The sequence below is a fragment of the Yoonia vestfoldensis genome, assembly GCF_002158905.1.
GTDB classification, from domain to species: domain Bacteria; phylum Pseudomonadota; class Alphaproteobacteria; order Rhodobacterales; family Rhodobacteraceae; genus Yoonia; species Yoonia vestfoldensis_B.
Genome location: NZ_CP021431.1, coordinates 1,009,155 through 1,235,022 on the forward strand (window position 1 = coordinate 1,009,155; position 225,868 = coordinate 1,235,022).

At 61.6% G+C, this 225,868-nt stretch carries 203 protein-coding genes, 5 tRNA genes and 4 pseudogenes (2 of these 212 only partly in view); 117 read left to right on the forward strand and 95 right to left on the reverse strand.

All coding sequences use genetic code 11. The features are described from left to right. Positions 1–901, forward strand: the 3' portion of a protein-coding gene (locus tag LOKVESSMR4R_RS04985; RefSeq protein WP_157898144.1) for a chloride channel protein. 773 nt of this gene lie to the left of the window's left edge; 901 of the gene's 1,674 nt are visible here — the last part of the coding sequence; its start codon lies beyond the left edge, outside the window; the stop codon is at positions 899–901. Here the strand turns inward: LOKVESSMR4R_RS04985 and LOKVESSMR4R_RS04990 are convergent. The 3 genes from LOKVESSMR4R_RS04990 to cobT form a co-directional block, all read right to left on the reverse strand. Next, a complete protein-coding gene (locus LOKVESSMR4R_RS04990; RefSeq protein ID WP_087206573.1) occupies positions 898–1,239 on the reverse strand; it encodes a DUF427 domain-containing protein in 342 nt (113 codons plus the stop codon). The genes LOKVESSMR4R_RS04985 and LOKVESSMR4R_RS04990 overlap by 4 nt on opposite strands. A gap of 29 nt (positions 1,240–1,268) precedes the next feature. Then, positions 1,269–3,047 carry an aminopeptidase P family protein gene (locus LOKVESSMR4R_RS04995; RefSeq protein ID WP_087206574.1) on the reverse strand — a complete coding sequence of 593 codons (1,779 nt, stop codon included), beginning with the start codon at positions 3,045–3,047 and terminating at the stop codon, positions 1,269–1,271. Positions 3,048–3,111: 64 nt separating this feature from the next. Next, positions 3,112–4,989: a cobaltochelatase subunit CobT gene (cobT, locus tag LOKVESSMR4R_RS05000; protein WP_087212645.1), complete on the reverse strand. Its 1,878-nt coding sequence runs from the start codon at positions 4,987–4,989 to the stop codon at positions 3,112–3,114. A gap of 151 nt (positions 4,990–5,140) precedes the next feature. Here cobT and LOKVESSMR4R_RS05005 point away from each other — a divergent pair, with 151 nt between their 5' ends. Continuing rightward, positions 5,141–5,725, forward strand: a complete 585-nt coding sequence (locus tag LOKVESSMR4R_RS05005; protein ID WP_087206575.1) for an NADPH-dependent FMN reductase — start codon at positions 5,141–5,143, stop codon at positions 5,723–5,725. A 66-nt stretch (positions 5,726–5,791) separates the two neighbouring features. On the opposite strand, the gene cobS is transcribed toward LOKVESSMR4R_RS05005, so the two are convergent. Then, positions 5,792–6,778: a cobaltochelatase subunit CobS gene (gene cobS, locus LOKVESSMR4R_RS05010; RefSeq protein WP_087206576.1), complete on the reverse strand. Its 987-nt coding sequence runs from the start codon at positions 6,776–6,778 to the stop codon at positions 5,792–5,794. 144 nt (positions 6,779–6,922) lie between these two features. Then, positions 6,923–7,558, reverse strand: a complete 636-nt coding sequence (locus tag LOKVESSMR4R_RS05015; protein ID WP_087206577.1) for a J domain-containing protein — start codon at positions 7,556–7,558, stop codon at positions 6,923–6,925. A gap of 78 nt (positions 7,559–7,636) precedes the next feature. Here LOKVESSMR4R_RS05015 and LOKVESSMR4R_RS05020 point away from each other — a divergent pair, with 78 nt between their 5' ends. Continuing rightward, positions 7,637–7,888 carry a BolA family protein gene (locus tag LOKVESSMR4R_RS05020; RefSeq protein ID WP_237331908.1) on the forward strand — a complete coding sequence of 84 codons (252 nt, stop codon included), beginning with the start codon at positions 7,637–7,639 and terminating at the stop codon, positions 7,886–7,888. Here the strand turns inward: LOKVESSMR4R_RS05020 and LOKVESSMR4R_RS05025 are convergent, their stop codons facing one another. The 3 genes from LOKVESSMR4R_RS05025 to LOKVESSMR4R_RS05035 all read right to left on the reverse strand — a co-directional run bounded on the left by LOKVESSMR4R_RS05025 (position 7,889) and on the right by LOKVESSMR4R_RS05035 (position 10,810). Then, complete coding sequence (locus LOKVESSMR4R_RS05025) at positions 7,889–8,248, reverse strand: DUF4177 domain-containing protein (protein ID WP_087206579.1); 360 nt, start codon at positions 8,246–8,248, stop codon at positions 7,889–7,891. Between the two features lie 62 nt (positions 8,249–8,310). Further along, a complete protein-coding gene (gene gatB / locus LOKVESSMR4R_RS05030) occupies positions 8,311–9,822 on the reverse strand; it encodes an Asp-tRNA(Asn)/Glu-tRNA(Gln) amidotransferase subunit GatB (RefSeq protein ID WP_087206580.1) in 1,512 nt (503 codons plus the stop codon). A gap of 112 nt (positions 9,823–9,934) precedes the next feature. Beyond that, entirely contained in the window at positions 9,935–10,810 is an 876-nt protein-coding gene (locus LOKVESSMR4R_RS05035) for a 1-acyl-sn-glycerol-3-phosphate acyltransferase (protein ID WP_087206581.1), read from the reverse strand. A 168-nt stretch (positions 10,811–10,978) separates the two neighbouring features. Here LOKVESSMR4R_RS05035 and LOKVESSMR4R_RS05040 point away from each other — a divergent pair, with 168 nt between their 5' ends. From LOKVESSMR4R_RS05040 to LOKVESSMR4R_RS05055, 4 genes are all read left to right on the forward strand, one after another. Continuing rightward, on the forward strand, positions 10,979–11,122 hold the full coding sequence (locus tag LOKVESSMR4R_RS05040; RefSeq protein ID WP_087206582.1) for a DUF2256 domain-containing protein: 144 nt from the start codon (positions 10,979–10,981) through the stop codon (positions 11,120–11,122). 100 nt (positions 11,123–11,222) lie between these two features. Continuing rightward, the gene (locus tag LOKVESSMR4R_RS05045; protein WP_087206583.1) at positions 11,223–13,370 is read left to right on the forward strand and encodes a malate synthase G; all 2,148 of its coding nucleotides are present in this window, start codon (positions 11,223–11,225) and stop codon (positions 13,368–13,370) included. Between the two features lie 27 nt (positions 13,371–13,397). Further along, positions 13,398–13,826, forward strand: a complete 429-nt coding sequence (locus tag LOKVESSMR4R_RS05050) for a GlcG/HbpS family heme-binding protein (RefSeq protein ID WP_087206584.1) — start codon at positions 13,398–13,400, stop codon at positions 13,824–13,826. A gap of 140 nt (positions 13,827–13,966) precedes the next feature. Further along, on the forward strand, positions 13,967–14,734 hold the full coding sequence (locus LOKVESSMR4R_RS05055; protein WP_087206585.1) for a gamma-glutamyl-gamma-aminobutyrate hydrolase family protein: 768 nt from the start codon (positions 13,967–13,969) through the stop codon (positions 14,732–14,734). A 113-nt stretch (positions 14,735–14,847) separates the two neighbouring features. On the opposite strand, the gene LOKVESSMR4R_RS05060 is transcribed toward LOKVESSMR4R_RS05055, so the two are convergent. The 3 genes from LOKVESSMR4R_RS05060 to LOKVESSMR4R_RS05070 all read right to left on the reverse strand — a co-directional run bounded on the left by LOKVESSMR4R_RS05060 (position 14,848) and on the right by LOKVESSMR4R_RS05070 (position 18,830). After that, the gene (locus LOKVESSMR4R_RS05060) at positions 14,848–17,082 is read right to left on the reverse strand and encodes a xanthine dehydrogenase family protein molybdopterin-binding subunit (RefSeq protein ID WP_087206586.1); all 2,235 of its coding nucleotides are present in this window, start codon (positions 17,080–17,082) and stop codon (positions 14,848–14,850) included. 1 nt (position 17,083) lies between these two features. Beyond that, positions 17,084–17,548 carry a (2Fe-2S)-binding protein gene (locus tag LOKVESSMR4R_RS05065; protein WP_087206587.1) on the reverse strand — a complete coding sequence of 155 codons (465 nt, stop codon included), beginning with the start codon at positions 17,546–17,548 and terminating at the stop codon, positions 17,084–17,086. 118 nt (positions 17,549–17,666) lie between these two features. Further along, positions 17,667–18,830 (reverse strand): FAD-binding domain-containing protein, encoded by a 1,164-nt coding sequence (locus tag LOKVESSMR4R_RS05070; RefSeq protein ID WP_087206588.1) that lies wholly within the window; start codon positions 18,828–18,830, stop codon positions 17,667–17,669. A gap of 33 nt (positions 18,831–18,863) precedes the next feature. Here LOKVESSMR4R_RS05070 and LOKVESSMR4R_RS05075 point away from each other — a divergent pair, with 33 nt between their 5' ends. The 9 genes from LOKVESSMR4R_RS05075 (at position 18,864) to glmM (ending at position 30,935) form a co-directional block, all read left to right on the forward strand. After that, positions 18,864–20,360, forward strand: coding sequence for a TrkH family potassium uptake protein (locus tag LOKVESSMR4R_RS05075; protein WP_087206589.1), 1,497 nt, complete (start codon positions 18,864–18,866; stop codon positions 20,358–20,360). Between the two features lie 56 nt (positions 20,361–20,416). After that, positions 20,417–21,337, forward strand: coding sequence for a glycine--tRNA ligase subunit alpha (locus LOKVESSMR4R_RS05080; protein ID WP_087212648.1), 921 nt, complete (start codon positions 20,417–20,419; stop codon positions 21,335–21,337). Beyond that, positions 21,337–21,855 carry a DUF6446 family protein gene (locus LOKVESSMR4R_RS05085; RefSeq protein WP_087206590.1) on the forward strand — a complete coding sequence of 173 codons (519 nt, stop codon included), beginning with the start codon at positions 21,337–21,339 and terminating at the stop codon, positions 21,853–21,855. Before LOKVESSMR4R_RS05080 ends, LOKVESSMR4R_RS05085 begins: the two co-directional genes overlap by 1 nt. Then, entirely contained in the window at positions 21,855–24,089 is a 2,235-nt protein-coding gene (gene glyS / locus LOKVESSMR4R_RS05090) for a glycine--tRNA ligase subunit beta (protein WP_087206591.1), read from the forward strand. Before LOKVESSMR4R_RS05085 ends, glyS begins: the two co-directional genes overlap by 1 nt. Positions 24,090–24,179: 90 nt before the next feature. Then, positions 24,180–26,720 (forward strand): putative PEP-binding protein, encoded by a 2,541-nt coding sequence (locus LOKVESSMR4R_RS05095; protein WP_204248725.1) that lies wholly within the window; start codon positions 24,180–24,182, stop codon positions 26,718–26,720. Positions 26,721–26,903: 183 nt separating this feature from the next. Next, entirely contained in the window at positions 26,904–27,572 is a 669-nt protein-coding gene (locus LOKVESSMR4R_RS05100; RefSeq protein ID WP_087206593.1) for a cell wall hydrolase, read from the forward strand. A gap of 98 nt (positions 27,573–27,670) precedes the next feature. Beyond that, entirely contained in the window at positions 27,671–28,591 is a 921-nt protein-coding gene (locus LOKVESSMR4R_RS05105; protein WP_087206594.1) for a dihydroneopterin aldolase, read from the forward strand. Next, positions 28,588–29,595 (forward strand): dihydropteroate synthase, encoded by a 1,008-nt coding sequence (gene folP / locus LOKVESSMR4R_RS05110; RefSeq protein WP_087206595.1) that lies wholly within the window; start codon positions 28,588–28,590, stop codon positions 29,593–29,595. Before LOKVESSMR4R_RS05105 ends, folP begins: the two co-directional genes overlap by 4 nt. Beyond that, entirely contained in the window at positions 29,592–30,935 is a 1,344-nt protein-coding gene (gene glmM / locus LOKVESSMR4R_RS05115; RefSeq protein ID WP_087206596.1) for a phosphoglucosamine mutase, read from the forward strand. Before folP ends, glmM begins: the two co-directional genes overlap by 4 nt. Positions 30,936–30,954: 19 nt before the next feature. Here the strand turns inward: glmM and LOKVESSMR4R_RS05120 are convergent, their stop codons facing one another. Continuing rightward, entirely contained in the window at positions 30,955–31,878 is a 924-nt protein-coding gene (locus tag LOKVESSMR4R_RS05120) for a DMT family transporter (protein WP_087206597.1), read from the reverse strand. 88 nt (positions 31,879–31,966) lie between these two features. Further along, positions 31,967–32,989, reverse strand: a complete 1,023-nt coding sequence (ilvC, locus tag LOKVESSMR4R_RS05125) for a ketol-acid reductoisomerase (RefSeq protein WP_087206598.1) — start codon at positions 32,987–32,989, stop codon at positions 31,967–31,969. A 128-nt stretch (positions 32,990–33,117) separates the two neighbouring features. On the opposite strand from ilvC, the gene LOKVESSMR4R_RS05130 reads away from it, so the two are divergent. From LOKVESSMR4R_RS05130 to LOKVESSMR4R_RS05140, 3 genes are all read left to right on the forward strand, one after another. Beyond that, on the forward strand, positions 33,118–33,573 hold the full coding sequence (locus LOKVESSMR4R_RS05130; protein ID WP_087206599.1) for an Lrp/AsnC family transcriptional regulator: 456 nt from the start codon (positions 33,118–33,120) through the stop codon (positions 33,571–33,573). Beyond that, entirely contained in the window at positions 33,570–34,022 is a 453-nt protein-coding gene (locus tag LOKVESSMR4R_RS05135) for an Lrp/AsnC family transcriptional regulator (RefSeq protein WP_087206600.1), read from the forward strand. The genes LOKVESSMR4R_RS05130 and LOKVESSMR4R_RS05135 overlap by 4 nt, the downstream gene beginning before the upstream one ends. Positions 34,023–34,131: 109 nt before the next feature. Continuing rightward, entirely contained in the window at positions 34,132–35,259 is a 1,128-nt protein-coding gene (locus tag LOKVESSMR4R_RS05140; RefSeq protein ID WP_087206601.1) for an aminotransferase class V-fold PLP-dependent enzyme, read from the forward strand. Here the strand turns inward: LOKVESSMR4R_RS05140 and LOKVESSMR4R_RS05145 are convergent. Continuing rightward, the gene (locus LOKVESSMR4R_RS05145) at positions 35,256–36,446 is read right to left on the reverse strand and encodes a UbiH/UbiF family hydroxylase (RefSeq protein WP_087206602.1); all 1,191 of its coding nucleotides are present in this window, start codon (positions 36,444–36,446) and stop codon (positions 35,256–35,258) included. The two genes, LOKVESSMR4R_RS05140 and LOKVESSMR4R_RS05145, sit on opposite strands and share 4 nt — an antisense overlap. Positions 36,447–36,484: 38 nt before the next feature. Further along, a complete protein-coding gene (locus tag LOKVESSMR4R_RS05150; RefSeq protein ID WP_087206603.1) occupies positions 36,485–37,132 on the reverse strand; it encodes a pyrimidine 5'-nucleotidase in 648 nt (215 codons plus the stop codon). A 100-nt stretch (positions 37,133–37,232) separates the two neighbouring features. Here LOKVESSMR4R_RS05150 and LOKVESSMR4R_RS05155 point away from each other — a divergent pair, with 100 nt between their 5' ends. Then, positions 37,233–37,886, forward strand: a complete 654-nt coding sequence (locus tag LOKVESSMR4R_RS05155) for a GntR family transcriptional regulator (RefSeq protein ID WP_087212651.1) — start codon at positions 37,233–37,235, stop codon at positions 37,884–37,886. Here the strand turns inward: LOKVESSMR4R_RS05155 and LOKVESSMR4R_RS05160 are convergent. Both LOKVESSMR4R_RS05160 and carA read right to left on the reverse strand, forming a co-directional pair. Next, complete coding sequence (locus LOKVESSMR4R_RS05160; protein ID WP_087206604.1) at positions 37,840–39,741, reverse strand: glycosyltransferase; 1,902 nt, start codon at positions 39,739–39,741, stop codon at positions 37,840–37,842. The two genes, LOKVESSMR4R_RS05155 and LOKVESSMR4R_RS05160, sit on opposite strands and share 47 nt — an antisense overlap. 64 nt (positions 39,742–39,805) lie before the next feature. Further along, positions 39,806–40,954: a glutamine-hydrolyzing carbamoyl-phosphate synthase small subunit gene (gene carA / locus LOKVESSMR4R_RS05165; protein ID WP_087206605.1), complete on the reverse strand. Its 1,149-nt coding sequence runs from the start codon at positions 40,952–40,954 to the stop codon at positions 39,806–39,808. 171 nt (positions 40,955–41,125) lie between these two features. Between carA and LOKVESSMR4R_RS05170 the strand changes: the two genes are divergently transcribed. Next, positions 41,126–41,587 carry a GatB/YqeY domain-containing protein gene (locus LOKVESSMR4R_RS05170; protein WP_087206606.1) on the forward strand — a complete coding sequence of 154 codons (462 nt, stop codon included), beginning with the start codon at positions 41,126–41,128 and terminating at the stop codon, positions 41,585–41,587. Positions 41,588–41,650: 63 nt separating this feature from the next. Here LOKVESSMR4R_RS05170 and LOKVESSMR4R_RS05175 read toward each other — a convergent pair whose 3' ends face one another. The 3 genes from LOKVESSMR4R_RS05175 to ctaD form a co-directional block, all read right to left on the reverse strand. Next, a complete protein-coding gene (locus tag LOKVESSMR4R_RS05175) occupies positions 41,651–42,151 on the reverse strand; it encodes a DUF2244 domain-containing protein (protein WP_087206607.1) in 501 nt (166 codons plus the stop codon). Between the two features lie 36 nt (positions 42,152–42,187). Beyond that, positions 42,188–43,054 (reverse strand): glycosyltransferase family 25 protein, encoded by an 867-nt coding sequence (locus LOKVESSMR4R_RS05180; RefSeq protein ID WP_087206608.1) that lies wholly within the window; start codon positions 43,052–43,054, stop codon positions 42,188–42,190. A gap of 67 nt (positions 43,055–43,121) precedes the next feature. Continuing rightward, on the reverse strand, positions 43,122–44,780 hold the full coding sequence (gene ctaD, locus LOKVESSMR4R_RS05185; RefSeq protein ID WP_087206609.1) for a cytochrome c oxidase subunit I: 1,659 nt from the start codon (positions 44,778–44,780) through the stop codon (positions 43,122–43,124). 246 nt (positions 44,781–45,026) lie between these two features. Between ctaD and LOKVESSMR4R_RS05190 the strand changes: the two genes are divergently transcribed. Then, on the forward strand, positions 45,027–46,781 hold the full coding sequence (locus tag LOKVESSMR4R_RS05190; RefSeq protein ID WP_087206610.1) for an AAA family ATPase: 1,755 nt from the start codon (positions 45,027–45,029) through the stop codon (positions 46,779–46,781). Positions 46,782–46,799: 18 nt separating this feature from the next. On the opposite strand, the gene lipB is transcribed toward LOKVESSMR4R_RS05190, so the two are convergent. Beyond that, positions 46,800–47,444 (reverse strand): lipoyl(octanoyl) transferase LipB, encoded by a 645-nt coding sequence (gene lipB, locus LOKVESSMR4R_RS05195; RefSeq protein WP_087206611.1) that lies wholly within the window; start codon positions 47,442–47,444, stop codon positions 46,800–46,802. Between the two features lie 106 nt (positions 47,445–47,550). On the opposite strand from lipB, the gene LOKVESSMR4R_RS05200 reads away from it, so the two are divergent. Both LOKVESSMR4R_RS05200 and LOKVESSMR4R_RS05205 read left to right on the forward strand, forming a co-directional pair. Beyond that, a tRNA-Leu gene (locus LOKVESSMR4R_RS05200) sits at positions 47,551–47,637 on the forward strand. A gap of 244 nt (positions 47,638–47,881) precedes the next feature. Continuing rightward, positions 47,882–48,577, forward strand: a complete 696-nt coding sequence (locus LOKVESSMR4R_RS05205; protein WP_087206612.1) for a hypothetical protein — start codon at positions 47,882–47,884, stop codon at positions 48,575–48,577. Between the two features lie 162 nt (positions 48,578–48,739). Here the strand turns inward: LOKVESSMR4R_RS05205 and LOKVESSMR4R_RS05210 are convergent, their stop codons facing one another. Both LOKVESSMR4R_RS05210 and LOKVESSMR4R_RS05215 read right to left on the reverse strand, forming a co-directional pair. Beyond that, the gene (locus LOKVESSMR4R_RS05210) at positions 48,740–49,858 is read right to left on the reverse strand and encodes a lytic murein transglycosylase (RefSeq protein ID WP_157898146.1); all 1,119 of its coding nucleotides are present in this window, start codon (positions 49,856–49,858) and stop codon (positions 48,740–48,742) included. A gap of 274 nt (positions 49,859–50,132) precedes the next feature. Then, positions 50,133–50,672: a cytochrome b gene (locus LOKVESSMR4R_RS05215; protein WP_087206613.1), complete on the reverse strand. Its 540-nt coding sequence runs from the start codon at positions 50,670–50,672 to the stop codon at positions 50,133–50,135. A gap of 87 nt (positions 50,673–50,759) precedes the next feature. Here LOKVESSMR4R_RS05215 and LOKVESSMR4R_RS05220 point away from each other — a divergent pair, with 87 nt between their 5' ends. Both LOKVESSMR4R_RS05220 and LOKVESSMR4R_RS05225 read left to right on the forward strand, forming a co-directional pair. Further along, positions 50,760–51,557 (forward strand): CDP-alcohol phosphatidyltransferase family protein, encoded by a 798-nt coding sequence (locus LOKVESSMR4R_RS05220; protein WP_237331909.1) that lies wholly within the window; start codon positions 50,760–50,762, stop codon positions 51,555–51,557. Next, a complete protein-coding gene (locus LOKVESSMR4R_RS05225; protein ID WP_087212660.1) occupies positions 51,548–53,224 on the forward strand; it encodes a sulfatase-like hydrolase/transferase in 1,677 nt (558 codons plus the stop codon). The genes LOKVESSMR4R_RS05220 and LOKVESSMR4R_RS05225 overlap by 10 nt, the downstream gene beginning before the upstream one ends. A 62-nt stretch (positions 53,225–53,286) precedes the next feature. Here the strand turns inward: LOKVESSMR4R_RS05225 and rfbA are convergent, their stop codons facing one another. From rfbA to LOKVESSMR4R_RS05255, 6 genes are all read right to left on the reverse strand, one after another. After that, positions 53,287–54,159, reverse strand: coding sequence for a glucose-1-phosphate thymidylyltransferase RfbA (gene rfbA / locus LOKVESSMR4R_RS05230; protein WP_087206614.1), 873 nt, complete (start codon positions 54,157–54,159; stop codon positions 53,287–53,289). A gap of 2 nt (positions 54,160–54,161) precedes the next feature. Further along, positions 54,162–55,022 carry a dTDP-4-dehydrorhamnose reductase gene (gene rfbD, locus LOKVESSMR4R_RS05235; RefSeq protein WP_087206615.1) on the reverse strand — a complete coding sequence of 287 codons (861 nt, stop codon included), beginning with the start codon at positions 55,020–55,022 and terminating at the stop codon, positions 54,162–54,164. After that, positions 55,019–56,068, reverse strand: a complete 1,050-nt coding sequence (rfbB, locus tag LOKVESSMR4R_RS05240; protein WP_087206616.1) for a dTDP-glucose 4,6-dehydratase — start codon at positions 56,066–56,068, stop codon at positions 55,019–55,021. The genes rfbD and rfbB overlap by 4 nt, the downstream gene beginning before the upstream one ends. A gap of 3 nt (positions 56,069–56,071) precedes the next feature. After that, a complete protein-coding gene (gene rfbC / locus LOKVESSMR4R_RS05245) occupies positions 56,072–56,638 on the reverse strand; it encodes a dTDP-4-dehydrorhamnose 3,5-epimerase (protein ID WP_237331910.1) in 567 nt (188 codons plus the stop codon). Between the two features lie 347 nt (positions 56,639–56,985). Beyond that, entirely contained in the window at positions 56,986–58,272 is a 1,287-nt protein-coding gene (locus LOKVESSMR4R_RS05250) for a ribulose-bisphosphate carboxylase large subunit family protein (protein ID WP_087206618.1), read from the reverse strand. Then, complete coding sequence (locus LOKVESSMR4R_RS05255) at positions 58,269–59,648, reverse strand: four-carbon acid sugar kinase family protein (protein ID WP_087206619.1); 1,380 nt, start codon at positions 59,646–59,648, stop codon at positions 58,269–58,271. Before LOKVESSMR4R_RS05255 ends, LOKVESSMR4R_RS05250 begins: the two co-directional genes overlap by 4 nt. 116 nt (positions 59,649–59,764) lie before the next feature. Here LOKVESSMR4R_RS05255 and LOKVESSMR4R_RS05260 point away from each other — a divergent pair, with 116 nt between their 5' ends. The 8 genes from LOKVESSMR4R_RS05260 (at position 59,765) to nanR (ending at position 68,907) form a co-directional block, all read left to right on the forward strand. After that, a complete protein-coding gene (locus tag LOKVESSMR4R_RS05260; RefSeq protein ID WP_087206620.1) occupies positions 59,765–60,595 on the forward strand; it encodes a phosphogluconate dehydrogenase C-terminal domain-containing protein in 831 nt (276 codons plus the stop codon). Positions 60,596–60,835: 240 nt separating this feature from the next. Then, the gene (locus LOKVESSMR4R_RS05265) at positions 60,836–61,906 is read left to right on the forward strand and encodes a substrate-binding domain-containing protein (RefSeq protein ID WP_087206621.1); all 1,071 of its coding nucleotides are present in this window, start codon (positions 60,836–60,838) and stop codon (positions 61,904–61,906) included. Between the two features lie 78 nt (positions 61,907–61,984). Further along, positions 61,985–63,448 (forward strand): sugar ABC transporter ATP-binding protein, encoded by a 1,464-nt coding sequence (locus tag LOKVESSMR4R_RS05270; RefSeq protein ID WP_162290722.1) that lies wholly within the window; start codon positions 61,985–61,987, stop codon positions 63,446–63,448. Then, positions 63,445–64,428: an ABC transporter permease gene (locus LOKVESSMR4R_RS05275; RefSeq protein ID WP_087206623.1), complete on the forward strand. Its 984-nt coding sequence runs from the start codon at positions 63,445–63,447 to the stop codon at positions 64,426–64,428. Before LOKVESSMR4R_RS05270 ends, LOKVESSMR4R_RS05275 begins: the two co-directional genes overlap by 4 nt. After that, entirely contained in the window at positions 64,425–65,411 is a 987-nt protein-coding gene (locus LOKVESSMR4R_RS05280; RefSeq protein WP_087206624.1) for an ABC transporter permease, read from the forward strand. Before LOKVESSMR4R_RS05275 ends, LOKVESSMR4R_RS05280 begins: the two co-directional genes overlap by 4 nt. 3 nt (positions 65,412–65,414) lie before the next feature. Then, positions 65,415–66,356 carry an SMP-30/gluconolactonase/LRE family protein gene (locus LOKVESSMR4R_RS05285; protein WP_204248726.1) on the forward strand — a complete coding sequence of 314 codons (942 nt, stop codon included), beginning with the start codon at positions 65,415–65,417 and terminating at the stop codon, positions 66,354–66,356. Then, positions 66,353–68,092, forward strand: a complete 1,740-nt coding sequence (locus LOKVESSMR4R_RS05290) for a hypothetical protein (protein WP_087206625.1) — start codon at positions 66,353–66,355, stop codon at positions 68,090–68,092. Before LOKVESSMR4R_RS05285 ends, LOKVESSMR4R_RS05290 begins: the two co-directional genes overlap by 4 nt. 74 nt (positions 68,093–68,166) lie before the next feature. Further along, on the forward strand, positions 68,167–68,907 hold the full coding sequence (nanR, locus tag LOKVESSMR4R_RS05295; RefSeq protein ID WP_237331911.1) for a transcriptional regulator NanR: 741 nt from the start codon (positions 68,167–68,169) through the stop codon (positions 68,905–68,907). A gap of 47 nt (positions 68,908–68,954) precedes the next feature. On the opposite strand, the gene LOKVESSMR4R_RS05300 is transcribed toward nanR, so the two are convergent. From LOKVESSMR4R_RS05300 to LOKVESSMR4R_RS05325, 6 genes and pseudogenes are all read right to left on the reverse strand, one after another. Continuing rightward, positions 68,955–70,199 carry a saccharopine dehydrogenase family protein gene (locus LOKVESSMR4R_RS05300; RefSeq protein WP_087206626.1) on the reverse strand — a complete coding sequence of 415 codons (1,245 nt, stop codon included), beginning with the start codon at positions 70,197–70,199 and terminating at the stop codon, positions 68,955–68,957. Between the two features lie 23 nt (positions 70,200–70,222). Then, positions 70,223–71,317: a carboxynorspermidine decarboxylase gene (locus LOKVESSMR4R_RS05305; protein ID WP_087206627.1), complete on the reverse strand. Its 1,095-nt coding sequence runs from the start codon at positions 71,315–71,317 to the stop codon at positions 70,223–70,225. Between the two features lie 528 nt (positions 71,318–71,845). Further along, positions 71,846–72,658 (reverse strand): annotated as a pseudogene (locus LOKVESSMR4R_RS05310) (phytanoyl-CoA dioxygenase family protein). Between the two features lie 158 nt (positions 72,659–72,816). Continuing rightward, on the reverse strand, positions 72,817–73,404 hold the full coding sequence (locus LOKVESSMR4R_RS05315; protein ID WP_087206628.1) for a dimethylsulfonioproprionate lyase family protein: 588 nt from the start codon (positions 73,402–73,404) through the stop codon (positions 72,817–72,819). 260 nt (positions 73,405–73,664) lie between these two features. Next, on the reverse strand, positions 73,665–74,879 hold the full coding sequence (locus LOKVESSMR4R_RS05320) for a M24 family metallopeptidase (protein ID WP_087206629.1): 1,215 nt from the start codon (positions 74,877–74,879) through the stop codon (positions 73,665–73,667). Positions 74,880–75,000: 121 nt separating this feature from the next. Then, the gene (locus LOKVESSMR4R_RS05325) at positions 75,001–75,897 is read right to left on the reverse strand and encodes a LysR substrate-binding domain-containing protein (RefSeq protein ID WP_237331912.1); all 897 of its coding nucleotides are present in this window, start codon (positions 75,895–75,897) and stop codon (positions 75,001–75,003) included. Positions 75,898–75,988: 91 nt separating this feature from the next. Between LOKVESSMR4R_RS05325 and LOKVESSMR4R_RS05330 the strand changes: the two genes are divergently transcribed. The 6 genes from LOKVESSMR4R_RS05330 to LOKVESSMR4R_RS05355 all read left to right on the forward strand — a co-directional run bounded on the left by LOKVESSMR4R_RS05330 (position 75,989) and on the right by LOKVESSMR4R_RS05355 (position 82,440). Continuing rightward, positions 75,989–76,792 carry a creatininase gene (locus LOKVESSMR4R_RS05330; RefSeq protein ID WP_087206630.1) on the forward strand — a complete coding sequence of 268 codons (804 nt, stop codon included), beginning with the start codon at positions 75,989–75,991 and terminating at the stop codon, positions 76,790–76,792. A gap of 45 nt (positions 76,793–76,837) precedes the next feature. Beyond that, positions 76,838–77,956, forward strand: a complete 1,119-nt coding sequence (locus tag LOKVESSMR4R_RS05335) for a polyamine ABC transporter substrate-binding protein (protein ID WP_087206631.1) — start codon at positions 76,838–76,840, stop codon at positions 77,954–77,956. Between the two features lie 74 nt (positions 77,957–78,030). Next, positions 78,031–78,876, forward strand: coding sequence for an ABC transporter permease (locus tag LOKVESSMR4R_RS05340; protein WP_087212671.1), 846 nt, complete (start codon positions 78,031–78,033; stop codon positions 78,874–78,876). 1 nt (position 78,877) lies between these two features. Beyond that, a complete protein-coding gene (locus LOKVESSMR4R_RS05345; protein WP_087206632.1) occupies positions 78,878–79,672 on the forward strand; it encodes an ABC transporter permease in 795 nt (264 codons plus the stop codon). Continuing rightward, complete coding sequence (locus LOKVESSMR4R_RS05350; protein ID WP_204248727.1) at positions 79,672–80,793, forward strand: ABC transporter ATP-binding protein; 1,122 nt, start codon at positions 79,672–79,674, stop codon at positions 80,791–80,793. The genes LOKVESSMR4R_RS05345 and LOKVESSMR4R_RS05350 overlap by 1 nt, the downstream gene beginning before the upstream one ends. 72 nt (positions 80,794–80,865) lie before the next feature. Then, positions 80,866–82,440: a BCCT family transporter gene (locus LOKVESSMR4R_RS05355; RefSeq protein WP_087206633.1), complete on the forward strand. Its 1,575-nt coding sequence runs from the start codon at positions 80,866–80,868 to the stop codon at positions 82,438–82,440. A 76-nt stretch (positions 82,441–82,516) separates the two neighbouring features. On the opposite strand, the gene LOKVESSMR4R_RS05360 is transcribed toward LOKVESSMR4R_RS05355, so the two are convergent. Then, positions 82,517–83,512 (reverse strand): GlxA family transcriptional regulator, encoded by a 996-nt coding sequence (locus LOKVESSMR4R_RS05360; RefSeq protein ID WP_087212675.1) that lies wholly within the window; start codon positions 83,510–83,512, stop codon positions 82,517–82,519. A 126-nt stretch (positions 83,513–83,638) separates the two neighbouring features. On the opposite strand from LOKVESSMR4R_RS05360, the gene LOKVESSMR4R_RS05365 reads away from it, so the two are divergent. The 8 genes from LOKVESSMR4R_RS05365 (at position 83,639) to LOKVESSMR4R_RS05400 (ending at position 93,702) form a co-directional block, all read left to right on the forward strand. Continuing rightward, positions 83,639–84,892, forward strand: a complete 1,254-nt coding sequence (locus LOKVESSMR4R_RS05365; protein ID WP_087212678.1) for a sarcosine oxidase subunit beta family protein — start codon at positions 83,639–83,641, stop codon at positions 84,890–84,892. Positions 84,893–84,904: 12 nt separating this feature from the next. Beyond that, positions 84,905–85,204, forward strand: a complete 300-nt coding sequence (locus tag LOKVESSMR4R_RS05370) for a sarcosine oxidase subunit delta (protein ID WP_087206634.1) — start codon at positions 84,905–84,907, stop codon at positions 85,202–85,204. Next, the gene (locus LOKVESSMR4R_RS05375) at positions 85,201–88,203 is read left to right on the forward strand and encodes a sarcosine oxidase subunit alpha (protein ID WP_087206635.1); all 3,003 of its coding nucleotides are present in this window, start codon (positions 85,201–85,203) and stop codon (positions 88,201–88,203) included. The genes LOKVESSMR4R_RS05370 and LOKVESSMR4R_RS05375 overlap by 4 nt, the downstream gene beginning before the upstream one ends. Before the next feature lie 13 nt (positions 88,204–88,216). Beyond that, positions 88,217–88,747 carry a sarcosine oxidase subunit gamma gene (locus LOKVESSMR4R_RS05380; protein WP_087206636.1) on the forward strand — a complete coding sequence of 177 codons (531 nt, stop codon included), beginning with the start codon at positions 88,217–88,219 and terminating at the stop codon, positions 88,745–88,747. 78 nt (positions 88,748–88,825) lie between these two features. Beyond that, complete coding sequence (glyA, locus tag LOKVESSMR4R_RS05385; RefSeq protein WP_087206637.1) at positions 88,826–90,100, forward strand: serine hydroxymethyltransferase; 1,275 nt, start codon at positions 88,826–88,828, stop codon at positions 90,098–90,100. A 3-nt stretch (positions 90,101–90,103) separates the two neighbouring features. Next, entirely contained in the window at positions 90,104–91,525 is a 1,422-nt protein-coding gene (locus LOKVESSMR4R_RS05390; RefSeq protein WP_087206638.1) for an L-serine ammonia-lyase, read from the forward strand. Then, the gene (gene purU / locus LOKVESSMR4R_RS05395; protein ID WP_110549028.1) at positions 91,491–92,399 is read left to right on the forward strand and encodes a formyltetrahydrofolate deformylase; all 909 of its coding nucleotides are present in this window, start codon (positions 91,491–91,493) and stop codon (positions 92,397–92,399) included. Before LOKVESSMR4R_RS05390 ends, purU begins: the two co-directional genes overlap by 35 nt. A gap of 229 nt (positions 92,400–92,628) precedes the next feature. Further along, a complete protein-coding gene (locus tag LOKVESSMR4R_RS05400) occupies positions 92,629–93,702 on the forward strand; it encodes an MFS transporter (RefSeq protein WP_087206639.1) in 1,074 nt (357 codons plus the stop codon). 1 nt (position 93,703) lies between these two features. Here the strand turns inward: LOKVESSMR4R_RS05400 and tnpC are convergent. Next, positions 93,704–94,279 (reverse strand): annotated as a pseudogene (tnpC, locus tag LOKVESSMR4R_RS05405) (IS66 family transposase); the annotation flags it as partial. Between tnpC and LOKVESSMR4R_RS05410 the strand changes: the two are divergent. Continuing rightward, positions 94,245–94,583 carry a rhodanese-like domain-containing protein gene (locus tag LOKVESSMR4R_RS05410; protein WP_237331913.1) on the forward strand — a complete coding sequence of 113 codons (339 nt, stop codon included), beginning with the start codon at positions 94,245–94,247 and terminating at the stop codon, positions 94,581–94,583. The pseudogene tnpC and the gene LOKVESSMR4R_RS05410 sit on opposite strands and share 35 nt — an antisense overlap. 148 nt (positions 94,584–94,731) lie before the next feature. On the opposite strand, the gene LOKVESSMR4R_RS05415 is transcribed toward LOKVESSMR4R_RS05410, so the two are convergent. The 3 genes from LOKVESSMR4R_RS05415 to LOKVESSMR4R_RS05425 are packed head-to-tail and all read right to left on the reverse strand — an operon-like array spanning position 94,732 to position 99,630. Next, positions 94,732–97,833: an efflux RND transporter permease subunit gene (locus LOKVESSMR4R_RS05415; RefSeq protein ID WP_087206640.1), complete on the reverse strand. Its 3,102-nt coding sequence runs from the start codon at positions 97,831–97,833 to the stop codon at positions 94,732–94,734. Further along, positions 97,830–99,128, reverse strand: a complete 1,299-nt coding sequence (locus tag LOKVESSMR4R_RS05420; protein WP_087206641.1) for an efflux RND transporter periplasmic adaptor subunit — start codon at positions 99,126–99,128, stop codon at positions 97,830–97,832. Before LOKVESSMR4R_RS05420 ends, LOKVESSMR4R_RS05415 begins: the two co-directional genes overlap by 4 nt. 4 nt (positions 99,129–99,132) lie before the next feature. Continuing rightward, complete coding sequence (locus tag LOKVESSMR4R_RS05425; RefSeq protein WP_087206642.1) at positions 99,133–99,630, reverse strand: cytochrome b; 498 nt, start codon at positions 99,628–99,630, stop codon at positions 99,133–99,135. Positions 99,631–99,725: 95 nt separating this feature from the next. On the opposite strand from LOKVESSMR4R_RS05425, the gene LOKVESSMR4R_RS05430 reads away from it, so the two are divergent. Both LOKVESSMR4R_RS05430 and LOKVESSMR4R_RS05435 read left to right on the forward strand, forming a co-directional pair. Then, positions 99,726–100,349, forward strand: coding sequence for a TetR/AcrR family transcriptional regulator (locus LOKVESSMR4R_RS05430; RefSeq protein ID WP_087206643.1), 624 nt, complete (start codon positions 99,726–99,728; stop codon positions 100,347–100,349). Then, a complete protein-coding gene (locus LOKVESSMR4R_RS05435; RefSeq protein WP_087206644.1) occupies positions 100,333–100,725 on the forward strand; it encodes a hypothetical protein in 393 nt (130 codons plus the stop codon). Before LOKVESSMR4R_RS05430 ends, LOKVESSMR4R_RS05435 begins: the two co-directional genes overlap by 17 nt. Here the strand turns inward: LOKVESSMR4R_RS05435 and LOKVESSMR4R_RS05440 are convergent. Then, the gene (locus LOKVESSMR4R_RS05440) at positions 100,704–101,117 is read right to left on the reverse strand and encodes an RrF2 family transcriptional regulator (protein ID WP_087206645.1); all 414 of its coding nucleotides are present in this window, start codon (positions 101,115–101,117) and stop codon (positions 100,704–100,706) included. The two genes, LOKVESSMR4R_RS05435 and LOKVESSMR4R_RS05440, sit on opposite strands and share 22 nt — an antisense overlap. Before the next feature lie 106 nt (positions 101,118–101,223). On the opposite strand from LOKVESSMR4R_RS05440, the gene LOKVESSMR4R_RS05445 reads away from it, so the two are divergent. From LOKVESSMR4R_RS05445 to LOKVESSMR4R_RS05460, 4 genes are read left to right on the forward strand one after another with little or no spacing between them, the layout of a single operon-like run. Then, the gene (locus tag LOKVESSMR4R_RS05445; protein ID WP_087206646.1) at positions 101,224–101,709 is read left to right on the forward strand and encodes a hemerythrin domain-containing protein; all 486 of its coding nucleotides are present in this window, start codon (positions 101,224–101,226) and stop codon (positions 101,707–101,709) included. Next, positions 101,706–102,401: a 5-formyltetrahydrofolate cyclo-ligase gene (locus tag LOKVESSMR4R_RS05450; RefSeq protein ID WP_237331914.1), complete on the forward strand. Its 696-nt coding sequence runs from the start codon at positions 101,706–101,708 to the stop codon at positions 102,399–102,401. Before LOKVESSMR4R_RS05445 ends, LOKVESSMR4R_RS05450 begins: the two co-directional genes overlap by 4 nt. Continuing rightward, positions 102,398–103,603 (forward strand): NnrS family protein, encoded by a 1,206-nt coding sequence (locus tag LOKVESSMR4R_RS05455; RefSeq protein ID WP_087206647.1) that lies wholly within the window; start codon positions 102,398–102,400, stop codon positions 103,601–103,603. The genes LOKVESSMR4R_RS05450 and LOKVESSMR4R_RS05455 overlap by 4 nt, the downstream gene beginning before the upstream one ends. A 9-nt stretch (positions 103,604–103,612) precedes the next feature. Then, positions 103,613–104,269 (forward strand): NnrU family protein, encoded by a 657-nt coding sequence (locus LOKVESSMR4R_RS05460; RefSeq protein WP_087206648.1) that lies wholly within the window; start codon positions 103,613–103,615, stop codon positions 104,267–104,269. A 3-nt stretch (positions 104,270–104,272) separates the two neighbouring features. Here LOKVESSMR4R_RS05460 and LOKVESSMR4R_RS05465 read toward each other — a convergent pair whose 3' ends face one another. Further along, positions 104,273–105,070 carry a cyclic nucleotide-binding domain-containing protein gene (locus LOKVESSMR4R_RS05465; RefSeq protein ID WP_237331915.1) on the reverse strand — a complete coding sequence of 266 codons (798 nt, stop codon included), beginning with the start codon at positions 105,068–105,070 and terminating at the stop codon, positions 104,273–104,275. 122 nt (positions 105,071–105,192) lie between these two features. Here LOKVESSMR4R_RS05465 and LOKVESSMR4R_RS05470 point away from each other — a divergent pair, with 122 nt between their 5' ends. The 11 genes from LOKVESSMR4R_RS05470 to LOKVESSMR4R_RS05520 all read left to right on the forward strand — a co-directional run bounded on the left by LOKVESSMR4R_RS05470 (position 105,193) and on the right by LOKVESSMR4R_RS05520 (position 119,991). Continuing rightward, the gene (locus LOKVESSMR4R_RS05470) at positions 105,193–106,302 is read left to right on the forward strand and encodes an IS110 family transposase (RefSeq protein ID WP_087206650.1); all 1,110 of its coding nucleotides are present in this window, start codon (positions 105,193–105,195) and stop codon (positions 106,300–106,302) included. Positions 106,303–106,678: 376 nt separating this feature from the next. Continuing rightward, complete coding sequence (locus LOKVESSMR4R_RS05475; protein ID WP_087206651.1) at positions 106,679–109,396, forward strand: nitrate/nitrite transporter; 2,718 nt, start codon at positions 106,679–106,681, stop codon at positions 109,394–109,396. A gap of 15 nt (positions 109,397–109,411) precedes the next feature. Further along, positions 109,412–113,158, forward strand: coding sequence for a nitrate reductase subunit alpha (locus tag LOKVESSMR4R_RS05480; RefSeq protein WP_087206652.1), 3,747 nt, complete (start codon positions 109,412–109,414; stop codon positions 113,156–113,158). Further along, complete coding sequence (gene narH / locus LOKVESSMR4R_RS05485; protein WP_087206653.1) at positions 113,155–114,681, forward strand: nitrate reductase subunit beta; 1,527 nt, start codon at positions 113,155–113,157, stop codon at positions 114,679–114,681. Before LOKVESSMR4R_RS05480 ends, narH begins: the two co-directional genes overlap by 4 nt. Further along, positions 114,681–115,385, forward strand: coding sequence for a nitrate reductase molybdenum cofactor assembly chaperone (gene narJ / locus LOKVESSMR4R_RS05490; RefSeq protein WP_204248728.1), 705 nt, complete (start codon positions 114,681–114,683; stop codon positions 115,383–115,385). Before narH ends, narJ begins: the two co-directional genes overlap by 1 nt. Position 115,386: 1 nt before the next feature. Continuing rightward, positions 115,387–116,172: a respiratory nitrate reductase subunit gamma gene (narI, locus tag LOKVESSMR4R_RS05495; protein WP_087206654.1), complete on the forward strand. Its 786-nt coding sequence runs from the start codon at positions 115,387–115,389 to the stop codon at positions 116,170–116,172. A gap of 5 nt (positions 116,173–116,177) precedes the next feature. Next, positions 116,178–116,972 (forward strand): peptidylprolyl isomerase, encoded by a 795-nt coding sequence (locus LOKVESSMR4R_RS05500; protein WP_087206655.1) that lies wholly within the window; start codon positions 116,178–116,180, stop codon positions 116,970–116,972. 20 nt (positions 116,973–116,992) lie between these two features. Further along, positions 116,993–117,562 carry a hemerythrin domain-containing protein gene (locus LOKVESSMR4R_RS05505; RefSeq protein WP_087206656.1) on the forward strand — a complete coding sequence of 190 codons (570 nt, stop codon included), beginning with the start codon at positions 116,993–116,995 and terminating at the stop codon, positions 117,560–117,562. Next, a complete protein-coding gene (locus tag LOKVESSMR4R_RS05510) occupies positions 117,552–118,184 on the forward strand; it encodes a carbonic anhydrase (protein WP_087206657.1) in 633 nt (210 codons plus the stop codon). Before LOKVESSMR4R_RS05505 ends, LOKVESSMR4R_RS05510 begins: the two co-directional genes overlap by 11 nt. Continuing rightward, positions 118,181–119,458, forward strand: coding sequence for a gephyrin-like molybdotransferase Glp (glp, locus tag LOKVESSMR4R_RS05515; RefSeq protein ID WP_087206658.1), 1,278 nt, complete (start codon positions 118,181–118,183; stop codon positions 119,456–119,458). Before LOKVESSMR4R_RS05510 ends, glp begins: the two co-directional genes overlap by 4 nt. Positions 119,459–119,469: 11 nt before the next feature. Then, the gene (locus tag LOKVESSMR4R_RS05520; protein ID WP_087206659.1) at positions 119,470–119,991 is read left to right on the forward strand and encodes a DUF2478 domain-containing protein; all 522 of its coding nucleotides are present in this window, start codon (positions 119,470–119,472) and stop codon (positions 119,989–119,991) included. Between the two features lie 281 nt (positions 119,992–120,272). Here LOKVESSMR4R_RS05520 and LOKVESSMR4R_RS05525 read toward each other — a convergent pair whose 3' ends face one another. The 9 genes and pseudogenes from LOKVESSMR4R_RS05525 to LOKVESSMR4R_RS05565 form a co-directional block, all read right to left on the reverse strand. After that, positions 120,273–120,545: a DUF2274 domain-containing protein gene (locus LOKVESSMR4R_RS05525; protein ID WP_087206660.1), complete on the reverse strand. Its 273-nt coding sequence runs from the start codon at positions 120,543–120,545 to the stop codon at positions 120,273–120,275. Continuing rightward, positions 120,542–121,741: a TrbI/VirB10 family protein gene (locus tag LOKVESSMR4R_RS05530; RefSeq protein ID WP_237331916.1), complete on the reverse strand. Its 1,200-nt coding sequence runs from the start codon at positions 121,739–121,741 to the stop codon at positions 120,542–120,544. The genes LOKVESSMR4R_RS05525 and LOKVESSMR4R_RS05530 overlap by 4 nt, the downstream gene beginning before the upstream one ends. Next, complete coding sequence (gene trbG, locus LOKVESSMR4R_RS05535) at positions 121,738–122,718, reverse strand: P-type conjugative transfer protein TrbG (RefSeq protein WP_087206661.1); 981 nt, start codon at positions 122,716–122,718, stop codon at positions 121,738–121,740. The genes LOKVESSMR4R_RS05530 and trbG overlap by 4 nt, the downstream gene beginning before the upstream one ends. Beyond that, a complete protein-coding gene (gene trbF, locus LOKVESSMR4R_RS05540; RefSeq protein ID WP_087206662.1) occupies positions 122,715–123,398 on the reverse strand; it encodes a conjugal transfer protein TrbF in 684 nt (227 codons plus the stop codon). The genes trbG and trbF overlap by 4 nt, the downstream gene beginning before the upstream one ends. Continuing rightward, the gene (trbL, locus tag LOKVESSMR4R_RS05545; protein ID WP_087206663.1) at positions 123,398–124,684 is read right to left on the reverse strand and encodes a P-type conjugative transfer protein TrbL; all 1,287 of its coding nucleotides are present in this window, start codon (positions 124,682–124,684) and stop codon (positions 123,398–123,400) included. The genes trbF and trbL overlap by 1 nt, the downstream gene beginning before the upstream one ends. 4 nt (positions 124,685–124,688) lie before the next feature. After that, complete coding sequence (gene trbK-alt / locus LOKVESSMR4R_RS05550; protein WP_087206664.1) at positions 124,689–124,958, reverse strand: putative entry exclusion protein TrbK-alt; 270 nt, start codon at positions 124,956–124,958, stop codon at positions 124,689–124,691. A 4-nt stretch (positions 124,959–124,962) separates the two neighbouring features. After that, positions 124,963–125,745 carry a P-type conjugative transfer protein TrbJ gene (gene trbJ, locus LOKVESSMR4R_RS05555; RefSeq protein WP_087206665.1) on the reverse strand — a complete coding sequence of 261 codons (783 nt, stop codon included), beginning with the start codon at positions 125,743–125,745 and terminating at the stop codon, positions 124,963–124,965. Beyond that, positions 125,729–127,855 (reverse strand): annotated as a pseudogene (gene trbE / locus LOKVESSMR4R_RS05560) (conjugal transfer protein TrbE); the annotation flags it as partial. The pseudogene trbE and the gene trbJ, both read right to left, overlap by 17 nt. A gap of 17 nt (positions 127,856–127,872) precedes the next feature. Continuing rightward, a pseudogene (locus LOKVESSMR4R_RS05565) lies at positions 127,873–129,087 on the reverse strand (ParB/RepB/Spo0J family partition protein); the annotation flags it as partial. A 170-nt stretch (positions 129,088–129,257) separates the two neighbouring features. On the opposite strand from LOKVESSMR4R_RS05565, the gene LOKVESSMR4R_RS05570 reads away from it, so the two are divergent. Both LOKVESSMR4R_RS05570 and LOKVESSMR4R_RS05575 read left to right on the forward strand, forming a co-directional pair. Further along, positions 129,258–129,647, forward strand: a complete 390-nt coding sequence (locus tag LOKVESSMR4R_RS05570; RefSeq protein ID WP_087206666.1) for an antitoxin Xre-like helix-turn-helix domain-containing protein — start codon at positions 129,258–129,260, stop codon at positions 129,645–129,647. Then, positions 129,644–130,333 carry an RES family NAD+ phosphorylase gene (locus LOKVESSMR4R_RS05575; protein ID WP_087206667.1) on the forward strand — a complete coding sequence of 230 codons (690 nt, stop codon included), beginning with the start codon at positions 129,644–129,646 and terminating at the stop codon, positions 130,331–130,333. Before LOKVESSMR4R_RS05570 ends, LOKVESSMR4R_RS05575 begins: the two co-directional genes overlap by 4 nt. A gap of 74 nt (positions 130,334–130,407) precedes the next feature. Here the strand turns inward: LOKVESSMR4R_RS05575 and LOKVESSMR4R_RS05580 are convergent, their stop codons facing one another. Both LOKVESSMR4R_RS05580 and LOKVESSMR4R_RS05585 read right to left on the reverse strand, forming a co-directional pair. Then, positions 130,408–131,598, reverse strand: a complete 1,191-nt coding sequence (locus tag LOKVESSMR4R_RS05580; RefSeq protein WP_087206668.1) for a DUF932 domain-containing protein — start codon at positions 131,596–131,598, stop codon at positions 130,408–130,410. A gap of 89 nt (positions 131,599–131,687) precedes the next feature. Continuing rightward, a complete protein-coding gene (locus LOKVESSMR4R_RS05585) occupies positions 131,688–132,776 on the reverse strand; it encodes a site-specific integrase (protein WP_087206669.1) in 1,089 nt (362 codons plus the stop codon). 113 nt (positions 132,777–132,889) lie between these two features. Here LOKVESSMR4R_RS05585 and dusA point away from each other — a divergent pair, with 113 nt between their 5' ends. From dusA to LOKVESSMR4R_RS05600, 3 genes are all read left to right on the forward strand, one after another. Then, a complete protein-coding gene (dusA, locus tag LOKVESSMR4R_RS05590) occupies positions 132,890–133,876 on the forward strand; it encodes a tRNA dihydrouridine(20/20a) synthase DusA (protein ID WP_087206670.1) in 987 nt (328 codons plus the stop codon). 62 nt (positions 133,877–133,938) lie between these two features. Next, a complete protein-coding gene (locus LOKVESSMR4R_RS05595; protein ID WP_087206671.1) occupies positions 133,939–134,757 on the forward strand; it encodes a sulfite exporter TauE/SafE family protein in 819 nt (272 codons plus the stop codon). Then, complete coding sequence (locus LOKVESSMR4R_RS05600) at positions 134,757–135,518, forward strand: hypothetical protein (RefSeq protein WP_204248764.1); 762 nt, start codon at positions 134,757–134,759, stop codon at positions 135,516–135,518. The genes LOKVESSMR4R_RS05595 and LOKVESSMR4R_RS05600 overlap by 1 nt, the downstream gene beginning before the upstream one ends. Here LOKVESSMR4R_RS05600 and LOKVESSMR4R_RS05605 read toward each other — a convergent pair. Continuing rightward, a complete protein-coding gene (locus tag LOKVESSMR4R_RS05605) occupies positions 135,452–136,153 on the reverse strand; it encodes a helix-turn-helix transcriptional regulator (RefSeq protein ID WP_087212690.1) in 702 nt (233 codons plus the stop codon). The two genes, LOKVESSMR4R_RS05600 and LOKVESSMR4R_RS05605, sit on opposite strands and share 67 nt — an antisense overlap. A gap of 193 nt (positions 136,154–136,346) precedes the next feature. On the opposite strand from LOKVESSMR4R_RS05605, the gene LOKVESSMR4R_RS05610 reads away from it, so the two are divergent. From LOKVESSMR4R_RS05610 to LOKVESSMR4R_RS05625, 4 genes are read left to right on the forward strand one after another with little or no spacing between them, the layout of a single operon-like run. Beyond that, entirely contained in the window at positions 136,347–136,565 is a 219-nt protein-coding gene (locus LOKVESSMR4R_RS05610; protein ID WP_087206673.1) for a twin-arginine translocase TatA/TatE family subunit, read from the forward strand. A gap of 26 nt (positions 136,566–136,591) precedes the next feature. Then, positions 136,592–137,020, forward strand: coding sequence for a Sec-independent protein translocase protein TatB (gene tatB / locus LOKVESSMR4R_RS05615; protein WP_157898147.1), 429 nt, complete (start codon positions 136,592–136,594; stop codon positions 137,018–137,020). Further along, positions 137,017–137,883, forward strand: a complete 867-nt coding sequence (gene tatC, locus LOKVESSMR4R_RS05620; protein ID WP_087206675.1) for a twin-arginine translocase subunit TatC — start codon at positions 137,017–137,019, stop codon at positions 137,881–137,883. The genes tatB and tatC overlap by 4 nt, the downstream gene beginning before the upstream one ends. Further along, the gene (locus LOKVESSMR4R_RS05625; RefSeq protein WP_087206676.1) at positions 137,880–138,722 is read left to right on the forward strand and encodes an ATP-binding protein; all 843 of its coding nucleotides are present in this window, start codon (positions 137,880–137,882) and stop codon (positions 138,720–138,722) included. The genes tatC and LOKVESSMR4R_RS05625 overlap by 4 nt, the downstream gene beginning before the upstream one ends. A 22-nt stretch (positions 138,723–138,744) precedes the next feature. Here the strand turns inward: LOKVESSMR4R_RS05625 and LOKVESSMR4R_RS05630 are convergent, their stop codons facing one another. The 13 genes from LOKVESSMR4R_RS05630 to LOKVESSMR4R_RS05690 form a co-directional block, all read right to left on the reverse strand. Beyond that, positions 138,745–139,899 (reverse strand): M23 family metallopeptidase, encoded by a 1,155-nt coding sequence (locus LOKVESSMR4R_RS05630; protein ID WP_237331918.1) that lies wholly within the window; start codon positions 139,897–139,899, stop codon positions 138,745–138,747. A gap of 95 nt (positions 139,900–139,994) precedes the next feature. After that, positions 139,995–140,636, reverse strand: a complete 642-nt coding sequence (locus LOKVESSMR4R_RS05635) for a protein-L-isoaspartate(D-aspartate) O-methyltransferase (protein ID WP_087206678.1) — start codon at positions 140,634–140,636, stop codon at positions 139,995–139,997. Further along, entirely contained in the window at positions 140,633–141,418 is a 786-nt protein-coding gene (surE, locus tag LOKVESSMR4R_RS05640) for a 5'/3'-nucleotidase SurE (protein WP_087206679.1), read from the reverse strand. The genes LOKVESSMR4R_RS05635 and surE overlap by 4 nt, the downstream gene beginning before the upstream one ends. A 108-nt stretch (positions 141,419–141,526) precedes the next feature. Continuing rightward, positions 141,527–142,171, reverse strand: coding sequence for an SDR family NAD(P)-dependent oxidoreductase (locus LOKVESSMR4R_RS05645; protein WP_087206680.1), 645 nt, complete (start codon positions 142,169–142,171; stop codon positions 141,527–141,529). 52 nt (positions 142,172–142,223) lie between these two features. Then, positions 142,224–143,693 (reverse strand): amidophosphoribosyltransferase, encoded by a 1,470-nt coding sequence (gene purF / locus LOKVESSMR4R_RS05650; RefSeq protein WP_087206681.1) that lies wholly within the window; start codon positions 143,691–143,693, stop codon positions 142,224–142,226. A gap of 161 nt (positions 143,694–143,854) precedes the next feature. Continuing rightward, positions 143,855–144,457, reverse strand: coding sequence for a CvpA family protein (locus LOKVESSMR4R_RS05655; RefSeq protein ID WP_087206682.1), 603 nt, complete (start codon positions 144,455–144,457; stop codon positions 143,855–143,857). A 27-nt stretch (positions 144,458–144,484) separates the two neighbouring features. Continuing rightward, positions 144,485–145,849 carry a DNA repair protein RadA gene (gene radA, locus LOKVESSMR4R_RS05660; RefSeq protein WP_087206683.1) on the reverse strand — a complete coding sequence of 455 codons (1,365 nt, stop codon included), beginning with the start codon at positions 145,847–145,849 and terminating at the stop codon, positions 144,485–144,487. Positions 145,850–145,851: 2 nt separating this feature from the next. Beyond that, positions 145,852–146,319 (reverse strand): paraquat-inducible protein A, encoded by a 468-nt coding sequence (locus tag LOKVESSMR4R_RS05665; protein WP_087206684.1) that lies wholly within the window; start codon positions 146,317–146,319, stop codon positions 145,852–145,854. After that, entirely contained in the window at positions 146,320–147,357 is a 1,038-nt protein-coding gene (gene alr, locus LOKVESSMR4R_RS05670) for an alanine racemase (RefSeq protein WP_087206685.1), read from the reverse strand. Between the two features lie 57 nt (positions 147,358–147,414). After that, positions 147,415–148,908 (reverse strand): replicative DNA helicase, encoded by a 1,494-nt coding sequence (locus tag LOKVESSMR4R_RS05675; RefSeq protein ID WP_087206686.1) that lies wholly within the window; start codon positions 148,906–148,908, stop codon positions 147,415–147,417. 198 nt (positions 148,909–149,106) lie between these two features. Continuing rightward, positions 149,107–149,778 carry an orotate phosphoribosyltransferase gene (locus LOKVESSMR4R_RS05680; RefSeq protein ID WP_087206687.1) on the reverse strand — a complete coding sequence of 224 codons (672 nt, stop codon included), beginning with the start codon at positions 149,776–149,778 and terminating at the stop codon, positions 149,107–149,109. Positions 149,779–149,836: 58 nt separating this feature from the next. Further along, complete coding sequence (pyrC, locus tag LOKVESSMR4R_RS05685) at positions 149,837–150,889, reverse strand: dihydroorotase (RefSeq protein ID WP_087206688.1); 1,053 nt, start codon at positions 150,887–150,889, stop codon at positions 149,837–149,839. 51 nt (positions 150,890–150,940) lie between these two features. Then, complete coding sequence (locus tag LOKVESSMR4R_RS05690) at positions 150,941–152,164, reverse strand: acyl-CoA dehydrogenase (RefSeq protein WP_087206689.1); 1,224 nt, start codon at positions 152,162–152,164, stop codon at positions 150,941–150,943. A gap of 109 nt (positions 152,165–152,273) precedes the next feature. On the opposite strand from LOKVESSMR4R_RS05690, the gene LOKVESSMR4R_RS05695 reads away from it, so the two are divergent. From LOKVESSMR4R_RS05695 to LOKVESSMR4R_RS05725, 7 genes are all read left to right on the forward strand, one after another. Then, complete coding sequence (locus tag LOKVESSMR4R_RS05695; protein ID WP_087206690.1) at positions 152,274–153,176, forward strand: AAA family ATPase; 903 nt, start codon at positions 152,274–152,276, stop codon at positions 153,174–153,176. Positions 153,177–153,235: 59 nt separating this feature from the next. After that, positions 153,236–154,498, forward strand: a complete 1,263-nt coding sequence (locus LOKVESSMR4R_RS05700) for a vWA domain-containing protein (RefSeq protein WP_087212692.1) — start codon at positions 153,236–153,238, stop codon at positions 154,496–154,498. Between the two features lie 35 nt (positions 154,499–154,533). Continuing rightward, positions 154,534–155,496 (forward strand): XdhC family protein, encoded by a 963-nt coding sequence (locus LOKVESSMR4R_RS05705; protein WP_087206691.1) that lies wholly within the window; start codon positions 154,534–154,536, stop codon positions 155,494–155,496. After that, positions 155,493–156,473, forward strand: a complete 981-nt coding sequence (locus tag LOKVESSMR4R_RS05710) for a molybdopterin-binding protein (RefSeq protein WP_087206692.1) — start codon at positions 155,493–155,495, stop codon at positions 156,471–156,473. The genes LOKVESSMR4R_RS05705 and LOKVESSMR4R_RS05710 overlap by 4 nt, the downstream gene beginning before the upstream one ends. A gap of 88 nt (positions 156,474–156,561) precedes the next feature. Next, positions 156,562–157,047, forward strand: coding sequence for a (2Fe-2S)-binding protein (locus tag LOKVESSMR4R_RS05715; RefSeq protein WP_087206693.1), 486 nt, complete (start codon positions 156,562–156,564; stop codon positions 157,045–157,047). A gap of 59 nt (positions 157,048–157,106) precedes the next feature. Then, on the forward strand, positions 157,107–159,476 hold the full coding sequence (locus LOKVESSMR4R_RS05720) for a xanthine dehydrogenase family protein molybdopterin-binding subunit (protein WP_087206694.1): 2,370 nt from the start codon (positions 157,107–157,109) through the stop codon (positions 159,474–159,476). A 12-nt stretch (positions 159,477–159,488) separates the two neighbouring features. Beyond that, positions 159,489–160,280, forward strand: a complete 792-nt coding sequence (locus LOKVESSMR4R_RS05725) for an FAD binding domain-containing protein (RefSeq protein WP_087206695.1) — start codon at positions 159,489–159,491, stop codon at positions 160,278–160,280. Between the two features lie 344 nt (positions 160,281–160,624). On the opposite strand, the gene infC is transcribed toward LOKVESSMR4R_RS05725, so the two are convergent. Beyond that, positions 160,625–161,170, reverse strand: coding sequence for a translation initiation factor IF-3 (infC, locus tag LOKVESSMR4R_RS05735; protein ID WP_157898297.1), 546 nt, complete (start codon positions 161,168–161,170; stop codon positions 160,625–160,627). A 194-nt stretch (positions 161,171–161,364) separates the two neighbouring features. Here infC and LOKVESSMR4R_RS20100 point away from each other — a divergent pair, with 194 nt between their 5' ends. Further along, positions 161,365–161,862, forward strand: a complete 498-nt coding sequence (locus tag LOKVESSMR4R_RS20100) for a hypothetical protein (protein WP_157898148.1) — start codon at positions 161,365–161,367, stop codon at positions 161,860–161,862. Positions 161,863–161,927: 65 nt separating this feature from the next. On the opposite strand, the gene LOKVESSMR4R_RS05750 is transcribed toward LOKVESSMR4R_RS20100, so the two are convergent. From LOKVESSMR4R_RS05750 to cysG, 6 genes are all read right to left on the reverse strand, one after another. Then, positions 161,928–162,776 carry a ferredoxin--NADP reductase gene (locus LOKVESSMR4R_RS05750; RefSeq protein ID WP_087206699.1) on the reverse strand — a complete coding sequence of 283 codons (849 nt, stop codon included), beginning with the start codon at positions 162,774–162,776 and terminating at the stop codon, positions 161,928–161,930. 64 nt (positions 162,777–162,840) lie between these two features. Continuing rightward, positions 162,841–163,251: a DUF934 domain-containing protein gene (locus tag LOKVESSMR4R_RS05755; RefSeq protein WP_087206700.1), complete on the reverse strand. Its 411-nt coding sequence runs from the start codon at positions 163,249–163,251 to the stop codon at positions 162,841–162,843. After that, positions 163,248–163,967 carry a phosphoadenylyl-sulfate reductase gene (locus LOKVESSMR4R_RS05760; protein WP_087206701.1) on the reverse strand — a complete coding sequence of 240 codons (720 nt, stop codon included), beginning with the start codon at positions 163,965–163,967 and terminating at the stop codon, positions 163,248–163,250. Before LOKVESSMR4R_RS05760 ends, LOKVESSMR4R_RS05755 begins: the two co-directional genes overlap by 4 nt. After that, entirely contained in the window at positions 163,957–165,627 is a 1,671-nt protein-coding gene (locus LOKVESSMR4R_RS05765; protein WP_087206702.1) for a nitrite/sulfite reductase, read from the reverse strand. Before LOKVESSMR4R_RS05765 ends, LOKVESSMR4R_RS05760 begins: the two co-directional genes overlap by 11 nt. Positions 165,628–165,725: 98 nt before the next feature. Further along, complete coding sequence (locus LOKVESSMR4R_RS05770; protein WP_087206703.1) at positions 165,726–166,037, reverse strand: DUF2849 domain-containing protein; 312 nt, start codon at positions 166,035–166,037, stop codon at positions 165,726–165,728. Then, entirely contained in the window at positions 166,037–167,428 is a 1,392-nt protein-coding gene (cysG, locus tag LOKVESSMR4R_RS05775; protein ID WP_087206704.1) for a siroheme synthase CysG, read from the reverse strand. Before cysG ends, LOKVESSMR4R_RS05770 begins: the two co-directional genes overlap by 1 nt. Before the next feature lie 135 nt (positions 167,429–167,563). On the opposite strand from cysG, the gene LOKVESSMR4R_RS05780 reads away from it, so the two are divergent. Next, positions 167,564–168,025: an Lrp/AsnC family transcriptional regulator gene (locus LOKVESSMR4R_RS05780; protein ID WP_087212695.1), complete on the forward strand. Its 462-nt coding sequence runs from the start codon at positions 167,564–167,566 to the stop codon at positions 168,023–168,025. Positions 168,026–168,042: 17 nt separating this feature from the next. Here LOKVESSMR4R_RS05780 and LOKVESSMR4R_RS05785 read toward each other — a convergent pair whose 3' ends face one another. Next, on the reverse strand, positions 168,043–169,209 hold the full coding sequence (locus LOKVESSMR4R_RS05785) for a cytochrome P450 (RefSeq protein WP_204248729.1): 1,167 nt from the start codon (positions 169,207–169,209) through the stop codon (positions 168,043–168,045). Between the two features lie 184 nt (positions 169,210–169,393). Here LOKVESSMR4R_RS05785 and LOKVESSMR4R_RS05790 point away from each other — a divergent pair, with 184 nt between their 5' ends. Further along, a complete protein-coding gene (locus LOKVESSMR4R_RS05790) occupies positions 169,394–170,224 on the forward strand; it encodes a cobalamin B12-binding domain-containing protein (protein ID WP_087206706.1) in 831 nt (276 codons plus the stop codon). On the opposite strand, the gene tpiA is transcribed toward LOKVESSMR4R_RS05790, so the two are convergent. The 4 genes from tpiA to LOKVESSMR4R_RS05810 form a co-directional block, all read right to left on the reverse strand. Beyond that, the gene (tpiA, locus tag LOKVESSMR4R_RS05795; protein ID WP_087206707.1) at positions 170,221–170,949 is read right to left on the reverse strand and encodes a triose-phosphate isomerase; all 729 of its coding nucleotides are present in this window, start codon (positions 170,947–170,949) and stop codon (positions 170,221–170,223) included. The two genes, LOKVESSMR4R_RS05790 and tpiA, sit on opposite strands and share 4 nt — an antisense overlap. Positions 170,950–170,969: 20 nt before the next feature. Continuing rightward, a complete protein-coding gene (locus tag LOKVESSMR4R_RS05800) occupies positions 170,970–171,332 on the reverse strand; it encodes a HesB/IscA family protein (protein WP_087206708.1) in 363 nt (120 codons plus the stop codon). 75 nt (positions 171,333–171,407) lie between these two features. Beyond that, on the reverse strand, positions 171,408–172,613 hold the full coding sequence (locus LOKVESSMR4R_RS05805) for a glycerophosphodiester phosphodiesterase family protein (RefSeq protein ID WP_087206709.1): 1,206 nt from the start codon (positions 172,611–172,613) through the stop codon (positions 171,408–171,410). Positions 172,614–172,699: 86 nt separating this feature from the next. After that, a complete protein-coding gene (locus LOKVESSMR4R_RS05810; RefSeq protein ID WP_087206710.1) occupies positions 172,700–173,062 on the reverse strand; it encodes an SUF system Fe-S cluster assembly protein in 363 nt (120 codons plus the stop codon). A gap of 131 nt (positions 173,063–173,193) precedes the next feature. Here LOKVESSMR4R_RS05810 and tgt point away from each other — a divergent pair, with 131 nt between their 5' ends. From tgt to LOKVESSMR4R_RS05830, 4 genes are all read left to right on the forward strand, one after another. Then, the gene (gene tgt, locus LOKVESSMR4R_RS05815; RefSeq protein WP_087206711.1) at positions 173,194–174,324 is read left to right on the forward strand and encodes a tRNA guanosine(34) transglycosylase Tgt; all 1,131 of its coding nucleotides are present in this window, start codon (positions 173,194–173,196) and stop codon (positions 174,322–174,324) included. A 114-nt stretch (positions 174,325–174,438) separates the two neighbouring features. After that, a complete protein-coding gene (lon, locus tag LOKVESSMR4R_RS05820; RefSeq protein WP_087212699.1) occupies positions 174,439–176,847 on the forward strand; it encodes an endopeptidase La in 2,409 nt (802 codons plus the stop codon). Positions 176,848–176,966: 119 nt separating this feature from the next. After that, positions 176,967–177,287, forward strand: a complete 321-nt coding sequence (locus LOKVESSMR4R_RS05825) for an HU family DNA-binding protein (protein WP_087206712.1) — start codon at positions 176,967–176,969, stop codon at positions 177,285–177,287. 13 nt (positions 177,288–177,300) lie between these two features. Then, positions 177,301–177,375: transfer RNA gene (locus LOKVESSMR4R_RS05830), tRNA-Val, on the forward strand. Positions 177,376–177,449: 74 nt separating this feature from the next. Here LOKVESSMR4R_RS05830 and LOKVESSMR4R_RS05835 read toward each other — a convergent pair. Continuing rightward, entirely contained in the window at positions 177,450–178,373 is a 924-nt protein-coding gene (locus LOKVESSMR4R_RS05835; RefSeq protein WP_237331958.1) for a class I SAM-dependent methyltransferase, read from the reverse strand. A 192-nt stretch (positions 178,374–178,565) separates the two neighbouring features. Between LOKVESSMR4R_RS05835 and LOKVESSMR4R_RS05840 the strand changes: the two genes are divergently transcribed. After that, entirely contained in the window at positions 178,566–179,129 is a 564-nt protein-coding gene (locus LOKVESSMR4R_RS05840) for a histidine phosphatase family protein (protein WP_087206713.1), read from the forward strand. A 114-nt stretch (positions 179,130–179,243) separates the two neighbouring features. Continuing rightward, positions 179,244–179,319: transfer RNA gene (locus LOKVESSMR4R_RS05845), tRNA-Val, on the forward strand. Positions 179,320–179,380: 61 nt separating this feature from the next. On the opposite strand, the gene LOKVESSMR4R_RS05850 is transcribed toward LOKVESSMR4R_RS05845, so the two are convergent. After that, complete coding sequence (locus tag LOKVESSMR4R_RS05850) at positions 179,381–180,211, reverse strand: DUF481 domain-containing protein (protein WP_087206714.1); 831 nt, start codon at positions 180,209–180,211, stop codon at positions 179,381–179,383. A gap of 220 nt (positions 180,212–180,431) precedes the next feature. On the opposite strand from LOKVESSMR4R_RS05850, the gene LOKVESSMR4R_RS05855 reads away from it, so the two are divergent. Both LOKVESSMR4R_RS05855 and LOKVESSMR4R_RS05860 read left to right on the forward strand, forming a co-directional pair. After that, positions 180,432–180,508 (forward strand) — tRNA-Asp (locus LOKVESSMR4R_RS05855). A 109-nt stretch (positions 180,509–180,617) separates the two neighbouring features. Further along, positions 180,618–180,694: transfer RNA gene (locus LOKVESSMR4R_RS05860), tRNA-Asp, on the forward strand. A gap of 109 nt (positions 180,695–180,803) precedes the next feature. On the opposite strand, the gene LOKVESSMR4R_RS05865 is transcribed toward LOKVESSMR4R_RS05860, so the two are convergent. Then, on the reverse strand, positions 180,804–182,183 hold the full coding sequence (locus LOKVESSMR4R_RS05865; protein WP_087206715.1) for a M20/M25/M40 family metallo-hydrolase: 1,380 nt from the start codon (positions 182,181–182,183) through the stop codon (positions 180,804–180,806). A gap of 273 nt (positions 182,184–182,456) precedes the next feature. Here LOKVESSMR4R_RS05865 and hemA point away from each other — a divergent pair, with 273 nt between their 5' ends. From hemA to LOKVESSMR4R_RS05905, 8 genes are all read left to right on the forward strand, one after another. Further along, positions 182,457–183,680 carry a 5-aminolevulinate synthase gene (gene hemA, locus LOKVESSMR4R_RS05870; protein WP_087212702.1) on the forward strand — a complete coding sequence of 408 codons (1,224 nt, stop codon included), beginning with the start codon at positions 182,457–182,459 and terminating at the stop codon, positions 183,678–183,680. 113 nt (positions 183,681–183,793) lie between these two features. Next, the gene (locus tag LOKVESSMR4R_RS05875) at positions 183,794–184,999 is read left to right on the forward strand and encodes a helix-turn-helix domain-containing protein (RefSeq protein WP_087206716.1); all 1,206 of its coding nucleotides are present in this window, start codon (positions 183,794–183,796) and stop codon (positions 184,997–184,999) included. A gap of 72 nt (positions 185,000–185,071) precedes the next feature. Beyond that, on the forward strand, positions 185,072–186,196 hold the full coding sequence (gene ispG / locus LOKVESSMR4R_RS05880) for a flavodoxin-dependent (E)-4-hydroxy-3-methylbut-2-enyl-diphosphate synthase (RefSeq protein ID WP_087206717.1): 1,125 nt from the start codon (positions 185,072–185,074) through the stop codon (positions 186,194–186,196). Between the two features lie 45 nt (positions 186,197–186,241). Next, a complete protein-coding gene (locus tag LOKVESSMR4R_RS05885; RefSeq protein WP_087206718.1) occupies positions 186,242–187,387 on the forward strand; it encodes a pyridoxal phosphate-dependent aminotransferase in 1,146 nt (381 codons plus the stop codon). Beyond that, positions 187,384–188,544, forward strand: coding sequence for an N-acetylmuramoyl-L-alanine amidase (locus LOKVESSMR4R_RS05890; RefSeq protein WP_087206719.1), 1,161 nt, complete (start codon positions 187,384–187,386; stop codon positions 188,542–188,544). Before LOKVESSMR4R_RS05885 ends, LOKVESSMR4R_RS05890 begins: the two co-directional genes overlap by 4 nt. A gap of 122 nt (positions 188,545–188,666) precedes the next feature. Further along, positions 188,667–191,186, forward strand: a complete 2,520-nt coding sequence (locus LOKVESSMR4R_RS05895; RefSeq protein WP_087206720.1) for a penicillin-binding protein 1A — start codon at positions 188,667–188,669, stop codon at positions 191,184–191,186. Positions 191,187–191,248: 62 nt separating this feature from the next. Next, on the forward strand, positions 191,249–192,373 hold the full coding sequence (prfB, locus tag LOKVESSMR4R_RS05900) for a peptide chain release factor 2 (protein WP_087206721.1): 1,125 nt from the start codon (positions 191,249–191,251) through the stop codon (positions 192,371–192,373). A 45-nt stretch (positions 192,374–192,418) separates the two neighbouring features. Next, positions 192,419–193,192 (forward strand): DUF2189 domain-containing protein, encoded by a 774-nt coding sequence (locus tag LOKVESSMR4R_RS05905; protein WP_087206722.1) that lies wholly within the window; start codon positions 192,419–192,421, stop codon positions 193,190–193,192. A gap of 13 nt (positions 193,193–193,205) precedes the next feature. Here the strand turns inward: LOKVESSMR4R_RS05905 and LOKVESSMR4R_RS05910 are convergent, their stop codons facing one another. Next, complete coding sequence (locus LOKVESSMR4R_RS05910; RefSeq protein WP_087206723.1) at positions 193,206–194,444, reverse strand: L-rhamnose isomerase; 1,239 nt, start codon at positions 194,442–194,444, stop codon at positions 193,206–193,208. Between the two features lie 21 nt (positions 194,445–194,465). Continuing rightward, the gene (locus tag LOKVESSMR4R_RS05915; protein ID WP_087206724.1) at positions 194,466–196,568 is read right to left on the reverse strand and encodes a bifunctional rhamnulose-1-phosphate aldolase/short-chain dehydrogenase; all 2,103 of its coding nucleotides are present in this window, start codon (positions 196,566–196,568) and stop codon (positions 194,466–194,468) included. Positions 196,569–196,754: 186 nt separating this feature from the next. On the opposite strand from LOKVESSMR4R_RS05915, the gene LOKVESSMR4R_RS05920 reads away from it, so the two are divergent. The 7 genes from LOKVESSMR4R_RS05920 (at position 196,755) to LOKVESSMR4R_RS05950 (ending at position 203,912) form a co-directional block, all read left to right on the forward strand. Continuing rightward, on the forward strand, positions 196,755–197,567 hold the full coding sequence (locus LOKVESSMR4R_RS05920; protein ID WP_087206725.1) for a DeoR/GlpR family DNA-binding transcription regulator: 813 nt from the start codon (positions 196,755–196,757) through the stop codon (positions 197,565–197,567). Between the two features lie 28 nt (positions 197,568–197,595). Then, positions 197,596–198,591, forward strand: coding sequence for a rhamnose ABC transporter substrate-binding protein (gene rhaS, locus LOKVESSMR4R_RS05925; RefSeq protein ID WP_087206726.1), 996 nt, complete (start codon positions 197,596–197,598; stop codon positions 198,589–198,591). A 162-nt stretch (positions 198,592–198,753) separates the two neighbouring features. Next, positions 198,754–200,247 (forward strand): sugar ABC transporter ATP-binding protein, encoded by a 1,494-nt coding sequence (locus tag LOKVESSMR4R_RS05930; RefSeq protein WP_420645909.1) that lies wholly within the window; start codon positions 198,754–198,756, stop codon positions 200,245–200,247. Further along, positions 200,244–201,224 (forward strand): ABC transporter permease, encoded by a 981-nt coding sequence (locus LOKVESSMR4R_RS05935; protein ID WP_087206728.1) that lies wholly within the window; start codon positions 200,244–200,246, stop codon positions 201,222–201,224. The genes LOKVESSMR4R_RS05930 and LOKVESSMR4R_RS05935 overlap by 4 nt, the downstream gene beginning before the upstream one ends. Beyond that, positions 201,221–202,222, forward strand: coding sequence for an ABC transporter permease (locus tag LOKVESSMR4R_RS05940; protein WP_087206729.1), 1,002 nt, complete (start codon positions 201,221–201,223; stop codon positions 202,220–202,222). The genes LOKVESSMR4R_RS05935 and LOKVESSMR4R_RS05940 overlap by 4 nt, the downstream gene beginning before the upstream one ends. Continuing rightward, positions 202,219–202,536: an L-rhamnose mutarotase gene (locus LOKVESSMR4R_RS05945; RefSeq protein WP_087206730.1), complete on the forward strand. Its 318-nt coding sequence runs from the start codon at positions 202,219–202,221 to the stop codon at positions 202,534–202,536. The genes LOKVESSMR4R_RS05940 and LOKVESSMR4R_RS05945 overlap by 4 nt, the downstream gene beginning before the upstream one ends. After that, complete coding sequence (locus LOKVESSMR4R_RS05950) at positions 202,533–203,912, forward strand: FGGY-family carbohydrate kinase (protein ID WP_087206731.1); 1,380 nt, start codon at positions 202,533–202,535, stop codon at positions 203,910–203,912. Before LOKVESSMR4R_RS05945 ends, LOKVESSMR4R_RS05950 begins: the two co-directional genes overlap by 4 nt. Positions 203,913–204,013: 101 nt before the next feature. Here LOKVESSMR4R_RS05950 and LOKVESSMR4R_RS05955 read toward each other — a convergent pair whose 3' ends face one another. From LOKVESSMR4R_RS05955 to bcp, 3 genes are all read right to left on the reverse strand, one after another. Next, a complete protein-coding gene (locus LOKVESSMR4R_RS05955) occupies positions 204,014–204,514 on the reverse strand; it encodes a bactofilin family protein (protein WP_087206732.1) in 501 nt (166 codons plus the stop codon). Next, complete coding sequence (locus LOKVESSMR4R_RS05960; protein ID WP_087206733.1) at positions 204,504–205,796, reverse strand: M23 family metallopeptidase; 1,293 nt, start codon at positions 205,794–205,796, stop codon at positions 204,504–204,506. Before LOKVESSMR4R_RS05960 ends, LOKVESSMR4R_RS05955 begins: the two co-directional genes overlap by 11 nt. A gap of 210 nt (positions 205,797–206,006) precedes the next feature. Further along, on the reverse strand, positions 206,007–206,474 hold the full coding sequence (gene bcp, locus LOKVESSMR4R_RS05965) for a thioredoxin-dependent thiol peroxidase (protein ID WP_087206734.1): 468 nt from the start codon (positions 206,472–206,474) through the stop codon (positions 206,007–206,009). Positions 206,475–206,552: 78 nt separating this feature from the next. Between bcp and LOKVESSMR4R_RS05970 the strand changes: the two genes are divergently transcribed. The 6 genes from LOKVESSMR4R_RS05970 to uvrA all read left to right on the forward strand — a co-directional run bounded on the left by LOKVESSMR4R_RS05970 (position 206,553) and on the right by uvrA (position 217,514). Continuing rightward, entirely contained in the window at positions 206,553–209,885 is a 3,333-nt protein-coding gene (locus tag LOKVESSMR4R_RS05970) for a DUF3971 domain-containing protein (RefSeq protein ID WP_087206735.1), read from the forward strand. After that, positions 209,882–210,937, forward strand: a complete 1,056-nt coding sequence (queA, locus tag LOKVESSMR4R_RS05975; RefSeq protein WP_087206736.1) for a tRNA preQ1(34) S-adenosylmethionine ribosyltransferase-isomerase QueA — start codon at positions 209,882–209,884, stop codon at positions 210,935–210,937. The genes LOKVESSMR4R_RS05970 and queA overlap by 4 nt, the downstream gene beginning before the upstream one ends. A gap of 79 nt (positions 210,938–211,016) precedes the next feature. Further along, complete coding sequence (locus LOKVESSMR4R_RS05980; protein ID WP_204248731.1) at positions 211,017–212,291, forward strand: MFS transporter; 1,275 nt, start codon at positions 211,017–211,019, stop codon at positions 212,289–212,291. A gap of 103 nt (positions 212,292–212,394) precedes the next feature. Further along, positions 212,395–212,976 carry a DUF924 family protein gene (locus LOKVESSMR4R_RS05985; protein WP_087206738.1) on the forward strand — a complete coding sequence of 194 codons (582 nt, stop codon included), beginning with the start codon at positions 212,395–212,397 and terminating at the stop codon, positions 212,974–212,976. Between the two features lie 100 nt (positions 212,977–213,076). Continuing rightward, positions 213,077–214,471, forward strand: coding sequence for a dihydrolipoyl dehydrogenase (lpdA, locus tag LOKVESSMR4R_RS05990; protein WP_087206739.1), 1,395 nt, complete (start codon positions 213,077–213,079; stop codon positions 214,469–214,471). Positions 214,472–214,649: 178 nt separating this feature from the next. Then, positions 214,650–217,514, forward strand: a complete 2,865-nt coding sequence (gene uvrA, locus LOKVESSMR4R_RS05995) for an excinuclease ABC subunit UvrA (RefSeq protein ID WP_087206740.1) — start codon at positions 214,650–214,652, stop codon at positions 217,512–217,514. A gap of 62 nt (positions 217,515–217,576) precedes the next feature. Here uvrA and mmsB read toward each other — a convergent pair whose 3' ends face one another. From mmsB to LOKVESSMR4R_RS06015, 4 genes are all read right to left on the reverse strand, one after another. After that, on the reverse strand, positions 217,577–218,443 hold the full coding sequence (mmsB, locus tag LOKVESSMR4R_RS06000; protein ID WP_087206741.1) for a 3-hydroxyisobutyrate dehydrogenase: 867 nt from the start codon (positions 218,441–218,443) through the stop codon (positions 217,577–217,579). Continuing rightward, positions 218,440–219,459, reverse strand: coding sequence for an enoyl-CoA hydratase/isomerase family protein (locus LOKVESSMR4R_RS06005; RefSeq protein WP_087206742.1), 1,020 nt, complete (start codon positions 219,457–219,459; stop codon positions 218,440–218,442). The genes mmsB and LOKVESSMR4R_RS06005 overlap by 4 nt, the downstream gene beginning before the upstream one ends. After that, a complete protein-coding gene (locus tag LOKVESSMR4R_RS06010) occupies positions 219,456–220,592 on the reverse strand; it encodes an acyl-CoA dehydrogenase family protein (RefSeq protein ID WP_087206743.1) in 1,137 nt (378 codons plus the stop codon). The genes LOKVESSMR4R_RS06005 and LOKVESSMR4R_RS06010 overlap by 4 nt, the downstream gene beginning before the upstream one ends. A gap of 91 nt (positions 220,593–220,683) precedes the next feature. After that, positions 220,684–222,183, reverse strand: coding sequence for a CoA-acylating methylmalonate-semialdehyde dehydrogenase (locus tag LOKVESSMR4R_RS06015; protein ID WP_087212705.1), 1,500 nt, complete (start codon positions 222,181–222,183; stop codon positions 220,684–220,686). Between the two features lie 95 nt (positions 222,184–222,278). On the opposite strand from LOKVESSMR4R_RS06015, the gene LOKVESSMR4R_RS06020 reads away from it, so the two are divergent. From LOKVESSMR4R_RS06020 to coaD, 3 genes are all read left to right on the forward strand, one after another. Continuing rightward, positions 222,279–223,181 carry a LysR family transcriptional regulator gene (locus LOKVESSMR4R_RS06020; RefSeq protein ID WP_087206744.1) on the forward strand — a complete coding sequence of 301 codons (903 nt, stop codon included), beginning with the start codon at positions 222,279–222,281 and terminating at the stop codon, positions 223,179–223,181. A gap of 40 nt (positions 223,182–223,221) precedes the next feature. Next, positions 223,222–223,656, forward strand: a complete 435-nt coding sequence (locus LOKVESSMR4R_RS06025; RefSeq protein ID WP_087206745.1) for a CBS domain-containing protein — start codon at positions 223,222–223,224, stop codon at positions 223,654–223,656. A 66-nt stretch (positions 223,657–223,722) separates the two neighbouring features. Beyond that, a complete protein-coding gene (gene coaD / locus LOKVESSMR4R_RS06030; protein WP_087206746.1) occupies positions 223,723–224,217 on the forward strand; it encodes a pantetheine-phosphate adenylyltransferase in 495 nt (164 codons plus the stop codon). Between the two features lie 43 nt (positions 224,218–224,260). Here coaD and LOKVESSMR4R_RS20420 read toward each other — a convergent pair whose 3' ends face one another. The 4 genes from LOKVESSMR4R_RS20420 to gap (LOKVESSMR4R_RS06045) form a co-directional block, all read right to left on the reverse strand. Continuing rightward, complete coding sequence (locus LOKVESSMR4R_RS20420) at positions 224,261–224,419, reverse strand: hypothetical protein (RefSeq protein ID WP_204248732.1); 159 nt, start codon at positions 224,417–224,419, stop codon at positions 224,261–224,263. A gap of 178 nt (positions 224,420–224,597) precedes the next feature. After that, on the reverse strand, positions 224,598–225,599 hold the full coding sequence (gap, locus tag LOKVESSMR4R_RS06040; protein WP_087206748.1) for a type I glyceraldehyde-3-phosphate dehydrogenase: 1,002 nt from the start codon (positions 225,597–225,599) through the stop codon (positions 224,598–224,600). Positions 225,600–225,678: 79 nt separating this feature from the next. Continuing rightward, positions 225,679–225,822: a hypothetical protein gene (locus LOKVESSMR4R_RS20425; protein WP_204248733.1), complete on the reverse strand. Its 144-nt coding sequence runs from the start codon at positions 225,820–225,822 to the stop codon at positions 225,679–225,681. A 25-nt stretch (positions 225,823–225,847) separates the two neighbouring features. Then, a protein-coding gene (gene gap / locus LOKVESSMR4R_RS06045) for a type I glyceraldehyde-3-phosphate dehydrogenase (protein WP_087206749.1) crosses the window boundary here: on the reverse strand, positions 225,848–225,868 show its end. The gene runs 981 nt beyond the window's last position; only the last 21 of its 1,002 coding nucleotides appear in the window; its start codon lies off the right edge, out of view — the gene reads right to left on this strand; the stop codon is at positions 225,848–225,850.

Sequence of the window (225,868 nt, forward strand, 5' to 3'; positions counted from 1 at the left end):
TCTGCTGCTGGGGCTGGTCTGCGGGCTGGTCGCGGTTGTGCTGATGAAATCGATCTTCTGGGCCGAGGATGTCGCCAATGCCGTGCAAAGCAAGCTGCACCTGCCGCGCTATCTGCGCCCGGCGGTGGCCGGGGCGATGCTGGGCGGGCTGGCGATCTGGTTTCCTCATATCATCGGGGTCGGCTATGAAACCACCACCGCCGCGCTGACCGGATCGCTGCTGCTGCACGAGGCGATTGTCTTTGTCGCGCTCAAGGTGCTGGCCGTCGCCATTACCATCGGCGGGCGGATGGGCGGGGGGGTGTTTTCGCCATCGTTGATGATCGGGGCGCTGACCGGGCTGGCCTTTGGGATGATCGCGACATCTCTCTTTCCCAATGTGTCCGGCGAAGGCTCGCTTTACGCGCTGGCGGGGATGGGGGCGGTGGCCGCGGCCGTGCTGGGCGCGCCGATCTCGACCACGCTGATCGTGTTCGAGCTGACGGGCGATTGGCAGACCGGGCTGGCGGTCATGGTGGCCGTGTCTTTGTCCACCGCGCTTGCATCACGGCTGGTGGATCGGTCGTTCTTCCTGACCCAGCTGGAACGGCGCGGCGTGCATCTGGCGGCTGGTCCGCAGGCCTATCTGCTGGCCACGATCCCCGTCACCGCCCATCTGCGCGATGCACCAGAGGATGACGTCTGCTGGCGCTTGGTCCAACAGGGGTTATATCTGGACCGGATCGCCACGCTGGAACAGGCGATGCCGCTGTTCGACCGCAGCGCCGAGACATTCTTGCCGGTTGTCTCTTTGGGCGGAGAGTCAGACACGCCCGTCTTGCTGGGCGTGCTGCATCAGGTCGATGCCCTGCGTGCGATGAACCGTGCGCTCTCGGATACCGCGGCAGAGGAACATTCCTAGACCTCTTCGACCGCGACCTTGCTTTTGTAAAATGCCAGATAGCCTTTGATCGCGGCCAGGGCCGGTTTGGGGTCTTCATAAGACCAGACCGCATCCGTGATCAGCCCGCTTTTGGCGGCGATCCCGTAATAGGTCGCACTGCCTTTATGCGGACAGGTCGATGTGGTGTCGGAAGGTTCCAGAAAGGCCATGGCGATATCGGCGCGCGGAAAATAGATCACCGGCGGATAATCGCCTTCGGTCAGTTCCAGCGCTTGGGTGGATTCGCCCAGAACAGCGCCACCGGCGCGCACGACCCATGTGCCGGTCGCAGGGCGAATTGTGATGTGATCAGACATGATGGGTCCTTCGGGGCAAGAATTTCGGGTTACAATGGCGCGCAAGCGGCGACCAACCATGCCAAGCTAGCGTGATCGAGGCGCGGGCCAACTGTTGCCAATGTATCGGCATGATAGCGATCAATCCAGTCCCGTTCTGCCACCGTCAGCAGATCCACATCAATCAGGCGGCGGTCAAAGGGCACAGAGGTCAGTGTTTCAAAGGCCAGCATGTCGCGCGCATCGGCCTTTGGCAGGGGCGGGGCCTTGATTGTGACGATCAGATTCTCGATGCGGATGCCGAAGTCTCCGGCGCGGTAATAGCCCGGCTCGTTGGACAGGATCATGCCTTCCTGCAAGGCCACCTCGGACCGTCGCGAAATCCCCTGCGGGCCTTCATGCACGCTCAGGTAACTGCCGACACCGTGGCCGGTGCCATGATCGTAATCCATCCCCGCCAGCCATAAAGGCGCGCGCGCCAGCGCATCCAGATGCTGCCCACCCAGGCCGCGCGGAAACCGGATGCGGCTGATCGCGATCATGCCCTGCAAGACGCGGGTGTAACAGGCGCGATGCGTCGCGGTCGGTGTGCCGATGGCGATCGTGCGGGTGATATCGGTGGTGCCGTCCTGATATTGCCCGCCGCTATCGACCAGCAGCAAGGCGTCCTGCCCCAGCTTGCGGTTACTGGCCTCGCTGACGCGGTAATGCACGATGGCGGCATTGGGACCGGACCCGCAGATCGTCTCGAAACTGATGTCGCGCAGCGCGCCTGTCGCGCGGCGGAACGATTCTAGCGCGCGGACCACGTCGATTTCGCTCAGCCCGCCCTGCGGGGATGTGGCATCCAGCCAGGCCAGAAAGCGCACCATCGCCACGGCGTCGCGGTCATGTGCTGCGCGCGCGCCCGCGATCTCGGTTGCGTTCTTGCAGGCCTTGGGCAGGATACAAGGGTCGGGCGCATGCAGGATTTGCGCCGCTGCCAGCCGTGTTGCCAGCAGATCAGGGCAGGTCTTGGGGTCGATCTGCACCGCGCCGGTCATTTCCTGCAGATCAGGCAGGAAATCCGCCATATCGCGCAGGGTCACATCCGGCCCCAGATGATCGGTGATCCCATCCGCCTTGCCCGCATGCGCAAAGAGCGTCACGGCCCCCGTGCGGTGCAGGATGGCAAAACCCTGCGGCACCGGATTGCGCGGAATGTCGCTGCCCCGGATATTCAGCAGCCAGGCGATGGAATCCGGCAAAGTCAGCAGGCACGCATCCGCCGCCAATGCCTGCGCCAGCCGGGCGCGTTTGGCCGCATGATCCTCGCCTGCAAATTCAAGCGGTTGCAGTGTAAAAGGCGCATCCGGCGGCGCGGGTTGGTCCTGCCAAATTCGGTCCACCAGATTATCCACGGCGCGCAGCTCCCATGCGGGCAGGGCCGTGCGCAGCTTGGCGATTTCGTCCACGCTATGCAGCCAGGGATCATAGCCCAGAACGGCACCTGCGGGGCGCGCATCATGCAACCAATCGGCCAATTGCACTTCGGGCCAATGCACCGGCGTGTAACAGGCGGCCACCTCTGCCAGCACCTGCACGCGGTAACGCCCGTCGATGAACACGCCCGCGCGGTCCTGCAACACAACGCAAAACCCCGCCGAGCCGGAAAACCCCGTCAACCAGCGCAGCCGCGCATCGCGGGCCGCCACATATTCGCCCTGATGGGCATCGGCGCGGGGCACAAGAAACGCATCCACGCCCGCCGCCTGCATCTGCGCGCGCAGATCATCCAACCGCGCGGGGCCTTGCGCGGGGCTGGATTGCGCATCAAAGCTCTGAAACATCGCGCCACCCCTTCTTTTTTCCAAAAATACTCTCGCCAAAGGCCTCCGGTTCGCCAGAACCGGATCAGCCGACCTTGCGCATCCCCAGAACGCGCGCCCTTTTGCGCGGATCATTGTCAAACAGACTGGCCAGCTGTTCGGTCATCGCCCCGGCCAATTGCTCGACATCGGTGATGGTGACGGCGCGGGCGTAATAGCGGGTGACGTCATGGCCAATCCCGATCGCGACCAGCTCGACTGCGCGGCGGCGTTCGATCATGGCGATCACATCGCGCAGGTGTTTTTCGAGATAATTGGCCGGGTTCACTGACAGGGTGCTGTCATCGACCGGCGCGCCATCGGAAATCACCATCAAGACCTTGCGCTGCTCATGGCGCGCGGTGATCCGGCGATGCGCCCATTCCAGCGCCTCGCCGTCGATGTTTTCCTTCAGCAGGCCTTCTTTCATCATCAGCCCCAGGTTGGGGCGGGTCCGGCGCCAAGGCGCATCGGCGGATTTATAGATGATATGGCGCAGATCATTCAGACGGCCGGGGGTGGCGGGGCGGCCATCGGCCAGCCATTTCTCGCGGCTTTGGCCGCCTTTCCAGGCCTTTGTGGTAAAGCCCAGGATCTCGACCTTGACGTCGCAGCGTTCCAGCGTGCGCGCCATCACATCGGCACAGATCGCGGCGATGGAAATAGGCCGGCCCCGCATCGAGCCGGAATTATCCAAAAGCAGCGTCACCACCGTATCGCGGAATTCGGTGTCTTTTTCGACCTTGAAACTCAGCGGCGTGGTGGGCGAGGCCACAACCCGCGCCAGACGGCCCGCATCCAGAATGCCCTCTTCACGGTCAAATTCCCATGACCGGTTCTGCTGCGCCTGCAAGCGGCGCTGCAACTTGTTGGCCAAGCGCGAGACCGCGCCTTTCAAAGGGTCCAGCTGCTGGTCAAGATAGGCGCGCAAACGGTCCAGTTCCACCGCTTCGGCCAGATCCTGCGCGCCGATTTCCTCGTCAAAGGCGGTATAGGCGACCTTGTAATCCGGGTCGGCATCGGACACGGGCGCAGGCTGGGGCGGGTCCATCGGGGCCTCGCCTTCGGGCATCTCGACCTCTTCGCCCATCTCGGCATCGGCCTGGTCATCCATGCTGACCTGGGCCTGTTTGGCGTCTTGCTGGCTTTCCTGGCTTTGCTCGGGGCTGGCTTCGGCTTCTTCGCTCTCGCCCTCGTCATCGCCGCTGCTGTCGGGCTCGTCCTGATCGTCGCTGCCATCCTCGGCGGCTTCGTCCTGATCATCATCCAGCTGGTCGGGATCATCGCCCAGCTGGTCGCCATAGCCCAGATCGGAAATCAGCTGTCGCGCGAAACGGGCAAAGGCCTGCTGGTCATTCAGCGTCTCGTTCAGCTTTTCAAGCGTGCCGCCGCAATGATCCTCGATAAAGCCGCGCCACAGCTGCATGACATTATCCGCCCCCGCAGGCAGGTCGCGTCCGGTCGCCAGATGCCGGATCAGATAGCCCGCCGCGACCGGCAAGGGCGCATCCGCGGCCTGGGTGATCTGGTCATAGCCTTTGCGCCGCGCATCATTGCTGATCTTGGCGTCGATATTGCCGGCCGTGCCGGGCATATAGCGGGCGCCCACGGCCTCGATCCGGGCGGTTTCCATCGCGTCGTAAAGATCGCGCGCCATCTGGCCCTGGGGCATATAGCGGCTGGCGGTGGCGGTATCGTGAAACTTGTGGCGCAAGGCAAAAGCATCCGCCGTGCCGCGCGCCAGCAGCACCTCGTCACGGGTCATCCGGCGCGAAACCTGCGGCAGGCGCATGCTATCGGCGGTCTGGCCTGCGGGATCGACCGAAAAGGTGACCGCCAATTCGGGGTCATCGGCCATCACCTTGGTCGCCTCGGCCAGGGCCTTCTTGAACGGATCGGCGGGATTGTCGGATGGTTTGTGCATGGCAAAGATAAACCACCGGATCAGCGCAGGGGCAAGGGGGCCTGCGCGCCTTGCGTATTTTTGCACAGATGCTGCGCCGTGGCGCCGATGGCCATGTGATGCCGCCTGCCGCATGTAAGGCGCATCGCATCTTTCATGCAGGAGAAATGACATGACCACGAAACCAAAGATCGCCCTGATCATCGGATCGACCCGCGCCACCCGCTTTGCCGATAAACCCGCCGCCTGGATGCTGAAACAGGCACAGGCGCGCGATGATATGGATGTCGAACTGGTCGATCTGCGCGATTTCGACCTGCCGCTCTTTGACGAGCCGGCCAGCAATCTATGGATGCCATCCAGCGACCCACGCGCCGTGACATGGCAGCAGAAAATCGGGGAATTCGACGGCTATATCTTTGTTGTCGCCGAATATAACCGGTCGATCACCGGCGCGCTGAAAAATGCGCTGGACCAAGCCTATAACGAATGGGGCCACAAGCCGATGTCGGCCATCGCTTATGGCTCTGTGGGGGGCACCCGCGCGCTGGAACATCTGCGCAATATCGCGGTGGAATTGCAGATGGTGCCAACCCGCAATGCGGTGCATATCGGGGGTGGTGATTTCTTTGCCGTGCATCCGGTCGGCGCCAATGCCGAGATCGACACGATTGCCGATCATCTGATGCCATCGGTCACTGCGACGCTGGATGATATCGTTTGGTGGGCGAATGCGACCAAGGCAGCCCGCGGTTAACAAAAAGGTCGGGGAGAACCCCGACCTACATCACATGCGTAGGCCGGGGTTTTCCCCGGCTTACCGTTATTTCAAGCTTAGGCTAGCCGCACTTTCGGGCAATTCCTCGTCAAAGCAGCGCTGATAGAATTCCGCCACGGTCTGGCGTTCCAATTCATCGCATTTGTTCAGGAATGACAGCCGGAACGCATAGCCCACATTGCCGAAAATCCGCGCGTTTTCTGCCCAGGCCAGCACCGTGCGCGGCGACATCACCGTGCTCAGATCACCATTCATGAATGCCGTGCGCGTCAGGTCTGCGACGGTGACCATCTGGCTGATCGTGCGGCGGCCTTTTTCATTGTTGTAATGCGGCGATTTCGACAGAACGATTGCAGCCTCGGCATCATGGGACAGATAGTTCAGCGTCACCACCATCGACCAGCGGTCCATCTGCGCCTGGTTGATCTGCTGGGTACCGTGATACAGCCCCGTCGTATCGCCCAGACCCACCGTATTCGCAGTGGCAAACAGACGGAAATAGGGGTTCGGCGTGATGATTTCATTCTGATCCATCAGCGTCAGCTTGCCGTCGGTTTCCAGCACGCGCTGGATCACGAACATCACATCCGCGCGCCCCGCGTCATATTCGTCAAAGACGATAGCCACAGGGTTGCGCAACGCCCAAGGCAGGATGCCTTCGTGGAATTCGGTCACCTGCACACCGTCGCGCAGTTTGATCGCATCCTTGCCGATCAGGTCGATCCGGCTGATATGGCTGTCCAGATTGACCCGCACCGCAGGCCAGTTCAACCGGGCGGCCACCTGTTCGATATGCGTCGATTTGCCGGTGCCATGATAGCCCTGGATCATGACGCGGCGGTTATAGCCAAAGCCTGCCAGGATCGCGAGCGTCGTCTCGGGGTCGAATTTATAGGTGCTGTCGATTTCCGGCACGCGGTCGGAGCTTTCCGCGAAACCCTTGATCTTCATGTCGCTGTCGATGCCGAACACGTCCCGCACCGAGATATCCTCGGTCGGTTTCGCATGCATGTCTGTGGTGCCGTCGGCCATGTGCCTTGCCTTTTCGTTAAGATGTCGCAATCGAATATCGCATGCAACATAACGCAGCCAGCAGCAAGCGCCACCCCGTCTGACCGGATTGCCTTGCCGGATCGCGCGCCGCCCGATTGCGCGGGGCGGTGCTGTTGCACAGGATCAATCTGCGTCGCGGAAGTTCCGGCTGACCTTGATCTGGTCCCAGGCCCAGACCACCTCGGATAATTGTTCTTCCTGGCTGCGGTCGCCGCCGTTCATATCGGGATGCAGCACCTTGATCAGCGATTTATAGGCTTTGCGGATTTCCTGTTTGGTCCAATTATCCTTGGCGTCCAGAATGTCGATGGCGCGCCGTTCGGTCGGCGGCAGCTTGCGCCCGACGGCAGAACCGCGTCCGGGGTTGCGGGTCGCATTCGCGCCCAGCACCTGATGCGCGTCATCCACACCCAGCCGCGCCCAGGCGCGTTCCTCGACCGAGCGTTTGAATGGTTTGGTCGGACGGTCCCAGACGCGGTCCTTGTCCATCTGGGCGGCCAGCTCGGCCTCTGACGTGGTGTCGAAGAAATTCCATTTCAGATTATATTCGCGCACATGTTCCTGACAGAACCAGAAATAATCATCCAGCACATCGGGTGATTTGGGCGCACGAAACGGCGCAGGCCGGTCGCAGCCGTCATGATCGCAGATGCGTGTCGATGTTTCAGACGCCCCTGACATCCCACGCCGGCCACGGGGATTCTTTTTCTTGGACCCTGATACGGACATATCGAAACCAAAAGGATCATCTTTTTTCATGGTGCATCTCTTCTTTCCGACTCGGACGACAGACTGTAGACCCCTGAGCGACAGAGAGAAGAGGGCAGAGGGAAAATAATGGCATTGCAGGCTGAAATTCATGCAAGATTGATGACGCTCGGCCCGCAGATGCTCGAGGTGATCAACGAAAGCCATAAACATGCCGGGCATGCGGGCGATGACGGGTCAGGCGAAAGCCATTGGCGCGTGGTGATCAAGGCCGCCATGCTGGACGATATGTCGCGCATCGCGCGCCACCGTGCCATTCACAATGCGATCGGCCCCGATCTGATGGCACGGATCCATGCGCTCGAGATTGATCTGCGCTGATCACTCGCCGCCAGCGACGTCAGGGCCGGGGCGGCCGCCCGATGTAAGGGGGCGTTTCGGCACTTGCGGGGCAGGGGGTGTCACCGATGGCGCCGGGCGCTGCGGTTTCATCTTGGGGGCCGTGTTGACGACCTTGGTGCGGCGAAACACCAGCATATTATGCTGGACCGTTGTCCGGCTCATCAGCCCTTCGCGCTGATCGCAGGGCAGGGTATCGGCGCGCAGATATTCCCAGCCATCCGCCGCAAGTTCGTTCATCGCGGTTTCCAGTGACAGCGCAAAGCGATCCTCATGCGTCTTGACGCCGGGGGCTTTGGTGCCGCGCAGGGGGGCTGGTACGACCTTATATTCATATGTCATCGCGTTTTCCCTTGATCCGGCCTGCCGGACAATACCAAGCCTGCCGCCGATGTCCAACCGACCTAGAGGCCCAGCCGCGCGGCAACGATCTGGTTGACCGCTGCGGGATTGGCCTTGCCGCCTGTGGACTTCATCACCTGACCGACAAACCAACCGGCCAGTTTCGGATTGGCCTTGGCCTTTTCGACCTGATCGGGGTTGGCGGCGATGATGGCGTCCACCGCAGCCTCGATCGCGCCGGTATCGGTGACCTGTTTCATGCCTTCGGTTTCCACGATCTCTTCGGGATCGCGGTTCTGGGTATAGGCAATGTCAAAGACATCCTTGGCGATCTTGCCGGAAATCGTGTCTGATTTGATCAGCCCGATGATCTGGCCCAGACGTTCGGCGGAAATCGGGCTGTCGCCAATGTCTTTATCGTCCTTTTTCAGACGGCCGAATAATTCATTGATGACCCAATTCGCGGCAAGTTTGCCGTCGCGGCCCGCCGCCACCTTTTCAAAGAATACCGCATTTTCGCCTTCGGCGGTCAGCACCGAGGCATCGTAATCGGACAATCCGAAATCCGCGATGAACCGCGCCTTTTTCGCATCGGGCAATTCAGGCAGCGCCTTGGCGAGCTCATCGACCCAATCCTGTTCGATTTCCAGCGGCAGCAGGTCCGGATCGGGGAAATAACGGTAATCATGCGCTTCTTCCTTGGACCGCATGGACCGTGTCTCATTCCGGTCAGGATCGTAAAGCCGGGTTTCCTGCGTGACGGATTTGCCATCTTCCAGCAGCGCGATCTGGCGACGCGCCTCGTAATCAATGGCCATCTGAATGAACCGCATAGAGTTCATGTTCTTGATCTCGCAGCGCGTGCCAAGATGGCTGAAATCCTGCGTCGCCTGATAGCGTTCGTAATCGCCCGGACGGCAGACCGAGACGTTCACATCGGCGCGCAGGTTGCCGTTTTGCATATTGCCGTCACAAGTGCCCAGATAGCGCATGATCTGGCGCAGTTTCAGCACATAGGCGGCGGCTTCTTCCGGGCCGCGAATGTCGGGGCGGCTGACGATTTCCATCAGCGCGACACCGGTGCGGTTCAGGTCCACGAATGACATCGCAGGGTCCATGTCATGGATCGACTTGCCTGCGTCCTGTTCCAGATGGATGCGTTCGATCCGCACCAGACGGGCCTGTCCATTGCCCATTTCCACCAGCACTTCGCCTTCGCCCACGATCGGGTGGTAAAGCTGGCTAATCTGATAGCCCTGCGGCAGGTCGGGATAAAAGTAATTCTTGCGGTCAAAGGCCGAGACCAGGTTGATCTGCGCCTTCAGCCCCAGCCCGGTGCGCACGGCTTGGGCGACGCAGGCTTCGTTGATGACGGGCAACATGCCAGGCATGCCAGCATCGACAAAGGCCACATTGCTGTTGGGTTCAGCGCCGAACAGGGTTGATGCGCCGGAAAACAATTTCGCATTGGTGGCCACCTGCGCATGCACCTCTAGCCCGATCACGAGTTCCCAATCGCCGGTCGCACCAGAGATGACTTTGGGGGCGGGGGTGTCATAGGTCAGGTCAAGCATCAACGCATCCTTGGTTCAGATCCGCGCGATCAACAGCGAAACGCGCAGCGGTGCGCGCTCTTTACCGGACCGCGCAGCTATGCGCGATGTCTAAAAGAACGCGGCCCCCGCTTCAAGATGCGCTGGGCGCGTCTTTGGACAGCCAGGGCCGGGTTGTCGCGATCAGATTGACCACCGGCGCATGATCCCCGCCCAAGGCCAGGGTCGCCGCGCGCAGCAGCGCGATACCTTCCTCGGGGTCGCGCGGGATGGCCGAGGCGGAAATCGGCTCGCCCATGGTCACGACAAAGGGCTGGCGGTCCTTGTTCAGCGTTTCATGAAACAAGGTGATGTCGCGCAGCGTCGGATGGATGCGGTCGAACAGATAGAACAGCGCCGAATTGCGCGCCTGAATATTCACCGGAATCACCGGCAGATCGAATTTGCGCGCCAGCATCGCCGCCGAGCCCATCCACGGCCGTTCATGCAGCGACAGCCAGCGCCGTTTGGCCAGCCGTCCCGATGGAAAGATCACGCCCAGCCGCCCGGCCTTGGTCGCTTGACGGACAAAGGCCATCGTCTCGCGGGTCTTGGCATGGCTGCGCAATGGTTTGCGCCATTCCACGGGCGCGATCATGCTGTCCATCTGCGGAAAGACGCGCAGGATATCGCGATTGGCAAAGAAATAGGCATCGGGCCTGCTGCGCGCGATCAGATGATGCAGGATGATCCCATCCGCGATTCCCGTCGGATGGTTCGCCACGATCAAGGCCGGCCCATGCGCGGGCAAATGGCCAAGCCCCTTGCTTTGCACCATCAGCGCAAGACGCGCAGCCATCGCCTGCATGATCTGCGCCGGATCGGCCAGGGCCAGATTCTGCGCGATTTGCAGGGTTTTTTCATAGCCCAACATGCCATGCAGCGCCTGGCGGATAAAACGCGTGCCGGGTCTATCCGCGTAAAGCCACGGCGCACGCTCGGCAATCAGGGGCGTGATACGCTCTTGCATAGGATAGCAAACACCAGACTTGTGTAACGGTTCCACGACATCACGATTTTTTGCCAAAAAGTGCAAACCAACCGGCGCAAGCGTGCCTCAGATCAGCAAAAATCCGCGCCCCGGCGTAAATTTTTGCTGGCCGGTGGATTTGGCGATGCGCTGGCCTAGCTGGCGGTCATGCCGAAAATGCGCAAAAAATCCGACCTGCCACAAAAGACCTGCGCGACCTGCGGCAGGCCTTTCACATGGCGCAAGAAATGGGCGAAGGTCTGGGAGGCGGTGCGCTATTGTTCAGACAAGTGTCGCGGGACGCGCAATTGAATTCATCCGCTCATGTTGCCTATCGGAAACTTGTGTTCTAATTCGTGGCCCAAAGCAGAGGTATGCCGCCGCATGCCAGGGAAAAGAAGGAACCACAGCCATGACAGATCGCGTTGCAAAACACGGGCTTCAGGTCGCCAGCGAACTGGCCAGCTTTATCGACACACGCGCCTTGCCGGGAACCGGCATCAGCCCGGATGCTTTCTGGTCGGGCTTTGCGGCATTGTTGGACAAGATGACCCCGCGCAACCGCGCCTTGCTGCAAAAACGTGACGATCTGCAATCGGCCATCGACGCTTGGCATGTCGGCCAGCGCGGTAAACCGCATGACCGCGTGGCCTATGAACATTTCCTCAAGGATATCGGCTATCTTGTTCCCGAAGGCGGTGATTTCGAAATCGACACGGCCAATGTGGACCCCGAAATCGCCACGATCCCCGGCCCGCAGCTGGTGGTGCCGATCACCAATGCCCGTTTCGCCCTGAATGCGGCCAATGCGCGCTGGGGCAGTCTTTATGATGCGTTTTATGGCACCGATGCGATGGGTATCCAGCCGCCTGCGGGTGGTTACGACCGGGGCCATGGCGCCCGTGTCGTCGCCCGCGTGCGCGTGTTCCTGGACGAATCCTTCCCGATCGAAGGCAAAAGCCACGCCGATGTCGCGCGCTATCATGTGCAGGACGGTCAATTGTTGGTCGATGACGCGCCTTTGCGTGATCCGGCGAAATTCGTCGGCTATCGCGGCAACCCCAAGGCCCCCGATGCGGTGCTGCTGGTCAATAACGGTTTGCATGTTGAACTGGTCTTTGACCGCGCTCATCCCATCGGCAGCCGCGATCAGGCCCTGCTGGCCGATGTCCGTCTGGAAAGTGCCGTCTCTGCCATCATGGATTGCGAGGATTCCGTCGCCTGCGTCGATGCCGAAGACAAAGTGCTGGCCTATGGCAATTGGCTGGGCCTGATGAAAGGCGATCTGACCGCCGATCTGGTCAAGAACGGCAAGACGATGACCCGCAAACTGGCCGCTGATCGTGAATATATCAGCGCCGATGGCGGCAAGGTCACGATCAAGGGGCGCGCGCTTTTGTGGATCAGGAATGTGGGCCATCTGATGACCAACCCTGCGATCCTTCTTGCCGATGGCGCAGAGGTGTTCGAAGGTCTGATGGATGCGATGATCACGACGCTGATCGCGCTGCATGATCTGAAACAGGATGGCGGCAATTCCGCGCTCGGCTCTGTCTATGTGGTCAAGCCCAAGATGCACGGTCCCGAAGAGGTCGCCTTTACCAACGACATTTTCGCCGCCGTCGAAGACGTGTTGGGCCTGCCGCGCCATACCGTCAAGATTGGCATCATGGATGAGGAACGGCGCACGACCGTGAACCTTAAGGAATGTATCCGCGCCGCGAAATCCCGTGTCGCCTTTATCAACACGGGCTTTTTGGACCGCACCGGCGATGAAATCCACACCTCGATGGAGGCAGGGCCATTCAGCCGCAAGGATTTCATCAAGCGCAAGCAATGGATCGGCGCTTACGAGGATCAGAACGTCGATATCGGCCTTGAATGCGGCTTTTCGGGCCGCGCGCAGATCGGCAAGGGGATGTGGGCCATGCCCGATCTGATGGCCGCGATGCTGGAACAGAAAATCGGCCATCCGCAATCGGGTGCGAATTGTGCCTGGGTGCCCAGCCCGACAGCCGCGACGCTGCATGCGCTGCATTACCACAAGATCGACGTGATGGCCGTGCAGGCGCGGCTGCGCAAGGGCGGGCGGCGGGCCTATGTGTCCTCGATCCTGGATATTCCGTTGGCGCAATACCAGCGCTGGACCGATGCGCAGAAAATGCGCGAGGTCGAAAACAACGCCCAAGGCATCCTTGGCTATGTGGTGCGCTGGATCGATCAGGGCGTTGGCTGTTCCAAAGTGCCCGACATCAACAATGTGGCCTTGATGGAAGACCGCGCCACCTGCCGGATCTCGTCCCAGGCGCTGGCGAATTGGCTGCATCATGACGTGGTCGGTCGCGATGCGGTGATGGCGGCGATGCAAAAGATGGCCCGCGTCGTCGATGACCAGAATGCAGGCGATCCGGCCTATCGCCCGATGGCCCCCGATTTCAACGGCATTGCCTTTCAGGCCGCATGTGACCTGGTCTTTCTGGGACGTGAACAGCCTTCGGGCTATACCGAACCCGTGCTGCACCGGCGTCGTCTGGAACTGAAGGCGCAACGCAACCACTAAGGCGGCGACCCCGCGAAGGAGACGACAATGGCAGAGATTTCGATCACCAAGGCGCGCATGATCATCCGCAAGGCGCTGGCGACAGGCCGCGAGCTGGGGCTGAAACCGCTCTCGGTCGTGGTGCTGGATGCGGGCGGCCATGTGAAAGCCTTCGAGCGTGAAGACGGCGCATCCCCCGGCCGGTTCGGCATCGCGCATGGCAAGGCTTACGGCTCGGTCATGCTGGGCATGGCGGGCAAGGCCCAGATGGCCCGCGCCGAGGCGCAGCCGTTTTTCATGGCCGCGATCAACGGTGTCTATGGCGGGCAGGTCGTGCCGGTTCCGGGCGGGGTTTTGCTGCGCGACAAGAAAGGCGCGGTGATCGGGGCGGTCGGCGTGACCGGCGATACCTCCGACAATGATGTGATCGCCGCCATGGCCGGGATCGCAGCTGCAGGCCTGACCGGCGAAGCCTAAGCGCGATTTTCGCGCGTCAGCCGCTGTAAATGCTGCATTGGCAGGCATGTGCGCCAGCGCATGCCGCTTTGTGCGCATGACATCTCTTTCGCTTTGATCGCCGCAGGGCTATCGTCTGATCGAACCGTCAGGAGAATGTCATGCGCCGACCAGTGATCGGGATCATCGGCAATAGCTATCTGATCAATGATGAATATCCCGCCCATGCCGCCGGCACGATGAATGCACAGGCGCTGGCCGAGGTTTCGGGCTGCCAGCCGCTGATCGTGCCCTCGCATCCGGGGCTGGTCTGTATCGAGACATTGCTGGAAATTTGTGACGGATTCGTCTTTCCTGGCGCGCGCGCCAATGTTCATCCCGAGGAATACGGCGAGCAAGAAACCCCCGCTCATGGCACGTTTGACCGTGACCGCGACCGTCTGACGCTGCCGCTGATCCGCGCCTGCGTGGCGCGTGGCCAGCCGATCCTGGGTATCTGCCGGGGCTTTCAAGAGGTGAATGTCGCGATGGGCGGCACGCTATTCCCCGAAATCCGCGATCTGCCCGGCCGGGACAATCACCGGATGCCCCCTGACGGGTCTCTGGCCGAGAAATTCGCCCTGCGCCATCCGGTGACCTTTCGGCCGGGCGGCCCGTTCCATCAACTGATGGGCGCGCCCAGTGTGATGACCAACACGCTGCACGGCCAGGGGATCAAACATCCCGGCCCCCGCGTGATCGTCGATGGCCATGCCCCCGATGGCACGCCCGAGGCGATTTTTATCGCCGATGCGCCGGGTTTCACCCTGTCGGTGCAATGGCATCCCGAATGGAATGCCGATGCCGATCCGGTGTCGCGCCCGCTGTTCAGCGCCTTTGGCGATGCCTGCCGCGATTGGGCGGCTGGGGCCTTGCGCAAAGTGTCGTGAAAACCCGGTTTCGGCGCTGTAGTTGGTCAGGCGGCCCGCGGGGAAATTTTTTGTCAAAAAATTTCGGCGCGCCAAAAATTTTCGTCGAAAATTTTTGCCTGCCCGCTCACCGATCACAAGATCATATCAAATGTCTTGATGAAGGGCATGTCCCGCGCCCGCAGCCCGGTCAGGTCAAACAAGGCATTGCCCAAGGCGGGCATCGCGGGGGGTGTGCCCGGTTCACCAATCCCGCCCAGATGGCCGCTGGTTTCCAGAATGCGAACGTCGAAGCGTGGCGTCGTATGCATCCGCAGCGCATCATAATCGGTAAAATTGCTTTGATCGGCGGCACCATCGGTAAAGGTCACCTCTTCTTGTGTCGCGGCAGAGAGGCCATAGACCGCGCCTGAAATCATCTGCGCCTTGATGATCGCAGGGTCCAATGCGAGGCCCGGATCACAGGCGATCCAGCAATCATTGATCCGGATGCCGCGCCCGGTATCCTCGACCTCGACGACCTGCGCGGTGGCGGTTCCGAAGGAATGGCAGAATGCCACGCCGCGCCCGATATGGGCTGGCGTTTGTCCGGTCCAGCCGCACATATCGCCCACGGCGCGGATCACGCCAGCGGATGGCGCATGTTCCCGCGCAGCCAGCGCCAACCGGAATTGCAACGGGTCGGTGCCTGCCGCATGGGCCATTTCATCGATGAAACTATCCAGAAAGAACCCGTTAAAGGACGCGGCCACCGACCGCCAGAACCCGACAGGCACGCCAAGATCGGCCAGATGCCCGGTGATGCGGAAATGGGGGATGGCATAGGGCTGGTCTGCGGCCCCTTCGACATGGGCGCGGTCGGGGCCTGGGGGGACCTGCCCCATCTGGCGCAAGCTAGATTGCTGGAACACCGAAGGCGCTGCGATCTGGCCGTCGATCAGCTGCGCCGCGCCATCGGCCACCACGCCACGGAACCGCGCCATGGCGGCAGGGCGATAGAAATCATGGCGCATATCCTCTTCGCGGGTCCAGGTCATGCGGACCGGCGTGCCGGGCAGGGCGGCGGCAATCCGTGCCGCCTGTACGGAATAATCGGTCTCGGCGCGCCTGCCAAATCCGCCACCCATCAGCGTGGTATGCACAATGACCGCTTCGGGGGCGATGCCTGCGGCTGCCGCACATCTGTCGCGCGTCATGACGGGGGCCTGGTTGCCGGTCCAGATCTCCAGCCTGTCGCCGGTAAAGCGGGCGGTCGCATTCATCGGCTCCATCGTGGCATGGGCCAGGAAAGGGACGGTATATGCGGCCACGACCTCTGTCCCGGCAATCTCGGCGGTCACATCGCCATCATCGCGCAGGGTGCTGTTGGGCGGGCGATCAAAGGCTGCAGCGATTGTCGCCATCATCCCCGCCGTATCGGCCGGATAGGCCGCCTCTTCCCAGATGATATCAACCGCCTCGGCCGCCTGCATTGCGAGCCAGGTGTTTGTTGCCACAACAGCAATGCCATCGCCCAGATCAATGATAGCCTCGACCCCGTCCATCGCGCGTGCGGCAGTGTCATCATAAGACAGCATGCCCGCGCGTTTGGGGTTGATCCGCACGGTGGCGAATTTCATCCCCTCCAGCGGCACATCGCCTGCAAATTGCGCCGTGCCGGTCGCCTTGGCCAGCATATCGACGCGGGGCATGGATTTGCCCAGGTATTTCCACTCTGACCGGGGCCGCAGCGCGACATCGGACAGAGGGATGTCCCGCACAGCCTCGGCCAGCGCGGTATAGGCGATGCGACGGCCATCGGGGGCGATGACATGGCTGGCCTCGGTGCGCAGGTCGCTGGCTGCAACGCCCAATTGTGCGGCGGCGGCCCGTTTCAGCGCCTCGCGCGCGCTGGCACCGGCATGGCGCATCCGCTCATAGCCGTCCTTCATCGAGGTTGACCCGCCCGTCACCTGCAAATGCAGCAATTTGCCGACCTGGCCGATGCCCTGACGCAGGCTCTGGCGGAAATCCGTATCGGCATAATGGCGAAACGGCAGGGCAAGCCCCAGCAGCGCCTGGTTGTAATAGGCCTGCGCGGGCGGGCCGTGCAGAACGCTGATATCCTCCCAGGCGACATCCATCTCCTCGGCGACAAGTGCTGCCAGCGTGGTCTGCACGCCTTGGCCCATTTCGGCGCGGGGCGCGATAACGGTCACCCCGTCCTGGTTGAGCAGGATGAAAGGCGTCAGCACCGCCTCGCCGACATCTGCAACCAGCGGGTTGGGCGCATCCTTGCGGATCTGGTAGACACCAAATGCAACCCCGCCCACGATAGCGGCAGAGCCGATCAAAAAACTGCGGCGGGCGATCTTGCGGAAACTGGCCATATTACACCTCTGCCAGACGCTGGGCCGCGTCCTTGATCGCGGCGCGGATACGCGGATAGGTGCCGCAGCGGCATAGATTGCCCTGCATCGCCGCGTCGATATCGGCATCCGAGGGGGCAGGGATTTCCGCCAGCAAGGCCGCGGCATTCATGATCTGGCCGGATTGGCAATAGCCGCATTGCGCGACCTGATGGTCGATCCAGGCCTGCTGGATCAGGGCCAGATTGCCGGGCTGGCCCAGCCCTTCGATCGTGGTCACCGCGCCCCAGACATCGGCCAGTGCGACCTGACAGGACCGCACGGCCTGGCCATCGATATGCACGGTGCAGGCGCCACAGGCGGCGATCCCGCAGCCGAATTTCGTGCCGGTCAGCCCGATGGCGTCGCGCAAAACCCACAGCAAAGGCACATCATCCGGAAGATCGACGCGATGCGCCGTGCCGTTGATCGTCAGTGATATCGCCATGACATGCTTTCCTTCTGAACTGATCGGTTTAATTTATCCGGCATCCGTCATTGCGGCAAGCCTACATCATCTTCCGAGCCCAAATATCCCCGCCGGAGGCAACCGCAGCATGCTGCGGTCACAGCAGCGCCAGCCCCTTGATCCGGCCCAACAGCTTGGGGATCGCATCCTTGAAGCGGAAAAACCCGTGGGTGGCATGCGGCCAGGCATCCAGATCATAGGCGCGCAGCATGCGCAGCGCATCGACCGAACGCAGGGCATCGGCGGTGGGGCCGACGGGCGGATAGGCCATCACGACCTGGTCCAGCCCTGCGGCCCTGCGCCATGCGGGCAGGGCATCGACGCTGATCACGCTGACCTGGCCCAGCTGGCCTGCGTATCGGTCCTGACAATCACGCATCGCGGCTGCGACGAAATCTGTGACCATCGGGGCCACCTGCAAGGGGCTGCGCCATGCGGTTGTCCGCACAAAGGCGGTGGCCACGGGTGTCACCTGATCCAACAGCCAATCGGGGGATAGATCCTCCTCGGTGATGATCAATCCGCTGCGCTTGGCAGGATCGATGACGCCGCTGGCAGGCAGCGCTCCGCGGTCGGGATGCGGCGGGCAGGGCAGGGTGGCCGCGACCTGCGCCAAACCTTCGGGGCGGAACCGGCCCTGGGTGTATTTGGCGATATTGTCGGGCTGCGCCAGATAGGCCTTGCCCAGCGTCTGGATGCCGCCAACCCAGCGCCATGACAGCGTGTTAGAGGCAGGATCACCATCCAGCAAATGGCGCAGAAAGAAATCCGCGCCCAGCACCCAGGGCAAATCCAGCGTATGGATCCAGATCGAGGCGAACCACATCCGCGCGTGATTATGCAGATAGCCTGTATCCACCAATTGCCGCGCCCAATGGTCAAAGCCGTCGATGCCGGTCTGTCCCAGACAGGCGGCTTGCCAGCGCTGGCGCAGGCCCGCCTGGGTCTGGACCGCATTCAGCGCGGCACCCAGATCGCGGCGGTAATCGGCCCAAAGCGCGGGGCGCTGTTCCAGCCAGCCTTTCCAATAGCCGCGCCAGAACACCTCTTGCACGAATTTCTCGGCCGCCTGCGGGCTGTGCTGGGTCAGCACCGCGCGCAGAACCTCTTCTTCGGTGATGATCCGGTGGCGGATATAGGGCGACAGCGCCGAGACATGGGCCATGTCATCATGGTTGCGCAGGGTCGCATAATCGCGCCCGGCGCGGGGGGTGAAATCGGCAAGGCGGCGCAGAGCCGCGGGGCGGGTCGGTGTGAACATGGGGGCGAATTAACCCGCGCGGCGCGTCTTTCAATGGTCGCCGTTCTTGACAGCGGCGCAGGCGCGGTCCAACGCTGCGGCATGTTTGATCTGCGCCCTGTCGGATATGTGATCGGCCTGTTGATTGCCTCGCTTGGGGTGACAATGCTGGTGCCGCTTGTGGCCGACCTGCTGGCGGGCGATCCGCATTGGTTTGTCTTTTTCGAAAGCGCGGTGGTCACGATCCTGACGGGGGGGCTGCTGGCGCTGGCCTGTGCCAATGGGGTGACGGCGGGGCTGACGCTGCGGCAGACTTTCCTTTTGACCTCGCTGGTCTGGCTGACCTTGCCATTGTTCGGCGCGATCCCGTTCATTCTGGGCGCGACCGGGGCATCGCTGACGGATTCCTTTTTCGAGGCCATGTCGGCGCTGACAACCACCGGGGCCACGACCTTTACCCAGCTGGAAACTTTGCCTTCTGGCTTATTGTTGTGGCGCGGGCTGCTGCAATGGCTGGGCGGTATCGGGATCATCGTCGTGGCAATGGTGTTCCTGCCCGAACTGCGGGTCGGGGGTATGCAGATTTTCAGATCAGAAGCGTTTGAAACAATGGGAAAAATCCTGCCCCGTGCAGGTGAGATCGCAAAGCAGATCTCGGTGATCTATCTGGTGCTGACGGTGGCTTGCGGTTTGATCTATGCAGCTTTGGGCATGGCGCCATTCGATGCTTTCGTGCATGCGCTGACCACTGTGTCGACGGGGGGGATGGCCACGACGGACAGTTCCTTTGGCGGGTACAATGCCGGGATCCATTACACGGCTGTCGTCTTCATGATCCTCGCAGCACTGCCTTTCGTGCGTTATGTCCAGCTGCTGGCCGGCACCGCACAGCCCTTGTGGCGTGACAGCCAGGTCAGGGTTTTCTTTGGCCTGCTGGCCCTGCTGATCATCTTGATGACAGCCTGGCTTTGGGCGCGCGAAGGGGCCTGGACCGAATTGGCCTTTCGCGAGGCGATGTTCAACATCGTCTCGATCATGTCGGGCACGGGCTATTCCAGCGCTGATTACATGATGTGGGGCACGTTTCCGGTGGTGGCGTTTTTCTTTATCGGTCTCATCGGCGGCTGTGCCGGGTCCACCGCCTGTTCTATCAAAGTGTTCCGCTACCAGATCCTGTTTGCCGCGATCAAAAGCCAGATCCGCCAGATCCACAGCCCGCATGGCGTCTTTGCGCCGCGCTTTGAAGGCCGCCCCATCGGCGATGACGTGATGAATTCGGTCATCGCCTTTTTCGTGGCCTTCGTGTCGCTGCTGGGGGTGATCACCGTGCTTTTGGGGCTGACCGGCCTTGATTTCATCACCTCGCTTTCGGGGGCGGCGACGGCGATCGCCAATATCGGCCCCGGTCTGGGGCCAGAGATCGGCCCGGCGGGCAATTACGCCGGCATCAATGATCCCGCGAAATGGATCTTGGCGGTGGCGATGTTCGTGGGCCGGCTTGAAGTGATGGTCGTGCTGACCATTCTGTCGGTCCGGTTCTGGCGCAATTGATTGACCCCAATGGCGGCGGGGCCTATGTGACGCCCAAGATGTCAAAGAGGGTGCCCATGTCCGACAAACCGCGCAGTTTTCAGGAAATCATCCTGCGGCTTCAGTCCTATTGGGCGGCCAAGGGCTGTGCGATCCTGCAACCCTATGACATGGAGGTCGGGGCTGGCACCTTTCACCCCGGCACGACCCTGCGGTCCTTGGGGGCAAAGCCTTGGGCTGCGGCCTATGTCCAGCCCTCGCGCCGTCCGACCGACGGGCGCTATGGTGAAAACCCCAACCGCTTGCAGCATTATTACCAATATCAGGTGCTGATCAAACCCAGCCCGCCCGATCTGCAAGATCTCTATCTGGGGTCGCTGGCTGCCATCGGGATCGATGCGCATCTGCATGACATCCGCTTTGTCGAGGATGATTGGGAAAGCCCGACCCTTGGCGCTTGGGGTCTGGGATGGGAGGTGTGGTGCGACGGTATGGAAGTCAGCCAGTTCACCTATTTCCAGCAGGTCGGCGGGCATGATTGCCGCCCGGTGTCGGGCGAGCTGACATACGGGTTGGAACGGCTGGCCATGTATGTGCTGGGCGTGGATCATGTGATGGACATGCCCTTTAACGATCCTGATGCGCCGATCCCGCTGACCTATGGTGATATCTTTCGCCAGACCGAACAGGAATATGCGCGCTGGAATTTCGACGTGGCCGATACCGACATGCTGTTGCAGCATTTCAAGGATGCAGAGGCCGAATGCCACCGCATTCTGGCGACGCCTGCGCATGATCCCAAGAAAGATATGCCGATCATCATGGCGCATCCCGCCTATGACCAATGCATCAAGGCCAGTCATCTGTTCAACCTGCTGGATGCGCGCGGCGTGATTTCCGTCACCGAACGGCAGGCCTATATCGGGCGGGTGCGCGCGCTGGCCAAGGCCTGTGCCGATGCCTTTGTGCAGACCGATGCCGCCGGGGCCAGTGCCTGATGGCGCGGCTGCTGATCGTGGCAATGCTGATATTGGCCGCCGTGGTGGGTGGGGCGATGTATTATTTGCAGGTCTATGCCTATTACGAGGATGTCGCCGCCACCCAAGGCGATATCACCCTGACCAGCGCCGAGGGCGCGCCGATCACCCTGCCATTTTCGGATTTCACCGGGATCGATGCGATTTCCAGCCCGCTGCGATACCGCGCCTGCCTGACCACCGATATCGACGCAGCCACGCTGGCCACAGCGATTCCGATGCCCTTTGCCGAACCGCGTATCGCGCCGCGCTGGTTTGATTGTTTCGACGCCCGCCAGATCGGGGCCGACCTGCGCGACGGGCGGGCCAGCGCCTATCTGGGCATTGCCAATCTGCAATATGGCATCGACCGGGTGATCGCCCTCTACCCCGACGGGCGCGGCTATATCTGGCACGAGATCAACGCCTGCGGCGAAGCCGTGTTCAACCGCTATCCCGCCCCCGACACCTGCCCCCCAGCCCCCGAAAGCCTGCAATAATGCCTGATCTGCTGATTGAACTTTTCTCCGAGGAAATCCCGGCCCGGATGCAGGCGCGCGCCGCCGATGATCTGCGTAAGCTCGTGACGGATGGTCTGGTCGAGGCGGGGCTGACCTATGCAGGCGCTGCCGCATTCGCCACGCCGCGCCGGTTGACGCTGGCGATTGACGGGCTGACGGGCGAAAGTCGCGCTGTGCGCGAGGAACGCAAAGGCCCCAAGGTCGGCGCGCCCGATGCCGCCATCGACGGGTTCCTGCGCGGCGCGGGGATCAGCCGCGAGGCGCTGGAAATCCGCGACGACAAGAAGGGCCAGACCTATTTCGCCGTGATCGAAAAGCCGGGGCGCAAGGCCGCCGACATCATCGCCGAGGTGCTGGACGCCACCCTGCGCAATTTCCCTTGGCCCAAATCCATGCGCTGGGGCACGGGCAGCCTGAAATGGGTGCGCCCGCTGCAATCCATCATCTGCCTGTTGTCGGATGAGGCAGGGGCAGAGGTCGTGCCGCTGACTGTCGACGGGATCACCGCAGGGCGCAGCACGCGGGGGCATAGGTTCCTGTCGCCCGACGCCTTCACCGTGAATGGTTTTGACGATTACGAGGCGAAATTGAAACGCGCCCATGTGATTCTGCGCGCCGATGAACGCGCCGAGGTGATCTGGAACGACGCGACCCAGCAGGCCTTTGCCTCGGGTCTGGAACTGGTCGAGGATCGCGGGTTGTTGGCCGAGGTGGCGGGGCTGGTCGAATGGCCTGTCGTCCTGCTGGGCCGGATTGATGATGCCTTTCTGGGCCTGCCGCCCGAGGTGCTGCAAACCTCGATGAAGGAACACCAGAAATTCTTTTCCGTCCGCAACCCCAAGACAGGCCGGATCGAACGCTTTGTGACCGTCGCCAATATGGCCACCGCCGATCATGGCGCGACGATTCTGGCGGGCAACCAAAAGGTGCTGGCGGCACGGCTGTCGGATGCGAAATTCTTTTGGGAAAACGATTTGCGCACCGTCAAGGCCGAGGGGCTGGAAGGCATGGGCGCGGGGCTGGCCAATGTGACCTTCCACAACAAGCTGGGATCACAGGCCGACCGGATCGCGCGGATCGCGGCATTGGCGCGTGAAATTGCGCCGCATGTGGGCGCTGATCCCGATCTGGCCGAACAGGCGGCCCGCGTGGCGAAGGCCGATCTGCAATCGGAGATGGTCGGCGAATTTCCCGAATTGCAGGGGCTGATGGGGTCTTATTATGCCAGAGCCGCCGGATTGGATCCGGCGGTGGCGGCCGCCTGCCAAGACCATTATTCGCCGCTTGGCCCGTCTGATGCGGTGCCGACAGCGCCGGTATCGGTGACCGTGGCGCTGGCCGACAAGATCGACACGCTGACAGGGTTCTGGGCGATCGACGAGAAACCGACAGGGAGCAAAGATCCCTTTGCGCTGCGCAGGGCGGCACTGGGGGTTATTCGGTTGGTGTTGGAGAATGGGTTAGGAATCGCGCTTAGGAGATTTCTCTTGATAGCAATTCGGCCGAACATCGTTGCCTTACTTCAGGATGGTCATGCGAATATAGCTCAAGTCGGGCTGGTTCTATCTACCAAGTCGGATACTGGAGAATGGGTCGATAGTAAGAGTGGGGTTTTGGACGCTTCTGATAATCTGATTGCTCGATATTTAATTGATAAGGAGCCTTCAGAGAGTGAAGTGTCTGAGGTTGCAAACCTCCTCGCCTTCTTCCACGACCGTCTCAAAGTCTACCTGCGTGACCAGGGCATCCGGCACGACATCATCGACGCCTGCATCGCGATGCCGGGCAATGACGATCTGACCCTGCTCGTCAAACGCGCCCGCGCGCTGGCGGAAACGCTCGCCACTGATGACGGCGAAAACCTGATTCAGGGGTTCAAGCGCGCCAACAACATTCTGACGCAGGCCGAGGAAAAGGACGGCGTCGAATATTCCTATGGCGCAGACTTGAAATTTGCCGAAGATGATGCCGAAAAGGCGCTATTTGCCGCCCTTGATGCTGCAGATGCAAAAATCGCCCCCGCGATGAAAGACGAAGATTTCAGCACGGCGATGACTGCTATGGCGGCACTTCGTGGCCCGATTGACGCTTTTTTCACCGCTGTGCAGGTCAATGACGACCGGCAGGTGATCCGGCGCAACCGGCTTAACCTCTTGTCGCGCATTCGGAAAATCTGTCTTTCCGTGGCTGATCTGACGAAAATCGAAGGCTAGACGGCGCAACTGTCAACTTTGCTTTACGGGCGGGCTTTTCCTGCTCTATGCTGCACCTACGCAAGGAGCTATGCCGCAGTGCAGCAACAGATGATGTCCCCGCTGGTGACCCAGATCACGCCCGATGCGCGCATGTCCGCGGCGGTGCATGGTGACCGTGCGAAATGCCTGCAACGGCTGATCCGGCTGGATATGCCGGTGCCTGTGACGGTGGCTTTGTCGTTTGATGCGGTGCGCGATGCGGCGCTGGGCAATCTGCCGGATATGGCGGCGTTGATGGCGCCTTTCGGGCCGCAGCCGCTGTTATCCGTGCGCCCGTCGAGCGAAAATGCCGATTGGGGCGGCCCATCCGCGATCTTGAATGTGGGGATGAATGACGCGCGTTTCGCCCATATGGCGCTGGCCATGGGCGAGGCGGCGGCGGCGCGGCTCTATCTGCGCTTTGTGCAATCCTATGCGGTGCATGTGGCGCGGCTGGACCCTGACGAATTCCACCTGCCCGATCAGGCCGATGCGACCAGCCTTGGCATGATGCTGGCCGCCTATGAGGCCGAAACCGACGAACCTTTCCCGCAAGACCCCGCCGTCCAATTGGCTGAGGTGTTGCGGTCCATGGCGCGCGCCTGGGATGGCACCTCTGCGCGGCTGTTGCGCCAGGCCAAGGGCGCGCCTGCCGATGCGGGGCTGGGCCTTGTGGTGCAGGCGATGGCGCTGGGGCTGGGGCAGGGCGAATGTGGCACCGGCATCGTGCAATTTGTCGATAGCACGACCGGCGCGCCCCGGATCACCGGCCGCTATGTCGCGCAGAACCTGCCGCAGATGGACAAGACCGATGCCGAAGGCGCGCTCTATCTGACCCGCGATCCGCGCGGCGCGTCTTTGCAGGACCGCTGCCCAGAGACTTTCGCGCAGCTGCTGGAATGTGGCGCGCTGTGCCGCCAGCATCTGCGCGAGGAAATGCAGGTCAAATTCACCATCGATGCGGGCAAGCTGTTCATTCTGGATGCCGTGCGGGTGCAGCGGTCCTCGCGGGCCTCGGTGCGGATTGCCGTGGCTTTGGCCGAGGATGGCGTGATCACGCGGCAAGATGCCGTGCTGCGCGTCGAACCTGTGGCCTTGTCCGAATTGCTGCACCGCCAGGTTGACCCCAATGCGCCGCGCGATGTGCTGGTGCGCGGGATCGCCGCCAGCCCGGGGGCCGCATCGGGCCGCATCGTGCTGACCGCGAATGAAGCACAGGCCAGTGCCGCGCGCGGCGAGCCTTGCGTGCTGGTCCGCCGCGAAACCACGCCCGAGGATATCCGCGGCATGCATGCGGCATCGGCCGTGCTGACGATGCGGGGCGGCATCACCAGCCATGCCGCCGTGATCGGCCGCGGGCTTGGCGTGCCTTGTGTCGTGGGGGCGTCCGACCTGCTGATCGACCGCAAATCGGGCCGCGTCATGGCCCCTGACGGGCGCAGCTTTGCCGCCGGTGACATGATCACCGTTGATGGGACCACGGGGCAGGTGCTGGCCGGTGCGCCGCCGATGCTAGAGGCATCGCTGGACGGCGCGTTCCAGACCTTGCTGGAATGGGCCGATATGTTCCGCGATATCGGCGTGCGCGCCAATGCCGACACCCCTGCCGATGCCCAGACCGCGCGCAATTTCGCCGCTGAAGGGATCGGGCTGTGCCGCACTGAACATATGTTCTTTGAAGGCGACCGGCTGGGTGTCATGCGCGAGATGATCTTTGCCGAAAGCAGCGATGACCGCCGCGCCGTGCTGGACCGTTTGTTGCCGATGCAGCGCGCCGATTTTGCCGAATTGTTCAGCATCATGGAAGGCCGCAGCGTCTGCGTGCGCCTGTTCGACCCGCCGCTGCATGAATTCCTGCCCTCTGACAAACCCGGCATGCGCGATCTGGCCGAACAGCTGGCGCTGCCCTTGCCCGAGGTGACCGAACGTGTCGCGGCGCTGAGCGAATATAACCCGATGCTGGGGATGCGCGGTGTGCGCTTGGGAATCGCCATCCCCGAGATTTACGACATGCAGGCGCAGGCGATCTTCGAGGCGATGGTCGCCGTCGGTGCCAAGGGTATCGCGCCTGCCGTCGATATCATGATCCCGCTGGTGTCCGCCATGCGCGAGGTCGAGCTGATGAAATCGCGGATCGAACGTGTTGCAACAAAGGTCGCAGGGCCAGCGCGTGCCACGCTGAATTACCGGCTGGGCGTGATGGTCGAAACCCCGCGCGCGGCACTGCGCGCGCAGGACATTGCCGTTCATGCCGCGTTTTTGTCTTTTGGCACCAATGACCTGACCCAGATGACCTATGGTCTGTCGCGCGATGATGCGGGGCGGTTCATGTCCACCTATGTCCAGCAGGGTGTCTATGCCGAAGACCCGTTCCACACGCTTGACATCGAAGGTGTGGGCGAATTGGTGGCGATGGGCGCCGAACGCGGGCGGCGTTGTCGGCCCGATGTCGTGCTGTCGATTTGCGGCGAACATGGCGGCAGCCGCAGCGCCATCGCCTTTTGCCGCGATCATAAATTCGACTATGTCTCTTGCTCGCCTTTCCGGGTGCCGGGGGCGCGGTTGATGGCCGCACAGCTGGCTTTGACAGATCAGATCATCAAACCGTGATACACTATATCTAGTGGGCCATCTTGCGCTGCGGGCATGATGTGGTGCGATTTTATCATATTTTCACATGATTTCGGCGTTGTTCCGCCCTGCGGCCTACTAGGGGTAGACCTGGGGGGCGGATTGCCCTAAGCACCGCCCTGCCTCCGCGGGGCTTTCCGCGTGGTTGCTTTGGTACAAAGAATGACGCCTTTAAAGAAAATCGCGGCTGCCATGCTGGTAGCCCCACTTGTCCTTGGTGGCATGTCCGCTGGTGCGGATACCGAAATGGCCAGCCGTCTGGCCAGCGTTCTGGGGGAAGAGCGGTCAGCGGTTTCCGTGGTGTCCGATGCGCGTATGGCGCAATTGACCAGCCTGCCACCCGCCCGCGAACGCGGCATTCCGACAGCACCTGTCGTGATCTATGACAATGATTTTCTTGATGGCCTGCCCGCCGCCTCGGGTGATGCGCAATGGCAATGCCTGGCCGAGGCGCTGTATTTCGAGGCGCGTGGCGAATCGGTGCAGGGCCAGTTCGCCGTGGGCGAGGTGATCTTGAACCGCGTCGCAAGTGCCGCCTATCCGCAATCGCTCTGCGGTGTGGTCAAGCAAGGCACCGGGCGCAAATATGCCTGCCAGTTCAGCTATAATTGCGATGGCACGCCCAATGTGATCAATGAACCACAGGCTTGGGACCGGGCGGGCAAGATTGCCGCGCTGCTGCTGGATGGCACGCCCAGTGATCTGACCTCTGGGGCCACGCATTTCCATACCAATGCCGTCAACCCGTCCTGGTCGCGCAGTTTCATGCGCACAACGACGATCGGCGCGCATCTTTTCTACCGCGAGCCTGTGCGCACCGCCGCGAATTAAGGTCGCAACCGGTGGCCGCGCTGTCGCGGCTGTCCTTGTCCTGCGGGCGGGGGCGCGGTATCGCTGGCGGTAACGCCGCCAGTTGACTGGACGACCTGATGACCGATGACATCCGCCTTGCCTTTGCCCATCCCAGCGAAAGGGCCGAGGCAAGCACCACCACCCCCTGCGACCGGATTTCCCTGCGCGATTATATCGTCAGCGTGGAAATCGGGGCGTTTCAGCAGGAACGCGGCACATTGCAGCGGGTGCGCTTTAACGTCGTGGTCGAGGTGCCGCGCCTGTCTGGCCCGATTGATGATGATGTGGACCGCATCCTGTCTTATGACCGCGTGACCGAGGCGATTGGCCTCGAACTCGAAGCCGAAAGGCTGAACCTGCTGGAAACACTGGCCGCGCGTGTGGCCGACCGCATCTTGCTGGAACCACAGGCGCAGCGCGTCTTTGTGCGTATCGAAAAGCTGGACCGTGGCCCCTTTGCGCTGGGGGTCGAGATCGTGCGCGCCCGCGATGGTCACGCCCCCAGCGGGCAGGCCCATATCCCCGTGCCGCATCCGCGCGTCGTGTTTTTGTCGAATGCGGCCATCGCCTCGCCGCTGCTGGGGGGCTGGATCGACCAGCTGGCCGCGATGCCGGCCCCTGTGATCATCTGCGTGGGCGCTGGCGAAACCCGCGCGCCGCAGGTGCCAAACACGCTGGCCCAACGCCGGATCGACCTTTTGGCGATTGAACAGAACGCCTGGCGGCTGGCCGTGCGCGATGCGCGCTGCGTCGTGGTGCAAACCCGCACTGAACTCGACTGGGCGATGAAGAACGGCCAGGTCAGCGTCTGGGCCCCGTCCAAGATCGTGCTGGATGCGGTTGACGGGCCATCCGCCAGCCCGGCCGATGCCGCAGCGCTTGTGGCATGGTTCGCAGGCCAGATGCAGGCGGCCGAGCTGGTCTTTGTCGGCCATGCCGCCCCTGTCACCGATATTGCCCTGCGTGTGCTGCCGGTCGATCAGGCGGTTCTGGCATGACGCTTTACTACCGGCCCCTTGTCACGGCGGACCCGGCCGGCGATGCGCTGCCGCTGGCGGGGGGGGCGTGCCTGTTTCGCGATGTGGCAGTGCTCGAACGCGGGCAAAGGGCGCGCATCATCGCTGCGGGCGATGTGCCACCGCCGATCCTTGCGCGCCTGACCGCGCCGCGCGCGCCCGTTGCAGGGCTGGCGATGGACCGGCCGCGGATCATGGGTATTCTCAATGTGACACCCGACAGTTTCTCGGACGGGGGCGATCACGCCGATCTGGCCAGTGCGACGCTGCGCGCCCGCGCGATGCAGGCCGAGGGGGCCGAGATCATCGACATCGGCGGCGAAAGCACGCGGCCGGGTTCCGTGACCGTGCCCAATGCCGCGGAAATCGACCGCACCGCCCCGGTGATCGCCGCGATCAGGGGGCAGTCCGAGGTTGCGATCTCTATCGACACGCGCAAGGCCGATGTGGCCAAGGCCGCCATCGTGGCGGGGGCCAGCATGGTCAATGATGTCGCGGCCTTCAGCTATGATCCCGCCTTGGCGCAGGTCACGGCGGATGCGGGGCTGCCCGTCTGCCTGATGCATGCGCAGGGCGATCCCGCGACCATGCAGAACGATCCGCGCTATGATGATGTGCTGCTGGATGTCTATGACTTTCTGGCCGCCCGCATCGCACAGGCCGAGGCGGCAGGTATCGCACGCGACGCCATCGTGATCGACCCCGGCATCGGCTTTGGCAAGACGCAGGATCACAACCTGACCCTGCTGCGCAACCTGTCGCTGTTTCACAGCCTTGGCTGCCCGATCCTGCTGGGGGCCTCGCGCAAGCGGTTCATCGGCACGATTGGCGGCGGGCAGGATGCCAAGGACCGCGTGGCGGGGTCTGTTGCGGTGGCTTTGCACGGCCTATCGCAGGGGGTGCAGATCCTGCGGGTGCATGATACCTTCGCCACAAAACAGGCGCTGGCACTCTGGTCGGCGATCAACGGGACAGACAGCAGATGACACGCAAGTTCTTTGGCACCGATGGGGTGCGCGGCACGGCGAATATATATCCGATGACCGCCGATATGGCGCTGCGGATCGGGGCGGCAGCTGGGCGCTATTTCCGCAATGACGGATCAAACGGCCACCGCGTAGTGATCGGCAAGGATACGCGGCTGTCAGGCTATATGTTCGAAAACGCGCTGACGGCGGGGCTGACAAGCACGGGGATGAATGTGCTGCTTTTGGGGCCGGTGCCGACACCTGCGGTGGGGCTGCTGACCACCTCGATGCGCGCGGATCTGGGGATCATGATTTCCGCCAGCCACAACCCGCATCATGACAACGGGATCAAGTTCTTCGGCCCTGACGGGTTCAAACTATCGGATGCCGCCGAGGAACAGATCGAGGCGCTGATCGCCTCTGATGTGGACCCCGCCAAGGCCGTCAATATTGGCCGCGCCAAACGGATCGACGACGGGCGGTTCCGCTATGCCGAACGGCTCAAAGCGACCTTTCCGGCAGGCATGCGGCTGGACGGGCTCAAGGTCGTGGTGGATTGCGCCAATGGCGCCGCCTATAAGGTCGCGCCAGAGGTTTTGTGGGAACTCGGTGCCACCGTCATCAAGGTCGGCGTCGATCCTGACGGGTTCAATATCAATGACGGCTGCGGATCAACGCATCCCGAACGGGCCGCGCAGGTGATCCGCGACACGGGCGCCGATGTGGGCATCTGTCTGGATGGCGATGCGGACCGGGTGATGATTTTGGATGAAACCGGCGCTGTCGCAGATGGCGATCAGATCATGGCGCTGATGGCCGCGCGCTGGGCGGCGCAGGGGCGGTTGCAGCGCAACACGCTGGTCGCGACGGTCATGTCCAATCTGGGGCTGGAAAGGTTCCTTGATGCCAAGGGTCTGTATCTGAAACGCACCGCCGTCGGTGACCGCTATGTGGTCGAGGCGATGCGCGCAGGCGGGTTCAATTTGGGTGGCGAACAATCGGGCCATATCGTGATGACCGATTACGCCACCACCGGCGATGGTCTGCTGGCGGGGCTGCAATTTCTGGCCGCGATGATCGACACGGGGCAAAAGGCCAGCAAGCTTGCGCGCAATTTCGACACAGTGCCGCAGATGCTGAAAAACGTCCGTTTCACCGCAGGCACCGATCCGCTCGCGGCCAAAGGCGTTGCCGCCTCCATCGCGGATGCAGAGGTAAAACTGCACGGCAAAGGCCGGCTTTTGATCCGCAAATCCGGCACCGAACCGCTGATCCGTGTCATGGCCGAATGCGAAGATGATACGCTTCTCGCACAGGTCGTCGACCAGATCATAGCCGAGGTCGCGGCGGCATCCTGATCTTGCCCATCTTCCGAGCCTAAGTATCCCCGCCGGAGGCTCTTGCAGCGGCGAACAGCCGCTTCAGCCCGGCCCATTGGCTGATCGCAAGGCCCAGCAGGATCAGGGCGAGGGCGGCAAAGAACCGCAAAGGCAGCAGCTCTTGCAACACCAGCACGCCAAAAAGCATCGACCAGACCGGGACCTGGTAATTGACCAGCGTCATGAACACCGCCCCCGCGCTGCGGATCGTGGCCACGCGCAATAAGGCCGCGAGCGCCGTGGGCACCACGCCCAGAAAGATGATCGCCAGCATCGGGCGCGGCGCGGCAGGGCCGGGGATACCTTCGACGATCAGCATCGCGGGGATCAGCGCGGCAGCGCCAATGCCCAGCAGCAGGGCGGTCATGGTGATCGGGTCGATGGGCGGGCAGCGGCGGGTCAGGATACTGGACACCGCATAGGACAGGGCGGCGGCAAGGCAGGCCAATTGCCCCAAAGGTTCCCATCCGGTCCCGATCCGCAACACGCCGGGGCCGATCAGAACGACCGCGCCGCAAAAGCCGATCACCACCCCCAGCGCGCTGCGCAGATGCAGCTTTTCATCCGAAAACAGATGCGCCAGCGGCAGCACGAACAAGGGCAGCGCCGCCATGGAAATCCCCGCAAAGGCCGAAGGCACATATTGCTGCCCCCAGCTGAGCAAGGCAAAAGGCACCGCGGTGTTGAAAAGGCCGATCGCCAGCAGATAGGCCCGCATCTGCGGGGTGAAGGCCGGCAAGGGGCGGCGCAGCACCACCATCAACGCCAGCATCGCGCCAGCCCCCAGCGTGGTGCGCGCGCAGGCCACGGTCAACGGGCCATAGCCTTCGAGCGCGATGGCCACGACCATGAAAGTGGCCCCCCAGATCACCCCGAGCAGGCCAATGGAGATCCAGTTCAAAGGCGTGGGCTGTTGCGGCATCAGGGCTGTCCAAAGGGTAAAAAGGCCCGGATCATCTCCGGGCCTTGCAGGAATAGGGTGGGTCTTGACCCACCTTACGCCATCGATCTTAGTTCTTGGCCTTGTCGACCATCCGGCCTGCGGAAATCCAGGGCATCATCGCGCGGAGTTTCTCGCCGACCTTTTCGATCTCATGTTCGTCGTTGATCCGGCGGGTGGCCTTGAAATAGGGCTGGCCCACGGCGTTTTCCTGCATGAAATCACGCACGAATTTACCGGTCTGGATATCGGTCAGCACGTCTTTCATGCGCTTCTTGGTTTCCTCGTAGGGCAGGATGCGCGGACCCGAGACATATTCACCATATTCGGCAGTGTTCGAGATTGAATAGTTCATGTTGGCGATACCGCCTTCATAGATCAGATCGACGATCAGCTTGACCTCGTGCAGACATTCGAAATAGGCCATTTCGGGCTCGTAACCGGCCTCGACCAAAGTCTCGAAACCCATGCGGATCAATTCGACCAGACCACCGCAAAGCACGGCCTGTTCACCGAAGAGATCGGTTTCACATTCCTGACGGAAGTTGGCTTCGATGATGCCGGACCGCCCGCCACCGATGGCGGAACAATAGGACAGGCCGATTTCCATCGCCTTGCCGGTTGCGTCGTTGTGGACCGCCACAAGGCAAGGCACGCCGCCGCCTTTGGTATATTCGCCGCGCACCGTATGGCCGGGGCCTTTGGGGGCCATCATGATGACGTCGACGCCGGGCTTGGGCTCGATCAGGCCGAAATGTACGTTCAGACCATGGGCGAAAGCGATGGCAGAGCCTTCGCGCAGATTGTCATGGACGTATTTCTTATAGGTCTCGGCCTGCAATTCGTCGGGCATGGTGAACATGATGACATCGCACCAGGCGGCCGCCTCGGCGATGCCCATGACCTTCAGGCCTTCGCCCTTCGCCTTGGCTTCCGACGGCGAGCCTTCGCGCAGCGCCACGACGAGGTTTTTGGCCCCGGAATCGCGCAGGTTCAGCGCATGGGCATGGCCTTGAGAGCCGTAGCCCAGAATGGCGACTTTCTTGTCCTTGATCAGGTTCACATCGCAATCACGGTCGTAATAAACGCGCATTTTTTCAGTCCTTTGTTGAATCTGTGGCGTTTATAGCGCCGCCACAGCGTGATGCGAGTGTTGTTCTTTGAGTATTTTTGGAAAAAAGAAGATTGTTATGCGTCAATCATCTGATTATAGCGTTTTTCATGTTAGATGATCTTGATCGCCGTGTGCTGCGCCTGTTGCAGGCTGATCCGGGCCGGGGTGTGCCTGATCTGGCCGAGGCTGCGGGCAGCACGCCTGCGCGGGTGGCGCGGCGTCTGGATATGCTGCGCGAGGCGGGGGTGATCACCGGCAGCCGGATCCTGATCGACTGGCGTGCGCTGGGCTATGCGGTTGCGGTCAGTCTGCGCATCACGCTGGATAAAACCCAATCGCGCGCCTTTGACGATTTTCTGGCCGCCGCCCGGCGCGTGCCCGAGGTGATCGAGATCCAGACCTTTCTGGGCCGTGTCGATGTCCGCCTGTCGCTGATCGCGCGGGATCTGGCGGATTATCAGCGGATCTATCGCGCACAGGTGCTTGAATTGCCCCATATCGCGGATATCGAGGCCTTGATGACCGTCGCCACCGTCAAGGGCGATGAAAGCCTGCCGCTATGACATTGGATGATCTGGACCGCATGATCCTGCGCGCGCTGGTGGCCAATGCCGATCAATCCACCACGCAGCTTGCAGCCAAGCTGGGGCTGAGCCAGCCTGCCACATGGCGTCGCATCAAGCGCTTGCAAGAGGCCGGGGTGATCGCGGGCCGTCGGTTGCAGCTGGATGCCGCCAAGGCCGGGTTCGGCGTCACGGTGTTTCTGGGGGTCAAGCTCGCCACCAAGGGCCGCGTCAGTCTGGAGGATTTCGAACGCGCCGTGGGGGCCATCCCCGAGGTGCAGACGGTCGATCATGTGCTGGGGCTTTATGATTACCGCCTGCGCGTGGTCGCCCGCGATCTGGCGGATTTCGAACGCGTGCTGCGCCGCCGCCTGATGACCCTGCCCGGTGTCGGCAATGTCGAGGCCAATGTGCTGTTATCCGAAGAGCGGCGTCCGGGACCGCTCTGACGCGGATCGGAAACACAAGGCGGCTGAATTGGCCGATCTTGGCCCAGATAGACTTTGATTTTGCCGGACCTGCGCCTTAGCTGTGGTGCAACAAAAGAGGAGGGCGATCATGGATGGTGCAGCGCGGAATGTGGACCCTGACGGGTTGATGGAATTTTCGGTCGTGTTCACCGATCGGTCCCTGAACCATATGTCCAAGGCGTTCCAGGGCGTGATGACCGATATTTCGGCCATGCTGAAAGAGGTCTATGCCGCTGATCACATCGCCATCGTGCCGGGCGGCGGCACCTATGGCATGGAGGCCGTGGCGCGCCAGTTCGGCAGTGGCGCCCATGCGTTTGTGCTGCGCAACGGCTGGTTTTCCTATCGCTGGTCGCAAATCTTCGATGCGGGCCAGTTTACCGCCCAGACCACGGTGATGAAGGCGCGGCAGGCCGGTAACGACAGCCGCGCGCCTTTTGCGCCTGCGCCGATTGACGAAGTGGTCGCGGCAATCCGTGCGGCGCGCCCCGATGTCGTCTTTGCGCCGCATGTGGAAACCTCGGCGGGCATCATCCTGCCCGATGATTACCTGACGGCCCTTGCTGATGTGGCGCATGAGGTGGGGGCGATCATGGTGCTGGATTGCATCGCCTCTGGCTGTGTCTGGGTCGATATGAAGGCGACCGGTGTTGATGTGCTGATTTCCGCGCCGCAAAAGGGCTGGTCATCCACCCCGTCGGCGGGCCTTGTGATGCTGTCTCAGCGCGCGGCGGAAAGGATGGCGGGGACCACGTCCAATTCCTTTGTCGTTGATCTGAAGAAATGGCATGCGATCATGCAGGCCTATGAAAACGGCGGTCATGCCTATCATGCGACCATGCCCACCGACGGGCTGCGGGCCTTTCGTGATACGATGCTGGAAACCAGGCAGTACGGGTTCGACAGGCTGAAGGCCGCGCAATGGGAATTGGGCAATGCCGTGCGCCGCGTTCTGGCGGACAAGGGGCTGCGGTCGGTTGCGGCAGATGGCTTTGGCGCGCCCGGTGTCGTCGTCAGCTATACCGATGATCCGGCCATCCAGAACGGGTCGAAATTCATGGCCGAAGGCATGCAGATCGCCGCAGGTGTGCCGCTGCAATGTGACGAGCCTGCGGATTTCCGCACCTTCCGGCTGGGGTTGTTCGGGTTGGACAAACTTTACGACGTGCAAGGCACGCTCGCGCGGCTGGTGCCGGTGCTGGACCGCGTACTCTAGCGCGCGCCCAGACCCAGTTGCATCAGCGTGCGCCGGACCGGCGTGATCCCGTAAAGTGCGGCGATCCCGCGTGCGCGCAAATCCTGCGCCATGCTGTTGCCCAGCATGGACGCCTTGTTCAGCGCGTCGATACCCGCGACCCGCAGCTTGATATCGGGGTGCCGCTGGCGGGCGTAGCTGTCCAGCATCGCGGGGCTGCCAAGGCTGGCGGGATCGGCTGTGGCAAGGTCCAACAGGCAGGCCAGATCGCGCAGCGACATGTTCAGCCCCTGCGCGCCGATAGGCGGCATCACATGGGCGGCCTCGGCGACCAGTGCTGTGCGCGGGCCGGTGATCTGGTCGGCTGTCTGGGATATGATCGGCCAGACCATGCGTTTTGACGCGAGCTTTAGCGGGCCGTAATGCAGGGCGGACCGGTCATTCGCCTCGGCCTCGAAATCTGCGGCATCCAGTGCTGCGCGGCGCAGGCATTCCGCGCCATGATCCATCCAGACCACGGCAGAGCAGGGCAGGCCCGTATGATCGGGCAGCGGGACAAGCGTGAACGGCCCGCCCGCGCGGTGAATCTCGGTCGAGATATTGTCATGCGGCGCGTCATGGGTGACGGCAAAGGTCACGGCCTTTTGCCCGTAACGCGTGGTGCTGGCACTGATCCCCAAGGCGCGGCGCACGGCGGAATTGCGCCCGTCCGCCCCGATCACCAGCGCGGCTGCGACCTGCGTGCCGTCGGTCAGATTGACCAAGGCCGCGTTCAGGCGCGGCACCATGCCTGCGAATCCTGTACCCGGGCGGAAATCGACATTTGGCAGGTCTTTCAGCCGCGCGACAATCTCGCGCCGGAGCAGCCAATTTGGCAGGTTCCAGCCAAAGGGCTGGTCGGAAATGTCGCTGGCGTCGAAATCGCGCATGACATGGGGGCTGGCTGCGGCATCGACGATGCGCATGATCTGCAAGGGGGTCGCGTGATCCGCCAGATGCGACCAGACGCCCGCCGTCTCCAGAAACGCCTGCGCGGGTTGCAGGAACGCGGTGGTGCGCAGATCGGCGCCGTCGCTGTCGGCATCGGTGACGGGCGGGGCGGGATCGACGATCACCACCGAAAAACCGGCCGTGCCAAAGGCGGCAGCGGCGACAAGCCCCGCGACACCGCCGCCTGCGATCACAATATCAGCGTTTTTGCGTTCCATGTGCAGGACATAGTCCGCCGATGCGGGCTTGAGAAGGATCAGCGCGCAAGCTGCGACAAGAAAGCCGCAAGGTCCGGCGCGCCATGGTGGATATGCGGCGCGGTTTCGGGCGATTCGTGGACATGCACGGTGCACATCCCCACATCATGCGGCACGGCCAGATTACGGGCCTCATCCTCGAACATCGCGGCCTTGGTGGGGGTAATCCCATCACGGGTAAAGATCGCAGCAAAAGCCTCGGCGCTGGGTTTGGGGCGGTAATTGGCGTGTTCAACCCCGTAGACCGCATCGAAATGCCGCGTTAGCCCGCGCGCGGCCAGCACCCGCTTGGCATGGTTTTCCGACCCGTTGGTATAGACGATCTTGCGCCCTTGCAGGCCTGCGATGGCCGCCGACAATGCCGGATCATGGGTCAGATGCGCGATATCGATATCATGCACATCGGCCAGAAATTCGTCGGGGTCGATGTGATGTTCCGCCATCAGCCCGGCCAAAGTGGACCCGTGGCTAAGCCAATAGTCATGCGCCAGCCGCAGCGCGCGGGTCTGGTCCAGCCCGGTGATCCGCATCACATAGGCCGCAAAACGCACATCCATCTGCGCGAACAACCCCGCCGACGGGTGATAAAGCGTGTTGTCGAGGTCAAAGACCCATGTATCGACATGTGCGAAATGCTGCGCCACCATGCGCCTTGGGTAATCTGTGGCGCAGGGCGCTGCAACCGCTTTGACTTGCCTGCGATGGCCCTTGCGGCGTAAGGTCATGGGGTTAACGACAGGCTATGTGATGCAAGACCCCCGCCAATCCCAGAAAGACGCTTATGCCTTGATATTAGAGGCAATCGACAGCCACCTTTATAAACCGGGTGACCGGCTGGTCGAAAGCGAGCTTGCCGAACGGTTCGGCGTGTCGCGCACCCCGATCCGCGAGGCCTTGCAGCGGCTGGAAACGCAATCCTTGCTGACCCGTGACGGCCGGTCGCTGATCGTGGCCTCGCTGGATCATTCGCAATTGTCGGAACTTTACGTCGTGCGCGGCGAGTTGGAAGGGCTGGCCGCCCGTCTGGCCGCGCGCCATGCCGCCCCCGAAGAGGTCAGGGTGCTGCAAGATATGTTGGAGGCTGACAAACGGCTGATCAATGATCCATCTGCGCTAAGCCGGGCAAACCGGCGGTTTCACAAGCAGATCCATCTGGCGTCGCATAACCGCTATCTGGTGCAGCAGCTGGATCTTGTGCATCGCTCGATGGCGCTGCTGGCCACGACCTCGCTGGCGGCTGAAGGGCGCGGGGCGCAGACCTTGCAGGAACATGCCGATATCGTGGCCGCGATTGCGGCAGGGGATGGTGATGCCGCCTATAAGGCGCTGCGCGATCACATCTCTGCCGCTTTTGTCACCCGGTTGAAACTGGATGCCGCAAAGGTCGAGGCGGCGGAATAGCGGCGGGTTTCAGCCCGTTCAGGACCACGCCATGCGCGGTCTTGTCCCAATAAAACGGCCGTGTCGCCAGTTCCGCCAGCCCGCGGTAAGCCGCCAGCGTGCCCAGCGGAAAATAGACCGGCAGCGTCAGCGCCCAGCCCCAAAGCCGCAGGCGCCCCGCCTTGTGCAGCCCCACAAGATTAACCAGCAGGGCCAGCGCCTCGGCTGCGAAAAACGCATAGGTCATGGCCCAAAACGCCCCCGACGACAGCCAGCCGTGCAGCGGATGCGCCACCCCTAGCGGGATCAGCCAGAGCGACCAGAACAAGGGCATCAGGACAAACAGGCTGAGCGTGCCCAGAAACAGCACCTGCACCCCGATGAATTGCCACAGCCCCAGATCGCGCAGCAGCGGCACGGGGCTGCGCATGTGGACGCCATAGGTGATCGCGTAACCTTTCAGCCAGCGGGCGCGTTGCTTGACCCAAGGCCAGGCGCGGCCATTCGCCTCTTCCATGGTGACGGTCGGGATCAGTTCGGTGCTATAGCCGCGCCGCGCCAGGCGCAGGCCCAGATCGGCATCCTCGGTGACGTTATGCGCATCCCACGCGCCCAGATCCTCCAATAGCGCGCGCCGGAAAAACAATGTCGTCCCGCCCAAAGGCACGACCAGCCCCAATCGCGCCAGCCCCGGCAGCACGACACGGAACCATGCCGCATATTCGATGGTAAAACAGCGCGTCAGCCAATTGGTGCCCGCATTGTAATAATCCAGCACCCCTTGCAAACAGGCCACCTTTGGCCCGGCTGCGGCGAAATGACGGGCCACCACATGCAATTGGTCGGGGGCGGGGGCGTCCTCGGCATCCCAGACGCCGATGATGCTGCCCTGCGCGAAGGGCAAGGCGTAATTCAGCGCGCGCGGCTTGGTCTTGACCTGACCGGGGGGGACGATGATCGCCCGGATCCAGCCGGGCAGCCGGGTGCGCGCCAATGTGGCGCGGGTGGTCGCGTCATCCTCTTCCAGCACCAGGCAGATATCCAGCAAGGCGCGCGGATAGCGCAATGCGGCCAGCCGGACCAGCAGATGCGCAGCAATCGCCGTTTCGCGGTAAAGCGGGATCAGCAGGGTGATGACGGGCAGGTCCGCCTCGGCCATGGGGGGCAATGGGCGCGGACCGGGCAGCAAGCCGATCACGGCGGCGCTGGCTTTCAGCAGCGTTGTCACCACCAGCACCCCAATCGCCCAAAGTGACAGCGCGATGATCAGCGAGGATGGATCGATGATCCCCCAGCAGATGACAAGGGCCAGCAGCCCAAGGGCACCGGTCGCCGCGCGGCTGGCGTTCCAGTCCCGACAGCTTTGGGCGGCGGGAACGCAGGTTTCCGCCTCTGCCGCCATGCGCGCCGCATGCAGCGAAGCGATAGCCGCCGTCAGCTTGGCCTGGGTGGTCAGCGCCATGCAGAGATCGCCAAAGACCTGTTCCAGATCGGCCCGCGCCGCGGCGAAACGGGCCGGACAGCTGGTCAGGATGATGACCCTGCCTTGCGCGCTGCGCCGCCATGGCAGCAGGCCGCTGCGCAGCGCATTGCGCGCGCCCCAGCGGTCCAGCAGTGCCGGCTCGGGCGCGCGGCGCAGCGGGTCGATCAGCGGCGCTTCATAGGCCTTTGCCAGATGGCGGGCCAGCAGATCGGCGGGCAGGTTACAGCTGCGCAGCAGAACATCGCAAAGCGGCACATCCATCCGCAATGCCGCCGCCACAGCGCGATCTGCCTGCGGCGGGTCCAGCACCCGCTTGGACAGCAAGGACCGGATCAGCCTTGCATCCTGCACCGATAACCCGGCAATGGCGGCATCAGTGATGAAATCAAGCATGCGACACCCGCCCGTGAACAGGTCAGATATCGCGCCGCATGGTTAAGAACTGGTTAATGCGGCCTTAGCGCGCGGCGCGGGCATCCATCGCCTCTGCAAAGCGCTCGAACAGGTAATAGCTGTCCTGCGGGCCGGGGCTGGCCTCGGGGTGGTATTGCACGCTGAACACCGGACGGCCATCCAGGCGAATGCCGCAATTGGACCCGTCAAACAGCGACACATGGGTTTCAATCACGCCCGTGGGCAGGGTCTGGCTGTCCACGGTAAAGCCGTGGTTCATCGAGGTGATCTCGACCTTGCCTGTTTCGCGGTCCTTGACCGGATGGTTGGCGCCGTGATGGCCGTGGTTCATCTTGATGGTGCGCGCGCCCAAGGCCAGCGCCAGCATCTGATGGCCCAGGCAGATGCCAAAGACCGGAATATCGGTCGCCAGCACGCCCTGGATCATCGGCACGGCATAGATACCTGTGGCGGCCGGATCGCCCGGCCCATTGGACAAGAAAACGCCATCGGGGTTCAGCGCCAAGACATCTTCGGCACTGGCGCTGGCGGGCAGGACGGTGACGTCACAGCCAGCCGAGGCCAGACAGCGCAGGATATTGCGCTTGGCGCCGTAATCCACGGCGACGACCTTGTGGCGCGGCTGGGTCTGGGGCTGGTAGCCTTCGGGCCAGGCCCAACGCATCTCGTTCCAGTGATAGGATTGGGCGCAGGTCACGTCACGGGCCAGATCGCGGCCTTCCAGCCCGGCAAAGGCACGGGCCTTGGCCACCAGCTGTTCCAGATCAAAGATCCCGTCGGGATTATGGGCCAAGGCGACATGCGGCGCGCCCTGCTGGCGGATCGCGCGGGTCAGGCGGCGGGTATCAACGCCGCCCATGCCGATCCTGTTGCGGCTGGCCAGCCAGCTTTTCAGCTCGCCACTGGCGCGCCAGTTCGACGCATCGGTCGGGTCCCATTTGACGACCATGCCGGCGGCAACCGGATCGGCGGTTTCATCGTCATCGGTATTGACGCCGGTATTGCCGATATGGGGAAAGGTAAAGGTGATGATCTGCCCGGCATAGGACGGGTCGGTCATGATTTCCTGATAGCCGGTCATCGCGGTGTTGAAACACAGCTCGGCCACCGTCTCGCCGGTGGCCCCAAAGCCCATGCCGTAAAAGATCGTCCCATCCGCCAGTGCAAGGCAGGCCGTCGGTTTTTGCGTCATGAGCCGATCTCCATTGATCAAATTGGTGCGGGTTTACGGGCGCGCAGCCACAGGGTCAAGGCCGGAGTGCCGCCTTGCAAACAAGGGATACCGTAGCGTCAGTCTGCTTGTCAGTGCCGGGGCAAAGGGGTAAGCTGCATATTCTTTGTCGGCAAAAGAACAGGAATTTTCATGCAGCTGCGCGACCGGATCACAACCGCATTGACCGATGCGATGAGAGCGAAAGAAGCCGACAGGCTGTCCACGCTGCGCCTGATCAACGCGGCGATCAAGGATCGCGACATCGCCATGCGCGGCACCGCCGACGAAGCGGCCGGATTATCCGATGCCGATGTGCTGGCAATCATGGGGCGGATGGTCAAACAACGCCAGGAAAGCGCGCGCGCCTATGAAGAAGGCGGCAGGCTGGAGCTCGCCGAAAAGGAACTGGCCGAGATCAAGGTGATCGAGGAATTCCTGCCGCGCCAGCTGACCGAATCCGAATCCGAATCCGCCGTCGATGCGGCCATCGCCGCCGTCGGTGCCAGCAGCATCCGCGACATGGGCAAGGTGATGGCGGAACTGAAAACCAAATACACCGGCCAGATGGATTTCGCCAAGGCTGGCCCGCTGGTCAAATCGCGGCTGGGATAGGCGCTTTCATCATCTTCCGAGCCCAAATATCCCCGCCGGAGGCATCAAGGTTTCTGCTTCCTGTCAGGATGCTTGATCGCCGCGCAAGGCCCGTTTCAGATCACCATAAAGTGCCAGCCTTTCGGACACATCCAGAAAGGCGCCGATCTCGACCTCGCGGTCGCCGCCGCGCAGGGTGATGTAATTTTCAACCGGCCCGCCCTTGGGATGCAGATGCACGCTGACCCAATAGCGGTTGGCCTGCCATTCCTGCCGGTCGCCCTTGGGGTTATAGCGCGTCAGATGCGCAGTCGTGTCATCCACGACCAATTCCTCCAGCACCTCGCCGCGCTTGTAGCTGATATTGATCGCGGTCCACAGGCCCCAGAACATCAGCGCAAAGAACGGCAATAAGGCCCAGACGATCACCGTGCCCAAAAGCGAGATCAGCGGCAGCGCCACCAGCGCCGCCGTCGCCCCCATGAACAGCACGAAATCCTTGCGCAACAGCGACCGGTAGGGCCAAAGGCTCAGCTGCCAGCCGGTCTGCATCTCGGGGTGGTCCGGGGTCCATTGATACGGCATGTCGTCTCCTTGCTGCGAGAAGTGTCGCGCAAGTGTTTACTTAGAACCATGCGTGAAACTGTCACCTGCCAAATGCGCAAAGCTGACCTGGGACATCCGACGTCTTTGCGATTTCGGTCCAATCCTGAAAAATAGCTCGGTTACTTGCCGTCTGATGCGCAAAATCTCGCGCTTGATCTTTGACCAGCCCGCGTATTTTTCCGGCGCGGACAGGCGCATTTCGCTCCGGCCATCCTCGATCATGGATAGCTCGGCCTCATCCGGCATGAAAGCGATGTCCGGCGCATTCTTCTGCTGGATACAAATGGCGGGACATAGCTGATAGATGTTCAATCTTGAAAGAACGACATAGGCCGGATCAAACATGGCTTGATCGACAGGGATCGAGAAACTCTGTGTCCGCGCCAGCAATCTGGCCGCGACATCGCGCCGGATCAGGTAGCCGCCTGTGCCATAGCTCATCGAATGAACTTTCGCCAGTGATCGTCCCCTCTGCGGGATGCTTTGCCCTTGCCCCAAGGCAAGGCGCTGCAGCGGAAGGGTTTCCAGTTTGACCAGATGCGCCTTGCGCGGGATCCATGTGGTTGATGCAAGAAACGCGGCGGAATCCTCGGCAAGAAGCATGTCATCCTCGAACACGCAGCCCCAGTCGAACGGGCTGGCCGCAATCTCTGCCCAGGCTTTCCTATGGCTCAGAAAACAGCCGATCTCGGCCTTTGCAAGATGTTGGAGGCCTGGCCGGGGGTGTGCCACGGCCTTGCTTTCCGCATCCGACAGCAAGGCACCGTCGATGGCGCTGATGCGTCTTGCCTCGATTCCGCGCGCGGCAAACATATCTTGCATAAAAGCGTTTCGGACAGTCGCCCTGTCCAGATTGATATAGACAATAAACACGTCGGGCACTCTTTAACCTTATACACCAAACGCAAAAAAGCCCCCGCATGGCGGGGGCTTTCGATCTGTTGCGCCGCTAGTGGGCGTGTTGCTTGTCCCAATCTTCGCGCTTGGGCAGCTGCTCGAATGTATGCTCTGGCGGTGGGCAGGGCAGGGTCCATTCCAGCGTATCGGCATATTCGTTCCATGGGTTGTTTTCCGTCACGCGGCGACCGCGCAGCAGGGTCCATGCGATCACACCGATGAAGAACACGAATGACGCAAAGGACAAGAACGCACCCCAGGACGAGACCAGGTTCCACAGCGCAAAGGCGTCAGGATAGTCGATATACCGACGTGGCATGCCCTGACGGCCAAGGAAGTGCTGCGGGAAGAAGGTCAGGTTCGCACCGATGAACATGGTCCAGAAATGCAGCTTGCCGGCCCATTCGGGATACATCCGGCCCGACATCTTGGGCAGGTAGAAATAGATCCCCGCAAAGATGGCAAAGACCGCGCCAAGGCTCATGACATAGTGGAAATGCGCCACGACATAATAGGTGTCATGATAGACGCGGTCCACGGCGGCCTGGCTCAGCACGATACCGGTCACGCCACCGACGGTGAACAGGAACAGGAAACCGAACGCCCAGAGCATCGGTGTCTTGAACTCGATCGACCCGCCCCACATCGTCGCGATCCAAGAGAAGATCTTGACGCCGGTCGGCACCGCGATGACCATCGTGGCCAGCATGAAATAGCTTTGCTGGGTCAGCGACATGCCCACGGTATACATGTGGTGCGCCCAGACGACAAAGCCCAGCACCGCGATTGCGACCATCGCATAGACCATCGGCAGATAGCCAAAGATCGGCTTGCGGCTGAAGGTGGCGATGACATGGCTGATGATGCCGAAACCGGGGATGATGATGATATAGACTTCGGGGTGACCAAAGAACCACAGGATATGCTGATACAGCACCGGATCGCCACCGCCTTGCGGCTGGAAGAAGGTCGTTCCGAAATTGCGGTCGGTCAGCAGCATGGTGATCGCACCCGCCAGCACCGGCAGCGCCAGCAAGATCATCCAGGCCGTTACAAAGATCGACCAGGCGAACAGCGGCACTTTGTGCAGCGTCATGCCCGGTGCGCGCATGTTCAGGAAAGTGGTGATGATATTGATCGCGCCCAGGATCGACGAGGCCCCCGACAGGTGAACCGCGAAAATCGCAAGATCCATCGACATGCCCGATTCATTGGTAGAGAGCGGCGGATACATGACCCAGCCCACACCCGAACCCAGCTGGCCATTGCCACCCGGCGCCAGCATCGAGGCCACACCCATCGCACCACCGGCCACGAACATCCAGAAAGACAGGTTGTTCAACCGCGGGAATGCCATATCCGGCGCACCGATCTGCAACGGCATGAAATAATTGCCGAAGCCGCCGAACAGGGCTGGAATCACCACGAAGAACATCATCAAGACGCCGTGATAGGTGATCAGCACGTTCCACAGATGGCCGTTGGGGGTGCAGGGATCGGTCATGAACCCTTCCATGCACATATATTGCACGCCCGGATGCATCAGCTCGAGGCGCATATAGACGGTGAAGGCCACCGAAATGAACCCCAGAACCCCTGCTGTGAACAGGTAAAGAATCCCGATGTCCTTGTGGTTGGTGGACATGAACCACCGGGTAAAGAAATTCCGGTTGTCCTGATGTGCGTCGCCGTGGATGGCTGCGTCCGCCATGTGGCTCTCCTCGTATTGGCTACAGATCGACGCCGCCGATTCAACGAAGGGCGGTCGTTGAAAATCGTTCTAGTCGCTTGCACGGTCATGGGCAACTGCGGATGCAGCGCGGATGCTGGGTTAAATTGGCGCAGGCTGGCGCGGGCAGGGGCTGATCCGCCCTGATCCTGGGCGCAGGCGGTTGACGGCCGCAGGATATGCGCGCCATGGTTGTGGCGTTGATCTTTGGTAAAGGCGCAGGGCGACATGCCAATCTACCTCGAAGGGATCGCGGTCCAGTTTTACCGCGGCATCGGCCCCGAGACGCAATATATCGCGCCTTTCACCGCGATGAATTTCTTCGTCGGCGCGAATAACGCGGGCAAATCGGTCATTCTGAATGTGATCAAGGAACGGTTGGGCGCAGATCAAGTGCGCGCCGATACCCTGGCACTCGACAGTCACAGAGGTCTTGAAGCAGGGAGTCCCAGGGTGTTGCTGGGCCTGCAATATCCAAATGTAAAATCCCATGTCGAAACTGTGCTGACGGACCTGTTACGCCCGCGCGGAGAGCCCTCTATGCCGTCCTTCGATGAAGAGAAAACACGACACCTCGCCCATGGGGTCGTGCAGGAATTAGCAGATATCGCGGGCTTTTGGTTTCAGGTCGGGCAGAAAAGCGCGACATTACAGTTGGACGATCAACAGCGAAAGACACTCTCGGGCTGTCTGGAGCCGCGATCCTGGCAATACCTCACAAACAATCTGGGCATGCTGCAATATCACCATTGGCAAGAATGCCCGTCAGCATGCCTGTCAATTCTACTTGGCAAGATCTGGTTCAAGTTTCCCGAACGTCTGATCATCCCCGCAAAACGACAGCTTGCCGCCGGCGATGACGCATTCGACGACCTTTCTGGCAAAGGGCTGATCCGCCATCTTGCCGAGCTTCAGAACCCCGATCACCATGAACGCGAGAAAAAGCAGGTCTTTGACCAGATCAACATTTTCCTGCGCGAGGTCACCGGCAAACCCGATGCGCAACTCGAGGTGCCCAACCACCGCGACCATCTGCTGGTGCATATGGACAACAAGGTCCTGCCGCTGTCATCGCTGGGCACCGGCATTCACGAGGTCATCCTGATCGCGGCCTTTTGCACGATCCACCAGCACAGGATCATGTGTATCGAGGAACCCGAAATCCATCTGCATCCGCTGTTGCAGCGCAAGCTGATCCGCTATTTGCAGGACAAGACAAAGAACCAATATTTCATCGCCACCCATTCGGCGGCCTTTATCGACACGCCGGGGGCATCGGTCTTTCATATCCGCAATGACGGGGTCCAGACCTCTGTGACGCCTGCCATCATCAAAGACGATAGGCGCGCGATTTGCGATGAATTGGGCTATCGCGCCTCGGATATCCTGCAAGCGAATGCTGTGATCTGGGTCGAAGGGCCGTCAGACCGGATCTATATCCGGCGCTGGGTGCAAGAGATTGACGCCAGCCTGCAAGAGGGCGTCCATTATACGATCATGTTCTATGGTGGCGGGCTGATCAAGCATCTGAGCGTGGATGATGATGCGCTGGAGGATTTCATCAAGCTGCGCGATCTGAACCGCAATAGTGTTGTCGTGATCGACAGCGACAAAGACAAGCCGCGCGCCAAGTTGAAACCGGCCGTGGCCCGGATCAAGGCAGAGATGTCCCAGGATGGTGGTCTTGTCTGGATTACCCAGGGCCGCGAGATCGAGAATTACGTGCCGCATGACCAGCTGCAGGCGGCGTTGAAACAGATCCATACAAAAGTCTACGGCGAGGCTGAAGCAGGGGGGCAGTTCGATCATGCCTTCTATTTCAGGCGAAAGGCGTCAAAAGACGCGGTCTATAAGGAGGGTGACAAGGTCGGTGCCGCCAAGATCGTTTGCGCAGCGCAGGTGGATCTGGATGTGCTGGATCTGCGCCAGCGGGTGAAGGAGCTGGCCAAGATGATCCGCCGCGCAAATGGGCTGAGCGCGTAAGGTGGATTTCAATCCACCCTACATCACATCGTGAAAGCTTTGCCGCAGCGCGACATCCAGATCGGCCATGCTGACCGGCAGGCCAAGGTCCACCAGCGACGTCACCCCGTGGTCGCGGATGCCGCAGGGCACGATGCCGTCGAAATGCGAAAGATCGGGGTCCAGGTTGATCGCAAGGCCGTGAAATGACACCCATTTGCGCATGCGGATGCCAATGGCGGCGATCTTGTCCTCGGCCAGCGTGCCATCCGGCCTGCGCGGCTTGTCCGGGCGCTGCACCCAGACGCCGACACGGCCCGGCCGGATCTCGCCTTTGATGTTGAAGCTTTCCAGCGTGCCGATCACCCAATGTTCCAGATCCTGCACAAAGCGACGCAGATCGCGCCCGCGCTTGCCCACGTCCAGCATGACATAGACAACCCGTTGCCCCGGCCCGTGATAGGTATATTCGCCACCGCGCCGCGCCTCATGCACCGCAAAGCGGTCCGGCGCGATCAGATCCGCCGGTTTGGCCGATGTGCCCGCAGTGTAAAGCGGCGGGTGTTCCAGCAGCCAGATACATTCATCCGCCTCGCCCGCGATAATCGCATTGACGCGGTTTTCCATGAAGGCCAGCGCCGCGTCATATTCTGTCAGCCCGTCGCTGATGATCCAGTCTACCATGCATTGGAGATAAGCGACCAGATAGGCGATGGAAAGGGAGATGATTTCCCCTTGGCATCGCAAATCGCCTCGTCTATGAGAACGGCACTTACCAGCCTATGGACTTGCGGTCGTGGCGGAATTGGTAGACGCGCAGCGTTGAGGTCGCTGTGAAGTAACATTCGTGGGGGTTCGAGTCCCCCCGACCGCACCATCATCTCTTGCCAGCGAGAGCCCCCCACCGCCTCAGTGCAGCATCAGCAGCAGGGCTTGTGATGGTTCGGATGTCACCGGCAGTCCTTGGGCGCGTTGGAAGGCTGTGATCGCGCGGAAATTGGCGGTGGTGCTGAAACGGGGCGCGCGGGGGAAGGGCTCGATCCATTTTTGGTCCAGGCTTTTTTGTAGTGAAACAATTCGGCTTTTAGTTTGCTGACCAAGATAGCTGTGAAGGACAAGGTATGAGGAGAACGGTGAAGTCGGTCCATCTGCCAGTCTGGTCTAATGCAGAGCATACAGCCATTGACTGTGTGGTGAAGTTCGCAGAGTGGCGAACTGAGGGGCCATTTACGGCCTCGCCTATCGACCCCGAGGCTCATGGAAGAGAACTTTTTCATCGACTGGTGAACGGTGAGTTTGGACCTATTGGGCCATTCAAACCAAGCGCTAATCCTGACGAAGCGGACGCAATGCTTATACTTGACGCCAAGGCTGACTGGTCGGCAAAGTGGCCCGAGCTTGAGATGTTTCTTCAAGAGGCGAATGCAGAGAATGCACGGGGGACTATGCGCGGCATAGGGTTGGTGTGGGGGATTATGTTGGATGACATGCTTGTTCGAGTGATGGAGGGTCAGGGCGCGTCTTCCATTCCTTCAGGCTTCAAAGACAAGATTACAGTGGCGGCCCAAGAAGACATCATCACCACCAAGGAACGTGATGCCCTCCATGCAATTAGACATATCCGAGACAGGTGCGCTCACCAATGGAACTTGAGCTTTTCAAACCCTGAGGTCGAAGTTGTCTACCAACACTTTAACGCGCTAAGAAAAGAGTTCGTGAGCGATCTAAAAGAGACCAAGGACTTAGAAGAACTGATGAAATTGGTCTACTCCTCGGCTTGCTGCGCTCTGATCATCGGCTTTACAACCAGACTTTGAAAATGTCCCTTGCCTTGAAGGCACATTTCGGGCGGATTAAGGTCCAAGGTCAGGAACGGAATATCTGCTAAGTATATAAAATTAAGGTAGATCAGTTAGATATTTTCCCCTGTGCCGCCCGACCGCACCATCATCTGTTGCCAGCGACAGCCCCCCACCGCCTCAGCGCAGCATCAGCAGCAGGGCTTGCGATGGTTCGGATGTCACCGGCAGTCCCTGGGCGCGTTGGAAGGCTGTGATCGCGCGGGTGGTGTTGGCGCCGATCACGCCGTCCGCGCCTTGGGTGTCGAAACCGCGCCGTGTCAGCCCGGTCTGAAGTGCCACGCGATCCGCTTTGCGCAGCCCGAAACGGTCGGGCGGGAATGGCATCTGCAAGGGGCCGCCACCGGCGATCCGGTCGGCCAGATGGCCCACGCCGATCGCATAGGCATCGGAATTGTTATAGCGTTTGATCGCGCGGAAATTGGCGGTGGTGCTGAAACGCGGCCCGCCTTGTTGCGGCTCTAGCGCACCATTTGGGTCTTCGCGGCCCCAGGCCATGCCGCTTTGCCAACCATTGCGCGCCAGGTAATTGGCCGCACTGGCCAGCGCGTCCGAGGGGTCATCCGCCCAGATATCGCGCCGCCCGTCGCCGGTGAAATCGACCGCGAATTGGGCATAGGTCGTGGGGATGAACTGGGTATGGCCCATCGCGCCGGCCCATGATCCGGTCATCCGCGCGGGGCTGATATCGCCCGCCTGCAGGATGCGCAGGGCTGCGAGCGTCTGGGCCTCGAAAAACGCACCGCGGCGGCCGTCATAGGCCAGCGTCGAGGTGGCTGCGATCACCGGGATATCGCCCTGGCGTTCGCCGTAAAAGCTTTCCAGCCCCCAGATCGCGGTCACGATATAGCGGTTGACCCCATAGCGCGCCTCGATCGCCTGCAGCACCGGCGCGTGGCTTGCATAGGCCGCACGGCCTTTGGCGATCCGTTCGTCAGAGGCCGCGATGGCCAGGTAATCTTCCAAGCTGCGCCGGAATTCGGTCTGGTTGCGGTCGCGTGTCACCACGCCGGGCAGAAAGCCCGCATTGCGAAAGGCCGCGTCAAAGGTCGCCGGCGACACGCCCTGTGCCGTGGCACGCCCGCGAAAACCCGCGACCCAGGCGTCATAGCCCGCATTGCGCTGTGGCCGCAGATCGGGCGGCGTGGTTCGCGTGCCGGTGTTGCGCGCAGAGGGCGCACATCCCGCCAGCAGGCTTGCGCCCAGCCCCGCGAGGATGAAACGTCTGGGGGTGGTCATGTCCAAGGCTCGCTCTGATATCTTTTGCCTCACCCTAGCCGTTTATCCGGGCGCGACAATCCCGCGATCAGCTGACAGGCAAGGCTTTGCCGTCGGCCAGAGGATATCTGACAGATCCGGCCCAGAGATCCCGTGACGCGCATCCAATGGGCCAGATGCATATGCACCGCGCCTGTTGGGGAGGGGGCTGGCGTCACAGGGGCGCTGCCCCTCGCCCCGGACATGTCCGGGGCTCACCCCGGAGTATTTTTGGAAAAAAGAAGAGGCGCGATGGCTAGGCGCGCCAGAATGGCCAGATGCGCCCGAAAACGCCGTCGCGCAGGATCACGGCGTGATGCAGCGCCGCCCCGATATGCAGTGCCAGCAGCGCCAGCAGCCCGAAGCGGCCGTAGAAATGCAGGGTCTTGGCGATTTCGGCCAGCGGCTCGTTGCGCGCCAGCAAAGGGTGCAGGCCGATGGCGTCCAGCCCCTCGATCGGGAAGCCGCCCCATGTCACGCGCAGATAGCCGGTGATCGCCATGAAAAAGACCATGACGTAAAGCAGGATATGCGTGGTCCGGGCGGCGGTCTTTTGCCAGCCTGGCATCTGGGCGGGCAGCGGGCTGGGCGGGTTGGCCGCGCGGTAGGCCAGTCTGGCGATCATCAGTAGCAGGATCACCACGCCAAGGTTTTTATGCAGGATGAACAGGGTGTTCTGCGTGGCGCGGTCAAGGCCGTCCGAGACCATGATCCCGCCCACGGGCAGCATCGCGAGGATGGCGACGGCCAGGGCCCAATGCAGCAGGCGGGCGGGCAGGCGGTATCCTTGTGGCATCTGATGCTCCTTTGTTTCATCAAAGGATGTGCATGGCTTTGTGTCAACTCCGTGGCAGAGCGGCGTTGACTTGGGCGGGGGGATGCTATGTCTGGAGATATGAGTGCGACATTCGCAGATCGCGCGGCTGCGCTGCATGGCGCGCGCAAGGCGCAGGGGCCGTTGCTGCGGCGCTTTGCCATTGTGGTGATCGTGCATCTGTGGCTGCTGGCCATGCTGGTCTATGCGCTATTGGGGTTTGATCCATCCGCCTTTTGGACCGGGGGCGCGCTGGCGCTGGTGCTTTACCTGGCAATGAACGGGGTTTTATGGGCGGGGCTGGTGCGCCATTATCCGCACGCAGATCTGGGCCTGTGCAATCTGGTCACCCATTTTCGCGCCACGCTGACCGCTGCTTTGGCGGCGCTGCTGCCCCATATTGCGGCGCTGGCGGCCGATCCGCTGCTGGCTTGGGGCTGTGTCATCATCGCCGCCGTCGCCTTGGCCTGTGACGGGATCGACGGCTGGGCGGCGCGCCGCGCGGGGCTGGCGAGCCGCTTTGGTGCGCGTTTTGACATGGAGGTCGATTCCCTGCTGGCGCTGATCCTGGCCTTGATCCTGTGGCAGAGCGCCAAGCTGGGCGATTGGGTCTTGTTGCTGGGGGTGATGCGCTATCTCTTTGTGCTGGCGGCATGGTGCCTGCCTTGGCTGAACCGCCCGACGCCGCCGCGCATCAGCGCCAAGCTGGTCTGCGTGATCCAGATCGCCGCATTGATCGCGCTGGTATCGCCGGTGCTGTCGGGCGCTGCGGCCACGGGTCTGGCGGCAGGCGTGCTTGCCTTGGTGATCTGGTCCTTTGGCGTTGATATCCGGTATCTTTGGCAGATCCGCGCCAGATGCGCCTGATCCTGCGCATCGCCGGGCTGGTGCTGGCCACGGCCCTGTTGCATCTGGCGCTGATCCAGCCCAACCATCCGCAAGCGATGACCTGGGGCGCGTTGCGGCTGGTGCCGCTGGAATTGCCGGTGATCGTGCTGGTCTTGCTGGCATGGCCGGGCCGGGCGCTGCTGTTGCGCGCCATGCTTGTCGGGGTGCTGAGCCTTGTCGTCCTGATCAAGGCGGCGGATTACGCGCATTTCCTGGCCTATAACCGAGCGTTCAACCCGGCCACTGATCTGGGGCTGATCCGCGCTGCCTATGAGCTGGGGATCGGCACATTGGGGCAGGTTTTGGGCCATATGCTGGCCTTTGGCGCTGTGCTGCTGCCCTTTGGGCTGGTGGGCGCGTTCTGGTGGGCGACGGGGCGCTGGGCGCGCTTGCAGCCACCCAGGGGCCGGGCGCTGGTATGGCGCGGCGGCTTTGGCGCGCTGGCGCTGCTGGCGGGTGTGGTGATGCTGGGCCAGATCGGCGCGGCCAAGGGGCAATGGGTATTGCCGGTCAGCCCGCCGGGGGCTGCCTTTAGCGCGCGGCTGGCCTATGACCGGCTGGCCCTTTACCGCGCCACCCGGGCCGAGATTGCCGCCTTTGACGCGGCCGCGCGCCATGATCCGGCGGCCAGTGCCAGCCCGCTGTTGGACCGTCTGGCTGGCCGTGATGTCGTGTTCATCTTTATCGAAAGCTATGGCCGCGCGAGTTTTGATAACCCGCTTTACATCCCCACCCATAGCGCGACCCTGCGCGCGGCCGAGCAAGAGCTGGCGCAGATCGCGGGGATCGCCACGCGGTCAGGCTGGATGACCGCGCCGGTGACCGGCGGGCAAAGCTGGCTGGCGCATACGGCGATCGCCTCGGGCTTGTGGATCAGCAACCAGATCCAATATCGCGCCTTGCTGGCCAGCCCGCGCAAGACGCTGTTCCAGCTGGCGGGTGCTGCGGGCTATCACACGGCGGCGGTGGTGCCTGCCATCACCCGCGACTGGCCCGAGGGCAGCCGCATCGGGTTTGAGACGATCCTTGCGCGCGATGATCTGGGCTATCAGGGCTTGCCGTTCAACTGGGTGACCATGCCCGACCAATTCACCCTGACCGCCTATGACCGGCTGCTGGCCAAGGCTGCGCGCGACGGCCGGCCGCTTTTCGCGGAAATCTCGTTGATTTCGTCGCATGCGCCCTGGGTGCCGGTGCCAGAGCTGATCGCCTGGGATGATGTGGGCGATGGCAGCGTTTTCAACATTGTGGCGCAATCGGGTGATCCGCCCGAAATTGTCTGGCGCGACAGTGACCGGGTGCGCGACCAATATCGCAAGGCCGTGGCCTATGCATTGCAGACCAGCCTGTCCTATGTCGCGCGGCAGGGACCGGATATGCCGCTGTTCATCATCTTGGGGGATCATCAGCCCGCGGGATTTGTCGCTGGCGGCCCCAGCTTTGATGTCCCGGTCCATGTGATCGGCCCTGCCGAAACGGTGGCGATGATGGATGGCTGGGGCTGGACGCCGGGGTTATTTGCCGATTCCGCGCTGCCCGCCTGGCCGATGGATCTGTTCCGCGACAGATTTTTGCGCGCCTATTCGACCGGCATGCCCCCGGCTTTCAATCCCTTGGCAGTCAATCCCGTGGTGCAATCGCGCTAGGCCCGCCTGCTGCATTGCGCCTTTGGTCCGGCGCGGCGCGGATATGCGAAAGCGGCTCTGGCCTAGCTGATCAGCCGCATCAAATAGGTCCCGTAATCATTCTTGGCATAGGTTTCGGCGGCCTTGGCCAATGTGGCGCTGTCGATCCAGCCTTGGGCATGGGCAATTTCTTCGGGGCAGCCGACCTGCAGGCCTTGGCGCTGTTCCAGCGTGCGCACGAAATTGCCTGCGTCCAGCAGGCTGGCATGGGTGCCGGTATCGAGCCAGGCATAGCCGCGCCCCATGCGCTGGACCGACAATGTCCCCTGTGTCAGATAGATGTCCAAAAGCGAGGTGATTTCCAGCTCGCCCCGCGCGGATGGCGTGACGCTGCGCGCCTTGGCAGGGGCGGTGCCGTCAAGGAAATAAAGCCCCGTGACGGCATAATTCGACGCCGGTATCTTGGGCTTTTCGATGATCGACACCGCCTTGCCCGCCGCATCGAACCCGACCACGCCATAGCGTTCGGGGTCGCTGACCTGATAGCCAAAGACCGTCCCGCCCGTGGTCTGCGCTGTCGCCTCGCGCAGCAGATCGACCAGTCCGTGGCCGAAAAAGATATTGTCGCCCAGCACCATGGCCGAGGGCGCGCCGGCCAGAAAATCCTCGGCCAGCAGATAGGCCTGCGCCAGCCCGTCGGGCGAAGCTTGCACGATATAGGTGAATGCCAGCCCCCATTGGCTGCCATCGCCCATCAGCCGCTGGAACTGTGGTTGATCCTGCGGCGTGGTGATGATCGCGATCTCGCGGATCCCGGCCAGCATCAAGGCGCTGAGCGGGTAATAGATCATCGGTTTGTCATAGACCGGCAACAGCTGTTTCGACACGGCCATGGTGATCGGATAAAGCCGGGTGCCCGAACCGCCTGCCAGAATGATGCCTTTGCGCTGGGTCATTGTCATTCTCCTTGGTCGTGCAAAACATGGTGCAGGCTGCGCTGCCACGCAGGCCGGGCGATGGCGTAATCGCGCGCCAGGGCGCTGCAATCCAGCCGCGAATTGGCTGGGCGCGCGGCGGGGGTGGGATAGGCGCTGCTCGGGATATCCTGCACCGTGCAATCCATGCCCGCCGTGGCAAAGATCGCGCGGGCGAAATTGGCCCAGCTGACATCGGGCGCACCGCTGAAATGATAGGTGCCGCTGATCCCGCGCCCTTTGTGAAAGGCGCGCGCGATATCCAGCAGCGCTGCGGCGATATCATCCGCCGCGGTCGGCCCGCCGTGCTGGTCGGCGACCACGGTGATCTTTGGCCGCGTCGCGCCAAGGCGCAGCATGGTTTTCACGAAATTCGCGCCATCGGGCGAAAACACCCAAGAGGTGCGCAGGATCACATGCGCCCCGGCGGCGGCGCGCACGGCCTCTTCGCCGGCCAGTTTTGTCTGGCCGTAAACGCCCAAAGGACCGGTCAGGTCATCCACCTGCCACGGAATGCTGCCGCTGCCATCGAACACATAATCGGTCGAGATATGCAAAAACGGGATCTGGCGCGCGGCACAGGCCCGCGCCATGGCGGCGGGCGCTGCGGCATTGATCGCATGGGCCAGCGCTGCTTCGGTCTCGGCGCGGTCCACGGCCGTATAGGCGGCGGCATTGATGACGATATCGGCATCCGCGCGCGCGATGATCGCCGCACAAGCGGCGGCATCGGTCAGATCGGCTTGGTCGCGGCCCAGACAGGTCAGTGCCATGTCATCGCCTGCCGCGCGGGCCAAGGCGCGCGCCACTTGCCCTGTGCGGCCAAAGACCAGCACCCGCATCATGCCTTGGTTCCCAGCCGCGTGCCGACCCCTTGGCGCGCCTGCAACGGGCGCCACCAGCTTTCGTTCGCCAGATACCATTGCGCGGTCAGGCGCAGCCCCTGGTCAATCGTCACGCTGGGCCGCCAGCCCAATTCGTCGCGCATGCGGCGCGGATCAATCGCATAGCGCGCATCATGGCCCGGCCGGTCGGGGACAAAGCTGATCTGATCGGCATAAGACCCCGATGCTTTGGGGCGCAGATCATCCAGAATGGCGCAAAGCATCTGCACCAGGTCCAGATTGCTGCGTTCATTCTCGCCGCCGATATTATAGCTGCGGCCCACCGCGCCCTTGGCGATCACCTGCAACAGCGCATCGGCATGGTCTTCGACATAAAGCCAGTCGCGCACATTGGACCCGTCGCCATAGATCGGCAAAGGCTTGCCCGCCAACGCGTTCAGAATGATCACCGGCACCAGCTTTTCGGGGAAATGATAGGGGCCGTAATTGTTGGAACAATTGGTCAGCACCACGGGCAGGCCATAGGTTTCATGCCATGCGCGCACCAGATGGTCACTGCCCGCCTTTGACGCCGCATAGGGCGAGCGCGGGTCATAGGCGGTGGTTTCGGTGAATTTGATGGCAGGATCCGCTGGCAGTGACCCGAACACCTCGTCGGTCGAGATATGGTGAAACCGGAAATCCGCAGGCTTGCCCTGCGCTGTCCAATAGGCGCGCGCGGCTTCGAGCATCTGCAAAGTGCCGGTGACATTGGTGGCGATGAAATCGGCTGGCCCGTCGATGGACCGGTCGACATGGCTTTCGGCGGCCAGATGCATCACCGCATCCGGGCGATGGGTGGCAAAGATCCGGTCCAGTGCCGCACGGTCGCGGATATCGGCCTGTTCAAAGGCGTAATCGGGGTGGTCAGCCACGCTGGCGACATTGTCCAGACAGGCGGCATAGGTCAGCGCATCCAGATTGACCACGCTATGGCCCCGCGCGATGGCCAGCCGCACAACGGCCGATCCGATAAAGCCCGCGCCCCCTGTCACCAAAAGTTTCATGGCCTAACCCTCAAAGATGAACGGGCTGTCAAGATCGCGCAGCAAGGGTGCGGCGGCGTCCTTGTCTGACAAGACCGGCGCAACCCCCGCAGGCAGGCCCCAGTCAATGCCGATATCAGGATCATCGAACCGGACCGCGCCATCACATGCGGGCGCGTAATAATCCGTGCATTTATAGATGATTTCAGTATCCGGCGCGCGGGTGATGAACCCATGCAGGAAACCGGCGGGGACCAGGATTTGCTGCCCGTTTTCAGCGGATAATTCCGCGCCCAGCCAGTGCCCATAGCTTGGCGAGCCGCGCCGGATATCCACCACCACATCAAACAGACAGCCCCGGCCGCAGCGCACCAATTTGGCCTGCGCATGGGGCGGCGATTGGAAATGCAACCCGCGGATCGTGCCAATCTGCGCCGAGAGCGAATGGTTATCCTGCACGAAATCCAGCGTGATCCCCTGCGCTGCCAGCGTCTTGCGGTTCCAGCTTTCCGAAAAGAAGCCGCGCGCATCGCCAAAGCGGGCAGGGGTCAGGATCAGAACGCCCGGTAGTTTTGTTGTCGTGATCTGCACCGGGTCTCTTTCCATTGCTTGTCAGCGCGCGATGACGCATCGTTCTGACACAGGTCGATCATCAGCGGCGCCGATGTGTCCTTGCGGTTTGTCGCATGATCCGGCCCCATTGTCCGACAGATTGCGCGCAGGAATTTTTCGACAAATCCGCGTTATTGAGCGGCCCTAGGCATAAACCGCCCCCTGCTGTGCCGCAAGCAATAAAACCAATGCAATCGGGTTGTTGCGCCCGGCTTTGTCGCGCAGATCTTGCAGCACAATCGCTAGGCTGTGGCGCGCTGTGGCCGCGGTGTTCGTGGATGGTCCCGGCGATCCGTAGGGCAGGGCGTCGGGGGCTGGCGGCGGGGCTAGCTTGCCCGGTTCTGGCCCTGTGTGACCGCGATATCCGGCTCTGGAAAGGTGTTGATCGCGGCCTCAAGTTCGGGGTGCTGGCGGGCAAATGCGCGGATATCGATCCCGTCGCGGGCGGCCTGCGCGGCCTGCCGCAAAGCCATCACACCCGCGCTTGCGCCAAAGGGATGGCTCAGGATGCCGCCACCGGCACAGAAAATGAAATCATCATTGTTCAAAAGGCGGCGCGCGGGATCAACCTGCCAGACCGTCTGGCCCGAGGAATAGACCGGCATTGCCAGATGCGCAGGCCCGCTGGCGCAGACCGGTTGCTGAACGGATCGCGCTGATTGCGCGATCACCGCGTCGGTTTCGGTGAATTTATTGGCCAGACCGTTGACATGCAAATGATCCGCCCCGGCCAGCCGCCAGAGTTTCTGCATCACGCCAAAGCTGATCCCGATATCGGGCGAGCGTGAATAGATCCCCCAGCCCGCGCGGTGCCCATGGATCGCCATCGGGCTGCGGTCGCGCAAGGCGCGCAACCCGCTGAGCCCGACCGCGCTGACGCAGACCATCGCGCAGGTGCCGCCATGGGCCTGCAACAGATCAAGATTGCGCCACATCTGGTCGATCTCATCTGTCACGTTGAACGCATAGATCACCTTTTTGCCGGTTTTATCGGCATGGGCGTTCAGAACAGCGCTGACCGCGGCGACCCTTTCGGCAAAGGGGCAATGCGGCCCATTGGCCTGCAATTCATCATCCTTGATGAAATCGATCCCCGCATCGACCAGCGTTGCGACCAAGGCGGCTGTTTCATCGGGGCCTAGCCCGACGCTGGGCTTGATGATCGTGCCGATCAAGGGGCCTGTGTGGCCGCCCATCAGATCACGGGTGCCCTGCGCGCCGAATTGCGGGCCGGGGTGGGCGGTAGCGAAAGCCCCAGGCAGCTGCATGTCGATCAGCCGGATCGCGGATAATTCGGCAAGCTCGAACAGATTGCCCGCCAATGTGGACATCAGCACCGGCAAAGAGGTGCCGAAATTATCCAGCGACCAGCTGAGCGTGACCCGGCCGCGTTCATAGCTGGTCCCCGTCTTGCGGGTGGGCAGTGCGGGGGTCGGTGATGTGCCGGTGATGACGATATCTTCGATGCGCGCGGCCGATCTTGCGCGCAGCGCATCGGTTTCCGCCGCAAGCCGCGTAAATGTGCCGGTCGATTGTTCGCCTGCCACGACGGCGGCGGCGGCCGCGACGCCGATGGGCGATTCGAGATCATAGGTTGCGGTGATGCGGGTCATCTTGTTCCTCCTCCGTCGCGGATCCATCCGAAATAATCAGGGCTGCCCATCTGGCCGCCCTTCAGCGCCAGCTCTAGCCCGTCCATCGGCCCGTCGGCATGGGCCTGAAACAGCGCCGCACCCGCGATGGTCGGGGCCAGCGCCGAGAGCGCGAAAATGCCAAGCTGGCGGGTGACATGGCCCGCCGTATCGCCGCCTGCGGCAATGGCACGGCGCGCGCCGCTGGCCCGCAAGATGTGATGCAGCACGCGCCCAAGGGCATCGCCGATCTGCTGGTTGGCCTGGTCCATGCTCTGCGTTGATGCGTCAACAGCGGCCCTGAACCGCGCGACCGCCGGATCATCGGGGCCTTGCGCGGTATAGATCAGCGGCACCGACCCCTGCGAAAGCGCATGCAACCCCATGCCGATGCAGCGCGCGATCTCTTGGGTGACATCGCGGGGCGCAGCGCAGACGCAGGTCGCGTCAAAGGCGATCCCGGCAAATCCGTTGGCCTTGGCCCAGCTGATCTGGGCGGCGGTGGTCGGTGACACGGATCCCGAGACCACGACCATCTTGTCGACATGACCCACACCTTTCGGGGCGGCATGGACAAGGATTTGCCCGGTATCCTGCCAATGCCGCACCAAAGCATATTCAACGCCCTGCGATCCGACGACAAAGGGGCTTGTCTGGCGGCTTTCCCAGATCAGGCGACCGGCGTTTGATTCCGATCGGCTGTCCATGCAATCCAGCGTGACAACCGCGATCTGGCCGGGCTGGGCGGGCAGGCCGGGCAAGGCGGTTGCAACGGGCAGATCGGGCAGCGACAGGCAGCTGACATCCAGCCGGGGCGATTGTTCGGCGATATGTTTTGCGACATCGGCCTCATGCATGGGCGTCACCGGATGGCAGGACATCACGGGATGCCGGTCCAGCCGGTAGATCTGATCCTGAAAGCCCGCGAAAAGATGACCAAAACATTGATAGCGGCGCATCTGGGGGGCGGCGATCAGCACCGGCACCACCGCAGGCGCGCAAACCGCCGCCCCGATTTCAATCGCGCGTCCAATGGACCCGACCTGTGGCGCGGAATCCAGCGTGGAACAGACCTTGTAATGCAGGATCTGTGGGTTCAATCCGGCCAGCTGCGCGAAAATATCCGGCAGTTCCGCATCCATCCAGCCAGGCGTTTGCGCCCGCGCGGTCGAGGCCACGCCAATCCCTTGCAGATCAGGATAGCGCGCCAGCTGTTGCGCGGTGGGAGGTGCCAGAAACAGCATCGCGGGCAGCCCGGCAAAGCTGAGCACCTCCATCACCGCGGCGGCACCTGTGAAATCATCGGCATACCACGCGACCAATGGCCCCTCGGGAAGCCCGTTCATCTGCTGCGTCATCGGGATCGGATCTTTGCGTAAAAATTTAGATTGACATACTGACATGTGGATATACTGATTATACCAGTTGTCAAGTTCAGCCCGCGACCAATGCGGGACGCAGGGGAGGGGATGTCATGAAAAAACTGGCTTTGGTCGGTGCGGGTGGAAAAATGGGGATGCGGCTTGGGGCAAATCTGGCCAAGTCCGCCGCCTTTGACACCCTGCATGTCGAGGTGTCGGCGGCGGGCCAAGCGGCTGTCCGCGCAGCGTACGGGGTTGATTGCGTCGAGATGGATATCGCACTGAGTGGCGCGGATATCATCGTGCTGGCGGTGCCTGATACGGTGATCGGCACGCTTGCCCATGCGATCATCGACAAGGTCAGGCCGGGTGCGATGATCTTCATGCTGGACGGGGCGGCGCCTTTTGCGGGGCATCTGCCGACACGCGCGGACATCAGCTATTTCGTGTCCCATCCCTGCCATCCGCCGATCTGGAATGACGAAACCACGCTGCCGGGGCGGCGCGATTATTTCGGCGGCATCGCGGCGGAACAGGGCATCGTCAACGTTCTGGTGCAAGGCCCCGAAAGCGATTACGCGCTGGGCGAACAGGTCGGCAAAGCCATCTATGCCCCTGTCGTGCGGTCGCATCGCGTGACGCTGAAACAATTCGCGCTGCTGGAACCGGGCCTGTCGGAAACCGTCAACGGCTCGCTGATGAAAGTGCTGCGCATGGCGATGGACGAAGTCGTGCGCAAAGGCGTGCCCTATGATTGCGCCCGCGACTTTTTGTTGGGCCATATGAATATCATGGGCGCGGTCATGTTCGACCAGCATCAAGGCGTGTTTTCGGATGCCGCCAACAAGGCGATCGAATTCGGGATTCCGGTCCTGATGCGCGATGATTGGATGCGCTGTTTCGACGATGATGAAATCGCGGCCAGCGTGGCGCGGATCACCTGACATTTGGAACAGCAAATGCTGATGGGAGACATCGATCATGTCTGGTCCGCTGATCCGTGGCGCAAGCCGCATCCGCCCCGACAGCCCACAGCGCCCCTGTGCAATCGTGACGCTGATATGGCGTCGCGCTGCCGCGTTAACCCATCTGAAACCTCGTCGGGGGACAGCTTGGGCTAGCAAATACCCAACGGGACCAGCGGTCGCCCAATCCAAATCGGCCGCGTCAGGGAGGAATGACAAATGAGATATAAGACATTGAACTGCCTTTTGGTCGCAGGCTTGCTGTCCGGCGCTGCGGGGCTGGCACCGACAATCGCCTCAGCGCAGGACAAAGCCGCGCCAAGCGTCGCGCTCAGCAATGCTTTTCTGGGCAATGCATGGCGCCGCTCGATGATCACCGCCTTTGAAGAAGCCGCCACCGCCGCGCAGGCCGAGGGGCTGATCAGCGCCTTTCAGGTGGCAAATGCACCGGGCGAAAATTCCGCGACCGAGCAGATCGCCCAGCTCAAGGCGCTGTTGCTGGACCGGCCCGATATCTTGCTGGTCAATCCCGCATCCCCCACGGCGCTGAACCCGACATTGCAGCAGGCCTGCGATCTGGGCATCGTTGTTGCTGTTTTCGACAGTTCCACCGATCTGGATTGCGCCTATGTCGTCACCAACAGCTTTGGCGATTGGGCGCGGCTGTCAACGCAGGCGGTGATTGATGGGATCGGCGGGGCGGGCAATGTGCTGCTGGCGCGCGGGGTGCAAGGCTCGCCGCCCGAGCTTGAAATGTATCAGGTCCAGATGGACTTGCTGGCGGCCAATCCCGCGGTCAAGGTCGTGGGCGAGCTGTTCACCTTTTGCGACAGCGGCAAGGCGCAAGAGGCTATTCTGGGCATCATCGCCAGCCTGCCCGATGTCCAAGGCGTGATCGGCTGTGGCGAAGGGCTGGGCAGTGTGCAGGCGTTCCAGACCGCCGGGCGCGATATCCCGGTTGTGGCCTTTGCCCCCAGCGGGCGGGCGCTGGAATTCTGGGGCGCGGGCAATGGCGCGCCGGGTTCGGTGGCGGTAATGTCCGACCCCGGCCAAGGCGTGGCGGCGATGTTCACCGCGATCAGCGTTTATCATGGCGCAGAGGTGCCGCGCACCACGATCTTTCCGCCGGTGGTGGTCAGCGATGATGCGCGTGACGCATGGATCGCGGTCGTGGGCGATGATGAAATCGCGTCATGGCAATGGACCAAGGACCTTGTCGATGCCCAGATCGCGGCGAATATCAACGGCACTGTCGAAACCGCCGCCCTGCCACCGGTGCCGCAGCGCTAAGGTTTCCAAGAGAAATACCCAAAGGGGCCGGCTTGCGGTGCAGCTGGCCCCGATCCCTTGATGACAGGTGACAAAGTGATGCCTTCAGACCATGCCATGCCCTTGATCCGCGTCTCGCAGGCGACCAAAAGTTACGGGGCCACGATCGCCCTGTCCGGTGTCACGCTAAATCTGTATCCGGGCGAGGTTCTGGGCATTGTCGGGCATAATGGCGCGGGCAAAAGCACCCTGATGCGCGCGCTTTGCGGCATTGAACGGCTAAGTTCGGGGTCAATTGAGGTCGCGCGCCATGACACATCTTTGCCCGGCCCTTATCCGGGGGTGCGCCTTGCCTATCAAGAAGGCTCGCTTGCGCCTGAATTGACGGTGCAGGAAAATATCTATCTGTCGGCCGCTGATTGGTTGCCGAAATGGCGCTGGCACGGGCCTGCGGCCAAGATCGCGCGGGCGCAGCTGGATGCCATTTTCCCCGGCCATGGCATCAACCCCGCCGATTTCGTGGATGACCTGCCCTTGGCCGAGCGGCAAATGGTCGAAATCGCCCGCGCCACGATTACCAAGGATTTGCAGGTGCTTATTCTTGACGAGCCGACGGAATCGCTTAGCGGGAAGGCCGTTGACGATCTTTACGCCTATGTGCGCAAGTTGCGGGCGCAAAATCTTGCGGTCGTGTTGGTGTCGCATCGGCTCAAGGAAATCCTTGGGGTCTGTGACCGCGTGGCTGTTCTCAAGGACGGGGCCGTGGTCAGCACGCATCTGGCCCGCGATGTCACACAGCGTGATCTGTTCATGGCGATGGGCGGTGAGATCGCCGTGGCCCAGACTGGGGCAGAGGCCATCCGTGCCGATCTGGACCCCGCACGCCATGTCGCGGTCTATGTTCCGATGCAGGATATCGACGGCGCCGAAACGGATATCTATGCCCGCGCGGGCGAGGTGATCGGCCTGACCGGGATCATCGGGCAGGGGCAGCAACAGGTTTTGGCGCGTCTGTGGAAAGGCGATGCGCGCGATGTCACGGTGGATGCCAAACGCGCCTATGTCCCCGGCGACCGGCAAAGAGCGGGGATTTTCCCATTATGGACGGTTGGCGCGAACCTGACCCTGACCGCGCTGGGCGATCTGGCAAAACGCGGCCTGCGCCAGCCCGACAAAGAGGCGGCGCTGGTCCGCAAATGGGTGGATTTGCTCAAGGTGCGGGGCGGTGCTGCGGCGGCGATCACCGGCCTGTCCGGCGGCAACCAGCAAAAGGTGATCGTGGCGCGGGCCTTTGCCTCTGGTGCGGATACGATCTTGTTGGATGATCCGTTTCGGGGCGTGGATATCCACACCAAATCGGAATTGTATCAGCTGATCCGATCCGAGGCGCAGGCCGGCCGCACCATCGTGTGGTATTCCAGCGAAAATGCCGAGATGCGCCATTGCGACCGCGCCTATGTCTTGCGGGCAGGGCGTGTCGCGGCCGCGCTGCAAGGTGCCGATATCACCCAAGAACGCATCATTGCGATGTCATTTGCCGAAGCAAAAGGGTCTGCTGCATGAATCTGACCGGCACCATTCCCAAGATCAGCGCATATGCGCGCGCCTTGCCCAAAGGGGCGTTGCGGCGCAATCTGCCGGGTCTTTTGACCTTTGTGGCCATGATCGCGATCTTGATCATCTGCGGCATGATCCAGCCGCTGATCTGGTCGCAATTCGGCTTTACCCTGATCCTGTCGCCGATTGTCGCGCTGGCCATCGGGGCCATGGCGCAGATGGTGATCATGAGTATCGGTGACATCGACCTGAGCATCGGCTTTTTCATCGGCATGGTCACGGCGATCAGTGCAACGCTGCTGCGCGATGCGCCGCTGCTGGGGGTTTTGGCGCTTTTGGCCAGCATTCTGGGCTATGCGCTGCTGGGCGCGCTGGTCGCGCTGCGCGCGGTGCCGTCGCTGATTGCCACTTTGGGGGCGTCGTTCATCTGGCTGGGACTGGGGCTTTTTGCCTTGCCGGTGCCGGGCGGGGCGGCACCTGGCTGGCTTGCAGCCTATGCGGCCTGGTCGCCGCCTTTGGGCCTTCCGACCCCGATCATCACGATGCTTGTAGTGACGGCAATCACATGGGTGATCATGCAAAAGACGCGATTGGGCGTGAATTTCCGCGTGCTTGGCAGCAATCCCGTGGCGTTGGTGCGCGCCGGTAAATCACCGCTGGTCACACGGATGCAGGCCTATGCCATGGTCGCTGTGATGGGCGTTGTGTCGGGGCTGATGCTGACTGCGGAAATCGGCAGTGGCGATGTGAATGCAGTGCCCGGCTATACGCTGACCACCATCGCCGCGGTGATCCTGGGCGGCGGCATGTTCACCGGTGGCCGCGCGGTGGCTTGGGGCGCGCTTTGCGGGGCGATCACCCTTGGTTTGCTGACCGTTTTGCTGACGCTGCTCAAGCTGTCGTCGCATTTGCAGCCTGCTGTGCAAGCCTTCATCGTGATCGCGGTGCTGGCGGGGCGTCTTTTGGTAGATCGGAAAATCAGATGAAACAGCTGACCCTGACGACAGTTCCGCCCTGGACTTGGTCCTTTGTGGCCGCGGGGATCGTTTTCGTGCTCAGCGTGATGGTCAGCGATGGTGGCGGGATGCAGACCCTGACGCTGGCCTTGATGGTCGCGCCTTATCTTGTGCTGGTCGGGCTGGGCCAGATGCTGGTGATGAGCACCGGACCCGGCAATATCGACGTATCCGTCGCCAAGGTGTTTTCGCTGGGCGGCCTGCTGTCGGTCGCTGTCAGCGAAGCGACCGGGTCCTGGGTCTTGGGGCTGTCGGCCGCCGTGGCCAGCGGGCTGGCGCTGGGCGCGGTCAGCGTGATCAGTATCCTGTTGATCCGGATTCCGCCCATCGTCGCGACGCTGGCGACCAGCCTGATCGCCTCGGCGCTGTCACTGACGCTGGCAAAGGGGTTTCAAGGCTCGGCCGATCCCGTGTTGAAAAGCTTTCTGAACTTTGCGCCCTTTGGCGTGCCGGCCTTTGCTCTGGCCGTGCTGATCTTGACGATCTTGATCTCTTTCATACTGACATCCACGACCTGGGGGATGCGGATGCTGGCCTTTGGCCAAGCGGCGCGCGCGGCGGAATATGCGGGCATCAGGTCGCGGAATATCATCGCTGTCGTCTATCTCAGCTGCGGCGCGCTGGCGGGGCTGGCCGGGGCTTTGCGTGCGGCCTTTTCGGCGCCCAATGTCGAATTGGGCAATGATTACCTGCTGGATTCCATTGCGGTGGTGGTGATCGGCGGAACCCTGATCACCGGCGGGCGCGCGGTGCCTGCGGGGGTCTGGGGCGGGGCCTTGTTCTTTATCCTGCTCGATGGCCTGCTGAACCTGATCGGATGGAGCTTTGCAGGTCAGAATGTGCTGAAGGGATGTCTGGTGCTGTCAGTGCTGTTCCTGGCCAGCGGCGCGCCCTTGCTGCCGCCGCGCGCGCCCAAGGCCGGCACGCCCCCATCCCCGCCAAAGACGGGCTAGCCAATGGCATCGGCCCGTCTGACAGAAACGATCATTGGCCTGCAAGGTCTGGTGCGCGCCACAGCGCCATTAGAGATCGTCGCCCAAGGGTCGATCTGGGCCGAAGGCCCTTTGTGGATACCCGCGCGCGGCTGCCTGCGCTGGAGCGATATCCCCAATAACCGCATCCGCGAATATGAACCCGCCAGCGGGCTGGTGCGCGATTATGCCACTGACGCCGGTTTCGCCAATGGCCGCGCGCTGGATGTGGATGGCAGCGTGGTGCAATGCTCGCATGGGCGGCGGCGGATAGAGCGCGACCGAGGCGGTCTGGTCAGCGCGATTGTCGATGAATGGCAGGGGGTGCGGCTGAATTCCCCCAATGACGTGGTGATCGCGCCCGACGGGGCGATCTGGTTCACCGATCCGGCCTATGGCATCACCGAACCGCGCGAAGGCTATCCCGGACGGCGTGAATATGGCGATCATTATGTGTTTCGCTATGACCAGACCACCGGCGAGACAGCGCCCGTCGTGATCGATGTCGAAGAACCCAACGGGCTGGGGTTCTCGCCCGATGGCGCGCTGTTCTATGTGGCGGATTCGTCATCGGTGCGCAAACCGCCGGGTGTCGGCAATGCGCATATCCGGGTCTATGACGTCCAAGGCGGGGCGCGGTGCAAAAATGGCCGGGTCTTTGCGCGGATTGACCAGGGTTTTCCCGATGGGTTCGCGGTGGATGCTTTGGGCAATATCTGGTCGTCCAGCGCGGTCGGGGTGATCGTCTTTGATCCGGGCGGCGCGGAATTGGGGCGGGTCATTGTGCCGGAACTGACCGGCAATCTGTGTTTTGGCGGGCCGGATGGCCATGATCTTTATATCGCGGCCAGCACCAGCCTTTACCGGATCCGCACGCAGACCCATGCGGCCTGGCCACAGGGCCTTGCGGCGGGAAAGGGCGCATGAATACGGCAATGGATCTTTATGGCACCGATGAACCACCCGCGCCGCGTGTCAGTTACCGCTGCGGGCCATGGGCCTTTACGCTTGAGGAAGGTGCCCTGCGCCACATCACGCTGCAGGGTGTCGAGGCCATTCGCGGCATTGCCTTTGTGGTGCGCGACCGCGATTGGGGCACGCTGGTCCCGCAGATCGACCAGATGCAGATCACCCATGATCAGGCCGGTCTGACCCTGTCTTATGATGCCACCTATGCCAGCGGTGCGGCGCGGCTGGACATGCAGATCGTGATTGCGCTGACCGCGCAGATGCTGTCGGTATCGGCCGAAGGTCATGCCACTGGCCCGTTTGAAACCAACCGCGCGGGGTTTAGCGTGCTGCACCCGATTGCCGATGTCGCAGGCCAGCCGGTGCAGGTGACCCATGGGGACGGCACGCAAACCAACAGCATCTGGCCTGACCTGATCGCGCCTTGGCAGCCGTTCATGGATATCGCCGCGCTGACGCATGGCGTGGGCAAGGCCGCGCTGACCTGCCGGTTGCAGGGCGATATATTCGAGATGGAGGATCAGCGCCAATGGGGGGATGCGTCTTTCAAGACCTATAACCGGCCGCTGGCAGCCCCTTGGCCCTATATGCTGGAAGACGGGGACAGGCTTTGCCAATCGGTGGAATTGACATGGGCAGCCCGTGACGCGCCCAAAATCCCGCCCCGCCCAATGGCCAGAACCGCCGTGACCTTTCCCGATATGGCGCTGCTGGTCACGCCGCAGGACGCGCGGCGCTTGGCGGCCAACCCCGCCGATATCCGCGCGGTAAACCCGCAACGGCTTTTGTGTCATCTGGATGCGACAGCGGGCGATGTGCCAGCGCAATATGACGCCTTTGCACAGGCGCAGCGGGCCTGTCCGGACCGGATCTTTGATCTGGAACTGATCTATGCGGGCGACGCCGATCCCGCGCCTGCGCTGATGGTGCTGGCCGCCCAGATGCGCGACAGCGGATTTGCCCCTGCCAGTCTGCTTGTTTGCCCCGCCGAGGACCGGCAATCGACGCCGCCGGGGTCTGCTTGGCCTGCTTGCGCGCCGCTGGCGCAGATCCATGATGCGGCCGCTGCTGCCTTTCCCGATCTGTTGCGCGGTGGTGGGATGGTCAGTTTCTTTCCCGAGCTGAACCGCAAACGCCCGCCGGTGGACAGGCTGGGCTTTGTCAGCCACGGGCTTTGCCCGATCGTGCATGCGGCGGATGATCTGTCGGTGATGGAAACATTGCAAGCGATCCCGGATATCACCGCTTCGGCCCGCGCGTTCATCAGCGACAAAGATTATCGGATCGGCCCCGCGACATTGGCGATGCGCCAAAATCCCTATGGCACAAGCTGCATCGCGAACCCCGGCGGCAAGCGGCTTTGCATGACCGATGACGACCCGCGCCACCGCGCGCAATTCGGGGCGGCCTATGCAATCGGGCTGGCCACGGCTTTGGTGCCTGCGGGCATTTCCGTCTGGTGCCCCGCAGCGCTATATGGTCCGCGCGGCGTGATTGCAGACAGGGGGCGCTGGCCGATCCAGGCGGCGCTGAACGCGCTGGGCTGGCTTGCGGGGCAGCCGGTCCATCGCGCCACGATCCGCGATGGCGTGGCTGATCTGCATTGTGGCGAGCTGCATATCATCGCCAATCTGACCGCCCGCCGCCATGGCCGGCTTGGTCCCTATGATTGGACCAGCCTGTCATCGCCATGACAGAGTGGATGTCTGCTGTTGAGCATGTCATACCTGTGACGCAGCCCGATAAAGCCAGAAAAGGACGCGCAACCATGCCGGACAAGATGCATAACATCAGCATTGATGCCCCGATCATCCGCCAAAAGCTGTCTGATCAGGTCTTTGACCGGCTTTGGGCCATGGTGCAATCGGGCGAATTATCCCCCGGTGATACGGTGCCGTCCGAACGCGCCTTGATGGAACGCTTTGGCGTCGGGCGTCCCGCCGTGCGCGAGGCGCTGCAATCCATGGCCAATAAGGGCTTGATTTCGATCTCGCATGGCGAGCGCAGCAAGGTCAATAAACTGACCGCTGGCATCGCCTTTGATCAGGTCGATGACATTGCGAAATTGCTGCTGTCCAGCGAGCCGTCGAACCTCGAAAACCTCAAGCAGCTGCGCAATATCCTCGAGCTTGGATCGATCAAGATCGCCGCACAGAATTGCACGCCCGGTGATATCACCGCGCTGCGCGCTTTGGTCGAGACCCAACGCAGCAATCTGGGGCAGGACAAGGCCTTTATCGAGGCGGATATCGCCTTTCATGTGGCGATTGCCGGCATGACCGGCAATCCTTTGATCCAGGCGGTGACGCAGGCGATGCTGTCGTGGCTGTCGGTCTATTATAAACCCGTGCTGCATTGGTCGGGCCGCGAAGACACGACCCTGCGCGAACATGCGGGCATAATCGACCGTATGGAAAAGCACGACATTGCGGGTGCGGTATCGCTTTTGGGTGATCACCTCAACCGCTCTGGCCCTTTATACGAACCCAATCAGGGCACAATGCCATAGGCTGCACAACCTGATCGGGGTCCAGAGGCGGGGCGTTCAGGCGGGCGTTATTGGGTCTGATCCCAGGGGCGGTCACCGGCGGCATCCTTGACGCGGGTGGGCAAGCCCATATTGTCAAGCAGGGTGAACAGCGGCTTGGGGTCCAATTGCTCGACATTGACCATGGTGCCCAGATCATAGGTGCCATCCGCGACCAACATCGCCATGGCCACGGGCGGGACACCGGCAGTATAGGAAATGCCCTGGCTGCCAACCTCGGTATAGGCGTCCTTGTGATCGGCGACATTATAAACGAACACCTCGACCTCTTGGCCGTTGCGGGTGCCTTTTACCAGATCACCGATGCAGGTCTTGCCGGTGTAATCGGGCGCAAGGCTGGACGGGTCGGGCAGCACCGCCTTGACAACCTTTAGCGGCACGACCTCCAGCCCTTCGGCGGTGGTCACGGGCTGTTCCGACAACAGGCCAAGGTTTTGCAGCACGGTGAACACATTGATATAATGATCGCCAAAGCCCATCCAGAACCGGACGTCTGCCTGCGGATAATGATGGGCCAGCGAATGGACCTCGTCATGGCCGGACATATAGGCCTTTTGCTTGCCCACGACGGGCAGATCCCATTCGCGGCCGATTTCGAACATCTTGTTTTCCTGCCAGGCCCCTTGCTGCCAGCTGTAGACCGTGCCGGTGAATTCGCGGAAATTGATCTCGGGGTCGAAATTGGTCGAGAAATAGCGGCCATGGCTGCCCGCGTTTATATCGACGATATCGATGGATGTGACCTCATCCATGAATTCATCCACCGCGAAACGGGCAAAGGCATTGACCATCCCCGGATCGAAACCCGCCCCCAGGATCGCGGTCACACCGGCGGCGGCACAGGCGTCGCGGCGTTTCCATTCGTAATTGCCATACCATGGCGGGGTTTCGCAGATCTTGGTGGGGTCTTCGTGAATCGCCGTGTCGATATAGGCGGCACCGGTCTGGATACAGGCCTCCAGCACGGTCATATTGACGAAAGGCGAGCCGACATTGATCACGATCTGTGCGCCGGTCTTGCCGATCAAGGCCGCAACGGCGGCGCTGTCCATGCCGTCAACGGCATGCGCGTCGAACAGGCCCGGCTGTTTCATCGCGTTTTTTTCATGCACAGAGGCAATGATCGCATCGCATTTCGCGCGGGTCCGGCTGGCAATATGCAGATCGCCCAGAATATCGTTGTTCTGTGCGCATTTATGCGCCACGACCTGAGCGACGCCACCGGCACCAATGATAAGAACATTGCGTTTCATCTGCGAGAACCTTTCTTGATCAGTCAGGACAGGGCGGCGGCGAAATCATCATAATTGAAATCGCGCACCAGCCGTATCGTTCCATCCAGTTCACGGATCGCGATGCTGGGCATTTTGACCCCGTTGAACCAATTCTTCTTGACCATCGTGTACCCAGCGGCGTCCTGAAACGAAAGGCGGTCACCGGCTTTTAGTGGCGCGTCAAAGCGAAATTCACCGAATATGTCACCCGCCAGACAGGATTTGCCGCAGATCATCCATTCATGCGCGCCCGTGTTCGGCGCCAGTTTGGCGGGTTCGCGGTAGATCAGCAGATCCAGCAGATGCGCCTCGATCGAGCTGTCGACGATAGCCAGGTTCTTGCCGTTATGCATCGTATCAAGCACCGTGACTTCGAGGGTGGCCGCCCCGGTGATCGCCGCTTCGCCGGGTTCCAGATAGACCTGGACGCCGAATCTTTGCGCGAATTGCGCCAGACGCTGGGCAAGTTTTTCCAGCGGGTAATCCGCGCCGGTGAAATGAATGCCGCCGCCCAGGCTGATCCAGTCCATCTGATGGATGATCGCGCCGAAATGATCCTCGATCAGGCGCAGCATTTCGTCGAACCGCTCAAAGCTGTCGTTTTCGCAATTGTTGTGAAACATCAACCCGCTGATCTGATCGGCGACCGCCGCGATTTGCGCGGGATCATGTTCGCCCAGCCGGCTAAAGGGGCGGGCGGGATCGGCCAGATCGAATTCCGAGGTCGAGACCCCCGGATTGACCCGCAGCCCGCGCAGATGCCCTTGCGAGACATCCTTGAACTTTGTCAATTGCCCGATCGAGTTGAAAATGACCTTATCCGCATGGGCCAGGACCTCTGCGATCTCGTGATCGGCATAGGCAACCGAATAGGCATGGGTTTCGCCCGGAAATTTTTCACGCCCCAGACGGACTTCGTAGAGCGATGACGAGGTTGATCCATCCATATGTTCTGCCATGAAATCGAAAACCGACCATGTCGCAAAGCATTTGAGCGCCAGCAGACATTTCACCCCCGAGGCATCGCGCAGCCAAGAGATTTTCTCGAGGTTGCGCAGCAGACTGGATTTGTCGATAAGATAATAAGGTGTCTGCACGGCAAAAGCTTTCGTTGGATTTGCCCGCGCACCTACACCACAATCGTGCCGAAGACGAGCCATAAGCGCCCAGAAATCCGCGCAAATCCCTGCATGATCGTCGCAGCCTGCGCGGGCATCCGGCCGCTTTGGGCGCAAACATGCGCTGGCCCTGCTGCGCGACCTTCGTTAAACCACGGCAATGGACAGATCATTGCCCCATAACGTTCCTTGGCGCCTCAGCGTTGCCCCTATGATGGACTGGACGGGTTCATACTTATATTCAATGGGTTAAGCGGGGTCGTGTGCATTATGTGTGCAAAGTTAAATCGCCTTCTGTCGCGCCTTATAGGGCTTTTGGCGGTTATCAGAATTGCGGGCTAGTCATGTCCGGGGCAACATCACTCGATCCGAAAATATCTGCTTCAGCCTCACGCTCAGGCAGAGCGCTTCGTAGCGGACATGATCGAGCTGGTCCGCCAACGGCCAAACGCAGCAGCTGGCTCAAGGTCTGGCCGTTTGGGATGGTAAACTTCGCCTTTGTTCACATCACATTCGTTGGTTTGCAGTATCCAGCAGTATCGGGAACCAATCTTCGCGCAGGCGTTGGCCCAGTTTCATGTCATGGCCGGGGAAGGGGGGCGATGTGGGACCAGGACGTTCCACATAACGAGCATCATCTCCCAGTAAACGCAGGGAAAATGCACGGCTGCGGGTGCCGCTCTCATTCCCGCGTGCTCCGTGCAGCGTCTTGTAGTTGAACGCCACTGCATCACCGGGTTCCATTTCGTATTCGCGGACATCTATGACCTCAGCGTCAGGATTTGGGACGGGCACGTAGTCGTCGTCATTGGGGCAAAAATTGGTCTCGGCCAGCCAGTGCGTTGGCAGGACGGGCTTTCCCCAGCGATGCGATCCGGCAACACAGCGCAGGGACGCTTGGCGAACCGGATCAAGGGGCGACCAGAAGCTGACGGTTTGTTCGCCTTCGACAAAGTAATAGGGGCTGTCCTGATGCCATGGCGTCGGCTTTGAGGTGCCCAGTTCCTTAACCAACATATGATCGTGGAACATCTGGACGGTCCTTGACCCCATCGAATCGGCTGCAACCGCAGCGGCGGGTGATGCCTTGACTGCATCCTCGAATTCACGGATGCGCATCCAGTTGCAATAATCGTCAAAAAATCGCCCGCCTTCGCCTTCCTTGAGGATCTCGGCAGCATAGGGGCCGGGCTCAGCCATGTTGCGTGCAACACCTGCGCGCAGTACTTCGACCTGATACTTGAACAGACCTTTGACAAGGAAAACTCCGTCGCGGGCCTAGGCGTCGATGTGGTCTTGGGTCAAAAGCGGATGTGTGATGGTCCTATGCCTTTCGGTTGTTTCTCGTGTCAAATCGGGGCTATTCAGCTATCTGACCGTTGAGCTGTTGCTCTCCATTGATCATCATTTGAAGCTGGTGGCGAAATCGCTGCTGAACCTTTTCAAGGTGTCTTGGTGCAAAGCCCCATCGTGTCCGGCTATTCCTTCAAAGCCCAAAAAACGAGGAGTGGACGGTCGGATGACCGCATCGCGTGCACGATACTCTTCGGATTGTAGAAGGTTTCGCCGTTGGCCACATGGACCCATTCGTTGCGACCCTGACGAAAATCACCGGGGCTCATGACAAGATAGGTTTCTTCGGGTAGGTGCCTATGATCGGGATACCGCACGTTCGGCCCCACGAGCGACACTCCGAGCCAGACGTCTTCTCGGAGTTCAAGGCCTTCTGGGCCAACAAGCATTGCATTGGCATGGTTCTCAGAAAAACCTTCGCTTGCGCCGGTGCAATCCCCCTGACGGCGACGCCATTGGAGGGCTGGTTCAATGGCCATGAAGGCCCGCATCAATTGTCGAAGATCTGAGTCGTCAGAGTCCAATGACAGCGATATATCTGAGAGATAGCGACAGACGGGAAGCCGACCGCTTTCAAACTGTGATTGCGGAGCAGGCGTCTCAAGGGCGTCAAAAACCTGTTCAAGCAAACTGATAGATTTTTGATCACGCGCGCGACCGTAATAGGCTGTTCTTGCTGCGCCTAGGAGCTCTTCTAGGGCTTGGATACGCATTTCCACACCGAATTTTGTCTAAGTGAATAGTTTCCTGGCAGCGCATGCCGTCAGGAAACGAAACGGTCATCTGGCCCTTTGGGCCCAGTATAGTTCAGTCGACGCTGTTCGTTTGAATGAAGATCGGTACGCCCGCCCCACGCACAATCACTGTGTAGCCATGCTTTTGGGTTTCACGCGATAGGAGGGTTACCGCTATGACCAGCGCCATCAGGGCGCTGATCATAGCAATATTGTTTGCTACCGAGATAGCACTGATCTTAGTTCTTGATGACATTGTGCTCGGGGCCGAATGGGAAGCCGGTGATGTTCTCGACTGTATTGTCCTCGCCGATCACTAGGATGTCATGCTCACGGTAGCCGCCAGCGCCAGGCTGACCTTCCGGGATCATGACCATGGGCTCCATGGATACGACCATTCCGGGCTTGAGCTCCGTTTCAATGTCTTCGCGAAGTTCTACACCAGCCTCGCGGCCATAGTAGTGGCTCAGAACGCCAAAGCTGTGGCCGTATCCGAACGAACGATACTTCAGCAGGTCCCATTCGCGATACATTTCGTTGAGCTCGATCGCGATGTCCATGCAGCGCGCGCCGGGCTTGATCAGCTCGAGGCCACGTTCATGCACCGCCACGTTCTTCTCCCAGATATCGAGGCTTGCATCATCAACGTGGTCGCAGAAAAGTGTGCGTTCCAGGGCCGTGTAGTAGCCAAAGATCATCGGGAAGGTGTTGAGGCTGAGGATCTCGCCGGACTGCACCTTCTTGTTGGTCACCGGGTTGTGCGCGCCGTCGGTATTGATACCGGACTGGAACCAGGTCCAAGTGTCCATCAATTCGACAAACGGGAAGGAGTTGGCGATCTCGCGGATCATTGCATTGGTGCTGGCAATGGCGACTTCGTGCTCGGGAACACCGGCCTTGACCGCAGCGGCCACAGCAGCACCGCCAACGTCGGCGACGCGCGCGCCTTCTTTGATCAGCTTGATTTCTTCGTCCGACTTGATCGTCCGCATCCACATGGCGGGCTGGCCGACGTCAACGAACTCGACGCCCGGCAGGGCATCCTGAAGCAGTTGGCGATATTCCAGCGACACGTGGTCGAATTCGATACCGATGCGCTTGGCACCCGGTGTCAGTTGCTGGATCGCGCGGTAGAAGTTGTCACGACGCCAGTCAGTATATGTGATGTTGTTGCCGAAGCTGCGGCGGAAGGGTTGGCCGCCGTCGATGCCGGCAGAGATCGTCGTGGCGTTCTTCTGGTCAATGACCATGCCGTATTTACGACCGAAATAGCAGTACAGCCATCCGCTATAATAGTTGATGCAGTGATAGGAGGTGAAGAGCGATGCATCGACATCGTTCTTGCCCATCCAGTCGCGCAATTCGTTCTGGCGACGGGCCATTTCGTTATCTGAAAAGGGCGAGAACTCCTTCTCGCCGTTGTGCCATTCCATGACGTGGAGCATGTCGTCCATTGTCGATATTCCTCTCTGCTAACAGTGACCTTGTCTGCGTAGCAGTGTGGCGATGCGACGAAAAATTAATTGCAATCATCTTACCATAAGGATTATAAATTTACCTCGGTGGGAGTGCTCGTTATCTGGCGCGAGCATGCGTCGGCAGGCGGAAGGATGACACATCCTCCGTGATCTGCTCGATCAGTTTCAGCGCGGCATCGGACATCTTTATGTGCTTGTAGAACAGCCCAATGTGGATCTTTGACAATTTCGGGAAGCCATCGCTGGCGCTGAGGACCCGCATACCGGGCAGCAACGTCTTCTTTGTTAACGCGGTGACACCCATGCCATCCAAGACTGCCTTTTGGAGAGCTGCGACGCCGAGGCTTTCGAAGGACACGCGCCAATCGCGCCCTTCGGTATCAAGCGCGTCGATCATACGCTTGCGATAGAAACAGCCGTCGGGATGCGCGATCACCTTGAGTGGCTGATCCGGATCGATCTTGTGATCGCGGGCGCAGACCCAGACCGGACGTTCCGACCAGTAGATGGAGACGTGGGGCGCGGGCATTTCATCCGTGATGGCAATGGTCATATCGAGGTCATCAACATGGAGAGCTGCAAGAAGCTCACGGCTTCGGTAACAGCGAATGTCCAACAAGACAGCAGGGTTCTCGTGTGAGAACTTGGCAATAGCGCTTTGGAAATACTCTATTGAATAGTCGACCGGCAAGCCAATCCTGAGTGTTCCAAGAAAGGCTGCCTGCTGCAAATTGGCAACTGCCCGGTCATTGAGGCGCAGCATCTCCCGTGCATAGCCCAGAAGGGTCTGCCCGTCCGGCGTCAACTCTACTTGCTTGCCTTCATGCTTTAGTAATTTGGCACCGACAACCTCTTCAAGGCGCTTGATCTGCAAGGATATTGCCGGCTGCGTCCGCCCGAGAATATTCCCGGTTTCCGTATAGTTGCGTAGGTCGACCACAGTCACGAAGGTCCGCAGCAGGTCAGTTTGCAGGTTGGTGAATTTGCGCATCATTAACAATCCTTATCCAAGCATTGTTACTATGAATTTCTGTGGCAAGGCAAGCTGCCCTAAGGTCTGACGATCTTCAGATGCAGGGGGTGCAATGCCACATTCTACAGTTTTCGCCGCCGAAATGGCTTGGCCCGACTACCAGAAGCGAGTCCAGAACGGCGATGTGCCCATCCTGATCCCGCTCGGATCAATGGAACAGCACGGCCATCATATGCCAATGCATGTCGATGTGCTTTTGCCGACCGAATTCGCCCGCCGCGTGGCCGAGCAGGTCGGCGCCCTTGTAGCGCCGCCGTTCACCTACGGATACAAATCGCACCAGAAATCCGGTGGCGGAAACTTCTTTCCCGGCACGACCAGCCTTGATGGCGCGACTTTGGTGAACGCGCTCAAGGACGTGGTCAAGGAATTCGTGCGTCACGGCGTGCGCAATCTGTGCATTGTCAATGGCCACTTTGAGAATTCCTGGTTCATCACAGAAGCGATTGACCTTGCCTTGCGCGAACTGGGCTGGGGCGACATCCATGACGTCAAGGTCGTGGTCCTGTCCTATTGGGACTTTGTGGATCAGGCGTCGATCGAGAAGCTGTATCCGGACGGCTTTCTCGGATGGGACATCGAGCATGGAGGGGTTCTGGAAACGTCCCTGATGCTGCGTTTGCACCCCGATCTCGTGTCACTTCAAAACGCGGTCGAGCACGCCCCGGCAACATTTCCGCCCTACGACGTCTACCCGGCTAAGCCGGAATGGACACCAGCAAGTGGGACGCTGTCCTCACCAAAAGAAGCTACCGCCGAAAAGGGCGATATCCTTCTGGATGTGTGCACCAAGGGCATTATTGCGGCGCTCACAAACGAGTTCGGCAAAGCCGCCGCACTGGCGAGTGCAAGCTGATCCTCCCATCAAAAAAAGATAATAATCCCAACAAGGAGTAATCCGATGTCCACTAAATTGATCCGACCAAGTCGCCGCAGTCTGCTGAAGATGACAGGTGCCGCAGCCTTGGCAACGCCTTTCCTGTCCATCCGTGCGGCGGCGCAAACGACTGAATTGTCGATGCTTGCTTGGTATGGTCACGCAGAGCCCGATATCGTTGGCGAATTCGAAGAGGCCAACAACGTCAAGTTCGTGCCTAAATACTACACCGGCGGTGACAACATGCTGGGCCTGATCGCGCAATCCCCGCGCGGTACCTTTGATGTGATCCTGTCGGATGGCGAATATGTGCAGCAGCTTAACGCTGCTGGCTACATCGAAGAACTGGATCCCGCTGACTACGCCTTTGACGACTTCTTCCCCGAATTCCAGAAGTTCCCTGGCCATTGGCAGGACGACAAGCTCTATTCCGTCATCACGCGATTTGGCTTCCTCGGCGTAGCCTACAATACGGATGCTTTCACCGAAGAAGAGGCCTCCAGCTACGATCTTTTTGCAGACGAGCGGTTGACCGGAAAGCTCGGCCATTTTGACTGGCACCTGCCCAACCTGGGACAGATGAGCCTGCATGTCGGCAATTCATCGCCTTACGACATCGACGAAGCGGCTTGGGAAAAAGTGCAGGAGCATACCATGGGCCTGCGCCGTCAAGCTGGCGGCTTCTTCGATTATGGCGGCACTTTCTCGTCGCTCGACAACGGGCAAATGCTGGCCTTTGCAGGGATCGGTGACTGGATCACCGGTACCCTGGAAAAGAACGGCAGTCCGGTACGCAGCGTCATTCCAAAGGAAGGTGGCTTGCAGTGGACCGAGAGCTTCTCGATCGGCAAAGGCTCACAAAATCAGGAAATGGCCAAGAAGTGGATCCAGTACATCACCTCCCCGGAAGGCCAGGCGAAATCTGCTGACATGGCAGCCTATCCGGCTATCGTGCCCTCGCAGGCAGGATGGCGCGTGCTCAATGAGACCAATCCTGCCGAGGCACAGCGCCAAAACATGGTTCTGGGACAGCGCAATGCGATGGACATGATCCGTGAAGGGTTGATCCAGTATCGTCAGCTTCCGGTTCAGCAAAGCCTCGAAGACTGGAATGATTTTTGGTCCGACTACAAAGGCGCGTAAGGCGCCTTTGAGTTGGGGCGCATGGTTTTTCGCGCCCCAACAAGACGCCGGATTGCTCAGCTATGGGATCTGATATGACCAAGCGACCAACACTTTTTTCATTGATCTTGTCGATGCCGCTGCTGCTCTGGCAGTTATTGTTCTTTCTTTTTCCGCTCCTGTTTCTGGTCGCGATCAGTTTCTGGACAGTGCGCAACTTTCAGATGACGCCCGACCTCAACTTTGGAAATTGGGAGCGTGTCCTGTCACGTGGTGTGTTTTGGGACGCCTATTTCCGGACCATGGTCCTTGCTACGACAGCAGCCGTGGTCACCAGTATTATCGCTTTTCCGGCGTCCTATGCGATTTCATTCAAGATGAGTGAGAAAGCCAAGCGGTGGATGATCTTTATTCTCATCATTCCGTTCTTCACCAGCTATCTTGTCCGGGTCTATTCGCTCCAGGTCTTCTTGTCTGATGCGGGCATCCTAAACGCGGCATTCGCGTATATTGGTCTTGGGCCATTCCCGATGTTGAACAACGCATTTGGGATCATCGTGGGCATGGTGACGCTGACTTTGCCCTTGGTTGTTCTGTTGCAGACATTCAGCCTAAACTTCGTCAATCGCGACCTGATCGAGGCTGCGCATAACCTGCGCTGTGGCAGATTGCGGACGGTTTTTGCGGTGATTGTTCCATCAGCCAAAGTGGGTCTTGTGATCGCTGCGCTGTTTGCTTTTATCCTCAGTTTTGGAGACTTCGTCAGCCCGCTGTATCTTGGGGGCGGCAACCCTCCGACACTGTCGATCATGATCACCGATTTCACCAAGTCCGGTCAGCAATGGCCCCGCGCGGCGGTGGTTGCGATCATGATGATTATCACGCTGCTCACGGCAGCATTCGCGGCAGTCACCTATGCGTATAAAGAGCGGGGCAAATGAGATGGGTAACGAAAACCGCATAATCAACGCGCTGCTAAAACTGCACATCGTGCTTTGCCTGCTGTTCATATTTGCCCCGATCGCCGGAAGCTTTGTGTTCTCGCTCAACTCCGACCGCTTCCCGTCGCTGCCTCTAGGCGAGTTCTCGACCGAATGGTACCGTCTGATCTGGGAAGACCCGCTGGTTTGGCAGGGCTTCGGCAATACACTGGTCGTGGGGCTGACCGTCGCTGTCATTGCAACCATCCTGGGCTTCGGCGGGGCGTATACGGATTACCGGTACAATTTCACCGGTAAATCCGTCTACGTAGCTCTCGCACTTTTGCCACCGACCATTCCGGTCGTGATCATGGGGTTGGCCATGCTGGCCTTCCTGAGCCGTGTTAACCTGTCCGGTACGACCATTTCCGTCATCATCGCGCACGGTGTGATGTGCAGCCCGTTTGCAATGGCCATCATCCGCTTGCGCCTGTCGCAGATGGACCCTGACCTTGAGGCGGCATCGTGGAACATGGGCGGCAATCAATGGCAGACTCTTCGCTATGTGATCATCCCGTTCACCAAGCCTGCGATCTTTGCCGCGCTCTTCATTACCATGGCAGTCTCGTTCGATGAATTTGCGGTCGCGTGGTTCGTGTCGGGCCTCAACGAAACATTGCCTGTGAAGATTCTCGGCTTCCTGCAAGGTCAGGTCAGCCCGCGTATCAACGCCATCGGCTCACTCGCCTTCCTGAGCTCAATGACACTGATCATTTTGGCCCAGCTTCTGCTGCGCAGCCCGGAGGAGGAAAAATAATGAAAGCGAACGCACAAATGGAACAGCAATCAGAAGCGATCGTGAAGTTCGACAACGTCGTAAAGCGGTTCGGAAATTTCACTGCAGTCGAAAAAGCTGATTTCGAGATTGGTCGCGGAGAGTTCCTGGCCATCATGGGATCATCTGGTTGTGGCAAAACCACGACGCTGCGTATGCTTGCAGGCTTGGAAGATCCCACTGAAGGCGCAATCTATCTTGATGGCGAGAAGGTGAACGGCAAAGCCACGTGGGATCGCGATACACCGATGGTTTGGCAATCTTTGGCCTTGTTCCCGTTTCTGACTGTTCAGGAAAACGTCGAGTTTGCGCTCAAGATGCGGGGTGTTGGCAAAGAGGAACGTCGGCAGCGCGCGGAAAAGTGGCTCGAGAAGATGCAGATCACAGAGTTTGCGAACCGCAACATCAATCAGCTGTCTGGCGGTCAAAAGCAACGTGTGGCCTTGGCTCGCGCCTTGGTGACCGAGCCGAAGATCCTGCTGCTGGATGAACCTCTCTCGGCGCTTGATGCACACCTCAAAGTGCGCATGCAGGCTGTCTTGTCAAATCTGCAAAAGGATCTGGGGATTACATTTGTTTATGTGACACACTCCATGTCAGAAGCGTTTTCCATGGCCGATCGTGTGGTCATCATGAGCCGGGGTCAGATCGAACAGATCGGAACGCCTGAAGAAATTTATCGCGAGCCATATAATCGCTTTGTCGCGGAGTTTCTGGGCTCCGCCAACATCTTTGATGGTGTGGTTCAGGGCCCGGCCGGTGCAGATGGCTGGCAGGTCGCCTATGAGGGCGGAGAGACTATCTTGGGAAAGAGCGAGCTGCCGGATGCCAGGCAGGGCCAAAAAGTCACTTTCATCGTCAGCGCGGAGAACATGCAGTTGAGCTTGCCAGACAGTGGCCAACCCGGGATAGAAGCCAGCGTTGCGGGTGAGGAATTCATTGGCGGCACGGCAATGGTCTTTCTCGAGACCGCTGGCGGCCAAGAGCTTAAAGTACAGAAAAGCCATGACGAATTGTCGGTGCTCAATCTGCATCCCGGCTCGAAAGTGGTCGTGCATTGGGAATCCGGAAGCTGTCACGTGCTGCCTGGCGAGAACAAGTGAGTTTGGTCTAACATCAGCGCGCGCGTGAGATTACGATCCGCGCAATCAATTCGAACAACGGGGGCGGTTATCATGCTTATTCGATCTGGAGTCTTCAGAGGCGTAAATCCGTACTCGTCCTTAATTTCGGCGGGCATCATACTGCTTTTTGTCTTTCTTGTGCTCGCGTTTCCGACCAGTTCGGCAGATTGGATTGATTCAGCCCGGACATTCGTTACCTTCTACTTCAACTGGTGGTACGTTGTTCTATCGGGTGTTTTTCTCGTCTTTTTGGTCGCGATTGCCGTCAGCAAATATGGCTCTCTCCGGCTTGGTGATGCGGATGAGCGACCGAAATACAGCTACTTCACCTGGTTCGCCATGCTCTATGCTGCCGGGCAGGGGATTGGCATTATCTTCTGGTCGATCGCCGAGCCGATGTTCCATTATTCCGCAGGCACGCCGTTTGCTGAAGGCACAGGCAATCAAGCAGCGGCGGATATGGCGCTTCAGGTCACCTTCTTCCACTGGGGCCTCAATGCCTGGGCAATCTATTGCATAGTCGCACTGGCCCTTTGTCTTGTCAGCTACCGGCTGAAAAAACCGCTTGGGATCCGCTACACCCTCTACCCGCTGTTTGGGGATCGGGTCGAAGGGGCGCTCGGCGTCGTGATCGACGTGATTGCAGTGTTCGCGACTATTTTTGGCATCGCCACTTCGCTTGGTCTCGGCGTTACGCAGATCAACGCGGGTCTAAACCATATCTGGGATGTTCCGATTTCGGAGGCAGTCCAGCTTGTCTTGATCGCTGTCATCACCGCCGTTGCATTGTGTTCGGTTCTTTCGGGTCTGGACCGGGGCATAAAGTGGCTATCTCAGGTCAACATGTGGCTGACGATCGTCCTACTAGTCTTCTTCTTTGCCTGGGGGCCGACGCGGTATCTGCTTGTCAGTCTGGGTGACGCTACACTGTCTTACGTAACGCGACTGTTTTCGTTTAACGTTTATGTCGAAAGCGTGCCCGCCGAGGCGGCCCGATGGAGCGATATGTGGCAGGGCTGGTGGACGACCTTCTATTGGGGTTGGTGGATCTCTTGGGCGCCCTTTGTCGGTGTCTTCGTCGCGCGCGTTTCACGGGGCAGAACCGTTCGTGAATTCATCTTTGGCGTCGTCGGCGTTTCGTCTCTCTTGTCCTTTGTCTGGATTGTGGCCTATGGCGGGACTGCGCTCTGGGCGGAACTCTTTGGTCCCGGTGGCGTGTCAGATGCAGTGAGTGCAAACGTCTCGATGGCGCTCTTCGCGACCTTCGAAGCGATGGAAGTCGGAGCGATTGGGGTGGTGGCCGGTGTGCTTGGCACGATCCTCGTGACAACCTATTTCGTGACCTCCTCGGACTCCGGCACACTGGTTGTGGCCACGATCCTCAGTGAAGGCAACGAGGACCCGATGTTTCGTCATCGGTTCATATGGGGCACGTTCGAAGGAGTTGTGGCAGCGGTTTTATTGGTGGCAGGCGGAAGTGCTGCGCTTAGCACATTGCAAACGGCGGCCATCATTGCAGCACTACCGTTCTCATTGATCATGGTGCTCATGTGCGTGGCCATCGTTCGCTGCCTGTCGCTGGAGCACAGGGCGGAGAAATCAGCGGGGGTCGGCGAGACGACTTAACCAAAAATCCGTGGGCGGGTGAGACCGCGCCTGCCCACGGCAATCGGACTAGGCTGGTTCGACGAATGAGGCACCATTACGTTAACAGATCACGCGCGCCATCCGCGCGATTTTTCTGTCTCCAGGCATCGGGGGGAACGCCTTCGCGGGTGCGGAAGACCTTCCCGAAATGCGACGCATCGCAAAACCCTGTCGCGGCCGCGATATGGGTGACGGAATGATCGGTACGGCTCAGCAGGTGGCGTGCGACAGCCAGCCGGACCGATAGACCGGCCTCCGCAGGCGATAGTTGCAACGCATCGCCGAAATGGCGCTCCAACATCCTTCGACTGATTTTCAGGCGTTTTGACAATTGATTGACTGTCAACGGGGTCGCCACATTCTGGCGGATCAGATGTAACGCTTTCCTGACCAGCTTGTCCGATGTGGCAAATTCAAGCGGCAGACCGGGCTGAGGGTTTTCCGGCGTCTGCGCTTCATCAATGATCATGATGTTCAGGCTTTTGCGCGCCGCTGCCTGCCCGATATGTCGGTCCACCAGATAGGCAGCCAGATGAGCCGAACTTGCCCCGCCAGAACAGGTGAGACGATTGCGGTCTACGACGAAGATCTGGTCCGAGATCGGAATCAGCCCGTCGAACTGTTCCAGAAAATCGTTGTGATGAAACCAGCTCACGCAACAGCGATAACCATCCATCAAGCCCGCCTTATGCAGGATAAACGCACCTGTGCAGACGCCGACAATTGGCACATCGGCCAGAGCCGCGCGCTTGAGATAGGCGATATAGTCCGGGTTGAGATTTTCAATGGCCGAGATCAATCCCCCCACCACAACCACGTAATCAAACTCGCTCGGATCGCCCAGACGTTGATCGGGCTGAACTGGAATTCCGCAGCTTGATACCACCGGATTCATCGTCGCAGAGACAACGCGCCAGGAACATCTAATCGGGCGCGAACGATCACCTTCATCTGCCGCGAGCCGCAGAACATCCACGAAATTTGCGAATGCCGACAAGGTGAATTGCCGCGCCAAAATGAGGCCGATCTTCAGGGCAGGTTTTGGGTTCATTTCGGTCATTCCAGCAGGGGTTGCGTCGAAAATATACTAAGATTTTGGCGCAATAATACAATGATCTTACAGAAGGGTATGAGAAAGAAGAACAGACCGCTTCCTTACAAATTCGAGGCTTCCCAAATGACACATTTTTCGGGCCTTTCGCTCCTCAAGAATGCTCTGACGAGCAACAAGAAATGGCCCGAACAGTGGCCGGATTCGCAGCCCAAGAAAGAATACGACGTGATCATCGTCGGCGCGGGTGGGCATGGCCTGGGGGCGGCCTATTATCTGGCCAAGGAACATGGCATCACCAATGTTGCGGTGATCGAGAAAGGTTGGCTGGGCGGTGGCAACACCGGGCGCAACACAACGATCATCCGCTCGAACTACCTTTATGACGAAAGCGCACGTTTGTTTGATCATGCGCTGGATCTGTGGGAAAACCTGTCGACCGAACTCAACTACAATGTGATGTATTCCAAGCGCGGCGTGATGATGCTGGCGCATAATGTGCATGACGTGCAAAGCTTCCAGCGCCACATTCACGCCAACCGTCTGAATGGTGTGGACAACAAATGGCTGAGCGCGAAAGAGGCCAAGGCCTTCTGCCCGCCGCTCAACATCTCGCCTGATGCGCGCTACCCGGTGATGGGCGCGGCGCTGCAACAACGCGCCGGCACCGCGCGGCATGATGCGGTGGCCTGGGGCTATGCCCGTGCGGCGGCAAAGCTTGGTGTGGACATCATCCAGAACTGCCCGGTGATTGCGATCCGGCGCGGGGTCGACGGGTCGGTCGAAGGTGTCGATACCGCCAAAGGCTTCATCAAGGCCAAGAAGGTTGCGGTGTCTGCCGCTGGCCACACATCTGTGGTCATGGACAGCGCGGGTGTACGCATGCCGCTGGAAAGCTACCCGCTTCAAGCGCTTGTGTCCGAACCGATCAAGCCGGTCTTCCCCTGCGTTGTGATGTCAAACACCGTGCACGCCTATATCAGCCAGTCCGACAAGGGTGAGCTGGTGATCGGGTCGGGCACAGACCAGTACACCAGCTATTCTCAGCGCGGCGGTCTGCCGCTGATCGAACACACGGTTGCGGCGATTTGCGAGGTCTTCCCGATCTTCAACCGTATGCGGATGCTGCGCAAATGGGGCGGGATCGTCGATGTAACGCCCGACCGGTCGGCCATTTTGGGCAAGACGCCAGTCAAGGGGCTGTATGTCAATTGCGGCTGGGGCACCGGCGGGTTCAAGGCAACACCGGGTGCGGCGCATACGCTGGCCTGGACCGTGGCCAAGGACGAGCCGCACCCGATCAATGCCCCCTTCACCCTCGAACGCTTCACGACGGGTCGTCTGATCGACGAAGCCGCCGCTGCTGCCGTTGCGCACTAAGGAGACAAAAACATGCTTTTGATCCATTGCCCCTATTGTGACGACACGCTTCCAGAACTGGAATTCGCCTATGCCGGTGAAGCGCATATCACCCGCCCCGCCGATCCGTCCAAGCTGAGCGACGAGGAATGGCGCGATTTCCTGTTCATCCGCACCAACGTCAAGGGCGTGCATGCCGAACGCTGGCGTCACATCAACGGCTGCGGGCGCTTTTTCAACGCGCTGCGCGACACCGTAAGTGACCGCTTCGTCACCACCTACAAGGCCGGAGAGGCCCGCCCCGACACGAGCAAATTGGAGGCCGCAGAATGACCGAGTATCGTGTAAAGGGCCGTGGCCGCGTTGACCGCAACACGCCGGTCAAGTTCACCTTCGACGACGAGACGTTTCAGGGCTTTGAGGGCGACACGGTTGCTTCGGCGCTGCTCGCCAATGGCGTGCACCTGATGGGACGCAGCTTCAAGTATCACCGCCCACGCGGCGTCGTCACAGCAAGTTCGGAAGAACCAAACGCGCTGATCGGCACGACCCGTGGCAAAGGCCGGTTCGAGCCTAACACCCGTGCCACGATCCAGGAAATCTACCCCGGTTTGAAAACCGAGAGCCAGAACAAGTGGCCCAGTCTCAAATTTGATCTGGGCGCGATCAATGACCGTCTCTACATGCTGTTCTCGGCCGGGTTTTACTACAAGACCTTCATGTGGCCGCGCAGCTTCTGGGATTCGGTCTATGAGCCGCTGATCCGCAAGGCCGCTGGTCTGGGCAAAGCCCCAACCGAGGTTGACCCCGACACCTATGCCAGCCGCTATCTGCATTGCGACGTGCTGGTTGTAGGTTCTGGCCCATCCGGCATTGCCGCTGCTTTGGCAGCAGGGCGTTCGGGATCCAAAGTTGTGCTGGTGGACGAGAACTCGGAAATGGGCGGCACGTTGTTGTCCGAACCAACCGTCTCGATCGACGGCCAGCCCGCGTGGGAGTGGCTGGATGGGGCCATGGCCGAACTGGACCGGATGCCAAATGTGAGCCGCATGACGCGCACCACGGCGATGGGGTATTATCATCAGAACATGATCGGTCTGGTTCAGAAACTGACCGATCACATGGGCGATGTGCCCGACGGCGCGCCGCGCGAACGGATGTGGCGGGTGCGCGCCAAGGAAGTTGTGCTGGCCCAAGGCGCAATCGAACGACCCATGGTGTTTGACGGCAATGACACACCCGGTGTGATGATGGCCGGGGCGGCACAGACCTTTCTCAACCGCTTTGGCGTGTTGGTGGGCAAAGAGCCTGTTGTCCTGACCAGCCATGACAGCGCGTGGTACAGCGCCTTTGATATGGCCGATGCAGGCGCGAAAGTGGTCGCCATTATCGACACGCGCGAAGATGTTGCCCAAGCGTTGCAGGACGAAGCGGCGTCGCGCGGCATCAAAACCTATCTCAGCTACACCGCGACGGGCACCAAGGGCCGCCTCCGGGTCAAGGCGCTGCGCGTCAATCCTGTGCGCAACGGCAAGGTGGGTGCGGCGCACCTGCTGTTTTGTGACGCCGTGCTGGTCTGCGGTGGCTGGACACCATCGCTGCATCTGTTCTCGCACACCAAGGGATCGCTGGACTGGGACGCAGAGGCCAAGGCCTACCTGCCCGGTCACAAGACCGAAGACGTGCATATCGCAGGGGCCGGTCGCGGGCTTTGGGGCATCGCCTCGGTCCTTGAGGACGGCACCAAGGCAGGCGCCGATGCGGTCACATCGCTGGGTGGCACCGCGGGCATTGCGACCTACGAGGTTGCAGACGACCGCACCGGGACCGGCATCACGCAAAAGGAACTGCCAACAGATCGCAGCCCCGGCAAGGCCAAGGCGTTTGTCGATTTCCAGAACGACGTGACCGCCAAGGACATTCGTCTGGCCGTGCGCGAAGGCATGAAGTCGATCGAACACGTCAAGCGCTATACCACCAACGGCATGGCGACCGATCAGGGCAAACTGTCCAACATGAACGGCCTGACCATCGCCGCAGATGCGCTTGGTAAAGAGGCCCCGCAAGTCGGTCTGACCACCTTCCGCCCGCCTTATACGCCGACAACGTTTGGCGCATTTGCGGGCTACCACAAGGGGGCCCATTTTGAAGTCACGCGCAAAACCCCGATCGACGCGTGGGCCGAAGAAAACGGCGCAGAATTCGAGCCAGTCGCGCTGTGGCGGCGCGCGTGGTACTTCCCGCATGCCGGTGAGGATATGCACAAGGCCGTGGCGCGGGAATGCAAATCAACGCGCGAAAGCGTTGGCATGTTTGACGCCTCCACCTTGGGCAAGATCGAAGTCTCTGGCCCCGACGCAACCGAGTTCATGAACCGGATGTACACCAACCCCTGGACCAAGCTGGGCATCGGGCGTGCACGCTACGGCCTGTTGCTGGGCGAAGACGGGTTCATCCGCGATGACGGCGTGATTGGCCGGATGCGCGATGATCTGTTCCATGTCACCACCACAACCGGCGGTGCCGCGCGTGTGCTCAACATGATGGAAGATTACCTGCAGACCGAATGGCCCGACCTCAAGGTCTGGCTGACCTCGACCACCGAAGAATGGGCGACCATCGCCCTGAACGGTCCCAACGCGCGCAAGCTGTTGCAACCCTTTGTCGAAGGCGCGGACATCTCTGCTGACGCGATGCCGCATATGGCGGTTGTGGAATGCACCGTTGCAGGCTTCCCGTCGCGGCTCTTCCGGATCAGCTTTACCGGCGAGCTTGGCTTTGAGATCAACGTACCCGCGCGTCATGGTAAGGCGCTTTGGGAAAAACTTTGGGCCGCTGGTCAGCAATACGACATCTGCCCCTATGGCACCGAAACCATGCACGTGCTGCGCGCCGAAAAGGGCTTTATCATCGTGGGTCAGGACACCGACGGCACGGTCACACCGCAGGATGCGGGCATTGGCTGGGCGATTGGCAAGATGAAGCCTGATTTTGTCGGCAAACGCTCGCTCGATCGCCCCGACATCGTGGCACCGGGGCGCAAGCAGTTGGTGGGACTTCTGACCGACGATCCCAAGACCGTCCTCACCGAAGGCGCGCAGATCGTGGCCGACCCCAAGCAGGCCAAACCGATGAAGATGATCGGCCACGTGACCTCGTCTTATTGGTCGGAATCGCTTGGCCGCTCCATCGCCATGGCGGTGGTCGAAGGTGGCTTTGATCGCATGGACGACACTCTGCACATCCCGACCGAAAGCGGCGGAACCGTCGCTGCCAAGGTCACCGGAACCGTGTTTTATGACCCCGCGGGTGACCGCCTGAAGGTCGAATGAGGAGGACAAGACTATGAATGCTCCCGTGACATCTTTTGATGCCGTGTCCGTTGCGGTTCTGCCGCCACTGGCCCGCTTCAATCTGCGCATCGCCCCCGACGATCTGGCCGCGGCCTCGAAAGCCTTTGGGCTGACCCTGCCTGCCAAGATCGGCCAAGGCGCACGCAAGGACGACCGCGCGGCCTATTGCATTGGTCCTGACGAGTGGCTGCTGCACGCCGCAGAGGCTGACCAGCAGGCGATTGTCGCGGCCTTTAACGCCGTGCGCGAAAAGACACCACACAGCCTTGTGGTGATCTCGGACCGTGAGTTGACCATCAGTGTCACTGGTCCTGCTGCCTTGGATTTGCTGTCCGTGGCGTGCCCACTTGACCTGTCGCACATGGCCATCGGCAGCGCCAAGCGGACGGTGTTCGACTATGCCCAAGTTGTGCTGATCCGCGATGGCGAAGACGCTTTCCGCATTGAAGTCTGGCGGTCGTTCTTTCCGCATGTGCACGGCCTGCTTGAAATCGCTGCGCGCGAATTGGCTATCGGTCTTTAACGCCCGACCTCAACCGTACAACTGACGCGCCCTGACAAAGCGCGCGACCCCTTCCTTATGTCTGAAAGGACCCAACCCATGCTCGATTCCGCTAAAACCACCCGCATCACCGACACCGTCATTGCTGATGCCTTCAGCCTTGAGCTTGACCGCCAGCAAACCCAGATCGAACTGATCGCATCTGAAAATATCGTCAGCCGCGATGTGCTTCTGGCGCAGGGATCGGTGCTTACCAACAAATACGCCGAGGGCTATCCGGGTCGTCGCTACTACGGCGGGTGTGAGCATGTCGACACTGTCGAGCAGATCGCCATCGACCGTCTCAAAGAGCTCTTCGGCGCGGGTTTTGCCAACGTACAGCCGCATTCCGGCGCGCAGGCCAATCAGGCCGTGTTCCTTGCCCTGCTGAAACCGGGCGACCGGATCATGGGGCTGAACCTCGCGCATGGTGGGCACCTGACGCACGGCTCGCCCGTCACCATGTCGGGCAAATGGTTCGATGTGGTCAGCTATGAGGTCTCCAAGGACGATCTACTCATCGACATGGACAACGTGCGCAAAGTCGCGCTTGAGACGAAGCCAAAGCTGATCGTCGCGGGCGCGTCGGCCTATCCAAGGCACATGGACTTCGCAGCATTCCGCGCCATTGCCGACGAAGTCGGTGCCTATCTAATGGTCGACATGGCGCATTACGCGGGCCTTATCGCGGCGGGCGAATATCCTGATCCGGTGCCGCATGCTCATGTCGTGACTTCGACTACGCACAAGACGTTGCGCGGCCCACGTGGCGGGATCATTCTGACCAATGACGAAGCACTGGCCAAGAAGTTCAACTCCGCCGTGTTCCCTGGCAATCAGGGCGGCCCGCTGATGCATGTGATTGCGGCCAAGGCCGTGGCTTTTGGCGAAGCGCTACAGCCTTCGTTCAAGCAATATGCAAAGGATGTGATTGCCAATGCACGTGCGCTTTCTGAGGTGCTGGTTGCGGGCGGTCTGGGCGTGGTGTCGGGCGGCACAGATTGCCACATGGTTCTGGTCGATCTGCGCCCCAAAGGTGTGACTGGCAAGGCGGCGGAAATCGCACTCGAACGGGCCGGGCTGACCTGCAACAAGAACGCCATTCCGTTTGATCCTGAAAAACCCTTTGTCACCTCCGGCGTGCGCCTTGGCACATCCGCAGGCACGACGCGCGGCTTTGGCGAGGCCGAATTCCGCAAGGTGGGTGAATTGGTTCTCATGGTGATTGACGCGTTGTCGGCGAATCCTGAAGGCGACCCCGCTGTCGAGGCAGCGGTGCTGGAAGAGGTGCGCGCGCTTTGTGAAGCCCACCCGATCTACACTGACGGCGTGTAAGTCATGTTCTTGTCGGTTTTCGACATCTTCAAGATCGGTGTCGGCCCTTCTTCGTCGCACACGATGGGGCCGATGACCGCTGCCGCGCGTTTCCTCGACGATCTGCGCGGCGGGGCCGAAAAAATTCCCGGAGCGGGCACGCTGACCCGCCTGGGGGCCTCACTTCATGGGTCGCTCGCCTTTACGGGCAAGGGCCACGGAACGGACCGCGCGGTCATCCTCGGGCTGATCGGGTATCTGCCTGCCTCGCTTGATCCCGATGCTGCCGAAGAACTTGAGACCGAAGTCCGCCGCATCAAACGCATCAGCCCGCCGGGGCTGGGTACGCTCGATTTCGACCCCGAGAGCGATCTTGTGTTTGATTTTGGCCCACCTTTGCCGGGCCATGCCAACGGGCTCGTACTGAGCGCGTTCGACGAACGCGGGAATCCCTACATGACGCAGACCTACTATTCGGTTGGCGGTGGATTTGTCGTGACCGAGGCCGAGCTTGAGACCGAAAAGGCCGCCAAGACGAAGACGCTGCACGCCGAGAAGGAGGCGATGGGTTATCCCTATCCCTTCGGATCAGCAGCCGAGATGCTGGAGATGGGCCGCGCATCGGGCAAGAGCATCGCTGAGATGAAACGCGCGAATGAATGCGCCCATCAGAACATCCAGCCACGCGAGCTGTCTGGTCAGATCACCCGTATCTGCGACGTGATGAACGCCGTTATCGACCGCGGCCTTCGGATAGACGGCATTCTGCCCGGTGGGCTGAGCGTCAAGCGGCGCGCCAAAGCGATGCACGAACAGCTTCTGGCGGAACGCGGAAACAACCGCAGCCAGCCGCATGTCGCCAATGACTGGCTGTCGGTCTACGCAATGGCCGTGAACGAAGAAAACGCCGCCGGGGGCCGTGTTGTCACCTCGCCCACCAACGGCGCGGCCGGTGTCGTGCCGTCGGTCGTGCGCTATTACCGCGACCACTGCATCGGGGCCACTGATGCCGGTGTGGAAACGATGATGCTGACGGCGTCGGCCATTGGCGGGCTGATCAAGCACCGCGCGTCGATCTCTGGGGCGGAATGTGGCTGTCAGGCCGAAGTTGGCAGCGCCTCGGCCATGGGAGCAGCCGGACTGTGCGCAGCACTTGGTGGCACAAATGAACAGATTGAAAACGCGGCTGAAATCGCGCTTGAGCATCACCTTGGCATGACCTGCGATCCCGCCGCTGGGCTGGTGCAGGTGCCCTGCATCGAACGCAACGGTCTGGGGGCCATAAAGGCGGTCAGCGCTGCAAGTCTCGCGCTGCGTGGGGACGGTACGCATTTCATGCCGCTCGACAATTGCATCGAGACCATGCGCCAGACCGGCGAAGACATGAACACCAAATACAAGGAGACGAGCCTTGGAGGCCTTGCTGTCAACCTGCCGGAATGCTGAGCCAAATCCAGTTTTGCGGGAGCCATCCGAACCACAATTCATCCTGAAACTATCCTGCGACGCGGCACCGGGGATCGTGGCGGCGGTGACGTCCGCGCTGGCCTCCCAGGGGGCCAATCTCGTCGAGACCGCGCAGTTCTGGGATCGCCAGAGTGATCGCTTTTTCCTACGCGTTGCGTTTCTGGCAGAGGACGGCGATGAGACCCGCATCCTCGACGCGCTCGCACCGATCAAGGTGCAGTTTGATATGGATTTGAACCTCCGCCATACGGCACGCAAGCCGCGCCTGCTCATCATGGTGTCGCGCTTTGATCACGCAATGCTGCATCTTCTGTACCAAGTTCGTGTTGGCTGGCTCGATGCTGAAGTCGTGGCCATCGTTTCGAACCATCCAGATGCGCGCCGCATCGCGGAACACGAAGGTTTGCCCTTTTACCACCTGCCTGTAACCCGTGAAACCAAGGCCGAAGCCGAGGCGGAACTGCTGACGCTGGTCGAGGAAACAGACGCCGATCTGGTGGTTCTGGCGCGTTACATGCAGGTGCTGTCTGACGAATTTTCGCGCGCGCTATCGGGGCGGGTGATCAATATTCACCACTCGTTCCTTCCCAGCTTCAAGGGGGCCAAGCCCTATCACCAGGCGCATGAACGTGGGGTCAAGCTCATTGGGGCCACGGCGCACTATGTCACCGCCGACCTCGACGAAGGGCCGATCATCGAGCAGGAGGCTGAGCGAGTCGCCCATTCCATGACCCCGGACGATCTTGTGGCGGTCGGCCGTGATATCGAAGCGCGGGTTCTGGCGCGCGCAGTCAAGATGCACCTTGAAGGACGCGTCATGCTGAGCGGGCAGCGCACGCTGGTTTTTACGTAGCCGCCGACGAACATCACAGTGCCGCATACAGCACTGCGTTGCGCAGACCCGCCGCCCGCTGCGATGACATAGCTCGGGTGGTATTGGTCAAAGAAACGAAGACTTAACAACGAAACGGAATGAATCCGGAATTCCAGATCATCGGAGTCCAGGCAATCTGGAAAAAAACTGGTCAGAAATTCTGACATCTTGAATACCATGTAAAGAAGTACTCTCTAGGATCGTGAAAATGTCGCGAGGATATCTCTACGTTTTATTCTTCACGGCCATCTTTTTGCAAGCTGGAGCATATGGCCTCACCTTTATGCTGCCGAGGCTGTTTGACAGTTTCGGGGCTGATGAAAAAGTCGTGGGCAGCATGCTTTTTGCGACGACGATCTCAACTATCGTGACTGTCTACTTCTCAGGTCATCTGTCTGACTATTTTGGACGACAGCGCACGTTGAGCGGGGCTTGCATTGCGATATCCGTTTCCCTTCTTCTTTATGGCTTTGTTGATGTCGTTGGGATCAGTTTGGTCGTGGCCAGCCTCTTGTTGGGGTTTGGGTGGGGGCTCACTTATTCGCTCGGTCCTGTTGTACTGTCGAGGCTTGTCAACGCGGACATGCGCGTACGCTTTTTTACCCTCCTTTCGGTGTTCGTCATGGCAGGCTTTGGTCTTTCCCCTGTCCTGGCAGCTGTCCTTGAAGGTGCCGGATTTTCCGTGCGCCATGCATTTTTCGTGACTGCGGCCCTGTGCATCGTCAGTGCCATCCTGTTTTTGTTTCTCGATCGCCCGATCAAGGCACACGCGATCAACCCGCGGGCCGAACTGCCTTCGAGGATCACACGCGCCGCTTTGTCGGGCGTCATCGCATCGCGCTCGTTCCTGCCGATCATGATGATCTGCCTCGGGGCCAGTGTCTTCGCTGGAATGATCAATTTTCAAACGGTGTTCGCAGATGCAAGGGGCCTTAATTACGCCAGTTTCTTCTTGATCTATACCATTACAGTTGTGGTTTTTCGTTTGATTTTGTCGCGTTTCAAGGATGGAACAAACCCGTATCGCACGATTGCGGTGCTGTTGTATGTGATGTGTGTCAGCGTTGTGATCTTCATCTTCAGCGGCGCAAGTTTTCCGCTGTACATGCTGGTGGCTGTTCTCTTTGCGGTTGGCTACGGGATATCCTATCCGCTCCTTGTCACTGTGACAGCCAACGATGCCGAGGAGCACCTCAGTGCGCAGACCCTACAGCTCTTTGCACTCACTTATTTTATTGGCATATTCGGTTTCCCGGTATGCGTCCGGTCAGACTGGCGTTGACTTACTCGGGCTGCCAATTCCACGGCATGAGGTCGTCGAGGCGGTTCATTTTATGATCCGCGACACGGGCGAGAACCCAACGGAGCCAGGCTTCAGGATCGACACTGGTCATGCGGCAGGTTTCAACAAGCGTGTAGGCGATTGCAGCGGCATCACCGCCGCCCTTTGATCCCATGAACAGATAATTTTTGCGCCCGAGAGTCACCGGTCTGATTGATCGCTCGCAGATATTGTTGTCCAGCTCCAGCTTGCCGTTTTCGAGATACGCACGGGCCTTGGGCATGCGACCGAGCGCATAGCGAATGGCTGCTGCCATGGTTGATTTACCGGAAATCTTCGGCAATTGAAGCGAGAGCCATGCCTCGAGGTCATCGAAGACTGGCTTCGCCTTTGCCTGTCGCAGGGCAACGCGTTCTTCAGCAGGTTTGTAGCGCGCCTCTTTTTCCACAGCATAAAGGGCAGCGATCCGCTTGATCGTCTCCTCGGCGATGGCAGACCCCTCGCTTTCATAGATATCGACGAACTTGCGGCGCACATGGACCATGCATGCCTGCTCGCTGGCGCGATCTGCCCCGAAGTCCGGCATCATCCTGCCCCAGCAACTCGACCAGACCGTCTTCGAGACAGCGCTCTTCGTCGATACACGGGACGCGGGCCAGTTCGAGGAAGGCACGATCCCCGGCGCGGTGAACATCGAGTGGCGCGAGGTGCTCGACCGGCTCGACGAGATCCCCGAAGACCGGATGACCATCCTGTTTTGCAACACGGGTAGCTTGTCGGCGCAGGCGGCCTTTGCGCTGCGGGTGGCAGGGCGGTCGAACGTCGTCGTCATGCAGACGGGCTTTACCGGCTGGCTGCAGGACGCGGCATATAAGCCCTGACAGAGCGGTCTTGGCCGAAATTTCGGCTGATGCCTTGCGGGCCTCCCCTTGGTGAATGCCGATTGGCACCGCCCGTAACTGAGCTCAACAAGTCGCCAAGGTCACCGCCGGTTTCGAACATTCATGTTTCTTGAGGCGGCCGGCGGTGTCAGCGACCTTCTGGAACGGCAAGATGGCCATGTTTCCTTGGCCGCACGTCCTCGAGTGCTGCATAGAACGCAGGCAACACCAACAGGATCAGAACCGTTGCGGCGAGCAGGCCGAAGACCACGGAAATTACCAGTGGCTTGAGCGTCTGGGCCTGGGTCGAGGTTTCCAGCAGCAAGGGTGCCATGCCCATGATCGTGGTCGAGACCGAGACGAAGATGGGGCGGAACCGCGACCGCACAGCTTCGCCTGCGGCCAGCGCAGCTGACAGTCCCTCGGCGCGACGGGCGTTGATGACGCCGACCAGCAGGATGGCGTTGTTCACCACGATCCCTGCAAGCGACGCCGCTCCCACCAGCGACGGCATGGAAATGTTGTAGCCCATCAGGACATGGCCCCAGATCACGCCCAAAAACGCCAGCGGGATGGTGATCATCACGATCAGCGGCTCGATATAGCTGCGGAACTGGAAGCTAAGCACGAGGTAGATACCCACAAGCCCGATCAGGAAGCCGCGCAGGATCGAGGCGACGGTTTCTGCGGAATTCGCGGCCTGCCCGCCGATGTCGAATCCAAGGCCGGGGGTGGAGGCCGCCAGATCGGGCAGAAAGCCCTCGGCCAGCCGCGCGGTGATCGCGTCGGCATTGCCGATTCGACCGTCTACATCCGCCGCAACGGTCAGGGTGCGCTGGCCGTTGCGGCGCGTGATGGTGCCCCAGCCGCGCGCCTCGTCAATGGTGGCGATGCTGGAGAGCGGCACGGTGCCACCACCGGACAGGGCGATCTCGAAGAGGTTCAGGTCAGCGCGGGTGGCACGGTCACCATCGGCCAGCCGCACCTCGATATCCCAGGCCAAGTCGCCGCGCCGGATTTCCGCAAGCTGCGTGCCGAGGAAGCCCGCGCGGAGCTGGCCTGCCACATCCGTGGCGCTCAGTCCCAGCGCCTCGGCACCCGGCGACAGGCTTAGCCGCAATTCGGGCGCGCCGGGGCGCAGGTCGATAATCGCGTTGCGAACACCGGCATAGGTTTCCAGCTCGGCCTGTGTGGCGCGACCCGCCGCCTCAAGCGTGGCGAGGTCGGGGTGCGTCAGGCGCAGCTCGACCGCGATGCCTTGCGGGCCGATGCCCGGCTCGGTCAGGATCAGTGAGTTCACGCCGGGCAGGGCGCCGATTTCTTCGCGCCAGAGTGTCACGATCTCGTCCAGCGTGCTGCTGCGTGTCTCGGCACCCAGAAGGTCCACCGCGACGGTGGCGACATGGGCGCCGGTTTCGCCCGCAGACAGGTTACGGCCCAGACGGGTGATGCGGCGAATAACCAGCGGTTGCGCCTCGGGCTGTTCGGGTGTCAGACGGGCGTTCACGCGGTCAAGCGCCGCCTCGACCTGTGCGACCGCCTGGCCCGTGCGCGCCAGCGGGGTGCCTGCGGGCAGCATCAGCCGCGCCTCGAGCACGTCGCCGTCGATCTCGGGCATCGCCTCGCGCTTGACCACGCCGCCGCCCAATGCGCCGACGGTCACGATAAGGGCCCCGATGGCCAGCCCCGCGACCAGCCAGCGCCAGCGGATCGCGGCATCGGCCAGACGGCCCACACCGCGCTCGCGCAGTGCGTCGAAGCCAGCATCGAAGCGGAGGCGGAACCGAGATGGGGCGGTATGCTTCATCCCGCCTTTCAGATGGTGGGGCAGGATCAGGAACGCCTCGACCAGCGAGGCGGCGAGGGCTGCCAGCAGGACCACCGGCAGGACTTCGAGCACCGCGCCCAACTCGCCTGCGAGGAAGGCCAGGGGCAGGAACACCGCCAGCGTCGTCAGAAAGGACGAGATCACGCCGGGTGCCACGGCGGCGACGCCTGCCGCCACTGTCTCGACTGTTGCGCCCTTGGCAGAATTCACCGCGATGGAATCCGCGATCACGATGGAATCGTCCATCACGATCCCGATCGCCATCAAAAGCGCGACCAGTGTCATCATGTTCAGGCTGAGCCCCGTCAGCGCCATCCACACAAACGCCCCCGCAAAGGCTACGGGCAGGCCCATCGCGGCCCAGATCGCGAAGCCGGGGCGGAAGAACAGGCTCATCACCACGACGACCAGCACAAGGCCGATCACGCCGTTCTGCACCAGCATCACCAGCCGGTCGCGGATGATAGAGGTCACGTCCTGCACCACTTCGACGGAAATCGTGTCCGGCAGGCGGGCGGTTTCCTTGGCCACGAGTGCCGCGACCCCGTCCAGCACCCGAAGCGCGTCGGCATCCAGCGCCTTTGATACGTCGAGCACGAGGGCAGGCACCCCGTCGACAAAGGCGCGGTCCTGCGCCGGCTCGAAGCGCTCCTCGATCACTGCCACGTCGCCCAAGGTCAGGGTCGCGCCGTTGGGCAACACCAGCACGGGGATCGTGGCCAGCGCCGTGGCCGTGTCGCGCTCGGCGGTGAAACGCAGCGTCAGGTCCGCGCCTGCGCCTTCGAGCGTGCCTGCGGGCAGGTCGATGTTCTGTGCGGCGATGGCGGCGGACAAAGCAGCGGGGGTCAGCCCGTGGCTGTCGAGCACGGCGCGCGTCGCGGTGATGGAAAGCGTCCGGTTGCCTAAACCCCCTCGGGTCACGCGGGCGACTCCGGGCAGGGCAGTCAGGCGGTCGGACAGGGCGTCGGCATAAAGGTCCAGTTCGCCCAGCGGCAGATCGCCCGAGATAGCCACCGAGGTGACCGGATCGGAGCGGTGCAACTCGCGCACCACCGCAGGATCGGCACGGTCAGGAAAGCTGTCGATGGCCGAAACCTCGGTGCGCAGGGAATTGACGAAACGCAGGGCGTCATTGCCCGGCGCCATGGTCGCCACGGCCCGCGCGCGTCCGGACTGGGCGGTGCAGGTGAGCGTCTCGAGCCCCTCAACACCCTGCACCCCGTCCCAAAGCGGTGCGCAGATCGCGGTCTCCACATCTTCGGCGGCGGCACCGCGATAGGGCACGGTGATCTCGGCCTCGACCGCGCGGAAATCGGGAAATGTCTCGCGCAAGAGACCCGGTGCGGCAAAGGCACCGGCGGCGAGGAACAGCAAAAGCAGCAGGTTGCCCGCCGTCGGGTGGCCGGTGAACCAGCGGATCATCGCACGGCCCCGATCGGCATCAGCGCCATGCCGGGAATGGCCGGGGCGATGTCGTCGATCACCACGCGGTCGCCGGGGACGAGCCCTTCGGTGATGACGACCGAGCCGTCTTGTGCAAAACCGGCGGTGACGGGCCGCAGCTCCAGCCTGTTATCAGCGGTTGCGATACGCACCATGCCCCCATGCAGTGCCGCTTCGGGGATTGCGATGAGGCCTGACATGGAAGCGCCGGAAAAGGAAAGCTGCACCTGCATGTTGGGCACCAGCGGCAGACGGCGGGGCGGGTCCGCGCCTTCATAGGGATCATCGACCCTTACCACGACAGGGACGGTGCGCGCGCGGGAATCCAGCGCGCCCTCAATCCGGACAACGCGGGCGGTCCAGACTTGGGTCGGGTCCGACAGCGGGCTAAGCGTCACCGCGACTTGCGTGGCTGGCAGGTCGCGCATCATGTTCGCAAGGGTGATGCCTTCAGGCGCATTTCCCAGCAGGCGGCGAAAGCTGTCGATCGGCAGATGCGCCACCACCTCGGCCGCCGCGATGCCGTCACCACGGATCACCACCTGACCGGTGCTGACAGTCTGAAACAGCTCTGCATTTACCTCGGTCACGCGCAAGCCGAACGGAGTCGTTAGCGTTGTGCGGTCGAGCGCGCGGCGCGCACGGCCGATGGCGGCCTCGCTGCGCGCGACCTGTGCCGCGATCCGTGCCTCGCGGGACGGGATCAGAGCCATCGCATTTTCCAGTTCCGCGACCGTGCGGCGGGCCTGAAGGGTGGCACGCTCGGCCTCATCGACGCGCGATTGCGGGACCGTGCCCTGTTCGGCGAGTGTCCGCGTGCGGGTCAGATCGGCCTCGGCCAGCGTCAGTCGTGCGCGTTCCAGATCGAGGATGCGGCGTGTGTTGTCGGCCTCGGTGGTCAGTTGCGCGCTTTCGGCGTCCAGCGCCGCAAGGTCGGCCTGCGACTGCGCCAGTGCGAGCGCGTAGTCGGCAGGGTCGATCCGCAGCACTTCGGTCCCCTCTGGGATCAGGCGACCGGGTTCCAGATCCGGATGGCGCCAGATCACCTCGCCCTGAACCTCGGCTACGGCGACCCAGGTGTCGGCCGCTCGCAGGTTGCCCCACGCCGTGGCGGTCGGGCGCAGGTCTGCTGCGGCGACCGTCATCACGCGAACGGGCAGGGCGGGTACGCTGCCCTCGATCTGGGCCGGCCCTGGGGCCGATGAGATCATCCAGACCGCCGCGGCGATGCCGAGCGCGATGGGTGGCAGCGCGAGAAGGGGGGCCAGACGCATGGGATCAGCCCTGTGCCCGGCGCATCCGCGCCAGCGTGCCGTCGCGCAGCACGAACTGGTGGTAGAGCGCGCCGACCACATGCAGGGCGATCAGTGCCAGCAGGACAATCTTCAACACATTGTGCCCCTGCGCCGCGGCATCGACCCCGCCAAACCACGCGACCGAGCCGCTGAGCGGCATCAGGATCATCAGCGCGTAGAGGCCCACATGGGTAAGCTTGGCGAGGATACCCTGCACCTTGTTGGCCTCGATCGCCGGGGGCACACCGCGCCGGGCGCGCAGGGTCAGCCGCCATAGCGCGAAGATCAGCACCAGCGCGCCGCCCGCCACATGGGCCAGCACGAGCGGGTCGAACCCTGCCTCCAGCCCGTCGGTGATGCGGTCCCAAGCGGCCGACATCGCGTCCTTGAAGAAGTATTGCTGCGCGATCAGCGCGAAGACGAGCCAGTGCAGCGCGATCTGCAGGCGGGAATAGCCGGTGGGGGCGGTTGTGATGGGCATGGCGGGGTCCTTTCGGTCTGGGTGCGCGACTCGTGATGGAGGTTGCGGTTGCCGACAGTATATGTTAGTGAGTTATAACTAACAAGAGGTGATACATGTCCGGTCGTCAGAGCGCGGAAGAGCGAAAGACACAGATCGTGGCCGAGGTGCTGCGACTGGCTGATAAGATCGGACCCGACCGGCTGAGCACCACGGATGTCGCGCGTGCCGTAGGCCTCAGCCAGCCTGCGATCTTCCGGCATTTTCCAACCAAGAGTGCGCTCTGGTTGGCGGTGGCCGAGGATATAGCGAACCGGCTTCAAGGCTCTTGGAACAAAGCCGAGGCCGGGGCCGCCGGGCCACAGGTGCGCTTGAGGGCGCTCATCGGTGCACAGCTGTCAGCCATATCTGACACGCCCGCTCTGCCGTCGATCCTGTTCTCGCGCGAGTTACAGGTAGACAACCACGCTCTACGCGACGTGTTTCGCGGTCTTCTGGCCGTGTTTCAGGGCCGCCTTGTTGCAGCGATCCGGGATAGCCAAGCGACGGGGGATCTGCGCCGCGACGTCAGCCCGGAGGATGTCGCCATCCTGCTGACATCGCTCGTGCAGGGTGTCGCCATCCGCTGGACGCTCGGCGCGCGGGGCTTTGCGCTCGTGCCTGAGGGGTTGCGGCTGTTCGACGTGCAGATGGTACTTCTACGCGTGAAGGAGGGCGCTTGCGATGAGAAAACACGATAGACTGCTGCGCATTACAGGTGGAGTTGCAATTGCCTTCGGCCTTTTGACGGTTGTTTCGGGCGGCACCACGCTGCTTGGTGCGCTCGAGATGGGGGCGGTCGTGCTGTTCGTCTTATGGTTCAACACACTGGCTGGACTTGCCTATGTCGTCGCGGGCCTCGGCCTGTGGCAGGAGCGGCGATGGGCCTGGCCCCTGTCTCTTGCGATCTTCGCCGCAACGCTGTTGGTCTTCGCGGCGTTCGGGTTGCACGTGGCGCAGGGTGGCGCTTTCGAGATGCGGACGGTCTTTGCCATGGCCTTGCGCAGCGCGGTATGGGGCGCGATCGCGCTGGTGGCCCGGCAACTGCTGACCCGTCAGGCGCTTTCCGGTCGATAGACGCAATCGGCCAGGGTGCTGCGGTTAAGGTCGTCGATGAAGGCCGTCTCGGCATGGGCCAGCCGCGCCTTCAACCGGCAGTGCGGGGTCAGGGTGCAGGTGTTTGTGTCGGAGGCAAAGCACTCCACCAGCGCCTGATCGGCCTCGAGCACCGCCACCACATCGCCCAGCCGGATGTCCTCGGGCGCGCGAGCCAGCATCGCGCCGCCACCACCGCCGCGCCGGGTTTGCAGAAGACCGGCTGCGGCAAGTGCCGAAATCACCTTTGCCAGATGGTTGCGCGAGATACGAAACTCCGCGGCAAGATCGGCGGCAGTGTGCGCGCGATCGGGGTCGCCTGCCATGCGCATCAGCACGCGAAGCCCGTAATCTGTGAAGGACGTGAGGCGCATGGTTGCACTCCTGATTTAGTATTTACAATGCGTATTATTACGGTTTAATCGGTAATTCAAATACCAATTCGTTCATTTAGACGACTCACTACAGAATGGATATGCCATGGATGACGTTGCCACCGCCGCAGTACCGCAGGAAACCGTCGCCCTCATCGACCACATCCTGACCAACTATCACGAGATGCATAGGGCGGACCTCGCATCGCTGATCCCTCTCGCGTGCCGCGTCGAACAGGTTCACGCTGATGATCCCAACGCCCCCAAGGGGCTTGCCCAAGCCCTAACCATGCTGGCGCGTGAGATGGAGGATCACATGACCAAGGAGGAAATGATCCTGTTTCCGGCGATGCGTGCGGGCGGTGGTGCGGGCATCGAGCACCCCATTGCGGTCATGCGCGCCGACCATGACGATCACGCCGAGTCCATCGCGCTGATCCGCAAACTGACAGCCGATCTGACGCCGCCAGAGCATGCCTGCGGCTCCTGGCGGTCGCTTTATGGCGGCACGGCGACGCTGCTTGAGGAACTGGCTGTTCACATCGCGCTGGAGAACGACGTACTTTTTTCCCGGTTCGAGCCGGCAAGATGACCAAGAACGGGACATATGCCTCGCCGCCTTGCATGGCTGGAGAGGTCGATCCCGCATACGTCGACCCGCTTGGTGTCGACCCCGGGCAGGCGCGCGATGTGGCGCGCTGGCGTCGGGCCGAACGGGTACGGCTGGCCGGGCTGAGGGAGGGCCTGGGTCAGGCCGGGCGGGCGCAGGTCTCAGGCAGGATCGCGGGTCATCTGGGGAGAGTGCTGCGCCACCGTGGGGTGGGGCAGGGGACAATCCTGTCAGGCTACTGGCCGATCAAGGGGGAACCCGACCTGCGCCCGGCCATGGCCAATCTGCACGGCGCGGGCGTGACCATTGCGCTTCCGGTGGTCGAGACGCGCGCCGCGCCACTGGTGCTTCGCCGCTGGACACCCCAGACCAAGCTGGTGCGCGGCGACTGGAACATCCCTGTTCCCCCGCCCGATGCTGATATGCTGGTGCCTGATTTCGCGCTCGCGCCCTGCCTGGGGTGGACCGACGACTGTTATCGGTTGGGCTGGGGTGGGGGCTATTTCGATCGGACGCTGGCCGCGCTGACACCACGCCCCATCACCATCGGCATCGCGCTGAACGCCGCCCGCCTGCCGACGATCTTTCCGCAACCCCATGACATCCCGCTCGACCTGATCCTGACCGAGGACGGCGTCGCTGCAACAAGACCAGACCCAAGGACACACAGATGACCACCACAACCGAACAGATGCGCGCCTGGACCGGACCCGCGATCCTGACCTTCGGGTTCCGCCCGTTCTTCTTCGGCGCGGCGATCTGGGCAGCGCTGGCGATGGCACTTTGGGTGCCGATGCTGTCGGGGCACCTGACGTTGCCCACCGCTTTCGACCCCGTGTCATGGCACGCGCATGAATTTCTGTTCGGTTATCTGGGCGCCGTTGTCGCGGGGTTCCTGCTGACCGCGGTGCCGAACTGGACCGGGCGCTTGCCGATCGTCGGCTGGCGTCTCGGGATGCTTGTGTGCCTTTGGCTGGCAGGGCGTGTGGCGATTGCGGTCTCGGGCGGCGTGCCTGCTTTGCTGGTGGCCGTGGCAGATCTTGCGTTTCCGGTTGTCTTTGCGCTGCTGATCGCGCGTGAGATCGTGGCGGGCAAGAACTGGCGCAACCTGATCGTGCTGGGGATGCTGGGGGTCTTCATCCTTGGCAATGCACTTTTCCACTGGGAGGCGGCAAAGGGCGACTACGCGGCCCAAGGCTATGGCCTGCGGCTGGGCCTTGGCGCGGGCATCATGATGATCGCCGTCATTGGCGGCCGTGTGGTGCCGTCCTTTACTCGCAACTGGCTTGTGAAACGGCGAAGCGCCGTCCTGCCCATGGCGCCGATGCAGTCCTTCGACAAGGCGGCGCTGGTGGTGCTGGCGCTGGCGCTTGTGCTGTGGGTTGCGCTGCCTCTCTGGACGCTGACCGGGCTGGCCCTTGCGCTGGCAGGCGTGTTGCACGCCCTGCGACTGGTCCGTTGGGCCGGGTATCGGACCTTTGCCGAACCGCTGGTGACGGTCCTGCACGCGGGCTATGCCTTCGTGCCGCTGGGGGCCTTGGCGCTTGCTGTGGAAATCCTGCTGCCTGGGTCCTTCGGGATGGCCGGTGCCCAGCATCTGTGGATGGCGGGGGCAATCGGGTTGATGACACTGGCTGTGATGACGCGGGCCACTTTGGGGCATACAGGGCAACCGCTGACGGCGGGGACAGGTACAGTGATGATCTATGCGGCCCTGACCCTATCGGTACTGGCGCGGGTCGCCGCAGGAGTCTGGCCTGAGATATCCGACCCGCTGCATATGGTTGCCGGTCTTGGCTGGATCATGGCCTTTGGCGGCTTTGCGGTGATCTATGGCGCGCTGATTCTGCGTCTTCCTGCGGCCAAACGGGTGTGAGGGACTGTCATGGGCTGGCTTGAGTTCATCCTTGCTTATGCAGTGTTTTTTATCTCGCACTCCCTTCCTGTGCGCCCGCCTGTGCGCCCATGGGTGCAGGCGCGGCTGGGGCAAACAGGCTTTACACTGGCCTATTCCATGCTGTCGCTGGGTGTTCTTGGGTGGCTCATCGGCGCGGCAGGGCGCGCGCCCTATGTGCTGCTTTGGGACTGGGCGCCCTGGCACGTCCATGTGCCGCTAACTGTCATTTTGCCGGTCTGCCTGATCCTTGGGCTGAGCATTGCGCGGCCCAATCCGTTCTCGTTCGGTGGGGCGCAGAATGACCGGTTCGACCCGATGCAGCCTGGCATCGTCCGTTGGTCGCGCCATCCACTGTTGTTGGCGCTGGCACTTTGGGCCGCTGCCCATGTGGTGCCGAACGGGGATCTGGCGCATGTGATCCTCTTTGGCACCTTTGCAGCCTTTGCGCTGCTTGGGGGCCGGCTGATTGACCGCCGCAAACGGCGCGAGATGGGCGATAGGTGGCAAAGCCTGCAGGCGGCCGTCGCAGATGCCCCAATCATACCGGGCCGTTTTGCAGTGCTTCGCGTGTTGGCGGGCCTGCTGCTTTACATCGGGCTGATCTGGTTGCACCCCGTGCTGTTCGGGGTCAGTCCGCTACCCTGAGGGTCACGTGGCAAAGTTATCAATCAGCGGGTTGGGCTTTGCAAAACGTTCGAGATCGTCTTGATCCGCGATCGAAATTTGGTTGCCATCTACGCTAACCCCATAGGGCTGCAACCCCTTAAAGGCGCGGCTGAGGTTTTCGGGCGTCATGCCAAGCACCGATGCAAGCCTGCGCTTTTCAAAGCCGAGAGTGAAAACGGCCGCACCGTCAGCCTGTTTTTGTTGGCGTAACAGGTAATTCGCAAGCCGTTCAAGCGATGTTCTCAGCTTGAGATCTTTTTGGGCCTTGATCACCGACCGGTAACATTGTGCGAGTTCTGTGACGATGGCGCGGGCAAAATTCCCGTCGGCGTCAAAAATGGCGCGCACATCCTGACTGGGGATCAGCGCGATCCGGCTTTTTTCCAACGTGCGTGCCGACATCAGATAGGGCGCGTCTTTGACTGTCGCGGCCAGAATAAATGTCGAGATAGGCCGCACCGTAGCCATGCTGGTATCCCTGCCGTTCCAATGAGACACGAGGTCGACCGAGCCGGAAAGAACGATGTGCAAAAAATCGGCAGGTTCCCCTTCGGTGATCAATTCAATCTGGGCTGGGAAATTCTGCACATAGGCGCCGCGCATCAGGGTGGCGAAATGTTCGTCCCCCATGCCCGAAAAAAGATCTAGCATCCGAACATCGCTGTATTCTGGATTGGGCATGTCAATGTCCCTGATGGCTTGGTTGTGAATATCGCCCGCTGACTTGATTAATGTCAACTGCGCGTTTGACTTGTGCTTTCGCAGGCGTTGATCGGTCATCGGGAAGGACCTGATAAATTTATGTAAGTCATTTATTTTAGACCAGATGAGCGTTTTGCGGCGCGTGGGCCGCAAGTGTGGTTTTCTGATGAACACGGAGTAGTTCAAAAGGAAAAACGCAAATGAACAAAGTCACTTACGTTGGACTGGACGTCCATAAAGATACGATTGCCGTTGCGGTTGCGGAGGATGGCCGCAGTGGTGAGATCCGGTTCTTTGGTACGATCGCGCATTCCGCCGATTCTGTCCTGCGGCTAACCAAGCAGCTTGTGGCTGCTGGCAACACGCCGAGCTTTTGCTACGAGGCGGGCCCCTGCGGTTACGGTCTGCATCGTCACCTCACCAAACTAGGCTTTGAGTGTGCCGTTGTTGCGCCCGCGATGATCCCCCGCAAGGCTGGGGATCGGGTGAAGACTGATCGCCGGGACGCCGAGATGCTCGCGCGGCTATGGCGTGCGGGGGAGTTGACGCCGATCTGGACGCCCGATGAGGAGCAGGAAGCCATGCGTGACCTGATCCGTACCCGCAAGCAGGCGATGGATGCCGTGAAGGTAGCCAAGCAGCAGCTGCTCAGCTTCCTGCTTCGGCACGGCTTGCGATACGAGAACGGCAGCTACTGGACCAAGCGCCACCGCCGATGGTTGGCCGAGCTGCGCCGTTTCCGCTTCTCTTATCAACAATTGGCCTTCGAGGAGTTGAAGCGCGCCGTAGATCAGGCGGAGGCGCGTGTCGCCACGCTTGATCAGGCAATTGATGAAGCTGTTCGGGATTGGCACTTTTCTCCCGTGGTCGATGCGCTGCGCGCGTTGCGCGGCGTGAATACGATCATCGCGGCGACTGTGGTGGCCGAGATTGGTGACATCACCCGGTTTGAAAACCCGCGTCAGCTTATGGCCTGGCTTGGGTTGGTACCGAGCGAGCATTCCAGCGGCAGCACAACGCGCCGAGGGCGGCTAACGAAGACTGGAAATGCTTTGGCGCGTACTATGCTGGTCGAAGCCGGATGGTCTTATCGTCATCCGCCGAAAGAAGGTCAGCCGTATCTCAAACGCTCAGCCCACTTGCCTCAGGAGATCAAAGATATTGGCTGGAAAGCACAGACGCGGCTTTGCAAGCGGTTCCGCCATCTGTCGAACACTGGCAAACCTCAGCCACGCGTGCTCGCGGCCATCGCGCGTGAACTCGCCGGCTTCATCTGGGACATCGCACGCAAGACGCCGTTATCCGCGTAATGCGGCAGCTCATACTGCCTGTGCAGTACGCTGGAGATGGCGGCCATTGATAGGGAAATCCTCGGACTACGTTGGGAAACATATCCGCTCTTAGAGAGAGGTAACCCGTATCGAATTTGGTCAGGCGGTAACCAATCCGCGGATGAGAGCATGATAATCATCGGTTCGGCCACCGTCTCCAGCGCCTGCACAGGCTACATCTTTGACCAACCCGTGTCAGCGGGGTAGATTAATCGTGTCAGGAAACCCGATAACGCTCATGAGAATGTATTTTTTGGCATTTCGTGATCCAGATCAAGTTTTCTCCTGTGACACGGCATCATTTTCGGAGGCAGCCTGGAAATAGGTCGTCAGAACAACTTGCCGGAGATGCACAATGCAGACCTCAGTTACAGCCTCACCCGTCGACCAAACGCGCGCCCTGAGCCTGAGCACGATCGCCTTTACTGCCTGTTTTGCGGTTTGGACAATTTTTGCCATCATCGGTGTGGCAATCAAGGCCGAACTGGACCTGAATGACACACAGTTCGGTCTGCTGGTGGCGACACCGATCCTGACCGGCTCGATCAGCCGCCTGTTTCTGGGTGTCTGGACCGAAAAATATGGCGGGCGTCTGGTGTTCTCGTCTCAGATGATCCTGACCGCGCTGGCCACATGGGCGCTGACACTGGCGGACAGTTATATCATGTATCTGATCGCGGCACTTGGCATCGGCTTGGCTGGTGGCTCGTTCATTATCGGCGTCGCTTATGTCAGCCGCTGGTATGATGCAGGGCATCAGGGCACGGCACTGGGTATCTTTGGTGCGGGCAATGTCGGCGCGGCAATCACCAAATTCGTCGCCCCTTTCGTCATGGTCGCCTATGGCTGGCATGGCGTCGCCTACGTCTGGGCGGCAGGTCTGGCGATTATCGGCGTGTTGTTCTTTCTTTTGGCCAAGGATGATCCCGAACTGGTCGAACGCCGCAAGACCGGTGCCAAGGCGCCGTCTTTTGCACAGCAGTTTGCACCGCTCAAGAACCTGCAGGTCTGGCGTTTTTCTCTCTACTATTTTTTTGTTTTTGGCGCTTTTGTCGCCCTTGCACTCTGGCTGCCGCACTACCTGATCGACGTTTACAGTGTCGACGTGCGCACGGCCGGGATGGCTGCCGCCTCGTTCAGTCTGGCAGCCTCGCTGTTCCGCGCCTACGGCGGACACCTGTCCGATAAATTTGGTGCGCGGGCGGTCATGTATTGGACCTTTGGTTTTTCCATGCTGTTCCTGTTCATGCTGTCCTATCCGCCCACCGACTACGTTATTCAAGGCAAGGACGGCCCGATCGCGTTCTCGACGAAGATGGGTCTGTGGCCGTTCGTGGTCACGTTGTTCGCGCTCGGATTTTTTATGAGCCTCGGCAAAGCTGCGGTCTTCAAGCACATTCCGGTCTATTATCCCGGGCATGTGGGTGCTGTGGGCGGCCTTGTGGGTATGATCGGCGGTCTTGGTGGTTTCATCCTGCCCATTGCCTTTGGTGCGCTTCTTGACCTGACGGGCATCTACACAAGCTGCTTTGCACTGCTGTTCGTTCTTGTCGCGATCGCGCTGACATGGATGCATCTGTCGGTCCGTGCAATGGAACGTGCTGCCCATGGCGAGGTTCTGGACCAGTTACCGCAACTTCCCGAGATGCAGGAAATCCATACGCTGCGCACCGACATGCCGCGTGTGCTGGAAGACTGGCATCCCGAAGACCCGCAATTCTGGGAGGCCAAGGGTCGTGCCATTGCGCGGCGCAACCTGTGGATCTCGATCCCTGCACTTTTGCTGGCCTTTTCGGTCTGGATGGTCTGGTCGATGGTCGTAGCGCGTCTGCCCGCGATCGGTTTCGACTTCGCGCCAAGCCAGTTGTTCTGGCTTGCAGCACTGCCAGGCTTGTCAGGTGCGACCTTGCGTATCTTCTACAGCTTCATGGTGCCGATCTTTGGCGGCCGGCTGTGGACGACGTTGTCTACGGCGTCGCTTCTCTTGCCCGCAATCGGCATCGGCTATGCGGTGCAGAACCCTGACACGCCTTATCTGATCTTTCTGACGCTGGCGCTGCTTTGCGGCTTTGGTGGCGGCAACTTTGCCTCTTCGATGGCGAATATCGGATATTTCTTTCCGAAAGCTGAAAAAGGCAACGCACTGGCAATGAACGCAGGTCTTGGGAACCTTGGTGTGTCGGTGATGCAGTTCCTTGTCCCTATTGTCATCACCGCGGGTGTGTTCGGTGCCATGGGCGGACAACCGCAGACCATGTCCGATGGCGGGCAACTTTGGATGCAGAACGCAGGCTTCGTCTGGGTGCCCTTCATCCTTGCGGCCACTGTCGCCGCGTGGCTGGGCATGAATGACATTGCCGACGCCCGCGCCAGTTTCGCCGCGCAGGCGGTCATCTTTGGACGCAAGCATAACTGGTTGATGTGTATCCTTTACACCGGCACCTTCGGCAGCTTCATCGGTTACTCTGCCGGGTTCCCGTTGCTGACCAAACTCGCCTTTCCCGAGGTGAACGCCCTGAACTACGTGTTCCTTGGCCCATTGGTGGGCGCTCTCAGCCGCGCCGGCACCGGCTGGATCAGTGACCGCTTTGGCGGCGGACGGGTGACCTTGTGGACCTTCGCTGCGATGATCGTCGCGACCTTTGGTGTGATCTTTTTCCTTGGTGTCGGGTCGTTCATGGGGTTCTTTGCCTGCTTCATGGCACTGTTCTTCCTGACCGGGGTCGGGAATGCGTCCACCTTCCAGATGATTCCCGTGATCATGGGCCGCGAGGTGCCGCGCCTGATGCCACATCTGGGCGCGGATGACACCAAGCGCCAGATCGCCATGGAATCCGGTGCGATCACCGCCTTCACCTCGGCCATCGCGGCCTATGGCGCATTCTTCATCCCCAAGGCCTACGGCACATCCATCGCGATGACCGGATCGGCTGTCGGCGCGCTGTGGGCCTTTTTGATCTTCTACGCGGTTTGCGTGGTCATCACCTGGGCCGTCTACACCCGCCGCGGTGGCCTTCTTCACGACATCGAGTGTGGCGGTCGCGACCTGACCTCTGCCCAACCAGCCGAATAACGAAAGGACCAAGCCATGAGCCATCTGCTCGATAGAATGAACTTCCTCAAAAGCAACAAGTTGGAACAATTTTCCGACGGCTGGGGACAAACCACGTCCGAGAACCGCGACTGGGAGGATACCTATCGCAACCGCTGGCGGCACGACAAGATCGTCCGCTCTACCCACGGGGTGAACTGCACCGGGTCCTGTTCTTGGAAGATCTACGTAAAATCCGGCATCGTGACTTGGGAAACCCAGCAGACCGACTATCCGCGCACCCGCGCGGGGCTGCCCAACCATGAGCCGCGGGGCTGTGCGCGGGGGGCGTCGTATAGCTGGTATCTGTATTCCGCGAACCGGGTGAAGAACCCGCTGATCCGCGGCAGCCTGATGCGCGTCTGGCGCAAGATGCGCGAAACGATGACGCCTGTGGCGGCATGGGCTGCAATCCAGAACGATCCGATCCTGCGTGCATCATACACCAAGACGCGCGGCAAGGGCGGTTTCGTCCGGGCAAGTTGGGACGAAGCGACCGAAATCGTCGCCGCCGCCAACGCCTACACGGCCAAGACCTACGGCCCCGACCGGGTATTCGGCTTTTCGCCCATCCCGGCCATGTCGATGGTCAGCTACGCCGCGGGCTCGCGCTACCTGTCGCTTCTGGGCGGCACCTGCATGTCGTTCTACGACTGGTATTGCGACCTTCCGCCCGCTTCGCCGCAGACCTGGGGCGAACAGACCGACGTGCCGGAATCGGCCGACTGGTACAATGCGGGTTTCCTGATGCTCTGGGGCTCGAACGTGCCGCAGACGCGCACGCCCGACGCCCATTTCTACACCGAGGTGCGCTATCGCGGCACCAAATCCGCCGTGGTCAGCCCCGATTACTCGGAAGCCGCCAAGTTCGGCGATATCTGGTTGAACCCGCAGGCCGGCACCGATGCGGCGCTGGCCATGGCCATGGGCCACGTGATCCTGCGCGAGTTCCATCTGGATCGGCAGGCCGCCTATTTCGAGGAATACGCCCGTAAATACACCGACATGCCGATGCTGGTGCGTCTGGATGAAAAGGACGGCCACCTTGTGCCGGGCCGGATGCTGCGTGCTGATGATTTCGACGGGAAACTGGGCGAGACCAACAACCCCGACTGGAAAACTGTTGCCTATGATAAGGCTTCGGGCCAGATCGTGGCGCCGAACGGGTCCATCGGGTTCCGCTGGGGTGAGGAAGGTAAGTGGAACCTAGAACAGTGCGCCAAGGGGGTCGAGGCCCAACTGCGCCTGAGCCAGATATCGGAGGGTGATCACGACGAAATCGTGGGCGTCGACTTCCCCTATTTTGGCGGTGCTGCCACGGGCGATTTCGTCAAATGCGACCATCCAGAGGTGCTGACCCGCAACATCCCTGCGCGCCGTGTCACGCTGGCCGATGGCAAGGAGGCGCTGGTCGCCACCGTGTTCGATCTGTTCTGCGCCAATTACGGGCTTGATCGGGGCCTTGGCGGCGATTGGGTATCAAAGGATTTCAACGACGACAGTCCCTATACCCCTGCATGGGCCGAAAAAATCACCGGTGTCGACCGCGAGAAGATCATAGCTGTCGCACGCGAATTCGCGGGCAACGCCGAAAAGACCCACGGCAAGTCCATGGTCATCCTCGGGGCCGGTCTGAACCACTGGTACCACATGGACATGAACTATCGTGGTATCATCAACATGCTGGTGATGTGCGGCTGCATCGGTCAGGAAGGCGGCGGCTGGTCGCACTATGTCGGTCAGGAAAAACTGCGCCCGCAAACGGGCTGGCAGCCGCTGGCCTTCGCGCTGGACTGGAGCCGCCCGCCACGCCACATGAACTCGACCTCCGCGTGGTACGCCCACACCGACCAGTGGCGTTATGAAACGCTCCGCGCGGGCGAGATCCTGTCGCCTACCGCACCGGAAGGTGATTGGGACATTTCGCTGATCGACTACAACATCCGCGCCGAGCGCATGGGCTGGCTGCCGTCGGCACCACAACTCAAGACCAACCCGCTTGAAGTATCCAAACAGGCGAAAGGGGCGGGCAAGGACATTCCCGCCTTTGTCGCAGAACAGTTGGCATCGGGTGCCTTGCAGATGTCCTGCGAAGACCCTGATGCACCCGAAAACTGGCCGCGCAACCTGTTTGTCTGGCGCTCGAACCTGCTGGGATCATCCGGCAAAGGGCATGAATACTTCCTCAAGCACCTGCTTGGCACCGATCACGGTGTGATGGGCAAGGATCTGGGCCAGGAAGGCGGCGTAATGCCGAAAGAGGCCGTCTGGCATGACGAGGCGCCCAAGGGCAAACTCGACCTGCTGGTGACCATCGACTTCCGCATGTCCACCACCTGCGTCTATTCCGACATCGTTCTGCCCACGGCCAGCTGGTACGAAAAGGACGACCTGAACACGTCCGACATGCATCCGTTCATCCACCCGCTGCAGGCGGCTGTGGACCCGGCCTATGAGAGCAAATCCGACTGGGAAATCTTCAAGTCGATCGCCCGGAAGTTTTCGGAAGTGGCGCCCGAGGTGCTGGGCGTGGAAACGGACATCGTCCAACTTCCGCTGCTGCACGACACCCCCGGCGAACTGGCGCAGGCCCATGTGAAGGACTGGAAGAAGGGCGAATGCGACTTGATCCCCGGCAAGACCGCGCCGAACTATATCGCGGTCGAGCGGGATTATCCAAACCTCTACAAGAAGTTTACTTCGGTCGGTCCGTTGCTCGAGAAACTCGGCAACGGTGGCAAGGGGATCACCTGGGATACCAAGGTCGAGGTCGGCCATCTGCGTGATCTGAACGGGGTGGTGCTGCACGAGGGTGTTTCGAAGGGGCACGCGAAACTCGAAACGGCTATAGACGCGGCCGAGATGATCCTGATGCTCGCCCCCGAGACCAACGGCGAAGTGGCCGTGAAAGCATGGGAGGAACTGGAGAAACCGACAGGTCGCCACCATGCCCATCTGGCGGAGGGCGCGCATCACACCAAGATCCGTTTCCGCGATATCGCAGCCCAGCCGCGCAAGATCATTTCCAGCCCCACATGGTCAGGGATCGAAAGCGAAGAGGTCTGCTACAACGCGGGCTACACCAACGTGCATGAGCTGATCCCGTGGCGCACCTTGACGGGTCGCCAGCAGCTTTATCAGGATCATTTGTGGATGCGTGCATTCGGTGAAGGTTTTGTCAGTTACCGCCCGCCTGTGGACCTCAAGACCATCACCAAGGCCGTCAACAACGATGCGGCCGAAGGCAGCCCGCATGTGGTGCTGAACTTCATCACGCCGCACCAGAAATGGGGCATTCACAGCACCTATACCGACAACCTCCTGATGCTGACGCTGAACAGAGGCGGGCCGGTGGTCTGGATGTCCGAAGTGGACGCGCAAAAGGCTGGTCTTGTCGATAACGACTGGGTCGAGGCCTACAACATCAACGGTGCGCTGACGGCACGGGTGGTAGTGTCCCAGCGGATCAAGCAGGGCACGCTCTTCATGTATCACGCGCAGGAAAAGATCGTGAACACGCCCGGCTCGGAAAAGACCGGCCATCGTGGCGGCATCCACAACTCGGTGACGCGCGCAACGCTGAAACCCACCCACATGATCGGCGGCTATGCGCAGCTGTCCTACGGCTTCAACTACTACGGCACCGTGGGCAGCAACCGCGACGAGTTCGTGATCGTGCGGAAGATGAAAATGATCGACTGGCTGGATCAGCCTGCAACACGCAAAGTGGAGGCAGCAGAATGAGAGTTCGCGCACAAATCGGCAAGGTCCTGAACCTTGATAAATGTATCGGGTGTCACACCTGTTCAGTCACCTGCAAGAACGTGTGGACGACGCGCGAAGGCGTTGAATACGCATGGTTCAACAACGTCGAGACCAAGCCCGGCACCGGCTATCCGACCGACTGGGAAAACCAGAAGCGTTGGAACGGTGGCTGGACACGGTCGGCCAGCGGCAAGCTGCATCCCAAACAGGGGTCAAAGTGGCGGATCCTCGCGAACATCTTTGCCAACCCGTCAATGCCCGAAATCGACGACTACTACGAGCCATTCGATTTCGACTACGACCACCTGAAATCCGCGCCCGACATGGACCATTTCCCCACCGCGCGCCCCCGGTCGAAGATCACCGGCGAGCGCATGGAGAAGATCGAGAAGGGGCCGAATTGGGAGGAAATCCTCGGCGGCGAATTCGCCAAGCGGTCTGAGGACTACAACTTCGAGAGCGTGCAGAAGGAGATCTATGGAGAGTATGAAAATACCTTCATGATGTATCTGCCGCGCCTGTGCGAGCATTGTCTGAACCCCACCTGTTCGGCCTCTTGCCCCTCGGGCGCGATCTACAAGCGCGAAGAAGACGGCATTGTCCTGATCGATCAGGAAAAATGTCGCGGCTGGCGGATGTGCATTTCGGGCTGTCCCTACAAGAAGATCTACTACAACTGGGAAAGCGGCAAATCCGAGAAGTGCACCTTCTGCTATCCGCGCATCGAGTCCGGCCAGCCGACGGTCTGCTCGGAAACCTGCGTGGGCCGTATCCGCTATCTGGGCGTTATCCTCTATGACGCGGACAAGATCGAAGCGGCGGCTAGCGCCGAACGCGAGACCGATCTCTACGGCGCGCAACTGGATGTGTTTCTCGACCCCAACGACCCCGAGGTGATCGCCGCCGCCCGCCGTGACGGCGTGCCAGAAGACTGGATCGAATCCGCCAAGGTCAGCCCGATCTGGAAGATGGCGATGGACTGGAAGGTCGCCTTCCCGCTGCACCCCGAATACCGGACGCTGCCGATGGTCTGGTACATCCCGCCGCTGTCGCCGATCCAGAACGCCGCCCAAGCCGGGCAGATCGCGATGAGCGACCAGATGCCCGACGTGCGCAGCTTGCGTATTCCGGTCCAATACCTCGCCAACATGCTGACGGCGGGGGACGAAGAACCGATCGTGCATGCGCTGGAACGGATGTCTGCCATGCGGCTTTACATGCGTGCCCTGAGCGTGGACGGCGTGCGTGATGAAGGCATCGCCGCCCGTGTGGGCATGTCGGGCCGGATGATCGAGGACATGTATAAAATCATGGCCATCGCCGATTACGAGGATCGCTTCGCCATTCCCACGGCGCACCGCGAACAAAACGAAGAAGGCGCGGAACTGCGCGGGGGTTGCGGGTTTACCGATGGCAACGGCTGTTCCACCGGCGAAACCGGCAAGACCACCATGTTCGGCGGCAAGAAAAAGCAATTTGCCCTACCAACGGAGACATTCTGATGCTGGACCTGACTTTCAAGTCGCTTTCGCTGCTGCTCAGCTATCCCACAAAGGAATTGCAGGCCGCGATGCCCGAAATCCGTGCCGCATTGGCGGCCGACCCCCGTGTTCCCGCAGCGACGGGGCAGGGCTTGGACAAATTGACAGACTGGCTTGCCACCGGCGACATCTATGACGTGCAGGAATCCTATGTCATGTTGTTCGATCGGTCGCGCACATTGTCGCTGAACCTGTTCGAACATGTTCACGGTGAAAGCCGTGACAGGGGCGGTGCAATGGTCAGCCTGCTGGAAACCTATCGTGATGGCGGGTTCGATCCTGTCACCAGTGAATTGCCCGACCACCTGCCGGTTCTGCTGGAATTCCTGTCCACCCGTCCCTTTGCCGAAGCACAGGACATTCTGGCGGATGCGTCACATATCTTTGACGCAATCCGCACACGTCTGGACAAGCGCGAAAGCCGATATGGCCCCGTCTTTGCGGCCTTGATGCATCTGTCGGGAACAACCGTTGACGCGGCTGCCGTGGCTGAAATGCTGGCGCAACCCGAAGATGACCCGACCGACCTCGCGGCGCTGGATGCGATCTGGGAAGAAACCGAGGTGACATTCGGTCCCGATCCCAACGCCGGATGCCCGCAGGTCCGCGACATGCTGGCAGGCATGGACACACCGACCACCAACACCCTGAACAGGAGCGCATGACATGTTCGGCAATTTCGATATCAATTTCGTGATCTTTGGCGTCATGCCTTATGTCGCGCTGACGGTGTTCCTTGTGGGGTCTATCGCCCGCTATGAACGTGATCCTTTCACCTGGAAAAGCGCGTCCAGCCAGCTATTGCGGCGCAAGCAGCTGATCTGGGGGTCGATCCTGTTCCACGTCGGTATTCTGACGGTGTTCTTTGGCCATCTGGTCGGTCTGTTCACACCTGTCTGGGTGCTGGATGCCATAGGTATTCCCTATGGGCTGAAGCAGTGGATGGCCGTCTTGATCGGGGGGCCTGCCGGCATCGCCGCACTCATCGGCTCGACGATGCTGATCCATCGCCGTCTCGCAGATCCGCGCATCCGTGTGACATCGACCTTTCCGGATATTCTGATCATGGTCCTGATCTGGCTCCAGCTGGCCATCGGCCTGCTGACGATCACGCAGACCCTTCAGCACATGGACGGGTCGGAAATGGTCCGCTTCATGACCTGGTCGCAAAGCGTTGTAACCTGGAACATCAATGCTTGGGTCACCGTGGTCGACGTCCATTGGCTTTACAAGCTGCACATCTTCCTTGGCCTGATCATCACGATGCTGTTTCCGTTCACGCGGTTGGTGCATATCTGGTCGGGTTTTGCGGCCCCGTTCCGCTACCTGCTGACGCGGTCCGGATACCAGATCGTGCGCTCGCGCCGGCGCCGCCCGCTGGAAGAACGCCGCGCTGCGTATGATGCACGGCAAGGTAAAACCGGCCCTGAAACCACCACACCAGCGGAGTAGGCACAATGAACATCGCACTTTTCCCCGATGTCGTCGTGAACGGCGAAACCATCCCTTCGGCGGCCATCGCCGCCGAAGCCCAGAATCACGAAGCACCGCGCGAAAAGCCCGGCATCGCATGGCGCAAGGCCGCACAGGCTTTGACGATCCGCGCGCTGCTGTTGCAAGAGGCGAAGCGCCGGGGGCTGACGCCCGACCCGCTGGAACTGGCGCCAAACCGCTTCGAGACTGAGGACGAAGCCCTGATCCGTGCCCTTCTGGATGAAGCGCTGGAAATCGAGCCGATTGCCGAGGACGCGGTGCGTGCAGAATGGCAAAAGGACACCGACCGTTACAGATCCGCACCGCTCTGGGATGTCTCGCATATCCTGTGTGCCTGTGATCCGCGCGACGACGCCGAACGCGCCATGGCCGAGGCGCGTGCCGTTACCCTGCTGGCGCGGCTTGACGGTGATGCCAAGGGGTTTGCCGCCGCTGCCCGTGAAAGCGACTGCGGCTCCAAGGCTTCGGCTGGGCATCTGGGCCAGCTTGGCCCGGGCGACACCGTGCCGGAGTTCGAAGCGGCCCTGCGCGGCTTGCCCGAGGGCGGCATCAGTCCGGCGCCCGTTCTCTCGCGCCACGGCTGGCACATCATCCGCCTGAACGCGACTGCACAGGGTCAGGTCCTGCCCTATGAGACCGTCCGCCCCAGAATCGCGCAGGCCCTCGAAAAGGCGGCTTGGGCAAGGGCATCACGGGACTTCGTCGAAACCCTGGCCACCGGCGCACAGATCACCGGCGCAAGTCTTGCGCCGATCTGAACCACGCGAAAGGACGTGTCATGCAACCGTCAGAGCCTCTGCTGCGCGGGAGCGGTGATAAACCGACAAGCCCGAGCCTGCTTGCAAATCCTCTGGATTTCATCAGTGAAGATCACCTGCGCGAACGTCAGATTTGCGCAGTGATCGACGGGCTGGCATCGGTGGACGCTTTTGATCGCCAGGCAGCGACAACTGTCCTGCGCTTTCTGAACGAAGAATTGAACGTCCACCTGCGTGACGAGGCAGAGGACCTGTTCCCGCTTCTTGCCCGGCGCTGCACCGAGGAGGATGCGATCGAGGGTGCGATCGACCGGATCAGGGCTGATCAGGATGAGGCAAAGCGCCTGCTGCCGGACGTGCGTGTGATGCTGGCTGGTTGCCTCGACAGGGGGGGCGATCTGACCGCCAAGGAGCGCGCATTTTTGTCGCGCTTCGCGGGGCATGTGCGCCGCCACCTTGTTGCTGAAAACGCGATCCTCTTGCCGATTGCCCGCGCCCGGCTGACCCGGTCCGACCTGCAGACCCTGTCGAAACAAATGCGAACGCGGCGCGGGCTGCCCGACCTTTTGGAGACGACCGATGCTGACTGATCTTCTGGCCCGCAACCTGGCTTGGTCGCAACAACGCCATGCCGAAGAACCTGACTATTTCACCCGCCTTGCCGCCCTTCAGGCGCCCGAGTTTTTCTGGATCGGCTGTTCGGACAGCCGGGTTCCGGCCAACGTGGTCGCGGGGCTCGATCCGGGCGAGGTCTTCGTCCATCGGAACGTCGCCAACATCATTCATTCCTCGGACATGAACCTGCTGTCGGCGCTCGAATTTGCCGTCGATGCGTTGCATGTGCGCGAGATCATCGTTTGCGGCCACTACGGCTGCGGTGGGGTCAAGGCCGCGACCGAGGATCTGCCCCATGGTCTGGCCGATCACTGGCTGGAACCGATCCGGCGCCTGGCCCGCGCCTACGCGGTCGATCTGGGGCGCGAACCCGACTTTGAGGCACAACGCGACCGGCTGGCCGAACTCAATGTGGTCGAGGGCGTGCGGCGCGTCTGCGAAACGCCGATCCTGCAACGCGCATGGGCGCGCGGTGCTGTCGTTCGCGTGCACGGCCTGATTTACGGGCTCAGGGACGGGCGTCTGCGAGATCTCGATTGCAGCATCGGGCCCGGGCATTTCCAGGCCGCCCAATCCACACAGGAGGCATCACAATGACCATCCATCAAGCCATCGCGTCACCCGGCTGCGGCTGTGACAGTCAGGACATGCTTCACCCGCTGATCAGCATCGATGAGGCGCTTGCCCGGATTGCGGCGCATACTGTACCGGTCGGCCGGACTGAAGCCCTGTCGCTCGACCACGTCTTTGGCCGCATTCTCGCTCAGCCGGTCCGGTCCCGGTCCATGGCGCCTGCTTTCGACAATGCGGCGATGGATGGCTATGCAATCGCGACATCGGCCCTGGCTGGCGCTGGACCCTGGGTATTGCCAGTCGTTGTGCGCGTGCCTGCCGGGCAGGCGGTGACGACGCCGGTTGCTGGAGCAGTGGCGGCCCGGATTTTTACGGGCGCACCAATCCCGGAAGGCGCTGACGCGGTCGTCATGCAGGAGGACGTCCTGCGTGACGGGGACGTCATTCATCTGTCGCGCCGACCTGAACCGGGTAAGAACATCCGCCGCGCGGGCAGTGACATGGCCAAGGGGACGACCGTACTGGACAAGGGCCGCAGGCTCGGCCCGAGGGAGATCGCCGCCTGCGCCGCCGCCGGTGCAGGCATCTTACGGGTCAGGCGCAGGCTGCGCGTGGCGCTTCTGGTTACCGGCGACGAGGTCCGCCGCGCCGGGGGCGCACGCGAAGCCGCTCAGATCTGGGACGTGAACACACCGATGCTGACGGCAAGCCTCGCAACTGCTGATGTCGACATCGTCGCCTCGGCCCAGGGTGCCGACAACCTTGCCGGCCTTGTCCGTCAATTGGGCGAGATGGCGGCGCAGGCCGACCTTGTCATCACCACGGGCGGTATCTCGGTCGGCGAGGAAGATCATGTGAAACCCGCCTTCATGGCTCTCGGGGGCGAGATCCTCTTCAGCGGCGTCGCGATCAAACCGGGCAAGCCGGTGTCAGTCGGGCGCATTGGCAAGGCGCACTGGCTCGGATTGCCCGGCAACCCGGTATCGGCATTCGTCACAGGGCAGGTCTTCGGACTGGCGCTGATCCGTGCCCTGAGCGGCGAGGGACCCATCCCGACCCGGCGCCATGTCGTGACCGCAAGCCCAATCCGCCGCAAGCCCGGGCGCTGCGAACTGCGACCCGCCAGGCTGGCCGGTTTCGATGCCCAAGGTCGCGAGATCGTCCGTTTCGAGGATGCCACCCATTCGGCCCGTGTCGGGCTGCTTTCCGGTGCCGACGGGCTGATGTTTCTGCCCGCCGATGCCGATTGCCTGCCAGCCGGTGCGCTGGTCGTATTCCAACCTTTCTGTCAATCCTGAGGAGTCCAGATATGAAACTTGCCTACACGATGGCGCCGGGGCGCGGCGATACCGACCTGGTTCTTGAACGGCTGGCAACCGACCTCGCGGCGCGCGGACTCAGATGTTGCGGCACTGTCCAGATCAACAGCGAGCGCTGTGATGCCGGCCCCTGCGACATGGATGTGCGGGTGCTGCCCGATGGTGCCGTTCTGCGCATCAGTCAAGATCTTGGTCCGCAGGCGCGGGGGTGCCGCCTCGACCCGGCCACGTTGGAAACGGCGGTCGCAATGGTTGAGACTACCCTGTCCTCCGGCGCGGATATCTTGATCGTCAACAAGTTCGGCAAACACGAGGCCGAGGGGCGCGGGTTCCGTAACGTGATCGCCGAGGCGATCGCGATGGATATCCCCGTTCTTGTCGGCTTGAATGAACTCAACCGACCGGCTTTCGAGACATTCTCGGAAGGGCTGGCAGTTCAGCTGCCGTCTGATCCCGAAGCACTGATGGCCTGGGTAGATGAGGTGACGGTCGCGGCGGACGAACTGGTCTGATTTTGGCTGATTGCCGGGATCTGCTATTCGTCTTTCGGAGTTGAACACTTGCTGGTCACAGCAACATAGCATGAGCTGCCCGGATTCCGAAATTGGCCCAGTGCATGCCATGCTATCAGGCACGAAGATATGCGACCACATCCACGCGAGCGGCTGGCTCTTGAGATCGGGATTACTGGAGGATCGGACCGACTCGCAAGCAACTTGAGGAAGGTAGGGCGAACCGATGTGCGATCCGTGTGCAATGCGATCTGCCAAGAGACTTGCGATTTCACAGAGACTTAGCCGTGATCGGTATCCAGAGGCTTCGATGGGTCTGCTTTCTTGCGGTTCGCCTTCGATCCCGTTTTGCGCGCTGCAGCGAACCCGCGGTCCGTGGCCATGAAGCGGGCAAGCATTGGGGCGACGAGGCGGGCGGGCTCAAGGTCCTGTCCGGTCTGTTGGCCGAGGACCGCCGCGTAGTCGCAAAGGTCGCGGTGCACATCGGCGGGAAGTTCCACGGTCAGCTTGACCGGCTTGTCGTCATGGATCGGGCCAAGCTTCAGCTTCGTCATCTCACTTCTCCCAAGGGCTCAAGGATCAGGTCGCGGGTGACCATGACGCGGACGGGGAAGCCCGGTCGGATGGTCAGTGTCGGCGGGACGGCGAGCTGTTGCCGGACGATCTCGTCCCCGGTCCGTCCGATCGTGTCCTGCGCGGCCTCGCGGATGGCGCGGGCGACGTCATCCTCGCTGTCGGCCCCGCTTTCCAGGCCGAGGTTCAGGATCGTGGCGAGGCCAGCGGCGAGGAAGACGCGACCCCAATGGTAGTTGACCCGGTCCTGCAGGCCGGACGCGCCTGTTCCGTCAGTGCCGGGCGCGCGTTCCAGCACAATGGAGCGACCATCCGGAAGGATGAGGCGGGTCCAGACGAGGAGCAGGCGGCTTTGCCCGGATGCGATGCGGCTGTCATATTCTCCCAGAAGCCGCGCGCCTTGCGGGATCAGCAGGTATCGTCCTGAGGGGCTGTCATAGACATTCGAAGTCACCTGGGCCGAGATCTGGCCAGGTAGGTCGGAGCGCAGGCCGGTGACCAGGGCGGCCGGGATCACGGTTCCGGCCTGCAGGATGTAGGGGCTGAGTGGCGGCACCATGCGCTGCGCACTGACGGTGTCCGTGTCTCCGGGACGGGTGAGGAAGGCCTCCCGGTTTGAGACCGGATCGTTTGCCGTAGGGCTGCCCAATGTGGAGGGGAAGAGCGCGCCGGTCGCGGGGGAGGTCGGTGTGGCCTGTCTTCCGCTGCGCGGCACGGTTTGCGCCTCGGCAAAAAGGGCGCTCAGCCGGGCGGCGTCGAGTTCCTGAAGGCGGCGTTGTTCCTCCGGATCGACTGTGGGGGCCAATGGACCGGAAAGGGGCGGTGCCGGTACCGGCTGGCCGCGATCTTGCGCCCCAAGGATGGCGCGGCCCAGCTCACCGGGCAAGGGCGGACCGAGACGCGGGACATCGGCGTAATCCCGAGGCAGTGCGGACAGCCCTTCAGCCGCCTGAATGCGTTCGGTGGAAAAGAGCTCGGTCTGGTTGACCTCCTGCCGGTTGTTCTGCAGGGCCACGATCAGGATCGCGCCAAGGCCAAGTCCGCCGATTGCGGTGGCAAGGGCAATGGCCCGGCGGGACAGGCGCATGACGCGGGGCGGATCGGGCCTGAGGCGAAGCTCCTGAGCGATGTCTTCCTCGGTCCGTGGCGGCGGTTGCATATCAGGGGCTTGTGTCATTGCGCCGCCTCCGGCTGGGGCGTGCGTGGCGGGCGCTGGTCGCCATCTGTCCGCACGATCCGCACGACCTGCTGTCGTCTTTCGCCGAGACGCAGTTCTGCGGCCCCGAACAGGCGGTCCACGATCAGCACGTTGCCGAGAACGCGGGTGTTGACGATCTGGCTGCGCCCATCCGCGCCGATCACGAAGAGCGGGGGCATTTCACCCTGGGCGATGCCGGGCGGGAACACGACATAGACACGGCGCCCGTCGTCGAAGACCGAGACCGGCCGCCAGGGCGGGGCGTCGCCCTGCAAGCCGTAACGGTAGTGCCGCTCGGCCTCGGGCGGGATCGCTGGACGGCGAATTGTCGGGGTGCGGGGCGTGGCTCGCACCTCCGGATAGGCCCATGCGACGCTGGGCATCCAGGCCTCTTCATTTGCACGCAACTCGATGTGATAGGTGCGCCGGTCCGTGTTCACGACGAGATTGCTGGTGATGTCGGGGCGGGTGGGTTTCACGAGGATATGGACGCGCTCGGTGCGGCCTGCGCCGCTGGTGGTGTCGCCGATGATCCAGCGCGCGGTGTCGCCGGCCGCGATCGGGCCGGGTCCGGTCAGGCGTTCACCGGGTTCGAGCGCGATATTGGTGATCTGCCCGGGTGCTGCATAGATCTGGTAGAGCGCGCCTTCGCTCCATGGGAAAACCTGCATGGCGTTGTAATAGCCCTGCTGGCGGGGCTCGACCCGGGCTGCGGCATTGGCGGCGATGATGCGCGCCTCGGGCGTGTCCGCTACCGGATTGCCGCCGCGGGAAGGCGTCCAGGCTGGCGGCGTGTGAACCGGGCGGGGCGGTCCTTCGGCCGGGGGTGGTGCCGGCGGCGGAGCAAGGGCCGGGACCTGGTCGTCATAGGCGATTTCGGGCGGGCGCTGCCCCGTGCAGGCGGTCAGCGCCGTGGCTGCGAGAAGAAGAACGGGGATGGGGCGATGTCGTCTCATTGGGCATTCTCCCTCGACCAGTTGATGGCATGGACATAGACGCCGAGCGGGTTTGCCCGCAGGCGCTCTGCATCGCGCTGGGGCTGGATCACGACGGTCAGGATGGCGGTCCAGCGTTCGGTGGTGGCGAGCTGACCGTTTTCGTAGCGCCGCTCGATCCAGGCGACGCGGAAGCTCGACTCTGATGCACGGATGACACTCGAGACCTCGATGGAAATCTGCGTGTCGCCGACCTGCGCGAAGGGATCGTTCACCCGGGCATGGTCGTTTAGCGCGACAGCGCCGCGATCCGTGGCGAAATCGTAGGCGCGCAGCCAGTTCTGGCGCAGCACGATCGGGTCGGCCGGGACCTGCCGGACATGCTCGACGAAGCGGGCAAGATGCCAGGCGATCTGCGGATCGGTCGGACGATACTCGGCGAGCGCCGGGGCGACGGCCTGTGCCGCACCGAGGTTGTCGACCTCGACCACGTAGGGGACGACGCTGCTGCGTGTCGATTGCCAGGCGAGCGCCGCGCTGAGCCCGGCGGACAGGGCGAGGCAACCGAGTGCCATAATGCGCCAGTTGCGGGCCTGAACGCGGGCCGAGCCGATGCGCTCGTCCCAGACCTGGGCAGCCTTCTGGTAGGGGGTGACAGGCTCGGGCGTGGTGCCGTAGCGGACACTGGGGCGTCGGAACATCAGGAGGACCTTTCGGAGAGGCTGACGACCGTGCCGCCGCCGCCATGGTCTCCGGAGCGGATGACATGAGTGGCGGTGGAAAGGCCGTGTTGAAGGGATTGCTGGCGCTTCATCCGGCGCGCCCAGTCCGGTGGGCCGTCATTGGCCGGGGCGGGCAGGGCGCCACCTGCCATCCGTCCCCCGGTTGCGGCATAGGCTGCGCGGGCACCGGACTGCGCGCCTTCCGAGATCGCGCGTCGGAGCGGGCTGAACGCGGCGACGGCACCGGTCTTGCCGATAGCGGCCACGCCACCGACGGTTTTTCCGAGGCTTGTGCTGCGGGACGCGGCACCAAGTTGGTAAGCGGTCGCGGTTCCGCTGCCAACCGCACTGGCACCACGCAAAGCCGCGCCACCGGTGCCAAGTGCCATCCGGGTCCCGGCCACACCGGCGACCGCGGCCCCGCCCACGGCGATACCGGTGCCGACCGCGGCGCCTGCGCCAAGTTGTGGCCCGCCCGAGACGATGCCATTGGCGATGCCGGGGCCGAAGATACCGAGGGCGAGAAGCGCCAGCGCGCCGAGGACCACGGACATCGCGTCGTTGATTGTGGGTTCACCCGCAAACCCGGCGGTGAACTCGCTGAAGATGGTCGACCCGATGCCGACGATCACGGCCAGGACCAGAACCTTGACGCCGGAGGAAATGACGAGGCCCAGCACGCGTTCGGCCATGAACGCGGTCTTGTTGAAGAGGCCGAAGGGCACGAGGATGAAACCCGCCAGCGTGGCCAGCTTGAATTCGATCAGGGTGACGAAAAGCTGGATCGCGAGGATGAAGAACGACAGCAGAACCACAAGCCATGCAAAGAACAGGATCCCGATCTGGATGAAGTTCTCGAAGACGGCGACGAACCCGGAGAGCTCGGCGATGGAGGCGAGGATCGGCTGCCCGGCCTCAAGTCCGATCTGCGCGATGCGCCCGGGCTGCAGCAATTCGCTGGCGGAAATGGTGCCGCCGGTAGCGACCAGGCCAAGGCCCGCGAAACTGTCGAAGACGATCCGGGCCAGCGTGTTCCAGTTGCCGATGATATAGGCGAAGACCCCGACGAAGAGGGTCTTTTTCACCAGCCGTGCAATGATGTCGTCATCCGTACCCCAGGCCCAGAAGAGGGCCGCCAGCGTGATGTCGATGACGATCAGCGTGGTGGCGAGGAAGGCGACGTCGCCACCCAGAAGGCCGAAACCGGAATCGATGTAGGAGGCGAAGACCTCGAGAAACCGGTCGATGACACTGACGCCGCCCATTGCCTTACTCCGTCCCGGCCGGCTCTGGAGCCAGATCGAAGAAGCGCTGCCGGGCCGCCTCCCAGGCGGCGCGGCATTCGGTGTCGGTGGCGTAGTCTTCGGGCGTCAGGTCACGGCAATGCGCGAGGGGGCTGCGCAAGGCGTCATCCCTGACCACATGCCCGGTGTCGGTGGGCAGGACCGTGCGGGTCAGTTCGACCACGGCGGCGAGGGCGGCTAGGCCGCCGATACTGAAGGCGATCAGGCGCAAGGTTTGTGGGGTGTCGAGGGCCATGCGCTCAATCCCCGAAGAAACGGACGGTGCCGGGGGAGTAGCCGCCGCCGTAATCGAGGAACCGCGCGAGGTTCTCGCGGCCCTGCGCCTCGGCGGAGGCGATGCGGGCGGCTTCCAGCGCTTCGGCGCGGTTCTGCGCGGCGATGGCGGCGGTCAGATCGGCGATCTGTGTAGATTGCAATGCGAGCAGCTGGTTGCCAGCCTGCGCGACCTGCAAGGCCCCAACGGCTCCTTGGCTCTCGCGGATGAGCGCGTCCATCTGAGTTCGCGCGCCGTCGATATTGCCGACGACCCCGGCCTGCACGCGCAAGCTGTCCTCGAAGCCCGCGACCGAGGTCTCCCACCGCTCACGCGCTCCTGCGATCATCGCGTCGAAATCGCCCTGCGCTGCGGCAGCGCCGTAGTCCTGCGCGAAGGCCTGTTCGATGGTGGCTACGTCGAAGGCGAGGCTCTGGGCATCGGCCAGGAGTCGCTGGGTTTCGCCGATGGCGTCCTGCAGTTGCGCCAGCGACGAATGCGGCAGGTTCGCGAGGTTCAGCGCATCGTTCATCAGCATCTGCGCCTGGTTCTGGATTTGCGCGATCTGGTTGTTGATCTGCTCCAGCGCGCGAGCGGCTGAGAGGATGTTTTCGGCATGGTTGCGCGGGTCGTAGACGATCCGCCCGCCGCCCCCGAAGAAGAAGGCCTGGGCGGGTGTCGTCAGGACCGGTGTCAGGACGAGGGCGCTGGCCATCAATGCGGCGGCGAGTTTGCAGGACAGGGCAGGGCGCTCAGGATTGCGGGTCATGTTCTGTCTCCTTTTGGTCAGGGTGAGGGGTTGTCGGATCGGCTGGTGCGATGTCGGGCCCGAGCAGGTCGATGGCCCAATCAAGACCGCGATGGCGCAGCCAGCCGGCGGCAAAGCCGTCCCGGCCATGGGTGGCGATAAGATTGCTGATTGCGGCCTGATCGGCCTTGGAGGAGGCGGCGGTGAAGGCCAGCGCCACCTCGCCGAGGCCAAGCGAGAAGAGCCGGTTGCCGCGCCGCGACTGGCAGTAGTAGTCGTGCTTCGGCATCGCGCGGGCGACGATGTCGATCTGGCGGTCGTTCAGCCCAAAGTTCCGGTAGATCCGTGCGATCTGCGGCTCGAAGGCGCGCTCGTTGGGCAGGAATATCCGCGTGGGGCAGCTCTCGACGATGGCAGGCGCGATGAGGGACCCGTCGATGTCGGCCAGCGATTGGGTGGCGAAAACAACGCAGGCGTTCTTCTTTCTCAGCGTCTTCAGCCATTCGCGCAGTTGCCCGCCGAAATTGGCGTCATCGAGCGCAAGCCAGCCCTCGTCGATCAGGATCATGGTGGGACGTCCGTCGAGCCGCGCTTCGATCCGGTGGAAGAGATAGGCCAGCACGGCGGGTGCGGCCGCTGATCCGATCAATCCTTCGGTCTCGAACGCCAGCACCTCGGCGCTGCCCAGGTCCTCGGCCTCCGCATCCAGAAGCCGGCCGAAAGGCCCGCCGAGGCAGAAGGGCTTGAGCGCGCGTTTCAACTCGGTCGACTGCAGCAGGACCGAGAGGCCGGTCAGCGTGCGTTCCTCGGGCGGGGCCGAGGCGAGCGAGGTCAATGCCGACCAGAGATGGTCCCGCGCAGCGGGGTCGATCGTCGCGCCTTCGCGCCCGAGGATCCCCGCGAGCCAGTCCTGCGCCCAGGCGCGTTCCGCCGCCTCGTCTACGCGCGCGAGCGGCTGCATCTGCACCGCTGGTGCCTCGTCGGCCAGTGCATCGCCGAGGTTCTCCCAATCTCCGCCCATGGCGTACGTGGCGCAGCGGATCGATCCGCCGAAATCGAAGGCGAAGACCTGCGCGCCCGGGTAGCGGCGGAACTGCAGCGCGATCAACGCTAGCAGGACCGATTTGCCCGCGCCAGTCGGGCCGACGATCAAGGTATGGCCGACATCGCCCACATGTGTGGAGAAGCGAAACGGGGTCGTGCCGTTGGTTTCGGCGTGGAACAGCGGCGGGCCGTCCAGATGGTCGTTCCGGTCCGGCCCCGCCCAGACCGCCGAGATCGGGATCATATGGGCGAGGTTCAGCGTCGAGATGGGTGGCTGACGGACATTGGCGTAGAGATGGCCGGGCAGGGAGCCGAGCCAGGCCTCGAGCGCATTCAACGTCTCCGGGATGCAGGTGAAATCGCGCCCCTGCACGATCTTTTCTGCGGCCTTCAGCTTGGCCTCGGCTGCTGCTGCGTCCTCTTCCCAGACGGTGATCGTGGCGGTGACGTAAGCCGCGCCCGCCACATCGGCGCCGAGTTCCTGCAGCGCTTCATCGGCATCCGCCGCCTTGTTGGCCGCGTCGCTGTCGAGCAAGGTCGAGGCTTCGTTGGTCATCACCTCCTTGAGGATCGCGGCCACTGACTTGCGCTTGGCGAACCACTGCCGGCGGATGCGGGTGAACACCCGGGCGGCATCCGTCTTGTCGAGGCAGATCGCGCGGGTGCACCAGCGGTACTCGAAACCTTGCGCGTTCAACTCGTCGAGCAGTCCGGGCCAGGTGGCGCTTGGCAGCCCGATGATGGTCAGGGTCTTGAGATGCGCGGTCCCGAGCCGGGGTGTCAGTCCACCCACCAACGGATCATCGGCCAGCAACGCGTCGAGATGCATCGGCACCTCCGGCACGCGGACGTGTTGGCGCCGGGTTGAAACGGTCGAATGCAGGTAGGTCAGGGTCTCTTCATCGGAGAGCCAGGCGATCTCCGGCATGAACCCGTCGAGCAGATCAGTCAGCCGGTCGGCGCGGCCGACAAAGCCCAAGATCAGATCCTGTGGCTTGGTGCTGCGATCCGGTGGGTTCTCCAGCAACCAACCCTCGGCGCGGCTCGCGTCATCTGCGGGCGGCATCCAGACCAACGTCAGGAAATACGCGCGACCGGTACCGGATCGGATGCGACCTCGCCCACCTCTTCGACTTCCTCGACCGGTTCATCCTCCGCTCGCACATAGCCCCGCTCGACGCGCAGCCGCCCGGAACTGTCGATGCTGACGAAGGCCCCGGCAAGCGCCAGATCCTCGGACTCGAACCGGATCGGCCGCGCCTCGAGTGCCTCCATCGCTTCCTCGATCTCGCCCAACCGGGCATCGACGTTTTCGGGCAGCTCGTCGGCCTCCGCATGCTCCGCCTCAAGCGCGTCGTATTCGGCCTTCAGCGACTGGTAGCTGGCAGCCTCCTCACAGGTCATCGGCACTGCTTCGCCATGGACCCGGCGCATCCCGAAGGTGTGGCCATAGGGGAACTCGGTGTCGACCTCGACCCAGTTCCAGCCCTCGGCACGGATCGCCTCGGCCTCTTCGGCGAGCTTCTCGCGCACCATGACGTCGAGCAGGGCGGCATCCTGCAGCCAGCCGCCGTCATCCTGCTGGAACAGGTCGCGCAGGATTTCGCCCCCGGCCTCGACGTAATCGTCGAGCCCCACGAACTGCGCCCGCTTGTCCGACGCCCGCACCGCGCCCTCGGTCAGCATGCGGCGGATCTCGTAGGGCTGCCGGGAATAGTGCCGCTGCAGCGCCTCCCAGACCTGCTCCTGCCGTGCGTGATCGGGATTGACAGTGAAGGCCATGAGCTGGTCGAGCGTCATCTCTTCCTCGGCATAGGCATCGTGCAGCGAGGGCGAGACGGCGGCGAGCTTTAGCCGCTGTTTGACCACGCTGGCCGAAACGAAGAAGGCCGCGGCGATCTCCTCCTCGGTGCGACCTTTCTCGCGCATCGCCTGGAAGGCACGGAACTGGTCGAGCGGGTGCAGCGGCGCGCGCTGGACGTTTTCGGCGAGACTGTCCTCCTCGGCGAGGCCATCGGTGCGCACGATGCAGGGCACCAGCGCAGTCTTGTTCATGCGCTTCTGTTTCACGAGCAGTTCCAGCGCCCGGAACCGCCGCCCGCCGGCGGGAATCGTGTACATGCCGGTCTCGGCGCCATTGTCATCCAGCACGGGCCGCACGGTGATGGAACTGAGCAGCGTCCGCCGCGCGATGTCCTCGGCCAGTTCCTCGATCGATACGCCGGCCTTGACGTGGCGCACGTTCGACTGGCTGAGCATCAGCTTATTAAAGGGAATGTCGCGCGAGGCGCTGAGGGTGATTTTCTGTTGCTTTGTCATCGGGATATCTCCGCGACAGGCCAGCCGGGAGCCTCTCTCCCGACCTCCAAACCCGTCACGGAAAACCCGGCACCCCTCTACCTCTTGAGGCACCACATGGCTCATATGGACTTGCAAAACAATCCATATGAGCTTATATCATCAGTCAAACTAGGAAGGAGCGCCAACATATGGAAAACGTTGTTCTGGAACGTCCTGCGCCGGATCGGCAGGGGGTCGCTCTTAAGGCCTTCGCCCGGATCGCGGACGCCTGGTCGCTCACCTTGCGTGAGGCGGCGGCACTGGCGGATATGTCGGACTCGACCTGGAAGAGAGCGAAGAAGCCCGATTTTGCGGGGGATTTGACGCGGGACCAGATGCTGCGCCTGAGCGCGCTGATCGGCCTCTACAAGTCGCTCGAGCTTTACTTCAACGAGCCGATCTCGCGGGACTGGGCGAAGCTGCCGAACCGAGGTCCGGAGTTTGACGGCGCACGGCCCGTGGACGCGATGATCGAGGGAGGATTGCCCAAGATCCTGCGCGTGCGGGGCTATGTCGATGCGCTGCGGGGCGGGGTTTGAGGATCACGTCGGTCAATGACCGTGCCCTTGTCAGGCTGATTTCCGAGACCCATCACAAGCCGCCGGTGCTGCGGGGGCTGGTCGACAGCGACGAGGAGGCCGCGATTCTCGCCGAGATCGAAGGCGAGACCAGTGCCCGCCTGATCGCCGAAGCGCAGGGCAGTCCCGCGCTAGACCGCCGCGAACTGGCCTTCGCGCGGCGGTCACATGACCTGACCCTCTACGGGCAGAGCCTTATCAACGCGGCATTCACCTATACCCGCTCAACGGGCAACCGGTTCAACACCGGCGACCGCGGCGCGTGGTACTGCGCCTGGGACATGCTGACGAGCGCGCAGGAAGTTGGGTTTCACCGGACCCGCGAGTTGGGCTTCATCGGCCGCTACGATGACGAGGCACGCTACGTCGAGTTGCTGGCGGATTTCATCGGCGATTTTCCCGATCTTCACGGGGAGGTCCATCTGGCGCTCGATCCGGTCCCCGAGCGGGGCTACGCGGCCGGGCAGCGCCTTGCCGCGGATCTGAGATCAGAGGGGCATCGCGGGCTGATCTACCCCTCCGTCCGTCATTCGGGCGGGCGGTGCTTCGTCGCCTTCGATCCGGGGATCATCCAGAATGTCCGCCCTGGCGCGAGCTGGAAGCTGGTCTGGCAAGGTGCACCCGAGTTCACGATCGAGGGGCTATAACGCCCCTCGAAATCTTCATTCAGTGCTTGAGTTTATCTCGATAGGTCGTTGATCCAAATTCATATTCAACGCAATCACGCTTTTTCCAGCAACGCCTTCGCCTTGCCCTCCATCACCAACCGCGCGTCCTGCTGCGGCTTTGACCGAGCCACCGCCGTGATCCCTTGCACGAAGTCGAAGACGCTCTCGGGCGGGCGGCCTTCCTCGGCCAGCACCGTCTCGACGATCCGCCCGGTTTCAGCCTTCGAGAACCCGCGCTTGCGCAGGAAATCCTGACGGTCCTCGTCCGACCGCGCGACGATCTTCTCCCGCGCCGCGCGGATGCCGTCGATGAAGGGCGCGGGCGAGGACTCGGCGAAGCGGCTGAGCGCCGGGGCGGCCTCATGGGCGAAGCGGGAGGCGGCGTATTTCGAATGCCGGATCGTGATCTCCTGGAAGTCCTCGACGCCCCAGAGGTTCCGATTCTGGCAGACCGCGCGCAGGTAGAAGCTGGCGATGCCGAGCGTCTTGGCGCCCACCTCCGAGTTCCAACAATAGAATCCTCGGAAATAGAGGTCGGGCGAGCCGTCGGGCAGCAGCCCCGCCTCGATGGGGTTCAGATCGTCGACGAGGAACAGGAACACGTCGCGGTCCGAGGCGTAGAGCGTCGTCGTCTCCTTCGTAACGTCCACGCGCGGGTTGTAGATGCCGGTCGACCAGTCGAGCACGCCCGGCACCTTCCAGCGCGTGTCGCCCGTGCCATTGCCCGCGATGCGTTGAACTGCAGAGACCAATTCATGGTCGTAGATGCGGCCATAGTCGGGTCCGGTCACGGCGCGCAGTTCGGTGCGACCGTTCGCGACCTCCATGGTCTTGATCTGCTCGGCCCGGTGGTTGGTCAGGCCGTATTGCAGGTTGATCCCCGCCAGCGGCGCAGGCAGCTGCCGCAGATAGGCGGCGGGCGCGCCGACGAGGCTCGAGAGCTGACCGAAGCTCCAATGTGTCGGTGCAATCGGCTCATCCGCGCCCGGCAGGACAAGGCCCAGCTTCTCCGGGTTGTCGCGATGCGCCTCGACCCGGATCGCCGCACTCTCCACCGTGCGCGTCCGGCTGCGCTCCGCCCGGCCCTGGACCGAGGCGAAGAGATCGTCGAGCGACAGATACCGCTCGTCCTCCGGCCGCGAGAACCACTCGGACGACACGCGATCCACGTTCGCGCCGCGCGACACATCCACCTTGTAGCCGCCGCTGATATCACGCCCGGCATCGATAATTTCGGTATTCATGGGTTTTCTCCCGCGACGGGCGGCCGAAAGCCTCTCTCTCGACCTCCAAACCCGTCACGGGCCGGGACGGCACCCCTCTGACTCTCCGGTCACTCGGCTGCACGGGTCTCGAGCGTGGAAGGGGCGCGCGACGCGGCAAGCCGGTGCAGCGTTTCCGGGCGGATATGCGTGTACCGGCGCAACATTTTCCAATCCTTGTGGCCGGTGACCAGCGAGACTTGTTCGATCGCGAAGCCGGCCTCGAACAGGCGGCTTGTGCCCTCATGGCGCAAATCGTGGAAATGCAGGTCCTTCACGCTGACCTCGACGCAGGCGCGCCGGAAGGCCGTTCCGACCGATTTCGAGTTGTAGGGAAATATCCGGCCTCTTGCGTGCCCGAGCTCCTTGGCCTGTTCGGTGACCAACGCCCAGGCATCGAACCCCGTGGCGGCGAAGAGTGGGATCCGCTGGTCGTTCCCGGTCTTGTTGCGCGGGTCCTTCCTATCGCGGATCATGAGCATCCGGCGGTCGACGTCGAGATCGGTCCATGCGACGCGGCAGATCTCATCGAGCCGCATCGCCGTGGCCACCGCGAACTTCACGATCCGTGTCATCGGCAGGGTCAGGCGTTCGTTGTCATCGAAGCAACGGAAGAGGCGGTTCAGCTCGTCCGTGGTGGGGCGGCGGTCCCGCTCGGTGCCTTTGCCGATGAGGCCGAGCCGCTTGAGCGCGACACGCGCCAGATCAACGGGTTCGGGAGAAATGTCGAGCCCGTGCACGGCTGCCGCGTGGGTGATGATCATCTTGATCACGCCGATATCGATGCTGAGGGTCACCGGACCGGCACCTTGCTCGGCGCGCATCTTGCCGTAGTCGATCAGCTTTTGCCGGTCGAGGTGCCCGATCTTCTCCTTGCCCAGATCGCGCTTGAGCGTCTTGAGCGTGGCGGCCTTGCTGCGACGCGGCGGTTTGCCTACCTCGCACATATCGATTATGTGGAGATCGATGAGATCGCCGAAGGTGGTCAGGCGGGAGACGGACGACTTGTTCGGCGCCAACCCCTGATCCACCCGGGTCTCCGCTTGGCGGGCCCAGCGATGGGCATCGTCGCGACGGAGAAACGTCTCGCTCGCGTAGCGGCCCTTTCGTCTGATCTGAACCCGGTAGGCACCGGAGGGGAGCTTGGTGATGGAGGCCATTTTCGTGTGCGCTGTGTGTGCAATGAGTCGTCGTAGAGGGGCAAATTCGGGGATATTGGGGCGTATTCCAGCGTAGCAGCATCCGCCGCCAACAATTTGAAGATACACAAAAAATGCAAATAAATCAACATGCTAGATTGTCTACTGCGCCGATGATGGACTGGACCGACCGTCATTGCCGGTATCTGCACCGGCTGATGTCGCGGCATGTCTTGCTTTATTCGCAAATGGTCACGGCCCCTGCGGTGCTGCATGGCGACCGCGACCGGCTGATCGGCTATGATCCGGCGGAACATCCGGTCGCCTTGCAATTGGGCGGGTCGGACCCGGTGCAATTGGCGCAGGCGGCGCGGGTCGCGGCGGATATGGGCTATGACGAGGTCAATCTCAATTGCGGCTGTCCGTCGGACCGGGTGCAATCGGGGTTCTTTGGCGCGGTGCTGATGGAAAACCCCGCGCTGGTTGCCGAATGCTGTGCGGCGATGATCGCGGCGGTCGATATTCCGGTGACGGTCAAATGCCGGATCGGGGTTGATGACCAGATCCCGGCCGAGGTGCTGCCCGATTTCATCGCGCGGGTGTCGGCGGCGGGGGTGGACCGCTTTTCCATCCATGCGCGCAAGGCTTGGTTGCAGGGGCTTAGCCCCAAGGAAAACCGCGATATCCCGCCGCTCGATTATGATCTGGTGATCGCGATGAAGGCGCTGTTTCCGCATCTGCATCTGTCGGTCAATGGCGGGATTGCCACGCTGGATCAGGCGCAGGATTTTCTGGATCGCGGGTTGGACGGGGTGATGATCGGGCGCGCCGCCTATCACCTTCCCTGCGATATCCTGCTGGATGCCGATGCCCGCATCTATGGCGACCCGACCGGGCGCAGCGCCGAAGAGATCGTGCATCTGATGCTGCCCTATATCGCGGATCATCTGCAAGCGGGCGGACGGCTGGGGCAGATCACGCGCCATATGCTGGGCATGTTCCAGGGCCGTCCGGGTGCCAAGGCCTGGCGGCGGCATCTGTCCGAACAGGCCCATCAGGACGGGGCAGGGCCGCAGACCGTGCTGGCGGCGCTGGCGCATGTCACCCAGGCGGCGGCCTGAGCTCTGGTCATTTGCCGACCTCGGGTGTAGCGATATCGCCAAGTCACGCCGGAGAACGCGCAATGCCCGAGACGATGTTACTGGTCCAGATGGCCTTGTTCCTGATGGCGATCGGGGCTTTTGCAGGGGTTCTGGCAGGCTTGCTGGGCGTGGGCGGCGGGATCGTGCTGGTGCCTGCGTTCTACTATGTCTTTGCATCGCTAGGCTTTGACAGCCCGCAGCTGATGCAGATGTGTCTGGCGACATCGCTGGCGACGATCATCGTGACCTCTGCGCGGTCCGTGCTGGCGCATCAGCGCAAGGGGGCCGTGGATTGGGCGATCCTGCGGGCTTGGGCGCCCGGTATCGCCATCGGTGCTGTGATCGGGGTCATGGTTGCGGCCTCTTTGCGCTCGGGGACGTTGCAAGCGATCTTTGGCATTCTGGCGGCAAGCGTGGCGGTTTACATGGCCTTTGGCAGAAACCACTGGCGGCTGGGGCCGGTCATGCCCGGCGGGGTCACGCGCGCGGCCTTGTCGCCGGTCATTGGCTTTCTGTCGGTGCTGATGGGGATCGGGGGCGGGTCTTTCGGGGTGCCGATGATGACCCTGTTCAACGTGCCGATCCACCGCGCGGTGGCCACGGCGGCGGGGTTCGGTGTGATCATCGCCGTGCCATCGGTTGCAGGCTTTTTATTCGTCGAGATGGCCGTGGCACCGCCATTTTCCATCGGGGCGGTCAATCTTGCGGCCTTTGTGCTGGTCATCGCGATGACGCTGGTCACGGCCCCCTTGGGGGCGGCGCTGGCGCATCGGACCGATCCTGTCCGGCTGAAGCGGGTGTTTGGTATGTTCCTGATCCTTGTGGCGCTGAACATGCTGCGCAAGGCTCTGGGCTGGTGATGCAGGCGCTGGCGCGCGATGGCTGGCTGGTGCTGCCGCATGATCCTTGTGTGGCGCGCTGGGCAAAGGCCGCCAATGCGGCCTGCGACCGGATGCTGCAAAGCGGCCCGCCGCTGCGCCATGGCGGGACATGGTGCGTGGGGGTCGATGCGCTGGACAATGGCCCTGACGGGGCGCTGGGCGATGTGCCGCTGGGCGGGGCCTGGCGCGATCTGGTGCCTGTGCCCGCGCAGTGGCACCGCGCGCAGCTATCGGTGGTCTTTCCCGGCTATCCCGCGCAGGACGCGACCGAGACCGACGCGGCCCATGCCTATCGGGTGACGCGCGCTGCGGCCCATGTTGACGGCTTGCACGGCGAAGGCAGCCCGCTGCGCCGGCATCTGCGCGAAGCGCATGCCTTTATTATGGGGTTGCCGCTGAATGCCAGCGCCGCCAGCCCGCTGGTCGTCTGGTCCGGCAGTCATGCGATCATGCGCGCAGCCTTTGCCGCCTGTTTCGCGGGGGTGCCGCCGCAGCATTGGGGCGATCTTGATGTCGCTGCCGCCTATCAGGCCGCGCGGCGCAATGTGTTCGAAACCTGCCCCCGCGTCGCGGTGACGGCGCTGCCGGGGCAGGTCGTGCTGCTGGACCGGCACCTGTTGCACGGGGTCGCCCCCTGGGATGCGGCCATCACCGATCCCTGCCGCAAAATGGCCTATTTCCGCCCGCTGGGCGCGGTTGCGGATTGGCTGTCGCCCTCGTCGTTCCGGCGCGCCTTGTAATCGGCCAGCGATTTGCCCGCCTCGGCCACGAAAAGGCTAGGCAGCACGCGCAAGGCGCTGATCTGGTCAACGCGGATCACGTCGAAATCCCGCCGCTTTTCGCACCAGACAACGCAGGTCCATAGCCGCCCCCAGTAATCCAGCTGCAAGGGGCGCACGGTCCGGCTGTCGCCTTGCAAGGTCAGTTCCAGTTTCTGGCGGGTGCGCACGGCTTGGCGCAGGCGGGGCAGATGCTGGAACCCGCGTGCGGCATCGGCGAATGGATAGATCGCGAACCCATGCGCCGGCGCGCTGGCGGGGTTTTCGGGCATCACCGCATCAAGTTTCGCAAGCAGCTGGCGCGCGGCCTGGGCCAGATCGGAATCCTCGGCCTCGCCCACGGCAGACAGGCCCAGATGCAAAGCCTCGACCTCGGTCAGGGTCAGGTTCAGGGGCGGCAGGGTGATCGCCGCCGTGACATGATAGCCGACCCCGCGTTCGCCCGAAATCGGCACGCCCGAGGCGGCCAGCGTATCCATGTCGCGGTAGATGCTGCGCAAGGACACGCCCACCGCCGCCGCAAGGTCCTGGGCGCGGTGCAGGCGGCCATCGCGCAGGATCTGGACCAGCTGCATCAATCTGTCGGCGCGGCGCATGGTGATCCTTTCGGCGGCTGTTTTGTGCCATTTTTCTGGCAACTGACAGGAATTTGGCACAAAGCGGGATTGCGTCATAGAAAAAAGGGCGCTTGTGGTGTAATTTTTCTGGAATGATCTCTTTCCTTGGGTCTTTTATGGGCATAGAAACCCCTATCCGAGACAGAGGCGCATCCCGCCAGAGGAGAGAGACATGCTCAATAATATCGGCCTTCCCGGCCTTATCCTGATCGCGGTTGTCGTGCTGGTCCTGTTCGGGCGCGGCAAGATTTCCAGCCTGATGGGCGAAGTCGGCAAAGGCATCACCGCCTTCAAACGTGGCGTCGATGACAGCAAGAAAGAACTTGACGACAATCTTGCCGAACCGCGTGACGTCACCCCCGAAGACGCAAAATCCAAAGACAAAGTCTGATCAACACCCCGAAGGGATAGCCAGCCATGTTTGGTCTCGGCATGAGCGAAATGGTGCTGATCGGCATCGTGGCCCTGATCGTGATCGGGCCAAAGGATCTGCCCGGCATGTTTCGCGCCATGGGCCAGTTCACCGGCAAGGCGCGTGGCATGGCGCGCGAGTTTTCGCGCGCAATGGAAGCGGCGGCAGATGAATCCGGGATCAAGGATATGACCAAGACGATCCGTGCGGCCTCCGACCCCAAAGCATTCGGCGCCGAGGCGCTGAAGGATGCGACCAGTTTTTCCAAAGCGCCGGCAACGCAGGACAATGCCGCGCGCGCCGCGGTCAAGGCGGCTCCGGCCAAGGCCGCGCCAAAGCCCAATCCGGCGAAGACCGCGCCAAAGCCCAATCCGCCGAAAACTGCGTCAAAGCCCCCTGCATCCCTGGCTGACAAACCCGAGGACAAGGCATGAGCCACCCCGACGAGATCGAAGACAGCTCTGCCCCGTTGATCGAACATCTGGCGGAACTGCGCACCCGGCTGATCCGCTCGGTGCTGGCGTTCATTGTCGGCATGATCATCAGCTTCACGATCTGGAACCCGTTGTTCAATTTCCTGACGCTGCCTTTGTGCGATGCGCTGGCCGCGCGGGACCAATCCTGCGACCTGCAATTCATCGCCCTCGAAGAAGGTTTCTTCGTCGCGATCTCGATCTCGCTGCTGGGGGGGCTGATCATCGGCTTCCCGATCATTTCCTACCAGCTGTGGCGCTTTGTTGCGCCCGGACTTTACAAAAGCGAACAGGGGGCTTTCTTGCCCTTTCTGGTCGCCTCGCCGTTCATGTTCTTTCTGGGGGCGGCCTTTGCCTATTACGTCATCACGCCCTTGGCCTTTGGGTTCTTTCTTGGCTTCCAGCAACCCGGCAGCCTGATCTCGGGGACCGATGGCAATACGCAGGCGGCGGGGATCCTGTTCCAAGGCTCGGCCAAGGCCTATCTGAGCCTGACAATCAAATTCATCGTGGCTTTTGGTCTGTGTTTCCAGCTGCCTGTGCTGCTGACGCTGATGGGCAAGGCGGGGCTGGTCTCGGCGCGGGGTCTGCGGGGCACGCGCAAATATGCGGTTGTCGGCATCCTGATTGTTGCCGCCTTTGCCACGCCGCCCGATGTCATTTCGCAGGTGATCCTGTTCGTGGTGGTTTACGGGCTCTACGAGGTGTCTATTCAGCTGGTCGCGCGTGTCGAACGCAAGCGCGAGGCGAAACTGCGTGCCGAGGGTCTGTGGGATGATGACCTGCATGGCGATGCTGCAATGGATGACGAGCAAAAGCCATGACCAAGGACACGTTGAAACGGATCGCGCGGGCGCTGGAACGGATGCATCCCGCGCCGCAAAAAGCGCCCGATTTCGGGGCTGCGGCGGCCTTTGTCTGGCATACCCAGCCCGACCGTCTGGAACCGGTGGGCCGGATCAACCGGATCGATGTGTCGCTGCTGGTCGGGGTGAACCGGTCGCGCGATACGCTGCTGGCCAATACCCAGCGCTTTGCGGCGGGGATGCCTGCGAATAACGCGCTGCTCTGGGGTGCGCGGGGGATGGGAAAATCCAGCCTTGTCAAGGCGATCCACGGCGCTGTTCAGGCAGAACATCCGGCGCTGAAACTGGTCGAGGTCCAGCGTGAGGATCTGCCCAGCATCACCCGCTGCCTGAACCTGCTGCGCCAATCGGATGCGCGGTTCATCCTGTTCTGCGATGATCTGTCATTCGGCCATGATGATGCGCATTACAAATCGCTGAAAGCGGTGCTGGATGGCGGCATCGAAGGCCGGCCCGATAATGTGGTGCTTTATGCCACCTCGAACCGGCGCCACCTGATGCCGCGCGACATGATCGAGAATGAACGCTCCAGCGCGATCTCACCCTCCGAGGCGGTCGAGGAAAAAGTGTCGCTGTCGGACAGGTTCGGTCTTTGGCTTGGGTTTCATCCCTGCGATCAGGATGAATATCTGGCGATGATCCGGGGCTATTGCGATGCTTTCGGTGTCACCATCGACGATGCGACATTGCGCGCCGAGGCGATCGAATGGCAGGCCACACGCGGCAGCCGGTCAGGCCGCGTGGCCTGGCAATATTTCACCGATCTGGCGGGGCGGCAGGGCGTGCGTCTGCCGTAGGGTGGATCGTGATCCACCTTACCTAGGGCAGGAAATCCATCGGATCGACGCTTTGCAGCCCGCGCCGCACCTCGAAATGCAAAAAGCTGGGATTGCCCGCGCGGACCTTGCCGATGACCTGCCCACGGGTGACGCTGGCGTCTTTCTGCACGGTCAGATTATCCATCTGCGTATAGACCGTCAGCAGGCCATCCGCATGGCGGATCACCACGATGGACCCGCCCGATGTATCGGTCGTCACCGCAGCGACGCTGCCAGCATCTGCCGCGCGCACATCGGTCCCTGCGGGAACGCCGAAATCGACGCCTTCATTGCTGCCGGGCGCATAGGCGCGGATGATGCTGCCTTGCACCGGCGCGGCAAGACGGCTGGCGCTGGCCGCAGGTGCGGCGGGGGCAGGCGTGCCGGTATCAGGTGTTTCCGGTGCCGCGACAGCGGCGGTTGTCGCCGGCAAAGGTGTCGCCGCACTGGGGGGCACGGGCGTTTCGCTGCCCGCACCGGGGGCGGTGACAACAGCGGCTGCCGCGCGTTGCGGTGCTGCACCACCCTGCGGGATCAACAGATATTGCCCTTCGCGGATGGTGAATTCGGCATTCAGCCCGTTCCATTCCGCAATCGCCGTGACCGGCACGCTATAAAGCCGCGAGATCGAGAAAGCCGTTTCGCCGCGCACCACCCGGTGGCGGATCGGCTCTGTGCCGGGCGCAGGCGGGGGCGGGGCGGCACTGGCTGCGGGGGTGGTTTGCCCGGCAGGTGGCAGGGCCGTGGCGGTGATGGCGCCGCCCTGGGCATCAGCACGGTCAAGCGCCGAGGTCGCCACGGCGGCCACATCAAAGGGCTGCTGCCCCAGCGGCGCCCCGGCGCTATCGGGCAGACGGTTCGGCAGGGCCACGATCTCGTCCCGGCGCAGCGGCGTGTCAGGGTCGATGCCGTTGAAACGGGCCAGCTCGCTGCCGTCCAGACCCAACCGCAGCGCGATGCTGCGGATCGTGTCATCCTGCCCGGCGACGACAACCTGATAGGTCGGATAAGAAATCACGCCGCGTTCATCAGGGCGGGGACGGTTGGGCAGGTCTTGCACGGCGGCAGCGGTGCTGAACCCATTGCCCAGATCACGCATGTCAGGGTCGAACCCGTCACAACCGGCCAAAGCGGCCAGTGCAACGCCGCTCAGCATAAGATTCCTGATGGTGCTTTGCCCGTGGTCCATTCTGCTGCTCCTTGTGGCGGGTCGTCCCTTGTTGCCTGGACGATACCTTATTTTGTGGCAGTTTACTCTTGTCCGAGCCCTTCTAGCAAGGGCACAAACCGGACAGCGCGCAATTCGTCGTAATCATAGCCGCTGTCAAGCCGGGTGACACGGATCAGGCTTTGCACAGCGTCTGATTGTCCGACCGGCAGCACCATGATCCCGCCGATGCGCAATTGCGCCAGCAGCGGGCCGGGCGGGTCTTCGGCGGCGGCGGTCAGCAGGATGCGGTCAAAGGGCGCCTGATCGGGCAGGCCGTGGCTGCCATCGGCGGTAAAGGTGGTGATATTGGCGATCTGCTGATCCGCAAAGATCGCGCGCGCCTGATCGACCAGACTGCGGTAGCGGTCGATCGTATAGACCCGCCGTGCCAGCTTGCTGAGGATCGCGGCCTGATAGCCTGATCCTGTCCCGATCTCCAGCACCTTGTCGCGCGGATTGACCTGCAAGGCCTGCGTCATCAGCCCCACGACAGAGGGTTGCGAAATGGTCTGCCCGCAGGCGATGGGCAGGGGCATATCCTCGTAAGCGCGGTCCGCGAAGATACCCCGCACAAAGGCCGCGCGGTCCACCTGTTCCATCGCGGTCAATACGCGGGTATCGGTGACACCCTTGCTGCGCAGGGCATAGAGGAATTGCATCTTGGTATCCGCGTCAAAGCTCACGCCAGCGCCTCTTGCAGGGGGGCCAGCATCGCGCGGTCGGTCAGATCCGCGCGCATCGGCGTGACGGAAATATAACCGTCCAGATTGACCGCCGCATCGCTGCCGGGGGCGGTGGGGACATCCTGCGCGCCGCCGCGCACCCATAAAAACCGCCGCCCGCTGGGCGAGGTCTGCGCCTCGGCGGAAAAATGCGTGCCGCGCCGGAACCCTTGGGCGGCGGCGCGCATGCCTTTGACATCCGCACCGGCGACAGGCGGGAAATTCACGTTGTAAAACAGCCGGTAATCGGCCTCGTCCCACAGGTCGCGCGCCATCAACCGGCGCACCACATCCGCGCCATGTATGGCTGCGGCATCGAAAGGATCATCCAGATCGCGGTTCGCGGGGCCGAAATATTGCGACAAGGCGATGGCGGGGATGCCTTGCAATGCGGCCTCCATCGCGCCGCCGATCGTGCCGGAATAAAGCGTGTTTTCGGCGGCATTATTGCCCCGGTTCACGCCCGACAGCACCAGATCGGGGCGTGCGTCGATCATCACATCATAAAGCCCCGCAATCACGCAATCGGCGGGTGATCCTTCGGCGGCAAAGCGGCGGGGGGCCAGTTCGGCGATCATCGTGGGATGGGTATAGCTGATGCAATGGCCGACGCCGGATTGTTCAAAGGCGGGGGCCACGGTCCAGACCTGCCCATTGGGTCCGGCGATATCCTGGGCGATCCGGGTCAGCACCTGCAGGCCAGGGGCGTTGATGCCGTCGTCATTGGTGATCAGAATCCGCATGCGCCGCCCTTTGCTATTGGCAAATACCTAGGCCAGCAGCGGTGCGGCGGCAAGCCGGTGGCGGGGTCCGCATCCGGCTTTGTGGCGCAAAGGACCCAGCCGCCGGGGTCAGCGCGCCAAGATTTCGGGCAAGAGCCGTGCGGCCTCTGCGCTTGGCTCTGTCAGGGCGCTGCGATCCTCGCCGGGATAGAACCGCGCACGGGTGGCGGTGGGCATGGGGGCGGGTGTCAGGATCTGCACCAGCGGGCCGGTCTTGGCCGATTCCGCCTGCCAGCTGCGGGCAAGCGCGGTCTGTGCGGCCTTGGTCGCGCCGTAAGCGCCGAAAAACTGCTGCCCGCCGCGCGGGTCGTCAAAGAACACCGCCTTGCCGGTCAGCCCCAGCAAAGGGCTGACATAGGCGATCAGGCGGGCTGTCGCCTCGACATTGATCGTCATGGATTTGCTCAGATCCTTGGGGCCGATATGGCCCGCTGGCGCCAGCGGGGCGGCATGGACGGCCGTATGCAGCCAAAGATCCAGCTTGCCCCAGCGATCAAAGATGCCCCGGCACAGCTGCTGCATGGCAGCATCGACAGTGATATCCATCGGCGCAAGGGTCGCCGCCCCGCCTGCCGCCTGAATGGCATCGTCGAGTTCTTCCAGCGCGCCCACGGTCTTGGCCACGGCGATGATGTGATGGGTCGGTGCCAGCTGGCGGGCCAGCGCCGCACCCAGGCCGCGCGATGCGCCGGTGATCAATGCAATCTGTGTCATGGCGCGTCTGTCCAACGAACGCGGCCCCGCGTCAAGAGGCATCAGCGCCGGGTTATTCCGCCGCCGTCTTGGTCTGGAACCCCTGATCGATCATATCAGAGGGGGCGACAGGGTATTCGCCCGAAAAACACGCATCGCAATAGGCGGGTGCGGCGGGGTCGCGCCCGTTCTTTTGGCCCACGGCGCGGTACAACCCGTCCAGCGAGATGAATTTCAGACTATCCACCCCGATATGGACGCGCATTTCCTCTTCGCTCATTGTGGCGGCCAGCAATTTGTCGCGCTGTGGCGTGTCCACCCCGTAAAAACAGGGCCAAGCGGTGGGCGGGCTGGCAATGCGGAAATGCACCTCGGCCGCGCCTGCATCAAGGATCATATCCTTGATTTTCTGGCTGGTGGTGCCGCGCACGACGCTGTCATCCACCAGAATGATCCGCTTGCCGCGCACCAGCGCGCGGTTGACGTTCAATTTCAGCCGCACGCCCATATTGCGGATCTGTTCAGAGGGTTCGATGAAGGTCCGCCCCATATATTGGTTGCGAATAATCCCCATCGCGTAAGGAATCCCCGATTGCAGGCTGTATCCGATGGCCGCAGGCGTGCCGCTGTCGGGGACGGGACAGACCAGATCAGCCTCGACAGGGGCTTCTTTGGCCAATTCGCGGCCGATATTTTCGCGGGTTTCATAGACAGACCGATCCCCAAGGATCGAATCGGGCCTGCTGAAATAGACATGTTCAAAGATGCAGAACCGCGATTTGGCGGGGCGGAAGGGGAAATGGCTTTGCACGCCCTTGTCGCTGATCACCACCATTTCGCCCGGTGCGATATCGCGGATGAACTCCGCACCGATGATATCAAGCGCGCAGGTTTCCGAGGACAGCACCCAGCCATCGCCCAATTGCCCCAGCACCAGCGGGCGCACGCCCAAAGGATCACGGCAACCGATCAGCTTGGTGCGGGTCATGGCGACGATGGAAAACGCGCCTTCGACTTTGCGCAACGCCTCTTCCATCCGGTCGGGGATGGTGCGGCCCATCGAACGCGCCATCAAATGGATGATGCATTCACTGTCGGACGAGCTTTGGAAAATGGACCCGCGTTCGATCAATTCGCGGCGCAGCGCCAGCGCATTGGTGATATTGCCATTATGCGCGATCGCGGCGCCACCCATGGAAAATTCGCCAAAGAACGGCTGCACGTCGCGGATCGCGGTCTGGCCTTTCGATCCTGCGGTGGAATAGCGCACATGGCCGATCCCGATCGTGCCGGGCAGGGTTTCCATGACCTTTTGATTGGTGAAATTGTCACGCACCAGCCCCATGCGGCGGGCCTGGTTGAACCCTGTGGCGGGGTCATGGGTGACGATGCCGCCCGCCTCTTGGCCGCGATGCTGCAAGGCATGCAGGCCCAGGGCCACAAAATTCGATGCGTCGGTCACACCCACGACACCGAACACGCCGCATTCTTCGCGCAGCTTGTCGTCATCAAAGGGATGGGCGGGAAGGTCCTTGCAAGACAATGGGCTGCTCCGAATCCGTGGGAGGGCGATTTGCCCCTACTTAATCGCTGGCGGCGCAGGTGTCACGAAACGATCATGATGATCTGCATCAAAGCGCAGCCTGCACCTCAAATGCCACCGCAGGGCTGCGGTGGATCGGATCTTGTGCCGCGACGGGTGGTTTATTCGGTGATGGGCGCGGGGGCGGTGATCGGGGTGATCTCGGTCACGGGGGCGCCGCAATTGCCGACCAGATCCTGATATTGCTGGGTGATCCAGCCAAGCGCCTGTTCGGGGTTCTGCGCCTCGATCCGGGCGGTCAGCTGGGCAAAGATATCGGCCGAGCGGCTGTCGTCGATCATCGCAATCGCCTGGGTCGCAAAGATCGTATCATAGACAAAGAACGCGACCGCCACCAACAAGATGCCGCGCAGCGCGCCAAAGAAAAACCCCAGCCCCTGATCAATGCCGCCAATCGCAGACCGCTTCACCAGGCTGGAAAACAGCGGCGTAAAGATCGACACGACCACCAGCGCCAGCGCAAAGACCGCCGCAAAGGCCGCGATGATCGCCAGCTCGCAGCTATCGCCGATGAAATCGCCGACAATCGGGATTTGCCGGACCAGCGGTTCGACCTGTGGCGCAAAGGCAAAGGCGATGATGGCCGCGCCGATCCAGCCCAGGATCGCCATGGTTTCGCGCACAAGACCACGGCTGTAGGCCAGCACCCCCGAAAGCAATATGATGATTGCCACGCCTGCGTCGACGAGTGTGAAACCGTCCATGCTCCGTCTTCTCCTGCCAGTGGCGCATTACCGCGCGCCAAATACGTCTTCTACAAATGCGGCCAAATCATGGGCTTGGCGCAGATTTATCCCCTGCACCGCGACCTGTTTGGCCTGTCGGGGGCTGATCGCAGAGGTAAAACCAAGTTTCTCGGCCTCTTTCAATCTATTTTCGGTCTGCACCACCGGGCGCAATGCGCCCGATAGGCTGATTTCCCCAAAGATGACGGCGTCAGATGGCACTGCCGCATCCTCGCGCGCAGAGACAAGCGCTGCCGCCACGGCGAGGTCCGCCGCCGGTTCGGAAATCCGCAACCCCCCGGCAACATTCAGGTAAACGTCCAAGCCGGTGAAGGGCACACCGCAGCGCGATTCCAGCACCGCAAGGATCATCGCCAGCCGCCCGCCATCCCAGCCGACGACCGACCGGCGCGGCTGGCTGTGTGGCGAGGGTGCAACAAGCGCCTGGATCTCGCAGAGCATCGGGCGGCTGCCTTCGATCCCCGCGAACACGACCGACCCGGGGGCAGGCGCGCCGCGTTCGGACAAGAACAGCGCCGAGGGATTCTTGACCTCGGCCAGCCCCTTGCCTGTCATCTCGAACACGCCGATTTCATCCGCCGGGCCAAAGCGGTTTTTCACGGCGCGCAGGATGCGGAATTGATGGCCGCGCTCGCCCTCGAAATACAAGACGGTATCGACCATATGTTCCACGACGCGCGGGCCGGCGATGCTGCCGTCCTTGGTGACATGGCCGACCATGACGACGGACATGCCGTTGCGCTTGGCGAATGTGGTCAATTCATGCGCTGATGATCGGACCTGGCTGACGCTGCCCGGCGCGCTTTCGACATGATCCGCCCACATTGTCTGGATCGAATCGATGATCGCCAGATCGGGTTTTTCGGCCTCCAGCGTGGTCAGGATGTCGCGCAGGTTGGTCTCGGACGCCAGCCGGACAGGGCTTTTTTCCAGCCCCAGACGGCGGGCGCGCATCTGCACCTGTGCGGTCGATTCCTCGCCCGAAATATAGATGACCTTCAGCCCGTTGCGCGCGAACCGTGCCGCGGCCTGCAACAAAAGCGTGGATTTGCCGATGCCCGGGTCACCGCCTACCAGCAGGGCCGAGGCTTTGACCAGCCCGCCGCCCAGCACGCGGTCAAGTTCGGCCACGCCGGCCTGGGTGCGCGGCGGTTCGGGTTCATGCGTGTCCAGATCAATCAGCGCGATGGGCTTGCCGCGCATCGCACCCAAGGATTTGCCCTTGGGGCCGCTGGCCAAAGCCTTGTTTTCGGTGATCGTATTCCAGGATTGACAGGCATCGCATTGGCCCGACCATTTGGAATAGGCGGCCCCACATGCAGAACAGCTAAAGGAAAGGTCTTTGGCCATGTTCAGCTTTTGGCCTTATCGGGCCTGCCATGCAACCCATCGCGCGCCGTCAGCCCCGAGATCAGGATCGAGGCCAGAACGCAGGCGGTGAACAGATAAAGGCCCCAAGCGGTTTCGACCCGCCCCAGCCCCATGCTTTTGAACGCCACGATATAAAGCGCGATCAGAAACACATCGGCCATGGCCAGCTTGCCCAGCCATGTCAGCACCGGCAGCGCCCGGTCGGCCAGCAGGCCGAAATGTACCAGCGCCAGCCCGATGGTTTTCAGATAGGGCAGAAAGACCGCCAGCAGCGTGACCATCAAGGCCAATGCAATGTCACTGCCCCACAAAGATTGCAGCCCGGTGACGACCGAGATTTCAAACATGCCGAACATCGGCAACAGCCCTGCCCGCAACAGCGGCGCAAACCAGGCGACAGGAAACAGGATCAGCAGCGACAGGTTGGTGATGACCAGCGCTTGGCGCATTCACTTGCCATAAATCCGGCGGGTATAGCGCCCGCCCAGCTGCGTCAGCAATTCATAGCCAATGGTGCCCGCGCGGCGCGCCAGATCATCGACGCTTTGTTCCGCGCAGATCAGCGACAGCGCCTTGGGATCCTCGGGCAGGTCGGTCACATCGACGGTGATCAGATCCATCGACACCCGGCCCACCAATTTGCACGGTGTCTTGTCATGATAAAACACCGCCCGGTCAGACAGCGACCGGATCACGCCATCGGCATACCCCCCCGAAATCGTCGCAATCCGCGAGGCGCGTTCCGCCTGCCAGCTATTGCCATAGCCCACGACCTCGCCCTGCGCGACATCGCGGATCTGTACGACCGGGAATTCCAGTTCAATGACAGGGCTGCCCTGCGCAAAAGGTTCGGCCCCATAAAGCCCGATACCCGGACGGGTCAGGTCAAAATGATAGTCTGGCCCCAGCAAGATACCGCCCGTCGCCGCCAGTGACCGTGGCACGCCGATCCCGTCCGTCATCATGCGGAAATTTTCCAATTGATGCGGGTTCATCGGATGATCAGGTTCATCCGCACAGGCCAGATGGCTCATGACCAAGGTCGGGTTCTGGTCCAGCGCCAGCCCGGCAATCGCCGCCCATTCCTGCATTTCAAGACCCAAGCGGTTCATCCCGGTGTCAAGCTGGATGCCGAACGGATGGCCGGGCAGGGTTTCAAAATGATGCGTCAGCTGGTCCACGGAATTCAGCATGGGCGTCAGGTTCAGATCACGGATCGCGGTGGTGTCGCCTTTCATATGTCCTGAAAAGACATTGATTTCGGGGCGCGGGCCCAATTCGGCGCGGATCGGTGCGGCCTCTTCGGCGACGGCGACGAAAAACTGGCGCACGCCCGCCTTGAACAGCGCCTTGGCGATCGTGACCGAGCCCAGACCATAGCCATTGGCCTTGATCACGGCGGCGGTCTTGCAAGTGGTCATGGCGTCCAGCGCGCGCCAATTGGCGACGACAGCGTCAAGATCGATGGTCAGGCGTCCGGTGCTCATGAGGCTCCTTTTGGCAGGGCCAGCAAGAGGCGGCAAGAGCGGATGCGCAGAGCGCCCCTAGAACTGCTGCTCGCCGCCTTGCTGCCAGGGTTTGACCAGATTGCCAAAGCGGGTGAAACGGCCTTCAAAGCTTAGATCCACCGTCCCGATGGGCCCGTGCCGCTGCTTGCCGATCACGACCTCGGCCTTGCCATGCAGGCGTTCCATTTCTTCCTGCCAGGCGGCCATCTTTTCCATCTCGTGATCGCCCGGCTTTTCGCGTTCCTTGTAATATTCTTCGCGGAACACGAACATCACCACATCGGCGTCCTGCTCGATCGAGCCGGATTCGCGCAGGTCCGACAGCTGCGGGCGCTTGTCCTCGCGGCTTTCGACCTGACGCGACAGCTGCGACAGGGCGACCACGGGGATGTTCAATTCCTTGGCGATGGCCTTCAGGCCCATGGTGATCTCGGAAATCTCGTTGACGCGGTTTTCCGACCGGCCGGTGCCGCGCACCAGCTGCAGATAATCCACCATCAGCACATCCAGCCCATGGGTGCGTTTCAGCCGGCGAGCACGCGCGGCCAGCTGCGCAATCGGCAGGGCAGGGGTGTCGTCGATGAACAAAGGGCAGGCTTCCAGCGATTTGGCGGCATCGACGAAACGGCGGAATTCGGCTTCGGTCATGTCGCCACGGCGGATCTGTTCAGAAGGGACTTCGGCCGCTTCCGACAGGATCCGCGCGGCCAGCTGTTCGGCGCTCATTTCCAGCGAATAAAAGCCCACGACGCCGCCATCGACCGCGCCTTCGGTGCCATCGGGCAGAATGCCTTTCTTATAGGCCTTGGCCACGTTGAACGCGATATTGGTCGCAAGCGAGGTCTTGCCCATCGACGGACGGCCCGCCAGGATCAGAAGGTCGGATTTGTGCAAACCCCCCAGTTTCTTGTCCAGATCGATCAGCCCGGTGGAGACACCCGCAAGGCCCCCCTCGCGCTGATAGGCGGCATTGGCGACGTTCACGGCATCGGTGACGGCGCGCAGAAAGGATTGGAACCCCTGATCGGTCGTGCCCTGTTCGGCCAGCGCATAAAGCGCCTGTTCCGCCTCGACGATCTGGTCCTTGGGTTCGCTATCGACATCGATCTTGGCGGCCTTGTCGGCAATGCTGCGCCCGACCTGGATCAATTCGCGGCGCACCGCCAGATCATAGATCATCTGCGCATAATCCCGCGCGGCAAAGGCCGAAATCGCAGCCCCCGCCAGCCGCGCCAGATAGGCCGGCCCGCCCAATTCCTTCAGCCCCTCGTCATCCTCCAGAAAGGTCTTGAGCGTGACCGGGCTGGCCAAAGCATTCTTGGAAATCCGGCTGGCGGCGGTTTCGAAAATCCGGGCATGGACGGGATCATAGAAATGTTTCGGCCCGATGATCGCGGCGACCCGGTCGAAAATATCGTTATTGGTCAGGATCGCCCCCAGAAGCTGTTGTTCAGCCTCGATGGAATGCGGCATCAGATCGACACTGGTCTCGGTGGGGCCGGACGCATTGAAGGTCGCTATTTCGTTCATCTCTTACCTCGCATGTCGCAGTGTCATAGCAGGCCTTGGCGCAGAGTTCACCTTGTATAACTTTGTGGATGAAAGGCAGGATAAGCCCGTGCATAACGCGGCCACCCGCGCGCGGCCCCCCATATGCAGCATGGGCCGCAGGCAGGCAGACCAGATATGGCGCGTCCGTGATTCTTTCGCCGCCGCCTGTGGATAAGCTTAGGCGGAAGCCTGCCAGCCCGCCGGATCGCGCAAATAGGCCTCGACCGCGGCCAGCGTCTCGGCATCATAAGCGCCGCGCGCCTTGGCCTCTGCCAGCACATCCCACCAGGTGCACAGATGCAGCAATTGCACGCCGTGATCGGCCAGGGTTTTTTCGACACCCTCGAAAATGCCGTAATAGAAAATCACCGCCGTGGCGGAACAGGTGGCACCGGTCTCGCGGATCGCATCGACAAAGGACAGTTTCGATCCGCCATCGGTGGTCAGATCCTCGACCAGCAGCACGCGCTGGCCTTCGGTCATCACACCTTCGATCCGGGCGTTGCGCCCGTAACCTTTGGGCTTTTTGCGCACATAGCTCATCGGCAGCGCCATCCGTTCGGCGACCAGCGCAGCAAAGGGAATGCCCGCCGTTTCGCCGCCTGCGATATTATCAAAGGCCTCGAACCCTGCCTCGCGCATGATGGTCACCGACAGAAAATCCATCAATGTGGACCGGATACGCGGGAATGAAATCAGCTTGCGGCAATCGACATAGGTCGGTGCCTTCTTGCCCGACGCATGGGTGAACGGCGCGCGCGCATTAAAGGTGATCGCGCCGATTTCGAGCAGCATGCCCGCGCTCAGCCGCGCGATTTCAGCCTTGTCAGGATAGGATGAGGGGATCATGGCAGTCTCTTTCACATCTTCCGAGTATAAATATCCCCCGCGCGGGACGCGCCGGGCCTTAGCCCGTCACGCGCCAGTGCAGATCGAAACCGGGGTCGAACAGGGTCACTGGCCCTTCGGCGGTGTCGATCCGGTCCGGATAGGGGACAGGATCGCCCTTGGTCAGGGTGATCGTCGCCTCATTGGGGGGCAGCCCATAAAACAGCGGACCATTCAAAGAGGTGAAAGCCTCCAGCTTTTTCAAAGCCCCGGCAACATCAAACACCTCGGCCAGGCAGGACATCGTATTGGTCGCGGTGAAAATCCCCGCACAGCCGCAGCTTTGCAGCTTGGCACCATCGGTATGCGGCGCGCTATCGGTGCCAAGGAAAAAGCGTTTATCCCCCGAAACCGCCGCCTGCACCAAGGCAATCCGGTGCGTTTCCCGTTTGGCGACCGGCAGGCAATAGAAATGCGGTTTGATCCCGCCGGCCAGAATATGGTTGCGGTTGATGATCAGGTGATGCGTGGTGATCGTGGCGGCCAGGTTCTTGGGGTTGTCGCGGACGTAATCGACCGCATCCTGCGTGGTGACATGTTCCATCACCACCCGCAGATCAGGCACTTTCTTGCGCAGCGGGTTCAGGATCTTGTCGATGAACACGGCTTCGCGGTCAAAAATGTCGATATCATGGCTGGTGACCTCGCCATGCACGCAAAGCGGCATGCCGATCTCGGCCATCACCTCTAGCACCGGGCGGACCTTTTCGAAATCGCGCACGCCCGATGCCGAATTGGTCGTGGCCCCGGCAGGATAAAGCTTGACCGCCGTGGCAATGCCTGCGGCATGGGCGGCGCGCACGTCCTCTGGGTCGGTGGCTTCGGTCAGATACAGCGTCATCAGCGGGGTGAACTCCATCCCCGCGGGCAGGGCCGCCATGATCCGGTCGCGATAGGCCGCGGCCTGCGCACCCGTCACCACGGGTGGCACCAGATTGGGCATCACGATGGCACGGGCGAAATGGCGCGCCGTTTCAGGCAGCACCGCGCGCAACATGTCGCCATCGCGCAGATGCAGATGCCAGTCGTCTGGGCGGCGGAGTGTCAGGCTGGTCAGGTTCTTGTCAGGCATGATCTGGCAATTACACAATCGCGATTGCCGTGACCATCCCTTTCCTGCGTCCTAGAAAAACGCCTGCAACCCGGTCTGCGCCCGCCCCAGGATCAACGCATGCACATCATGGGTGCCTTCATAGGTATTCACCGTCTCCAGATTGACCATATGGCGCATGATCTGGAAATCCTCCGAAATGCCATTGCCACCATGCATGTCACGCGACGCGCGTGCGACATCCAGCGCCTTGCCGCAATTGTTGCGCTTCATCAAGCTGATCATCTCGGGGGCGGCGCGACCGGCCTCCATCAAACGGCCCAGCTGCAACGCGGCCTGGGTGCCAAGGGCGATCTCGGTCTGCATATCGGCCAGTTTCTTTTGAAACAGCTGGGTCTGCGCCAAGGGCTTGCCGAATTGCTTGCGGTCTAGCCCATATTGGCGCGCGGCATGCCAGCAAGCCTCGGCCGCGCCCATCACGCCCCAGGCAATGCCATAGCGCGCCCGGTTCAGACAGCCAAACGGCCCCTTCAACCCCTGCACACCGGGCAACAGCGCCTCTTCGCCGACCTCGACATTGTCCATCACGATCTCGCCGGTGACCGATGCGCGCAGGCTCAGCTTGCCACCGACCTTGGGCGCGCTCAGGCCCTTGGTGCCCTTGTCCAGCACGAAACCGCGAATCTTGCCGCCATGGGCGTCGGATTTGGCCCAGACCACGAAAACATCCGCAATCGGCGCATTGCTGATCCACATCTTGGACCCGTTCAGCACATAGCCACCCGCCGTCTTTTTCGCGGTGGTCTTCATCCCCGCAGGGTCGGACCCGGCATCGGGTTCGGTCAGCCCGAAACAGCCGATCAATGTCCCCGCCGCCAGGCCGGGCAGATATTTCGCGCGCTGCGCATCGGACCCGTAAGCATGGATCGGATACATCACCAAGGACGATTGCACCGACATCATCGACCGGTATCCGCTATCCACGCGCTCGATCTCGCGCGCGACAAGACCATAGGTGACATAGCCCGCGCCCAGCCCGCCATATTCCTCGGGAATCGTCAGGCCCAGCAATCCGGCCTCGCCCATCAGGCTGAAAATCTCCGGCTCGACCAAAGCATCGCGATAGGCGGCGGTGACGCGCGGCTGCAGTTTATCCTGGGCAAACTGGCGCGCGGCATCGCGCAACATGCGTTCATCCTCGGTCAGCTGATCCTCCAGACGCAGTGGATCGGACCAGTCGAACGGGCCAAGGTCGGGGCCAAAGCCGGTGGCGGAAATGGGGGCATTCTGATTCATGACGCGGACTCCTTCTTGGGCAAAGTGTAAGCCCGCGCGCGGATGGGGGCAATGCATGCCTTGACGCAGGGCGCGGCGAATGCAGCTATAGGCGGACAGGGGGGATCACATGGCATTTGACACTATCGACGCGGTGCAAACCGGCTTGAGCGATCAGGGCTATATCTGCGGCAGGCCGCTGGCGACGGTTGTCTTTCTGGCGCTGCGCCTTGGGCGGCCGCTGTTTCTCGAAGGTGAGGCCGGCACCGGCAAGACCGAAATCGCCAAGGCGCTGGCACAAAGCCTGGGGCGCCGGCTGATCCGGCTGCAATGCTACGAAGGGCTGGATGCCGCCTCTGCGGTCTATGAATGGAATTTCGCCGAACAGATGATCGCGATCCGCACCGCCGAGGCAGCGGGCGGTGCCGACCGTGACGCGCTCAAATCCGAACTCTTCACCCAAGATTACCTGATCGAACGGCCGCTCTTGCAAGCGATGCGCCCGCAATCGGGCGGCGCGCCGATCCTGCTGATCGACGAGCTTGACCGCACCGATGCCCCGTTCGAGGCTTTCCTGCTCGAAGCGCTTTCCGATTTCCAGGTCACCATCCCCGAACTGGGCACGATCAAGGCAACTGAGCCCCCTATCGTGATCCTGACGTCGAACCGCACGCGCGAAGTGCATGATGCGCTCAAACGGCGCTGCCTTTACCATTGGGTTGATTATCCCGATTTCGACCGCGAAATGGCGATCCTGCAGGCCCGCGCGCCCGAAGCCAGCGCCGCCCTTTCGACCGAAGTCGTTTCCTTCGTCCAGCGGCTGCGCGACGAGGATCTTTATAAAAAACCCGGCGTGGCCGAAACCATCGATTGGGCCAAATGCCTGCTGGCGCTCGATGTGGTGAACCTCTCGCCCGAGGTGATCAGCGACACGCTCGGTGCTTTGCTGAAATATCAAGACGACATCCAGAAACTGCAAAACGCACAGGCCAAACGCATCCTTGATGACGCCCGCGCCAGCCTGTCCCCATGACCTCCCATCTTCCGAGCAGAAATATCCCACAGGGGTCTGGGCCAAAAGAAATTGGGGATGTGAAATCCCCAGCCTATGCGCCGCTGGCCTTACCGGACGACCCCAAATTGGCGGGCAATATCACCCATTTCGCGCGCGCTTTGCGCAAGGCGGGGGTGAAACTCGGCCCCGGCCGGGTGATCGACGCGATCAACGCGGTGCAGGTGGCGGGGTTCACGCAGCGTGCGGATTTCTATTGGACGCTGCATGCCTGTTTTGTGTCCAAACCCGAAGACAGCGCGATTTTCGCGCAATTGTTCCGGCTCTACTGGCGCGATCCGCAATATATGGAACAGATGATGTCGCTGCTGACCCCGATGGTCCACGGCCTGCAAGAGGATCGCAGGGCAGAGGCGGCGGAAAAACGCGCAGCCCAGGCTTTGCTCGACGGGCGCGAACCGCCCGCGCCGCAGGCATCGGCCCGCGAGGATGAGATCGAGATCGATATTGACGCCAGCCAGACCGCATCGGCCGAGGAACGGCTGCGCCAACTTGATTTCGAACAGATGAGCACGGCGGAAATGGCGGCGGCGACGCGGATGTTGGCCGCATTGCGCCTGCCGGTGCCGCCGATCCTGACGCGGCGCAGACAGGCCTTGCCGGGGCCTTTGGCGGATTGGAAACAGACGATGCGGCGCGCGGCCCGCCAAGGCGGCGAGATCGGCAAGCTGGCCAGCGCGCGCAAGCGCATCCGCTATCCCAACCTGGTGGTGCTCTGCGATATCTCGGGCTCGATGTCGTCTTATTCGCGCGCCGTGCTGCATTTCGTCCATGCCGTCGCCAACCGCGAAGGCCAGGGCTGGGCGCAGGTCCATGCCTTTACCTTTGGCACGCAGCTGACCAATATCACCCGCCATATGCGCCGGCGTGATGTCGATGCGGCATTGGCCGCCGCAGGCGCGCAGGCGCAGGATTGGGAAGGCGGGACGCGGATCGGTGCCTGTCTGCATGATTTCAACCGCGATTGGGCGCGGCGTGTCGCGGGGCAGGGCGCGGTTGTCTTGCTGATCACCGACGGGCTGGACCGCGACACTAGCCATGATCTGGGCCGGGAAATGGAACGCATGAAACTAAGCTTTTCACAGCTGATCTGGCTGAACCCCTTGCTGCGCTGGGATGGCTTTGCGCCGCTGGCCCGCGGGATCGCGCAGATGCTGCCGCATTGCAGCAGTTTTCGCGCCGCGCATAATGTGGCATCCTTGGCCGGACTGGCCGAGGCGCTGTCGCGGCCCGATGATGGCGGGGAAAAACGCCGGATGCTGGCCGCGTTGCATGGGTCATGACCCATGCCACGGCTGCCCGTCAGAGAGGTGATGCAATGACCAAGGATCCCGCAGCTCTTGCGCTGGACTGGGCGCAGGCGGGCCGCAAAATCGCGCTTGCCACCGTGATCGAGACCTGGGGCTCTGCCCCGCGCCCGGTGGGCAGCCAATTGGTCATCGATGCGGATGGCGCGATGGAAGGTTCGGTCTCGGGCGGCTGCGTCGAAGGCGCTGTCGTTCTGGCTGCCATGGATGCCATCACGGCGGGTGGTCACACGATCCTTGATTTCGGAATCAGCGATGACGCGGCCTTTGCCGTGGGTCTTGCCTGTGGCGGGCAGATCAAAGTGCTGGTCCAGCCTCTGGGGGATGGCCTGACGCTGGCGACCCTGCAAGCCTTGGCCGATGCGCGCGCCGCCGCCCGTCCCATTGGTCTTGCCACCGATCTGGCGACAGGCAGCAGCCGGATCATCACCGCTGCGGATGCGCCCGCGTGTTTCCGCCTTGACCGTTCGGGGATGCAAGAGGATGGCAGTTTCATCACCATCCAGAACCCGCCTTTGCGGATGATCATCGTGGGGGCTGTGCATATCGCGCAGCCCTTGGTCGGGATGGCGCGCGCCTGTGGCTATGCACCGGTGCTGATCGACCCGCGCGGGGCCTTTGGATCGGCTGCGCGCTTTCCGGGCGAGACCATCATCGAGGATTGGCCGGACGCGGCGCTGGCCGCGCTGAAACCCGATGCCCGCACCGCCATCGTGACGCTGACGCATGATCCCAAACTGGATGATCCCGCGATCATGACGGCGCTGCGCAGCGATGTGTTTTATCTGGGCTGTCTGGGATCGACCCGCACCCATGCCAAACGCGTCGCGCGCTTGCAGGCGGCGGGGTTCAATGACGCGGATATCGCGCGAATCCATGCCCCCGTGGGCCTTGATATCGGCGGGCGTCATCCGGCGGAAATCGCGGTCAGCATCATGGCGCAGGTCACCCAGACATTGCGGCGGCGCGCATGAAATTCGGCCCCGTTCCCGTGGCAGAGGCGCTGGGCGCGATCCTGGCCCATGGCGTGACAGCGGGCGCTTTGCCTTTGCGCAAGGGCAAGGTGCTGGATGCCGCCGATATCGCCGCTTTGCAGGCGGCGGGGCTGCACCAGGTCACGGTGGCCCAGCTTGGTCCGGGGGATCAGGATGAAAACACCGCCGCCGCGCAATTGGCCACGGCACTGGCGGGCGATCATGTCAGCGCCAGCGCTGCGGCGACGGGTCGCGTCAATCTCTTTGCGGATGTGGCGGGGATTGTCAGTCTGGATGCTGCGGCCATTGGCCGCTTTAACGCGGTAAATCCGATGATCACCCTTGCGACCCTGCCGCCATATACCCGCATCGCCGCCGGTAACATGATCGCCACGATCAAGATCATTTCCTATGCCGTGCCGGGGGCGGATGTGGCGCGGGCGGCTGCGACGCAGGCGGTGCTGGGCGTGTTGGCGCCGCGCTATCGTCGCGCGACATTGATCGAGACGAATCTGGGCACGCCGCCCACAGCCAAAGGCCGCGCGGCGCTGGCCAAACGCTTGGCGCGGTTTGATGTGACACTTGATGATCGCTGCATTGTTGCACATGAAATCAATGCTTTGTCTGCTGCTCTTGATGCGGCTTTGGGCGAGGTGATTTTCATCCTGACGGCCTCTGCCACCTCGGATATCGCCGATGTCGGCCCTGCGGCTTTGCGCGCGGCGGGCGGCAGCGTCAGCCAATTCGGCATGCCGGTCGATCCGGGCAATCTGCTGTTTCTGGGCGATCTGCGGGGCAGGCCCGTGATCGGGCTGCCGGGCTGCGCGCGTTCACCCGCGCTGAATGGGGCCGATTGGGTGCTGGAACGGGTGATCTGCGGGCGCATCCCGACCCCTGCCGAAATCGCGGCCATGGGGGTTGGTGGCCTGCTGAAGGAAATACCCGACCGCCCGCAGCCGCGCCGCCAGATCGGGTGATGCTGCAAAGCAGCGAAAGATCGTTGTTCTCATGTGGTGGCAGCCGTGCTTAACTCTGCTGGTAGCAACGATGTATCGGGAGGAACGAATGACATCTGTAGCAATGGTCGTGAACGGTAAATCCGTCACGAAAGAGGTGGAAGGCCGCACGCTTTTGGTGGATTTCCTGCGCAATGACCTGCGTCTGACAGGCACCCATGTCGGCTGTGATACATCGCAATGCGGGGCCTGCGTGGTGCATGTGAACGGGCAGGCGGTCAAAGCCTGCACGATCTTTGCCATCGAGGCTGACGGGGCAGAGGTCGCCACGATCGAGGGGCAGGCCAACAAGGACGGGTCGCTGAACGTGATCCAGCAGGCGTTTCAGGATCATCACGGGTTGCAATGCGGGTTCTGCACGCCGGGCATGGTGATGTCGGCGGCGGCGCTGCTGAAAGAAAACCCCAAACCGACCGAAGCCGAAGTGCGCAGCTACCTGGAGGGGAATATCTGCCGCTGCACGGGTTACCACAATATCGTCAAGGCGATCATGGCGGCATCCGGTCAGGATGTGGCGGCCATCGCCGCAGAATAAATCGTCGCGAACAAGGGGACGCAGCTATCCTGCCGCCGTCCCAACCGGGAGGAATTTCAATGCCAAAAGATCATGGAATCGGTGCCAGTGACAAGCGCCGCGAAGACGTCCGCTTTCTGACAGGGGCGGGACATTATACGGATGATATCAAGGCCTATGGTGCGACAACGGCTGTGTTTTGCCGCTCGACCGTGGCGCATGGGGTGATCAAATCCATCGACACATCGGCGGCCGAGGCCATGCCGGGCGTGCTGGCCGTCTTTACCGGCGCGGATTTTGCCGATGTCGGCGGCAATCCGGCGGGCTGGCTGATCAACAGCCGCGACGGCACCCCGATGAAGGAACCCAAACGCCCGGTTCTGGCGCATGGCAAGGTGCGCCATGTCGGTGACGCCTATGCCGCCGTGATTGCCGAAACCGAATTGCAGGCGCGCAATGCCGCCGAGGCCATCATCGCCGAGATCGAGGAATTGCCCGCCATCGTCGATATGGCCGCCGCGTTGAAAGGCGACAATTTCGTCCATGACGAGATCGAAACCAACCAATGTTTCGACTGGGGCTGGATCGAGGATAACCGCGCCGCCACCGATGCCGCGATCAAGGCAGCCCCGCATGTGACGACGCTGGAACTGGTCAACAACCGTCTGGTGCCCAATGCGATGGAACCGCGCTGTTCCATCGGCAATTACGACGCGGGCAATGACAGCTATGTGCTGCAAACCACCTCGCAGAACCCGCATCTGACGCGGCTGCTGATCTCGGCCTTTGTCATGGGCATCCCCGAAAACAAACTGACCGTGATCGCGCCTGACGTGGGCGGCGGTTTCGGGTCCAAGATCTATCATTATGGCGAAGAAGCCCTCGTGCTGGCCGCCGCGCGCAAGATCGGCCGCCCCGTGAAATGGACCGCCGACCGGACCGAGGCGTTTTTGACCGATGCGCATGGCCGCGACCATGTGACGAAAATCGAACTGGCCTGCGAAAAGGACGGCACTTTCATCGCTTTCCGCACCGAAACCATGGCGAATGTCGGGGCCTATCTGTCGAATTTCTCGACCGCGACGCCAACATTCCTGCATGGCACGCTGATGGCGGGCAATTACACCGTGCCCAATGTCTATGTGAACGTCAAAGCCGTGTTCACCAATACTGCCCCCGTTGATGCCTATCGCGGTGCCGGCCGGCCAGAGGCGACCTATTCCATCGAACGCGTCATCGACAAGGCCGCGCGCGAGCTGGGGATCGACCCGATTGCGATCCGGCGCAAGAATTTCGTCAAGCCGGATCAATATCCGTTCACCAGTGCGGCCGGTCTGGAATACGATTCCGGCAATTATGATGCGCTGATGGATACGCTGGAAAAGCATATCGACCGCCAGGGTTTCGAAGCACGCCGCAAGCAAAGCGAAGCCAAAGGCATGCTGCGCGGTCTGGGCGTGAACGCCTATATCGAGGCTTGCGGGATCGCGCCCTCAAACCTTGTCGGCGTGCTGGGCAGCCGTGTGGGGCTTTATGATGCCGCCACCGTGCGGGTGAATGCCACCGGCAATCTGTCGGTCATGGTCGGCGCGCATAGCCACGGGCAGGGGCATGAAACCGTGTTTCCCCAGATCGTGGGTGAAATGCTGGGGATTGATCCTGCCAGCGTGGATATCGTGCATGGCGATACATCGAAAATCCCCTTCGGGATGGGCACCTATGGGTCGCGGTCCTTGGCTGTCTGCGGATCGGCCATGGTGCGCGCGACCGAAAAGATCATCGCCAAGGCCAAAAAGATTGCGGCCCATATGCTTGAAGCATCCGCCGATGACGTGGATTTCAAGGATGGCCAGTTCACCGTCAAAGGCACCGACAAATCCGTCAGCTTTGGCGAGGTCGCGCTCAAGGCCTATATCCCCCACAACTTCCCGATTGAGGATATCGAACCGGGGCTAGAGGAAACGGCCTTCTACGATCCCGCCAATTTCACCTATCCATCGGGTGCCTATGCCTGCGAGGTCGAGGTTGACCCCGATACCGGCAAGGTGCGCGTGGACCGTTTCGTCGCGGTGGATGATTTCGGCAATATCATGAACCCGATGATCGTGACGGGGCAGGTGCATGGCGGTCTGGGCCAGGGCATCGGCCAAGCGCTGCTGGAAGGCGCGCGCTATGATGATGACGGGCAGCTTTTGTCGGCCAGCTATATGGATTACACCATGCCGCGCGCCGATGATCTGCCCTTCTACACCGTGGATCATGCCAATGGCACGCCTTGCACGCATAACCCCTTGGGCGTGAAAGGCTGTGGCGAGGCGGGGGCAATCGGATCGCCGCCCACGATCGTCAATGCCGTGGTCGATGCGCTGCAATCGGCGGGCAAGAACGTCACCCATATCGACATGCCCCTGACGCCGCTGCGCGTCTGGGATGCCATGCAAAACGCGTAAGGAGGCTTTGGCATGTATGCTTTTGAAATCGAACGACCATCGACAATCGCCGATGCGGTCAAGGCGCTGCAATCGGATGGGGCGCAGGCTTTGGGCGGGGGGCAGACGCTGATCCCCACGCTCAAGGCGCGGCTGGCCGCACCTGAAACGCTGGTCAGCCTCTCTGCGATCGGCGAGATGCAGGGTATCTGCCTGTCTGATCAAGGCGCGCTTTGCATCGGGGCGGCGACGACCCATGCGCGTGTCGCAGCCGAGGCTGGGGCGCATTTCCCCGGATTGGCGCATCTGGCCAGCCATATCGGTGACCCCGCCGTGCGCAATCGCGGCACGATTGGCGGATCATTGGCCAATAACGACCCCGCCGCCTGCTATCCGGCGGCGGCCTTGGGGACGGGGGCTGTGATCATCACCAACACCCGCCAGATCGCGGCGGATGATTATTTTCAGGGGATGTTCACCACCGCGCTGGACGAAGGCGAGGTCATTACCGAGGTCCGCTTTCCCATCCCGCAGAAATCGCATTACATGAAATTCGTCCAGCCCGCGTCGCGTTTCGCGCTGGTTGGCGTCTTTGTGGCGCAATATGCAGATGGGGTGCGGGTCGCGGTGACCGGCGCGTCCGAAGAAGGCGTATTCCGCTGGTCCGCGGCCGAGGCGGCCCTATCCGCCGATTTCTCTGCCAAGGCGCTGGACGCCCTGTCTGTCGATGCCGACGGGATGATCGGCGATCTGCATGGCTCGCCCGCTTACCGCGCGCATCTCGTCAAGGTGATGACCGGCCGCGCGGTGACCGCCGCGGCCTGACCTTTTTGGCACTATCTGGCTTTCAATATGAAAAAGGGCGGCTCACCGAGCCGCCCTTTTGCCATTGGTCGGATGGGTGAGATCACCCATCCTACGGATATCACTTTGACAGCGGGCCGATCAGCATGACCATCTGGCGACCTTCCCGCGTGTTTGCTTGCAAACATGCTCCAAGCGGCAGGTGTTTGCCTGCAAACACCGAGAGCTGGCCGGCCTGCAGACCTACTTTGATAGCGGGCCGATCAGCATGACCATCTGGCGGCCTTCCCGCTTGTTTGCTTGCAAACATGCTCCAAGCGGCAGGTGTTTGCCTGCAAACACCGAGAGCTGGCCGGCCTGCAGACCTACTTTGATAGCGGGCCGATCAGCATGACCATCTGGCGGCCTTCCATTTTGGGGAAGTTTTCGACCTTGCCGGTTTCTTTGGTATCCTCGGCCACGCGTTCCAGCAATTGGCGTCCCAATTCCTGATGCGCCATTTCCCGACCACGGAAACGCAGGGTGATTTTCACCTTGTCGCCGTTTTCCAGAAATTTGAACACATTGCGCATCTTGACTTCGTAATCGTGGGAATCAGTGTTCGGGCGGAACTTGATTTCCTTGATCTCGATGATCTTTTGCTTTTTGCGCGCTTCGGCTTCTTTTTTCTGGGTCTCGTATTTGAACTTGCCGAAATCCATGATCTTGCAGACCGGAGGAACGGCATTCGGTGAAATCTCTACCAGGTCAAGCCCGGCCTCTTCGGCCATCTGCATCGCCCGTTCTGGCGATACGACGCCGACGTTTTCGCCGTCTGCACCGATCAGCCGGATTTCGGCTGCCCTGATCCGTTCGTTGATCCTTGGGCCGGTTTCGCGCTGTGGTGGCGCGTTGTGGGGTCTGCGTCCTATGGTCTTGATCCTTTGTTTGTTGCGTAATGCTGCAGGGCAAACTAAACCTGCTTGGCCCGCGCTTCAACCCGCTATCGCGCAGTTTCGCAGGTATTTTCAGCGAATCCAGGTTCTTCCGCATTGGTGTGCTTTGTGACATGTGCTACCCTCAAGGGTTGCACGCAGCCCGTTCATTTTGAATAAGGATCATGCCTATGAGAGCGCTTGCCATCTTGATCATTCTCGCCGTTGCGGGCTTTTTCGGCTATCAATATGCCGTCGAAGGCCGCAGCCCCAATGCCGCCATCGGTGTGCTGACAGGGGCGACCGCCGCCGCTGAGGCCGAAGCCGCCGCTGCCGAAGCTGCCGCTGCCGAAGCCGAAGCCGAAGCCGCTGCCGCAGAAGCTGCCGCCGCCGAGGCCGCTGCCGCAGAAGCTGCCGCTGCAGAAGCTGCTGCTGCAGAAGCTGCTGCCGCCGAGGCCGCTGCTGCCGAAGCGGCCGCCGCTGACGTCGTGGTGGATGACATCCCCGCGACCGTTGATTTGCTGACGATTGACGGCTTCAACGCCGATCAGGTCATCGCGCTGATCGCAGGCTCTGATCTGGCCGAGGCGGAAAAGACCACGCTGATCTCTGCTGTTACCGCCGCCCAGAACAGCCCCGCGCTGTTGCAGCCAATGCTGGAACGTCTGCAACAGGCCTTGGGCGAATAAGGCCCCGTGGAAACGACAAAGGCCGCCTTTCGGGGCGGCCTTTTTATTTCAGATGACCGGAAAGATCAGTCCAGAAACGCCTTTTCAACCACATATTGCTGCGGGTTGGAATTGGCGCCTTCATTCAAGCCGTAGCTTTCCAGCATTTCTTTCAATTCCAGATTGAATGCCAGATTGCCGCAGATCATCGCGCGGTCGGTTTCGGGCGACAAAGGCGGCACGCCAAGATCGGTAAAGGCCTCTCCGCTGCGCATCAGATCGGTGATCCGGCCCATCTTGGGGCTGTCTTCGCGGGTGGTGGTCGGGTAATATTTGATCTTTTTCCAAAAACCTTCGCCAATGACTTCATTCAGCAATTCATCGGTTTTCAGCCCTTCGATCAGGTCGCGGCCATAGGTCAGCTCGCCCAGCTCGCGGCAGGTATGGGTGATCACGATCTCGTCGTAATCCTCATAGGTCTGCGGTTCGCGCAACAGGCTGGCAAAAGGCGCAAAGCCGGTGCCGGTGGCAAAGAACCACAGCCGCTTGCCGGGCAAAAGCGCGTCATGCACCAATGTGCCAACAGGTTTGGGCCGCAGAATCAACCCATCGCCGGGCTGGATATGTTGCAATTTTGATGTCAGCGGGCCGTCCTGCACCTTGATCGAATAGAATTCCAATTCCTCATCCCAACTGGGCGAGGCGATGGAATAGGCGCGCATGATCGGCTTGCGCTTGCCGGTTGCGGGGTCTTCGTCGCCCATCAGCCCGATCATGACGAATTCGCCGGACCGGAACCGCAGGCTGGCGGGGCGCGTGACACGGAAGGAAAACAGCCGGTCGGTGAAATGCTTCACCTCCGTCACGGTCTGCATGTCGGGCAATTGCGGGACGATCTTGGCGCTGGCGTGGGTCACGGGTGTCTGCTCTGTCATAGGTTCATCTGTGACCCTAGGGGCCATCCTCTGTCTTAGTCGTTGATCTGGATCAGGGAAAGGGTCACCCGCGCAAACGGGCCTGATAATGGCCCTGCTGCCAGTCGGCGCGCGCCAGCCATTGGTCCTGCGGCTGGCGGGCGGCCATGGCCTCGTCAATCTCGACCTCGTCGAAACCTGACCGGCGCGCCATGGCATATTGGTCCGCGATCACATGACCGCGCGCGCGCAGCCGCCCCCGATAGCCCGCGCGCCGCAGCATCGCGGCCAGCGTGAAACCGCGCCCATCGGCAAAGCTGGGAAAATCGATGCGGATCATCGGCGCATTGGTCAGGCGGGCCAGCGTGGCGGGGTCGGTATCGGACGCCAGATCCACCGCAAAGCCGCAATCATTGGCGATGCTTTGGGTCGCATCGCGGAACGGGCCGGTCCAATCATCCGTGGCAAAGCCTTTGTCGGTGACGATGATGCTCATGCTGCCTTGCCTTCCCGGACCATGCGCCCGTTTTCAAAATGGATACCGCATTCGGTTTTGTCGCTGCCCCGCCAGCGGCCTGCGCGCGGGTCTTCGCCTGCGCCGACGCGGGTGGTGCAGGGCATGCAGCCGATGGAAGGGTATCCTTGCGCCACCAGCGGATGCCGGGGCAGATCATGCTTGGTCATATAGCCGCGCAGATCATCCGAGGACCATTGCGCCAGCGGGTTGATCTTGATCCGAGCACCGTCCGCTTCGAACAGGGGCAGGGCGGCGCGCTGGCCGTTCTGGAATTGCTTGCGCCCGGTGATCCAGCCGCCAAAGCCTTGCAATGCCTGTTCCAAGGGGCGCGCCTTGCGCAGATCGCAGCAGGCATCGGGTTCGGCCTGATGCAGCAGCCCGTCGACATCCTCGCGCAGCACGGCATTGCGGTCGGGGGTGATGACGCGCACATCGGTCAGGCCCAGGGCCTTGGCCACATCGCGCTGATAGGTCAGCGACTCAGGAAACAGCATTTCGGTATCCAGAAAGATCACCGGCACGGCCGGGTCCACTTGGGCCGCCAGATGCAACAGCACCACGCTTTCGGCACCGAACGACGACACCAGCGCCACCGGCCCGATCTGCGGATCGTGCAGCGTGGCGCGCAGCACCGCCAGCGCATCCGCGCCACGATGCTGCCTGTTGCGTTGGTCAGCCAGATCATCAAGCGGCATCGGCTTTGTCCTCGCTTGGGTATAGCAGCGTCTTGAACGGGGCCAGCCCCAGACGGCGATAGGTTTGCAAAAACGTCTCGGACGGGTCGCGGCGCAGGTCCAGATAGCCGATCACCAGCCGTTCAATCGCGGGCACGATGTCATCGGCGCTGAAACCGGGGCCTGCGCGTTCACCGATGGTCGTGGTCTCGGTGCCATCGCCGCCCAGCGTGATCTGGTAGTTTTCCACACCCGCGCGATCCAGCCCCAGAATCCCGATATGGCCGACATGGTGATGCCCGCAGGCATTGATGCAGCCGGAGATCTTGATCTTGAGCGGGCCAACGTCATGTTCGATCTTCAATGCGTCAAACCGCGTGGCGATTTGCTGGGCGATGGGGATCGACCGGGCCGTGGCCAGCGCGCAATAATCCATGCCGGGGCAGGCGATGATATCAGAGGCAAGCCCGATATTCGCCGTCGCCAGATCGGCCTTGCGCAAGGCGGCATAGACCGCAGGCAGGTCGGATTGGTGGACATGGGGCAGGATCACGTTCTGTTCATGGCTGATGCGCAATTCGCCGTGGCCGTACTGTTCCGCCAGATCAGCCATCACGCGCATCTGGTCGGAGGTGGCATCACCGGGCGTCGCGCCATGTTTCTTGATGCTGATCGACACGATCGCATAGCCCGGCGCCTTATGCGGCGCCAGATTGGTGTCGGTCCATGACCGAAAACCGGGGTTGGCCAGACGTGCGGCCTCATACCCATCGGTGGGCTTGGTGACAAAGGCTGGCGGGGCAAAGGATTTTTCGATCTCGGCCAGCAGCCTTTGGTCATAGCCGGCAAAGCCTGCGCGGATCGCGGCGAACCGTTCCTCGACCATCTGCCGGATCGTTTCGATCCCGTTTTCATGCAGGGTGATCTTGATCCGGGCTTTGTATTTATTATCGCGCCGGCCCAGCAGGTTGTAGACGCTGACGATGGCTTCGACATAAGGCAGCAAATCCGCCTTGGACACGAAATCGCGCAAGACCTTGCCCACCATCGGCGTGCGGCCCAAACCACCGCCGACGATCACCTGATAGCCCACTTCGCCCGCATCATTCCGCACGACCACCAGCCCGATGTCATGGGCGCGCGTCACGGCGCGGTCGGCGGCGGCACCGGTGACGGCGATCTTGAATTTGCGCGGCAGGAACTGGAATTCGGGGTGGTCTGTGGACCATTGGCGCAACAATTCGGCAATGGCGCGCGGGTCTTCGATTTCATCGGCAGCGGCACCGGCGAAATGGTCGGCGGTCACATTGCGGATCGTATTGCCGCTGGTCTGGATCGCATGCATGCCGACATCGGCCAAAGCCTCCAGCATATCGGGCACATCGCCCAGTTTTGGCCAATTATACTGGATATTCTGACGCGTGGTGAAATGGCCGTAACCCTTGTCCCAGCGATCCGCGATCATCGCCAGCTGGCGCATCTGCGCGGGGTTGAGCGTGCCATAAGGCACCGCGACCCGCAGCATATAGGCGTGCAATTGCAGATAAAGCCCGTTCATCAGGCGCAAAGGCTTGAATTCATCCTCGGTCAGGGACCCGTCGATGCGGCGTTCCACCTGCGCGCGGAATTGGGCGACGCGGGCGCGCACGAAGGTTTCGTCGAAATCGTTGTAAACGTACATCTGCTTTTTCCTGTCGCATCCCGGACATGCTCCGGGATCTCTTGGGGGTCTCTTGAATGGCGTGGCGGCCCCGGATCAGGTCCGGGGCGGGCCCCGGATCAGGTCCGGGGCGGGGTTTCTACTTGTTTGCCATGCGCGTAATTCGACGGGCCGCGGGTGCGGAACGCCTCGCGGAAATGCACAGGCTCGGGGCCATCATCGCCCATGCGGGCATCGGCCAGATAGGCGCCTGCAATCTCTGCCGCCCGCGATTTGGCCTGCAAGAGGCGCAGATCGGCATGGGCCTCGTCGGTGATCAGCTCGGCCTCGCAGATCAGGGGCGACCAGCGATCATCCTCGGTCAGCCAGACGGCGTCACCATCCAGCAGCGCATTGGCGGTGACGACCTTGGGGGTGAAACGTGCGGGCATCAGGCGAATTCCTTGATCTTGATGGCCTCGGCCAAAGCGGCGCGCGGGGCGAGGCCGTAAAAGGTGATAACAGGGCCGGACAGACCGGCATTTGTCAGCGTGGGTTCCAGTTCCGCCAGACAGGTGGCGATGACGCGCTGATCGGCGCGGCTGACGTTTTCGATGATGGTCACAGGCGTTGCCGGATCGGCCCCATGCATCAGCAACCGGCCCTGGATGAACCGCGCGGCGCGTTTGCCCATATAGATCGCGGCGACTTCACCTGGGGCGGCCAGCGCGCGCCAATCGTGATCGGCGTAACCGCGCGTATCGTGACCGGTGATGAAACGCACCGACGAATTGCGCCCGCGCTGCGTCAGGCTTTGCCCGATAGAGGCAACAGCGGCAGAGGCCGCCGTGATCCCCGGCACGATCGTATAGCTGACGCCTGCATCAATGATGGCGCTGATTTCCTCGTCCAGACGGCCAAAGACGGTCGGATCGCCCGCTTTCAGCCGCACCACATGATGCCCGTCCAGCGCATGTTGCACGATCAGCGCGTTGATCTGATCCTGCGGCATGGCCCGGCCGAAACCCTGTTTGCCCGCATCGATGATGATCGCCTCGCGGCGGGCGAGTTCCAAGATCTCGCCCGTCACCAGATTGTCGTGGATCACCACATCGGCCTTATCCAGCGCATTGCGCGCCTTCAGCGTCAAAAGCTCGGGGTCGCCCGGGCCAGCACCGACCAGATCGACATGGCCCGCCTTGCTGCGCGCGGTGATGTGATCGTCCAGCAGGGTTTCCAGCGCGGGGATGATCGCGGCCTCGCCAGCGGCAGCCATCGCCTTGGGGCCGCGCTGGAAATAGAAATCAGCCCAGAAATCGCGCCTTTTGCGGCCCATGGGCAGCACATCGACCGCATGGCGAAAGGTCTTGCCGATCCGCGCCAGCACGCCCAGCGACACGGGCAGCCGTTCTTCAATATCGGCCTTGATCGCGCGGGCCAGCACGGGGGCAGCCCCTTCGGTGCCGATGGCCACGACGACAGGATCGCGGTCGACGATCGCGGGGGTGATGAATTGGCTATCGGCCAGATTATCCACGATATTGACCAGCGCGCCATCGGCATGGGCGATGGCGGCGACGCGGGCATCCTCGGCATCGTCTTCATTGGCGGCATAGAAAAGTGCTGCGCAAAGCGTGTCACCCGGTTCCATCGCGCGCCTGATCACGCGCAGCTTGCCCGCCGCGGCCCAAGCGCTGATTTCGGCTGTGACCTCGGGGGCGATCACGGTCAGATGCGCCTTGGTCTTCATCAGCAGGCGCAGCTTGGCCATGGCCGCATCGCCGCCACCCGACAGCACGATCCGGCGACCGGCGACAGCAAGGAAGATCGGAAAATGTTGCATCACGCACCTTTTGATTTCTTCCCTTCAACATAGAACATTGTTCTGTTATTTGCTGCCCCAGAGCGCAACAAAGGATGAATGTTCCAAGTTGCGGTGAAAACAGACCATGCGTCCTCGAATAATGGGAAAACAGGAATGGCCTTGCGGATTGATGCGACCGACCGGAAGATTTTAGCGGCCCTGCAAGCGGATGCAGCCCAATCATTGGACGATATTGCCAAGGCGGTGGGGTCATCCAAAACGCCGGTATGGAATCGCATCCGCAAGCTGCGTGAGGCCGGGGTGATCGGGCAGCAGACGGTTATTCTGGATGCCGAAAAGCTGGGGTTCGAGGCCTGTTTTTTCGTGCTGATCCGCACGTCCGAGCATGACAAGGACTGGCAGGCGCGGTTTCTGAAGGCGCTGAAATCACGCCCCGAGGTGCAAGAGGCACATCGTCTGGCCGGTGATATCGATTATATCCTCAAAGTGCGGGTCAAGAATGCCCGCGCCTATGACAGTTTTTATCAGGCGCTGATCTCAGAGGTGAAAGTGCATAACGTCACTGCGTTATTGTCGATGGAAGAAATCAAATCGACCGTGGCCCTGCCGCTATAAGGCAGCGCAAAGCTGGCCTAGCGCGCGGCCACCATCAGCCGTGTCAGCCCGTGGAAATGATAGGTGTCGCCATAGCCGGGCGCTGCGGTCAGCCGCAAATCGGGGCAGCGGGTGAACAGCACATCCAGCGCGATTTTCAGTTCCAGCCGGGCCAAGGGCGCGCCGACGCAGAAATGGATGCCGCCGCCGAAACTGGTGTTCTGCGGGCCGCTGCGGGCGGGGTCGAAACGCGCGGGATCGGGATAGACCGCCGGATCACGATTCGCCGCCCCCAAAAGGCAGGCGATCTGATCGCCGCGTTTGAAGTGCTGGTCGCCGATCTGGACATCCTCATAGACCCAGCGGGTGAACATATGCAAAGGCGGGTCGTGGCGGATGATTTCCTCGACGCAAGCATCGGTGATGCCGCGGATATTCTGTTCCAGCAGGGTCTTAGTGCCATTGCCAAGCGTATGCACCGTCGCCTCATGGCCTGCGTTCAGCAGCAAGATGCAGGTGGTGATCAATTCGTCGGTGGTCAGTTTCTCGCCCTGTTCCTCGGCTGCGATCAGGGTCGAGATCAGGTCATCGGCCGGTGTCTTGCGGCGGGTGGCGATATAGCCGCGCATGAAATCGGAAAAATCGGTTGATGCGGCGATGGCGGCCGCCTCGATTTCCGGCGTGCGGCGGGCCTGATACATTGCGACCATGGCATTGGACCAGCGCAACAGATCGTCCGCGCGATCCTCTGGCACGCCCAGCAGCCGCGCGATCGTGACCACGGGCACGGGCTGGGCATAGGCGGTCAGCAGATCGAAGGGTTCGTCTGGAAAGCGGTCGATCAGATCATGGCACAGCTGGGTGATCTGCGGGGCAAGGGCTGCGATGGTGCGGCTGGTAAAGGCGCGCAGCACCAGCGCGCGCAGGCGGGTGTGGCGCGGCGGTTCCAGTTCCAGCATCGAATGGGCCTCGATCTCATAGAACGGGCGCAGCGCATCGGGGATCGCGGGGGCCAGTTCGGACGGGCATTCGCGCCCCATCCGCCGGTCGCGTAACACCGCATGGACGGCCTTATGCGACACCGCACAGGGCATGGCGTAATCATTCCACCAAAAGAAATCGCCGGTCTGGCGGGCGCGGTCATAGAAAGGATAGGGGTTCTGCACAAAGGCGGGATCAACGGGGGATTGGGTCAGCTGTTGCATGGCGCAGCTTTGCCGCGCCGCGCCGGTCTTTGCAATGGGCGCGCGCCCTATCCGATCACGAAACCGCGACGTTCTGACGCGGCACGGCCGTCTGTCGCTGTGTTAACCTGCATGCGATTGGATACCGCAGGCAGGCCCAAGACCTGCCACCGCTACCCTATCAGCCAACGGGGGAGGAGTGTTCATGTCGAAGACGTCTTTGGACGATGGATTGTTCGACCGTTCTGCCTATCAGAACGCAACGCGCCAATTGCGTCTGGTCGAGACGGAATTGCCGCAAAACGCCGTATCCAGCCTTGCCCGCGAAGTCGTGCGCCGCCTGGCGTTCCGGATGCCGCGTCAGGACAATGCGGCCGATCTGCCGACGCAATCCGATATCGACCTGCTTTGCGCGGCGCTGTTATCGGCGGATGATACGGCTGCGGATCAATTCATCCTTGCCGCGCGCCGTGATGGTGTCGATCCCGGAGCGATCAGCCGGGGCTATGTCGCCGGTGCCGCCCGCAAATTGGGCCAGATGTGGGATGATGACCGGATTTCATTCATCGATGTGACGCTGGCCTGTGGCAAGCTTTACGGGATCATCCGTGGCCTGCGCCATGTGCTGGCCCCGCAAATCACCCAAGGCCGCGAAACCCGGCCCGCGCTTTTTGCACTGGTCCCCGGCGAGACCCATACGCTGGGCATAGAGATCGCGACCGACCATTTCCGCCGCGACGGCTGGGATGTGGATATGCTGATGGGGCTGGATCATGACGCGCTGATCACCGAGGCCGATCTGCGCCATTACGAAGCCATCGTGCTGGTCGCCAATTCTGACCGGATGCTGGAACCTTTGACCCGGCTTGGCCTTGCGCTGCGGATCACCCAGCCGCTGGCGCATATCATCGTGGCGGGCAGCATTCTGGATCACCACCCCGATATCCTGCATCTTGTCGGGGCAGAGGCGGTGATGGCCGATCTGGACAGCGCGATTGCCACATTGCGCGATGTGCTGGGACCAGCGCGCAGCTAGCTGGCGGCCAAGGCGGCGATGATCGGGGTGAAATCGGCCGGCTTGAGGCTGGCCCCGCCGACCAAGGCGCCGGTCACATGCGGCACGGCAAAGATCGCGGCGGCATTCTCTGCTTTGACAGAGCCGCCGTAAAGGATCCCGAAATCGGCCCCATCGGCAAAACGCGCGGCCAGCCGCGCGCGGATATGGGCATGGACTTCGGCGATCTGCTCTGTTGTGGGCACTTTGCCGGTGCCGATGGCCCAGATCGGTTCATAGGCGATCACGGTATTATCGGCGGTGGCGCAATCGGGCACCGATCCGGCCAGCTGCGCGTCGATCACCGCCAAAGTGCTGCCATCCGCGCGCTGCACCAGCGTTTCCCCGATGCAGATGATCGCGGTCAGACCGGCCTCATGGGCGGCACGGGATTTCGCGGCGACCATGGCGTCGGTTTCATGATGATCGCTGCGCCGTTCGGAATGGCCGGTGATCACATGGGTCGCACCGATATCGGCCAGCATCGCTGCGGAAATATCGCCGGTATGCGCGCCATGGGTGGCGCTATGGCAATCCTGCCCGCCGATGGCAAAGGGCAATCCCGCGCAAGACCCGATCAGGGTCGCGGGCAGGCAGATCAGCACATCGACATCAAAGCCGCGCTGTTCGGCCAGCGTGTCCAGCGCGGCCAGATCGGCGCGCAGCCCGTTCATTTTCCAATTGCCGGCGGCAAGTTTGCGTCGCATGGGCTGTCCTTGGCTGGGCGTCAGCGCGACGCGATATTATCCGCAAATTTGATCGATTCCCCGCAACCGCAGGCATCGACCACATTGGGATTGCGGAATTTGAAACCGGATTCAAGCAGCGAGGTTTCATAATCGATCTCGGTGCCGAACAGGAACATCTGCGCCATCGGCGCGATCATGACCCGCGCGCCATCCTGTTCGACCACCTCGTCCAGCGGATCAATATCGGTGACATAGGCCATGGTATATTCCATCCCGGCACAGCCGCCTTTCTTGACGCCGATCCGCAGACCCTGATGCCCATCCTTGGCCATCAGCCGCGCGATCTGGGCGGCGGCTTTGTCGGTGATGGTGACGGCTTGCTTGCCGGGGATGCCGAACATGGGAAACTCCTTGCGTTGTATCCAAGATAGGGCAGCGACCCGGACGACACAAGGCCGCCGTCCGGGCCTTTGGGGTCACAGACCCATGCAATTGGCGTAATAGGTCGTGGTGGCGGGCCAGTCAGAGAAGACGCCGATCACGCCGACATCCTGTGCCAGCACATCGAGCAGATCGAAATAGGCGCCGTCATTGGTGATCGCGTCATTGATGCCTTGGAAATACCACCCGCCGCCATTGGCCAGCGGGCCGGACCGTTCCAGCGTCCATGTGATGATCTGCAGATCGGCAGCCTTGGCGGCCCTGGCCAGTGCAGATGGCACGATCTTGCCATCTTGCAGCGTGACCAGCATCCATGTCGGCGGCGCGATGATGTTCACACCCATCGCCTTGAGGTCTTCCATCGTGTTGGGCCAGGTCGCGGGATCATGCGGTGTATAGCCGTCGACAGTTTCGTATTCATCCATCAAATAGACAGCCTGCGCGCCGAATGCGGGTTCGTTCTCGATCCAGTAAAGCACGTCATCAAGGTTGAACGATTGCAGCCAGACGTCGCTGGCGGGGATACCGGCGGCTTTGTATTCATCGACCAGCTTTTGCGCATAATCTTGCTGGCTGAAGCCGTTGAAGGGCATCTCGACCGCGGGGGATTTCAGCTCGGGCGTGAATTTCGCGCCCAGATCGCGGAACAGCGCGATGGACTCGGCATGCGTCATCAGCGTGGTATTCGCCGCATAAAGATCGGTGCGCCAATTGGCGGTGCCGTTCAGGTATTCCTCGGGCGTGGTGGCAGCCGTGTTGGCGGCGTCCATCTTGGGGTCCAGCGTCTGGAATTCGGCCAGCGTGATGTCGCTGGTGCGGCATTCGGCGCTGGCGACACTGTCCCCGTTGGCGGGGCGAAAGCCGGTTGTGCATTTGTCAGCCAATGGCGTGACGAGGATGTTGGTCGTCGTGTGCAGGTCGTTCTGCGCATGGCGGCAGACCAGTTCCAGATCGGCGGTAAAGGTCACGTCACATTCCAGAATACCCGCACCCATCTGGGCTGCGGCGACATGTGATTCGACGGTATGTTCGGGAAACATCAGCGGCGCGCCACGGTGCCCGATCGAGAAATCCGACCGCGCGGGTATCTGGTCGGCGCAGGCCAGCAATTGCTCTTTCAGGGGGCTGTCGGTCATCTGGCTGACCAGATAGGCAGGGCGCGGACCATAGGTCAGGGCGGTATCGGCGATGGCCGTGGTGCCGGCCAGAATGGCAAGCAAAGTAAGAGATAACCGTGTCATGGGATGCTCCAGTGTTTATGACTGAAGCCGTGCATGCCGCGCGAATGTAACGGCTGCGCAATTCCGTTGTGAAGCTTTGCTGACGCTTACATGAACCCCAGTTCCAGCCGCGCTTCGTCGGACATCATATCCATGCCCCATTGCGGCTCGAAGGTCATTTCGACATCGACCTGTTTCACGCCGGGCAGCGGTTCGATCGCATCAGCGACCCAGCCCGGCATTTCCCCCGCGACAGGACAGCCCGGCGCGGTCAGCGTCATGACGATATTGACCGCGTTGTCATCCTTGATGTCGATCGTGTAGATCAGACCCAGATCGTAGATATTCACCGGAATTTCAGGGTCATAGACCGAGCGGCACGCCTGCACCACATCCTCGTAAAGCGGATGATCTGTTGTCGATGGCGCGATCAAGGGCGCACCTTCCATCTGGGCGTTTGCATCTGTCATGTGATTGGTTCCTGCATTCCTGAGAGAACATATAGGGTTTGGCGCGAAGGGCGTAAAGGGGGCGGCGGGCAGGGCGGTCTTTCCAATCCCGCCCCGACAAGGCATATGCCTTGCCAGCAAGAGGATAGCCGATGACTGATCGATTTTCATTTGACCTGCACGCCACAGACGGCAAGGCCCGCAGCGGTGTGATCCGCACGCCGCGCGGCGAGATCCGCACGCCGGCCTTCATGCCCGTGGGCACCGCCGCCACCGTCAAGGCGATGCTGCCCGAAAGCGTGGCGGCGACGGGCGCGGATATCCTGCTGGGCAATACCTATCACCTGATGCTGCGCCCCACGGCGGAACGGATCGCAGCGCTGGGCGGGCTGCATGCCTTCATGAACTGGGACAAGCCGATCCTGACAGACAGTGGCGGGTTTCAGGTCATGTCGCTGGCCGGGCTGCGCAAACTGACCGAAGAAGGCGTGACCTTCAAAAGCCATATCGACGGATCGCGCCATCATTTGTCGCCGGAACGGTCGATGGAAATTCAGGCGCTGCTGGGGTCCGACATCGTGATGTGTTTTGACGAATGCCCCGCGCTGCCCGCCGACCGGGACCGGATCAAATCCAGCATGGATCTGTCGATGCGCTGGGCGCAACGGTCGCGCGATGCCTTTGGCGACCGGCCCGGCCATGCTTTGTTCGGGATCCAGCAAGGCGGGCTGGAACAGGATCTGCGTGAGGAATCCGCCAATGCCCTGCGCGCGATTGAATTTGACGGCTATGCCGTGGGTGGTCTGGCCGTGGGCGAAGGGCAAGAGGCGATGTTCGGCGTGCTCGATTACGCGCCCGACCAATTGCCGGTGGACAAACCCCGTTACCTGATGGGCGTGGGCAAGCCGGATGACATCGTGGGCGCGGTCAAGCGCGGTATCGACATGATGGATTGCGTGCTGCCGTCACGGTCGGGTCGCACGGGGCAGGCGTTCACGCGCCACGGCGTTGTGAACATCAAGAACGCGCGCCATCAGGATGACCCGCGCCCCCTGGACGAGGCTTGCACCTGTCCTGCCTGTCGCGGCTATTCGCGCGCCTATCTGCACCATGTCTTCCGCGCGAATGAGATGATTTCCGGCATGCTGCTGACATGGCATAACCTGCATTACTTTCAGGACATCATGGCCGGTATGCGCGCTGCCATTTCCGCAGGCAGCTTTGCTGCGTGGGAGGCAGAGTTTCATCGCCAGCGCGCACAAGGCGATATCGACCCGCTCTGATAGCTGGCTGGTTGACAGCCCCAGAGGTCCGCCCCATTTGTAATGTCCAAGAGGGGACGCGCCCGGCTGCCGATCACACGGGGTTGGCGCGTTCTGCCAGAAAAGGAATATTCCATGCAAGAACCGCTGAGTTCGTCTTATCCCGTCCTGCCGTTGCGCGATATCGTCGTGTTTCCGCATATGATCGTGCCTTTGTTCGTGGGCCGCGACAAATCGGTGCGCGCATTGGAAGAGGTGATGCAGGACGACAAGCAGATCCTGCTGTCCAGCCAGATCGACCCCGGTCAGGACGACCCCGATCAGGACGGCATCTACAAATCCGGCGTGCTGGCCAATGTACTGCAACTGCTGAAACTGCCCGATGGCACCGTCAAAGTGCTGGTCGAAGGGCGCAGCCGTGTGAAGATCACGGGTTTTCTGCCCAACGACTCCTTCTTTGAAGCCAGCGCCGAATATCTGACCGAAGAAGCGGGCGATCCGACCGAGGTCGAAGCCTTGGTGCGCAATGTTGCCGCCGAATTCGAACGCTACGCCAAGGTCAAGAAAAACATCCCCGAAGAAGCCATGGCCGCCGTCAGCGACGCGACCGAACCTGCAAAGCTTGCCGATCTGGTCGCGGGCCATCTGGGCATTGAAGTGGCGCAGAAACAGGGCTTGCTGGAAACGCTGTCCGTCGCGGAACGGTTGGAAAAGGTTTACGGCATGATGCAGGGCGAAATGTCCGTCCTGCAAGTCGAGCGCAAGATCAAGACCCGCGTCAAATCGCAGATGGAACGCACCCAGCGCGAATATTATCTGAACGAACAGATGAAGGCGATCCAGAAGGAATTGGGCGACAGCGAAGACGGCCAGAACGAAGTGGCCGAACTGGAAGCCCGCATCCATGACACCAAGCTGTCCAAGGAAGCCCGCGAAAAGGTCGATGCCGAGCTGAAGAAACTCAAATCCATGTCCCCCATGTCCGCCGAGGCGACCGTGGTGCGCAATTACATGGACTGGATTCTGGGCCTGCCGTGGAACGTCAAATCGCGCACCAAGAAAGACCTGCACAAGGCGCAGGCGGTCTTGGATGCCGATCATTACGGGCTGGAAAAGGTCAAGGAACGGATCGTCGAATATCTGGCGGTGCAGCAACGCTCGGCCAAGCTCAAAGGCCCGATCATGTGTCTGGTCGGCCCTCCCGGCGTGGGGAAAACCAGCCTTGGTAAATCCGTGGCCAAGGCGACGGGGCGCGAATTCATCCGCATTTCGCTTGGCGGCGTGCGCGACGAATCCGAAATCCGGGGCCACCGGCGGACCTATATCGGGTCGATGCCTGGCAAGATCATTCAGGCGCTGAAAAAGGCGAAAACTACCAACCCGCTGATCCTGCTCGATGAAATCGACAAGATGGGGCAGGATTTCCGTGGCGATCCCGCATCGGCCATGCTCGAGGTATTGGACCCCGAACAGAACGCGACCTTCGTCGATCATTACCTAGAGGTCGAATATGACCTGTCGAACGTCATGTTCCTGACCACGGCCAATAGCTATAACATGCCGGGGCCGCTGCTGGACCGGATGGAGATCATTTCGCTTTCGGGCTATACCGAGGATGAAAAGGTCGAGATCGCCAAACAGCATCTGTTGCCCAAGGTCATGAAAAACCACGGGCTGCGCGCGCGCGAATTCAGCGTGTCCGATGATGCGCTGCTGGCGATGGTCCGCGTCTATACCCGCGAGGCGGGCGTGCGGAACATGGAACGCGAATTGGCCAAGCTCGCGCGCAAGGCCGTGACCCAGATCGTCAAGAAAGAGGCAGAGGTGATCAATGTCACCGCCGCCAACCTGTCGGATTTCCTTGGCGTGGAAAAACACCGCTTTGGTCTGGCCGAAGAAAAAGACCAGATCGGCGTGGTGACAGGTCTGGCCTGGACATCCGTGGGCGGAGAGCTTTTGAACATCGAAGCGCTGCGCCTGCCCGGCAAGGGCCGGATGAAGACGACCGGCAAGCTGGGCGATGTGATGAAGGAATCAATCGACGCAGCCTCTAGCTATGTGCGCTCTATCGCGCCGGAAATCGGGGTGAAACCGCCGAAATTCGACACGATTGATATCCATGTCCATGTCCCCGACGGGGCAACACCCAAGGACGGGCCATCGGCCGGTCTGGCGATGGTCACCTCCATCGTCTCGGTGCTGACGCAGATCCCCGTGCGCCGCGATATCGCCATGACCGGCGAAGTGTCGCTGCGCGGCAATGCGATGCCGATCGGCGGGCTCAAGGAAAAGCTGCTGGCCGCTTTGCGTGGCGGCATCACCACGGTGCTGATCCCGCAGGATAACGCCAAGGACCTGCCTGACATCCCCGACAATGTGAAGGAAGGGCTGACCATCATCCCTGTCACCCATGTGTCAGAGGTGCTGGAACATGCGCTGGTGCGCAAGCCCGAACCCATCGAATGGGACGAGGCCGCAGAAGAGGCCGCCGCAGCCGCCGCTCTCAAATCTGGCACCGCGCCAGAGGCCGCGCGCACCCATTAAGCGGCAGTCATGAATGGCAAAAGGCGCGTCCCCCTAAAGGGCGCGCCTTTTGTCGTGGCAAGCCGCTGGCATCTGGCACCAAAACCGCTACACTCGCCCTGATTGTAACAGGGCAGATCATGACACGCGAAACTTCCGTCCCCTCTCCGGCCGCCACCCCCACGCCGCTGAAAAAACCCGAACTGCTGGACCAGCTGGTCGCGCGCAGCGGGCTTCGCAAACGCGACGCCAAGCTGGCGCTGGACGCCGCTTTGGCCCTGATCGGCGAGGCGCTGGCGCGCGGCGACGACCTGATCCTGCCACCGCTGGGCAAGATCCGCCGGGTCAAGGCCAAGGATCTGGGCGCAGGCGCGCACCTGCTGACGCTGAAATTGCGCAGCAGCAAAGATGCGCGACAAAGCGGCAAAACCGGCCTTGCAAGTGACGCAGAGGACGTCTAAATCACAGCCCAGCGGGTGATTAGCTCAGTGGTAGAGCGCTTCGTTCACATCGAAGATGTCAGGAGTTCAAATCTCTTATCACCCACCATTTACCCCGTCCCTTGATGCAAACACGGTGCCTTTTTCCAGCTTTCCTTTGCCGGGCTGGTTTGTCCAGGACCTTCATGCGACAAGACGTTTGCGCAGCTTTCTGACTTTGGACGCTAATTTCGCGGGCCAGCGACGTTTGGCATAGGGGGCGGCCCCCATGTTTTCAACGACCCGGCGCAGCAGGGCTCGGCGGCGGGCATAAAAGGCGGCATCGGCCTCTGGCAGCGATGCGGCATCATCGGGCTTGCGCAAATGGACATAAAATTCCAGCCCGCGTGTCTGGCTGACCTCGACGATATCAAAACCAATCAGCCCCAGCTTGCGCAGGTCGGTCAAAAGCAATTCCAGGCTTTCGGGAAAGAACACGCTACAATGCGCGTCGCGATATGCGCCGGGCTGTGCTTTGTCGCGCTTATAGACATCATAGGCCGCTTCAAGCGCCTGATGTGGCACAAACCCGTCCGGATTGTCATGCTTGATATTGCATCCCGTATGGGTCTTGCCTTGCGCGATATACCAGGCACCCATCACCGCGCCGTCAAAAATGATCTCTGGGCTCGGCTGCTTGCGGTCTTCGTGAAATGCGGCCAGCCAATCGACCAGCCGGGTCGGCATTCTGAAGTAATCAAAACAGGCGCGGCAATCGGGCACCGCCATGCTTAACATGCCGCCGGGCTTTAACGCGGCATATGCGCCCTGCAAAAACAAAATCGGATTGGGAAGATGTTCGAAATTATGCGACGAAATGATAAAGCCGATCTGCCCTTCAAGATTTGCACCACGGACCAGATCGCCAATATGCGATGCGTCGCCCACCAAATCGACATCTTCGATCTCTGCCCGCCGCGACGGCGGAATAAAGGCGTCGGCCGCAGCATTTTGGCGTAATCTGTCGGTGTCGAAGACATCAAGGACAAGAATGTCATTCCCATCGCTCTTGCGCAGCGTCGGGTTAAAATAAGGCGCGACCTCAATGCCTTTTTGCGAAAGATCCACGTGTTTCAATATTTGATCTATCCGCGCCATTGCGATCCCTTATATGTTGTCATGCTGCACCTTTTGCGCTGTGCAACCTTGATCCCCGCGCAGCTTTGGTCAAGTCCTCGCCGCGCGGAATATTGTGCGACCCGGCGAAACGCGCTACGCGCCATTGTCGCCTGAACGCTCTTTATCCATATCGGACCAGAAATGACATTTCCCGAAATCTATATCCTGCGCCACGGTCAAACCGAATGGAATGCCGAAAACCGGATGCAGGGCGCGCTTAATTCGCCCCTGACACCCAAAGGCGAGGCTGACGCGGCACGGCAGGGCCGCATTCTCGCCCAGCGCGATTTGACAGGTTTCGAGTTCTGGTGCAGCCCGCAGGGGCGCGCCGTGCAAACGGCGGGTATCGCGCTTGGGCGGATCGCGGCGCATATCCGCACCGATGACCGGCTGCGCGAAATCGGCGTCGGCGATTGGGCGGGGCTGCTGCGCGATACGCTGCCCATGCCGGACGGGCCCGATCCGGTCGCCGCGCAATATGCCATGGCCCCGAACGGCGAGGGTTTCACCGCGCTCGAGACGCGCTGCAAGGCATTCTTGGCCGAACTGACAGCGCCTGCCGTCCTGGTCACCCATGGCATCACCAGCCGCGTGTTGCGGCGCATCCTTGCGGGGGATGGCGCGATAGCAGTGGCCACAGCGCATGGCGGGCAGGGGCGGGTCTATCACATCAAGGACGGCATCCAGCAGCTTTTGGAGCCGTGACCAAGGCCGCCCAGCACCCCCTCATCTTCCGAGCATAAATATCCTCGGGGTCCGGGGGCGAGCCCCCGGCCACCACTTGCATCACGCGCCGCGATATCCTAAAGCAGCGCCAGCGGGTGATTAGCTCAGTTGGTAGAGCGCTTCCTTTACACGGAAGATGTCGGGAGTTCGAGCCTCTCATCACCCACCACCTGCCCGGCATGCAAAAGACAAAAGCACCGCGCATCGGAACACGGCGCTTTGGTGCTGGCCTAGTTCAGGCTGTAAACCATCGAGATCCCAAAGGAATTGTCGGTATCGTCAAAACCCGGCTCGGGGTCGGTGTGATATTCGCTCAACAGGCTTGTGCGCAAGGCCAAGGTCTCGCTGACAGAGACGCTGATGGCCAGATCATTATAGACCACGGTATCTGATTCCGACGCGATGACATCCGTGTCATTGGTCAGCATGGTCGTGGGTGTCAGGCGGATCGCATAATTCGACCCGATCCCAAGGGCCGCTTCGCTGATATCGCCCGATGTCACATCGTTGAACTCGGCAAAGCGATAGCCGGGACCAGCCTGGATCGACCATTGGTGGCCGGCGTCGTTCAGAATGCGATAGCCCGCGCCAAAGCTTGCGAATGTATCGGTCTCAAAGGATGAAAATTCATCGACAGAGCCTTGCACCTTGGCAAAACCATAAAGCCGGGGCGACAGATCGCGGGTATATTCCAAGCCGTAGAACAGGCTTTCCTCGTCGGTGACGCCATCGGATTCGCCAAACGTATAGCTCAGCAGCAATTGGTATCCGTTCACGCCCTGCACATAATTCAGGTCGGCCCCGATCCCGATACTGGCATTGTCGGTATTGCCGGAATTGAATTCACCGCGCGCGGCGATGGACCCGGTGAATCCCTGTGGGCGGCCTTCATTGCCGAAACGGTCAAGGTCGCGGTCAGCGTCATCCTCGATATCCTCGACCAGATCCTCGAATTGATCCTCGGCGACATTGGTGCCGGAAAACACTGTCTGGCTCATGGCCGTCGTGCCGATGGATGTGATGATGGCTGCACCGATCAACGGGCGGAAATCGCATTTCATTGGGTCTCTCCATTCTGTCGCAGCGCCATGCTGCTGTTGGGTAGAACTGGCTCTACGGTGCCTTAACCATCCAGAGGCGAAGTTGTTTCAAAGTTTCGGCGCGATCCCGGTTTTGGTCCCTGGCGCGAGATATTTTCAGCCAAGCCGTAAGACCGCTTGACGAGGCCCGCAGCCGCACTTAGAAGCACCCCACCAGCAGCAATGCTGGGAATGCAGATGCGCGGTTGTAGCTCAGTTGGTTAGAGTACCGGCCTGTCACGCCGGGGGTCGCGGGTTCGAGCCCCGTCAACCGCGCCACTGCTTTTCTCTTGGAAAACACGATACGAAACGCCGCGCTGAAAAGCGCGGCTCTCGGTCGTTTTGCCGTTGACGCCCGCCGCGCCCGCGACTATTGCGCCGCTACTGCGCGGTTGTAGCTCAGTCGGTTAGAGTACCGGCCTGTCACGCCGGGGGTCGCGGGTTCGAGCCCCGTCAACCGCGCCAGTCCACCCACATCACAATGCCGCCGCCGCAGGCAAAAATATTCGCCGAATATTTTTGGCAAAGCGAAAGATTTTTGACAAAAATCTTTCGCCCCCACCGCCGCACCTGGTCAGGCGGCTTGTGTCATCGCATGCAGAATGCGGGCCCAGGACCGGATACCTTTGTGAAAGGATGACAGGTCATATTTCTCGTTCGGCGAATGGATCTGGTCGTCATCCTTGCCAAAGCCGATCAGCATGGCGTCCATCTGCAAGATATCCTTGAAATAGGCCGCTATCGGGATCGACCCGCCGCAGCCCACATAGGCGGCCGCATGGGGCCATTCGTCGGATAGTGCTTTGCGTGCCTGGTCAAAGGCGGGATGGGTTGTCGTCATCTGACCGGCCGCACTGGCGCCGTGGGGCGCAAAACTGACGCTGCAATCGGCGGGGATCATGTCCTGCACCTGTCTGCGAAATGCCGCGCGGATCGCCAGCGGGTCCTGCGTGCCGACCAGGCGGAATGAAATCTTGGCATGGGCCTGTGACGGCAGCACGGTCTTGAACCCGTCGCCGGTATAGCCCGACCACATGCCATTCACTTCGCAGGTCGGGCGCGACCAGATCATTTCCAGCGGACGCCGGCCTTTTTCGCCAGCGGGAATCGCCAGGCCAACCTCGCCCAGGAATGCCGTTTCGTCGAATCGCAGATCGTCCCAGGCAGCGGCCAGCTCGTTGGATAATTCGGGCACGCCGTCATAGAAACCGGGCAGGGTGACGCGCCCGTCTGCGTCATGCAGCGCGGCGATGACGCGGGCCAGCACGCGGGCGGGGTTCATCGCCAGCCCGCCATACATGCCCGAATGCAAATCCTTGCTGGGGCCGGTGATCGTGATTTCCTCGCCCAGCAGGCCGCGCAGCTGGGTGATGATGGCGGGGGTCGCATCGCCGTAAAGCCCCGTGTCGCAGATCAGCGCGATATCGGCTGTCAGTTCCTTGGCATTTTCTTGCATGAAGGGCACCAGCGAGGGCGAGCCTGATTCCTCTTCGCCCTCGAAAAACAGCGTGATATTGGCGGGCAGCGATCCATGCACCGCGATCCAGGCGCGGCAGGCCTCGACAAAGGTCATCAGCTGGCCCTTGTCATCAGATGTGCCACGGCCGCGGATCACCTTGCCCTTTGGCGTGTCTTCTACCTGCGGATCAAACGGATCGCGGTCCCACAGATGCAAAGGATCGACCGGCTGCACATCGTAATGACCATAAAACAGCACATGCGGGCCGTCGCCGCCTGCATGGGCCACGACCATCGGGTGACCCGGCGTCGGGCGTTTGGACGCGGCGAATCCCATCGCCGCAAGATCCGCCACCAGCCAATCCGCCGCCAGATCGCAATCGGCCTGATAGGCAGGGTCCGTGGAAATCGACGGGATGCGCAACAATTCCTGCAGGCGCGCGACAGCCTGCGGCAAATCAGCATCAATGCGGTCAAGAACGGGGGCGAGGGACATGGGAACAGCCTTTCTTTGGATCTGTGCCGCAAGGTTGTCCCGATCACAGCGCAGGTCAATGGCCGAGATCGCGTTGCCCTGTTGGACAAATCGCCCGGGCTGTCGTTTATTGATCCAGATCAGGGTCCGCCCCCGCCGCGCGGCCTAGGGTCAAACCAATGAGGGGCGACAGTTTGTAGCGTCTTGTCCGGGCGGTTTCTGCCCTATATGCAGTTTAGAACGATTCAAGGCATGCCCAAGGCGGCGCCCTGACACGACAAGAAGGACGGATTGGTGGATTATAACGCCCAATTGGATACCGCGATCAACCGCTTGCACGACGAAGGCCGCTACCGCACCTTTATTGATATCGAGCGTAAACGTGGTCAGTTCCCCCATGCGACATGGATGAAACCTGACGGATCCGAAATGCCTGTCACCGTCTGGTGCGGCAATGATTACCTGGGCATGGGACAGCACCCCGTCGTGCTGGCCGCGATGCATGAGGCGATCGAGGCGACCGGCGCAGGGTCGGGGGGCACGCGCAATATCTCTGGCACCACAATCTATCACAAACGGCTCGAGGCTGAACTGGCCGATCTGCATGGCAAGGGCGCAGCGCTGTTGTTCACCAGCGCCTATATCGCCAATGATGCGACGCTCAGCACGCTGCCGAAATTGTTTCCCGGTCTGATCATCTATTCCGACGCGCTGAACCATGCGTCGATGATCGAAGGTGTGCGCCGCAATGGCGGGGCCAAGCGGATTTTCCGCCATAATGACGTGGCCCATCTGCGCGCATTGCTGGAAGCCGATGATCCGGCCGCGCCGAAACTGATCGCATTCGAATCGATCTATTCAATGGATGGCGATTTCGGGCCGATTGCGGCCTTTTGCGATCTGGCCGAAGAATTCGGCGCGCTGACCTATTGCGACGAGGTCCATGCCGTCGGCATGTATGGCCCGCGCGGGGCAGGGGTGGCGGAACGCGACGGGCTGATGCACCGTATCGATATTATCAACGGCACGCTGGCCAAGGCTTATGGCGTGATGGGCGGCTATATCGCAGCCTCGCCCAAGATGTGCGATGCCGTGCGGTCCTATGCGCCGGGGTTCATCTTTACCACCAGCCTGCCCCCTGCGGTGGCGGCGGCGGCGGCGGCCTCGGTGGCGCATCTGAAAACAGATCAGGCGCTGCGCGACAGCCACCAGACACAGGCGAAGATCCTCAAATTGCGGCTGAAGGGGCTGGGCCTGCCGATCATCGATCATGGCAGCCATATCGTGCCGCTGATCGTGGGCGATCCCAAACACACCAAAAAGTTGTCTGACATGCTGCTGTCCGAATTCGGAATCTATGTGCAGCCGATCAATTTCCCCACCGTGCCACGCGGCACCGAACGGCTGCGTTTTACGCCTTCTCCGGTGCATGGGCCGCGTGAAATGAATGCACTTGTCGGCGCCTTGGACGGTTTATGGTCGCATTGCGCCTTGAACCGGGCCGAATTGGCGGGTTGACGCCTATTGCCGATGTGCATCCGTAAGGTTGATATGCTAAGGTTTTCCAAGGCGTTGCCAACCGGTTGATTCGGTCGGTCGCGCCCAGGGGGCGTAGAGCGGCGGGACAGTCGATGATGGGAAAGACCTTCAGGCGTGCCAGCGCGGCGGTGGACGTTCAAACCAAAGGGTTTGACGACTACGACCTGCGTCTTGGTGATATCATGCGCGGTGAACGCGCGACCCTTGGCAAAAGCCTGTTGGATATCCAGCGCGAATTGAAGATCAAGGCCGCCTATATCGCGGCAATCGAAAACGCGGACCCCTCTGCCTTTGATACGCCTGGTTTTATCGCAGGCTATGTGCGGTCCTATGCGCGCTATCTGGGGATGGACCCGGATGAGGCCTTTGCCTCTTTTTGCAAGGAAAGCGGTTTTGTCACCGCCCATGGCATGTCCGAACAGGCCTCTTCCTTGAAAAACCGGGTGGCTGATACCAGCCGCGCGCCGGCGGGCAAGGATATCTTTTTATCCTCGCGCACGCCTTTCATCCCGGCAAGAGAATCGCTTTTCGCGCAGATGGAATTGCGCGCAATCGGGTCGTTTGTTGTGCTGGCGACATTGATCGCGGGGCTGGGCTATGGCGGTTGGACCGTCTTGCAAGAGGTGCAGCGCGTGCAATTCGCGCCGGTGGAACAGGCCCCCGTGGTGGTGTCCGACCTTGACCCGCTGGCCGGTGGCGCCAATCGTGTCACGATGGGGGATGCGCTGGCCAATGTGACGCTGCCATCACCGGATGCGCTGGACCGGCTGTATCGGCCGCAGGCGCTGGATGTGCCGGTCATGGTTGCCCGCGACACGCCGATTGCGACGCTGACGCCGCGGATGATCGGCGCGCTTGTGCCCGAACCGCAGGCCCCGGATAGCGCCTTTGTGCTGGCTGATATGGCGGGTGATCTGCCCGAGGCCCTGCCAACCCCCAGTATCCAGGTCGTCGAACCGCCGGTGCCGCAGGTGCAATTGGTCGCGGCCCGTCCGGCATGGGTCCGGGTGCAGGCGGCGGATGGGGTTGTCCTGTTCGAGGGGATCATGGAACCGGGCCAGAATTTCGTGCTGCCCGCGACCGAAGAACCCGCCACGCTGCGCGTTGGCGAAAGCGGGGCGATGTATTTCGCGGTCAATGGCCAGCATTACGGCCCGGTTGGCGACCGCGGCGTTGTCACCTCCAACGTGGTTCTGTCGGCCGATAGCCTGACATCGCGCTATGCGCTGGCCGATCCTGCCCGCGATGCCGACCTGGCCGAGATCATCCGCGTCGCCATGGCGGTGACAGACCAATAGCCGCAGCCGCTTGCCGATGGCGGCGCGGGCGCTTAGGTTGCGGGTGAACGCCAGCCTCGTGAAAGCGATCCGATGTCTTTGAACCACATCCGCCCCTGGCGGAACATCTACCGCCGCAAATCCCGTCAGATCATGGTCGGCAATGTGCCGGTTGGTGGCGATGCGCCGATCTCGGTGCAGACCATGACCAACACGCTGACCACCGATATCAAGGGCACGATCGCGCAGGTGCAGGCCGCCGCCGATGCCGGTGCCGATATCGTGCGGGTCTCAGTCCCCGATGAAGCATCATCCAAGGCGCTGCGCGAGATCGTGCGCAATGTCTCTGTGCCGATCGTGGCCGATATCCATTTCCACTATAAACGCGGGATCGAGGCCGCCGAGGCGGGTGCCGCCTGTCTGCGCATCAACCCCGGCAATATCGGTGACGAAAAGCGCGTCAAAGAGGTGATCAAAGCCGCGCGCGACCATAATTGTTCGATACGGATCGGCGTGAATGCGGGATCGCTGGAAAAGCACCTGCTGGATAAATACGGCGAGCCTTGCCCCGATGCCATGGTCGAAAGCGGGCTGGATCATATCAAGATCCTGCAGGACAACGATTTCCACGAATTCAAGATTTCCTGCAAAGCGTCTGACGTGTTCATGGCCGCCGCCGCCTATCAGCAATTGGCCGAGGCGACCGACGCGCCGATCCATCTGGGGATAACCGAGGCGGGCGGCCTGATCAGCGGCACCGTGAAATCCGCCATCGGCATGGGCAACCTTCTCTGGATGGGGATCGGCGATACGATCCGCGTCAGCCTGTCCGCCGATCCGGTGGAAGAGGTCAAGATGGGGTTCGAGATCCTCAAATCTTTGGGCCTGCGTCATCGCGGGGTGAATATCATCTCTTGCCCGTCCTGCGCGCGCCAAGGGTTCGACGTGATCAAGACCGTCGAGGCGCTGGAAAAGCGGCTGGAACATATCAAGACGCCAATGTCGTTGTCGATCATCGGCTGTGTGGTGAATGGTCCGGGCGAGGCGCTGATGACCGATGTCGGTTTCACCGGCGGCGGGGCGGGGTCGGGCATGGTCTATCTGGCGGGCAAGCAAAGCCACAAACAATCCAATGCCGATATGATCGACCATATCGTCGAACAGGTCGAACGCAAGGCCGCTGAAATCGAAGCCAAGGGCGATCTGGCCGCCGAGTAGGGTGGATCCTGATCCACCTTACGACAGATTATCAAGAGGCAGCAGATGCGACATGCAACCCGCGGCGACGTGGACCCTTTCATCGTCATGGATGTGATGGAAGCCGCCCGTCAGGCCGAGGCCGCAGGCCGCCATATCATCCATATGGAAGTCGGCCAGCCCGGCACCGGCGCGCCTGCCGCTGCGCGCGCCAAACTGGTCGCGGATATGGCCGATCCTTTGGGCTATACCGTCGGCCTTGGCCTGCCTGATCTGCGCGCGCGCATCGCGCGCCATTACGCCGATTGGTACGGGCTGGACCTTGATCCCGCGCGCGTGGTCATCACCTCGGGCGCATCCGGGGCGTTTTTGCTGGCGTTTTCGGCGCTGTTCGACAATGGCGAAAGGGTGGGGCTGGGCACGCCGTGTTATCCATCCTACCGCCAGATCCTGCGCGCCATGGGGCTGACGCCGGTCGATATTCCGACCGATCTGGCCGACAGGTTCCAGCCGCAGCCGCAGCATGTGGCCCAGCATGATCTGGCCGGGCTGATCGTCGCCTCGCCTGCCAACCCCACCGGCACGATGCTGGATAAACCCCAGCTTGCCGCCTTGGCCGCGGCCTGCGCCGCGCGCGATGCTGCGCTGATCTCGGATGAAATTTACCACGGGATCGATTATGATCTGCGACCTGTATCGGCGCTGGAGGTCACGGACGAGGTCTATGTCGTCAATTCCTTTTCGAAATACTTTTCCATGACCGGCTGGCGCGTCGGCTGGATGGTGGTGCCGGATGACCATATCCGCCGGGTCGAGCGTTTGGCGCAGAATATGTTCATCTGCGCGCCCCATGCCGCACAGCGCCTTGCGCTGCATGCGATGGATTGCGCGCCGGAACTGGGTGCCAATAAGGCGGTCTATGCCGCCAACCGTGCGTTGATGATGGATGGTTTGCGCGCGGCGGGGCTGGGGGCTTTTGCGCCGCCGGACGGGGCGTTCTACATCTATGTCGATGTCTCGGCCCATACCGACGACGCCCGCGCCTTTGCCGCCGAGATCCTGGATCAGGCAGGTGTGGCCGTGACACCGGGGCTGGATTTCGATGCCGCGCGCGGGCATCACTGGCTGCGGTTTTCCTATGCGCGCAGCACGGCCGATATCACCGAAGGGCTGGAACGGATCGCGCGGTTCATGCAGAGCCGCCGCGCATGATCCGCTGGTTTGTGCTGTGCTGCCTCTTGGCCACAAGTGCCGGCGCACAGGCGCGGTTCGACCCCGAAAGATCCGAGATCCGCGATGGCTGGCGGTCGGTGCAGATCACGCTGGGCCTGTCCGACATCGTGCCTTACCGGATATTTACGCTGGATGACCCTCGTCGCCTTGTGCTGGATTTTCAGGGGCTGGACAGTGGCGGGATCAATGCGCAGGCGATCAATACGGCCCGCCGCGTGACGGATATCCGCTTTGGCCCCTACCGGCCCGGCTGGACGCGGATGGTGCTGGATCTTGCCGAACCGCTGACCCTGGCCGAGGCTGAAATGACCCGCGATGGGCAAACGGCCTGGCTGCATCTGCGGCTGACCCGCACCAGCCCCGCCGATTTTGCCGCCGCCGCCGGTGCGCCGCCTGATCCGGGCTGGGATGCGCTGAGCGCGCAGGCGCTGCGCGGGCTGGACCAGCACCCACAGGACAGCTTTGTCGTCGTGCTTGACCCCGGCCATGGCGGTATCGACCCCGGTGCCCAACGTGGCGGGATCACAGAGGCGCATCTGATGCTGGAATTTGCCGCCGAAATCGCGGCCCGCCTGCGCGCGCAAGACGGGGTGGCGGTGGTCATGACCCGCGAGGCAGATGTCTTTGTCCCGCTGTTCACCCGGATGAGCATCGCGCGCGGGGCGGGGGCGGATCTGTTCATCTCGCTGCATGCCGATGCGCTGGAACAGGATGATGCCTGGGGCGCCTCGGTCTATACTTTGTCCGAGGACAGCGACGATATCGCCATGCAGCGCTTGGTTGAACGCCATGAACGCGGCGATCTGCTGGCGGGGGTCGATCTGTCGGCCACCGGCGACAGGGTGACCGGCGTGCTGATGGACCTTGCACGGCAATCCACCGGCCCGCGCGCCGCCGCTTTCGCGGATCAGCTGATCGCGCAGATGCAGGCGCAGGGCGTGCGGCTGAATGCCAAGCCGCGCCGCATGGGGCGGTTTTCGGTGCTGCTGGCCGCCGATTTCCCAAGCGTGCTGATCGAGGCGGGGTTTTTGTCAAATACGCAGGACCGCCAGATCCTGACCGACCCGCAAAGCCGTGCGCGGCTGGTGACTGCAATCGCCGCGGCGGTTGCGCAATACCGCAGCGACATGCCCTAGCGCGGATCAGGCGATTGTGATGTCCCGCACCCGCACTTGCCGCTTGACGGGCATTTGCGGTTTTGACCCCCACGCAGCCAGCGCGTATAAGCGCACGGAATCCTGAAAGGAACAACCGCCCCGTGTTGCGCTTCATCTTCTCATTCTTCGGTGGCATTTTCACCTTTTTGACGATGGGTCTGGTGATGGCCGCGCTTGGCCTTGGCGGGGTGATTTTTCTATACGGCCGTGATCTGCCCAGCTATGAGACCCTGTCGCAATACACGCCCAAAACAATCAGCCGGATCTATTCGCGCGAAGGCCGCATCATCGACGAATTCGCCGTCGAACGCCGCCTGTTCACCCCGGCCGAGGATATTCCCGATCTGGTCAAACAGGCGTTCATTTCCGCGGAAGACAAGAATTTCTATACCCACCAAGGCTTTGACGCGACCAGCATGCTGTCGGCCGTGGTCGACGCCGTGCAATCGCGCGGCGAAGACCTGCGCGGCGCGTCCACGATCACCCAGCAGGTGATGAAGAACTTTCTGCTCGACGGGTCACGGTCGGTGGAACGCAAGATCAAGGAAATCATCCTTGCCGTGCGGATCGAACAGGCGATGTCCAAGGAACGTATCCTCGAGCTGTATTTGAACGAGATTTTCCTGGGCCAGAATTCCTTTGGCGTCACCGCCGCGGCGCTGACCTATTTCAACAAACCGCTGACCGACCTGACCGCGGGCGAGGCGGCCTATCTGGCGTCCTTGCCCAAATCGCCCAGCAACCGCCATCCAGTGCGCGACCAAGAGGCGGCGATTTTCTGGCGCGACAATACCCTGCGGCTGATGCACCAGAACGGTTATATCGACGATATCACGCTGGCAGTGGAAACCGGATCACCGCTGCGCACCGTGCAGGGCGGCGATTATCCCGATTTCCGCACGACCCTGCCGGACCGCGATTATTTCACCGATGAAATCCGCCGCCAGCTGAGCCAGGATTTCGGGCAGGAAGAATTCTTTTCGGGGGGCCTGTCGATCCGGGCCACGGTGGATCCCGAATTGCAAAGCATCGCCGCGCAATCGCTGCAACAGGCGCTGGAAGATTTTGACCGCAATACCGGCATCTGGCGCGGCACCGGCCTGACCATCGCGCAGGACGCCTTGGCAGAGGAAGCCGAATGGCGCGCGGCCTTGCGCGCGACCGATCTGCCGCGCGACGTGATGCTGGGGGGGCAATGGCACCCGGCCGTGGTGCTGGCGGTGGCTGAAAACAGCCTGCGCATCGGGATCGAAGGCCTGCCCGCCTCTGAAACCGAACCCCATGTCGTGCCGCGCCGGGATATTGACTGGATGCGCGGCAATTTCTTTGACAATTTCACCCCCGGCGATGTGGTCCATGTCCGGCGCGTCGTGCAGGACAGCGACGGCAGCTTTCTGCGCTGGAGCCTGCGGCAGGTGCCAGAGGTGCAGGGCGCCTTTATGGCGATGGATGTCGATACCGGCCGCGTGATCGCGATGCAGGGCGGGTTCAGCTATCAGGCCTCGGTCTTTAACCGCGCGACACAGGCGCAACGCCAGCCCGGATCCTCGTTCAAGCCTTTCGTTTATGCGACTGCGCTGGACAGCGGCTATTCGCCCGCGACCATCGTCGTTGATGCGCCGATCGAGATCATGACCCCGCAGGGGCTGTGGCGGCCGACCAATGCGTCCAACCAGTTTTACGGGCCGACACCCTTGCGCACCGGGATCGAGCGGTCGCGCAACCTGATGACGGTCCGTCTGGCGCAAGAGGTCGGGATCGAGCGTGTCGCCGAATATGCCGAACGCTTTGGCGTCTATGACCGGATGAACCCGGTGCTCGCGGCCTCGCTGGGATCGGATGAAACGACATTGTTCAAGATGGTTGCCGCCTATGCGATGTTCGCCAATGGCGGCGAAAGGGTGGCACCCACGCTGGTGGACCGGGTGCAAGACCGTTTCGGCAATACCGTTTATCTGCATGACAGCCGGCAATGCCCCGATTGCGCCAATCTCAGCTTGCCCGCGGGGCAGGCGCCGCAGATCATCTCGAACCGCACCCGCGTGATGAACGAGGTCACCGCCTATCAGCTGACATCCATGATGCAGGGCGTGGTGGACCGCGGCACGGCCTCTGGCTCGGTCAACCTGCCTGCGCAGATCGCGGGCAAGACCGGCACCACCAATGACAGCAAGGATGTCTGGTTCGTGGGCTTTTCATCCAATATCGTGGCGGGCTGTTATATCGGCTATGACAATCCGCGCAGTCTGGGCCGGGGGGCCTCGGGGGGGGGCATGTGCGGGCCGGTGTTCAACCGCTTCATGGCGGCGGCGATCGACACCTATGGCGCGCCACCTTTCACGATCCCCGATCAATGCCAATTCATCAAGATCGACCGGTTCAGCGGCGCGCGCCTGCCCGATGAGGCGATGGGCGACAATGTCGTGTCGGAATGTTTCCGCGCGGGCGAAGAGCCGATCTTTGGCATCATGTATGACGGCGGTTTCGCCATGGCCGCCGATCTGCCGCTTTATGACGAAGTCCCGCGCAGCCAGCGCGAAGTCACCACCTCGACCGGCGACACCGCCATCGTGGGCGAGCGCGCGACCTTTGGCACTTTGTCCACCGGCGGTCTCTACTGACCGCCTTGCCGCTGGGCTGTGCGGGTTGTAAGACCCCCTAAACCAATCTGAACGGGTGTCCCATGCGCGCTGAAACGCAGAATAATGTCGATGCGATCCAGAAATCGCTGAACCTGCTGGCGCAGCGGATGGATTATGACACCGCGCGCTACCGGTTGGAAGAATTCGACGCCCGCGTCGAGGACCCGACCCTGTGGGACGACCCCGAAGCCGCGCAGAAACTGATGCGCGACCGGCAGGTGCTGGTCGATACGCTGGCGATGCATGATGCGATCAAACAGGAACTGGCCGATAATATCGAATTGATCGAGATGGGCGAGATCGAAGACGATGCCGATATCGTCACCGAGGCGGAAGAGGCGCTCAAAGCCTTGCGCGAAAAGGCCGCGCAAAAGGAACTCGAAGCGCTGCTGGACGGCGAGGCCGATGCCAATGACACGTTCCTAGAGGTCAACGCCGGTGCGGGCGGCACCGAAAGCTGTGACTGGGCCAATATGCTGGCGCGGATGTATGTCCGCTGGGCCGAGAAAAAGGGCTACAAGGTCGAATTGCAATCCATGCAATCGGGCGATGAGGCGGGGATCAAATCCGTCACCTATAAGATCATGGGCCATAACGCCTATGGCTGGCTGAAATCCGAAAGCGGCGTGCACCGGCTGGTGCGCATCTCGCCTTTCGATTCAGCCGCGAAACGGCATACGTCTTTTACATCGGTCAAGGTCTATCCCGTCGTCGACGACAATATCGAAATCGAGGTGAACCCCAGCGATATCCGGCTGGATACCTATCGGTCATCGGGGGCAGGCGGCCAGCACGTCAACACCACCGATTCCGCCGTGCGGATCACCCATTTCCCGACCGGTATCGTGGTGACCAGTTCGGAAAAATCCCAGCACCAGAACCGCGATATCGCGATGAAAGCGCTGAAATCGCGGCTTTACCAGATGGAGCTCGACAAACGGTCGGCACTGGTCAACGAGGCGCATGAAAACGCCGGCGATGCGGGCTGGGGCAACCAGATCCGGTCCTATGTGCTGCAACCCTATCAGATGGTCAAAGACCTGCGCACCGGGTTCGAGACATCGGATACCAAAGGCGTGCTTGACGGTGATCTGGACGGGCTGATGGGGGCGACGCTGGCGTTGGATATGTCGGGCAAAGGCCGCGAGGCGGCAAACGCGGATTGATCCCGCAGGCTTGCCAAAACCCGCCCTTGCGCGCAAGATTTGCGCATGACCCAGACCGACACCATCTCGCAGGCAGCAGCGCAACCGCAGGTCCGTCACCTTGCGCTGGCCGATCTGCGCGCCGCGCTGCGTGCCGGTCTGGCCGATTTCCGCAGAACCCCGCAATTCGGCCTGTTCTTTAGCGCGGTCTATGTGCTGGGGGGCTTCGGGATGCTGGCGCTGGGGGCAGGGCATGTGACATGGACCTTGGCCACATCGCTGGGCTTTCCGCTGATCGCCCCTTTTGCCGCCGCCGGATTATACGAGGTCAGCCGCCGGATCGAGACCGGCCAGCCCCTGTCATGGCGCGCCGTACTGGGCATCTTGTGGCAGGAACGCACGCGGCAATTGCCCTGGCTGGGGGCGATCATCGTGATCTATTTTTTGTTCTGGACCTTTCTGGCGCATATGATTTTCGCGCTGTTCATGGGGCTCAGCACGATGACCAATGTCTCGCAAAGCTGGGAGGTGTTTTTGACCCCCACCGGCCTGACGATGATCGCGGTTGAACTGGTCGTGGGCGCCGTGCTGGCGTTTTTGCTGTTCGCGCTGACGGTGGTCAGCCTGCCCCTGGTGCTGGACCGCGAGGTTGATTTCGTCACCGCCATGTTGACCAGCCTTGCCGTCGTGCGCCAGAACCTTGGCGTCATGCTGTGCTGGGCCGGTCTGATCGCCGCGCTGACGCTGGTGGCGCTGCTGCCCTGGTTTCTGGGGCTGATCGTGGTGCTGCCGGTGCTGGGCCATGCGACCTGGCATTTATACCGCCGGGCGCTGGATTAGGGGCGCAGCCTGTTCAGCCGCGCCCGACGACCTTTTGCTGGTAGCGCTGAAGATCACCGATCAGCGCCTGGCCCTGCGCAACCCCCATCCGGTCGCAGAATTCCGCCCAAACGGCCGCATAGGGCAAGTCCTTGATTTCTTCACTGACAACCAGCCGCGACGTATAATCGAGGGTGTTTTCCGCAGCGCGCAGCCGGTCCCAAGGGGCCAGCAAGGCGCGCAACAATGCCTTTTGCATATTGCGCGTGCCGATGACCCAGGCCGCGGTCCGACTGATCGTGGCATCAAAGAAATCCAGCCCGATATGGGTGCGCCCCAAGAGATCGGCGCTGACCAATTCCTGCGCCATCTGCAGGATCGCATCGTCCAGCAGGATCACATGATCGCTGTCCCAACGCATCGGGCGGCTGACATGCAGCAGGATCTCATCGAGCGACAGCGCCACGGCACTCAGCTTGTCGGCGACATTCTCTGTCGGATGGAAATGCCCCATATCAAGGCAGAGCAACGTGCCCTTGCGGATCGCATAGCCCAGATAGAATTCATGGCTGCCGATGGTGCAGGCCTCGACCCCGATGCCGAATAACTTGCTTTCCACGGCATCGCGCATCTGTGCCTTGTCCTGCGGCGCGGCCATGATCGCGTCCAGCGCATGTTCCAGCCGCCGGCGCGGTGCCATGCGGTCTATCGGCGTGTCCTTATAGCCGTCGGGCACCCAGATATTGTTCACGCATGGCGTGCCAAGGGCCGCGCCCATCTGGGCCGCGATCTCGCGGGTGCGTTTGCCATGTTCGATCCAGAAATCGCGGATGCCCTGATCGGGATGGCTGAGCGTCAGATTGTCGTCGGCCTTTTCATGCGCAAAGAAGGTCGGATTGAAATCTAGCCCAAGACCCTGATCTTTCGCCCAATCCACCCAGGGCGCGAAATGGCTGAATGTAATCTCGTCGCGGTCGGGGCTTTGGTCGGTATCAAGATAGCAGGCATGCAGGTTCAGCCGGTGATTGCCGGGGATCAGCCCATAGCAAAACGCCAGATCGGCGCGCAGCTCGTCTGGTGTGCGCGCGCGGCCCGGATGGTTGCCCGTGGCCTGGATGCCGCCGCCCGACCGGCCCGAGCGGGTTTCAAACCCGACCACATCATCCCCTTGCCAGCAATGCATAGAAATCGGGATGCCAGCCAGCCGTTTCAGGGCCTCTTCGGTATCCACGCCCCAATCGGCAAAGGCGGCTTTCGCGCTGTCATAGCTCATGTTCTGTCCTCCCTCGGACGCCTAGCGCGTGAACGCTTCCTTGTTGCCGGCATCGACGTTGATGATATTGCCCGTCGATTTGGCAGAGAGATCGGATGCAAGAAAATAGGCGGCTTCGGCCACATCCTCGGGCAGCACAGAGCGTTTGAGCATGGACCGGTCGCGATACATTTCCTCTAGCCCGTCCTTGTCGGTGCCATAGGTATCCGCGCGCTGGTCAAGCCATTCGCCCTGCCATATTTTAGAGCCTTTCAACACCGCATCGGGATTGACCACATTGACGCGCACGCCCATGGGCGCACCCTCTAGCGCAAGGCAGCGGGCAAGGTGGATTTCAGATGCTTTCGCGGTGCAATAGGCCGATGCATTGGGCGATGCCGCCAGCCCGTTCTTGGAGGCCACGAAGACCACCGCGCCGCCCATATTCTGCAGCTTGAAGAGCTTGAACGCCTCGCGGCTGACAAGGAAATAGCCGGTGGACAGGATCGCCATGTTCTTGTGCCACAGATCAAGGCTGGTGTCCTCGATCGGCGCCGAACTGGCGATCCCCGCATTCGATACCAGAATATCGACGCCACCGAATTCCACCGCGATGTCGCGATAGGCGGATGCGACGGCCTCTTCGCTGGTGACATTCATGTTCACGATCCGCACCACATCGGCGGAATATTTCGCGCTCAGGCCCGCATAGGTTTGCGCAAGGGCGGCATCATCGATATCGGCCAGCATCACGCAAGCGCCCTCGCGCAGGTAGCGTTCGGCGGTGGCCGCGCCGATCCCGCCAGCGCCGCCGGTGACCAGCGCCACGCGGCCCGCCAAAGATTTCGGCGCGGGCATGCGCTGCAATTTGGCCTCTTCCAAAAGCCAATATTCAATATCAAAGGCTTCTTGTTCCGGCAGGCCCTGATAGGTGGATACCGCATCCGCGCCGCGCATCACATTGATCGCATTGACATAGAATTCACCCGATATCCGCGCGGTGGCCTTGTCCTTGGCAAAGGTGATCATGCCAACGCCCGGCACCAGATAGACGACAGCGTTGGGATCACGCATGGCGGGGCTATCGTCGCGTTTGCAGTTGTCATAATAGGCCTGATAACCGATGCGGTAATCGGCAATCGCGTCACCCAGCCCGGCAAGAGTTGCGTCGATATCCGGCTTTGCGGGGTCGAAATCCACGACCAAAGGGCAGATTTTCGTGCGCAGGAAATGGTCGGGGCAGGATGTGCCAAGCGCGGCAAGCCGTGCCATATCCTTGGCATTGACGAATTCCAGCACGGCATCGCTATCGGTGAAATGGCCGACCATATGCTGCTGGCCAGAGACATATCCGCGAATGGCAGGCATCAGCCGGGCGGCCATTGCGCGGCGGTCCTGCGCGCTCAGGCTGGTGTGAACCGCGCCGCCAAAGGCCGCCTTGCCAGCGGTTTCGGCGGCGAACCAATCCATCGCCGTCTGGATCACATCCAGCGTCAGCTCATAGCATTCCTTGGCATCATCGGCCCATGTGAACAAGCCGTGGCTTTCCAGCACGACGCCTTTGGCATCGGGGTTCTTTGCGCAGAAATCCGACAGCCAAAGGCCCAATTCGTAACCCGGCTTTTTCCACGGCAGCCAACCGATCCGGTCACCAAAGATGCGTTGGGTCAGCGCCTTGCTATCCTTGGCGGCAGCAATCGCGATGATCGCATCGGGATGCATGTGATCGACATGTTTGGCCGGCACATAGGCATGCAGCGGCGTATCGATAGAGGCCGCGCGCGGGTTCAGATTGAACGTGCAATGGGGCAGGTAGGCAACCATCTCATCCTCGAAGGCGACCCCGCGATAAAGCCCGCGCAGCGCGTTCAGCTTATCCATATAGAGCGTTGAAAACCCGTCCATTTTGATCGACCCGACATCCCCGCCCGAGCCTTTGACCCACAGCACCTCGGTCGCGGCACCGGTCAGCGGATCATCTTGCATCACCTTTGCGGATGTATTGCCGCCGCCGTAATTCGTGATTCTCTTGTCCGAGCCTAACAGATTGGAGCGATACAGCAGTTTCTCTGGCTCGCTCATCTCGCTGGCCTGGGTGTCATCCCATTTATTTTCAAGATGTTGGCGGTTTGTAGAAGAGGTCATCTGTGTCTCCGTGGACGGCGGGTTAGGACTGGTTATGACCAACAAGGTGACGGCAGGTTGCAGGCAAGTCAATCATTTTCAATCATAAACAATCATGCTGCACCGCAGAATGATTGAAAATGACAAATAATGATTGACAACCTTGCGCGATTCGCCCCACGCTCATTGCAATCAAAGGGACAACCCATGCACGAAAAAGACCGCCACAGAGTAATCCTTTCCGCCGTTCAGGACCGGTCGCTGGTGACCGTGATTGACCTTTGCGCCTTGACCGGTGCATCCGAGGCGACAGTGCGGCGCGACATCAATACGCTGGACGACCAAAAGCAGCTGCGCCGCGTGCGGGGCGGGGCCGAAGCATTGACAGCCACGCCGTTTGTCGGCCTTGCCGGGCGGCCTTTTTCCGTCAATGAAATGTTGAATAGTGCGGAAAAACAGGCGATTGCCGCTGCCGCTGTTGAATTATGCAAAGATGGCGAGCCGATCATCATCAACGGGGGCACCACGACCTTTCAGATGGTGCATCCGCTGGCGTCGCGCCGGTTGCAGGTCTTTACCAATTCATTCCCCATCGCCGAACATCTGCTGAAGAACAGCCAGAACACGGTGATGTTGTCGGGTGGGATCATCTACCGCGAACAAAACATCATCCTGTCGCCTTTCGACAATGACGTGACCCGCAACTTCTATGCCAAGCGGATGTTCATGGGCGCGCAGGGCATCGGCCCGCTGGGCCTGATGGAAGGCGATCCCTTGCTGATCCAGGCCGAACAAAAGCTGATCGGCCAGGCCGAGGAATTGATCGTCCTGGTGGATAGCAGCAAATTTGAACAACGCTCCAGCCTGGTGCTGTGCCCGTTAGAGCGGATCGACACAATCATCACCGATGACAAGATCGAGGACCGCACGGCGGCCATGTTGGAATCGGCGGATGTGACACTGATCGTGGTGCCCTCGGGCGCTGCGCAGAAAGAGGGGGTGGCGTCTCTGCCAGCCTGACCGCAACCATCACTCCAGGGAGGAAACCATGAGTGTTCTGAAGAAACTGGCAGCATCCGCTGCAATGGCCGCCGCGATGATCGCCACGCCCGCCTTCGCACAAGACGATGTGCGCATCGCGATTGTGGTCAAGGCGCTTGGCATCGGCTTTTTCGAAGCGGCCGCAGAAGGCGCCCAAGAGGCCGCCGCCGAGCTGGGCAATGTCGAGATCATCTATACCGGTCCGACCGATACCACCGCCGAAGGCCAGATCGAGGTCATCAATGCATTGATCGCCCAGCAGGTCGATGCGATTGCGATTTCGGCAAATGACACCGATGCGCTGGTGCCCGCCCTGCAGCGTGCCATGCAGCGCGGTATCACCGTGATCAGCTGGGATTCCGGCGTCGCCCCCGAAGGCCGCCAATTGCATCTGAACCCATCCTCGAACCCGCTGATCGGCAATATGATCATCAAGCTGGCAGCCGATCATCTGCCCGATGGCGGCGAGGTGGCTTTGCTCTCGGCCACCACCACATCGACGAACCAGAACATCTGGATCCAAGAGATGATGGCCGTCATGGGCGATTATCCCGGCATCGAGGTTGTTGCGACGGTTTACGGCGACGACCTTGCCGATAAATCCTACCGCGAGGCGACAGGCCTGATGCAATCCTACCCTGATCTGGACGCCATCATCGCCCCGACATCGGTCGGGATCGTGGCGGCGGCGCAGGCTGTGGTTGATGCGGGCAAAGTCGGCGAAGTCAATGTCACGGGTCTTGGCCTGCCGTCTGAAATGGCAGGGGCCATCGCCAGCGGCGCATCGCAGTCTTTCGCGATCTGGAACCCGATTGATCTGGGCTATTCCGCGACCATGCTGGCCTATGAGCTAAGCCAGAATGGCGTCGAAGCCGCCCCCGGTGCCGAAATTCCGATGGGCCGCATGGGCAGCCTGACGCTGGATGAAAACAACGAAGGCGCGATGGCCGATCCCTTTGTCTATGACGCCAGCAATATCGACCAGTTCAAGTCGATCTTCTGATCTGCTTGCCGCTGCGGTCCGGCGCATCACCCGCGCCGGGCCGCATGCCCCAATCACCAATTCCAGTCCCCAATTCCAGTCCCCAATTCCAGTTCCGAGAGTGTCCGGATGTCGCCAAGCCCCGTGCCCCCCATATCGCCTGACCTGGCCCCTTTGGTCTCGATGGATATGATCAGCAAGACATTCACCGGCGTGAAAGCGCTCGATGGGGTCAAACTGGACCTTTATCCCGGCCAGGTGACCGCGCTTGTCGGCGAGAACGGCGCCGGTAAATCCACGACCGTCAAGATATTGACCGGGATCTACCAGCCCGATGGCGGCACGATCCGCATCGACGGCGCGCCTGTGTCCTTTGCCAGGCCCAATGACGCCGCCAAAGCGGGCATCACCGCCATCCACCAGGAAACCGTTCTGTTTGATGAACTTTGCGTGGCCGAGAATATCTATATCGGACATGCGCCCCGCACCCGGTTTGGCCTGATTGATAAAGCGCAGATGCACCGTTTGGCGACCAAGCTGCTGGCCGAGATTGGCGCGCCTTTCAGCTCGCACACCCCGTTGCGCGACCTTGGTATTGCAAACAAACATCTTGTTGCGATTGCCCGCGCCTTATCGGTCGATGCGCGCGTCGTCATCATGGACGAGCCGACGGCTGCGCTGTCGCATAAAGAAATCGAAGAATTATATGCGCTGGTCGATACCCTGAAATCGCAGGGCAAGGCGATCTTGTTCATCAGCCACAAATTTGACGAGATTTTCCGCATCGCCGACCGCTACACCGTATTTCGCGATGGGGCCTTTGTGGGCGATGGCAAGATCGCAGACATCACCGAAAACGATCTGGTCAAGATGATGGTGGGGCGATCCGTGGATCAGATCTTTCCGCAAAGTGATCATGCGATCGGGGAGGAGGTTCTCAAAGTGGTGGGCTATGCGCATCCGACCGAATTTGCCGATATCACCTTTAGCCTGCACCGGGGCGAGATCCTGGGGTTTTACGGCCTTGTCGGCGCGGGGCGGTCTGAATTCATGCAGGCCCTGTTCGGGATTACCAAACCTTCCAAGGGGGTGTGCCGGGTCAATGGCGATATCAAGGTGATCCGCTCGCCTGCGGATGCGGTGTCAAACGGGATCGTCTATGTGCCCGAGGATCGTGGCAGGCAGGGGGCGATCATCGGGCTGCCCATCTTTCAGAACATGACCCTGCCATCCTTGGCCAAGACCTCGCGGCACGGGTTTCTGCGCCTTGCCGAGGAATTCAAACTGGCGCGCGAATATGCGCAGCGGCTGGATCTTCGGGCTGCGGCGCTGGATCAGGACGTTGGCAATCTTTCGGGTGGCAACCAGCAAAAGGTTGTCATCGCCAAATGGCTGGCGACCCAGCCCCAAGTGATCATCCTGGACGAACCCACCAAGGGCATCGACATCGGATCCAAGGCGGCGGTGCATGCCTTTATGGCCGAACTGGCCGCGCAGGGCCTGTCGGTGATCATGGTCAGCTCTGAAATACCCGAAATCATCGGGATGTCGGATCGGGTGATTGTCATGCGCGACGGCCGGATTGCCGCCGAATTGGCAAAGGACGATCTGACCCCCGAAACCCTGGTGCGCCATGCCGCCGGGATCAGATCTTCAAAGGCAGGAGCCGCAGCATGACCCGTTTTCTGCCGATGCGCGAAACCATTCTGGCGGGCGCGATCCTGGTGCTGCTGCTGTTGGTTGCGGCGCGTTTTCCGGGCTTTGTCGCACCTGCCAATCTGGCCAATGTGTTCAATGATACGGCGCCTTTGATCATCCTTGCGCTGGGGCAGATGGTGGTGATCCTGACCCGCTGCATCGATCTGTCGGTGGCGGCGAACCTTGCGCTGACCGGCATGGCGGTGGCGATGATCAATGTCGCGATCCCCGGCCTGCCGATCGGCGTGATCATGGGGATCGCCATCCTTCTGGGCGCGGCCATGGGCGCGATCAACGGACTATTGGTCTGGAAATTGGCGATCCCGCCGATTGTTGTGACGCTTGGCACGATGACCATCTTTCGGGGCATCATCTTTCTGATCTCGGATGGCAAATGGGTGAATGCGCATGAAATGTCGTCCGCCTTTACCGGGGTTCCGCGCATGGTCTTGCTGGGCCTGCCGGTCTTGTCTTGGGCTGCGATCATCACGATCATCCTGTTCGGGATCATGATGGCGCGCACGCAGTTCGGGCGGTCCATTTTTGCCGTGGGGGGCAATCCGCATGCGGCTGTCTATACCGGTATCGACGTGGGCAAGACGCAGTTTTGGGCCTTTGTCGTCTCGGGGGCCTTGGCGGGGCTGACGGGATATCTATGGGTGTCGCGCTTTGCGGTGGCCTATGTCGATATCGCGGGCGGCTTCGAGCTAGAAGTGGTGGCCGCCTGCGTGATCGGCGGCATCTCTATTGCGGGGGGGATCGGCTCTGTCGGCGGGGCGGTGCTGGGGGCGATCTTTCTTGGCGTGGTCAAGAACGCGCTTCCGGTGGTGAATATCTCGCCCTTCTGGCAGCTGGCGATTTCCGGCAGCGCGATCCTGATCGCCGTGGCCTTCAACGCGCGCGCTGGTCGCAGCAAAGGCCGGATCATTCTCAAAAAGGCAGAGACCACGCCATGACCGATGCAATCCAGACCCGCCACATCCCCGACCACCAGACCAGCCGCGCGGCACGCATCTTCAAAAGCTGGGAATCGCTGCTGCTGGCCGTGGCCATTGCGATTTTCGTGATCAACAGCTTTGCCACGCCCTATTTCCTGAACCCCTGGAACCTAAGCGATGCGACATTCAATTTCACCGAAAAAGCCATGATCGCCTTTGCGATGGCGCTGCTGATCATCTCGGGTGAGATTGACCTGTCTGTCGCCTCTATCATCGCGCTGGCCAGCACGGCCATGGGGCTTGCGCTGCAATATGGCGCGGGCACGCCAGAGCTTGTGCTGATCGGGTTGACGGTTGGGGTGCTTTGCGGGGCGTTCAACGGGTTCTTTGTCACGGTCCTGGGCCTGCCATCCATCGTGGTGACCATCGGCACGATGAGCCTGTTTCGCGGCATCAGTTTCATCATCTTGGGCGATGATGCTTTTCGCGGCTATCCGGCCAGCTTTGCCTGGTTCGGGCAGGGCTATATTTACTGGGTCTTCACGGTCGAAATGGCGTTATTTGTGATCATTGCCATCATCTATGGCGTCCTGCTGCACAAGACGAACTTTGGCCGCGCGGTTTATGCGATCGGCAATAATCCGACGGCGGCTTTGTTCAGCGGCATTCGGGTGCAGCGCGTCAAATTCATCCTGTTCGTGCTGACCGGTCTGATGTCGGGGATCGCGGCCATCTGTTTGACATCGCGCCTTGGATCAACCCGCCCCAGCATCGCAACAGGCATGGAGCTGGAGGTGGTGACAATGGTTGTCCTTGGCGGTGTCAGTATCCTTGGCGGGTCCGGCACGATCCCCGGCGTCGTGATTGCTGCCTTCGTGATGGGGCTGGTGACCTTTGGGCTGGGTCTGTTGAATGTGCCGGGTATCGTGATGTCGATCTTCATCGGCCTGCTGTTGATCGGGGTCATCGCCTTGCCGCGCCTTTGGGCCATGGCGGCCAGAGGGCGCCGGGCATGACCGAGCGTTACGTTTTCCGCATGCGGCTGCACCAAGGAATGGCCGATGAATACAAGCGCCGCCATGATGCGATCTGGCCCGCGCTTGTGAACCTACTGCACGCGGCCGGGATCAGTGATTATTCGATCCATCTTGACGCGGAAACCGGCCATCTGATTGGCGTGCTGACCCGCGCAGATGGGCATGGTATGGACGCATTGCCCGACCATCCGATCATGCAGGAATGGTGGGCCTATATGCAGGATATCATGGAAACCAACGCCGATAACGCGCCTGTTGCCGTGCCGCTGACGCCGCTGTTTCACATGCCATGACCGCGCCGCGCCATGTTGCAGTCATCGATATCGGCAAGACCAATGCAAAGCTGGCCTTGGTCGATCTGGCGCGGCTGACAGAATTGGCCGTCGTCACCCGCCCGAATATCGTGCAGGCCGGGCCGCCATATCCGCATTACGATGTCGAGGGGCATTGGGCCTTCCTGCTGGATGCATTGGTGCGTTTCCACCGCGATCATCATATTGACGCGATTTCCGTGACCACCCATGGCGCCTGCGCGGCCTTGCTGGATGACACAGGGGCCCTTGCGACGCCCATTCTGGATTATGAACACAGCTATCCCGCCAAGATCGTTGCCGCCTATGACGCGATCAAACCCGCCTTTGCCCAAACCGGATCACCCAGGCTGGCCGGTGGGCTGAACATCGGCGCGCAATTGCATTGGCTTTTTGCCCGTGATCCCGGCCTTAAAGAGCGCACAGCCCAGATCGTGACCTATCCGCAATATTGGGGGCATCGGCTGACCGGCGTGACGGCGACGGATGTCACATCCATCGGCTGCCATAGCGATCTGTGGAATCCCTATGCAGGCAGATTCTCTGATCTGACGGTCACGCTGGGCATCCAAGACAAGATCGCAGCCGTGCGCCGCCCCGACGCTATTCTGGGGCCGATCTTGCCCGCGATCGCCGCCGCCACCGGGCTTGCGCCGGATACGCCTGTTTGCGTCGGCATTCACGATTCCAACGCCTCGCTTTATCCGCATGTCATGTCGCAGACAGGGCCGGTCTCGGTTGTCTCGACAGGGACCTGGGTGATCGTCATGGCGATGAATACGGATGCTGCGGTCAGGCTCGACCCGGAGCGCGATACGCTGGTCAATGTGAATGCCGCAGAACAGGCGGTGGCCAGCGCGCGGTTCATGGGGGGGCGTGAATTCGAAATGATCCAGCAGGGCCAAGGGGTCGCACCAGAGACCCAAGATATCATGGCTGTGCTGGACAGACCCCAGATGCTGTTGCCATCGGTGCAAAGCGGGTCAGGCCCGTTTCAGGGGCGGCAGATGCAATGGCGCGGTGGTGAACCCGGCATTGGCACGGGGCAACGCGCGGCCGCTGTATCATTCTATCTGGCCTTGATGACCGGCACCTGCCTGCGGCTTGCCGGCGGGGCGGGGCCGACGATTGTCGAAGGGCCTTTCGCACGAAACCCCACATATCTTGCGATGCTGCAGGCCGTGACCGGACGCGCGGTGCAGACGAATGCGGCCGTCACAGGCACCAGTATCGGCGCGGCCATGTTGCTGGGTGATCAGGCCTTCCCGCCCCGGCTGGAGCAAGTGGAAACGGCGCTGCCTTTGGACCGGCTGCGGGACTATGCCGATCAATGGACCGCATTGGTCGCGACCCAATAGCCCAGGGGCGGGCAGGCATGTCTGGCCGCCAAATCGGCGTCTTCGCAAAGAAAAGGGCGCCTCGGGGGCGCCCTTCACCACGCAGGCAGGCTGCGGAAACCTTAGCCCTTGTCGCCCTCTGGCGCGGGCAGGACGGGCATCTTTTTGCCAGCGGCGGACAAGGGATCGTCCTGACGCTGCACAGAGCCTTCGAAATGCGCGCCGGATTCGATGGCGATGGTCTTGTGGATGATGTCGCCTTCGACGCGGGCGGTCGAGGTCAGCCGCACCTTAAGACCGCGCACCCGGCCGATCACGCGGCCATTGACCACGACATCATCGGCGATGATCTCGCCCTTGACGGTGGCGCTTTCGCCGACGGTCAGCAGATGGGCGCGGATATCGCCATCAACCTGGCCTTCGATCTGGATGTCACCGGTCGTTTTCAGGTTGCCGGTGATCAGCAAATCCGACGACAGCACAGAGGCCGGTGGCTTGGCCTTTGGCGGGGTTGTCTTGAAATCAGGCGCCGGGCTGCCGGTCTTGGCGGTCTCTGAAGGGACGGCTGCGGTGGGATCGGCCACCTTTGGCCCGGGCTCATTGATTTTGGATTTAGAAAACATTCTGTCCAGCTCTTATATAAGTCATCGGATTGACGGGGTTGCCATTGACGCGCACCTCATAGTGAAGGTGGGGCCCGGTCGAGCGACCAGAATTCCCCATAGCACCAATTTTGTCGCCGCGCGATACCCTTTGGCCAACCCGCACGTCAATTGTGTTCAGATGGGCATAGCGGGTTTCAAGCCCGAAATCATGGCGGATGGTGACCAGCCGGCCATAGCTGGATTGCCAGCCCGCCTGCACCACGACGCCATCCGCCGTGCTATGGATCGGCGTGCCGACCGGTCCGGCGAAATCGGTGCCCGCATGCAGACGGCCCCACCGCTGGCCAAAGCCGGATGTCATCCGGAAATTCGACCGCACCGGCATGGCAATCGGCAGCTTGTCGGCGGCAATGCGGTAAAGGTTGATCCGGTCCATCGAGGCCAGGATCGCATTGGCGCGCAGGCTGTCGGGATCGGGTTCGCCCGTCGCGGTGGTAAAGGTGATCGGTGCCAGCGGCCCGCCGGTGCCGGAATAGCCGCGCCGGACCTGTTCGATCAGCGTATCGGGGTTCATCCCCGCCGCGCGGAACACATTGTCCAGCGGTTCGACCGAGACCAGCATCGCCTCTTCCAGCTGGCGAAAGATCTGGTCGTTGCGTTCTTGCAGCAGGCGCAGTTCCAGCTGCATTTCTGCGGCCTGTTCGATGGCCATGCCGGCATCATCGGCGATCTGGTCACGTTCGGCGGCGGTTTCGGCCAGCGCATTGGCCAGCAGGTTGACGGTGCCGACGGCCTCGTCTGGCATCGACAGCGGCGTGCCATCCTCGCCGTTTTCGGTCAGCATGGCGACCTGCTCGCGTGCTTCCTCGCGGGCTTTCATCGTGTTGCGCAGGGTGGTTTGCACCACCTCCAGCCCGGTTTCCAGCTCGCGGCGTTTTTCCTCGGTGGCCAGCAATTCGGATTGCATGATCGAGATCTGTTCCAGCGCCATTTCAAACCGCGCATGGGCAGAGGCCGCTTCGGCGGCGCGGGTGTCGCGGTCCGACGACAGGATATTCAGCCGCTGTTCATAGGTCATCTGGTCGCGCTGCGCCTGCGCGCGGAAATTGCCCGCGCCGATACTATCCATCAACAAGATCGCTGTCGCCACGATGGTCCAGCCCACGACAATGGTGCTGCCCGTCCAGGCGACCAGCTGCGTTTCAGAGCTGAGCCGGATGAACCGCGTTTCGGTGTCGGATCGCAGGAAAAGCCGCTTTTCGGGGAACCAGCGCTCGAGCGTGGCATGGATCGGTTTCATCAATCTTGAACGCACCACTTATCCACCTTGATTGGCTGCCAGACCTGCCCCGTTTCCCCACAAAAGGCAGTGCTGGACTCTGTTAGCCAGCCAAGCGCCATGTCGCAACACCCAATCCCCGGTTTTTGTCGCCCGATTTTGGACGAAAGAGCAAAACCCGCTGATCTGCGCAAAGTTCCGCCGAGCCCTGCGGCAGCGGCCCTGCGGCCGCTAGAGCGCCTGGACCGCCGCCAGCACCGCATCGACATGGCCGGGGACTTTGACCTTGGGCCAGACCTGCGCGATCTTGCCATCCGGCCCGATCAGGAATGTCGCGCGTTCGATGCCCATATAGGTCTTGCCATACATGCTTTTCTCGACCCAGGTGCCATAGCGTTCGCAGACATCGCCCGCCTCATCCGATAAAAGCGCGATTTTCAGATCATGTTTGGCGACGAACTTGCCGTGTTTGGCCACGGAATCCTTGGACACGCCCAGCACCACGGCACCAGCGGCGGCGAAATCATCGATGCTTTGCGTGAAACCGATCGCCTCTTTGGTGCAGCCGGGGGTGTCGTCCTTGGGGTAGAAATACAGCACCACTGTCTTGCCTGCTAAATCGGACAGGGTGACGATATCGCCGCCGTCACGGGGCAGGCTGATGGCAGGCGCTATATCGCCGATGGCGGGATGGGGCATGGCGTGATCTTCTCCGCTGAGGTTTTGATTGCCTTGTTTTAGTCTCATGGTGTCAAAGATAAAGGGACCAGTGACCCCATGGGCGGAGAAACCTTGCCAGAGCCAATGCCAGAGCCTTCGCCAGACCGGCCGCAGACAGGCGACCCTGTCCGCGCCAGACGGCCCCTGTCGCGTGTCCGGCTGGTGCTGCGCGGTCTGGTGACGCTTTGCCTGATGCCGCTGGTCTTTGTGCTGGTGGCGGGGGTCATGATCATCGACCGCGAGATCACCGCCCCCAGCTGGATCACCGCACAGGTGCAGGACCGCGGCACGCAGGTGCTGGATGGTGGGCGTTTGCGCTTTGCCGCGATCTCGGTGCGGCTGGGGCGTGACCTGCACCCGACATTGCGGCTGATCGACACCCAGCTGATTGATCGCAACGGCGCGCTGGTGACGCGGATCCCGGTGGTCGAGGCTGATCTGTCCCCGCGCGGGGTGATCCTGCAACGCGCCGTGCTGGTCCAGCAGGTCCGCATCATCGGGGCCCAGATCAATCTGCGCCGCGCGCGCGATGGCAGCTTGGCGCTGGCCTTGGGGGCGGGCAATGGTTTGGGCATGCGCAGCCTGCCCGATTGGCTGGACCAGATCGATCTGGTGCTGGACCGGCCCGAATTCGCGGCGCTGCGCCGCGCGCAGGCGACCGGATTGATCGTCAATTACGACGATGCCCGCGCCAGACGCAGCTGGACGGTGGATGGGGGTCAGGTGGATCTGGACCTGCGCGGCGGGCAGGTGGCGGTGCAGGCCGAACTGGCGCTGTTGTCGGGGCGGGCCGATGTGACCACGGCCCTGTTGTCCTATGCCAGCGCGCGCGACACGCGGGCCGCCGATCTGGCCGTGACGATCCGCAATATTGCCGCCAGCGACATTGCCGCGCAATCGCCTGCCTTGAACTGGCTGCGCGATGTCTCGGCCCCTTTATCCGCCGAATTGCGCACCGCGATTGACGCGACCGGCGCGCTGGGGACGCTGCATGCGGCGCTGGATATCGGGGCAGGGGTGCTGCAACCGACGCCCGCCTCGGAACCGATCGACTTTAGCGCGGCGCGCGCGGCGCTGATCTATGACCCGTCGCAGGATCTGATCCGGTTCAGCGATATCGCGGTGCAGAGCGACTGGGGCAGTCTGCAGGCCGATGGTGACGCCTATCTGCGCGATTTCGCCGATGGGCTGCCGCGCGCCCTGCTGGCGCAATTCCAGCTGCGCAATGTGGCGCTGACCCCGCCGGGCCTGTTTGACGCACCGCCCGTGATTGACACAGCGCGTGTCGATCTGCGGCTGCGGCTGGATCCTTTCGTGGTCGATATCGGGCAGGCCATGCTGCGCGATGGTGCCTCGCGCCTGTTGGCCAGTGGGCGGATCGCGGCGACCGATGCGGGCTGGCAGGTCGCGGCTGACGCGCAGATTGACCAGCTGTCGCCCGACCGGCTGCGCGCGCTTTGGCCCAATCAGCTGCGCCCCGGCAGCCGCGCCTGGTTCAGCCAGAACGTGCAGGCAGGCCAGCTGTCGGATCTGCATTTCGGGCTGCGTCTGGACCCCGGCCAGCCCGCCAGGATCGCCGGGCATTTCAGCTTTGCCGATGCATCGGTTGTCGTCCTGCGCGGGTTGCCGCCGGTGACAGCGGCGCGCGGCACCGGCCATCTGAGCGATCATCGCCTGGTCATCGCGGTCGATACAGGCAGCATGACCACGCCCCATGGCGGCGCTTTGGTGATCGACGGCACCAGCTTTGCCATCGCGGATCTGCGCCAAAGGCCCGGCCTTGCGACCTTGCAGCTAGAGGCCCAGAGCCGCCTGCCGGATCTGTTATCGGTCATCAACCAGCCGCCTTTCGCCTTTATGGACAAGGCCGGTCTGCCGGTAACAATCGCCGATGGCACGGCCCGGACCCAAGGGACCGTAAACTGGCCCCTGTTCAGACGGCCCCCGCGCGAAATGGTGCGGTATGATATCGGCGTCGATCTGGCAGAGCTGCGCAGCGATCAGCTGGTGCCGGGGCGCAGCCTGACCGCCGCGACCATGCAGGTGGCGGTCACTGATGCGGGACTGTCGATCACGGGGCCGGTGCAGCTGGACGGTGTCGCAGCCGTGGCGCAATGGACACAAGCCTTTCTCCGCCGCGGCCGGGCCGACAGCCAGTTGCAGGCCGATGTGATGATCTCCGAGACGGCCCTGCGCGCCTTTGGCATCACGCTGCCGCCCGGCATGATCAGCGGCGCGGCCTCTGCGCGGCTGCAGGTCACGCTGCCCGCCGATGGACCGCCGCAATTCCGGATTCGCTCTGATCTGGATGGGCTGCGGCTGGCGCTGCCTGCGATTGGCTGGGCCAAGCCCGCCGCCACCAAGGGCGATCTGCGTATCGAGGGCGTTCTGGGTCCGGCCCCCGAGGTCACCCGCCTGCTGATCAGCGGTGGCGGCTTGCAGGCAGAAGGCCGGATCGATCTGCTGGCAGGCGGCGGTTTGGCGCAGGCGGTGTTTTCACGGTTCCAGATCGGCAGCTGGCTGGATGCGCCGGTCACCGTGCAGGGGCGCGGCGCGGATCAGCCACCCGCGATCATCGTGCAGGGCGGCATGATCGACCTGCGCCGCGCCCGGTTCGGGGCAGATCAGGGGGCCGGTCAGGGCGCAGGCGGCAGCCCGGTGCAGATCGCGCTGGACCGTCTGGTGGTGACCGAAGATCTGGCGCTGACCGGCTTTCGCGGCGATTTCACCACAATTGCGGGGTTCATCGGGCAATTCACCGCGCGCATCAATGGCAGCGCCATCGTCGCGGGCACGGTTGCGCCGCGCGGCGGGCGGTCCGCGATCCGGCTGCGCAGCGATGATGCGGGCAGCGTCTTGCAGGCCTCGGGGCTGTTTCGCAGCGCGCTGGGCGGCACGCTGGATCTGACGCTGCTACCGGGCGCGCAAGAGGGTATCTTTGACGGGGCGCTTGCCGTGCGCGCGGTGCGGGTGCGCGATGCGCCGACATTGGCGGCGGTGCTGGATGCGATCAGCGTCGTGGGCTTGCTGCAACAGATGGACGGGCAGGGGCTGGCCTTTGACGAGGTCGATGTCCGGTTCCGCCTGACGCCTGATCAGGTCATCGTGTCGCAGGCCAGCGCGGTCGGTCCGGGGCTTGGCATTGCGGTCAACGGGATTTACACGCTGGCGGGCAAGGGGTTTGATTTGCAGGCTGTCGTGTCTCCGTTCTATCTGGTCAACAGCATCGGCGCGTTCCTGACGCGCAAGGGCGAGGGGCTGGTCGGCTTCAATGTCGCGATTGCAGGCACGGCAGAGGCGCCACGGGTCAGTGTGAACCCGCTCTCTGCGCTGACCCCGGGCCGTTTTCGCGAAATTTTTCGCCGCCCCCCACCGGAGCTGACCCAATGAAACTAAGTGATTTCGATTTCGACCTGCCCGAGGCGCTGATCGCCACCCGCCCCGCGCGGCCGCGGTCTTCGGCCCGGTTGCTGCTGGCGCAGGGTGATCAGATCGCGGACCGGATCGTCACCGATCTGGTCGATATCCTGCAACCGGGCGACCGGCTGGTGCTGAATGACACCAAGGTGATCCCCGCGCGGCTGACCGGCACCCGCGCGCGCATCGGCGAGGCCGGCGAGACCGCCGCGAAGATCGAGGTGACTTTGCTGGAACCGCAGGCCGGCGGCGATTGGTCGGCGCTGGTCAAGCCGCTTAAAAAGGTGCGCGACGGCGAGGTGATCGTCTTTTCCGCCGCTCTGTCCGCGACATTGGTCAGCCGTGCCGACGGGCAGGCGCGGCTGGCGTTCAACCTGACGGGCGATGATTTCGATGCCGCGCTCAATGCCGTGGGCGCCATGCCGCTGCCACCCTATATCGAGGCCAAGCGCCCATCCGATGCCGCCGATATGGATGATTACCAGACCTATTGGGCAAAGCATGCGGGCGCTGTGGCCGCGCCCACCGCATCGCTGCATTTCGACGGGCCTTTGTTGCAGGCGCTGGCCGCACGCGGGGTGACGATGTCTTATGTGACGCTGCATGTGGGCGCAGGCACCTTTTTGCCGGTCAAGGTGGATGATGTGCGCGACCACAAGATGCATGCCGAATGGGGCGAGGTGACGGATAAAGCCGCCGCCGAGATCAATGCCACCAAGGCGGCAGGCAAGCGGGTGATCCCGGTCGGCACAACCGCGCTGCGGCTGATCGAAAGCGCCGCCAAGGAGGGGCAATTGCAGCCCTGGACCGGGCCTACGGATATTTTCATCACGCCGGGCTTTGCGTTTCAGATCGCGGATGGGCTGATGACCAATTTCCACCTGCCCAAATCCACGCTGATGATGCTGGTCTCGGCGATGATGGGGATGGACAGGATCAAGGCGATCTATGCCCATGCCATCGCCGAACGCTACCGGTTCTTTTCCTATGGAGATTCGTCGCTTTTGTTACCTGACCGCGCGTGATTGTCGGGCCGGGCGCATTGCAATCCCGCGATGATCAGGTCACAGGGCGGAGTTTGATCAAACCCTGAAGGGGGACAGGATGTTTCAGGTACTGACAGGATCATGGGCGCTGTTTCTGGGAATGTTCCTGTTGATGGTGGGCAATGGGCTGCAAGGCACATTGCTGGGCCTGCGCGGCGAGATGGAAGGTTTCAGCACGCTGGCGCTGTCTTTCGTGATGTCGGCCTATTTCCTGGGCTTCTTGTTTTCATCGCGCTTTACCCCTGAACTGATCCGCCGTGTCGGCCATGTGCGGGTCTTTGCGGCGATGGGGTCGATGATCTCGGCGGTGCTGATCCTTTATCCCACATTGGTGGACCCGATTGCCTGGACCATCGGGCGGGTGATCATGGGGTTCTGTTTCTGCGGCGTCTATATCACCGCCGAAAGCTGGCTGAACGATGCGTCAAGCAATGCCAACCGCGGCAAGGCGCTGTCGCTTTACATGATCGTGCAGATGGCGGGGATCGTCTTTGCGCAATATATCGTCAGCCTGGGCGATGTATCGGGCTATGTGATCTTTATCATCCCTTCGGTGCTGGTGTCGCTGGCCTTTGCGCCGGTGCTGTTATCGGCCCGCCCGATGCCGGCCTTTTCCGCGACCAAGCCGATGCAGATCAAGGCGCTGATCCAGACCTCGCCCTTGGGCTGCGCGGGGATGTTCCTGCTGGGCGGCGTCTTTGCCGCGCAATTCGGCATGTCGGCGGTTTACGGCAGCCGCGTCGGGCTGAGCGTGGGGGAAATCTCTTTCTTCATCTCGGCGATCTATGTGGCCGCATTGGTGCTGCAATATCCGATCGGCTGGCTGTCCGACCGCATGGACCGGCGCCGGCTGATCATCTGGATCGCCCTGCTGGGCGGGTTCGGGTCGCTGATCGCCTTTATCGTGCCGGGCAGCTTTGTGCTGATCATTATCAGCGGGGCCATCGTGGGCGGCACATCCAACCCGCTTTATGCGCTGCTGATCGCCTATACCAATGATTACCTCGAAAAAGAGGATATGGCCGCCGCCTCTGGCGGGTTGTTGTTCATCAACGGGCTGGGGGCGATCATGGGGCCGCTGATCGTGGGTCTGATGATGGATGTGATCGGGGATAACGGGTTCTGGCTGTTCACCGCGGTGCTGATGCTGGGGGTGGGGCTGTTTGGGATGGTGCGTGCCGCGCAGCGGGATCGCGGCGCGCTGGATCTGGATCAGGTGCCCTATGCGCCGGTCTCGGCCGGATCATCCGCTGTCGCTGTCGGTGTCGCGCAAGAGGTCTATCTGGACGCCGTCAGCGACGAGATCGCCGCCCGCGCCGATCAGGACGCCTAATAGGACAGGCGATTTTGAGGGCTGCTTGCCAAGAACCTCTTGTCAGATCACGATTTGTCTGTTCCTTTGACCCAAGGGGCAGCAGAGCGGGAGGATCGGGGCAGTGGCGCGCGCAGACGAGGTTCTGGCCTTTTGGCTCGATGAATGTTCGCCCTCGGATTGGTATAAATCCGATCCTGATTTCGACGCCCTGATCCGCGACCGTTTCGCGCAGACATGGATCGCCGCGACCGAAGGATCGCTGGGGCTATGGCTGACCCATCCGACCGGCACGCTGGCCTATATCATCCTGACCGATCAATTCCCGCGCAATATGTTCCGCGACACGGCCAAGGCCTTTTCCACCGATCTGCTGGGGCTGGCCGCCGCCAAGATGGCGATTGAACGCAATTGGGACATGAAGATCGCCGAACCCGCGCGGCAATTCTTCTACCTGCCCTTGATGCATTCCGAGGCTTTGTCCGATCAGGACCGCGCGGTCCGGCTGATCCATTCGCGGATGCCCGAGACCGGCGAGGCCAACCGCGACCATGCCCGCGCGCATCGCCGGATCATCCGCGATTTCGGCCGCTTTCCCTATCGCAATGCCGCGCTGGGCCGGCGCAGCAGCCCCGCCGAGCAAAGCTTTCTGGATGCGGGTGGCTATGGCTTTGCCCTGCGCATGTTGCAGGAAAAACCGGCCTGATCCGCCTTGCGCCCGCGCGATAGCTGATATGACCCAAGGTCACTGGAGATCGCGGTCAAATTAGTTTAACGTTCAACTAATTCTGAACAGGGAGGGCCAGATGGCTGCGAAAAACTTTGATCTGATCATCATCGGGGCAGGTCCCGGCGGTTATGTGGCGGCGATCCGCGCGGCGCAATTGGGCATGAATGTCGTTGTGGTCGAGCGTGAAAACCTCGGCGGGATCTGTCTGAACTGGGGCTGTATCCCGACCAAGGCGATGCTGCGATCCTCCGAAGTGTTCCACCTGATGCACCGCGCCAAGGAATTCGGGCTGAGCGTCGAAAAGGTCGATTACGATCTGGATGCCGTGGTCAAACGCTCGCGCGGGGTGGCCAAGCAGATGGAAGGCGGCGTCAAGCATCTGCTGAAGAAAAACAAGGTCACCGTGATCATGGGCGAGGCGACGATCCCCGCCAAGGGCAAGGTCAGCGTCAAAACTGATGCCGGCACCGAGGATTTGACCGCCAAGAATATCGTGCTGGCCACAGGCGCACGCGCGCGCAACCTGCCGGGGCTAGAGGCGGATGGCGACAGGGTCTGGTCCTATCGTCACGCGCTGGTCCCGCCGCATATGCCCAAGAAATTGCTGGTCATCGGCTCGGGCGCGATCGGCATCGAATTTGCAAGCTTTTACAACACTTTGGGCGCCGAGACGACCGTGGTCGAGGTGATGGACCGCGTGCTGCCCGTGGAAGATGCCGAAATCAGCGCCTTTGCGAAAAAGCAATTCGTCAAACAGGGCATGACGATCATGGAAAAGGCGACGGTCAAGCAATTGGACCGCACCAAGGACAAGGTCACCGCCCATATCGAAAGCGGCGGCAAGGTTGAAAAGAAAGACTTTGACACCGTGATCAGCGCTGTCGGCATCGTCGGCAATACCGAAGGTCTGGGGCTGGAAGCTTTGGGCGTCAAGATCGACCGCACCCATGTGGTGACGGATGAATATTGCCGCACCGGGGTGGATGGGCTTTATGCCATCGGCGATATCGCGGGCGCGCCATGGCTTGCGCATAAGGCCAGCCATGAAGGCGTGATGGTCGCCGAATTGATCGCGGGTAAACACGCCCATCCGGTCAAACCCGAAAGCATCGCAGGCTGCACCTATTGCCACCCGCAGGTCGCATCCGTCGGCTATACAGAGGCCAAGGCCAAGGAACTCGGCTATACTGTCAAGGTCGGCAAGTTTCCGTTCATCGGCAATGGCAAGGCCGTGGCCCTGGGCGAACCCGAAGGGCTGATCAAGACCGTGTTCGATGCCAAGACAGGCGAGCTGCTGGGCGCGCATATGGTCGGGGCGGAAGTGACCGAATTGATCCAGGGCTATGTGATCGGCCGGCAGTTGGAAACCACCGAAGAAGACCTGATGAACACGGTCTTCCCGCATCCGACCCTGTCAGAAATGATGCATGAAAGCGTGCTGGATGCTTATGGGCGCGTGATCCATATGTAGCCCCAAAGGTGGGTTCAAACCCACCTTACCGGCGTCAATCCGCGCAGCGTGCTTTTTGCGCGCTGCGCCTGTGACGCCTGTTGCAAATAAATCCGTAAATGTTCTATTAATGTTCCGCAAGGCCATTGGACCGGCGCGGCTGTCGGCTTATGTAGCAGCCTTGGACAAGGGATGACCCATGGCAGAGCTGAAACATATCGCAGTGCGCGGCGCGCGCGAACATAACCTCAAGAACATTGACGTGGATATTCCGCGCGACCAGCTTGTGGTGATCACCGGCCTGTCGGGGTCGGGCAAATCCTCGCTGGCTTTTGACACGATCTATGCCGAAGGGCAGCGCCGCTATGTCGAATCCCTGTCGGCCTATGCGCGGCAATTCCTCGATATGATGGAAAAGCCCGATGTCGATCATATCAGCGGCCTGTCCCCCGCGATTTCCATCGAGCAGAAAACCACCAGCAAGAACCCAAGGTCCACCGTCGGCACGATCACCGAGATTTACGATTACCTGCGTCTGCTGTTTGCCCGCGCGGGCACGCCCTATAGCCCCGCCACCGGCCTGCCGATCGAGGCGCAGCAGGTGCAAGACATGGTCGACCGTGTCATGGCCCTGCCCGAAGGCACGCGCGGCTATCTGCTGGCCCCGATCATCCGCGACCGCAAGGGCGAATACCGCAAGGAATTTCTGGACCTGCGCAAACAGGGCTTCCAGCGCGTCAAGGTGGACGGGCAGTTCTATGAACTGGACGAGCCGCCGACGCTGGACAAGAAATTCCGTCATGATATCGATGTGGTCGTTGACCGGATCGTCGTGCGCGCGGGGTTGGAAACGCGGCTGGCCGATAGTTTCCGCACAGCGCTCGATCTGGCGGATGGGATCACCGTGCTGGAAACCGCGCCCGCCGAGGGCGAGGGCGCACCCGAACGCATCACATTCTCGGAAAAATTCGCCTGTCCGGTCTCGGGTTTCACGATCCCCGAGATCGAACCGCGCCTGTTTTCCTTTAACGCCCCCTTTGGCGCTTGCCCGGATTGCGACGGGCTGGGGGTGGAATTGTTCTTTGACGAACAGCTGGTCGTCCCCGATGTGACGCTGAAAATCGCCGATGGCGCGCTGGCCCCCTGGCGCAAGGGCAAGTCGCCCTATTTCCTGCAAACCATCGAAGCCATCGCCAAACATTACGGGTTCAACAAGAATGCCCGCTGGAAAGACCTCGACCCCAAGGTGCAGGAGGTGTTTCTGCGCGGCTCTGGCAGCGAGGAGATCAAATTCCGCTATGACGAGGGCGGGCGCGTCTATCAGGTCGAACGCCCCTTCGAAGGCGTGATCCCCAATATGGAACGCCGCTACCGCGAGACCGACAGCAATTGGATCCGCGAGGAATTCGAAGCCTATCAGAACAACCGCCCCTGTGGCACTTGCGGCGGCTACCGGCTGCGCCAAGAGGCGCTGGCGGTCAAGATCGGTGGCCAGCATGTCGGGCAGGTCGTGCAGATGTCGATCAAGGAAGCCTATGATTGGTGCCTGACCGTCCCCGACAACCTGTCCAAGCAGAAGAACGAAATCGCCGTGGCGATCCTGAAAGAAATCCGCGAACGGCTGGGGTTCCTGAACAATGTCGGGCTGGAATATCTGACGCTGGCACGCAATTCCGGCACTTTGTCGGGTGGTGAAAGCCAGCGTATCCGGCTGGCCAGCCAGATCGGATCGGGGTTGCAAGGTGTGCTTTACGTGCTGGACGAACCCAGCATCGGGCTGCATCAGCGCGATAATGACCGGCTGCTGACCACGCTGAAAAACCTGCGCGATCAGGGCAATACGGTGATTGTCGTCGAACATGACGAAGAGGCGATCCGCGAGGCCGATTACGTCTTTGACATCGGCCCCGGTGCGGGTGTGCATGGCGGACAGGTCGTGGCCCAAGGCACCCCGGCCGAGATCATGGCCAATGAAAATTCGATCACCGGGATGTATCTGACCGGCAAACGCGAAATCGCCGTGCCCGCGACCCGCCGCAAGGGCAAGGGCAAAAAGCTGACCGTGGTCAAGGCGACGGGCAACAATCTGCATGATGTAACGGCGGATTTCCCGCTGGGCATGTTTGTCTGTGTCACCGGCGTGTCGGGCGGCGGCAAATCCACGCTGACGATTGAAACCCTGTTCAAGAATGCCTCGCAGAAATTGAATGGCGCGCGCCAGACACCGGCACCCTGCGAGACGATCAAAGGGTTCGAACATCTCGACAAGGTCATCGACATCGACCAGCGCCCCATCGGGCGCACGCCGCGGTCCAACCCTGCGACCTATACCGGGGCTTTCACCCCGATCCGCGACTGGTTTGCCGGCCTGCCAGAGGCCAAGGCCCGCGGCTATAAACCGGGGCGGTTTTCCTTCAACGTCAAGGGGGGCCGCTGCGAGGCGTGCCAAGGCGACGGTGTCATCAAGATCGAGATGCATTTTTTGCCCGATGTCTATGTCACCTGCGAGACCTGCAAGGGCGCGCGCTATAACCGCGAAACGCTGGAGGTGAAGTTCAAGGGCAAGAGCATCGCGGATGTGCTTGATATGACAGTGGAAGATGCGCAGGGATTTTTCACCGCCGTGCCGTCGATCCGCGAAAAGATGGATGCGCTGATGCGCGTGGGGCTGGGCTATATCAAGGTGGGCCAGCAGGCCACGACGCTGTCAGGCGGCGAGGCGCAGCGCGTGAAACTGTCCAAGGAACTGGCGCGCCGGTCCACGGGCCGCACGCTTTATATTCTGGATGAGCCGACGACGGGGCTGCATTTCGAGGATGTGCGCAAGCTGCTGGAGGTGCTGCATGAATTGGTCGATCAGGGCAATTCGGTGATCGTGATCGAACATAACCTCGATGTGGTGAAAACCGCCGATCATATCATCGATATCGGTCCCGAAGGCGGTGATGGCGGGGGGCGGATCGTCGCAGTCGGCACGCCCGAAGAGGTGGCCGAGGTCGCGGAGAGCCATACGGGACGCTATCTCAAACCGATGCTGGCACCGCGCAAGGTGGCGGCGGAATAGGGACAGCGCCATCCTTGGGGATGGCGCTGGCCTCCGGCGGGAGTATTTTTGGAAAAAAGAAGTCAGCTGCGCTGGCGGTTTGCGAACCGTGGCAGCATGGCCGAGAAATCGCGGCCGCGCCCGTTTTCGGTTTCCACGAAACGCGCGTAAAGCGTGGTGGCGGCCTGGCCCAGCGGTGTGTCGGCATCTGCGGTTTCGGCGGCTTGCTGGCTTAGCCGCAGGTCCTTGAGCATGAGTTCGGCGGCGAAGCCGGGTTTATAGCCGTTGTCGGCGGGGCTGGTGGGGCCGATGCCGGGGGCGGGGCAATAGGTGTTCATTGACCAGGACGCGCCCGAGGAGGTGCTGACCACATCGAACATCGCCTGCCGGTCAAGGCCCAGCTTGTCGGCCAGCGCAAAGGCTTCGCAGGTGGCGATCATCGTGACGCCGAGGATCATGTTGTTGCAGATCTTGGCCGCCTGCCCATTGCCTGCCGCGCCGCAATGCACCGCCTTTTGCCCCATGATGGCGAAGAGCGGTTTGACCGCCTCGAACGCGGGCAGCGGGCCGCCTGCCATGAAGGTCAGCGTGCCGTTCGTGGCCCCGCCGATGCCGCCCGAAACTGGCGCGTCGATGGCTTGCAGGCCCTGGGCAGTGGCGGCTGTCGCGACCGCGCGCGCGCTATCCACATCGACGGTCGAGCAATCCAGATGCACCGCCCCCGGTTTCATCGCCTTGTGGATGTCATCCGCAACCGCGCGCAGGATCGCGCCATCGGGCAGCATGGTGATGACGACATCGGCGTCTTGCACGGCCTCTTTTGCGGTCTTGGCCAATGTCAGCCCCGGCGGTGTCGCCGCAGGGTCAAACCCTGTCACCGCATGGTCGCGTGCGAGATTGGCGGCCATGGGCGCGCCCATATTGCCCAGCCCGATAAAGCCGATTTTCATGTTGCATCCTCCCAGATCAATGCATCCTTGCCCAAAGGGGCGGTCATCGCGGTGATGTCATCATCGCTATAGGGCTGCCAGCGCGGGCTGCGGTCGCGGTCGATGATCGCGGCGCGGATGCCTTCGATGAAATCGCCCTGTGCTGCGCAGCGGAATGTATAGCGGAATTCATGGTCGAGCGCGGTTTTGATCTGCGGGTCCTGTCGGACCGCCGCGATGATCCGCGCGGCCACGGCCATGGCCAGCGGGGCGTTGTAATCCAGCAGCGGCAGCGCATGATCGGCAAGCGCGCCGCCTGTCGCCAGCTGCGCCCGGATCATCGCCAGGTCGGGCGCGCAAAAGGCCGCGTCAATGACGCCTTGCCAGTCTTTCAGCCGGCTGTCGGGGGCGGGGCCGGCCTTGATCGCGGCGACATTGCCTGTCGTGGTCAGGATTGATTTCAGCGCCTCCCAATATTGCGCCGGGATGTAATGATCGGCGAAACCCGCATGGATCGCATCGCCCGCATCCATCCGGTCGCCGGTCAGGCCCAGATAGGTCCCCAGATAGCCCGGCGCGCGGGCCAGAAGAAGCGAGCCGCCCACATCCGGCACCAGCCCGATGCTGCATTCGGGCATCGCGATCTTGCTGCCCTCGCAGACGATCCGATGGCTGGCATGGCAGCCGATCCCGACACCGCCGCCCATGGTAAAGCCATGCAGGAAGGTCACGATGGGTTTGGGGTAATCATGGATCTTGCGGTTCAGCCGGTATTCGTCGCGCCAGAACCTCTGGCCATAGCTGAAATCGCCGCGCTGGCCGCTGGCATACATATCCGCGATATCACCGCCTGCGCAAAAGGCACGCTCGCCCGCGCCGTCGATCAGGATCAGCGCGACCTGCGGGTCGCGGGACCAATCATCCAGCGCGGTCTCGATGGCCAGGCACATATCCCAGGTCAGCGCATTCAGCGCCTGGGGCCGGTTGAGCGTGATCAGCCCCGCGCGCCCGTCCTTGCGGATCAGGATATCTGTCATCGGATCATCTGGCGCGCGGTGATCAGGCGCATGATTTCATTGGTGCCTTCGAGGATCTGATGCACCCGCAGGTCGCGCAGGATTTTCTCGATCCCGTAATCGGCCAGATAGCCGTAACCGCCATGCAATTGCAGGCATTGATCGGCCACCATGCTGCCGGTTTCGGTGCAAAGCTTTTTCGCCATGGCGCAGAATTTCGTGGCATCCGGCGCAGCGGTATCCAGTTTCCATGCCGCCTGCCGCAGAAAGATGCGCGCCGATTGCAGCGCGATTTCGGCATCGGCCAGCCGGAATTGCAGCCCCTGGAACTGGTCAAGCGATTGGCCGAACGCCTTGCGGTCTTTCATATAGGCCAGCGTCTGGTCCAGCGCGCATTGCGCGGCCCCGATCGAACAGGCCGCGATATTGAGCCGCCCGCCATCCAGCCCGGCCATCGCATAGCGGAAGCCTTGGCCTTCCTCGCCCAACACATTCGCCAGCGGTGTGGTGCAATCGTCCAGCTGCACCTGGCGGGTCGGTTGCGAGCGCCAGCCCATTTTATCCTCTAGCCCGCCGAACGACAGGCCGGGGGCGCCCGCCTCGACAAGGATCGCGCTGATCCCCTTGGGGCCAGGCTCGCCGGTGCGGGCCATGATGATATAGGCATCCGAATAGCCACCGCCGGAAATGAACGCCTTGGTGCCGGTCAGCTGGTAGTTTTCATTACTGCGGGTGGCGCGGGTTTTCAGCGCTGCCGCGTCGGAACCTGATCCGGGTTCGGTCAGGCAATAGGACAGGATCAGGTCCATCGACAAGGCGCGCGGCAGGATCCGCGCCTTGAGATCATCGGACCCATAGCTGTCGATCATCCGCGCGCACATGTTGTGGATTGATAAAAACGCCGCCACCGAGGCGCAGGAATATGACAAAGCCTCGAACACCAAAGTCGCGTCAAGGCGCGACAGGCCTGCGCCGCCGCTGTCTTCGGACACGTATAGCCCGCCGAACCCCAGATCGGCCAGTTTGGGCCACAGGTCCTTGGGGATCGTGCCCGCCGCGTCCCAGTCGCGCGCAAAAGGGGCGATATGCTCTTGCCCGAAGGCCAGCGCCATGTCGAAAATCGCGGATTGTTCCTCGGTCAGCGCAAAGTCCATGATGCCTCTCCCAGCAAGAAATGAACACTTGTTTAATTATTGCGCGCCTGCGGGCGGTTTGGCAAGGGCGGTGAGGCCCTTGCCCTTGATGTTATTCCATCAGCGGGATCGAAAAGGCGCTGCCGTCCTTGATGCCCGAGGGCCAGCGCGATGTGATGGTCTTGGTGCGGGTGTAGAATTTGAACGCATCCGGCCCGTGCTGGTTCAGATCGCCGAACATGGATTTCTTCCAGCCGCCGAAAGTGTGATAGGCCAAAGGCACTGGGATCGGCACGTTCACGCCGACCATGCCGATGTTGATCCGGTTGGCGAAATCGCGCGCTGCATCGCCGTCGCGGGTAAAGATCGCGGTGCCATTGCCATATTCATGATCCATCGCCAGACCCAGCGCTTCTTCATAGCTTTGCGCGCGCACCACCGACAGGACGGGGCCAAAGATTTCCTTGGTATAGATGTCCATATCCTTGGTCACGCGGTCAAACAGATGCGGGCCGACGAAGAATCCATCCTCATAGCCCTGCAATTTGAAATCGCGGCCATCGACGACCAGATCGGCGCCTTGTTCCACGCCGCTTTCGATCAGCTTGAGGATATTGGCCTTGGCGGCCGCTGTCACGACGGGGCCGTAATCGACGTCATTGCCCGATGTATAGGGGCCGACCTTCAGCTTTTCGATACGCGGCACCAGCTTTTCGATCAGGCGGTCGGCGGTTTCCTCGCCCACGGGGACGGCGACTGAAATCGCCATGCAGCGTTCGCCAGCGGCACCGTAACCGGCACCGATCAGCGCATCGGCGGCCTGGTCCATATCGGCATCGGGCATGATGATCATATGGTTCTTGGCACCGCCGAAACATTGCACGCGCTTGCCGTTGGCGCAGCCACGGCCATAGATATATTCCGCGATAGGGGTGGACCCGACAAAGCCGATCGACTGGATCACGTCATGATCAAGGATCGCATCCACCGCTTCTTTGTCGCCGTTGACGACCTGCAGGATGCCTTTGGGCAGGCCCGCTTCTTCCATCAGCTCGGCCAGCATCAAGGGCACAGACGGGTCGCGTTCGGAAGGTTTGAGGATAAACGCATTGCCGCAGGCGATGGCGGGGGCGAACATCCACATCGGGATCATGGCGGGAAAGTTGAAGGGCGTGATGCCCGCGGTGACACCCAGCGCCTGTTTCATCGAATACATATCGATGCCGGGACCAGCGCTATCGGTGAATTCACCCTTCAGCAGCTGCGGCGCACCGATGCAATATTCGACAACTTCAAGGCCGCGCACCACATCGCCCTTGGCATCGGGGATGGTTTTGCCGTGTTCGCGGGACAAAGCCTCGGCCAGCTTGTCCATATCGCGGTTCAGCAGGCCGACAAAGGCCATCATCACCCGCGCGCGGCGCTGTGGGTTCACGGCGGCCCAAGCGGGTTGCGCCTTGGCGGCGATTTGCACAGCCTTGTCCATCTCGGCGGCATTGGCCAGCGGCACGCGCGCCTGCACGTCGCCGGTGGCGGGGTTATAGACATCGGCAAAACGGCCGGACGTGCCTTTGACATGCGCGCCGCCGATGTAATGGGTCAGTTCCTGCATAGCATCCTCCATTGGGTTGGCGTGACTATAGCCTTGCGTTTTTGCAGGTAAAAGCGGCAATATATCAAAATCATTTTGCATAAATGCAGGAACGAATGGACAATTGGGATGATATGCGCGTGTTTCTGGCCGTCGCGCGGATGGAAAGCCTGTCAGCGGCGGCCCCGCTGACGAAAATGGACCCGGCCACGCTCGGGCGCCGGATCGCGCGGCTGGAATGCAGCCTTGGCGCGGCTTTATTCGTGAAATCGCCGCAAGGCTATGCGCTCACCGATCTGGGAGAGCGGTTGCGCGACCGCGCCGCCGATGCCGAAACGCAATTCGCGCTGGCGGTCGAGGAATCGCGCGGCGGGGCTGCGGCGCTGACCGGCCAGATCCGCATCGGCGCGCCGGACGGTGTGGCCAATTTCCTGCTGCCGCAGGTCTGCGCGGCGCTGCAACGCGACAATCCCGATCTGGAAATGCAGGTGCTGGCCTTGCCCCGCGTCGTCAACCTGTCCCGGCGCGAGGCCGATATGGCGATCACCGTCAGCCCGCCCGCTGCCGGCCAGCTGATCGTGCAAAAGATCACCGATTACCAACTGCATCTGGCGATGCGCGCCGATGCGCCCCCTGCCAAAACGCTGGATGATCTGCGCGGGCGGCCTGTCGTGGGCTATATCCCCGATATGATCTTTGACAAGGAATTGGATTATCTGGGGGCTTTGGGGGCAGGGGGGGTGCAGCTGGCGTCCAATTCCGTCGCGGTGCAATTGCAGATGATCCGCGCGGCGGGGGTGGGGATCGTGCATGATTTCGCGCTGCCCTTTGCGCCCGAATTGCGCCGCGTGCTGACGGATCAGCTGGCGTTGACGCGCACTTTTTATCTGGTGCGCCACCGCTCTGCGCGCCAATCCGACCGGCTGACACAGGTGGCCGCCGCGATCAGCGCCGGGCTGGTGGCCGAGGTTGCGCGTCTGGAACGTATCGCGCGCTTGACAGATGCGCCTGTGGTTTGACAGGCTGGGGTATCGCCATCGTGTTGGGGGGAGACACATCATGATCGTCGGGCAAATCCTGAAATCCAAAGCCGATATCGGCGTTGTCGCGGTCAAGCCGGGTGACCCTGTATCCGCTGCCGTGGCGATCCTGTCCGAAAAGCGGATCGGGACGGTCGTTGTCTCTGCCGATGGGCAGCGGCTGGATGGCATCCTGTCGGAACGCGACATCGTGCGCGAATTGGGCAAGCGCGGCACGGGCTGCCTGTCGGCGTCGGTGTCCGAGATCATGACCGCCAAGCTGACCACCTGCACCGCCGCAGATAGTGCCGATATGGTGTTGCAGATGATGACCGAAGGCCGGTTTCGCCACCTGCCGGTGATGGAGAATGGCAAGATGATCGGCCTGATCTCTATCGGCGATGTGGTCAAGGCGCGACTGGCGGAATTGTCGATGGAAAAAGACGCGCTCGAAGGGATGATCATGGGGCACTAGCCCCGTTGCAATCCGTCGCGCGATAGTGTTGCCTGCGCGCAATATTCTTTCTTCCAGAGGTGCGTCATGCGCGTAGGTCTTTATCCCGGCACGTTCGATCCGGTCACGCTGGGGCATCTTGATATCGTGCGGCGCGCGGCCTCGCTGGTAGATCGGCTGGTGATCGGGGTGGCTATCAACCGCGACAAGGGCCCGCTGTTCACGCTGGAAGAACGCGTCGCCATGGTCGAGGCCGAATGCGTCCCGCTGGGCCGCGATGTCGGCTGCGATATCATCGTGCATCCGTTCGAAAACCTGCTGATCGACTGCGCCCATGATGTGGGTGCCAGCGTCATCATCCGGGGCCTGCGGGCGGTGGCGGATTTCGAATATGAATATCAGATGGTCGGGATGAACCGCATTCTGGACGATTCGATCGAGACGGTTTTCCTGATGGCCGAGGCTGAACATCAGGCCATCGCGTCGAAGTTGGTCAAGGAAATCGCGCGGTTGGGCGGGGATGTGTCAAAATTCGTCACCCCCACCGTCAATAGCGCGCTGATCGCGCGTCTGCGCGGCTAGCAGGCAAAGCCGCCCCCCTGGGGCGCGGCTTGGTGGCGGCAGCCTAGCCGTAGATCGCCTTGGCTGCGATCTTGGCCGCATCTTCGCGAAACAGGCCCAGATCGATTGCCACATCCTGCGGCATGCTGGCCAATTCGTTTTTCAGACGCAGATAGGCGGCGCGTTTCTGCACGGCTGTGCGGACTTTGGTGAAAACAATCATATGCGTGCTCCTTTTGCTGATGCGTCCTTTGCTTGGCCCAGACATAACAATGCTGCGGCGCAGAACAACTGACACTTGGCGCTAGCGGATATGCATGCGCTGCATGGCGCGCATTGCCGGATGAACAAAAAAGACCGGCCCCGCAAAGGACCGGTCTTCTGCATTGAAAGGCGTGGGATTACAGCAGCTTACCCATCGCCACGGCGGTATCCGCCATACGGTTGGAAAAGCCCCATTCATTGTCATACCACGACAGGATGCGCACCATATTGCCATCCAGCACCTTGGTCTGGTCCAGATGGAAGATCGAGGAATGCGGATCATGGTTGAAATCAGAACTGACCATCGGCAGCGCGGTATAGCCCAGAATGCCTTTCAGCGGGCCATCGGCGGCGGCGATGATCGCGTTGTTGATCTCGTCCACATTGGTGGCGCGGCTGGCCTCGAAGGTCAGATCGACGACCGAGACATTGGGCGTGGGCACCCGGATCGCCACACCGTCAAGCTTGCCATTGAGCTCTGGCAGCACCAGACCCACCGCCTTGGCCGCCCCGGTCGAGGTCGGGATCATCGACAGGGCCGCCGCCCGCGCGCGGTAAAGGTCTTTATGCATCGTATCCAGCGTCGGCTGGTCGCCTGTATAGCTGTGGATCGTGGTCATGAAACCTTTGGTGATCCCGACAATATCGTTCAGCACCTTGGCAACCGGGGACAGGCAATTGGTGGTGCAGGATGCGTTTGAGACGACGATATCATCCTTGGTCAGCGATTGGTGGTTGACCCCGAAAACCACGGTCTTGTCGGCATTGGTGCCGGGGGCGGAAATCAGCACGCGCTTGGCACCGGTGGACAGATGCGCCTGACAGGCGTCCTTGCTGGTGAAAATGCCGGTGCATTCCAGCACGACATCGACATGGCCCCAAGGCAGCTCGGCAGGATTGCGGATCGCGGTCACGGCAATCGGGCCACGGCCGGCGTCGATGCTGTTTTCGGTGGTGGTCACCGTGCCGGGGAACCGGCCATGCACCGAATCGAACCGCAGCAGATGCGCATTGGTTTCCACCGGCCCAAGGTCGTTGATCGCCACAACCGTGATATCGGTGCGACCGGATTCGATGATGGCGCGCAAGATGTTGCGGCCGATCCGGCCAAATCCGTTGATTGCTACTTTGACGGCCATGGTTGATCCTCCTTGGGGATGAATGTTGGCGCTAACATTGCGATTTATCGCAAAAGGTCAACCGCCGATGCCAGATGCATCAGCGCCAAAACGCCAGATATTCGGTCAGATCGACGAATTTGCGCAGGGTAAAGACCAAAGCCTGCCAATCATTGGCCAGCCCGTCATAGGCCAGCGCCGCCCCGATCAGCACAAGAAGAAACACCGCGATGCCATTGGTCATGGCACAGGTCTAGCGCCATGCGCGTTTAATGCAAGCGGCCCATGGT

Coding starts and splice junctions, on each gene's coding strand:
- LOKVESSMR4R_RS05890 (WP_087206719.1), top strand. CDS start 187,384: ATGATCCGCTGGTTTGTGCTGTGCTGCCTCTTGGCCACAAGTGCCGGC.
- LOKVESSMR4R_RS05600 (WP_204248764.1), top strand. CDS start 134,757: ATGCAGGCGCTGGCGCGCGATGGCTGGCTGGTGCTGCCGCATGATCCT.
- glyS (WP_087206591.1), top strand. CDS start 21,855: ATGCCTGATCTGCTGATTGAACTTTTCTCCGAGGAAATCCCGGCCCGG.
- LOKVESSMR4R_RS05175 (WP_087206607.1), bottom strand. CDS start 42,151: ATGCCGTATCAATGGACCCCGGACCACCCCGAGATGCAGACCGGCTGG.
- LOKVESSMR4R_RS05800 (WP_087206708.1), bottom strand. CDS start 171,332: ATGTTCGGCATCCCCGGCAAGCAAGCCGTCACCATCACCGACAAAGCC.
- folP (WP_087206595.1), top strand. CDS start 28,588: ATGACGCTTTACTACCGGCCCCTTGTCACGGCGGACCCGGCCGGCGAT.
- LOKVESSMR4R_RS05080 (WP_087212648.1), top strand. CDS start 20,417: ATGTCCGACAAACCGCGCAGTTTTCAGGAAATCATCCTGCGGCTTCAG.
- LOKVESSMR4R_RS05910 (WP_087206723.1), bottom strand. CDS start 194,444: ATGAGCTATGACAGCGCGAAAGCCGCCTTTGCCGATTGGGGCGTGGAT.
- prfB (WP_087206721.1), top strand. CDS start 191,249: ATGCGCGCTGAAACGCAGAATAATGTCGATGCGATCCAGAAATCGCTG.
- LOKVESSMR4R_RS06005 (WP_087206742.1), bottom strand. CDS start 219,459: ATGACAGATATCCTGATCCGCAAGGACGGGCGCGCGGGGCTGATCACG.
- gatB (WP_087206580.1), bottom strand. CDS start 9,822: ATGCTTGACCTGACCTATGACACCCCCGCCCCCAAAGTCATCTCTGGT.
- LOKVESSMR4R_RS05440 (WP_087206645.1), bottom strand. CDS start 101,117: ATGCGCCTCACGTCCTTCACAGATTACGGGCTTCGCGTGCTGATGCGC.
- LOKVESSMR4R_RS05390 (WP_087206638.1), top strand. CDS start 90,104: ATGTTCTTGTCGGTTTTCGACATCTTCAAGATCGGTGTCGGCCCTTCT.
- LOKVESSMR4R_RS05610 (WP_087206673.1), top strand. CDS start 136,347: ATGCTCAATAATATCGGCCTTCCCGGCCTTATCCTGATCGCGGTTGTC.
- carA (WP_087206605.1), bottom strand. CDS start 40,954: ATGACGCAAAAACCGACGGCCTGCCTTGCACTGGCGGATGGGACGATC.
- LOKVESSMR4R_RS05920 (WP_087206725.1), top strand. CDS start 196,755: ATGCACGAAAAAGACCGCCACAGAGTAATCCTTTCCGCCGTTCAGGAC.
- LOKVESSMR4R_RS05055 (WP_087206585.1), top strand. CDS start 13,967: ATGCGCCGACCAGTGATCGGGATCATCGGCAATAGCTATCTGATCAAT.
- tgt (WP_087206711.1), top strand. CDS start 173,194: ATGACTGATCGATTTTCATTTGACCTGCACGCCACAGACGGCAAGGCC.
- LOKVESSMR4R_RS20420 (WP_204248732.1), bottom strand. CDS start 224,419: ATGATTGTTTTCACCAAAGTCCGCACAGCCGTGCAGAAACGCGCCGCC.
- LOKVESSMR4R_RS05105 (WP_087206594.1), top strand. CDS start 27,671: ATGACCGATGACATCCGCCTTGCCTTTGCCCATCCCAGCGAAAGGGCC.
- queA (WP_087206736.1), top strand. CDS start 209,882: ATGAAACTAAGTGATTTCGATTTCGACCTGCCCGAGGCGCTGATCGCC.
- rfbA (WP_087206614.1), bottom strand. CDS start 54,159: ATGACCCAGCGCAAAGGCATCATTCTGGCAGGCGGTTCGGGCACCCGG.
- LOKVESSMR4R_RS05765 (WP_087206702.1), bottom strand. CDS start 165,627: ATGTACGTTTACAACGATTTCGACGAAACCTTCGTGCGCGCCCGCGTC.
- LOKVESSMR4R_RS05205 (WP_087206612.1), top strand. CDS start 47,882: ATGAGGAGAACGGTGAAGTCGGTCCATCTGCCAGTCTGGTCTAATGCA.
- LOKVESSMR4R_RS05340 (WP_087212671.1), top strand. CDS start 78,031: ATGACCAAGCGACCAACACTTTTTTCATTGATCTTGTCGATGCCGCTG.
- narJ (WP_204248728.1), top strand. CDS start 114,681: ATGCTGGACCTGACTTTCAAGTCGCTTTCGCTGCTGCTCAGCTATCCC.
- LOKVESSMR4R_RS05025 (WP_087206579.1), bottom strand. CDS start 8,248: ATGACATATGAATATAAGGTCGTACCAGCCCCCCTGCGCGGCACCAAA.
- glp (WP_087206658.1), top strand. CDS start 118,181: ATGACCATCCATCAAGCCATCGCGTCACCCGGCTGCGGCTGTGACAGT.
- LOKVESSMR4R_RS05410 (WP_237331913.1), top strand. CDS start 94,245: ATGCATGCCTGCTCGCTGGCGCGATCTGCCCCGAAGTCCGGCATCATC.
- LOKVESSMR4R_RS05250 (WP_087206618.1), bottom strand. CDS start 58,272: ATGACCCGCATCACCGCAACCTATGATCTCGAATCGCCCATCGGCGTC.
- tatC (WP_087206675.1), top strand. CDS start 137,017: ATGAGCCACCCCGACGAGATCGAAGACAGCTCTGCCCCGTTGATCGAA.
- LOKVESSMR4R_RS05320 (WP_087206629.1), bottom strand. CDS start 74,879: ATGGACGACATGCTCCACGTCATGGAATGGCACAACGGCGAGAAGGAG.
- nanR (WP_237331911.1), top strand. CDS start 68,167: ATGCCGGACAAGATGCATAACATCAGCATTGATGCCCCGATCATCCGC.
- lon (WP_087212699.1), top strand. CDS start 174,439: ATGCAAGAACCGCTGAGTTCGTCTTATCCCGTCCTGCCGTTGCGCGAT.
- LOKVESSMR4R_RS05020 (WP_237331908.1), top strand. CDS start 7,637: ATGGCATTGCAGGCTGAAATTCATGCAAGATTGATGACGCTCGGCCCG.
- LOKVESSMR4R_RS05770 (WP_087206703.1), bottom strand. CDS start 166,037: ATGCCCGCACGTTTCACCCCCAAGGTCGTCACCGCCAATGCGCTGCTG.
- LOKVESSMR4R_RS05225 (WP_087212660.1), top strand. CDS start 51,548: ATGCGCCTGATCCTGCGCATCGCCGGGCTGGTGCTGGCCACGGCCCTG.
- LOKVESSMR4R_RS05270 (WP_162290722.1), top strand. CDS start 61,985: ATGCCTTCAGACCATGCCATGCCCTTGATCCGCGTCTCGCAGGCGACC.
- LOKVESSMR4R_RS05695 (WP_087206690.1), top strand. CDS start 152,274: ATGGCATTTGACACTATCGACGCGGTGCAAACCGGCTTGAGCGATCAG.
- LOKVESSMR4R_RS05095 (WP_204248725.1), top strand. CDS start 24,180: ATGATGTCCCCGCTGGTGACCCAGATCACGCCCGATGCGCGCATGTCC.
- LOKVESSMR4R_RS04995 (WP_087206574.1), bottom strand. CDS start 3,047: ATGTTTCAGAGCTTTGATGCGCAATCCAGCCCCGCGCAAGGCCCCGCG.
- gap (WP_087206748.1), bottom strand. CDS start 225,599: ATGGCCGTCAAAGTAGCAATCAACGGATTTGGCCGGATCGGCCGCAAC.
- LOKVESSMR4R_RS05455 (WP_087206647.1), top strand. CDS start 102,398: ATGACCACCACAACCGAACAGATGCGCGCCTGGACCGGACCCGCGATC.
- LOKVESSMR4R_RS05530 (WP_237331916.1), bottom strand. CDS start 121,741: ATGACACAAGCCCCTGATATGCAACCGCCGCCACGGACCGAGGAAGAC.
- LOKVESSMR4R_RS05520 (WP_087206659.1), top strand. CDS start 119,470: ATGAAACTTGCCTACACGATGGCGCCGGGGCGCGGCGATACCGACCTG.
- LOKVESSMR4R_RS05260 (WP_087206620.1), top strand. CDS start 59,765: ATGAAAAAACTGGCTTTGGTCGGTGCGGGTGGAAAAATGGGGATGCGG.
- LOKVESSMR4R_RS06025 (WP_087206745.1), top strand. CDS start 223,222: ATGATCGTCGGGCAAATCCTGAAATCCAAAGCCGATATCGGCGTTGTC.
- LOKVESSMR4R_RS05015 (WP_087206577.1), bottom strand. CDS start 7,558: ATGAAAAAAGATGATCCTTTTGGTTTCGATATGTCCGTATCAGGGTCC.
- narH (WP_087206653.1), top strand. CDS start 113,155: ATGAGAGTTCGCGCACAAATCGGCAAGGTCCTGAACCTTGATAAATGT.
- LOKVESSMR4R_RS05255 (WP_087206619.1), bottom strand. CDS start 59,648: ATGACGCAGCAGATGAACGGGCTTCCCGAGGGGCCATTGGTCGCGTGG.
- LOKVESSMR4R_RS05580 (WP_087206668.1), bottom strand. CDS start 131,598: ATGAATACCGAAATTATCGATGCCGGGCGTGATATCAGCGGCGGCTAC.
- lipB (WP_087206611.1), bottom strand. CDS start 47,444: ATGGTAGACTGGATCATCAGCGACGGGCTGACAGAATATGACGCGGCG.
- LOKVESSMR4R_RS05415 (WP_087206640.1), bottom strand. CDS start 97,833: ATGATCCGCTGGTTCACCGGCCACCCGACGGCGGGCAACCTGCTGCTT.
- uvrA (WP_087206740.1), top strand. CDS start 214,650: ATGGCAGAGCTGAAACATATCGCAGTGCGCGGCGCGCGCGAACATAAC.
- LOKVESSMR4R_RS05465 (WP_237331915.1), bottom strand. CDS start 105,070: ATGACCGATCAACGCCTGCGAAAGCACAAGTCAAACGCGCAGTTGACA.
- LOKVESSMR4R_RS05755 (WP_087206700.1), bottom strand. CDS start 163,251: ATGAGCATCATCGTCACCGACAAAGGCTTTGCCACGGATGATTGGACC.
- LOKVESSMR4R_RS05725 (WP_087206695.1), top strand. CDS start 159,489: ATGTATGCTTTTGAAATCGAACGACCATCGACAATCGCCGATGCGGTC.
- ctaD (WP_087206609.1), bottom strand. CDS start 44,780: ATGGCGGACGCAGCCATCCACGGCGACGCACATCAGGACAACCGGAAT.
- LOKVESSMR4R_RS05425 (WP_087206642.1), bottom strand. CDS start 99,630: ATGCCCATCACAACCGCCCCCACCGGCTATTCCCGCCTGCAGATCGCG.
- bcp (WP_087206734.1), bottom strand. CDS start 206,474: ATGCCCCATCCCGCCATCGGCGATATAGCGCCTGCCATCAGCCTGCCC.
- LOKVESSMR4R_RS05085 (WP_087206590.1), top strand. CDS start 21,337: ATGGCGCGGCTGCTGATCGTGGCAATGCTGATATTGGCCGCCGTGGTG.
- LOKVESSMR4R_RS05785 (WP_204248729.1), bottom strand. CDS start 169,209: ATGCAACAGCTGACCCAATCCCCCGTTGATCCCGCCTTTGTGCAGAAC.
- LOKVESSMR4R_RS05445 (WP_087206646.1), top strand. CDS start 101,224: ATGGATGACGTTGCCACCGCCGCAGTACCGCAGGAAACCGTCGCCCTC.
- LOKVESSMR4R_RS05885 (WP_087206718.1), top strand. CDS start 186,242: ATGCGACATGCAACCCGCGGCGACGTGGACCCTTTCATCGTCATGGAT.
- LOKVESSMR4R_RS05605 (WP_087212690.1), bottom strand. CDS start 136,153: ATGCGCCGCGCCGACAGATTGATGCAGCTGGTCCAGATCCTGCGCGAT.
- LOKVESSMR4R_RS05210 (WP_157898146.1), bottom strand. CDS start 49,858: ATGACCACCCCCAGACGTTTCATCCTCGCGGGGCTGGGCGCAAGCCTG.
- LOKVESSMR4R_RS05190 (WP_087206610.1), top strand. CDS start 45,027: ATGCCAATCTACCTCGAAGGGATCGCGGTCCAGTTTTACCGCGGCATC.
- LOKVESSMR4R_RS05100 (WP_087206593.1), top strand. CDS start 26,904: ATGACGCCTTTAAAGAAAATCGCGGCTGCCATGCTGGTAGCCCCACTT.
- LOKVESSMR4R_RS05345 (WP_087206632.1), top strand. CDS start 78,878: ATGGGTAACGAAAACCGCATAATCAACGCGCTGCTAAAACTGCACATC.
- coaD (WP_087206746.1), top strand. CDS start 223,723: ATGCGCGTAGGTCTTTATCCCGGCACGTTCGATCCGGTCACGCTGGGG.
- LOKVESSMR4R_RS05585 (WP_087206669.1), bottom strand. CDS start 132,776: ATGGCCTCCATCACCAAGCTCCCCTCCGGTGCCTACCGGGTTCAGATC.
- cysG (WP_087206704.1), bottom strand. CDS start 167,428: ATGCAACATTTTCCGATCTTCCTTGCTGTCGCCGGTCGCCGGATCGTG.
- LOKVESSMR4R_RS05035 (WP_087206581.1), bottom strand. CDS start 10,810: ATGCAAGAGCGTATCACGCCCCTGATTGCCGAGCGTGCGCCGTGGCTT.
- LOKVESSMR4R_RS05525 (WP_087206660.1), bottom strand. CDS start 120,545: ATGACGAAGCTGAAGCTTGGCCCGATCCATGACGACAAGCCGGTCAAG.
- LOKVESSMR4R_RS05760 (WP_087206701.1), bottom strand. CDS start 163,967: ATGCCGCTTGATGATCTGGCTGACCAACGCAACAGGCAGCATCGTGGC.
- LOKVESSMR4R_RS05365 (WP_087212678.1), top strand. CDS start 83,639: ATGACACATTTTTCGGGCCTTTCGCTCCTCAAGAATGCTCTGACGAGC.
- LOKVESSMR4R_RS05005 (WP_087206575.1), top strand. CDS start 5,141: ATGACCACGAAACCAAAGATCGCCCTGATCATCGGATCGACCCGCGCC.
- LOKVESSMR4R_RS05045 (WP_087206583.1), top strand. CDS start 11,223: ATGACAGATCGCGTTGCAAAACACGGGCTTCAGGTCGCCAGCGAACTG.
- LOKVESSMR4R_RS05335 (WP_087206631.1), top strand. CDS start 76,838: ATGTCCACTAAATTGATCCGACCAAGTCGCCGCAGTCTGCTGAAGATG.
- LOKVESSMR4R_RS05475 (WP_087206651.1), top strand. CDS start 106,679: ATGCAGACCTCAGTTACAGCCTCACCCGTCGACCAAACGCGCGCCCTG.
- tpiA (WP_087206707.1), bottom strand. CDS start 170,949: ATGCGACGCAAACTTGCCGCCGGCAATTGGAAAATGAACGGGCTGCGC.
- LOKVESSMR4R_RS05690 (WP_087206689.1), bottom strand. CDS start 152,164: ATGAATCAGAATGCCCCCATTTCCGCCACCGGCTTTGGCCCCGACCTT.
- LOKVESSMR4R_RS05805 (WP_087206709.1), bottom strand. CDS start 172,613: ATGACACGGTTATCTCTTACTTTGCTTGCCATTCTGGCCGGCACCACG.
- LOKVESSMR4R_RS05285 (WP_204248726.1), top strand. CDS start 65,415: ATGGCATCGGCCCGTCTGACAGAAACGATCATTGGCCTGCAAGGTCTG.
- LOKVESSMR4R_RS05875 (WP_087206716.1), top strand. CDS start 183,794: ATGATGGGAAAGACCTTCAGGCGTGCCAGCGCGGCGGTGGACGTTCAA.
- LOKVESSMR4R_RS05420 (WP_087206641.1), bottom strand. CDS start 99,128: ATGCGTCTGGCCCCCCTTCTCGCGCTGCCACCCATCGCGCTCGGCATC.
- LOKVESSMR4R_RS05350 (WP_204248727.1), top strand. CDS start 79,672: ATGAAAGCGAACGCACAAATGGAACAGCAATCAGAAGCGATCGTGAAG.
- LOKVESSMR4R_RS06020 (WP_087206744.1), top strand. CDS start 222,279: ATGGACAATTGGGATGATATGCGCGTGTTTCTGGCCGTCGCGCGGATG.
- LOKVESSMR4R_RS05265 (WP_087206621.1), top strand. CDS start 60,836: ATGAGATATAAGACATTGAACTGCCTTTTGGTCGCAGGCTTGCTGTCC.
- LOKVESSMR4R_RS05705 (WP_087206691.1), top strand. CDS start 154,534: ATGACCAAGGATCCCGCAGCTCTTGCGCTGGACTGGGCGCAGGCGGGC.
- LOKVESSMR4R_RS05280 (WP_087206624.1), top strand. CDS start 64,425: ATGAAACAGCTGACCCTGACGACAGTTCCGCCCTGGACTTGGTCCTTT.
- alr (WP_087206685.1), bottom strand. CDS start 147,357: ATGAGCACCGGACGCCTGACCATCGATCTTGACGCTGTCGTCGCCAAT.
- LOKVESSMR4R_RS05065 (WP_087206587.1), bottom strand. CDS start 17,548: ATGGCGATATCACTGACGATCAACGGCACGGCGCATCGCGTCGATCTT.
- LOKVESSMR4R_RS05645 (WP_087206680.1), bottom strand. CDS start 142,171: ATGACACAGATTGCATTGATCACCGGCGCATCGCGCGGCCTGGGTGCG.
- LOKVESSMR4R_RS04990 (WP_087206573.1), bottom strand. CDS start 1,239: ATGTCTGATCACATCACAATTCGCCCTGCGACCGGCACATGGGTCGTG.
- trbL (WP_087206663.1), bottom strand. CDS start 124,684: ATGGGCGGCGTCAGTGTCATCGACCGGTTTCTCGAGGTCTTCGCCTCC.
- LOKVESSMR4R_RS05470 (WP_087206650.1), top strand. CDS start 105,193: ATGAACAAAGTCACTTACGTTGGACTGGACGTCCATAAAGATACGATT.
- LOKVESSMR4R_RS05595 (WP_087206671.1), top strand. CDS start 133,939: ATGCCCGAGACGATGTTACTGGTCCAGATGGCCTTGTTCCTGATGGCG.
- lpdA (WP_087206739.1), top strand. CDS start 213,077: ATGGCTGCGAAAAACTTTGATCTGATCATCATCGGGGCAGGTCCCGGC.
- LOKVESSMR4R_RS05375 (WP_087206635.1), top strand. CDS start 85,201: ATGACCGAGTATCGTGTAAAGGGCCGTGGCCGCGTTGACCGCAACACG.
- LOKVESSMR4R_RS05810 (WP_087206710.1), bottom strand. CDS start 173,062: ATGACAGATGCAAACGCCCAGATGGAAGGTGCGCCCTTGATCGCGCCA.
- LOKVESSMR4R_RS05130 (WP_087206599.1), top strand. CDS start 33,118: ATGTTAGATGATCTTGATCGCCGTGTGCTGCGCCTGTTGCAGGCTGAT.
- LOKVESSMR4R_RS05715 (WP_087206693.1), top strand. CDS start 156,562: ATGACATCTGTAGCAATGGTCGTGAACGGTAAATCCGTCACGAAAGAG.
- LOKVESSMR4R_RS05050 (WP_087206584.1), top strand. CDS start 13,398: ATGGCAGAGATTTCGATCACCAAGGCGCGCATGATCATCCGCAAGGCG.
- glmM (WP_087206596.1), top strand. CDS start 29,592: ATGACACGCAAGTTCTTTGGCACCGATGGGGTGCGCGGCACGGCGAAT.
- LOKVESSMR4R_RS05780 (WP_087212695.1), top strand. CDS start 167,564: ATGGCCTTGCGGATTGATGCGACCGACCGGAAGATTTTAGCGGCCCTG.
- LOKVESSMR4R_RS05960 (WP_087206733.1), bottom strand. CDS start 205,796: ATGAAACCGATCCATGCCACGCTCGAGCGCTGGTTCCCCGAAAAGCGG.
- LOKVESSMR4R_RS05330 (WP_087206630.1), top strand. CDS start 75,989: ATGCCACATTCTACAGTTTTCGCCGCCGAAATGGCTTGGCCCGACTAC.
- LOKVESSMR4R_RS05325 (WP_237331912.1), bottom strand. CDS start 75,897: ATGATGCGCAAATTCACCAACCTGCAAACTGACCTGCTGCGGACCTTC.
- LOKVESSMR4R_RS05840 (WP_087206713.1), top strand. CDS start 178,566: ATGACATTTCCCGAAATCTATATCCTGCGCCACGGTCAAACCGAATGG.
- LOKVESSMR4R_RS05360 (WP_087212675.1), bottom strand. CDS start 83,512: ATGAACCCAAAACCTGCCCTGAAGATCGGCCTCATTTTGGCGCGGCAA.
- trbF (WP_087206662.1), bottom strand. CDS start 123,398: ATGTTCCGACGCCCCAGTGTCCGCTACGGCACCACGCCCGAGCCTGTC.
- LOKVESSMR4R_RS05970 (WP_087206735.1), top strand. CDS start 206,553: ATGGGCGGAGAAACCTTGCCAGAGCCAATGCCAGAGCCTTCGCCAGAC.
- LOKVESSMR4R_RS05850 (WP_087206714.1), bottom strand. CDS start 180,211: ATGAAATGCGATTTCCGCCCGTTGATCGGTGCAGCCATCATCACATCC.
- LOKVESSMR4R_RS05720 (WP_087206694.1), top strand. CDS start 157,107: ATGCCAAAAGATCATGGAATCGGTGCCAGTGACAAGCGCCGCGAAGAC.
- LOKVESSMR4R_RS05655 (WP_087206682.1), bottom strand. CDS start 144,457: ATGGACGGTTTCACACTCGTCGACGCAGGCGTGGCAATCATCATATTG.
- LOKVESSMR4R_RS05460 (WP_087206648.1), top strand. CDS start 103,613: ATGGGCTGGCTTGAGTTCATCCTTGCTTATGCAGTGTTTTTTATCTCG.
- LOKVESSMR4R_RS05915 (WP_087206724.1), bottom strand. CDS start 196,568: ATGACCTCTTCTACAAACCGCCAACATCTTGAAAATAAATGGGATGAC.
- LOKVESSMR4R_RS05040 (WP_087206582.1), top strand. CDS start 10,979: ATGCCGAAAATGCGCAAAAAATCCGACCTGCCACAAAAGACCTGCGCG.
- LOKVESSMR4R_RS05070 (WP_087206588.1), bottom strand. CDS start 18,830: ATGTTCACACCGACCCGCCCCGCGGCTCTGCGCCGCCTTGCCGATTTC.
- LOKVESSMR4R_RS05790 (WP_087206706.1), top strand. CDS start 169,394: ATGTCGAAGACGTCTTTGGACGATGGATTGTTCGACCGTTCTGCCTAT.
- trbG (WP_087206661.1), bottom strand. CDS start 122,718: ATGAGACGACATCGCCCCATCCCCGTTCTTCTTCTCGCAGCCACGGCG.
- LOKVESSMR4R_RS05710 (WP_087206692.1), top strand. CDS start 155,493: ATGAAATTCGGCCCCGTTCCCGTGGCAGAGGCGCTGGGCGCGATCCTG.
- LOKVESSMR4R_RS05135 (WP_087206600.1), top strand. CDS start 33,570: ATGACATTGGATGATCTGGACCGCATGATCCTGCGCGCGCTGGTGGCC.
- LOKVESSMR4R_RS05945 (WP_087206730.1), top strand. CDS start 202,219: ATGACCGAGCGTTACGTTTTCCGCATGCGGCTGCACCAAGGAATGGCC.
- LOKVESSMR4R_RS05935 (WP_087206728.1), top strand. CDS start 200,244: ATGACCCGTTTTCTGCCGATGCGCGAAACCATTCTGGCGGGCGCGATC.
- LOKVESSMR4R_RS05145 (WP_087206602.1), bottom strand. CDS start 36,446: ATGGAACGCAAAAACGCTGATATTGTGATCGCAGGCGGCGGTGTCGCG.
- rhaS (WP_087206726.1), top strand. CDS start 197,596: ATGAGTGTTCTGAAGAAACTGGCAGCATCCGCTGCAATGGCCGCCGCG.
- LOKVESSMR4R_RS05315 (WP_087206628.1), bottom strand. CDS start 73,404: ATGCGTATCCAAGCCCTAGAAGAGCTCCTAGGCGCAGCAAGAACAGCC.
- LOKVESSMR4R_RS05980 (WP_204248731.1), top strand. CDS start 211,017: ATGTTTCAGGTACTGACAGGATCATGGGCGCTGTTTCTGGGAATGTTC.
- LOKVESSMR4R_RS05680 (WP_087206687.1), bottom strand. CDS start 149,778: ATGATCCCCTCATCCTATCCTGACAAGGCTGAAATCGCGCGGCTGAGC.
- LOKVESSMR4R_RS05140 (WP_087206601.1), top strand. CDS start 34,132: ATGGATGGTGCAGCGCGGAATGTGGACCCTGACGGGTTGATGGAATTT.
- LOKVESSMR4R_RS20100 (WP_157898148.1), top strand. CDS start 161,365: ATGAGAGCGCTTGCCATCTTGATCATTCTCGCCGTTGCGGGCTTTTTC.
- LOKVESSMR4R_RS05150 (WP_087206603.1), bottom strand. CDS start 37,132: ATGGTGGCGCAGCATTTCGCACATGTCGATACATGGGTCTTTGACCTC.
- trbK-alt (WP_087206664.1), bottom strand. CDS start 124,958: ATGGCCCTCGACACCCCACAAACCTTGCGCCTGATCGCCTTCAGTATC.
- LOKVESSMR4R_RS05400 (WP_087206639.1), top strand. CDS start 92,629: ATGTCGCGAGGATATCTCTACGTTTTATTCTTCACGGCCATCTTTTTG.
- LOKVESSMR4R_RS05825 (WP_087206712.1), top strand. CDS start 176,967: ATGACACGCGAAACTTCCGTCCCCTCTCCGGCCGCCACCCCCACGCCG.
- LOKVESSMR4R_RS05170 (WP_087206606.1), top strand. CDS start 41,126: ATGCAGCTGCGCGACCGGATCACAACCGCATTGACCGATGCGATGAGA.
- LOKVESSMR4R_RS05300 (WP_087206626.1), bottom strand. CDS start 70,199: ATGAAACGCAATGTTCTTATCATTGGTGCCGGTGGCGTCGCTCAGGTC.
- surE (WP_087206679.1), bottom strand. CDS start 141,418: ATGCGGATTCTGATCACCAATGACGACGGCATCAACGCCCCTGGCCTG.
- LOKVESSMR4R_RS05290 (WP_087206625.1), top strand. CDS start 66,353: ATGAATACGGCAATGGATCTTTATGGCACCGATGAACCACCCGCGCCG.
- narI (WP_087206654.1), top strand. CDS start 115,387: ATGTTCGGCAATTTCGATATCAATTTCGTGATCTTTGGCGTCATGCCT.
- LOKVESSMR4R_RS06010 (WP_087206743.1), bottom strand. CDS start 220,592: ATGGACTTTGCGCTGACCGAGGAACAATCCGCGATTTTCGACATGGCG.
- LOKVESSMR4R_RS05370 (WP_087206634.1), top strand. CDS start 84,905: ATGCTTTTGATCCATTGCCCCTATTGTGACGACACGCTTCCAGAACTG.
- LOKVESSMR4R_RS05955 (WP_087206732.1), bottom strand. CDS start 204,514: ATGTTTTCTAAATCCAAAATCAATGAGCCCGGGCCAAAGGTGGCCGAT.
- LOKVESSMR4R_RS05155 (WP_087212651.1), top strand. CDS start 37,233: ATGCAAGACCCCCGCCAATCCCAGAAAGACGCTTATGCCTTGATATTA.
- LOKVESSMR4R_RS05865 (WP_087206715.1), bottom strand. CDS start 182,183: ATGTCCCTCGCCCCCGTTCTTGACCGCATTGATGCTGATTTGCCGCAG.
- LOKVESSMR4R_RS05430 (WP_087206643.1), top strand. CDS start 99,726: ATGTCCGGTCGTCAGAGCGCGGAAGAGCGAAAGACACAGATCGTGGCC.
- LOKVESSMR4R_RS05570 (WP_087206666.1), top strand. CDS start 129,258: ATGGAAAACGTTGTTCTGGAACGTCCTGCGCCGGATCGGCAGGGGGTC.
- LOKVESSMR4R_RS05060 (WP_087206586.1), bottom strand. CDS start 17,082: ATGGCCAGTTTCCGCAAGATCGCCCGCCGCAGTTTTTTGATCGGCTCT.
- LOKVESSMR4R_RS05435 (WP_087206644.1), top strand. CDS start 100,333: ATGAGAAAACACGATAGACTGCTGCGCATTACAGGTGGAGTTGCAATT.
- LOKVESSMR4R_RS05480 (WP_087206652.1), top strand. CDS start 109,412: ATGAGCCATCTGCTCGATAGAATGAACTTCCTCAAAAGCAACAAGTTG.
- ilvC (WP_087206598.1), bottom strand. CDS start 32,989: ATGCGCGTTTATTACGACCGTGATTGCGATGTGAACCTGATCAAGGAC.
- LOKVESSMR4R_RS05275 (WP_087206623.1), top strand. CDS start 63,445: ATGAATCTGACCGGCACCATTCCCAAGATCAGCGCATATGCGCGCGCC.
- pyrC (WP_087206688.1), bottom strand. CDS start 150,889: ATGCCTGACAAGAACCTGACCAGCCTGACACTCCGCCGCCCAGACGAC.
- LOKVESSMR4R_RS20425 (WP_204248733.1), bottom strand. CDS start 225,822: ATGACCAATGGCATCGCGGTGTTTCTTCTTGTGCTGATCGGGGCGGCG.
- mmsB (WP_087206741.1), bottom strand. CDS start 218,443: ATGAAAATCGGCTTTATCGGGCTGGGCAATATGGGCGCGCCCATGGCC.
- tatB (WP_157898147.1), top strand. CDS start 136,592: ATGTTTGGTCTCGGCATGAGCGAAATGGTGCTGATCGGCATCGTGGCC.
- LOKVESSMR4R_RS05675 (WP_087206686.1), bottom strand. CDS start 148,908: ATGAACGAAATAGCGACCTTCAATGCGTCCGGCCCCACCGAGACCAGT.
- cobT (WP_087212645.1), bottom strand. CDS start 4,989: ATGCACAAACCATCCGACAATCCCGCCGATCCGTTCAAGAAGGCCCTG.
- LOKVESSMR4R_RS05930 (WP_420645909.1), top strand. CDS start 198,754: ATGGATATGATCAGCAAGACATTCACCGGCGTGAAAGCGCTCGATGGG.
- LOKVESSMR4R_RS05940 (WP_087206729.1), top strand. CDS start 201,221: ATGACCGATGCAATCCAGACCCGCCACATCCCCGACCACCAGACCAGC.
- LOKVESSMR4R_RS05630 (WP_237331918.1), bottom strand. CDS start 139,899: ATGCTGAGCGGCGTTGCACTGGCCGCTTTGGCCGGTTGTGACGGGTTC.
- LOKVESSMR4R_RS05665 (WP_087206684.1), bottom strand. CDS start 146,319: ATGCGCCAAGCGCTGGTCATCACCAACCTGTCGCTGCTGATCCTGTTT.
- LOKVESSMR4R_RS05510 (WP_087206657.1), top strand. CDS start 117,552: ATGCTGACTGATCTTCTGGCCCGCAACCTGGCTTGGTCGCAACAACGC.
- trbJ (WP_087206665.1), bottom strand. CDS start 125,745: ATGACCCGCAATCCTGAGCGCCCTGCCCTGTCCTGCAAACTCGCCGCC.
- glyA (WP_087206637.1), top strand. CDS start 88,826: ATGCTCGATTCCGCTAAAACCACCCGCATCACCGACACCGTCATTGCT.
- LOKVESSMR4R_RS06015 (WP_087212705.1), bottom strand. CDS start 222,183: ATGCAGGAACTGACCCATTACATCGGCGGCGCGCATGTCAAAGGCACG.
- LOKVESSMR4R_RS05505 (WP_087206656.1), top strand. CDS start 116,993: ATGCAACCGTCAGAGCCTCTGCTGCGCGGGAGCGGTGATAAACCGACA.
- LOKVESSMR4R_RS05075 (WP_087206589.1), top strand. CDS start 18,864: ATGGTCGCCGTTCTTGACAGCGGCGCAGGCGCGGTCCAACGCTGCGGC.
- LOKVESSMR4R_RS05220 (WP_237331909.1), top strand. CDS start 50,760: ATGTCTGGAGATATGAGTGCGACATTCGCAGATCGCGCGGCTGCGCTG.
- LOKVESSMR4R_RS05120 (WP_087206597.1), bottom strand. CDS start 31,878: ATGCCGCAACAGCCCACGCCTTTGAACTGGATCTCCATTGGCCTGCTC.
- LOKVESSMR4R_RS05950 (WP_087206731.1), top strand. CDS start 202,533: ATGACCGCGCCGCGCCATGTTGCAGTCATCGATATCGGCAAGACCAAT.
- ispG (WP_087206717.1), top strand. CDS start 185,072: ATGTCTTTGAACCACATCCGCCCCTGGCGGAACATCTACCGCCGCAAA.
- LOKVESSMR4R_RS05355 (WP_087206633.1), top strand. CDS start 80,866: ATGCTTATTCGATCTGGAGTCTTCAGAGGCGTAAATCCGTACTCGTCC.
- dusA (WP_087206670.1), top strand. CDS start 132,890: ATGCAAATAAATCAACATGCTAGATTGTCTACTGCGCCGATGATGGAC.
- LOKVESSMR4R_RS05625 (WP_087206676.1), top strand. CDS start 137,880: ATGACCAAGGACACGTTGAAACGGATCGCGCGGGCGCTGGAACGGATG.
- LOKVESSMR4R_RS05160 (WP_087206604.1), bottom strand. CDS start 39,741: ATGCTTGATTTCATCACTGATGCCGCCATTGCCGGGTTATCGGTGCAG.
- LOKVESSMR4R_RS05750 (WP_087206699.1), bottom strand. CDS start 162,776: ATGACAGAGCAGACACCCGTGACCCACGCCAGCGCCAAGATCGTCCCG.
- cobS (WP_087206576.1), bottom strand. CDS start 6,778: ATGGCCGACGGCACCACAGACATGCATGCGAAACCGACCGAGGATATC.
- rfbB (WP_087206616.1), bottom strand. CDS start 56,068: ATGAAACTTTTGGTGACAGGGGGCGCGGGCTTTATCGGATCGGCCGTT.
- LOKVESSMR4R_RS05215 (WP_087206613.1), bottom strand. CDS start 50,672: ATGCCACAAGGATACCGCCTGCCCGCCCGCCTGCTGCATTGGGCCCTG.
- radA (WP_087206683.1), bottom strand. CDS start 145,849: ATGGCCAAAGACCTTTCCTTTAGCTGTTCTGCATGTGGGGCCGCCTAT.
- LOKVESSMR4R_RS05380 (WP_087206636.1), top strand. CDS start 88,217: ATGAATGCTCCCGTGACATCTTTTGATGCCGTGTCCGTTGCGGTTCTG.
- LOKVESSMR4R_RS05500 (WP_087206655.1), top strand. CDS start 116,178: ATGAACATCGCACTTTTCCCCGATGTCGTCGTGAACGGCGAAACCATC.
- LOKVESSMR4R_RS05450 (WP_237331914.1), top strand. CDS start 101,706: ATGACCAAGAACGGGACATATGCCTCGCCGCCTTGCATGGCTGGAGAG.
- LOKVESSMR4R_RS05905 (WP_087206722.1), top strand. CDS start 192,419: ATGACCCAGACCGACACCATCTCGCAGGCAGCAGCGCAACCGCAGGTC.
- rfbD (WP_087206615.1), bottom strand. CDS start 55,022: ATGATGCGGGTGCTGGTCTTTGGCCGCACAGGGCAAGTGGCGCGCGCC.